Source organism: Paenibacillus sp. Y301, from assembly GCF_059445505.1.
This window is the reverse complement of record NZ_JCAIUL010000001.1, coordinates 57,672-288,357: the sequence shown is the minus strand read 5'-3', so window position 1 is coordinate 288,357 and position 230,686 is coordinate 57,672. Positions and strand designations below refer to the sequence as shown.

210 protein-coding genes, 4 tRNA genes, 1 other RNA gene, 2 pseudogenes and 1 other annotated feature (2 of these 218 only partly in view) are annotated in these 230,686 nt (G+C 41.5%); of the genes and pseudogenes, 34 read left to right on the top strand and 183 right to left on the bottom strand.

The features are described 5' to 3' along the window. From pknB to AC1D69_RS01295, 15 genes are all read right to left on the bottom strand, one after another. Nucleotides 1-249, bottom strand: the 5' portion of a protein-coding gene (gene pknB, locus AC1D69_RS01365) for a Stk1 family PASTA domain-containing Ser/Thr kinase (RefSeq protein ID WP_495454351.1). It extends 2,037 nt beyond the left edge of the window; the window shows 249 of its 2,286 coding nt (coding positions 1-249); it begins with the start codon at nucleotides 247-249; the stop codon falls past the left edge of the window. Beyond that, nucleotides 246-1,022 carry a Stp1/IreP family PP2C-type Ser/Thr phosphatase gene (locus AC1D69_RS01360; protein ID WP_495454350.1) on the bottom strand — a complete coding sequence of 259 codons (777 nt, stop codon included), beginning with the start codon at nucleotides 1,020-1,022 and terminating at the stop codon, nucleotides 246-248. Before AC1D69_RS01360 ends, pknB begins: the two co-directional genes overlap by 4 nt. A gap of 7 nt (nucleotides 1,023-1,029) precedes the next feature. Continuing rightward, entirely contained in the window at nucleotides 1,030-2,070 is a 1,041-nt protein-coding gene (gene rlmN, locus AC1D69_RS01355; RefSeq protein ID WP_495454349.1) for a dual-specificity RNA methyltransferase RlmN, read from the bottom strand. 153 nt (nucleotides 2,071-2,223) lie between these two features. Then, nucleotides 2,224-3,606: a 16S rRNA (cytosine(967)-C(5))-methyltransferase RsmB gene (gene rsmB, locus AC1D69_RS01350; RefSeq protein WP_495454348.1), complete on the bottom strand. Its 1,383-nt coding sequence runs from the start codon at nucleotides 3,604-3,606 to the stop codon at nucleotides 2,224-2,226. Then, nucleotides 3,603-4,541: a methionyl-tRNA formyltransferase gene (gene fmt / locus AC1D69_RS01345; RefSeq protein ID WP_495454347.1), complete on the bottom strand. Its 939-nt coding sequence runs from the start codon at nucleotides 4,539-4,541 to the stop codon at nucleotides 3,603-3,605. Before fmt ends, rsmB begins: the two co-directional genes overlap by 4 nt. 7 nt (nucleotides 4,542-4,548) lie before the next feature. Next, on the bottom strand, nucleotides 4,549-5,031 hold the full coding sequence (gene def / locus AC1D69_RS01340) for a peptide deformylase (RefSeq protein WP_495454346.1): 483 nt from the start codon (nucleotides 5,029-5,031) through the stop codon (nucleotides 4,549-4,551). 68 nt (nucleotides 5,032-5,099) lie between these two features. Next, entirely contained in the window at nucleotides 5,100-7,643 is a 2,544-nt protein-coding gene (priA, locus tag AC1D69_RS01335; RefSeq protein ID WP_495454345.1) for a primosomal protein N', read from the bottom strand. Continuing rightward, complete coding sequence (gene coaBC / locus AC1D69_RS01330; RefSeq protein WP_495454344.1) at nucleotides 7,640-8,872, bottom strand: bifunctional phosphopantothenoylcysteine decarboxylase/phosphopantothenate--cysteine ligase CoaBC; 1,233 nt, start codon at nucleotides 8,870-8,872, stop codon at nucleotides 7,640-7,642. Before coaBC ends, priA begins: the two co-directional genes overlap by 4 nt. A gap of 189 nt (nucleotides 8,873-9,061) precedes the next feature. Then, nucleotides 9,062-9,277, bottom strand: a complete 216-nt coding sequence (gene rpoZ, locus AC1D69_RS01325) for a DNA-directed RNA polymerase subunit omega (RefSeq protein WP_495454343.1) — start codon at nucleotides 9,275-9,277, stop codon at nucleotides 9,062-9,064. A 45-nt stretch (nucleotides 9,278-9,322) separates the two neighbouring features. Next, nucleotides 9,323-9,904, bottom strand: coding sequence for a guanylate kinase (gene gmk, locus AC1D69_RS01320; RefSeq protein WP_495454342.1), 582 nt, complete (start codon nucleotides 9,902-9,904; stop codon nucleotides 9,323-9,325). A 13-nt stretch (nucleotides 9,905-9,917) separates the two neighbouring features. Beyond that, complete coding sequence (gene remA / locus AC1D69_RS01315; RefSeq protein WP_006209218.1) at nucleotides 9,918-10,178, bottom strand: extracellular matrix/biofilm regulator RemA; 261 nt, start codon at nucleotides 10,176-10,178, stop codon at nucleotides 9,918-9,920. Nucleotides 10,179-10,234: 56 nt separating this feature from the next. After that, nucleotides 10,235-11,128, bottom strand: a complete 894-nt coding sequence (locus tag AC1D69_RS01310) for a YicC/YloC family endoribonuclease (RefSeq protein WP_495454341.1) — start codon at nucleotides 11,126-11,128, stop codon at nucleotides 10,235-10,237. A gap of 35 nt (nucleotides 11,129-11,163) precedes the next feature. Further along, entirely contained in the window at nucleotides 11,164-13,038 is a 1,875-nt protein-coding gene (locus tag AC1D69_RS01305) for a bifunctional homocysteine S-methyltransferase/methylenetetrahydrofolate reductase (RefSeq protein ID WP_495454340.1), read from the bottom strand. Between the two features lie 213 nt (nucleotides 13,039-13,251). Beyond that, entirely contained in the window at nucleotides 13,252-14,088 is an 837-nt protein-coding gene (gene dapF / locus AC1D69_RS01300; protein ID WP_495454339.1) for a diaminopimelate epimerase, read from the bottom strand. A gap of 78 nt (nucleotides 14,089-14,166) precedes the next feature. Next, on the bottom strand, nucleotides 14,167-16,965 hold the full coding sequence (locus AC1D69_RS01295; RefSeq protein WP_495454338.1) for a calcium-translocating P-type ATPase, SERCA-type: 2,799 nt from the start codon (nucleotides 16,963-16,965) through the stop codon (nucleotides 14,167-14,169). Nucleotides 16,966-17,191: 226 nt separating this feature from the next. Here AC1D69_RS01295 and AC1D69_RS01290 point away from each other — a divergent pair, with 226 nt between their 5' ends. After that, nucleotides 17,192-18,958 (top strand): Rqc2 family fibronectin-binding protein, encoded by a 1,767-nt coding sequence (locus AC1D69_RS01290; RefSeq protein ID WP_495454337.1) that lies wholly within the window; start codon nucleotides 17,192-17,194, stop codon nucleotides 18,956-18,958. A gap of 178 nt (nucleotides 18,959-19,136) precedes the next feature. Here the strand turns inward: AC1D69_RS01290 and AC1D69_RS01285 are convergent, their stop codons facing one another. The 8 genes from AC1D69_RS01285 to AC1D69_RS01250 all read right to left on the bottom strand — a co-directional run bounded on the left by AC1D69_RS01285 (nucleotide 19,137) and on the right by AC1D69_RS01250 (nucleotide 27,499). Beyond that, a complete protein-coding gene (locus AC1D69_RS01285) occupies nucleotides 19,137-19,988 on the bottom strand; it encodes a PHP domain-containing protein (RefSeq protein ID WP_495454336.1) in 852 nt (283 codons plus the stop codon). 39 nt (nucleotides 19,989-20,027) lie between these two features. Then, nucleotides 20,028-20,918 (bottom strand): selenium metabolism-associated LysR family transcriptional regulator, encoded by an 891-nt coding sequence (locus AC1D69_RS01280; protein WP_495454335.1) that lies wholly within the window; start codon nucleotides 20,916-20,918, stop codon nucleotides 20,028-20,030. A 124-nt stretch (nucleotides 20,919-21,042) separates the two neighbouring features. Continuing rightward, a complete protein-coding gene (locus AC1D69_RS01275; protein ID WP_495454334.1) occupies nucleotides 21,043-21,480 on the bottom strand; it encodes a hypothetical protein in 438 nt (145 codons plus the stop codon). Between the two features lie 235 nt (nucleotides 21,481-21,715). Then, nucleotides 21,716-21,979 (bottom strand): YlbG family protein, encoded by a 264-nt coding sequence (locus AC1D69_RS01270; protein WP_495454333.1) that lies wholly within the window; start codon nucleotides 21,977-21,979, stop codon nucleotides 21,716-21,718. A gap of 33 nt (nucleotides 21,980-22,012) precedes the next feature. After that, nucleotides 22,013-22,447 (bottom strand): YlbF/YmcA family competence regulator, encoded by a 435-nt coding sequence (locus AC1D69_RS01265; protein ID WP_495454332.1) that lies wholly within the window; start codon nucleotides 22,445-22,447, stop codon nucleotides 22,013-22,015. A gap of 113 nt (nucleotides 22,448-22,560) precedes the next feature. Continuing rightward, nucleotides 22,561-24,249, bottom strand: a complete 1,689-nt coding sequence (locus AC1D69_RS01260) for a helicase-associated domain-containing protein (protein ID WP_495454331.1) — start codon at nucleotides 24,247-24,249, stop codon at nucleotides 22,561-22,563. 59 nt (nucleotides 24,250-24,308) lie between these two features. Then, entirely contained in the window at nucleotides 24,309-25,970 is a 1,662-nt protein-coding gene (locus AC1D69_RS01255; protein ID WP_495454330.1) for a DNA repair helicase XPB, read from the bottom strand. Nucleotides 25,971-26,311: 341 nt separating this feature from the next. Further along, nucleotides 26,312-27,499, bottom strand: coding sequence for an amidohydrolase (locus AC1D69_RS01250; protein WP_495454735.1), 1,188 nt, complete (start codon nucleotides 27,497-27,499; stop codon nucleotides 26,312-26,314). 341 nt (nucleotides 27,500-27,840) lie between these two features. Between AC1D69_RS01250 and AC1D69_RS01245 the strand changes: the two genes are divergently transcribed. Next, nucleotides 27,841-28,188 (top strand): YugN family protein, encoded by a 348-nt coding sequence (locus AC1D69_RS01245; RefSeq protein WP_495454329.1) that lies wholly within the window; start codon nucleotides 27,841-27,843, stop codon nucleotides 28,186-28,188. Nucleotides 28,189-28,203: 15 nt separating this feature from the next. After that, the gene (ftsW, locus tag AC1D69_RS01240) at nucleotides 28,204-29,448 is read left to right on the top strand and encodes a putative lipid II flippase FtsW (protein ID WP_495454734.1); all 1,245 of its coding nucleotides are present in this window, start codon (nucleotides 28,204-28,206) and stop codon (nucleotides 29,446-29,448) included. Between the two features lie 56 nt (nucleotides 29,449-29,504). Here the strand turns inward: ftsW and AC1D69_RS01235 are convergent, their stop codons facing one another. Further along, the gene (locus AC1D69_RS01235; RefSeq protein ID WP_495454328.1) at nucleotides 29,505-29,873 is read right to left on the bottom strand and encodes an Asp23/Gls24 family envelope stress response protein; all 369 of its coding nucleotides are present in this window, start codon (nucleotides 29,871-29,873) and stop codon (nucleotides 29,505-29,507) included. 316 nt (nucleotides 29,874-30,189) lie between these two features. Between AC1D69_RS01235 and cax the strand changes: the two genes are divergently transcribed. Then, nucleotides 30,190-31,260, top strand: coding sequence for a calcium/proton exchanger (gene cax, locus AC1D69_RS01230; RefSeq protein ID WP_495454327.1), 1,071 nt, complete (start codon nucleotides 30,190-30,192; stop codon nucleotides 31,258-31,260). Nucleotides 31,261-31,370: 110 nt separating this feature from the next. Here the strand turns inward: cax and AC1D69_RS01225 are convergent, their stop codons facing one another. The 5 genes from AC1D69_RS01225 to AC1D69_RS01205 form a co-directional block, all read right to left on the bottom strand. Then, on the bottom strand, nucleotides 31,371-31,658 hold the full coding sequence (locus tag AC1D69_RS01225) for an Fpa/YlaN family protein (RefSeq protein WP_495454326.1): 288 nt from the start codon (nucleotides 31,656-31,658) through the stop codon (nucleotides 31,371-31,373). A gap of 131 nt (nucleotides 31,659-31,789) precedes the next feature. Beyond that, nucleotides 31,790-32,035 carry an HPr family phosphocarrier protein gene (locus tag AC1D69_RS01220; RefSeq protein WP_495454325.1) on the bottom strand — a complete coding sequence of 82 codons (246 nt, stop codon included), beginning with the start codon at nucleotides 32,033-32,035 and terminating at the stop codon, nucleotides 31,790-31,792. A 92-nt stretch (nucleotides 32,036-32,127) separates the two neighbouring features. After that, complete coding sequence (locus AC1D69_RS01215; RefSeq protein ID WP_495454324.1) at nucleotides 32,128-33,243, bottom strand: aminopeptidase; 1,116 nt, start codon at nucleotides 33,241-33,243, stop codon at nucleotides 32,128-32,130. Between the two features lie 119 nt (nucleotides 33,244-33,362). Beyond that, nucleotides 33,363-34,187, bottom strand: a complete 825-nt coding sequence (locus AC1D69_RS01210; protein ID WP_495454323.1) for a hypothetical protein — start codon at nucleotides 34,185-34,187, stop codon at nucleotides 33,363-33,365. A gap of 156 nt (nucleotides 34,188-34,343) precedes the next feature. Then, the gene (locus AC1D69_RS01205; RefSeq protein WP_495454322.1) at nucleotides 34,344-36,311 is read right to left on the bottom strand and encodes a sensor domain-containing diguanylate cyclase; all 1,968 of its coding nucleotides are present in this window, start codon (nucleotides 36,309-36,311) and stop codon (nucleotides 34,344-34,346) included. A 475-nt stretch (nucleotides 36,312-36,786) separates the two neighbouring features. Here AC1D69_RS01205 and rpsD point away from each other — a divergent pair, with 475 nt between their 5' ends. Beyond that, complete coding sequence (gene rpsD, locus AC1D69_RS01200) at nucleotides 36,787-37,386, top strand: 30S ribosomal protein S4 (RefSeq protein ID WP_495454321.1); 600 nt, start codon at nucleotides 36,787-36,789, stop codon at nucleotides 37,384-37,386. A 377-nt stretch (nucleotides 37,387-37,763) separates the two neighbouring features. Next, nucleotides 37,764-40,868: a transglycosylase domain-containing protein gene (locus tag AC1D69_RS01195; protein ID WP_495454320.1), complete on the top strand. Its 3,105-nt coding sequence runs from the start codon at nucleotides 37,764-37,766 to the stop codon at nucleotides 40,866-40,868. A 253-nt stretch (nucleotides 40,869-41,121) separates the two neighbouring features. On the opposite strand, the gene acsA is transcribed toward AC1D69_RS01195, so the two are convergent. Beyond that, entirely contained in the window at nucleotides 41,122-42,849 is a 1,728-nt protein-coding gene (gene acsA / locus AC1D69_RS01190) for an acetate--CoA ligase (protein WP_495454319.1), read from the bottom strand. A gap of 247 nt (nucleotides 42,850-43,096) precedes the next feature. Between acsA and AC1D69_RS01185 the strand changes: the two genes are divergently transcribed. Further along, nucleotides 43,097-43,729, top strand: a complete 633-nt coding sequence (locus AC1D69_RS01185) for a GNAT family N-acetyltransferase (protein ID WP_495454318.1) — start codon at nucleotides 43,097-43,099, stop codon at nucleotides 43,727-43,729. A 102-nt stretch (nucleotides 43,730-43,831) separates the two neighbouring features. Here AC1D69_RS01185 and AC1D69_RS01180 read toward each other — a convergent pair whose 3' ends face one another. The 4 genes from AC1D69_RS01180 to AC1D69_RS01165 form a co-directional block, all read right to left on the bottom strand. After that, complete coding sequence (locus AC1D69_RS01180) at nucleotides 43,832-44,524, bottom strand: 5'-methylthioadenosine/adenosylhomocysteine nucleosidase (RefSeq protein ID WP_495454733.1); 693 nt, start codon at nucleotides 44,522-44,524, stop codon at nucleotides 43,832-43,834. Nucleotides 44,525-44,714: 190 nt separating this feature from the next. Then, on the bottom strand, nucleotides 44,715-45,728 hold the full coding sequence (gene ccpA / locus AC1D69_RS01175) for a catabolite control protein A (RefSeq protein WP_495454732.1): 1,014 nt from the start codon (nucleotides 45,726-45,728) through the stop codon (nucleotides 44,715-44,717). 104 nt (nucleotides 45,729-45,832) lie between these two features. Further along, the gene (ytxJ, locus tag AC1D69_RS01170; protein WP_495454317.1) at nucleotides 45,833-46,171 is read right to left on the bottom strand and encodes a bacillithiol system redox-active protein YtxJ; all 339 of its coding nucleotides are present in this window, start codon (nucleotides 46,169-46,171) and stop codon (nucleotides 45,833-45,835) included. 87 nt (nucleotides 46,172-46,258) lie between these two features. Beyond that, a complete protein-coding gene (locus AC1D69_RS01165) occupies nucleotides 46,259-46,708 on the bottom strand; it encodes a hypothetical protein (RefSeq protein ID WP_495454316.1) in 450 nt (149 codons plus the stop codon). Nucleotides 46,709-46,937: 229 nt separating this feature from the next. On the opposite strand from AC1D69_RS01165, the gene AC1D69_RS01160 reads away from it, so the two are divergent. The 3 genes from AC1D69_RS01160 to AC1D69_RS01150 all read left to right on the top strand — a co-directional run bounded on the left by AC1D69_RS01160 (nucleotide 46,938) and on the right by AC1D69_RS01150 (nucleotide 50,933). Then, nucleotides 46,938-47,462, top strand: coding sequence for a type 1 glutamine amidotransferase domain-containing protein (locus AC1D69_RS01160; protein WP_495454315.1), 525 nt, complete (start codon nucleotides 46,938-46,940; stop codon nucleotides 47,460-47,462). A gap of 403 nt (nucleotides 47,463-47,865) precedes the next feature. Next, a complete protein-coding gene (locus AC1D69_RS01155) occupies nucleotides 47,866-50,229 on the top strand; it encodes a family 14 glycosylhydrolase (RefSeq protein ID WP_495454731.1) in 2,364 nt (787 codons plus the stop codon). Nucleotides 50,230-50,318: 89 nt separating this feature from the next. Next, on the top strand, nucleotides 50,319-50,933 hold the full coding sequence (locus tag AC1D69_RS01150; RefSeq protein ID WP_495454314.1) for an alpha-amylase family glycosyl hydrolase: 615 nt from the start codon (nucleotides 50,319-50,321) through the stop codon (nucleotides 50,931-50,933). A 124-nt stretch (nucleotides 50,934-51,057) separates the two neighbouring features. On the opposite strand, the gene AC1D69_RS01145 is transcribed toward AC1D69_RS01150, so the two are convergent. The 6 genes from AC1D69_RS01145 to AC1D69_RS01120 all read right to left on the bottom strand — a co-directional run bounded on the left by AC1D69_RS01145 (nucleotide 51,058) and on the right by AC1D69_RS01120 (nucleotide 57,707). Then, the gene (locus tag AC1D69_RS01145; protein WP_495454313.1) at nucleotides 51,058-51,522 is read right to left on the bottom strand and encodes a 2-thiouracil desulfurase family protein; all 465 of its coding nucleotides are present in this window, start codon (nucleotides 51,520-51,522) and stop codon (nucleotides 51,058-51,060) included. A 37-nt stretch (nucleotides 51,523-51,559) separates the two neighbouring features. After that, nucleotides 51,560-53,311 (bottom strand): phosphoenolpyruvate--protein phosphotransferase, encoded by a 1,752-nt coding sequence (gene ptsP, locus AC1D69_RS01140; protein WP_495454312.1) that lies wholly within the window; start codon nucleotides 53,309-53,311, stop codon nucleotides 51,560-51,562. After that, entirely contained in the window at nucleotides 53,308-55,194 is a 1,887-nt protein-coding gene (locus AC1D69_RS01135; protein ID WP_495454311.1) for a glucose PTS transporter subunit IIA, read from the bottom strand. Before AC1D69_RS01135 ends, ptsP begins: the two co-directional genes overlap by 4 nt. Before the next feature lie 187 nt (nucleotides 55,195-55,381). Next, on the bottom strand, nucleotides 55,382-55,810 hold the full coding sequence (locus tag AC1D69_RS01130; protein ID WP_495454310.1) for a CoA-binding protein: 429 nt from the start codon (nucleotides 55,808-55,810) through the stop codon (nucleotides 55,382-55,384). A 33-nt stretch (nucleotides 55,811-55,843) separates the two neighbouring features. Beyond that, entirely contained in the window at nucleotides 55,844-57,139 is a 1,296-nt protein-coding gene (aroA, locus tag AC1D69_RS01125) for a 3-phosphoshikimate 1-carboxyvinyltransferase (protein ID WP_495454309.1), read from the bottom strand. A 55-nt stretch (nucleotides 57,140-57,194) separates the two neighbouring features. After that, entirely contained in the window at nucleotides 57,195-57,707 is a 513-nt protein-coding gene (locus AC1D69_RS01120; RefSeq protein WP_495454308.1) for a shikimate kinase, read from the bottom strand. A 180-nt stretch (nucleotides 57,708-57,887) separates the two neighbouring features. Between AC1D69_RS01120 and AC1D69_RS01115 the strand changes: the two genes are divergently transcribed. Then, on the top strand, nucleotides 57,888-58,220 hold the full coding sequence (locus tag AC1D69_RS01115) for a hypothetical protein (protein WP_495454307.1): 333 nt from the start codon (nucleotides 57,888-57,890) through the stop codon (nucleotides 58,218-58,220). 2 nt (nucleotides 58,221-58,222) lie between these two features. Here AC1D69_RS01115 and gnd read toward each other — a convergent pair whose 3' ends face one another. The 3 genes from gnd to AC1D69_RS01100 all read right to left on the bottom strand — a co-directional run bounded on the left by gnd (nucleotide 58,223) and on the right by AC1D69_RS01100 (nucleotide 61,950). Next, nucleotides 58,223-59,635 carry an NADP-dependent phosphogluconate dehydrogenase gene (gene gnd, locus AC1D69_RS01110; protein WP_495454306.1) on the bottom strand — a complete coding sequence of 471 codons (1,413 nt, stop codon included), beginning with the start codon at nucleotides 59,633-59,635 and terminating at the stop codon, nucleotides 58,223-58,225. 177 nt (nucleotides 59,636-59,812) lie between these two features. Further along, complete coding sequence (locus tag AC1D69_RS01105) at nucleotides 59,813-60,409, bottom strand: YkzI domain-containing protein (protein WP_495454305.1); 597 nt, start codon at nucleotides 60,407-60,409, stop codon at nucleotides 59,813-59,815. 239 nt (nucleotides 60,410-60,648) lie between these two features. After that, nucleotides 60,649-61,950, bottom strand: a complete 1,302-nt coding sequence (locus AC1D69_RS01100) for an MFS transporter (RefSeq protein ID WP_495454304.1) — start codon at nucleotides 61,948-61,950, stop codon at nucleotides 60,649-60,651. A gap of 178 nt (nucleotides 61,951-62,128) precedes the next feature. Here AC1D69_RS01100 and AC1D69_RS01095 point away from each other — a divergent pair, with 178 nt between their 5' ends. Beyond that, a complete protein-coding gene (locus AC1D69_RS01095) occupies nucleotides 62,129-63,604 on the top strand; it encodes an aminotransferase class I/II-fold pyridoxal phosphate-dependent enzyme (protein ID WP_495454730.1) in 1,476 nt (491 codons plus the stop codon). 67 nt (nucleotides 63,605-63,671) lie between these two features. Here AC1D69_RS01095 and AC1D69_RS01090 read toward each other — a convergent pair whose 3' ends face one another. The 3 genes from AC1D69_RS01090 to AC1D69_RS01080 form a co-directional block, all read right to left on the bottom strand. Beyond that, nucleotides 63,672-63,992 carry a DUF1292 domain-containing protein gene (locus AC1D69_RS01090; RefSeq protein WP_495454303.1) on the bottom strand — a complete coding sequence of 107 codons (321 nt, stop codon included), beginning with the start codon at nucleotides 63,990-63,992 and terminating at the stop codon, nucleotides 63,672-63,674. 105 nt (nucleotides 63,993-64,097) lie between these two features. After that, nucleotides 64,098-64,652 (bottom strand): copper amine oxidase, encoded by a 555-nt coding sequence (locus tag AC1D69_RS01085; protein ID WP_495454302.1) that lies wholly within the window; start codon nucleotides 64,650-64,652, stop codon nucleotides 64,098-64,100. A 135-nt stretch (nucleotides 64,653-64,787) separates the two neighbouring features. Further along, nucleotides 64,788-64,988, bottom strand: coding sequence for a hypothetical protein (locus tag AC1D69_RS01080; protein ID WP_495454301.1), 201 nt, complete (start codon nucleotides 64,986-64,988; stop codon nucleotides 64,788-64,790). A gap of 164 nt (nucleotides 64,989-65,152) precedes the next feature. Here AC1D69_RS01080 and AC1D69_RS01075 point away from each other — a divergent pair, with 164 nt between their 5' ends. Beyond that, a complete protein-coding gene (locus AC1D69_RS01075; protein WP_495454300.1) occupies nucleotides 65,153-65,890 on the top strand; it encodes an MBL fold metallo-hydrolase in 738 nt (245 codons plus the stop codon). A 60-nt stretch (nucleotides 65,891-65,950) separates the two neighbouring features. Here the strand turns inward: AC1D69_RS01075 and AC1D69_RS01070 are convergent, their stop codons facing one another. The 3 genes from AC1D69_RS01070 to AC1D69_RS01060 all read right to left on the bottom strand — a co-directional run bounded on the left by AC1D69_RS01070 (nucleotide 65,951) and on the right by AC1D69_RS01060 (nucleotide 67,278). Beyond that, a complete protein-coding gene (locus AC1D69_RS01070; protein WP_495454299.1) occupies nucleotides 65,951-66,190 on the bottom strand; it encodes a DUF3892 domain-containing protein in 240 nt (79 codons plus the stop codon). Between the two features lie 113 nt (nucleotides 66,191-66,303). Further along, nucleotides 66,304-66,747: a GNAT family N-acetyltransferase gene (locus tag AC1D69_RS01065; RefSeq protein WP_495454298.1), complete on the bottom strand. Its 444-nt coding sequence runs from the start codon at nucleotides 66,745-66,747 to the stop codon at nucleotides 66,304-66,306. A 336-nt stretch (nucleotides 66,748-67,083) separates the two neighbouring features. Further along, nucleotides 67,084-67,278, bottom strand: a complete 195-nt coding sequence (locus AC1D69_RS01060) for a hypothetical protein (protein WP_495454297.1) — start codon at nucleotides 67,276-67,278, stop codon at nucleotides 67,084-67,086. A 169-nt stretch (nucleotides 67,279-67,447) separates the two neighbouring features. Here AC1D69_RS01060 and AC1D69_RS01055 point away from each other — a divergent pair. Beyond that, nucleotides 67,448-67,519 (top strand) — tRNA-Val (locus tag AC1D69_RS01055). A gap of 245 nt (nucleotides 67,520-67,764) precedes the next feature. Here AC1D69_RS01055 and AC1D69_RS01050 read toward each other — a convergent pair. Beyond that, the gene (locus AC1D69_RS01050) at nucleotides 67,765-68,016 is read right to left on the bottom strand and encodes a GNAT family N-acetyltransferase (protein ID WP_495454729.1); all 252 of its coding nucleotides are present in this window, start codon (nucleotides 68,014-68,016) and stop codon (nucleotides 67,765-67,767) included. Then, nucleotides 67,953-68,395, bottom strand: a pseudogene (locus AC1D69_RS01045) (restriction endonuclease). The gene AC1D69_RS01050 and the pseudogene AC1D69_RS01045 overlap by 64 nt, the downstream one beginning before the upstream one ends. Nucleotides 68,396-69,226: 831 nt before the next feature. Between AC1D69_RS01045 and AC1D69_RS01040 the strand changes: the two are divergent. After that, nucleotides 69,227-69,526 carry a WGxxGxxG family protein gene (locus tag AC1D69_RS01040; protein ID WP_495454296.1) on the top strand — a complete coding sequence of 100 codons (300 nt, stop codon included), beginning with the start codon at nucleotides 69,227-69,229 and terminating at the stop codon, nucleotides 69,524-69,526. A gap of 121 nt (nucleotides 69,527-69,647) precedes the next feature. Here the strand turns inward: AC1D69_RS01040 and AC1D69_RS01035 are convergent, their stop codons facing one another. The 18 genes from AC1D69_RS01035 to AC1D69_RS00950 all read right to left on the bottom strand — a co-directional run bounded on the left by AC1D69_RS01035 (nucleotide 69,648) and on the right by AC1D69_RS00950 (nucleotide 81,895). Then, complete coding sequence (locus tag AC1D69_RS01035; protein WP_495454295.1) at nucleotides 69,648-70,070, bottom strand: hypothetical protein; 423 nt, start codon at nucleotides 70,068-70,070, stop codon at nucleotides 69,648-69,650. 314 nt (nucleotides 70,071-70,384) lie between these two features. Beyond that, nucleotides 70,385-70,795 carry a GvpU-like protein gene (locus AC1D69_RS01030; RefSeq protein ID WP_495454294.1) on the bottom strand — a complete coding sequence of 137 codons (411 nt, stop codon included), beginning with the start codon at nucleotides 70,793-70,795 and terminating at the stop codon, nucleotides 70,385-70,387. Between the two features lie 139 nt (nucleotides 70,796-70,934). Beyond that, nucleotides 70,935-71,072 (bottom strand): YjcZ family sporulation protein, encoded by a 138-nt coding sequence (locus AC1D69_RS01025; protein WP_495454293.1) that lies wholly within the window; start codon nucleotides 71,070-71,072, stop codon nucleotides 70,935-70,937. Nucleotides 71,073-71,373: 301 nt separating this feature from the next. Beyond that, nucleotides 71,374-72,291: a glycoside hydrolase family 25 protein gene (locus AC1D69_RS01020; protein ID WP_495454292.1), complete on the bottom strand. Its 918-nt coding sequence runs from the start codon at nucleotides 72,289-72,291 to the stop codon at nucleotides 71,374-71,376. 138 nt (nucleotides 72,292-72,429) lie between these two features. Beyond that, entirely contained in the window at nucleotides 72,430-72,912 is a 483-nt protein-coding gene (locus AC1D69_RS01015; protein ID WP_495454291.1) for a NanQ anomerase/TabA/YiaL family protein, read from the bottom strand. A 28-nt stretch (nucleotides 72,913-72,940) separates the two neighbouring features. Beyond that, nucleotides 72,941-73,813: a MurR/RpiR family transcriptional regulator gene (locus AC1D69_RS01010; RefSeq protein WP_495454290.1), complete on the bottom strand. Its 873-nt coding sequence runs from the start codon at nucleotides 73,811-73,813 to the stop codon at nucleotides 72,941-72,943. Nucleotides 73,814-73,823: 10 nt separating this feature from the next. Continuing rightward, nucleotides 73,824-74,702 (bottom strand): ROK family protein, encoded by an 879-nt coding sequence (locus tag AC1D69_RS01005; RefSeq protein WP_495454289.1) that lies wholly within the window; start codon nucleotides 74,700-74,702, stop codon nucleotides 73,824-73,826. Nucleotides 74,703-74,752: 50 nt separating this feature from the next. Then, a complete protein-coding gene (locus AC1D69_RS01000) occupies nucleotides 74,753-75,442 on the bottom strand; it encodes an N-acetylmannosamine-6-phosphate 2-epimerase (RefSeq protein WP_495454728.1) in 690 nt (229 codons plus the stop codon). Between the two features lie 29 nt (nucleotides 75,443-75,471). Next, nucleotides 75,472-75,591 carry a sugar ABC transporter permease gene (locus tag AC1D69_RS00995; protein WP_495454727.1) on the bottom strand — a complete coding sequence of 40 codons (120 nt, stop codon included), beginning with the start codon at nucleotides 75,589-75,591 and terminating at the stop codon, nucleotides 75,472-75,474. Beyond that, nucleotides 75,537-75,710 (bottom strand): SGNH/GDSL hydrolase family protein, encoded by a 174-nt coding sequence (locus AC1D69_RS00990; RefSeq protein ID WP_495454288.1) that lies wholly within the window; start codon nucleotides 75,708-75,710, stop codon nucleotides 75,537-75,539. The genes AC1D69_RS00995 and AC1D69_RS00990 overlap by 55 nt, the downstream gene beginning before the upstream one ends. Before the next feature lie 5 nt (nucleotides 75,711-75,715). Further along, a complete protein-coding gene (locus AC1D69_RS00985; RefSeq protein ID WP_495454287.1) occupies nucleotides 75,716-76,627 on the bottom strand; it encodes a dihydrodipicolinate synthase family protein in 912 nt (303 codons plus the stop codon). 465 nt (nucleotides 76,628-77,092) lie between these two features. Beyond that, nucleotides 77,093-77,182, bottom strand: coding sequence for a YjcZ family sporulation protein (locus tag AC1D69_RS00980; protein WP_495454726.1), 90 nt, complete (start codon nucleotides 77,180-77,182; stop codon nucleotides 77,093-77,095). 283 nt (nucleotides 77,183-77,465) lie between these two features. Continuing rightward, entirely contained in the window at nucleotides 77,466-77,570 is a 105-nt protein-coding gene (locus AC1D69_RS00975) for a YjcZ family sporulation protein (RefSeq protein ID WP_495454286.1), read from the bottom strand. Nucleotides 77,571-77,786: 216 nt separating this feature from the next. Beyond that, nucleotides 77,787-77,882: a sporulation protein YjcZ gene (locus tag AC1D69_RS00970; RefSeq protein ID WP_495454285.1), complete on the bottom strand. Its 96-nt coding sequence runs from the start codon at nucleotides 77,880-77,882 to the stop codon at nucleotides 77,787-77,789. A gap of 94 nt (nucleotides 77,883-77,976) precedes the next feature. Continuing rightward, the gene (locus AC1D69_RS00965) at nucleotides 77,977-78,414 is read right to left on the bottom strand and encodes a NucA/NucB deoxyribonuclease domain-containing protein (protein WP_495454725.1); all 438 of its coding nucleotides are present in this window, start codon (nucleotides 78,412-78,414) and stop codon (nucleotides 77,977-77,979) included. A gap of 254 nt (nucleotides 78,415-78,668) precedes the next feature. Then, on the bottom strand, nucleotides 78,669-79,571 hold the full coding sequence (locus AC1D69_RS00960; RefSeq protein ID WP_495454284.1) for a carbohydrate ABC transporter permease: 903 nt from the start codon (nucleotides 79,569-79,571) through the stop codon (nucleotides 78,669-78,671). Continuing rightward, nucleotides 79,568-80,434 carry a carbohydrate ABC transporter permease gene (locus AC1D69_RS00955; protein WP_495454283.1) on the bottom strand — a complete coding sequence of 289 codons (867 nt, stop codon included), beginning with the start codon at nucleotides 80,432-80,434 and terminating at the stop codon, nucleotides 79,568-79,570. Before AC1D69_RS00955 ends, AC1D69_RS00960 begins: the two co-directional genes overlap by 4 nt. Before the next feature lie 102 nt (nucleotides 80,435-80,536). Further along, nucleotides 80,537-81,895, bottom strand: a complete 1,359-nt coding sequence (locus AC1D69_RS00950) for an ABC transporter substrate-binding protein (protein ID WP_495454282.1) — start codon at nucleotides 81,893-81,895, stop codon at nucleotides 80,537-80,539. Between the two features lie 155 nt (nucleotides 81,896-82,050). Here AC1D69_RS00950 and AC1D69_RS00945 point away from each other — a divergent pair, with 155 nt between their 5' ends. From AC1D69_RS00945 to AC1D69_RS00935, 3 genes are read left to right on the top strand one after another with little or no spacing between them, the layout of a single operon-like run. Then, the gene (locus AC1D69_RS00945) at nucleotides 82,051-83,844 is read left to right on the top strand and encodes a sensor histidine kinase (protein WP_495454281.1); all 1,794 of its coding nucleotides are present in this window, start codon (nucleotides 82,051-82,053) and stop codon (nucleotides 83,842-83,844) included. A 22-nt stretch (nucleotides 83,845-83,866) separates the two neighbouring features. Further along, nucleotides 83,867-85,423 (top strand): response regulator, encoded by a 1,557-nt coding sequence (locus tag AC1D69_RS00940; RefSeq protein WP_495454280.1) that lies wholly within the window; start codon nucleotides 83,867-83,869, stop codon nucleotides 85,421-85,423. Nucleotides 85,424-85,426: 3 nt separating this feature from the next. Next, nucleotides 85,427-86,419: an AraC family transcriptional regulator gene (locus AC1D69_RS00935; RefSeq protein ID WP_495454279.1), complete on the top strand. Its 993-nt coding sequence runs from the start codon at nucleotides 85,427-85,429 to the stop codon at nucleotides 86,417-86,419. 54 nt (nucleotides 86,420-86,473) lie between these two features. On the opposite strand, the gene AC1D69_RS00930 is transcribed toward AC1D69_RS00935, so the two are convergent. Further along, on the bottom strand, nucleotides 86,474-88,048 hold the full coding sequence (locus AC1D69_RS00930) for an alpha-L-rhamnosidase-related protein (RefSeq protein ID WP_495454278.1): 1,575 nt from the start codon (nucleotides 88,046-88,048) through the stop codon (nucleotides 86,474-86,476). A 533-nt stretch (nucleotides 88,049-88,581) separates the two neighbouring features. Further along, a complete protein-coding gene (locus AC1D69_RS00925) occupies nucleotides 88,582-88,734 on the bottom strand; it encodes a hypothetical protein (protein ID WP_495454277.1) in 153 nt (50 codons plus the stop codon). A 184-nt stretch (nucleotides 88,735-88,918) separates the two neighbouring features. Here AC1D69_RS00925 and AC1D69_RS00920 point away from each other — a divergent pair, with 184 nt between their 5' ends. Beyond that, nucleotides 88,919-90,001, top strand: coding sequence for an AI-2E family transporter (locus tag AC1D69_RS00920; protein ID WP_495454276.1), 1,083 nt, complete (start codon nucleotides 88,919-88,921; stop codon nucleotides 89,999-90,001). Here the strand turns inward: AC1D69_RS00920 and AC1D69_RS00915 are convergent, their stop codons facing one another. From AC1D69_RS00915 to AC1D69_RS00905, 3 genes are all read right to left on the bottom strand, one after another. Next, entirely contained in the window at nucleotides 90,002-90,424 is a 423-nt protein-coding gene (locus AC1D69_RS00915) for a hypothetical protein (RefSeq protein ID WP_495454275.1), read from the bottom strand. It abuts the gene before it with no gap. A gap of 31 nt (nucleotides 90,425-90,455) precedes the next feature. Beyond that, entirely contained in the window at nucleotides 90,456-91,124 is a 669-nt protein-coding gene (ung, locus tag AC1D69_RS00910) for a uracil-DNA glycosylase (RefSeq protein ID WP_495454274.1), read from the bottom strand. Between the two features lie 192 nt (nucleotides 91,125-91,316). Then, a complete protein-coding gene (locus AC1D69_RS00905) occupies nucleotides 91,317-92,210 on the bottom strand; it encodes a hypothetical protein (protein ID WP_495454273.1) in 894 nt (297 codons plus the stop codon). A 194-nt stretch (nucleotides 92,211-92,404) separates the two neighbouring features. Between AC1D69_RS00905 and AC1D69_RS00900 the strand changes: the two genes are divergently transcribed. After that, nucleotides 92,405-92,632 carry a hypothetical protein gene (locus tag AC1D69_RS00900; protein ID WP_495454272.1) on the top strand — a complete coding sequence of 76 codons (228 nt, stop codon included), beginning with the start codon at nucleotides 92,405-92,407 and terminating at the stop codon, nucleotides 92,630-92,632. Between the two features lie 90 nt (nucleotides 92,633-92,722). Here the strand turns inward: AC1D69_RS00900 and AC1D69_RS00895 are convergent, their stop codons facing one another. The 3 genes from AC1D69_RS00895 to nfsA all read right to left on the bottom strand — a co-directional run bounded on the left by AC1D69_RS00895 (nucleotide 92,723) and on the right by nfsA (nucleotide 95,155). After that, nucleotides 92,723-93,829 (bottom strand): Gfo/Idh/MocA family protein, encoded by a 1,107-nt coding sequence (locus AC1D69_RS00895; protein WP_495454271.1) that lies wholly within the window; start codon nucleotides 93,827-93,829, stop codon nucleotides 92,723-92,725. Nucleotides 93,830-93,904: 75 nt separating this feature from the next. Beyond that, nucleotides 93,905-94,330, bottom strand: coding sequence for a MarR family winged helix-turn-helix transcriptional regulator (locus AC1D69_RS00890; RefSeq protein WP_495454270.1), 426 nt, complete (start codon nucleotides 94,328-94,330; stop codon nucleotides 93,905-93,907). An 84-nt stretch (nucleotides 94,331-94,414) separates the two neighbouring features. Further along, nucleotides 94,415-95,155 (bottom strand): oxygen-insensitive NADPH nitroreductase, encoded by a 741-nt coding sequence (nfsA, locus tag AC1D69_RS00885; RefSeq protein ID WP_495454269.1) that lies wholly within the window; start codon nucleotides 95,153-95,155, stop codon nucleotides 94,415-94,417. A gap of 178 nt (nucleotides 95,156-95,333) precedes the next feature. Here nfsA and AC1D69_RS00880 point away from each other — a divergent pair, with 178 nt between their 5' ends. The 4 genes from AC1D69_RS00880 to AC1D69_RS00865 all read left to right on the top strand — a co-directional run bounded on the left by AC1D69_RS00880 (nucleotide 95,334) and on the right by AC1D69_RS00865 (nucleotide 100,093). Then, a complete protein-coding gene (locus AC1D69_RS00880) occupies nucleotides 95,334-95,702 on the top strand; it encodes a winged helix-turn-helix transcriptional regulator (protein WP_495454268.1) in 369 nt (122 codons plus the stop codon). A gap of 700 nt (nucleotides 95,703-96,402) precedes the next feature. Beyond that, nucleotides 96,403-97,317, top strand: coding sequence for an ABC transporter permease subunit (locus AC1D69_RS00875; RefSeq protein WP_495454267.1), 915 nt, complete (start codon nucleotides 96,403-96,405; stop codon nucleotides 97,315-97,317). Continuing rightward, complete coding sequence (locus tag AC1D69_RS00870; protein ID WP_495454266.1) at nucleotides 97,314-98,282, top strand: carbohydrate ABC transporter permease; 969 nt, start codon at nucleotides 97,314-97,316, stop codon at nucleotides 98,280-98,282. The genes AC1D69_RS00875 and AC1D69_RS00870 overlap by 4 nt, the downstream gene beginning before the upstream one ends. 41 nt (nucleotides 98,283-98,323) lie before the next feature. Beyond that, entirely contained in the window at nucleotides 98,324-100,093 is a 1,770-nt protein-coding gene (locus tag AC1D69_RS00865) for a type 2 periplasmic-binding domain-containing protein (protein WP_495454265.1), read from the top strand. A 125-nt stretch (nucleotides 100,094-100,218) separates the two neighbouring features. Here the strand turns inward: AC1D69_RS00865 and AC1D69_RS00860 are convergent, their stop codons facing one another. Both AC1D69_RS00860 and AC1D69_RS00855 read right to left on the bottom strand, forming a co-directional pair. Continuing rightward, nucleotides 100,219-101,007, bottom strand: coding sequence for an alpha/beta hydrolase (locus AC1D69_RS00860; protein ID WP_495454264.1), 789 nt, complete (start codon nucleotides 101,005-101,007; stop codon nucleotides 100,219-100,221). A gap of 33 nt (nucleotides 101,008-101,040) precedes the next feature. Continuing rightward, nucleotides 101,041-102,555, bottom strand: coding sequence for a carboxylesterase/lipase family protein (locus AC1D69_RS00855; protein ID WP_495454724.1), 1,515 nt, complete (start codon nucleotides 102,553-102,555; stop codon nucleotides 101,041-101,043). 326 nt (nucleotides 102,556-102,881) lie between these two features. Here AC1D69_RS00855 and AC1D69_RS00850 point away from each other — a divergent pair, with 326 nt between their 5' ends. After that, complete coding sequence (locus AC1D69_RS00850; protein WP_495454263.1) at nucleotides 102,882-103,703, top strand: AraC family transcriptional regulator; 822 nt, start codon at nucleotides 102,882-102,884, stop codon at nucleotides 103,701-103,703. 141 nt (nucleotides 103,704-103,844) lie between these two features. Here AC1D69_RS00850 and AC1D69_RS00845 read toward each other — a convergent pair whose 3' ends face one another. From AC1D69_RS00845 to AC1D69_RS00830, 4 genes are all read right to left on the bottom strand, one after another. Next, nucleotides 103,845-105,317, bottom strand: a complete 1,473-nt coding sequence (locus tag AC1D69_RS00845) for a glycoside hydrolase family 43 protein (protein ID WP_495454723.1) — start codon at nucleotides 105,315-105,317, stop codon at nucleotides 103,845-103,847. 58 nt (nucleotides 105,318-105,375) lie between these two features. Continuing rightward, entirely contained in the window at nucleotides 105,376-106,803 is a 1,428-nt protein-coding gene (locus AC1D69_RS00840; RefSeq protein ID WP_495454262.1) for a glycoside hydrolase family 43 protein, read from the bottom strand. A gap of 82 nt (nucleotides 106,804-106,885) precedes the next feature. Next, on the bottom strand, nucleotides 106,886-109,138 hold the full coding sequence (locus tag AC1D69_RS00835; RefSeq protein ID WP_495454261.1) for a glycoside hydrolase family 95 protein: 2,253 nt from the start codon (nucleotides 109,136-109,138) through the stop codon (nucleotides 106,886-106,888). 156 nt (nucleotides 109,139-109,294) lie between these two features. Beyond that, nucleotides 109,295-110,722: a family 43 glycosylhydrolase gene (locus AC1D69_RS00830; protein ID WP_495454260.1), complete on the bottom strand. Its 1,428-nt coding sequence runs from the start codon at nucleotides 110,720-110,722 to the stop codon at nucleotides 109,295-109,297. Nucleotides 110,723-111,044: 322 nt separating this feature from the next. On the opposite strand from AC1D69_RS00830, the gene AC1D69_RS00825 reads away from it, so the two are divergent. Then, nucleotides 111,045-112,190: a family 8 glycosyl hydrolase gene (locus AC1D69_RS00825; protein WP_495454259.1), complete on the top strand. Its 1,146-nt coding sequence runs from the start codon at nucleotides 111,045-111,047 to the stop codon at nucleotides 112,188-112,190. A 238-nt stretch (nucleotides 112,191-112,428) separates the two neighbouring features. Here AC1D69_RS00825 and AC1D69_RS00820 read toward each other — a convergent pair. After that, nucleotides 112,429-112,514, bottom strand: a tRNA-Leu gene (locus AC1D69_RS00820). 179 nt (nucleotides 112,515-112,693) lie between these two features. Here AC1D69_RS00820 and AC1D69_RS00815 point away from each other — a divergent pair. Beyond that, nucleotides 112,694-113,455 carry a YybI family spore inner coat protein gene (locus AC1D69_RS00815; RefSeq protein WP_495454258.1) on the top strand — a complete coding sequence of 254 codons (762 nt, stop codon included), beginning with the start codon at nucleotides 112,694-112,696 and terminating at the stop codon, nucleotides 113,453-113,455. 167 nt (nucleotides 113,456-113,622) lie between these two features. Here the strand turns inward: AC1D69_RS00815 and AC1D69_RS00810 are convergent, their stop codons facing one another. The 14 genes from AC1D69_RS00810 to lspA all read right to left on the bottom strand — a co-directional run bounded on the left by AC1D69_RS00810 (nucleotide 113,623) and on the right by lspA (nucleotide 128,044). Continuing rightward, nucleotides 113,623-115,080: a SulP family inorganic anion transporter gene (locus AC1D69_RS00810; protein WP_495454257.1), complete on the bottom strand. Its 1,458-nt coding sequence runs from the start codon at nucleotides 115,078-115,080 to the stop codon at nucleotides 113,623-113,625. 116 nt (nucleotides 115,081-115,196) lie between these two features. After that, nucleotides 115,197-115,270: transfer RNA gene (locus tag AC1D69_RS00805), tRNA-Ile, on the bottom strand. 43 nt (nucleotides 115,271-115,313) lie between these two features. Next, nucleotides 115,314-115,387 (bottom strand) — tRNA-Met (locus tag AC1D69_RS00800). Between the two features lie 74 nt (nucleotides 115,388-115,461). Further along, nucleotides 115,462-115,626: a hypothetical protein gene (locus AC1D69_RS00795; protein ID WP_495454256.1), complete on the bottom strand. Its 165-nt coding sequence runs from the start codon at nucleotides 115,624-115,626 to the stop codon at nucleotides 115,462-115,464. Nucleotides 115,627-115,794: 168 nt separating this feature from the next. Continuing rightward, nucleotides 115,795-116,436: an orotate phosphoribosyltransferase gene (pyrE, locus tag AC1D69_RS00790; RefSeq protein WP_495454255.1), complete on the bottom strand. Its 642-nt coding sequence runs from the start codon at nucleotides 116,434-116,436 to the stop codon at nucleotides 115,795-115,797. Beyond that, complete coding sequence (gene pyrF, locus AC1D69_RS00785) at nucleotides 116,429-117,169, bottom strand: orotidine-5'-phosphate decarboxylase (RefSeq protein ID WP_495454254.1); 741 nt, start codon at nucleotides 117,167-117,169, stop codon at nucleotides 116,429-116,431. The genes pyrE and pyrF overlap by 8 nt, the downstream gene beginning before the upstream one ends. 15 nt (nucleotides 117,170-117,184) lie before the next feature. After that, nucleotides 117,185-120,406 carry a carbamoyl-phosphate synthase large subunit gene (gene carB / locus AC1D69_RS00780; protein WP_495454253.1) on the bottom strand — a complete coding sequence of 1,074 codons (3,222 nt, stop codon included), beginning with the start codon at nucleotides 120,404-120,406 and terminating at the stop codon, nucleotides 117,185-117,187. Further along, nucleotides 120,399-121,538 (bottom strand): glutamine-hydrolyzing carbamoyl-phosphate synthase small subunit, encoded by a 1,140-nt coding sequence (carA, locus tag AC1D69_RS00775; protein WP_495454252.1) that lies wholly within the window; start codon nucleotides 121,536-121,538, stop codon nucleotides 120,399-120,401. Before carA ends, carB begins: the two co-directional genes overlap by 8 nt. A gap of 86 nt (nucleotides 121,539-121,624) precedes the next feature. Continuing rightward, nucleotides 121,625-122,914 (bottom strand): dihydroorotase, encoded by a 1,290-nt coding sequence (pyrC, locus tag AC1D69_RS00770; RefSeq protein ID WP_495454251.1) that lies wholly within the window; start codon nucleotides 122,912-122,914, stop codon nucleotides 121,625-121,627. Between the two features lie 104 nt (nucleotides 122,915-123,018). Continuing rightward, the gene (locus AC1D69_RS00765) at nucleotides 123,019-123,930 is read right to left on the bottom strand and encodes an aspartate carbamoyltransferase catalytic subunit (RefSeq protein ID WP_495454250.1); all 912 of its coding nucleotides are present in this window, start codon (nucleotides 123,928-123,930) and stop codon (nucleotides 123,019-123,021) included. Between the two features lie 2 nt (nucleotides 123,931-123,932). Continuing rightward, entirely contained in the window at nucleotides 123,933-124,511 is a 579-nt protein-coding gene (gene pyrR, locus AC1D69_RS00760) for a bifunctional pyr operon transcriptional regulator/uracil phosphoribosyltransferase PyrR (protein ID WP_495454722.1), read from the bottom strand. A gap of 738 nt (nucleotides 124,512-125,249) precedes the next feature. Beyond that, nucleotides 125,250-126,503 (bottom strand): LL-diaminopimelate aminotransferase, encoded by a 1,254-nt coding sequence (locus AC1D69_RS00755; RefSeq protein ID WP_495454249.1) that lies wholly within the window; start codon nucleotides 126,501-126,503, stop codon nucleotides 125,250-125,252. Between the two features lie 93 nt (nucleotides 126,504-126,596). Further along, nucleotides 126,597-127,556 carry an RluA family pseudouridine synthase gene (locus AC1D69_RS00750; protein ID WP_495454248.1) on the bottom strand — a complete coding sequence of 320 codons (960 nt, stop codon included), beginning with the start codon at nucleotides 127,554-127,556 and terminating at the stop codon, nucleotides 126,597-126,599. After that, nucleotides 127,553-128,044: a signal peptidase II gene (lspA, locus tag AC1D69_RS00745; protein WP_495454247.1), complete on the bottom strand. Its 492-nt coding sequence runs from the start codon at nucleotides 128,042-128,044 to the stop codon at nucleotides 127,553-127,555. Before lspA ends, AC1D69_RS00750 begins: the two co-directional genes overlap by 4 nt. A gap of 247 nt (nucleotides 128,045-128,291) precedes the next feature. On the opposite strand from lspA, the gene AC1D69_RS00740 reads away from it, so the two are divergent. Next, nucleotides 128,292-129,017: a TraR/DksA C4-type zinc finger protein gene (locus AC1D69_RS00740; protein WP_495454246.1), complete on the top strand. Its 726-nt coding sequence runs from the start codon at nucleotides 128,292-128,294 to the stop codon at nucleotides 129,015-129,017. Nucleotides 129,018-129,064: 47 nt separating this feature from the next. Here AC1D69_RS00740 and AC1D69_RS00735 read toward each other — a convergent pair whose 3' ends face one another. The 38 genes from AC1D69_RS00735 to AC1D69_RS00550 form a co-directional block, all read right to left on the bottom strand. After that, nucleotides 129,065-129,385 carry a DUF5665 domain-containing protein gene (locus AC1D69_RS00735; RefSeq protein ID WP_495454245.1) on the bottom strand — a complete coding sequence of 107 codons (321 nt, stop codon included), beginning with the start codon at nucleotides 129,383-129,385 and terminating at the stop codon, nucleotides 129,065-129,067. A 153-nt stretch (nucleotides 129,386-129,538) separates the two neighbouring features. After that, nucleotides 129,539-132,628: an isoleucine--tRNA ligase gene (gene ileS, locus AC1D69_RS00730; RefSeq protein WP_495454244.1), complete on the bottom strand. Its 3,090-nt coding sequence runs from the start codon at nucleotides 132,626-132,628 to the stop codon at nucleotides 129,539-129,541. A gap of 751 nt (nucleotides 132,629-133,379) precedes the next feature. Then, nucleotides 133,380-133,649 (bottom strand) — a binding site (T-box leader). Nucleotides 133,650-133,724: 75 nt separating this feature from the next. Continuing rightward, on the bottom strand, nucleotides 133,725-134,210 hold the full coding sequence (locus AC1D69_RS00725; RefSeq protein ID WP_495454243.1) for a DivIVA domain-containing protein: 486 nt from the start codon (nucleotides 134,208-134,210) through the stop codon (nucleotides 133,725-133,727). 96 nt (nucleotides 134,211-134,306) lie between these two features. After that, nucleotides 134,307-135,089: a YlmH family RNA-binding protein gene (locus AC1D69_RS00720; RefSeq protein WP_495454242.1), complete on the bottom strand. Its 783-nt coding sequence runs from the start codon at nucleotides 135,087-135,089 to the stop codon at nucleotides 134,307-134,309. 8 nt (nucleotides 135,090-135,097) lie between these two features. After that, nucleotides 135,098-135,370: a YggT family protein gene (locus tag AC1D69_RS00715; RefSeq protein WP_495454721.1), complete on the bottom strand. Its 273-nt coding sequence runs from the start codon at nucleotides 135,368-135,370 to the stop codon at nucleotides 135,098-135,100. A 4-nt stretch (nucleotides 135,371-135,374) separates the two neighbouring features. Continuing rightward, nucleotides 135,375-135,815, bottom strand: a complete 441-nt coding sequence (locus AC1D69_RS00710) for a cell division protein SepF (protein ID WP_495454241.1) — start codon at nucleotides 135,813-135,815, stop codon at nucleotides 135,375-135,377. A 2-nt stretch (nucleotides 135,816-135,817) separates the two neighbouring features. Further along, entirely contained in the window at nucleotides 135,818-136,489 is a 672-nt protein-coding gene (locus AC1D69_RS00705) for a YggS family pyridoxal phosphate-dependent enzyme (protein ID WP_495454720.1), read from the bottom strand. 30 nt (nucleotides 136,490-136,519) lie between these two features. Then, nucleotides 136,520-137,368, bottom strand: a complete 849-nt coding sequence (pgeF, locus tag AC1D69_RS00700) for a peptidoglycan editing factor PgeF (protein WP_495454240.1) — start codon at nucleotides 137,366-137,368, stop codon at nucleotides 136,520-136,522. 53 nt (nucleotides 137,369-137,421) lie between these two features. Beyond that, entirely contained in the window at nucleotides 137,422-137,751 is a 330-nt protein-coding gene (locus AC1D69_RS00695) for a YlmC/YmxH family sporulation protein (protein ID WP_495454239.1), read from the bottom strand. Between the two features lie 282 nt (nucleotides 137,752-138,033). Beyond that, nucleotides 138,034-138,816, bottom strand: a complete 783-nt coding sequence (gene sigG, locus AC1D69_RS00690) for an RNA polymerase sporulation sigma factor SigG (RefSeq protein WP_495454238.1) — start codon at nucleotides 138,814-138,816, stop codon at nucleotides 138,034-138,036. A 103-nt stretch (nucleotides 138,817-138,919) separates the two neighbouring features. Beyond that, nucleotides 138,920-139,642, bottom strand: coding sequence for an RNA polymerase sporulation sigma factor SigE (gene sigE / locus AC1D69_RS00685; RefSeq protein WP_495454237.1), 723 nt, complete (start codon nucleotides 139,640-139,642; stop codon nucleotides 138,920-138,922). 150 nt (nucleotides 139,643-139,792) lie between these two features. Next, nucleotides 139,793-140,776: a sigma-E processing peptidase SpoIIGA gene (spoIIGA, locus tag AC1D69_RS00680; RefSeq protein WP_495454236.1), complete on the bottom strand. Its 984-nt coding sequence runs from the start codon at nucleotides 140,774-140,776 to the stop codon at nucleotides 139,793-139,795. Between the two features lie 279 nt (nucleotides 140,777-141,055). Continuing rightward, entirely contained in the window at nucleotides 141,056-142,180 is a 1,125-nt protein-coding gene (ftsZ, locus tag AC1D69_RS00675; RefSeq protein WP_495454235.1) for a cell division protein FtsZ, read from the bottom strand. Between the two features lie 58 nt (nucleotides 142,181-142,238). After that, nucleotides 142,239-143,504, bottom strand: coding sequence for a cell division protein FtsA (gene ftsA / locus AC1D69_RS00670; RefSeq protein ID WP_495454234.1), 1,266 nt, complete (start codon nucleotides 143,502-143,504; stop codon nucleotides 142,239-142,241). A 194-nt stretch (nucleotides 143,505-143,698) separates the two neighbouring features. Beyond that, entirely contained in the window at nucleotides 143,699-144,469 is a 771-nt protein-coding gene (locus tag AC1D69_RS00665) for a cell division protein FtsQ/DivIB (protein ID WP_495454233.1), read from the bottom strand. Nucleotides 144,470-144,528: 59 nt separating this feature from the next. Next, complete coding sequence (gene murA / locus AC1D69_RS00660; RefSeq protein ID WP_495454232.1) at nucleotides 144,529-145,812, bottom strand: UDP-N-acetylglucosamine 1-carboxyvinyltransferase; 1,284 nt, start codon at nucleotides 145,810-145,812, stop codon at nucleotides 144,529-144,531. A gap of 16 nt (nucleotides 145,813-145,828) precedes the next feature. After that, on the bottom strand, nucleotides 145,829-146,734 hold the full coding sequence (gene murB, locus AC1D69_RS00655) for a UDP-N-acetylmuramate dehydrogenase (protein ID WP_495454231.1): 906 nt from the start codon (nucleotides 146,732-146,734) through the stop codon (nucleotides 145,829-145,831). Between the two features lie 159 nt (nucleotides 146,735-146,893). Continuing rightward, a complete protein-coding gene (gene murG, locus AC1D69_RS00650) occupies nucleotides 146,894-148,003 on the bottom strand; it encodes an undecaprenyldiphospho-muramoylpentapeptide beta-N-acetylglucosaminyltransferase (protein WP_495454230.1) in 1,110 nt (369 codons plus the stop codon). A gap of 5 nt (nucleotides 148,004-148,008) precedes the next feature. Further along, nucleotides 148,009-149,106: a stage V sporulation protein E gene (gene spoVE / locus AC1D69_RS00645; RefSeq protein ID WP_495454229.1), complete on the bottom strand. Its 1,098-nt coding sequence runs from the start codon at nucleotides 149,104-149,106 to the stop codon at nucleotides 148,009-148,011. Between the two features lie 51 nt (nucleotides 149,107-149,157). Further along, nucleotides 149,158-150,579: a UDP-N-acetylmuramoyl-L-alanine--D-glutamate ligase gene (gene murD / locus AC1D69_RS00640; RefSeq protein ID WP_495454228.1), complete on the bottom strand. Its 1,422-nt coding sequence runs from the start codon at nucleotides 150,577-150,579 to the stop codon at nucleotides 149,158-149,160. Nucleotides 150,580-150,581: 2 nt separating this feature from the next. Continuing rightward, entirely contained in the window at nucleotides 150,582-151,547 is a 966-nt protein-coding gene (gene mraY, locus AC1D69_RS00635; protein ID WP_495454227.1) for a phospho-N-acetylmuramoyl-pentapeptide-transferase, read from the bottom strand. A 28-nt stretch (nucleotides 151,548-151,575) separates the two neighbouring features. Then, nucleotides 151,576-152,967: a UDP-N-acetylmuramoyl-tripeptide--D-alanyl-D-alanine ligase gene (locus AC1D69_RS00630; protein ID WP_495454719.1), complete on the bottom strand. Its 1,392-nt coding sequence runs from the start codon at nucleotides 152,965-152,967 to the stop codon at nucleotides 151,576-151,578. Between the two features lie 2 nt (nucleotides 152,968-152,969). After that, nucleotides 152,970-154,454 carry a UDP-N-acetylmuramoyl-L-alanyl-D-glutamate--2,6-diaminopimelate ligase gene (locus AC1D69_RS00625; protein ID WP_495454226.1) on the bottom strand — a complete coding sequence of 495 codons (1,485 nt, stop codon included), beginning with the start codon at nucleotides 154,452-154,454 and terminating at the stop codon, nucleotides 152,970-152,972. 54 nt (nucleotides 154,455-154,508) lie between these two features. Next, nucleotides 154,509-156,464, bottom strand: coding sequence for a stage V sporulation protein D (locus AC1D69_RS00620; protein ID WP_495454225.1), 1,956 nt, complete (start codon nucleotides 156,462-156,464; stop codon nucleotides 154,509-154,511). Between the two features lie 99 nt (nucleotides 156,465-156,563). After that, the gene (locus AC1D69_RS00615; protein WP_495454224.1) at nucleotides 156,564-158,801 is read right to left on the bottom strand and encodes a penicillin-binding transpeptidase domain-containing protein; all 2,238 of its coding nucleotides are present in this window, start codon (nucleotides 158,799-158,801) and stop codon (nucleotides 156,564-156,566) included. 49 nt (nucleotides 158,802-158,850) lie between these two features. Further along, a complete protein-coding gene (locus AC1D69_RS00610; protein WP_495454223.1) occupies nucleotides 158,851-159,240 on the bottom strand; it encodes a hypothetical protein in 390 nt (129 codons plus the stop codon). Between the two features lie 54 nt (nucleotides 159,241-159,294). Continuing rightward, entirely contained in the window at nucleotides 159,295-160,245 is a 951-nt protein-coding gene (gene rsmH, locus AC1D69_RS00605) for a 16S rRNA (cytosine(1402)-N(4))-methyltransferase RsmH (RefSeq protein ID WP_495454222.1), read from the bottom strand. 20 nt (nucleotides 160,246-160,265) lie between these two features. Further along, a complete protein-coding gene (gene mraZ / locus AC1D69_RS00600) occupies nucleotides 160,266-160,703 on the bottom strand; it encodes a division/cell wall cluster transcriptional repressor MraZ (RefSeq protein ID WP_495454221.1) in 438 nt (145 codons plus the stop codon). A gap of 194 nt (nucleotides 160,704-160,897) precedes the next feature. Then, nucleotides 160,898-162,166 carry an adenosylhomocysteinase gene (locus tag AC1D69_RS00595; protein WP_495454220.1) on the bottom strand — a complete coding sequence of 423 codons (1,269 nt, stop codon included), beginning with the start codon at nucleotides 162,164-162,166 and terminating at the stop codon, nucleotides 160,898-160,900. A 21-nt stretch (nucleotides 162,167-162,187) separates the two neighbouring features. Continuing rightward, a complete protein-coding gene (gene bshC, locus AC1D69_RS00590) occupies nucleotides 162,188-163,822 on the bottom strand; it encodes a bacillithiol biosynthesis cysteine-adding enzyme BshC (RefSeq protein WP_495454219.1) in 1,635 nt (544 codons plus the stop codon). 174 nt (nucleotides 163,823-163,996) lie between these two features. Beyond that, on the bottom strand, nucleotides 163,997-164,932 hold the full coding sequence (locus AC1D69_RS00585) for an ABC transporter ATP-binding protein (protein WP_495454218.1): 936 nt from the start codon (nucleotides 164,930-164,932) through the stop codon (nucleotides 163,997-163,999). Further along, nucleotides 164,929-165,924 (bottom strand): ABC transporter ATP-binding protein, encoded by a 996-nt coding sequence (locus AC1D69_RS00580; RefSeq protein WP_495454217.1) that lies wholly within the window; start codon nucleotides 165,922-165,924, stop codon nucleotides 164,929-164,931. Before AC1D69_RS00580 ends, AC1D69_RS00585 begins: the two co-directional genes overlap by 4 nt. An 11-nt stretch (nucleotides 165,925-165,935) precedes the next feature. Further along, the gene (locus AC1D69_RS00575) at nucleotides 165,936-166,880 is read right to left on the bottom strand and encodes an ABC transporter permease (RefSeq protein WP_495454718.1); all 945 of its coding nucleotides are present in this window, start codon (nucleotides 166,878-166,880) and stop codon (nucleotides 165,936-165,938) included. A gap of 9 nt (nucleotides 166,881-166,889) precedes the next feature. Beyond that, nucleotides 166,890-167,822 (bottom strand): ABC transporter permease, encoded by a 933-nt coding sequence (locus tag AC1D69_RS00570; protein WP_495454216.1) that lies wholly within the window; start codon nucleotides 167,820-167,822, stop codon nucleotides 166,890-166,892. 196 nt (nucleotides 167,823-168,018) lie between these two features. After that, the gene (locus AC1D69_RS00565) at nucleotides 168,019-169,692 is read right to left on the bottom strand and encodes a peptide ABC transporter substrate-binding protein (RefSeq protein WP_495454215.1); all 1,674 of its coding nucleotides are present in this window, start codon (nucleotides 169,690-169,692) and stop codon (nucleotides 168,019-168,021) included. Nucleotides 169,693-169,850: 158 nt separating this feature from the next. After that, nucleotides 169,851-170,237, bottom strand: a complete 387-nt coding sequence (locus AC1D69_RS00560) for a DUF3397 domain-containing protein (RefSeq protein ID WP_495454214.1) — start codon at nucleotides 170,235-170,237, stop codon at nucleotides 169,851-169,853. 2 nt (nucleotides 170,238-170,239) lie between these two features. Continuing rightward, nucleotides 170,240-171,220 carry a ketopantoate reductase family protein gene (locus tag AC1D69_RS00555; protein WP_495454213.1) on the bottom strand — a complete coding sequence of 327 codons (981 nt, stop codon included), beginning with the start codon at nucleotides 171,218-171,220 and terminating at the stop codon, nucleotides 170,240-170,242. Nucleotides 171,221-171,352: 132 nt separating this feature from the next. Continuing rightward, entirely contained in the window at nucleotides 171,353-172,003 is a 651-nt protein-coding gene (locus AC1D69_RS00550) for an RsfA family transcriptional regulator (protein WP_495454212.1), read from the bottom strand. Between the two features lie 337 nt (nucleotides 172,004-172,340). Between AC1D69_RS00550 and AC1D69_RS00545 the strand changes: the two genes are divergently transcribed. Beyond that, a complete protein-coding gene (locus AC1D69_RS00545; RefSeq protein WP_495454211.1) occupies nucleotides 172,341-172,577 on the top strand; it encodes a DUF2626 family protein in 237 nt (78 codons plus the stop codon). Between the two features lie 173 nt (nucleotides 172,578-172,750). Next, complete coding sequence (locus tag AC1D69_RS00540) at nucleotides 172,751-173,851, top strand: coiled-coil domain-containing protein (protein WP_495454210.1); 1,101 nt, start codon at nucleotides 172,751-172,753, stop codon at nucleotides 173,849-173,851. 2 nt (nucleotides 173,852-173,853) lie between these two features. Here AC1D69_RS00540 and AC1D69_RS00535 read toward each other — a convergent pair whose 3' ends face one another. Both AC1D69_RS00535 and AC1D69_RS00530 read right to left on the bottom strand, forming a co-directional pair. Further along, nucleotides 173,854-175,134 carry an extracellular solute-binding protein gene (locus AC1D69_RS00535; protein WP_495454209.1) on the bottom strand — a complete coding sequence of 427 codons (1,281 nt, stop codon included), beginning with the start codon at nucleotides 175,132-175,134 and terminating at the stop codon, nucleotides 173,854-173,856. Between the two features lie 278 nt (nucleotides 175,135-175,412). Then, on the bottom strand, nucleotides 175,413-176,744 hold the full coding sequence (locus tag AC1D69_RS00530) for a PhoH family protein (RefSeq protein WP_495454208.1): 1,332 nt from the start codon (nucleotides 176,742-176,744) through the stop codon (nucleotides 175,413-175,415). A gap of 146 nt (nucleotides 176,745-176,890) precedes the next feature. Between AC1D69_RS00530 and AC1D69_RS00525 the strand changes: the two genes are divergently transcribed. Then, nucleotides 176,891-177,409: a YhcN/YlaJ family sporulation lipoprotein gene (locus AC1D69_RS00525; RefSeq protein WP_495454207.1), complete on the top strand. Its 519-nt coding sequence runs from the start codon at nucleotides 176,891-176,893 to the stop codon at nucleotides 177,407-177,409. A gap of 65 nt (nucleotides 177,410-177,474) precedes the next feature. On the opposite strand, the gene AC1D69_RS00520 is transcribed toward AC1D69_RS00525, so the two are convergent. The 6 genes from AC1D69_RS00520 to AC1D69_RS00495 all read right to left on the bottom strand — a co-directional run bounded on the left by AC1D69_RS00520 (nucleotide 177,475) and on the right by AC1D69_RS00495 (nucleotide 182,885). Further along, nucleotides 177,475-177,927, bottom strand: a complete 453-nt coding sequence (locus AC1D69_RS00520; RefSeq protein WP_495454206.1) for a pyridoxamine 5'-phosphate oxidase family protein — start codon at nucleotides 177,925-177,927, stop codon at nucleotides 177,475-177,477. A 75-nt stretch (nucleotides 177,928-178,002) separates the two neighbouring features. Next, entirely contained in the window at nucleotides 178,003-179,091 is a 1,089-nt protein-coding gene (locus AC1D69_RS00515) for an LCP family protein (protein WP_495454717.1), read from the bottom strand. Between the two features lie 60 nt (nucleotides 179,092-179,151). Then, complete coding sequence (locus tag AC1D69_RS00510; RefSeq protein WP_495454205.1) at nucleotides 179,152-179,448, bottom strand: YlaH-like family protein; 297 nt, start codon at nucleotides 179,446-179,448, stop codon at nucleotides 179,152-179,154. Between the two features lie 45 nt (nucleotides 179,449-179,493). Next, nucleotides 179,494-181,329 carry a translational GTPase TypA gene (typA, locus tag AC1D69_RS00505; RefSeq protein ID WP_495454204.1) on the bottom strand — a complete coding sequence of 612 codons (1,836 nt, stop codon included), beginning with the start codon at nucleotides 181,327-181,329 and terminating at the stop codon, nucleotides 179,494-179,496. A 174-nt stretch (nucleotides 181,330-181,503) separates the two neighbouring features. Next, nucleotides 181,504-182,001: a hypothetical protein gene (locus tag AC1D69_RS00500; protein ID WP_495454203.1), complete on the bottom strand. Its 498-nt coding sequence runs from the start codon at nucleotides 181,999-182,001 to the stop codon at nucleotides 181,504-181,506. Nucleotides 182,002-182,219: 218 nt separating this feature from the next. Then, nucleotides 182,220-182,885, bottom strand: a complete 666-nt coding sequence (locus tag AC1D69_RS00495) for a TerC family protein (protein ID WP_495454202.1) — start codon at nucleotides 182,883-182,885, stop codon at nucleotides 182,220-182,222. Nucleotides 182,886-183,019: 134 nt separating this feature from the next. On the opposite strand from AC1D69_RS00495, the gene AC1D69_RS00490 reads away from it, so the two are divergent. Then, nucleotides 183,020-183,709, top strand: a complete 690-nt coding sequence (locus AC1D69_RS00490; RefSeq protein WP_495454201.1) for a TerC family protein — start codon at nucleotides 183,020-183,022, stop codon at nucleotides 183,707-183,709. A 90-nt stretch (nucleotides 183,710-183,799) separates the two neighbouring features. Here AC1D69_RS00490 and thiI read toward each other — a convergent pair whose 3' ends face one another. The 6 genes from thiI to AC1D69_RS00460 all read right to left on the bottom strand — a co-directional run bounded on the left by thiI (nucleotide 183,800) and on the right by AC1D69_RS00460 (nucleotide 188,587). Continuing rightward, nucleotides 183,800-185,023, bottom strand: coding sequence for a tRNA uracil 4-sulfurtransferase ThiI (thiI, locus tag AC1D69_RS00485; RefSeq protein ID WP_495454716.1), 1,224 nt, complete (start codon nucleotides 185,021-185,023; stop codon nucleotides 183,800-183,802). Then, the gene (locus AC1D69_RS00480; protein WP_495454200.1) at nucleotides 185,023-186,180 is read right to left on the bottom strand and encodes a cysteine desulfurase family protein; all 1,158 of its coding nucleotides are present in this window, start codon (nucleotides 186,178-186,180) and stop codon (nucleotides 185,023-185,025) included. The genes thiI and AC1D69_RS00480 overlap by 1 nt, the downstream gene beginning before the upstream one ends. 131 nt (nucleotides 186,181-186,311) lie before the next feature. Then, nucleotides 186,312-187,028 carry a lytic transglycosylase domain-containing protein gene (locus tag AC1D69_RS00475; protein WP_495454199.1) on the bottom strand — a complete coding sequence of 239 codons (717 nt, stop codon included), beginning with the start codon at nucleotides 187,026-187,028 and terminating at the stop codon, nucleotides 186,312-186,314. 168 nt (nucleotides 187,029-187,196) lie between these two features. After that, on the bottom strand, nucleotides 187,197-187,610 hold the full coding sequence (locus AC1D69_RS00470) for a hypothetical protein (protein WP_495454198.1): 414 nt from the start codon (nucleotides 187,608-187,610) through the stop codon (nucleotides 187,197-187,199). Between the two features lie 30 nt (nucleotides 187,611-187,640). After that, nucleotides 187,641-187,862: a DUF1540 domain-containing protein gene (locus AC1D69_RS00465; RefSeq protein ID WP_495454197.1), complete on the bottom strand. Its 222-nt coding sequence runs from the start codon at nucleotides 187,860-187,862 to the stop codon at nucleotides 187,641-187,643. Between the two features lie 215 nt (nucleotides 187,863-188,077). Continuing rightward, nucleotides 188,078-188,587, bottom strand: coding sequence for a YpuI family protein (locus AC1D69_RS00460; RefSeq protein ID WP_495454196.1), 510 nt, complete (start codon nucleotides 188,585-188,587; stop codon nucleotides 188,078-188,080). 228 nt (nucleotides 188,588-188,815) lie between these two features. On the opposite strand from AC1D69_RS00460, the gene AC1D69_RS00455 reads away from it, so the two are divergent. Continuing rightward, the gene (locus AC1D69_RS00455; protein ID WP_495454195.1) at nucleotides 188,816-190,708 is read left to right on the top strand and encodes a S8 family peptidase; all 1,893 of its coding nucleotides are present in this window, start codon (nucleotides 188,816-188,818) and stop codon (nucleotides 190,706-190,708) included. A 68-nt stretch (nucleotides 190,709-190,776) separates the two neighbouring features. Here AC1D69_RS00455 and AC1D69_RS00450 read toward each other — a convergent pair whose 3' ends face one another. The 31 genes and pseudogenes from AC1D69_RS00450 to AC1D69_RS00300 all read right to left on the bottom strand — a co-directional run bounded on the left by AC1D69_RS00450 (nucleotide 190,777) and on the right by AC1D69_RS00300 (nucleotide 228,747). Further along, nucleotides 190,777-191,079 (bottom strand): hypothetical protein, encoded by a 303-nt coding sequence (locus tag AC1D69_RS00450; RefSeq protein WP_495454194.1) that lies wholly within the window; start codon nucleotides 191,077-191,079, stop codon nucleotides 190,777-190,779. Nucleotides 191,080-191,324: 245 nt separating this feature from the next. Next, an RNA gene (gene rnpB / locus AC1D69_RS00445) (RNase P RNA component class A) lies at nucleotides 191,325-191,735 on the bottom strand. Nucleotides 191,736-191,850: 115 nt separating this feature from the next. Continuing rightward, the gene (locus tag AC1D69_RS00440) at nucleotides 191,851-192,966 is read right to left on the bottom strand and encodes a Nif3-like dinuclear metal center hexameric protein (RefSeq protein ID WP_495454193.1); all 1,116 of its coding nucleotides are present in this window, start codon (nucleotides 192,964-192,966) and stop codon (nucleotides 191,851-191,853) included. Next, complete coding sequence (locus AC1D69_RS00435; RefSeq protein ID WP_495454192.1) at nucleotides 192,942-193,715, bottom strand: tRNA (adenine(22)-N(1))-methyltransferase; 774 nt, start codon at nucleotides 193,713-193,715, stop codon at nucleotides 192,942-192,944. The genes AC1D69_RS00440 and AC1D69_RS00435 overlap by 25 nt, the downstream gene beginning before the upstream one ends. A gap of 324 nt (nucleotides 193,716-194,039) precedes the next feature. Beyond that, on the bottom strand, nucleotides 194,040-195,173 hold the full coding sequence (rpoD, locus tag AC1D69_RS00430; RefSeq protein WP_495454191.1) for an RNA polymerase sigma factor RpoD: 1,134 nt from the start codon (nucleotides 195,171-195,173) through the stop codon (nucleotides 194,040-194,042). Between the two features lie 44 nt (nucleotides 195,174-195,217). After that, nucleotides 195,218-197,038: a DNA primase gene (dnaG, locus tag AC1D69_RS00425; RefSeq protein ID WP_495454190.1), complete on the bottom strand. Its 1,821-nt coding sequence runs from the start codon at nucleotides 197,036-197,038 to the stop codon at nucleotides 195,218-195,220. 40 nt (nucleotides 197,039-197,078) lie between these two features. Further along, nucleotides 197,079-197,543 carry a YaiI/YqxD family protein gene (locus AC1D69_RS00420; protein ID WP_495454189.1) on the bottom strand — a complete coding sequence of 155 codons (465 nt, stop codon included), beginning with the start codon at nucleotides 197,541-197,543 and terminating at the stop codon, nucleotides 197,079-197,081. A gap of 205 nt (nucleotides 197,544-197,748) precedes the next feature. Further along, entirely contained in the window at nucleotides 197,749-199,824 is a 2,076-nt protein-coding gene (gene glyS, locus AC1D69_RS00415; protein ID WP_495454188.1) for a glycine--tRNA ligase subunit beta, read from the bottom strand. A gap of 1 nt (nucleotide 199,825) precedes the next feature. Beyond that, nucleotides 199,826-200,704, bottom strand: a complete 879-nt coding sequence (gene glyQ, locus AC1D69_RS00410; protein ID WP_495454187.1) for a glycine--tRNA ligase subunit alpha — start codon at nucleotides 200,702-200,704, stop codon at nucleotides 199,826-199,828. Nucleotides 200,705-201,033: 329 nt separating this feature from the next. Beyond that, nucleotides 201,034-201,789: a DNA repair protein RecO gene (recO, locus tag AC1D69_RS00405; RefSeq protein ID WP_495454186.1), complete on the bottom strand. Its 756-nt coding sequence runs from the start codon at nucleotides 201,787-201,789 to the stop codon at nucleotides 201,034-201,036. Nucleotides 201,790-201,822: 33 nt separating this feature from the next. Continuing rightward, nucleotides 201,823-201,969, bottom strand: a complete 147-nt coding sequence (locus AC1D69_RS00400; protein WP_495454185.1) for a YqzL family protein — start codon at nucleotides 201,967-201,969, stop codon at nucleotides 201,823-201,825. A gap of 104 nt (nucleotides 201,970-202,073) precedes the next feature. Beyond that, nucleotides 202,074-202,970, bottom strand: coding sequence for a GTPase Era (gene era / locus AC1D69_RS00395; RefSeq protein WP_495454184.1), 897 nt, complete (start codon nucleotides 202,968-202,970; stop codon nucleotides 202,074-202,076). Between the two features lie 52 nt (nucleotides 202,971-203,022). Further along, a pseudogene (locus AC1D69_RS00390) lies at nucleotides 203,023-203,439 on the bottom strand (cytidine deaminase); the annotation flags it as partial. 159 nt (nucleotides 203,440-203,598) lie between these two features. Further along, entirely contained in the window at nucleotides 203,599-203,967 is a 369-nt protein-coding gene (locus AC1D69_RS00385; RefSeq protein ID WP_495454183.1) for a diacylglycerol kinase family protein, read from the bottom strand. Further along, on the bottom strand, nucleotides 203,967-204,464 hold the full coding sequence (ybeY, locus tag AC1D69_RS00380) for an rRNA maturation RNase YbeY (RefSeq protein WP_495454182.1): 498 nt from the start codon (nucleotides 204,462-204,464) through the stop codon (nucleotides 203,967-203,969). Before ybeY ends, AC1D69_RS00385 begins: the two co-directional genes overlap by 1 nt. Nucleotides 204,465-204,467: 3 nt before the next feature. Continuing rightward, nucleotides 204,468-206,735 carry an HD family phosphohydrolase gene (locus AC1D69_RS00375; protein WP_495454181.1) on the bottom strand — a complete coding sequence of 756 codons (2,268 nt, stop codon included), beginning with the start codon at nucleotides 206,733-206,735 and terminating at the stop codon, nucleotides 204,468-204,470. Nucleotides 206,736-206,749: 14 nt separating this feature from the next. Continuing rightward, on the bottom strand, nucleotides 206,750-207,694 hold the full coding sequence (locus AC1D69_RS00370) for a PhoH family protein (protein WP_495454180.1): 945 nt from the start codon (nucleotides 207,692-207,694) through the stop codon (nucleotides 206,750-206,752). A 33-nt stretch (nucleotides 207,695-207,727) separates the two neighbouring features. Then, nucleotides 207,728-208,921, bottom strand: coding sequence for a sporulation protein YqfD (gene yqfD / locus AC1D69_RS00365; protein ID WP_495454179.1), 1,194 nt, complete (start codon nucleotides 208,919-208,921; stop codon nucleotides 207,728-207,730). Then, entirely contained in the window at nucleotides 208,918-209,211 is a 294-nt protein-coding gene (gene yqfC / locus AC1D69_RS00360) for a sporulation protein YqfC (RefSeq protein ID WP_495454178.1), read from the bottom strand. Before yqfC ends, yqfD begins: the two co-directional genes overlap by 4 nt. A gap of 450 nt (nucleotides 209,212-209,661) precedes the next feature. Beyond that, the gene (locus AC1D69_RS00355; protein WP_495454177.1) at nucleotides 209,662-210,213 is read right to left on the bottom strand and encodes a YqfB family membrane protein; all 552 of its coding nucleotides are present in this window, start codon (nucleotides 210,211-210,213) and stop codon (nucleotides 209,662-209,664) included. Nucleotides 210,214-210,235: 22 nt separating this feature from the next. Further along, on the bottom strand, nucleotides 210,236-211,234 hold the full coding sequence (gene floA, locus AC1D69_RS00350; RefSeq protein WP_495454176.1) for a flotillin-like protein FloA: 999 nt from the start codon (nucleotides 211,232-211,234) through the stop codon (nucleotides 210,236-210,238). Nucleotides 211,235-211,302: 68 nt separating this feature from the next. Further along, entirely contained in the window at nucleotides 211,303-212,673 is a 1,371-nt protein-coding gene (locus AC1D69_RS00345; RefSeq protein WP_495454175.1) for an NfeD family protein, read from the bottom strand. A gap of 147 nt (nucleotides 212,674-212,820) precedes the next feature. Then, a complete protein-coding gene (locus AC1D69_RS00340) occupies nucleotides 212,821-213,264 on the bottom strand; it encodes a GatB/YqeY domain-containing protein (RefSeq protein WP_495454174.1) in 444 nt (147 codons plus the stop codon). A gap of 15 nt (nucleotides 213,265-213,279) precedes the next feature. Then, nucleotides 213,280-213,453: a 30S ribosomal protein S21 gene (gene rpsU / locus AC1D69_RS00335; RefSeq protein ID WP_036657994.1), complete on the bottom strand. Its 174-nt coding sequence runs from the start codon at nucleotides 213,451-213,453 to the stop codon at nucleotides 213,280-213,282. Nucleotides 213,454-213,594: 141 nt separating this feature from the next. Next, nucleotides 213,595-213,954, bottom strand: a complete 360-nt coding sequence (locus tag AC1D69_RS00330) for a histidine triad nucleotide-binding protein (protein WP_495454173.1) — start codon at nucleotides 213,952-213,954, stop codon at nucleotides 213,595-213,597. Nucleotides 213,955-214,155: 201 nt separating this feature from the next. Beyond that, nucleotides 214,156-214,599, bottom strand: a complete 444-nt coding sequence (locus AC1D69_RS00325; protein WP_495454172.1) for a hypothetical protein — start codon at nucleotides 214,597-214,599, stop codon at nucleotides 214,156-214,158. A gap of 276 nt (nucleotides 214,600-214,875) precedes the next feature. Then, a complete protein-coding gene (locus AC1D69_RS00320; protein ID WP_495454171.1) occupies nucleotides 214,876-218,298 on the bottom strand; it encodes an AAA family ATPase in 3,423 nt (1,140 codons plus the stop codon). Beyond that, nucleotides 218,295-219,476: an exonuclease SbcCD subunit D gene (locus AC1D69_RS00315; protein WP_495454170.1), complete on the bottom strand. Its 1,182-nt coding sequence runs from the start codon at nucleotides 219,474-219,476 to the stop codon at nucleotides 218,295-218,297. Before AC1D69_RS00315 ends, AC1D69_RS00320 begins: the two co-directional genes overlap by 4 nt. Nucleotides 219,477-219,520: 44 nt before the next feature. Beyond that, entirely contained in the window at nucleotides 219,521-223,549 is a 4,029-nt protein-coding gene (gene addA / locus AC1D69_RS00310) for a helicase-exonuclease AddAB subunit AddA (RefSeq protein ID WP_495454715.1), read from the bottom strand. Between the two features lie 26 nt (nucleotides 223,550-223,575). Continuing rightward, a complete protein-coding gene (addB, locus tag AC1D69_RS00305) occupies nucleotides 223,576-227,103 on the bottom strand; it encodes a helicase-exonuclease AddAB subunit AddB (protein WP_495454169.1) in 3,528 nt (1,175 codons plus the stop codon). A 270-nt stretch (nucleotides 227,104-227,373) separates the two neighbouring features. Then, a complete protein-coding gene (locus AC1D69_RS00300) occupies nucleotides 227,374-228,747 on the bottom strand; it encodes a class I SAM-dependent rRNA methyltransferase (protein WP_495454168.1) in 1,374 nt (457 codons plus the stop codon). A 140-nt stretch (nucleotides 228,748-228,887) separates the two neighbouring features. On the opposite strand from AC1D69_RS00300, the gene AC1D69_RS00295 reads away from it, so the two are divergent. Then, complete coding sequence (locus AC1D69_RS00295; protein WP_495454167.1) at nucleotides 228,888-229,871, top strand: Na/Pi cotransporter family protein; 984 nt, start codon at nucleotides 228,888-228,890, stop codon at nucleotides 229,869-229,871. Between the two features lie 9 nt (nucleotides 229,872-229,880). On the opposite strand, the gene AC1D69_RS00290 is transcribed toward AC1D69_RS00295, so the two are convergent. Both AC1D69_RS00290 and mtaB read right to left on the bottom strand, forming a co-directional pair. After that, a complete protein-coding gene (locus tag AC1D69_RS00290) occupies nucleotides 229,881-230,312 on the bottom strand; it encodes an NUDIX hydrolase (protein ID WP_495454166.1) in 432 nt (143 codons plus the stop codon). Between the two features lie 121 nt (nucleotides 230,313-230,433). Next, nucleotides 230,434-230,686, bottom strand: the 3' end of a protein-coding gene (mtaB, locus tag AC1D69_RS00285; RefSeq protein ID WP_495454165.1) for a tRNA (N(6)-L-threonylcarbamoyladenosine(37)-C(2))-methylthiotransferase MtaB. The gene runs 1,091 nt beyond the window's last position; the window shows 253 of its 1,344 coding nt (coding positions 1,092-1,344); its start codon lies beyond the right edge, outside the window — the gene reads right to left on this strand; it ends in the stop codon at nucleotides 230,434-230,436.

Here is a 230,686-nt window from a genome sequence, read left to right as displayed (position 1 = left end):
GTGAATTTCATCTTCCTGTCCTACATCATAAATGCTTACAACGTTTGGATGCGATAGAGATGCCGCTGATTGTGCCTCTCGGCGGAAGCGCCGAATAAACTCTTCATCGTGTACGAACTGTTGGCGTAATACTTTAATCGCAACGTTTCGACCCAACAGAATATCATGGGCTTTATATACGAGTGCCATGCCACCTCCACCGATTCGTTCTATAATCTCATAACGACCACCCAATTCGTGTCCGATCATGAATCCCACTCCTTTATACTTGCCACTACAACTTCATTATTAAGTTCAAACAAAGCGACAGTAATATTATCATCGCCACCAGCCAAAAGCGCTAGTTGTAGTAGCCGATCTGCTCGTTCCGCAAGCGTTAATTCTTGCATTCCAGCAATTTGGCCCAAATGTTGACACTTCACCATATTACTAAGACCATCACTACATAGAAGCAATACTTCCTCCTGTGCAAGTGTAACCGGATCGAAATCAACTATAACTTCTGGATCCGTTCCTAATGCCTTGGTGAGCACATTGCGTCTAGGATGAGTTTCCAATTCGGACTGGGTAATCTGTCCACTTTTATATAGTTCATTTACTAGGGTATGATCTTCTGTCAGTTGAATAGCTTTCTCTTCAGTCACTTTATAAGCACGACTATCCCCAATATGTCCTATCCAACCCGAGGTTCCATCCATCAATAAGACAACAACCGTAGTACCCATATTACGATACTGTTCATTATTAGCCGCTTCACGATATACGATATCGTTTGCATGTAGAATAGCATCACTAAGAGCTGCACGTAATCCTTCAGATGACATTCCCTTCTCTAGAGCAGATAAATCTGTAAATATCGTCTCCACTGCAAGTTGGCTTGCCGTATCTCCCGCTTTGTGTCCACCCATACCATCGGCAACAATACCAAGCGTATAACCAGAATCCGTATAACATACTCTCACAGAATCTTCATTTACCGAACGAACGCGTCCGATATGGCTAACTTGAATATAATCGATCAAAGTTATCTCACCTCAACTCCATATGCTTGGCCCGTAGCTGTCCACAGGCGGCCGCGATATCGTGGCCCTGTTCACGACGAATGGTTACATTTACTCCATTCTCCGCAAGAATTCGTTGAAATTGAAAAATGTCACTACGTGATGTGCGTACATATTTACGTTCAGGGACATGGTTGACTGGTATCAAGTTAACATGGCATAACATATCTTTGAGAACCTCTGCGAGTTCTTGAGCATGTTCAGGTTGATCATTAACGCCCCCGATTAAGGCATACTCGAAAGATATTCTGCGACCTGTCTTAGCTTGATAATATCTTAAAGACTCCATGACGTCATCAAAAGGAAAACGTCGATTTACAGGCATTAGCTTAGAACGCAACTTATCATTCGGCGCGTGAATAGAGATCGCCAGATTAATCTGTGTGTTCTCATCAGCAAATTTGTATATATTCGGAACAATCCCACTTGTAGATACAGTAATGTGGCGTTGGCCAATATTTAACCCTTTCTCATGAATCATGATCCGCAGAAATTTCATCGTAGCATCATAATTCTCGAAGGGTTCACCCGTACCCATAATAACAATACTGCTGACGCGTTCATTTTTAGCATCCAATATTTTTTGAGCTTGGACGACTTGAGCCACGATTTCACCAGCTGTTAAATCCCGTTTCAGTCCACCTAATGTTGAAGCACAGAAGGTACAACCAACGCGGCAACCGACTTGCGTCGTTACACAGACACTGTTACCGTAATTATGCTTCATAACAACCGTCTCGATGGCATGATCATCATTTAGTGCGAATAAAAACTTCACTGTTCCATCTTTAGACTCGAACTTTGTGATTTCAGAAAGGGTTACGAATTGGAATTGATCTTCCAGCTTCTGGCGTAACTCTTTAGACAAATTGCTCATTTCTTGAAAATTGCTAACTCTTTTGACATATACCCAATCAAAGATTTGACCCGCACGAAAAGCGGGTTCACCGTTCTCTTTAGCCCACGCTTGTAGATCGTCTAAGTTGTAATCATATATAAACGGTTTCATTATTTTCCCACCTGCTTAGTTTTATTCATATGCATATCGTTTCTCATTCTTCCTATTTTAACACAAATAAAAGCAACAATAAAAGAGAAAACCCGCTAAACCTTGAGTCTAGCGGGTTAAATGAAGCTAAAAGCCAAGTTAAACCTTAACAATTTAGAAATTTCGTTGCATTCGAGTAATAAAGAACCCGTCACTTCTAAAGTGTTGAGGTAATATTTGTATACCTTGACCCTGGGATCCTGTCACCTTCTGTAATTCAGCCCATACAGAAGGTTCTTCCTTCGGATGGCCAAACTCAGGATGATTATCCAAGAAGCGTTGAATCAACTCTTCATTCTCCTGTGGTTCAATCGTACATGTGCTATATACTAAAATCCCTCCCACTTTCAAAAGTGGAGAGATTTTCTCTAATAGTTCATATTGTAAGTTTGCAATATCATCGATGTCTGATACCGTTTTAGTCCATTTCAAATCAGGTTTTCGACGAATAACGCCGAGTCCTGAACAAGGGGCGTCCAACAATATGCGATCGAAGGAAGCTTCCGGATATTTCTTATTTAACTCCAATGCATCCCCAACGGTTGTCTCGATCGATGCCAGGCCAAGGCGGTCTGCCTGTTCACGAATTAGCTTCTCTTTATGTGGATATTGGTCATTAGCAATAATTAATCCGTCATCTTTCATTAACTCAGCCATATGCACTGTTTTACCACCTGGTGCGGCACAGCAGTCCAATATCTTCATTCCAGATGTTGGTCCAACTGCTTCAGCAACTAACATAGAGCTCTCATCTTGAACAGATAAGAGTCCATCACGATACCAGTCTGTGAAGGCCATATTCCCTCCACTTTTAACGAGTATCCCTTCTGACGTTAACGGAGAAGGAATAGCTTCAATTCCTTGCTCTGCCATATCCTTCAATAACTTCTCGCGACTAATCATCGTAGTGTTTACACGAACACTAATAGACGGAGGTTCATTGTTCGCAGCACAGATCGCTTCTGCTGTCTGTTCCCCATATTGTTTGATCCAACGTTTTACCAACCACCTTGGATGTGACTGTTCTAACGATATTCTCTCCAGAGGTGTCAGACCTTCGGGCAAGATTAATTCATCTTTACCCCGCAGAACACTGCGTAACACACCATTAACCATGCCTGATATCCCTTGATGTCCACGAATCTTAGCAATATTAACGGCTTCATTCACTACAGCGTGAGGAGGAATGCGATCCAAGTACATCAATTGGTATAAACTCATTCGTAATAAACTTCGTACCCAAGGCTGAAGCTTGTCCATCCCTTTACTGACATAACGTCTCAAGAAATAATCCAACGTGTTTAGGCGCGCTATCGTACCGTACACCAATTCCGTTGCTAGTGCAGCATCTTCTCGAATAAGCGAAGCTCTCTGTAATCCAGCATTGAGCTGTAGATTACTATATGCCCCTTCTTGTTCCACCCGAGTCAGGACATCCATCGCTAATTCACGAGCTGTAAGAATATGACCTTTAGGCGGTTTACGACTATTACTCATGTAAGCACCGTTCCTTCAACCATGCTGGTTCCGCGAATGAACGCATCGACTTCCAACACTTTCTTCCCACTTGGCTGCACTTTAGTAAGCCATACCGACCCGTCGCCTGTCTTGACTTCTATGCCATGTTCACTCAATTGAAGAACAGTACCAGGAACTTTTAACTCATGTGATGTGGATTCAGAAGATGGACGAGCTGCCCATACTTTAAACACTTCACCATCCCACATTGTAAAAGCTCCAGAGAATGGAACTAATCCTCGAACTTGATTAAAAATGTCACGAGAGCTACGATTCCAATCTATTTGCTCATCCTCACGTTTGAGGTTAGGAGAATAGGTTGCTTCTTCATCGTTCTGTGGAATTCTAGTCACTTCTCCTTCGAGAAGATTAGGAAGTTCTCTTTGAAGCAAAGTTGCTCCTACGTGACTGAGTTTCTCAAATATCGTTCCCGAATTATCCTCTTCTTCAATAGCGATTTCTACTTGTGCAATCATGTCACCCGTATCTAATCCTTCAGCCATATACATAAGCGTAATACCCGTCACCGATTCGCCATTCATAATTGAACGTTGAATAGGTGCTCCCCCTCTATACTTAGGCAGCAGAGAACCGTGAATATTCACACATCCACGAGATGGTAGATCTAGCACCCCTTTGGGTAGAATCTGTCCATAAGCTGCTGTCACAATCAGATCGGGTTGGTAGGTTGCGAGCTCTGCAACGGCTTCAGGATTACGCATACGTTGCGGTTGTAATACAGGCAACCCATATTCAAGAGCAACTTCCTTCACAGGTGTTGGAGTAAGAACTCGTTTACGTCCCTGTGGGCGATCAGGCTGAGTCACAACTGCGACAACGTTGTACCCATTCTCAAGCAACATTCGCAAGCTTGGAACTGCAAATGCCGGTGTTCCCATAAATACGATATTCATGAAGCCGTCATTCCTTTCCAAGCCGTTCTGGAATTTGTTCATATACTTTCTCTGCGATATCAGTAAAGATAACACCATTCAAATGATCTATTTCGTGCAAGAAGCATCGCGCTAAAAGCCCGCTTCCTGTTATCGTTACTTCCTTACCATCTGGATCAAGACCCTTTATTGTAACAGTCTCAGCTCGTCTTACATCACCATTAATCCCTGGAATACTCAGACAGCCTTCTGGACCGAACTGTTCTCCTTCAGATGATACAATCTCAGGATTGATCAACTTGATGAGTCCTTTCTCGTCCCCTACATCTACTACAATTAATCGCTTCAATATACCAACTTGAGGTGCGGCAAGACCTACACCTTCAGCATCGTACATCGTATCAGCCATATCATTCAATAATTTCTGAACATTTGGTGTAATCTTCTTAACTTCTTTCGCCACCTGGTGAAGTACTTCATCAGGCTCCATAACAATGATGCGAATTGCCATTTTAACAAACACCTTCCTCAACAAAAGTCTCATGTATAATTATACGTTTTTATCTTATTATATGTTACTCACATTAACATTTGGGGATCTATATCTATACTAATCTGAAATATCTTATCGTGGAGCGAATCTTCAATCTGTTCCGCAGCTTCTAAGACAAGCCCAATTGCATCGATGTCCCCACGCCATTTTATCATACATTGGAATCTGTATCTATTTTTAATCCTTGGAATCGGTGAAGCGACAGGTCCCAGTACATCTAGCGCATCGGCTGTTAATTGATCGAGATTACCGAACCATCCTCGTTGTCTAGCTTTTCCTTGGAGGGTAGAAGCCATATTCTCAGCCATCCTAACAAGAAGCGGAAGCTGTTCATGCGACATCGTTACCAATATTAATCGACAATACGGTGGGTAATGAAGAACACGACGATGATTGAATTCTTCTCTGACAAAAGAGGAATAATCATGCCCACTGGCATGGATAATAGAATAGTGCTCAGGGGTATATGACTGAATTAACACCTCACCAGGCAATTGATGTCGACCGGCGCGACCCGCTACCTGGGTTAAGAGCTGGAATGTTTTCTCGGCAGCACGAAAGTCAGGTAAATTCAGCGCTGAATCAGCCGTGATCACCCCAACAAGGGTTACATCAGGAAAGTCTAATCCTTTTGCAACCATTTGAGTACCTAGAAGTACATCTGCTTGTCGATCTCCGAACTGCTTCAGGAGTTTCTCATGGGAGCCTTTTTCAGTTGTCGTATCCACATCCATCCGAATGACTCGAATTCCAGGAAACAGCTTCGCTAATTCTTCTTCCACACGCTGTGTTCCGGTACCAAAATAACGAATATGCTCGCTACCACACTCTGGGCACACTTCAGGAACAGGTTCTGCATATCCACAGTAATGGCAACGTAAATTATTCGACTTCTGATGAAACGTCAGTGAAATATCACATTCAGGACATCCAGCCACATAACCACATCCACGGCACATGACAAACGTGGAGTATCCACGTCGATTCAGTAGTAATACCATCTGCTCTTTCTTTTCTAACCTCGAAAGAATAGCTTCATGTAAAGACCGACTGAACATGGAACGATTACCTGCACGTAATTCTTCTCTCATATCAACAACTTGTACAGCAGGTAATTCATTCCCTAATGCACGTGTTGGCATTTCAAGTAGCCATGGTGAGAAATCTGAATTCGCTTGGGATTTAGCTGCATGATAAGTCTCCAAGGAAGGTGTTGCAGAACCTAAAATAACGACAGCTCCAGACTGTTGCGCACGACGTACAGCGACATTTCTGGCATGATATTTCGGACTCTCCTCTTGCTTATAAGACGTTTCATGCTCTTCATCCATAATGATTAAACCCAAGTTATCAAATGGAGCAAAGACTGCGGAACGAGCACCTACCACGACCGAAGCCTTTCCTTCACGGATTTTACGCCATTCATCGTAACGTTCTCCGCCAGATAATCGACTATGCATCACCGCAACGAGATCACCGAAACGCCCTTTAAACCGTTCCACCATTTGAGGTGTCAACGATATCTCAGGAACGAGAACAATAGCCTGTCTCTTTTGCTCCAAACAACGTTGAATACTTTGTAAATAGACCTCCGTCTTCCCACTCCCTGTTACCCCATGAAGAAGAAATACACCATGCTTATAAGAATTCAAAGGCTCTATAATCTGATCATAAGCGCGTCGTTGTTCTTCCGTCAATGTTAGTGGTGTCGTTGGTTTGAAGTGACGACCCTTATAGGGATCTCTTAGTACTTCATAATCTTCGATAGTCACATACCCTTTGTCAGCTAGACTTTTTACTGTTCCTGATGACACTTGAAGAGCAGACATAATCGTCTTCATAGCGACGGGTAGAAAGTCCTTTGAGTCCACAATAAATTGAAGTACTTCCTTCTGACGCATAGCCTTTGCTGGAAATTGATTAATAATATGGTGAGCATCTTCAATACTAACAGCCAAATGAATGCCTTTCAGCGTTTTCTTCTGCATCTTATCCTTAATAGACTGATTCTCCTGCAAAATACCTCGCTGTAGTAGAGATTTCAATATAACAGCACATTCTGGAAAAGCCCGACTTAATTGTTGCGTCGTTACTTCACGTTTTTGCTTGATGAAAGATATAATTTCCTGCTCTTCCTTATTTACGAGTGACGTCTCGGGGAAAAGTGTATCGCTATATTTATCCTTCTCCTGTTCGGAAACCTCCGAATCGTTCAAAGAAATATGACGTTCTGCTTTTCCTTTTAATGCAGTAGGTACCATAACCTGTAATGCGGTAATGTAACGACAAGCGTACTCCTGACTCATCCAATGAGCTAACTCAACAAGGTCTAGTGATAGAGGAGGAATAATATCTAGTACTTCCTGGATCGGTTTCATTTTGAAATTAGACGTCTGTGATTGTGGATCTAGCGATACTACGAATCCTTGAACTGTTCGATGACCAAAGGGTACGCCGACTCGGCTTCCCACTTCTACCCAATCTCGCATGGACTCTGGAATTAAGTAGTCGAACGGACGATCGGTTCCCCGAGCAGGAACATCGACTACGACCTTGGCTATTTGTGTCAAGAGTGAACACCACTTAATCGTTCTGCCATAATCGTCAGTAATCGATGTGCAACTTCTTCTTTAGAGAGCATTGGCAATTGTTCCACAAGGCCATTTCTATCGATAATTTGCACAATGTTTGTATCGGATCGAAACCCTGCCCCTTCTGTAGTAACATCGTTAGCTACCATCAGATCGCAATTTTTTCGAATTAGCTTTTCACGTGAATAAACTTCCACATCATTAGTCTCAGCTGCAAACCCTATTAGAAACTGTGAAGTCTTTAATTGGCCTAACTGCTCCAGAATATCGACCGTTTTCACTAGATCAAGTGTCATCACATCACCTTGCTTCTTCAGCTTCTGATTCGCTGTCATTCGCGGACGGTAATCCGCCACTGCTGCAGCTTTGATGACCACATCACACTCTTCCCACAATGCTAGAATCGCGTCATACATATCTTGGGCAGACTGAACGGGGATCACATGTATATCCGTTGGGGGTGCCACATCAATGTGTCCTACCACAAGGTATACTTCTGCTCCCATATCACGAGCTACTTTAGCAATCGCTATTCCCATTTTCCCTGAAGAATCATTCGTAATGTAACGAACAGGGTCAATTCGCTCAATGGTTCCACCTGCGGTAACGATGATCTTCTTACCTTTTAATGGTTTAGGTTTATCTATCGATTCGTCAGCCGATTTATCAGCGAAAAATTGCTCTATTACTTTTACAATACTTTCAGGCTCTTCCATACGTCCTTTGCCAACATAACCACAAGCTAATAAACCTTCACCTGGTTCTATGAAAGATACGCCTCGCGAAGCAAGAATTCTCATGTTCTCAACGACAGCAGGATGCTGGTACATATGCACATTCATAGCGGGTGCCACCATAATAGGAGCCATTGTAGCTAACAAAGTGGTCGATAACATATCATCAGCGAGTCCATGGGCCATTTTAGCTATCATATTAGCCGTAGCAGGAGCCACAATCACCAGATCCGCTAGATCCGCCAAATTAATATGGGAAACGACCGAAGGTTCACGTTCGTCAAAAGTATCACTGTACACCGGGTTTTTAGATAGCGACTGCAATGTGAGTTCCGTTATGAATTGTTGTGCTGAACTTGTCATAATAACATGTACATCTGCACCTTTTTGCACAAGTTTACTGCACAGCGCAGCTGCTTTATAGGCCGCAATTCCACCGGTAACGCCAAGCACTATTTTTTTACCGTTTAACATGAATACCCCCACCTTTTTATCTGGAATACATAAGAAGAAACGGCTTGCCACCCTATAATAAGGACGGTACCCGTTTCTTTTGAACATATAAGAAATTTGAAAAAAAACAACAACCTTACGGTTGTTGGGTAACAAGACTACATACTGTCATTACAGTAACCATACGTAAACTTGCTAATATAAATGAAATTACTTGTTGTTCTCTTCCGCAGTTCCTGGTTCAATAACGATTAGATCAGCATATATTTCTTCCAGTGCAATGCCAACATTTTTATTGGATTTAGGATCTTTAATCGTTGTTTTGCCACCTTCACGCAATTGTCTTGCACGACGGGACGAAGCTACAACCAACGAATACTTACTGTCAACTTTGTTCATCATTTCATCAATGGAAGGATATAACATGATAGGACACCTCTTCTTTTATTATGAAGTTCAATAGAAACAGACTTAACATCGACTACTTCTAACCTTACAATGTTCGGCAATAACAATAGATTCTATTCGTTTGCATGCTGCATCAATCTCATCGTTCATTACAGCATAGTCATAGTGTCCCATTAAACCGATCTCGTCAACCGCAACCGAAAGTCTATGATCAATTGTAGCCTGACTCTCCGTTCCTCGACCACATATACGATCCTTCAACTCATCCAACGACGGCGGAAGAAGGAAAATAAATATGCCTTCTGGAAACTTCTCTTTCACTTCAAGCGCACCCTGCACTTCAATCTCCAGTATGATATCTTTACCACTCTCGAGGGTTCTTTCAACGAAATCACGGGGTGTTCCATAATAGTTACCAACATATTCAGCATATTCTAAAAGTTGATCATTCTGCATCATGAATTGAAACTCATCATGAGACTTAAAGAAATAATTCACTCCGTTCTCTTCACCAAGGCGAGGAGAACGTGTCGTTGCAGACACGGAATATACTAAATTATCCATCTTACCTCTTAACGCGTTACATACAGTACCTTTTCCGACCCCAGAAGGACCAGATAACACAATTAATAATCCTTTAGACATATTACTCTCCATCTTATTCGTCATTATCATCATCTTTGCTGGATAGACGATGAGCAACCGTCTCCGGTTGTACCGCTGATAATATGACATGATCACTGTCTGTAATAATGACAGCTCTCGTCCGGCGTCCGTAGGTTGCATCGATCAGCATATGCCGGTCTCTCGCTTCCTGGATAATCCGTTTAATGGGCGCAGATTCCGGGCTAACGATTGAAATAATACGGTTAGCTGATACAATGTTCCCGAAGCCGATGTTAATGAGTTTGATTGCCATATCTCAGTTCTTCCCCCTATACATTTGACACAACTCTGTCCGTAAATGCATGATGCTTATTCAATATTCGCTACTTGTTCTCGAATTTTCTCTAGTTCCGCTTTCATCTCAACAACACGGTTTACCAGAGGTAAATGATTAGCTTTTGATCCGATCGTGTTGACTTCCCTGTTCATTTCTTGAATAAGAAAATCTAACTTTCGACCGATACTTTCGTCCGCAAGAAGTAATTCCTTGCACTGCTTAAGATGACTTTGCAGTCGAATTAATTCTTCGTCAATATTGGAACGATCCGCATAAAGAGCAATTTCCATTCCGAACTTATATTCATCTAAACCCAATGAATGATCCTTCAGTTCAGAAAGTCTTTGTCTGAGCTTAGCTCGATGTTCCTCCACCACATGGGGTGCAAGAACTACCATCTCATCATGTAGAATCTGTAAATGCTGCAATCGTTGATCAATATCCTGTGCTAAATGAAGCCCTTCTTTGCAGCGCATGGCCTTCAAGCTATCAAGAGCCTTCCGAAGTCCTTCCTGAAGAACTTCACCCCATGCCTCTATATCCTCTTCAGCAGAAGACGAACCATCAGGGGAGAGCAGAACATCAGGAAGAGCGAGTATATCCTTCACTGTTAACTGACCTTCTAGACCATATTGGGTATGAAGATCATCAACAGCTTGCAAATACGCCTTTACGGCGGAATGATTTAATGTAGCGAATGCTGCATTTTCTAATTCCGCCTCTTTATTCATGTAAATATCAATCCGTCCGCGTTTCACGTACTGCTGTACCGTCTTCTTCAGAACATCCTCGAAGCACGTCCATTCCCGAGGCATTCTGAGTACAACTTCACAGTAACGATGATTCACGGATTTGATCTCTATTTCGACCTTATATCCCCCATATTGCAGGGTAGATTGACCGTATCCGGTCATACTGAATGACATCGGCACCACATCCATTAACCTATTGTAATTGATAATTATGAACGAAACAAGGGGGTCTGCTCTCGACCAGACTTCTGCCACACATACTCCATCAATTCAACACTCATCCCATAAAACATAAAAGGAGTCATAATGTAGATTCCATTAAAGTATTTCATAGCCTCATCTATCAATTCTTTCGCAATGGTAACTCCCATCGCTCTACCCTCTTCTCCTTCAAGACCACTCATGCGTGAACGAACTTCTTCAGATAGTTGAATACCTGGTACCTCGTTATGCAAGTATTCGGCATTCCGACCACTTGCAAGCGGCATAATACCAAGGAAAATTGGAATATCCAAGTGTGCTGTAGCTTCCTTCATAGATCTTATTAACTTGGGATCATACACAGGTTGCGTCATAATATAATCTGCGCCAGCAGCAATTTTCTTCTCTAACCGTTGTACTGCTTTATCCAGATACTTCACATTTGGATTAAAAGCTGCCCCTACCACGAAGTTAGCTTTCTGCTTCAATGGTTTTCCGGAGAAGGCTATACCATCATTCAGCTGTTTGATCATTCGTATAATTTCGAAAGAAGTTAAATCATAGACAGAACTTGACCCCGGCAAATCCCCAAATTTAGCAGGGTCTCCTGTAACCGCAAGAACATGGTCGATGCCAAGAGCATCAAATCCCATTAAGTGCGATTGTGTACCAATCAAGTTACGATCTCTACACGCAATATGAATTAACGGTCGCATTCCTGTCTGATCTTGTATTAAGTAACCTAAAGCCATGTTACTCATCCGGGTCACTGCAAGGGAATTATCTGCCAATGTGAGTGCATCACAACCCGCTTCCTTCAACGCCTTTGCTCCAAGCATAAATTTATTAATATCCAGATCACGTGGAGGATCTAGCTCTACTATAACCGTATGCCGTTTCTTAACAAGATCAACAATCGTTGGTTCACGATCATCGTCTCCATCATCAGTGATATGCTCATGTATTATATGTGGCACCGGCTGCTCTAACACGGGGGTTTTCGGAATAGGCTTGGGAATATAATTGGTTAGTGCACGTGACATCTCTTTAATATGTTCAGGAGTTGTTCCGCAACATCCCCCAATAAGTCGAGCACCCAAATCTGCAAATCGCACAGCCATTTGACCAAAATACTCCGGTGTTGCCGTATACCGAATTTCACCATCAACATAATCTGCAACCCCTGCATTTGGAAATACAGAGACGGGTATCGTTAAATGCCCCTCCAGGCTTTCAACAGCTCGTAGCAACCCGTTTGGACCTGAACGGCAATTGAAGCCAATCACATCAGCACCTTCTTGCCGTAAAATATGTAATGCTTCTGGCATCGTATATCCATCCAAAGTTCGTGCGACATCTTCTACAGCGAACTGGCATAATACAGGTAGATCACTAACTTTACGTACGCGGGATAGTGCAATCATTAACTCTTCAACATCATAGAACGTCTCTAACAATATACCGTCCACGCCTTCTGTAAGAAGAGAAGATATTTGTTGCTCAAAATGAGTCTTCAACTCCTTTGTGGAAACGTTGGTACGCTTCCCGCCACGAATAGAACCCACAGCACCCAGCACATATCCATTTGGACCTGCTGCATTTCTGGCAATCCTCACGCCTGCTCGGTTAATCTCATCTACCTTCGATTCCAATCCATACTTAGACAATTTATCATAGTTGGCAGAGAAGGTATTGGACTCCAACACCTGAGAACCTACGTCCACATATCGACGGTGAACATCCATAATGACCTCTGGAGCAGTCAGATTTAATTCTTCATAAGAAATGCCTACAGAAAAACCCATTTGATATAAAAAAGTACCCATCGCTCCGTCCCCGATCAGTACATTATTCTCCCATGCTTGTCGCAAATCCGGTTTCATGATTTCCCTCCATCCCTGTTCACAGTTTCGTATTAATGTATCACAGATTACTAGTAAAGATAAGGTAAAATCAGAAAAATAATTTAGTAAAAACGCGCCCGCTTCTTCCTACATAATGAGAGAATAGAAAAGCTTGTAGCCTAATATCTCTCGATACTCCGGGCTACAAGCTAAAATTAATATATGATAACACCTGGCATAGTGTCTCGTCTCTTACACGTCTATCTTTCCTGTATACACTACAGATGCTGGTCCTGTCATATACACATGGTTGTCATCTTCGTTCCATTCAATGAACAAGTCGCCACCCTTAAGGCTAATCACTGCAGAGCGATCAGTCATTCCATTCAATACGGATGAGACAAGCGTAGCACAGGCTCCTGTTCCACAAGCTAATGTTGGACCTGCGCCACGTTCCCATACACGCATATCCACATGTCCACGATCATGTACAGTCGCGAATTCTACATTAACCTTTTTAGGGAAGTATGGATGTACCTCAAGCGGTGGACCCCATTTCGCCAGATCAAACGATACCGCGTCATCCACGTAAATCACACAGTGTGGGTTCCCCATAGATACCGCTGTAAAATGAAACTGTTGACCATCTACCTCAAGCGGATGATTCACGATTGGATTAGCCATAAGTGTTGTTGGAATTTGAATACCATCAAGCATAGGTTCACCCATATCTACGGTTACTTTCTCTACATTTCCATCCTTCACTTGAAGGTGTACATGTTGAGCTCCCGCTCTTAACGTTTCAATCGTAATCCGATCATCCGTAACATACCCGTGATCATACACATACTTCGCCACACAACGAATCGCATTTCCACACTGCTCTGCTTCAGACCCATCTGAATTCATAATACGCATCCGAAAATTCGCAATCTCTGAAGGCAGTATATATACAAGTCCGTCAGCACCAATACCGAAGAATCTATTACATAAATTAACAGCTAACTCCCCCGCATTCTGCGGAAGCTCCTGCTCCCCATAGACAACTATAAAGTCATTCCCTAATCCGTGCATTTTTGTAAATTCCATTTCTATTTCGCTCCTCTACAGCATCTACAACTACTGTAAAATAGCATACCCTACAATCGTAGAGCGAATCTATTGATTTTATGCTGAAATCTTTGTACTTTTTGCCACGACGCGTTGTGCCCCACCACTTCTATTTTTTCTTCCTCCCCAGACACTACCAGCCCCCATCAAGAACGTCGGAATACCTGCTGCCACTAGTGTAATGGCCCATTCACGCAATCCAAGTGGAACGGTTTTGAATATAGGTTGAAGGGGTTCAATATAGAACACACCCAACATAAGAAGAATCGAAGATAGAACAGCCAGAACCAAATATTTATTCTGGAACGGATTACGATGGAACACGGAACGTGAACTACGGCAATCGAATACATGAAATAATTGGGCCATGACTAATGTGGCAAATGCAACCGATTGTGCCTTTAATAACTGTCCAGGTTGATCTGGAGCGACACGTAATGTAAGCCAAAATGCAGCTAACGTACATATCCCGATTAGAAATCCACGGCTAATAATTTTCCATCCAAGACGTCGAGCAAATATATTCTCTTTAGCACCCCGCGGTTTATGCTCCATCAAATCTTTCTCGGGTTGGTCAACACCTAAAGCCATAGCGGGTAACCCATCCGTAACAAGATTGACCCAAAGGATTTGAATCGGTAAAAGCGGTAGTGGAAGAGCAAGCATCATTGCAAAGAACATCGTTAAAATTTCCCCCACATTTGAAGCCAATAGATAGCGAATAAATTTACGGATATTCTCATAAATGTTACGCCCTTCTTCAATCGCAGCTACAATCGTAGAGAAATTATCATCACTCAGAATTAAAGATGATGCTTCCTTAGTTACATCGGTTCCCGTTATACCCATGGCAATACCGATATCAGCTGCTTTGATCGCAGGAGCATCGTTCACTCCATCCCCCGTCATAGCTACCACATGACCTTTACGCTGTAACGACTTAACGATGCGAAGCTTATGTTCTGGAGATACTCGTGCATAGACATAGATATGGTCTACCTTCGCATCCAGTTCATCATCACTTAATCGTGACAATTCCTGTCCAGATACAGCGATTCCACCCCTAGGCAGAATGCCCAGTTGTTGAGCGATAGCTTCCGCTGTCGTGCCATGGTCACCTGTAATCATTACCGTCTTAATCCCAGCGCGGCGACATGTTGCTATGGAGTCTCTCACTTCACGTCTTGGTGGATCAATCATCCCAGCAAGTCCGACGAAGATGAGTTGTGATTCAGCTTCTGATTCGCTGGCTACTTTTTCTTGCGGACGTAATTCCCGATACGCCGTACCTAGCACTCGTAGTGCACCAGAAGCCATTTCTTCATTTGCAGTCAACACTTGCTTACGCATCATCCCTGTGAATGGAATAACCTTTCCTCCCCACAGGATGTAAGAACATTGGTTCAGTAACACATCAGGTGCTCCCTTGGTGTATAGGAGTCTTCCTCCCTGATGATTCACAATAACAGACATAAGCTTTCGTTCCGAATCGAAAGGGAACTCTTTCTCACGTGTATACATACTTCCTAGCGAATGTGGAGACATTCCCATTTTGGATGAAAGAGTTACAAGCGCCCCTTCTGTAGGGTCTCCCTTTAAATCCCATGAAGATGAAGTTCCGCTCTCCTCTTTCAACTTCTTCTTCCCACGTGTCTCTTCAGAAACGTTCTCTACAATCTCAGAGTTATTGCACAACGCACTGATCTGAAGTAATCTACGCAGGCTTTGATCATTATTAATGTCTACAGGACGTTTTCCTTCTAGAATTTGTCCAATCGGAGCGTAACCGTCCCCTGTAACCTCCAAAGATCTACCGCCTACCCATACGGACGTAACAGTCATCTTATTCTGAGTTAACGTTCCTGTCTTATCCGAGCAGATCACAGATGCACACCCAAGGGTCTCAACAGAAGGTAATTTACGAACGATCGCTTTACGTTTAATCATCCGTTGTACACCAAGTGCCAACGCCACTGTAACGATAGCAGGTAATCCTTCAGGAATAGCAGCAACGGCCAAACTGACTCCAGCTAGCAACATCCCCATAGGGGGCTGTCCGTGTAAAATACCTGCAGCCACGACCATAATGGTCAATGCCAAAGATAGAATAATCAGAATTTTACCAAGCTGTTCTAATCGATGTTGTAAAGGCGTTTCCATGGATTCGGTATTCTGGATCAGATCAGCGATTTTACCCATTTCCGTGTTCATCCCCGTACGTACAACAATCCCCTTGGCCGTACCACGAGTCATCATTGTACCCATGAACCCAATATTTTTCTGATCGCCGAGCGGTACGTCTTCTTCACTTATGACTTGGCAATGTTTCGTAACGGGTAAGGATTCCCCCGTCAGTGCAGATTCCTCAATACTACAGCTGCTTGTCTCAATCCAACGCACATCGGCTGGAACTCGATCGCCACTTTCTAATAAAACAACATCCCCAGGTACTAAGAGGCGCGTTGATATAACGTCTAATTTGCCTCCTCGTAATACTTTGGCGCTTGGTGCAGATAACTGTTTGAGTGCACGAAGCGAACGCTCTGCACGAAATTCTTGAACAAATCCCAGTACACCATTTAAAAGAATAATAGCAATAATCGTTATAGCGTCTAAATATTCACCTAACAGCCCAGATATTAGGGTTGCCCCCATTAATACAACAACCATGAAATCTTTGAATTGGTTCAAAAAGAGAATAATAGGGGAGATACGTTTTCCTTCGGTCAACTCATTCAAGCCATTCTTCTCCCTGGCTTGTTTCACTTCCTCTTCCGTGAGGCCTTGTTGCGGTTGAACACCCATCACATGCTGCAGTTCTTCCGCATCCATCTGATGCCATTTTTTCAATTCCATGCTATCCGTTCCCTCCCGGTCTATCTGCAGTTTCGGTGGAGCAACAGCTTTTCCACCTGTTATAACGTAATAATATTCGGACAGGGGTTAAAATATCACAGACTAACCCCTTAAGTTTTTGTCCGAACTATGGCATCATAGAGAAAGACCATATTAAACGAGATACAACAAGCACAACTCAAATGATGGAATCATGCTTATTCATGATAGATGGGAGATATAGATTATGGCATTAGATGGGATCGTAACAAGGGCTATTGTACAAGAACTACAAGTATATAAAGGTGCCCGCATTAACAAAATATATCAACCAAATAACCGCGATATTCTTTTCACTCTGCGTTCTAGAGAAGGGAATTCTAAATTATTACTCTCGGTCAATCCGACTTATCCTCGCGTACAAGTCACATCAAGGAGCTTTCTGAACCCCACAGAAGCACCTATGTTTTGTATGTTGATGCGTAAACACTGTGAGAGTGGCACGATCGAAGATATTCAACAAGTAGGGATGGAGCGAGTGATACACATCTCTATTCGTCAACGGGACGAGCTTGGGGATGTATCCTTGAAGAAAATAATTATTGAGTTGATGGGTCGTCACAGTAATATTATTCTGATGGATGCTTCGACCGGGATGATCTTAGATGGGATCCACCATGTCACGCCTGCGATAAGCAGTTTCCGCATTGTCATGCCAGGTGTCGCTTATACAGAACCCCCAGAACAAAATAAGCTGAATCCTCTTGAAATCGATCAAGAGACATTCACGCAAACTTTTAATGAAAAAGAAACAGATCAAGAACCTATCTCTTGGATTGTCGCTTCTTTCAGTGGGATTAGTCCATTAATTGCACAAGAGATCGTATTTCGCGCACGTCAAAAGCTTGATGTAGCGACAGCGGTAGAAGGAATGGATCCTCTGATTCTATGGGAGGCCTTTTCCCAGGTCATGGAATCTGTAAGGCTCCACGATTATCATCCTGTCATCGGGACTAATGCTAAAGGGAAGTTAGTATTCTCTGCTATCCCTCTTATGATGGTAGATGGTGAGGTTACCCCTTACAATACCATCAGCGAATGTATGGAGGAGTTCTACGGAGATAAAGCCGAACGGGATACGGTTAAGCAGAAGGTAAGTGACCTACTTCGGTTTCTCACCAATGAGCGAACCAAGAATATTAAAAAGCTTGATCATCTAAACGAAGACTTACTCGAAGCTGGGGATGCCGATCAATATCGGATCTGGGGTGAACTTATCTTTGCATCCCTTCACACGATCAATAAAGGGGACTCATCCGCTCAGTTAATTAATTTCTATGATGAAGAACAGGCGACGATTACGGTCCCACTTGATCCGCTATTAAGCCCTTCTGATAATGCACAACGATATTTCAAAAAATATAATAAATATAAAAACAGTCTCGTTATCATCGATGAACAGTTGCAGAAGACTCGCGAAGAAATTCGATACATGGATGAATTATTGCAACAACTCGCCCATGCTTCCATGAACGACATTGAAGAAATTCGTGAGGAATTGGTTCAGCAGCAATATTTGCGAGATCGAAGTAAGAAGAATAAGAAGAAAAAAGTCAAAAAGAAAACAGATCGCCCTACGTTGCATGTATTTACTTCTTCAGAAGGAATCGATATTTACGTGGGTAAAAACAATCTGCAAAACGAGTATGTTACGAATCGTTTAGCTGGTCCAAATGACACTTGGCTGCACACGAAAGATATCCCAGGCTCACACGTTGTCATTCGTAGCGAAGAGTTCGGGGAAGCTACTCTTGAGGAAGCTGCTCAGTTAGCGGCCTATTACAGCCAAGCCAAAGAATCAAGTAGTGTACCTGTCGATACGACGTTAATCCGTCATGTACGTAAACCAAGTGGATCGAAACCTGGTTTTGTCATCTATGACCATCAGAAGACCCTATTCGTAACCCCTGATGAACGACGTATTAAGCAATTGGCAAGTATCATTAAGAATTAATAACGAAGAGTTAATCAAGTAGATGAAGAATGTATCATTACAGCTGCGAGACATTCGAACCAAAAGAAGGACCTGACAGAGAGCTATTCCGTCAGGCCCTTCTTTTAGTTATACCAGATTGAATCCTATTCATCTAACTCCTTAACCGTACAACAGTTAATCCGCAAATGTGCAATTCTCAGTCTTTCCCCTTCAATTGCTCCAATACATCTACCGGAACCGTAACGCTTCCGATATCACCATGAATTACGACACCTTGTCTTGCACCGTGGAAATCCGAACCACCTGTAACGATAAGGTCATATTCCTCTGCCATTGCCTGATAGCGTAACTCTTCCTCTTCCCCATGATCAGAATGATAGACTTCAATCCCAGCAGGATGAGCGCTCTCAATCATGTCACGAACGAGAATATCATCTTTATATAACCCTGGATGAGCTAGTACAGGTGTGCCCCCTGCTTCCCTAATCCAACGACAAGCATCTTCAGGACTTATACGCGGTTCCGATACAAAGGCTTGAGCTCCTTCTGCTAGATATTGATCGAAGGCATCCCGCATATTCAATGCATAACCCTTATTAACTAATACATCAGCTATATGTGGACGCCCAATACTCTCATCAGGGAGTAACGGACGACCTAACCCTTGAACAACTTCATCTAAGGTAATAGTGATTCCTAACTCCTGAAGTTTACCTATAATTTTCCCATTGCGTAGCTGCCGTGTCTCACGCAGTTCTCCAAGACGAGAGAGAAACTGGTCATTTTTGTAATCCACGTAATATCCGAGCACATGAATATCTTTCCCCCCAGCACGGGTGCTGATCTCAACACCTGGCACGACAACTATATTGTATTGTTTGCCTGCTGCCAGGGCTTCTTCAATTCCAGCTACAGTATCATGATCAGTAATAGCTAGAGCAGCAAGACCTTTCTCTTTAGCTAACTGAACATTAACCTTAGGGGCTTGCATCCCATCAGAAGCTTGTGTATGCGTGTGAAGATCGCAGCGTCCTTGCATTTGGTACATCTTAACCTCTCCTTCATTATCGTTATGGTCTGATCGATTTTATTGTTGTTGTCTTAAAAAGGAAAGAAAGGTCACTGCCGAAATAGGCAGCAGGGTTGACTTCAAATGTATAGCATAAAATTTCCGTTTAAACTCTACATGATGAATATCAATAATCTTGACCAACCCTAGAGCTGTCTCGTGTTTCACCGATGAAGGGGACAACATGGTAATACCTAGTCCCGCTTCAACAGCAGACTTCACAGCTCCGGTACTTCCCAACTCCATCACTGTCTGAATGTGATCTGGATTATAACCCTGCTGAAGTAATTGATCTTCCATCACTTGACGTGTCCCAGATCCCTGTTCACGTAACACAAAAGGGTATTGCAATACTTCTTCCAAATTCACTGCATCTCTTGTAGACAGGGGATGCCCAGCAGGAACAATCAATTTTAACTCATCTTGCATGACAGCATCGATTACCATATCCGGATGTTGAATCGGCGCTTCAATAAGTCCAAAACTAAGTTGATGTTTACATATTTCCTCGATTAGTTGTGTCGTATTCATCACTTTCATCATGATATTGATTTGAGGGTATTGCTGACCGAAAGGTCCTAGTAACCTTGGTAACACATATTCACCTATAGTTAAACTAGCTCCAAGCTGTAGTCTTCCCTGTAACATATGAGCAAAGGAAGACATGGCCACATCTGTCTCCCTAGCAATCTCAATACTTTTTTGTGCATAAGGAAACAGCGCCTTTCCTGCTTCGGATAATTCAATTTTTTTGGTAGATCGATTAAGTAGTTTTGTCCCGTAATACTCCTCTAACACTTGCACCTGCATAGTTACAGCTGGTTGTGTCATATGAAGCACTTGTGCGGCGGAGGAGAAGCTCCCACGCTCAGCAACGGTATGGAATATATGAAGCTGGTGAAAATTCATAACTTACCTCCCCCTCTTCGTGATTCTATTTTAATTGTAACGGAACATATGAAATCACACAAAAAAAACATGCAGTCACATAGCTGCATGCTAAAATTACACGTAAATCAATAGATTTCTAGTTTCACTTACGTTTACGGGTATTCTTAATCAGAGTCATCCTACGCGTATGTCTCAACCAAGAATAATATGTTTTTAAATCTCTTAATTCGATCGTCTCTGACATTCTTCCTAAGTAAGTAACAATAATCATCTTATGAAGAGGATTCCCCGTGAGATCCACTTCATTCTCAAGTTCGGTAAACTCAGCCACAACGACTAGATCTTCATCAATCAAATAAACGTCTTGTTCATTACGATAATACGGTGTAATCCGATTTTGCTTTAGACATTCCCACATCCATGTTGCTATCTTATCATAATCTGTCTCTCCACCTTGAACCCGATCCATATATCGAATTCTCGCATGGCTAGTGATGACGATGTCGGCTATCCGCTTATCACCTAGAACCACATTAAAGGGTTCATATGTGCTCCAACGTTCCATCTCCTTGTCGCGCATGCGTATCACTCTCCACCATATAGGTCTTTATGTCTATTTATTTATGTATTTATACCTATCATATTACATTAAATACCTATGATTCACAAGCTAGTTTCCAACTGTTCTCCAACAAATGAGATCCGATCATAATATAACTGTATAAAATTAAAAAAACGGCCCTTCACAGGGCCGTATGATCGTCATAGATAAAAAAGAGATGGTGAAATATAATTAACTCACTTCTAAAGTAATTCTAAAGACCGTAATAACTTGTTTTATCAGGGATATCACTGCTATATTCAGTCTGAATTTCGTTACGATATGAACGTTCAATCTTACGTACATAGGAAAGCCGGCGAATGTTCTTAGAAACTTCCTCTGCACGGTCTGCATTGACATACATTACGACGTAATGCATTTTTTTGGATATATAATGAACTGTTCCGTATTTCTCAAGATTCCTAGCCGCTTTCAAATCATTTACCCAAATAATATAACCTGTTCGTTCTGCAAACATCTTCTTTCCACCTCTCTTTCTACAACTTCCACTCTATCCGCAAGAACATGAACCACCACTTCCGCAACCTTTGGGCTGTGGATCATTACTAGGAACTTTGATGGTATTCGATACCGAGAATGCTATAGTCTCAGACATTTGATGGAGCAAATCATCGAGCCTTTTCTCTGCCCAATGGAAATTCCGAACTTCCTCAAACATCTCAAGTTCTGTTTCCACCGCATGTACAGCATCTTTGGCCGCATGATAATCGGGATGAAAATGCCCAAAACGCTGGGTTTCATCAAACAATTCCTTCTTAGAGGCTAATTTCTTCACTAATGACTGAATACCCTCATTAGCATCAACTTGCTGCTTCCAATATAGATAATCTGACACATCGACAGACTGATTAATCAAATCGCCTAATTCATAGGCGTACATCAACACTTGTGCCATGTCGACTGTTTGTAATTCTGATACGCTCATGAACTTCACCCTCTACTATAAAAAATTCTACTATCTTTCTTCGTAGACTATTTCATCATATCATATCAAACACATCTTATGAAGGGTTTTCCATTTCGTGTCATATGGTTTTATTAGGTGAAATTAGGCACAATCAATCTTATTTCATTCCAATCACTTGGAGACATTTGAGTTCGTTCATATTTCTGCATGTGAGCGTTATATAATTCTCCTGATATCTCATAAGGATTGGTTGTAATATGTAACGGAATGAAGTCTACTTCGTTTCCTTCCAGAGATAGCTTCACACTAGTCTTCCACAAGATAGCTTGTTCCATTAATTGAATTCCTGTCGACAAATGGTAACTTCTGAAATCCTTAATCCACATCTTCGGAATGTGTTCCATGCCTTGAAATAATGTCTCACGTAATGGTTGATCATCATCCACTCCCACTCCCTGCTTACCATAATCATCTTTATAGAAACTTTGTATTTCATAATTATCTGTTTCATTCTCGTATTGTACTATCCACTTATTCTCAACACATGCTCTATCCAATAACTCTCCTTCATTCGTATCCTTAGCCCATTGTCTGATGGCCAATGATATATGTTCCGGAACTCCCATCTCAGCATGCTCCGTCATGAAAGAGATCATCTCGTTAACTCCTCCCCCTTTTCTCACTGCTTGCAGAATACTGGACTTCGTGAGTCGATAGATCGATGTGCGATCACTCTTATGGATTTCTGTAAACATCATGAGTTTCCACCGTAATCGATAGGGTACATCCGGTAATACAATAATATCGAAGTCAGGTTGTACATAGAATTTACTTATCCTCACATCAGGAAGTATGGTTAAACTCCCCTTATCGAAAACACTGGCATCACGTACTTCATCTGCAGAAATTCGCCATCGATAACAAATACGGTGATCTGGTAACATCCCTACGTCCATCCAGCCAAAGCCTGCAAAAGCATATAGCCATGCATTAGCTCGTGTCCTCATTTCGTATAGCTGTGAAGGTTCTACCATCTGTTGCTGAACCATCCATTCTAAAAGAAGTTCCATTTCAACCCACTGTCCTGATACAAATGGTGGTTGACAGATGGAACACCATAAATGTTGCATTTTTGAATCCTCTGAAGCATATCGCTCGATTACTATTTTTAGTAAAATGTTGGTCATTTGCGCCGTATTCCTATTTATCCAAGTATATAGTACCTTCTTTCGAAGAACGATCTGTCTTGGTTCTCTCGTAACTAATTGCAAGTCATGGAGTAAATCTAAGATAAGGTTAATATGTAATGGGGCATTTTCATCATTAGATACTTGTAATGTGAGCCCCTGTAAATCCTCACACTCTAGATTTATTCTATCTGCGATCTTCTGGATACTTTTCTTATGTACAGTACCTTTAGAGGTAAGTGGAAGTTGTTCAGTTGCGATAAATACCAAGGCATGGAACACATCTAGAGCTAGCCCAGATTTAGCCTCCTTCATGAGAAGCACGTCTTCGTTCATTTCTATATGTTGATGTGTGTATAACATGTGGTGAAGCACCGCTAGATGGTCCATTGGGATATAATATAACCGCTCTCCCCATGTGTTCATAACAGCTTTTATGTATCCCTTTTCCCTAAGAATCAAAAACGCTAGGAGATGCTCCGCCCCAGTGTATCCTTCCATTCGCAATTTCATGAAACTTGCATCATCGAAAGATTGACCAGCGAAACAAGCATAAGTTCTTCTCAGTATTTCTAATTCCCTAGAACGTAATGAATTTGTACCAACGACCTTTTCATTAGGATCTATATTCATAGAAAGAACCCTCCTCCCTTACCTAATCAGCTGTTACGATTCAATCTGCCTGCTAACCTCTAGGTCTGAATGGTATATTCGTACCCTTGTTCAATGAGAAACATCTGACGTTGAATGGCGAAATCCTCTTCTTTACTGTCTTTTGTTACAATCGTATAAAAATAAGCGCTATTATCTGTAGCTTTAGGACGTAGAATTCTACCTAATCTTTGTGCTTCTTCTTGGCGAGATCCAAAACTCCCAGACACTTCAATCGCCACGGACGCATCGGGCAGATCTACAGCGAAGTTAGCCACTTTGGACACTACAAGAATTCTCACCTTCCCTTTTCTAAAAGAATCATATAAAAAAATCCGTTCCTGCTGCGACATTTTCCCCGTAATCAGTGGTGCTTGAATAGCGTCAGCAATCCATTCCAATTGATCTAAGTATTGGCCGATAATAAGAATACCAGCCTGGGAATGTTGCTGTACAATACGTTGAATGACAGATAATTTAGCTGGATTCTCCGCTGCGATCCGAAACTTGTGTCTCCCCTCCGCGCAGTGATAAGTATCCTTCATCTCATTAGTCATTGGTACTCTGATCTCAACACAGTCAACCTTAGCAATCCAACCCTGCGACTCCAAATGTCTCCAAGGCATATCATACCGTTTCGGTCCTACTAAGGAGAACACATCTTGCTCACACCCATCTTCACGAACCAATGTAGCTGTTAGTCCCAAGCGACGTGTCGCCTGAATTTCAGCCGTAGCCCGAAATACGGGAGCCGGTAACAAATGGACCTCATCATATATAATGAGACCCCATTGTCGTTCATTAAATAACTTCATATGTTCGAATTCGCTGTCTTTTGTGCGTCGATGGGTAAGAATCTGATAGGTTGCCACCGTTACAGGTTTAACCTCTTTCTTTTGTCCAGAATACTCACCTATGTCAGAACATTGTAATGTTGTCTTCTGTTGTAGCTCATCCATCCACTGCCTCACTGACGTTGTGTTGGACGTTAAGATTAATGTCTCACATTGTAATCTCTCCATCACAGCCATCCCAATGACCGTTTTACCAGCTCCACAGGGAAGAACTACTACGCCACTGCCTCCACTACCCGTAAGGCCCTCAAAAGCTTGGAGTGCATCCGTCTGATAATCGCGTAATTGAAATGTCTGTCCATTCCCATCTTTCTTCCAAGAAAATGATAACGCTTGACCAGCATCATAACCAGCCAGATCAAGAATCGGATATCCTAGTCTTGTCAATTCTTGTTTGAGCCATCCGCGCCGAGCTGCATGTATGGCCAATTCCGTCATAGAGACTCGACGTATGCTCATGGTAAGCATTCCCGTCCGTTCAATAACTTCATCTATCATTTGTGAGTCTGTACTCTTCAGAATAAGTTGATATGGAACATCCCGATCCGCTACAAGGGTGAGCTTGCCATAACGGGAGACGAGTTCTCGAATGTCCTGTATCAATCCTAAGGGTACATCCCATCGCGACATCGATTGAAGACTTTCAAGAACTTTCGTTGCAGACCATCCTAGAGCAGCAGCGTTCCATAAAGAGAGTGGCGTAATGCGATATGTATGAAAAGATGAAGGGCTCTTTACTAATTCTGCATAACAAGAAAGTTGCTCACGCGCTTCATCAAATGCGGGATGACCGCATTCTAGCAGAACTGTACGATCACGCTGTACAATACCTGGTTTACTGTTATCCATCCCTAGTTCCTCCTAATCATTCATTGATTCGAATATTGATCTATAGCTTCAATACAAGTAGAAACGACAATGCGGTCCTTTTTCAAAGACGGCACCCATTTCAGCAGAAATATAAGAAAGTATCAATATACTTTCTTAATATTTAGAAGAAGCCCATCTCTAGAGGTACTAGAGATGGGCTTCTTGTTATCCAATGAGGATAAAGAATAGGATACCGTTTACTCCATGCATGGATATCGAGTTCCATCGAACATCCCTCTCTTGAGAAGTATCTTTTCCCAAATCAGAGAGGATCATGCAATACGACACCACTAAACTTCAACATTAGAGGATTGATTCATTTATTTTCCTTCTTGTGATTGTGACAAATATGATTCTACCATGGCTACAAAAAGTTTAACCCCATGCGTCATAGCTTCTTCATCAAAGTCAAAGAGAGGATGATGATGCGGATAGTTCATTCCTTTATCCGGATTCCCTGCACCTACAAACATAAAACACCCAGGTATTTCTTGAACATAATAAGCAAAATCCTCTGCCGGCATAAGCTTGGGTAGTGTCTGGACACAACCCGATGTAAATATTTTCTCCGCTTCATCAAAGAAACGTTGCACTTCATAAGCATCATTTACAAGTGGGGGATATCCCATTACATAGTCAACAGAAGCTTCTGCACCATAGGCTTGAGCCGTTAGAGATGTCATCGATTCAATTCTTTGCCGAATTAGGTCTCTTGTATTCTCATCGAAAGTTCGAACCGTGCCAGAAATTTGACATTTCTCTGCTATCACATTCTGTGCAGTCCCCCCTTTGATGGTCCCCACAGTTACAACCGCTGGTAGAAGAGGATCTGTCGAACGACTAACAATACTTTGTAATTGCATCACGAGCGCCGAACCAGCAACAATACTATCGATGGTCACATGAGGAATTCCTCCGTGTCCACCCTTCCCGATAATATCAATAAAGAATTCATCAGCCGCTGCCATAAAAGGACCTGCAACGCTCCCAACTACTCCTAATGGTAGGGGAGTCCACAAATGAATGCCATAGATAACGTCCACGCCATTCAATACACCACCCTTAATCATACCCTGAGCACCCCCAGGACACACTTCCTCTGCTGGCTGAAATATAAATACAATGTCCCCTCGAACCTGACTTCGACGCTGACTGAAATAGGATGCCACACCTAACAATATGGAAGTATGACCATCATGGCCACAAGCATGCATAACGTCTTTCACTTCTGAAGCATAATCACATTGCTTCTCATCTTGAATAGGCAGAGCATCCATATCTGCTCGTAGCGCAACTTTCCCTCCAGGGAGTTCTCCTTTCAGGGTTGCTACCACACCGTGACCGCCCCCGAAGTTCGTCTGCACGTCAATACCTAGTTCGCGCAATGTTGTAGCTACGAATTCAGATGTATTCTTTTCTTGATAAGACAATTCAGGATGACGATGCAAAAATCTTCTCCACTGTATCATTTTATTTTCTATTTCATTTAGAAGCATTTCTTCAATCATCATCATCCGCTCCTATTCCATATATTTAATCTAAAGCCCTTATCCACTAATTTAGCTATGAGCCCCTGCCGTTGGCATAACAATAGTCCATGAGCTTATACGCTATCTTTATAGCTTATGTATCTTACGATTTACTAGCTGAGCATGAGGATATGGTAAATTCCCTGATTCATCTTCATGCTTCTCCTCTCTCGAAAGCGCTTATTTCTTTTCTTGTTCCATTGTATCAGAATTAGCTTCAGAGTGGGTATTCACCTCTATCCTTGCTTGCACAAGTTACCGAAACATAATATCATGAATAAAGAGCTTTAGAGGTTGATGAATAAGGAGATGAATGAACGATGATTATTGAGAATACAGGACTAGATGGGCTAAAGTGTGACTTAGCTTATATGGATGAATCCGCAGAGAAGTCAGGGTTTTTCCGTTGGCAATGGGAGTATTACCGTGCTACATATGAGTATAAAATCGAAGATAAGAACAACCAGGAGGAGTACTTTGTACGTATAAACACACGTGCAATCGAGGGCAAATTAGAGCAACCGGATACGATTCTTGCTGTAGAAGCTGTATACATGGGTAAAGGAACATTTCCTCATGGACTGGATTATGAAACACCTATTCCTGGGCCTATCCAAGCGATTGCTAATAAGAAATTGCAACAGTTCAAAGCAACTCTTGAAGCATAACGTGGTAATCCAATGATGAAGGAAAATAAGCCCCAGCCCAAGAAGGGGATGCCCGATTTCCAGTTACTTATCCTCACACTTCTACTCGTCGGATTTGGGCTCCTCATGGTTTTCAGTGCTAGCTCAAGTCTTGCCGTTTCCAAAGAGGCGTATCACTATGATGCTCTTTTCTTCACGAAACGTCAGTTCATATCTGTTGTTCTAGGTATTTCCCTTATGTTTATCACCATGAATATTCCTTATAATAAGTACAAGAAACTCTTTATTCCCTTTTTTATTGTGACAATTCTAATGCTGATTCTAGTACCTTATTTCGGAGACTTGCGAAATGGAGCTAGGAGCTGGTTCCAATTCGGACCGTTCAGCATCCAACCTACCGAGTTTGCTAAGCTTGCAACCATACTTTACCTTTCGGCTCTGATCACCAAAAAAGGTGAACGATTACGGAACCTTAAGAAAGGGTTCATTCCTGTAATCATGATTGCAGGGGGTGTTGCAGGGCTAATCATGCTGCAACCCGATTTAGGTTCTTGCATGATTCTAGTTGGTACCTGTGGCCTTATCATCTATGCAGGTGGGGCTAACATGAAGCATATTATGGGATCTGTCGGACTATTTGTTCTAGGTGCCGGTCTTGTGCTCGGAGTGAGCACACTCATTGACACTCTATCTCATTCCGACACTGCAAGTTCTGTTGATCAGAACTATAAGAAAGACTATAAGAAAGACTATAAGAAAGATCGTTTTACTGTTTTTCTAGACCCATGGAAAGACCCCCAAGATACGGGGTATAATCTAATTCAATCTCTAACGGCTATAGGACAAGGTGGAGCAACAGGTTCTGGATTTGGTCAAAGTATTCAGAAACTCCATTACCTTCCGAACGCATACAATGACTTTATCTTTTCCGTTATTGGTGAGGAATTTGGATTCATCGGTACTGCCTTCTTCCTTTTGTTCTATTTATATTTCATTTGGAGAGGTATTCTAGTTTCACTGCGATGTCCAGACCCCTTCGGAACGTTGGTAGGGATTGGAGTCATGGGACTCATATCTATTCAAGCATTTATTAATATCGGCGGGGTTACTCAGACCATTCCACTTACAGGTGTCACCCTACCATTCATTAGTTATGGTGGATCATCTACACTGGTCATGTTAATAAGTATGGGTATTGTGTTGAGTATTTCGCGTGAGAGCAATAAACCTATAAAACAAGAATATATTAAATCACAAAAAGACTACCGGGCATCCCGGTAGTCTTTTTGTGTGTAATCACTTCATGTCAGAAAACCATACCCATGAGAACAAGATAACTACATGCCAATCTCGTCATCTTTAAAGGCAACGCCTTCGACTTTGACATTGACTTCGACCACATGTAGACCTGACATCGTCTCTACAGCTTCACGTACATTCTGTTGCAACATACGACATACTTCATGTATAGGTGTTTCATAAAGCACGATAATTCGTAAATCAATAGCAGCCTCTAGCTGTCCTACTTCTACCGTGACCCCTTTTTGTACGTTTTTCCCACTAAGACGTTTAGCCCATCCTTCGGACAGTCCTCCAGACATAGCAGCAATACCTGGTGTCTCCAGTGCTGCCATGCCGGCAATCTTCGAGACGACATCATTCGAAATCCGTATATTTCCCATTTCCAGTTGAAGTTGTTCCGTCATGCCCATCCCCCCCTTATACCTCATTATTCGTTATTGTAAATCCAAAAGGATCTAAAAGCAAATAGTCATTTACAAGTTGAATCGACACTGCCATCTTTTATTCAAAGATGGCACCCGTTTCAGCGGAAATATAAGGAATAGAGTATCAAGAATCAAATTCATAATTACGCTAGTCGATTTAGATGCATCGGCGATTATGAAATTGATTCAAGTGAAACTTATACTTTCTTATATTCCAAAAAATGTTTACAACACCCCACTAAATGGGTATATTTTAAAAGAATTTGAAAATACATAAACTTTTGAGGTGTTAGAAATGAAAAAATGGATGAATCCATCCCTACTTATCATTATGTTTGTCTTGAGCGCAGTGGGTCATTATGCTGGATGGGATCCTACACTCCAATTCATACTCTCCGCCATTGCGGTTGTATTCGTTGCTGGATTTCTAGGGAAAGCTACTGAAAATGTTGCTCATTATGCAGGTCAAAGACTCGGTGGGTTTCTTAATGCAACCTTCGGAAATGCGGCTGAACTTATCATTGCGATCTTCCTTGTTAAAGAAGGTCTATACGATATGGTGAAAGCCAGTCTAACGGGTTCGATCATTGGTAACCTTCTTTTAGTTCTTGGTCTAAGTCTTTTTGCAGGCGGACTAAAATTCAAAGTACAGAATTTCAACGTATCGCTCGCTGGACTGAACGGGTCTCTCATGATTGTAGCTGTGATTGCTCTGTTTATACCCGCTGTTTTCTTCAATACACACGTGATTACAGAGAAGGAGACTTCCATACTAAGCCTAGTTGTAGCAGGCATTCTAATCTTGGCCTATCTCGCTTGGCTCCTGTTCTCTATGATCACACACAAAAAGTATTTATCCGACGTCACCGATGAAACTCAAGAGGAGCTTCCTCATGAACGTGAAGCTCATTGGTCTAAGCGCAAATCCGTCATATACCTTATCGTAGCCACCGTTATGGTTGCGTTTGTTAGTGAATGGCTTGTAGGTACACTGGATTCCATAACCGCACGTTTTGGCTTTAGTGAGATATTTGTTGGAGCTTTCTTAGTAGCCATTATCGGGAATGCTGCCGAGCATAGTGCTGCGATCATGCTAGCTATGAAGAACAAGATCGGTGCCTCTGTTGAAATAGCTGTGGGAAGTAGTCTACAGATTGCTCTATTCGTAGCTCCTGTACTTATCTTCATTAGTTATTTCATGGGCGATACAATGGATATTGTGTTCACCTCTATCGAATTAGTTGCTATTGCTGTCGCCGTGTTCATTGCAAAATCTATTACCCAAGATGGATCAACGAATTGGTATGAAGGGCTTCTACTCATAGCCGTATATATTATTCTGGGCGTATCTTTTTTTCTCGTCTAAAAAGCCTCAGCGTATAATTGATTCAAGTGAAACTTGTACGTAATCAAAAAAAATGCATGTCCGTAAACTCGGCATGCATTTAACTCTATGTATGCCTGTGGTTCCACAGGCTACTCTTTGTTGTTTAAGGCTTCATATAGAATGGCCAAATTACGCTCAAGCTGACTAACCAACTGTCTACCCGCAAATTCCTCTAATAAACCTATACGTATTGCAAAGTCTACTTCTTTTGAGAAACCATACATCTGTGTATCCAGTACTTCTTCATAGAGAGGGCAATAACGCGTTGCCAAGTTCTCCATCTGTACTTCAATAAGTTTTTGAATTTTATCTGCATCTTCTTGTAGAAGATTAATCGCTTTGAGATTCAAATGGTCCTGTAAATCAGACGAAGTCATGTCTCTTCCCCCTATGTCCAAAAGTCACCGCTTTAATTCTATTCTTAATATTAGTCGAAAATACGTGTCAATACAAGAACCCCGAAAAAAAAGCACCCTTACTTATACAAGTAAAGGTGCTTTCGCTCCTATTAGTCAGTGATGACTTCAATTTGCAAACCATGTTTCGCAAATACTTCTGTCATAGCTGCCTTCGCTTCATCTGCATCTGGACCATGAACATGTAATTCATAATCCTTATGGCTAACAAGCGTAGTAAATAAGCCCAAAATACTCTTTACATCGATATACTTGTTGTCTGCTTGAAGTACGATGGAAGAACTGAACTTACCTGCTGTTTGAGCAATTTCTACAACCGCTGCATTGTTACTGGACATAGGATCCCTCCGTAACTTGTATTATTTATCGTTATTATTTTACATATTTAATGATACCTTGAATCCGCTTTCTGATGCAAGTCATTTCTATGTTATTTAAGTTGATCTGGATTTAATCCTTGAAGTTCCGGAATGACAAATAATCCATCCTTACGGATAAGAACATCATCGAAATAAATCTCTCCACCGCCATAATCAGGACGTTGAATCAATACCAAGTCCCAATGGATGGATGAGTTGTTTCCATTATCGGTAACATCATAAGCTTGACCAGGGGTGAAATGAAGACTCCCTGCAATTTTCTCATCGAATAGAATATCTTTCATGGGATGAAGGATATATGGATTGAAGCCAATTGCAAATTCACCAATGTAACGTGCACCTTCGTCAGAATCTAAAATATCGTTAAGGCGAGCTGTATCGTTGCTTGTCGCTTCCACAATTTTACCATCTTTAAAGGTAAACTTAATATTCTCGAAAGAGATACCATTGTATACAGTTGGTGTATTGTAACTAATCGTACCATTTACAGAGTTACGCACAGGCGCACTATATACTTCGCCGTCAGGAATGTTCTTCTCTCCTGAACATTTCTCAGCACCAATTCCTTTAATAGAGAACGTAAGATCCGTACCTGGACTTGAGATCCGGACTTTATCCGTTCTTCTCATTAGATCGGCAAGTGGATCTTGAGCAGCGTCCATTTTTCCATAATCAAGATTACATACGTCAAAGTAGAAGTCTTCAAAGGCTTCCGTACTTTTGTTAGCCAATTGAGCCATACTTGCGTTAGGGTAACGAAGAACTACCCACTTCGTATTGTTAACTCTCTCTTGACTATGTACTTTGTGATTATAGATAGAGTTGTATAATTTCATTTTTTCTTCAGGTACGTCAGACAGATCATTTACATTCTCTCCTGCACGAATACCAATGTAGCAATCCATTTTCTTCATACGCTCCAAATCAAGCTCTGCCCAAGTCTCCATTTGCTCCTTTGTCGCATGAGTAAACATGGTACGCTGAACTGATTTATCCGTAAGTTGAACGAAAGAGTTTCCGCCTTTTTTGGCTACCTCTTCTATAATGGCTTTCATCAGATCGCGTTCACTACCGATCATTTCAATTAGTACATTTTCACCAGGTTGTACATTCACAGAATATCCAACCAAATTTTTAGCAAGTTTTTGAATTCTAGGATCATGCATAACTTGTTTCTCCTCCTCGATGTCAATCCATATCTTTTTTTGAACGACGGTTAATTCATAGAACATTGTATCATGATCAAAGTGTCAAGTCAGCAGTAGATGAACGATTCCTAAAGAGATTAGAGTTGAAAAGAAACATCATTCACTATGGATTCAATCTGCTCTATCCCTTCCTGATCCAAATAGGACATGTTACTCTCGGAAGTAAGTCTGATTGGGAGATTACTTGTACGATCTATAGTCATATGATAAATTGTACCCACTTTAGCCTCTTTCAACATCGCCTGAAGTTGCTCATCTCCTTTCTTCCAAATCCCATCAAGTTCAGAGCGAACTTTTGAAGAATATAATGTTCTCTGCTCGACTAATTCCTGTCTTAGGGCATTCATTTCACTACTTAATTGTTTGTCCAGCCACTTCAGAGCATCTTCTGGCTTCAGTTCAATACGAAGGACTCTAGTCCCTCGAGAAGCTCCTCTTTCCTCTGTAATGACCTTGCCGTAGCCACTGATCTCTTCTAACTGATCTAGAGGATTAAACCGGATAAGCACCTGATCCGCTTGATCAGTCGTACTTGATGTATGAACCCACTCTCCATTCATATGAAGAAAATCTGCAGATTTATTTACCTTTTCTTGAACTGAGGTCATATTCTTTTTGCTGGCACTTTGAACAGGTAATATATTTTGCATAGTCAGCTGGTCATGATTAGTTAGTTTTCCTTCATAGGCAAAATGTTGTTCGAATTGCCGTTGTTCATTTCTTCTTAATGCAGCCTCCCCCATAAAAGTAAGTGCCTCCGTTCCCGCTAATCCACTTACAGAGATTTGGAACTGTTCTTCTGGAGAGGTAGTGGTTGAGAAGAAGTTACATCCAGATAAAATGCAGCATAGCCCTACGATGGAGATACACATTCCCCATGTCCGCCCACGATATGTCATCATGATTAGCTCCTCATCTACGAATTTCCACAATATTTTGTTATTAAGGGTATGACATGTTTGTTATACTATATCGTTCCCATTCTCATCTGGATTATAAATGTTTCCATTAGCCTGTATGCAGACAAAAAAAGTACCTTTTTAAAAAAGGTACCTTCGTTATACGTTTCCATCTTCAACTTGAATCTGGTTACGCCCATTATTCTTAGCTCGGTAGAGCGCCATATCTGCCATGTAGAACAAAGCATCAACACTTACTAACTCATCCATCCAAATCCATTCTGATATGCCACAGGACACAGTCACAAGAGGTTCTGTCTCTTCTTCAACCCGTTTACGAATTCTTTCCGCAACCACAATTGCTTGTCTTACCCCAAGTTGTGGTAAATATATAGCCAGTTCCTCTCCACCCCAGCGTGCTGCAAGATCGGTTTGTCGGATAGAGCTTTTAATAATACCACTGACCTGTTTAAGAATTTTGTCCCCTTGTTGATGTCCGTGCTTATCATTTACTTGTTTAAATTGATCAATATCCACCACAATTAACGAGCCGCAGAAATCAAGCATTTGCCTGCTATGTATTACTTCATCTAGGTAACGACGAGCATAAAGATCTGTTAATACATCACGATTTGCCATACGTTTTACCTCAGCGTGTAGCAATGCGTTGCTCACAGAAAGTCCAATATGATTGGATAAGGTTTGTAATAACCGGTAATTCTCATAGGTGAAGAAATGTAACTTATGATGAACTAGCAGTATGGCTCCAATCACTTCTCCTTTAACAATAAGTGGAGTTGCAATCAATGATTCGGCACCCGTATGTTCCATAAATATAGAAGGAATCCTCATGTTCACTCTATAATCAGATAAAATAACAGGTTCACCTTTTCCATATACCAACCCACCAAAACCATAGTCCTTATCAAACACTTCTTTTTCTAAAGAAGGCACATTACAGGACACGACTTCTAATACGTCCAACCCTTTATTATATTGAAGAATACAACAATAATCTGCTTTGAAAATATTTAATAACTCTTCGTTTGAAAATTTATAAATTTCGGACAACCGAAGACTTTGATTTACACGTTGTGTTAATTCATTGATCAAACGCAACTCTTGAATAAGTAATTTGGATTGCTCATATAATTTTGCATTCTCAAAGGCGTTCCCCGCAGTATCGACTAAGGTTGTCACTAACTGTAAATCAAGTTCCTTCAGAAAGTCTTTCCCAGCAAGCAAATAGAAAACACCATACACGCCCTGTGTACCTCCAAGTGGAAATCCTATTTCCAGCTTGTCGTCACCGTTCTCAAATTTGGATTCTTGAATGGTCAATTTACCATCCCTGAAGGTGCGAACTCTTACATCGTCTTCCCATGTTTGAAGAATGAGTGGTTTCACACGTGGGTTATCACTATGATGATCTTGTGACATAAACAATTGTAGCGAGGCTCCAGGATAAAGAAAGGCAATACTATCTAGTACTTCTGTAAGTACCATGTCAACATCAATATGATCATGCATTCGTTCTACAATTTGATATAAGATTGCGGTACGAGCTGCTTCATCATTGGCCTTCTTTTGTTCGCTCATCATATCTTCCACAAATACATATTCAAATCTTTTATAAAAGCAGCTGTTAAAAAGAATCGACATCGATGTAATGATTTCCATTTCTCCGTTTTCAATTCTTGATTTAGGAAGAACACACACCATAATGGCATAGATTTCTTGATATCCACGTGTGAATACAGGAAATAATCCGATGGAGTGCTGCTCTTTGTATTCATCCATAATCTTTGTTTTATTACTTAGACATTCTTCCAACAACTGGGGAGCATCATGATTCAGATAGTCCGATATGGAAACATCTCCAGCTGCCCAAGTACCATCATATCGTAAAATGGTCCACGACGAATGTTTCATCATAGGCAATGCAGATGACATCTCCTGCCAATCCAAGAAACTTTTCGCTAAAAGCACATGGATATATGGCAAATCATATGTCGTAATGTCCAAATTACGCATCCAGAAATTAACCGATTCCAAGGAGTCTTCCTCTATAATACTATCCCTGAGTAACCTCTCATGCTTTGAAACGTCACTTTGATTTTCGGACATAAGCATATTGCTCCTTTACACTAGTTTGAAAGGGTTATCTGTATGTCACTCTATTAAATTTCGTAATAACGATCAACCCAACCCTAAAGTAATTTGATTAGACATAATAATACAGAATACATATACAATAATCATATTCTACTCTCTTCACACTATATTTGCACCTACATTTCATATTTTTGTCCTATGTTTTTGGGACCAAAGCCCTATCGACAAATTTAGTCTTTTTTCGAATACACTGAGACTTGACTTTTACCTTCTCTATCATTTAGAATTAGTTGTTGAACAAGCGATTTTTTGTTCGAGAATTTGGGCGTAACGTTGTGTCACCCTCACGTACTTTGTTACTGACAAGACAGCGGCTGAACTTTCATGTCAGTTGTGCTTTGGGCCCATGAGCCGCAGCACACACGAAACAAAATACGGCACAAATAGAACCCTACAGAATTTCAATTATAAAGGAGTCTACTATACAATGGCACGTTACACTGGTCCTAAATTTAAATTAAGTCGCCGTCTAGGCATCTCACTAAGTGGTACAGGTAAAGATTTGAAACGCCCTTTCCCTCCGGGTCAACACGGCGCTAATCAACGCAGAAAGATCAGCAACTACGGTATGCAGTTGCTTGAGAAACAAAAACTGCGTCACATGTACGGCTTGGGTGAGAAACAGTTTAAAACTCTATTTAACAAAGCTCAAAAAATGCAAGGTATCGCTGGTGAGAACTTCATGTTCCTACTAGAAAGCCGTTTGGACAACTTGGTTTACCGTCTAGGTTTCGCGAATTCCCGTGCAGGTGCTCGTCAATTGGTATCACATGGTCATATCACTGTAAACGGTAAGAAAGTAAACATTGCTTCTTACATGTTGAATACAGGCGATGTTATCGGACTTCGTGAAAAAAGTCGTGGTCTTTCTTCTATCAAAGAAGCTCTTGAGAACCGTACACACCTTCAAGGTTACTTGGAATTCAATGACACTGCTTTAGAAGGTAAATTCATTCGTTTCCCTGAACGTGCTGAATTGTCTCAAGATATCGATGAGAAACAAATCGTCGAATTCTACAACCGTTAAGATCTTTACCGAAGCTTGGAACTCCTGTTCCAAGCTTTTTTTATACAATAAATTAATCAGATCTTGAATTTAGTAAGCTCCTCTTCACTCCCTCAAATTCATCACTACCGATTAATGTTTATTACAAACTCCATATACTTCAGCCTCAGTTCATCGGTTAATGACATAACATATAATTTACTACATATAATTTACTACATATAATTTACTACATATACTTAACCTCCCCATCATTCGATATTTCTCGACTTATCTATACCATCTCAACGTTAAAAAAAAGTGAAAATTCATCATTATTAATGGTCCGCAAGGATAAAGAGATTCAAATGTCGTATTTTATGCTATAATAGTTCCGTTAGAAGGAGGATCTATTACGAATGGTTGATACAAATAAAAAGGACCCTAAACAAGAGCGCCCTTCAAAGAAATCCTTTGGACGGATATTAGGAATTACGCTACTTTGGCTCTTTGTCTTTCTTTTCATGGGGATACTCTTAGTAGGAGGAGCTGGGATCGGGTATGTCTCTTCTATTGTTCATGACGAGCCCGTACGAACAAGAGCTGCAATAGAGCAAAAAATGAACCAAAACTCAATTACTGGTTTTGCCTATTTCAGTGATGGTACACCGATCGGCCAACTACGAACAGATGAAGATCGACGGCCTGTAGAATTTGATCAAATTCCCACTCTTGTGAAGGATGCCATTATCGCAATCGAGGATAACAATTTCTCTACACACAATGGCATTGACATGAGCGGTACGCTTCGTGCGGTTAAGCAAAGAGTTCTGAACGAATCGATCCAAACAGGTGGAAGTACACTCACGCAACAGCTCGCTAGACGCGTATTTCTCAATCTAGATCGAACAGACAACCGTAAAATCAAAGAAATGCTTCTCTCTTTAAGACTCGAACGTATATTGACTAAAGATCAAATATTAGGGGCCTACCTAAATAAGGTGCCTTTCGGCACCGGTGCAAATGGGTATAATGTGTACGGCATCAAAGCTGCTGCAAAAGGTATCTTCAATATTAATGATCTAAACAAACTAAATATTGCTCAAGCTGCTTATTTAGCAGGGTTACCACAGCTTCCCTCTACATACTCAGCCTTTAACGGCAAAGGTGAATTTAATCCTACTGCTTTCAAACGTGCGATGGATCGACAAAAATTAGTATTACGTCGTATGCTTGAAGAAGCGAAGATTACAAACGGTGAATACAATGAAGCCTTTGCATTCGACATCAAGTCAACGCTAGCTCCTCAAACAGAGAAGGCATACTCTACCTTCCCTTACCTTATGATGGAAACGGAGCGCAAAGCGGCAGAAATTCTTATGACATTAAAGGCTGCTTCTTCTGGGAATAGCAACCAAACCGTGAAAGCGAATAATGAGCTTCTTGAAGAAGCTAAATTACAGCTGACCACCGGCGGATATCGAATCTACACGACTATTAATAAAAGTGTATACAATTCAATGCACTCTATTGCTGACAACGATAACAATTTCAATCCTGATAGCAAGACTAAAGGGATGGAACAAACGGCTGCAATGATGTTAGATAACAAAACGGGTGCGATCTTAGGCATGATTGAAGGACGCGATTTCTACGAAGAGCAGATGAACTATGCTACTCAAATGGTACGCCAACCAGGGTCTGCCATGAAGCCGATTGCAGCCTTTCTACCGGCGCTTGAATCGGGTTTCATTCAACCAGCTAGTATCGTAGATGACGCTCCCATTATTTTAAAAGATGGTCAAAAGGGATTTCACATCCCCAAGAATTCATCAGGAGGTTATGAAGGACTTATTACAGCTCGTTATGCACTCAATAAATCCAAAAATACAATTGCTCTAAAATTATTTAATAATGTCGTAAGTATCGATAAAGCATGGGAATTTACTAAAAAACTTGGAATTACCACCATACAAAAAGAAGATTATGGTGCACAAACAGGTGTACTCGGTGGATTAAAGTACGGTGTGTCTGTTGAAGAATTAACGAATGCCTATAGTTCAATTCCGAACAATGGACAATTTCTTGATGCTTATATGATTGAGAAAATAACTGATTCTAATGGTGCAATTGTTTATCAACATAAACTAGAACCAGTGACAGCCTTCTCTAAACAAACGGCATACCTCATGACTGACATGTTACGTACTGTTATTACTGAAGGCACCGGAAGTACCGTCAAAAACAAGTATAAGTATTGGAAAGAGGTTCCCATCGTAGGTAAGACAGGATCAACGCAGAATTACGCTGACGTATGGTTTATGGGATATTCTCCAGATATAACTCTTGGCGTATGGGTTGGTTACAAAGAGTCTGTAAATGTACTAGAAGGCGACCAGAAAAAGAATGCTCAGAACATATGGACACTCATCATGAATGAAATGATAGCGAAGAAACCAGAACTCTTTGTTACATCCAAGTTCGAGAAGCCTAGTGGACTTACAACAAAAACAGTATCCGCCTATAGCGGTAAACTACCAACATCTCTAACCAACAAATTTGTTACTGACTTATTTAACGCTAAGTATGTTCCTAAAGAGAGCGATGATGGCATTGCAAAAGCTAAATATATTACTTACAACAATGTGAATTATATCCCTCAGGATACTACACCGGAAGATATGTTAAAGGAAAGAGTCGTCATTAAACGTGAGAATCCTATTCAAGAATTGATTAAAGAGCTACAAGCTGCATTTACTGTGATGAAAGATCATGAATCCATTGCGTTCTATTTACCTAAAGACGCAACCAGTGATATGCCAACTCTAATCGATCCCAGAGTAGATGATGGTAATTCACCTACATCACCCAAAGATGTCACATTCTCTAATAACAATGGTTCGGTAAAAATTAGCTTTAGACGTAGCGGATCTCAGGATGTTGTAGGTTATCGACTTTATCGTTCACTGAACGGCAGTAGTTTTGTGAAGAATGGAAGTTCTTTACTCAGCGATGATCCTAAAGTATTCACAAGTAAAGCTTCAGCGAGTGGTCATTATGAATTTTACGTTACGGCAGTCGATGTAGCCGGTAAAGAATCAGCACCAAGTGCAATTGTCGGAAACAGAAGCTACCAACCGCCTGTTGAACCAGAGGTTGGTATCACAGCCCCTGGTAAAGAGAATACGCCCGATGAGACCGATCAGGGCACTCCAATTGATGAACCTATCGGAGAAGTCCCACAGACGACGCCTACAGCTCCTGCTCAGCCTACAATTAATTCGGTGGAGAATGGCATTCAGATGGATTGGGCCATCGGCAGTAATGATACGGAGCGCTTTAATATCTATTTCAGCAAAGAACAGAATGGAAGTTATTCACAGATTGGTTCGAGCCAATCATCTAGCTTTCTCTATGTTACCAACTCGGCTACAGGTTGGTATCGTGTAACAGCTGTCAATAGCATTGGAGAATCCGAATCGTCCTCTTCCACTTATTACGAAAAGAAGATGCTTGTTGAGTAAGTTCAACGTTAACGCTGGGAGCGGACGGACCGTTGTTTACGCGGGAAGAGTATCTACAATCTAAAAAAATCAGAAAAGAAACCTCTCTAAAATGGAAGTACAACTAACCATTTTAGGGAGGTTTCTTTTGTATATCCGCTATGGATCAACTCTGCTAGCTAACGGAACTGCATCCGAAATCAGAAGAGCTGTCTCCAAAGTATAAATTCACTTATGGGACAGCCCCTCCTATTGTTCGAACGATACTTGAGACTTAATCATCAATCGTAGATAAATCGCCTGTCGGAAGATCTAACTCCCATGCCTTCAGCACACGACGCATAATTTTACCTGAACGAGTTTTAGGTAGCTTATCCTTAAATTCAATTTCTCTTGGTGCAGCGTGAGCCGATAATCCCACTTTAACAAAGGTATAGATCTCCTCCTTTAATTCGGCTGTTGGAGCATATCCTTCGCGTAATGAGATAAAAGCTTTGATAATCTCTCCTCGTATCGCATCCGGTTTACCGATCACACCTGCTTCTACTATAGCCGGATGCTCCAATAGTTTACTTTCCACCTCAAAAGGACCTATTCTCTCCCCGGATGAATTAATTACATCATCAATTCTTCCTTGGAACCAGAAGTAACCTTCGTCATCCATGTAAGCCGAATCGCCTGAGATATACCATCCCGGAACGCGAAAATATTCCTCATATTTAACAGAGTTATTCCATATGCGATTCATCATCGATGGCCATGGAGCCTTAATCGCTAAATTCCCCATCGTATAGGGTGGTACCGTATTTCCTTTATCATCTTTGATGGTCGCTTCAATTCCAGGCAGAGGACGTCCCATAGATCCTGGTTTAATCGCCATCCCTGGATAATTACATATCATTTGTGCACCTGTTTCTGTCATCCACCAGGTATCATGAATACGTTGCCCATACGTTTTATTTCCCCAACGAACGACTTCCGGGTTCAAAGGTTCCCCGACAGAGAGCACGTGTCGAAGACTACTCAGTTCATATTTGGAGGTGACATCCACCCCTGCTCCCATAAGCATTCGAAAAGCGGTCGGGGCACTGTACCATACGGTAACTTTATATTTATCAATGGTTGCATACCAATCTTGTGGGCTGAATCGTCCACCCCTAACGACATTTGTTACACCATGAAGCCAGGGTGCAAAAATACCATAGGAGGTCCCTGTGACCCAACCTGGATCAGCTGTACACCAGTAAACGTCATCCTCACGTAAATCTAGTACAACCTTTGCCGAATAATAATGTTGAATCATCGCATTCTGGACATGATATACGCCTTTCGGTTTACCTGTTGATCCTGATGTATAATGCATAATAAGACCATCTTCACGATCCAACCATTGAAGTTCTAACGCAATCGATGCTGATTCCATTTCATCTCTATAGCTTATCAATGAATCATTCTGATTATCGGGTTCTCCGATAACAATGATATGCTCTAAGTCAGGTAATTCTCCTCTCGTAACTCTACCCAATAACTGTGGAGTTGTGACCAACGCGATTGCACTACTGTCCACTAAGCGATCCTTCACCGCAGTTTCCATGAAGGCCTCGAATAAAGGTCCTACCACCGCTCCTACCTTAAGAATACCAAGCAGACAGATATATAACTCTGGACTACGGGGCATAAATATGAAGACACGGTCACCTTTACCAATTCCGTATTTACGAAGAACATTACCAAATTGGTTCGATTGATCTCTTAATTGTCGAAATGTATACGTTTCTTCTCGATTCGCATCACTGTATATCAGTGCTACTTTGTCTCCTTTTCCTTCTTCCACGTGACGATCGATGACTTCATATGCCATATTACATTTACCTGTTTCATACCATGTAAAGTGACGTTCAACATCTTCCCAATTAAATTCCTTCCGAGCCTGTTCGTAGTCACCCATATTAGTTATGCTGTTCACACTCGGTAACAGTTCATTATTATGATTGATTTCCATTTGTATCTATCCCTCCATAAGTAGCTTCTTAGGAACAAAAAAGATAACGCTTACAAAATTCGCTATTTTTATACTTTCGAAATCGCTTATCTAGTAAACTTCTGTCATAATAACAATCATAGTGGAAATGCTTATATTTGTGACTAAATTATGTCAGAATGATTATAGCATAGGTATTAAATCTCTGTCATTGCTTTTCATTTAAATTTTTATTTGTTATAAGTAGAAATAAAAGGGGAGTTACGCGATGAACCATCCTAAACTTTACCATGTCCAACCTTTACCCTTTCATGATCGGATTCTAATCGTTGAAGGTCCTGTTTCTGTTGAAACCCTATCCCAATTAACCCTTCATCCCGATCTTGATGCATTTCGTCGACCTCAAGAACAACATCAAGCATTGATTGAAATTGCAGGATTAGAAGAAGGTAGAATTATTATTACCCGTGATGAGCTCACTATTGTTGGATATGTGACCTTCCATTACCCTGATGAACAAGAACGATGGTCTCAAGAACATATGACTGATTTAATAGAACTAGGCGCAATTGAAGTTGCCGATGAATACCGTTCATTAGGTCTAGGACAACAGATGATAAAGACAGCCTTTGAGGATAATCAAATGGAACAATATATTGTATTTACTACTGAATATTATTGGCATTGGGATCTAAAGGGGAGCGGCCTTAACGTATGGGATTACCGCAAGATGATGGAACGGCTTATGAAGATTGTTGAGATGGAATGGTATGCAACCGATGATCCAGAGATATGTTCTCATCCAGCTAATTGTCTTATGGTACGAATCGGGAGGGATGTTCCACTATCTTCAAAAGAGCAATTTGATCATATCCGATTCCAACAACGGTTTATGTATTAATTTTTTCTAGAGTAAATAAAAAAAGCTCATTTCCCTACTGACATATACATTAGCAAAGCTGACGCATATCAGGAGGAAAACGAGTCTAATGGAAGATTCCTATTAAATTCGACTAATCATAAATTCTAAAATGGCATGTGAACGTTTCGATGCTTCAATAGTAAATTCAGTAAAATTAACATGTGCGGATCCATCCGCTTTATCAGACATCGAGCGAATAATGACGAAAGGGACATCGTTCATATAGCACACTTGTGCGACCGAAGCTCCCTCCATCTCCACACAGGAACCTTCCATTTCATTATGTAGCCAGGCAACTGTATCTCGATTTGCAATAAATTGATCTCCAGACAATACTTTCCCTAGTATGTAATTTCCATCGGCAACCTCACGACAAGCCTGTTCAGCTAGAGCTATTAAATCTTTATTCGCCGGAAAGGCCGATACCTCTTGGTAAGGAATAACACCACGAGAGAAACCTAAAGCAGATACATCGAAATCATGCTGAATACACTCTGTAGAGATTACGATATCACCAATGGACAGATCTGGATGTACAGCTCCTGCTACACCCGTAAATAACACTTTAGAAACTCTAAACTGGTCAATCATGATCTGTGTAGTAACAGCTGCATTAACCTTGCCAACACCTGACTTACATACAACGACAGATTTACCTTGAAAGGATCCTTTAACATAACGTATGCCGGCCCTTGTTATTTCCTCACTCTGCTCCATGCCAGTTAGTAACAACTCAATCTCTTCGTCCATGGCACCTATTAATCCTATCGTCATTTCATTGGTTATCAATTCTACAAGCCCCCTCAGCTATATCAGTCTAAATCAATGGATCGCATCCTAGAAGAAACGTTTGCACTCTCCTTTTTAGCGAGATGTACATGATTCTTTCTAATGGATAACTATTTACTATTTAAAAAAAGCCCCTTAACGGAGCTTTCAATAAATCGATATGTTGTTCAGTAAGTTACTCTTCATTCACATGACTAACGGAAAGACGAAGAATGGTTTCATGAGGTAGAATAACCCGCGGATTATCCACATTCTCTTTCTTCATTAGTTTGGTCAAAAGTCGCATCGCTACAGCACCCAAATCGTACATTGGTTGTGCTACGGTGGTCAGTTGTGGTCGCACCATCGATGCCAAATGAATGTTATCTACACTAATTATAGAGAAGTCATCTGGAACTTTTAGACCTTCATCTTGAATGCTATGGATCGCACCTATAGCCATTTCATCTGTTGCAGCAAAAATTGCAGTCGGCTTCTTTCTCAGACCAAGAAAGTATTTCATAGCCTCCACACCAGACTCATAACGATAATTACCGATACGGACCCAATCTTCCCGATAATCTATTCCTGCTTTTTCTAAAGCTTTCTTGTATCCTTGAAAACGAGAATATCCATTCGCAGGATCCTGAAGTGTTCCACTGATCATACCAATCTCACGGTGACCATGCCGAATCAACGTATTCACTGCATCGAAAGCTGCCGCTTCATGGTCAATATCAACTGAAGGATAGTTTCCTTGTTCATCTCTCGTTGCACAGAGCACAACGGGTACTGCAGATGTCTGGAAGGCTTGTATATGTTCTTCTGTAACCGTTCCGCCCATGAACAACAATCCATCCACTTGTTTCTCCAACAAGGTGTTAATAACACGTATTTCCTTCTCTTTCTTCTTATCAGCATTACACAGAATAATATTGTAATGATACATATTCGCAATATCTTCTATGCCTCGAGCAATTTCTGCGAAAATAGAATTAGAAATATCAGGAATTACAACACCAACCGTTGTAGTCTTCTTACTGGCGAGACCTCTCGCCACCGCATTTGGACGATATCCCAAACGTTCAATCGCCTCATATACTTTCTTCCGGGTCTGTGGCTTAACGTTGGGGTTGTTATTGACAACCCTAGATACCGTAGCCATAGATACGCCTGCCTCACGCGCCACATCGTAAATGGTTACTGTCAAATTCTTTCGCTCCATTACAAATAAATTTTCATTCGTTCAACCCAATATAATCAATATTACGACAATTTACTACTTTGCGCAATGATAACGCTTCATAATTAAGATTATAATTCCTCTTGTAGTGCACTAGATGTAATATAAGAATGAGATGTATGCCAAACTGGCTTTTTATCTTTTACTAGCATAACTTGTGGAGATTCATGCTGGAGCCCAGTCAGAGCAGCTGCCTCAAGAGATGTTGGGCGATCTTCAACGACATAAATAATGCCGTATTCAACAGACTCATTAGGTTCATCCTCTAGATAGGACATCACTTGTTGGTATGCATTGGCACTGATAGGACAACGAGTGCTATGTTTAAAAAGAAGTAGAGGCTTGTCATATGATGATTCCAATGCAGCATTTAACTGATCAATAGTAGTCAGTCTAGTCATCGTAGCCATTCGTTATACCTCCTAATCTCGTATAATTCTTTCATTATCGTAACAAAAAACGACACAAAAAGCCAACAAAGCGCATAAAACCGCTAATCATTTGTACGAAGTAGCTTTTTCTCGATTAAATTCTACTAAAAGGGTTGAAAGTTGACCTAATCGATGTCGAAGATTCTCAATCCAACTTCTGTCTTGGATGCTCTCAGCATGCTTAAATAAATCAAGCAATAGATTAATTCGATGATGGGTGGCATCTTTGATTGCATTCTCTATCTCTATAGAACAATCACTCTCCTCTTGAGAGAGCACCTCAAAAATAACCTCTGATATCTCATTGACCTCTGTAAAGGATATCTTTCTTTTACGTTTCTCTTTCACAAGGTCTTTCATATAATCTGTCAAACCAGGTTTTATAGGTGGCAATAGATCGTACTTTGAGCACCCTTCACATGTTCGCATAGGTACATGAAGAATATGTACATTGCCTGCTACTATGGTACGTAATTCTAGTCTCATCTGTTGACCGCACTTACATTGTCTATCCATTATTAACACCTCATATATTTCTAATATGTCTTGAATAGATAATAAATAAGTTGATCTAAATTCTATTCGACCTTATGTAGATTAAATCCTGCAAAAAAAGTGGAACGTTTAAATTACCGCTTTCACCAAAAGGTGGAGTGCAGAACTATGTTGTGGACATCCTTTTTGTTAGAATAGAGTAATCCATAGGTTAAATCCTTAATTACACCCAAAGAGGAGTGATACAAAAATGAGACTTTTAGGTAAAAAAGTAATTGCCCTTGTTAGCGAAGACTTCGAAGACTTAGAATTGTGGTACCCAATCTATCGATTACGTGAAGAAGGCGCTGAAGTGCATCTTGTTGCAGAAGATAAAGGACAGACGTATATCGGTAAATATGGTGTTCCTGCCAAGAGCGACTACTCTTTTGAAGAAGTGAATAGCCAAGACTATGACGGTATTCTTGTACCAGGCGGCTGGGCTCCTGATAAATTAAGACGCTACAGCAAAGTCATTGAACTTATTAAAGAAATGGATGCGGATCGCAAACCTATCGGACAAATATGTCATGCAGGTTGGGTATTGATCTCTGCACGTATTCTAAATGGCGTACAAGTGACTTCAACTCCAGGCATCCGTGATGATATGGAGAATGCCGGTGCCATTTGGAAAGATGAAGCCGTTGTCGTTGATGGACACATTATTTCTGCTCGTAGACCTCCCGATCTCCCTCCCTATGGTAAAGCTTTTTGTGACGCTTTAGCAGGTAAGTAGCCACCTCAATCCCATAATCCACTCCAAGTAACTGTAAAGCGCAAGATATTACTATTACATTGGGGTGGATTTTTCTAACTTTATAAAAAACAAGTATTGTCAAATATGTAAAAATAATATAACATAATTTTGCAAACGATTGCATTCATGATTAATGTTTGATCCCCTGTTTTAATTCTACATGTTAACTGGCATAACGCCCGCCGCTTACTTGTCTCCAAGTCACAAGAAGAAACACAGTACAAATGGGTTACCGTGTCTACTACGAGAACGGCCTTTTTAAGAAATGCGGTAATCGCTTTCATTTAAAAAAGGAGGATTGGTAGATTTGAATTCAAGTAAACTATTATGGAGGAAGGTTCGTGTTGTTGCTTTAGGTTTTTTCTTATTCTTTTCCACGATTATGGGCTTATTAAGTAACTCAAGTACAGTTAATGCAGATGTAGCAAATGACTTCAAAGCATCTGTTATGGCACCTCTCACCAAGATTACAGATTGGAATGCGTTTAAGAACCAACTAAACACACTAAAAAGTAACGGTGTCTACGCACTTACAACAGATGTATGGTGGGGTGATGTAGAAGCTACAGGTGACAATCAATTTGATTGGAGTTACTACAAGACTTATGCAAACGTTGTCAGTGAATCTGGATTGAAATGGGTTCCGATTCTGTCAACACATACTTGTGGTGGAAATCCCGGGGATGACTGTAATATCCCTATCCCTTCCTGGCTCTGGAACAAAGGTACGGCAGATGAAATGAAATACAAAAGTGAGACTGGTTATGTGAATAATGAAGCTATCTCACCATTTTGGAGCGGTATTGGGCAACAATACAATGATTTATACGCCTCGTTCGCTACTAACTTCACTAGCTACAAAGCTCTTATTCCCAAAATCTACTTAAGTGCTGGACCTTCAGGTGAACTTCGCTACCCTTCCTATTACAATTCAGCAGGCTGGAGTTATCCTTCTCGTGGTAAATTCCAAGTATACACAGACACGGCGAAGAATGCGTTTAGAACAGCTATGATTAGTAAATATGGTTCGTTAAGCGGTGTAAACTCAGTATGGAGTCTATCCCTAACGGATCTGAGCCAGATCAACCCTCCAAGTGATGGAGACTCGTTCTATTCAACAGGTGGTTACAATTCCACTTACGGAAAAGACTTTCTTAAATGGAATCAAAGCGTCCTTGAGAACCATCTTGGCGTAATTGCTACAGCGGCTCACAGCAACTTCGATTCTGTGTTCGGCGTTCCAATCGGAGCGAAGATCTCTGGTCTCCACTGGCAGTACAACAATCCATCAGCCCCACACAGTGCCGAGAATGCAGCGGGCTACTATGATTACAACACACTTATTCAAAAGTTTAAAGACAATAATCTCGATTTAACATTTACCGCGTTGGAAATGAATGATGATGGAAGTGCACCTGCTTATTCAAAACCTTCCACGCTAGTAGATACCGTATCTTCCATAGCAAATAGTAAAGGCGTTCGCTTAAATGGTGAGAACGCTCTACCTACCGGTAACTTTCAAAAGATTCAAGAGAAAATAACAACATGGAAGTATAATGGATTCACACTTCTGAGACTTGCTAATGTCGTCAATAGTAATGGATCGGCTACTGGAGATATGGCTGGTTTCAAACAATATGTCATTAGTCACACGAAAAACACAGACTTGCCACCAGATGGAAATACCGTCACGGTCTATTACAAAAAGGGATATGCTACGCCTTATATCCATTACCGCCCTGTTGGGAGTACGTGGACGACTGCTCCAGGAACAGCTATGGCAAATTCCGAAATAAGTGGGTATTCCAAAATTACCCTCAACATCGGATCCGCTTCCCAATTAGAAGCGGTCTTTAACAATGGTGGCGGTACTTGGGACAACAATAATTCAAACAACTATCTGTTTAACGTTGGCACATCCACTTTCACACCTGGTGCGAATGGTTCAGTGGGTACGATCGTAACAGGACCTCCCGCAGGCACTGTTGTTGATACGATTGCTCCAAGCGTACCTACCAATGTAGTGGCTACAAGTAAAACAGAAACATCGGTTTCCTTGAGCTGGACTGCTTCCACAGATGCTGTCGGGGTAACTGGCTACGAAATCTGGCGGGATGGTACTAAAGTGGGAACATCCACTTCTACCAGCTATACCAACACAGGATTAACCGCAAATACGGCTTACAGTTTCACGGTGAAAGCTTTCGACGCGGCGAGTAACATCTCTGCTGCAAGCACCGCACTTAGCGTAACAACTTATACCGCATCCACTGGCAATTCAGTCACGGTCTATTACAAAAAGGGATATGCTACGCCTTATATCCATTACCGCCCTGCTGGGGGTACGTGGACGACTGCTCCAGGAACAGCTATGGCAAATTCCGAAATAAGTGGGTATTCCAAAATCACCCTCAACATCGGATCTGCTTCCCAATTAGAAGCTGTCTTTAACAACGGTAGCGGTACTTGGGACAACAATAATTCAAACAACTATCTGTTTAACGTTGGCACATCCACTTTCACACCTGGTGCGAATGGTTCAGTGGGTACGATCGTAACAGGACCTCCCGCAGGCACTGTTGTTGACACGACCGCTCCAAGCGTTCCCACCAATGTCACTTCTACAAGTAAAACCGATTCATCCGTTTCCTTATCCTGGACAGCATCTTCGGATGCTGTCGGGGGTACCGGCTATGAAATCTGGCGGGATGGTGCCAAAGTGGGAACATCCACTTCTACCAGCTAAACCAACACAGGATTAACCGCAAATACGGCAAAGTTGGAGATTATTCCAACTATCTAGATGCTTCTCTCGATTTCCCAATGTATTACACCATGAAAAATGTATTCGGTCATGACGCCTCAACCACTCAAATAAGAGATCTTTACACGCAAGATTCAAAGTATCGTGATTCAAGAATGAATGGATTATTTATTGATAATCATGATGTGAAGCGTTTCCTAAATGATGCCTCTGGCAAACCAGGCAATGGGGCTGACAAATGGCCACAACTGAAGGCTGCTCTAGGGTTTATGCTTACATCACGTGGAATCCCAATTCTCTACCAAGGTACAGAACTAGGCTATAGCGGCGGGGATGACCCTTATAACCGTGAGGACGTAGTACCTAATGCTAATCACGAACTCTACAAATACATTACTAAAATCAATGCCGTGCGTAATAGTCACCCCGCATTGCAGAATGGTTCGCAAAAAGAAAAGTGGGCTGACAATGCCTTCTATAGCTTCCAACGTTCCAAAGATGGCGATGAAGCAATTGTACTCATTAACAATTCATGGAACACCGAGACTCGGACGATTGGCAATTTCGAGAACTTCTCTAACGGACTAACCCTGACAAACCAACTTGGGTCGGACCATGTTCAAATTAACAATGGCTCGATTACGGTTACTTTAGCTCCTAAAGAGGTCAAAATCTTTACCAAATAAAATACCTGATCATGCCTTGTTATAAGCGCCGATTTGGATGATTACCCTACTCATTAAAAAGAATGGATAGATTCATCAGAACAAGTCTGATTCTCCATCCATTCTTTTATTTTAGAATCGTGCTCTAGATGTCATCAAGAATATCGGCTAACTGTTCTTCTGAGATGACTCTTAACCCATTCCTTATAAGCAAAGCCGTCGTTACACCATTTCCAACGATCTTATCACCTGTAAATTCACCATTATATATCATAGAACTCCCGCACGAGGGACTATTCTCCTTAAGCACAATTACTTCTGCATGAATCTCCTGCGCTATCCTTAGCGTTTCGTAAGCCCCTTTAACATACATGTCAGTTACATCTTTACCTAACCTATTGATGACCTGTGCACTCCCCTGAAGGACATCTTCGCCATCTCCTCCAACGATCTCTGCTGGCTCCCTAGGTGTAGTGAATCCTCCTAACAATTCAGGGCATATCATGATAGCTTTATTGTTGTCCACCAACTCTTGAATTCTACTGTCTAGGCGATGTGTTCCGTTATATCTCACTTCTAACCCTGCTAAACAAGAACTCACCACGATCATTGATGCCACCTCACGATCCAATTATATCAATGAATTCTTAGTCTACAGCAATAGAGCGACTGCTTCTATGAGAATCATGGTAGTCATTTAATAATTTTTCAATCTCCGTGTTTGTATGCATTTGTAGACATTCTTTCGCTATACGCTTATCTTCCTCAGCAGATGTATTTAGAAGGCGATGCTTAATTCGAAGCAAAGATTCCGGTGACATACTGAGATCACGTACGCCTAACTCGATCCATAATGGAATAGAGCGCTCGTCTCCAGCCATTTCACCGCACACACTAACCGGGATACCTGCATGTCTTGCAGCTTCCACCGTTGATTTCAGCATACGAAGGATAGCTGGATGATACGGGTGATACAGATGTGCAATTTGTTCATTCATTCGATCCACAGCAAGCACATATTGTACGAGGTCATTCGTGCCAATACTAAAGAAGTCACTTTCTTCTGCTAACAAATCAGCGATCGCAACTGCTGCAGGCACTTCAATCATAATCCCAACTTCGATATCTCGATTATAAGAGATCCCTCTGTCATCTAAATCAGCCATCGCTTCACGTAGGATTTCATTAGCTCCACGTACTTCTTCAACAGAAGAAATCATCGGATACATAATCTTCACATGCCCATAATCACTCGCTCGTAATATTGCGCTCAACTGAGTCTTGAATAGTTCCTTGCGATCTAGACTAATCCGTATTGCACGATATCCAAGGAAAGGATTATCTTCTTCTGGTAGAGAGAAGTAATCTAAATGCTTGTCCCCACCGATGTCCAAGGTGCGGATGACCACTGAACCATTACCAGCCATTTTTTCTGCAACAAGACGATATACCTCAAATTGTTCATTCTCGCTAGGAAACGTCACGCGATCCATATATAAGAACTCTGTTCGGAAAAGTCCTACCCCTACGGCACCATATTTTAAAGCCATATCCATTTCCTTGACAGAGCTTATATTGGAGGAAAGATTCATTTGAACCCCATCTTGAGTCACCGCATCTACTGATGCTAAGAGTTGGAGTTGTTCTTTCTTATGCAGCTGTTTGGTCCGTATGCTTGTATAATGAGCTATCATGGATTCATCCGGATGAACGTACACATGTCCTTGATCACCATCAACAATAAGCATATCACCCGTCTGAATCGGTACTTTCAGATTGTTCTCCAGACCACATACAAGTGGGATTCCAAGTGCTCGTGACATGATAGCGGAATGAGATGTCTTCCCACCAATGAGAGTCGTAATTCCGAGTACGTGAGATGGGTTCAAATGAACAAGCTGAGATGGGGATAGTTCCTTAGCCACCAAAATGTAGGGTTGCGTATCCTCAGGAAGTGTAATCTCTGGTGCACCCAGTAGATGCTTTAATAATCGATTACCTACATCCTTAATATCTAAAGCTCGTTCTTTCATATATTCATCATCTAACAGATCAAACATCGTTACAAAATGATCTATAGCTTCTTTTACAGCAACTTCTGCCGCTTTGTATTGACGTTCAATGATGCCTTGTATTTCATTCATAAAAATGGGATCTTCCAATATGGCAAGATGGGCATCAAAGATACTGGATTCTTCCTCGCCCACCACTTCTTTGAATTCATTTCTAATGAACTCAATTTCATGTTTAGAAGTTCGTATTCCCTCATATAATCGTTCAAATTCTTTAGCAAGATCTATGGTTTCCAATCTGGATTCAGGTAAGTCCCATTCCCAACTAGGCAATACGAATGCTTTACCTATTGCGACTCCTGTTGCCGCTCCGATGCCTTGTATCATGATTCAAACCCTCCAACGTTCCTGTCGTGTAATACAACAGACATCACGGATGCCTGCCCTTTCTTAACACCTTTAAAAGGAGCAAAGCTCCATGATTTCACTCGTTCTGGGTTAGTTATAACCATTGGAGTTGCCAGTGATGCAGCATGCATACGAATATATGCCAAATCAAATTTGACAAGCAGCTGACCTGGAACTACGGTATCCCCTTCTTTAACTGCAGCTTGGAAATGTCCTCCCTTGAGTTGAGAAGTATCAATTCCTATATGAAGTAGCACCTCAAGACCTTCTGGTGTCGATATACCAATCGCATGCATCGTCGGATACACATGAATAATCGTTCCATACACCGGAGAGACCAATTCATCTCTATCAGGTATAAAAGCCACACCATCCCCAACTAACTTCGCAGCAAAAATATGATCTGGTACCTCTTCAATTGGCAACATTGATCCATGCACCGGGGCGCTGAATAGAACCTGGGGCATCACCCTCTGCCTCAGCTTATTAACTTCTTCACGAATTAATTCTGAATAAGTGCCAAAGACAACCTGAACATTGCCCCCACCCAGCTTAATTAACCCTGCAGAGCCAAGAAGCTTAAGAGCGTTGCTATCTATAAGCCTATCATTCTTAACCGTTAGGCGAAGACGCGTAATACAAGATTCTAACTGTACAATATTCTCCTTACCCCCAAGTGCTTCCAATATGAGGGGAGCCTGATAGGGGATACTTCCTGCCCAATCTTCCAATGTTGATCCTTCTTCTCGTCCTGGCGTTGGAATATGGAATTTGTGAATTGCCCATCGAAACAACACATAATAGATAATTCCATACACAATTCCAATGGGAATAAGCATCCATGCATTATGTGACAGATGAAAATTCAGTACATAATCGATAACCCCAGCAGAATAAGAAAATCCATGATGAATATCTAATGCATATGTAATCCACATCGCTATTCCAGATAACAACACGTGAGCGATAAACATATATGGAGCAACAAACAAAAATGCGAACTCAATTTGCTCAGACACACCTGTAAGGAAACAGACTAACGCCGCTGTTAAAAATGTCTTTTTAATCTTGGGTTTAAGATCCTCACGTGCTTCATGGATGATCGCCAATGCTATACCAGGCAAGGCAAACATCATGATGGGAAATAGTCCTGCCATAAATGATCCTGCAGTAGGGTCACCCGCGAAATATCGTGGTAAATCCCCTTGAACGATACTTCCATCTGACGTGGTAAATGATCCAACCTGGAACCAAAACACATTATTCAACAAATGGTGCAACCCAAAGGCAGTAAGAACACGATATAACATGCCGTATAAGAAAAGTCCGAATCCTCCCAAATGGAGAACCATGTGTGTGAGTTCATCAAGACCCCGTTGCAAATAGGGAGCAACGCCTAACATCAACCATGAGAATACAGCTGAGAATAACCCCATAATCAACAAGACAAACCTAGAGCCTCCAAAAAACTGAAATACTTCTGGAAGTTTGATATGTTTAAATCGATTATATAATCCACCTGCGATCATTCCGAAGATGATTCCGATTAACGTAGATGGTTGTATGCTGCCGTCACCTAAATGTTTCATGACTTGCTCATAGATGAACATTGCCGATAATGCAGCAAGCCCAGCAGGTCCTGCTTGATTGGCAAGTCCCCAAGCTACTCCGACCGCAAATAAATAGGGCAAGAAGAAAAAAATACCTTGACCAGCCCACGTACTAACCTCAGCTATGGATGGAAGTCCCCAAGCTGCCCAAGGCAGACTACCTACGCTTAGCAATATAGCGGCAGCAGGTAATACCATCGTAGGGAGCATGACTGCTCTTCCGAGCTGCTGTAAAGATCCCAACCAATTCAAGGTGACACTCCCCTTCCTCCACACGATCAACTACAAATGGTTTCTCATTTACGCTTGATCCTATGTATATTGATCGTAAGCCCTGATAGACATTTTGTCAAAACAAGTATAAACGGTCTTTCCGTCCTTTAGCGGCGAAGAAACGTTTAGCGTAAAAAAAGACCCCGAAGGGTCAATTTAATTTCACTTACGTATTCTTGCTCGCAATAGCATCCTCAACTTTAATACAACGATCCATAATAGCAATCAAACCATTCTCTTCAGCAATGACAGCAGCTTCTTCACTAATAATCCCCTGCTGAAGCCATAGTAATTTTGCTCCAATTGCTACTGCTTCTCGGGCTACTTCTGCACAATACTCACTGCGACGAAATACATTTACTATATCGATTGGATCGGGTATGTCTTTTAGCGATGCATAACACATTTCACCTAGTATTTCCGTTCCGCTTGCAGCAGGGTTAACGGGAATTATCCGGTACCCTTTCTTCTGCATCGTATAAGCAACCATGTACGATACACGATCTGACTTATCCGATAATCCCACTACCGCAATGTTACCTGCGTTCTTCAGTATTTGGCCGATCTGTTCTTGTGTTGGATTAATAAAAGACATCTTTCATCCTCCCTTTCTGTAAAGATTGGTATATTAAGAATGTACCCATTCAATTTGTGCTCCAAGCGCCTGAATGTGATCAAAATACTGTGGATAAGATTTGGCCACATGGTGAGCATCCTTAATTCGGATAGGTTGTTTAGCTCTCAGTCCTACGATACTCAATGCCATAATCACGCGGTGATCATAGTGTGCATTAATCTCCACACCACCTTCAACACCTTCAGGTCTTCCATGAACGATGATCTCTGCTTGTCGTTCTTCTACGTTAGCGCCTGCCTTACGAAGCTCCGCTAAGTAGTCTGTGATCCGATCACACTCTTTATACCTTAAATTCTCTACGTTGTAGAACCTCGAAGTACCCTCCGCAAAGACGGCTGCTGCCACCATAGCAAGCACCGCATCGGTAGCTGCATCTCCATCAAATTCGATAGCTTTTAATGTACCGTTACCTTTCACATGAACATTATCGTTCTCATGCGTAAGAGGAACCTCCATCATCTTCAATACATCTATTATAGCGCGTTCTCCCTGCTTACTAGATGCTGACAGACGTTCGATAGTAACATCAGACTGTATGACAGCCGCTGCCGCTAATACCGCCGCAGAACCAGGATAATCCCCTTGTACAGTGTAGGCTTTCGCTTCATAAGTTTGTCTACCTGGCACATGGAATACCATATAGTCCTCACGAGCATGAATGATAATACCCGCCTGTTCAAGAACTTCAAGCGTCTGACCCACAACCACCTTAGACTTCAAATCGCCAAGGACTTCAATTTCACTGTCTTGTTCCAATAAAGGAGTCAAGAATAGGAGCGCACTTAAGTATTGCGAACTAACCTCTCCTGATACTTTGATTTTACCTCCAGTCGGCTTACCTCCACGGATAGTGATTGGTAATCGTCCATCATTATGATCGACCTCAACCCCTAAGTGAGATAAGGCTACAATTAGATCATCATGTGGTCTTTTGCCTAAAGAATCTGGATATGTATTCACAAAAGTAACATCTGGACACAACGAGGCAATCCCCATTAAGAAACGTAGAACAGCACCCGCATTCCCTACATTTAATTCTTTAACATCTCTTGGATGTTTGCCAAAGCCTGTAATAATGGCTTTTTCCTCATCTTCAATAAGTGTCGCACCAAGATCTTGAATACAACGACGCATAGCATCACTATCTTCACTATGTGCTGGGTAATAGACGGTGCTCGTTCCTTCTGCCAGAGCAGCGACAAGCAAGTAACGGGTTGTATAGTTCTTCGATGAGAGAGCTCCTATAGTCCCTTTTAAACTTGGGGTAGGATTAACGATAACATCCATTATTAATAACTCCTTTATGTTCATATAATTAAAATAGTCAATCTTAGTAACAAGCTTAGACGCGGTAATGTGTTAAAATCATTTCGCTCACTTGTTCCACAGAATATAACGATGTGTTCACTGTGTAATCCGCAAAAAGGTAAGCATTTTTCCGTTCTTCCAATATCGTACGTATTCTCTCTTCTGTATTTCCAGCTAATAAAGGTCTAAGTCCATCACCTTGAACTCGCGAAGCAATATCTTCCGCTTCAGCTGTCAAAGCCACAACCCAGCCACCTTCCCTCATCAACTCACAGTTCTTTGGATTCAGTACAGCGCCGCCGCCTGTAGCAATGACCTGACATCTATCTGAGAGTACCCTCTCTAACATAGCTGTCTCCGCTTTACGAAAGTATGCTTCCCCTTGATTGGTAAATATAGAAGCGATACTGCAATCCTCGTGCGCTTCCACAGCTGCATCTAGGTCCACCAAGTTATATTCCAGATGTTGCGCAAGCCATTTACCTACGGTAGATTTGCCTGTTCCCATCATCCCAATCAGGATTATATTCTGTTGTGGTTGGCTCAAAGTTTCACCCCTCTGTTATGCCTTTATCTCGGTCTGAGACATATCCTATTCAATCGTAGTTCCAATCATAACACAGCCCCAAAAGTTTCGACAATCATACGCCTTCGGAAGATTCTATTTTTGCTAGAGTTCCATATACTAGAGTGAACAGTCAATAGATTACAAAGGAGCGTTACACACATGCCTCAATCTCACAATCATTCGATTCCAAGCTTAAAACGCCTTGAAGAAATCTGCGATGTCCGCCATATGTTGTGCCGCGATGATATCATTTGGGTTCTTCATTATGTTCAACAAAAAGTGGCTCAAGGTGATCCAGCACTGCTGGAACTCCCTAAGCCACGTTTACTTCGAAATTTTCAATATTTTGGAGAAATCAGTATGCTACTTCTTAAACGACCCGACCCAAGTTACCTAGAACAAGATAATATACGTTTCAGTATCATGGAAGCGATGCATGGATTGATTCCTACCTCTAATGCAAAAAAGGATACTAAGCAAACAGAATACTAACTCTATTCTTGCATCCAGTTGAAGTGGAAGCTTCCTTCTTTGTCCAGACGTTGGAACGTATGAGCGCCGAAGTAATCACGTTGTGCTTGAAGTAAGTTAGCAGGCAATCTTTCCGTACGGTAACTATCATAGTACGCAAGAGCACTTGAGAATCCAGGTACTGGAACACCTTGAGCAACTGCTGCAGCAACCGTTTGACGCCAAGCGCCTTGGTAATTCTCAATAATATCTTTGAAGAATGGATCAAGCAACAAGTTCTTCAAATCTGCATTGTTCTGGTAAGCATCTGTGATGTTCTGTAAGAATCGGGAGCGAATGATACATCCACCACGCCAGATCTTTGCAAGGTTACCATATTTCAAGTCCCATCCATATTCATCAGATGCGACACGTAGTTGTGCGAACCCTTGGGCATAAGACACGATTTTACTCGCGAACAACGCTTTGCGAACACTTTCGATGAACTCAGCTTTATCCCCTTGGAATGGTTTAGTTGCAGGTCCGTTCAAGATTTTGCTCGCTTCAACACGTTCTTCTTTCATAGCTGACAAGAAACGTGAGAATACAGATTCAGTAATCATGGATAATGGCACGCCTAGATCAAGGGAACTTTGACTTGTCCATTTCCCTGTACCCTTTTGTCCAGCAGAGTCAAGAATAATATCAACCATCGGTTTACCTGTCTCGGAATCAATCTTCGAGAAAATATCAGCCGTGATTTCAATCAAATAGCTGTCAAGTTCCCCTTTGTTCCATTCCGTGAATATTTCATGTAATTCCTTAGCATCAAGATGTAACACATCTTTCAAGAGCTGGTAAGCTTCACAAATGAGTTGCATGTCACCATACTCAATACCGTTATGCACCATTTTGACATAATGTCCTGCACCATCTGGTCCAATATATGTACTACAAGCTTCACCGTCAACTTTAGCTGATATCGCTGTTAAGATCGGTTCCACTAATTGATATGCGCTCTCTTGACCACCAGGCATGATTGAAGGGCCTTTCAAAGCTCCCTCTTCCCCACCAGAGACACCCGCTCCAATGAAACGGAAACCTTTATCTTCAAGCTCTTTACTACGACGTACTGTATCAGGGAAGTAAGCATTCCCTCCATCAATGATGATGTCACCTTGATCTAGATAAGGTAACAACTGTTCAATCGTAGCATCGGTAGCTTTACCAGCTTGTACCATGATAAGAATTCTACGAGGCACTTCAAGTGATTTCACGAATTCTTCAACAGAAAAAGTACCTGTTAGATTCTTGCCTTCAGCTTCTTTCAAAAGGTCCTGCGTTTTCTCAGGAGAGCGATTATATACTGAGACTGTAAAGCCTCTACTCTCGATGTTTAGGGCCAAGTTTTTTCCCATTACAGCAAGGCCAATGACACCTATTTGTTGTTTTGCCATTTGGTTTTTCATCCTTTGCTCCATTTATTTTTAAACATAGTTTCTATTCAATCTATATATTAACGTGTTTAAGCGCAGAAGTGAACCCCTGCCCCAACTCCTAACATGATAAAACACCTCGCAAATGATCGAGGTGTTCATCTCAAATGCTTCTCTTATTGTAATCAACTAACGTATTTACCATTCAAGTGTCATGAGTTCACGACATAATTCTCGAAGTCGTTCTTTACAATGCTCGATCTCCTCGGTGTCGTTGGCTTGTATAGCCGCATAAAGTTTCTCTAATTCTTCATCCACTTCAATTCTACGTAACTGTAAGCGTAAATCCCCTTCTAACGAATAGAACATCTTCGACATTTCCTGTTCGCTGAAATAAGTTCCTTTCTGATATAGAACCCGTTGTTGATACCCTGATATTTCAACCAATCGGATCACTTCCCCGAACAATATATTCTCAACGAAGATTTGCCTGTCTTTAAATCGTTTAACAACCGCATGCCCTCTTGTATCTTCAATTAATTTCTCCATCCAGTCCGCAAGCTTAGCGTCTCGTATGATATAATCTCCAACCATTTTATATCCACTTCGAGTTCTCATAAATCTTAATTTCACTAATTTCCGTCCGGTTCTAACTGAAATGATAAAGAGTGTTTCGTTCTCACTCCAATAAAGGGAATAACCTTCTTGAATCAACTCTTTGATTAAGTCTTGAATATGTCGCTGATTAAATCGAAGCTCCAGATTGCAGTACTCTACTTCATCACTCTTGTTCAAGGCATTCCCTCCTATACTGGATATTTCAACAAATGGTGTTAGAATGATGCCACGTTCACAACGTAATCATTTGCTTGATATATTTTATACTTTATCCTATGTAACGGTAACTTGGTTTATTGACTATTTTTACCCTTAATAAATTCTAGTTAAACCTGAACAAGCAAAAAGAAGGAATCAAGAACCCTTGATCCCCCTCAGATAACGCTTACCACGATGTAAAATGTCTTTGCTAAATCTTATCCCGCTATAGAATTCCGTTGTTTTTTACGCGTTAATAACAAATGTACAAAAAACAAAAGCATCATCACTATGCTACTTGCTATGAATGGGGCTTCGTGTCCCATAACGTCCCACAGTCTTCCCGATACAATCGGACCTACCACCATGCCAGATCCTTGCAGTGTCAAGAAAAATCCCCAGACAACGCCACGTTCTCCCTTAGGTACTAAATGCGAAACATAGGTATTCCATCCTGGTAATATAAACGCATAACTAATTCCTATAAGTGCTACAAATGCAAATACAAGCGGTACGGTATGTACCATCGAGAATAAGGAAATGGATACCGCTGCTAGTAGAAATCCAGCATGTAAGAATGGAGCTGTTCCGTAACGGTCAATTAATTTACCACAAGGAATAAGCGCAATAACAGTAATTCCCCCTCCAGCTATTAATAAGAGACTGAACATATTCGGCGAGAATCCCAACTCATTCTGTACATATAGCGTGATCACTGGAGTTAAAATTCCAATGACGAATGATTGTAAGAATAGTGCAGGATAGACCAGCCAACTAACCTTTAAAGTATGTTTCACTTCATACATTGTTTTCTTTACACTATTTATTAATTGGATCCATTTAGAAGCGATCAACATAAATACATTCTTATGGCGCACATGTTTAACATGTATGTGGGGGGTTAAGCTTGGTACCTTTCCTGGGAGGAGTAAGGCGACTAATACAAGCACGATCCCCGAACCTATCAGCACCAAAAACGACGTATGAAAATTGGACCCTGTTCGTTGCATGAGAAAGTTCATCGCGATTGGACCCGCACCTATTCCCATCAATGAAGCCATTTCTAAAGCTCCGATTGCCGCACCATTACTATTATTGGGACCTGAGATCTCTGTTGCCCCAGTCATCGCACAAGGCCACAGTGGTGAGGTCCCTACCCCTAGAATGAAACACGCAACCGCAAGCCAGATGGGTGCAGAAGTGAAAGCAATAATGATGACTGCAATCACAGTCATTAATAACGCTCCTGTCATGGTCTTCTTGTAACCTAACCGCTCAGCCAACCAACCAAAGGGACTTCTAAAAAGGTTATCCCCAACATATTGCAATGAGAAAGCAATTCCCACACTCCAAGCCGTTAACCCAAGAGCATTCTTCATATAAATGGGTAAGAGTGCAACGAGTAGTGACCCTTTTAGAAACTCTACTAAAAAAATAATAATCATAAGTTCAATAAAAAATGGGGATTTCAGTTGGCGCTTGGATGAATCTTTTATCATTTCTGAATTATGTATTGGCATGATTATCCCATCCTCTTCTAAGCAAAACTTCCTTAAACAATCCTTCTTTATCCATCTATACTATAGAATACCCATTTTCATAAGGATTTTACCCCTTTATCAAAAGCTTGCAATCCCGTCCTGATTTGCTATACTCAAATTTGTATTTTAATACAGGAAGGTTGTGATGATTTTATCCATGGACCATAATAACACCCCCCTTTTCACAGCACTGAAGAATCATGCTGCTAGCAACCCCGTACAATTCCATATTCCTGGGCATAAAAAAGGTCGAGGTGCGGATCAAGAATTCCGAAATTTCATAGGGGATAATGCCCTTTCCATAGACTTAATTAATATAGCCCCACTTGATGACTTACATCAACCTACGGGTGTCATTGAAGAAGCTCAAGCCCTTGCTGCAAATGCTTTCGGATCTGACTATACTTACTTTAGTGTACAAGGGACAAGCGGTGCGATCATGACGATGATTCTATCGATATGTTCTCCGGGTGACAAGATCATCGTTCCACGAAATGTACATAAATCGATTATGTCAGCCATCATTTTTGCAGGAGCGAAACCTGTATTTGTCTCTCCCGCTCGCGATGAGAATCTAGGAATAGATCACGGAATCACAACAACTTCTGTTCGTAGAGCACTTGATCGTCACCCTGATGCAAAAGCGGTACTCGTGATTAACCCAACCTATTTTGGCTTATGCGCAGACTTGAAGGAAATCGTTGAACTCGCTCACAGCCGTCATGTTCCCGTACTTGTAGATGAGGCTCATGGGGTATTAATTCATTTCCATGAGGATCTTCCCATATCTGCTATGGAAGCTGGTGCCGATATGGCTGCCACAAGTGTACACAAATTAGGCGGTTCGATGACCCAGAGTTCCGTGCTTAACCTTAATGTAAAAAATGGATTTGTGAATCCACAACGTGTACAGACTATCATCAGTATGTTGACGACAACCTCGACATCCTACATTTTGTTGGCATCGTTAGATACTTCAAGGCGTAATCTTGCGCTACATGGACATGAAATAGCTCAGAAAGCCATTGAGCTCGCTCAATATGCACGTGAAGAAATCAATAAGATCAATGGACTTTACTGTGTTGGCGAAGAGATTCTTGGTGGAGAAGCAACGCATGACATTGATCCGACCAAGCTTACCATTCATGTTCGTCATCTTGGAATCACGGGATATGAGACAGAGAATTGGTTAAGAGAACATTATAATCTAGAAGTTGAATTAAGCGATATGTATAACATACTTTGTCTCGTCACACCCGGTGATGAAATGGACTCTATCGAAATTCTTTTAACGGCTTTACGTTCCTTATCTGATACCTATTACTTAGTAAATCAAGCTCATGAATTAGTTATTAAGATTCCGGAAATCCCTCAACTATCTCTTACACCAAGAGAAGCATTCTATGGGGATACGGAAGTGATTCCATTTAGGGAATCCGCAGGAAGAATCATAGCCGAATTTATATATGTCTACCCACCAGGAATTCCAATTCTTCTTCCTGGAGAAGTCATCTCCCAGGACAATATTGATTACATTATTGATCATGTGGAAGTAGGATTACCTGTAAAAGGACCCGAAGATCGCTACATTCACAATATTAAAGTTATTGTTGAGACCAATGCCATTTTCTAATTTCATTTCATAAAAAGAAGCTCTGTACCTTACGGTACAGAGCTTCTTTATGAATACCAAATGAAATCTATTCCTGCTGTGCTGCTACAAGCACGTTATATACTTCTTCAACAGACTTCCATTCTTCTTCATCTTCGATATTATAGAGAACCATTTCTTCGTTCTCTTCTTCCATACGCAGAATGATACCATCTGCTTCTGGATTCTCACGTTCAAGTAACAGAGCATAGACCTTCTGACCTACATCAAAAGTCTCTACAAGAACCATTTCCACGTCAACGCCATGCTCATCCGTCAAAGTCAGGATAAACTCTTCATGCTCACCGTCGTGTTCATGATCATGACCGCAGCCGCAATCATCGCCATGTTCATGTTTGTGATCGCTCATATTATTACCTCACTTCGGGTTTAATTTTTCTACTTTGGTATCGTACCATGGAAGGCTTTTTAGGTCAATTTAACCTAGCAGTTTCAATACAATTATATTATTATATTAATCTAAAGCTGTAACAATTTTCTGGGACACCATTTCATATTCCGCATTCTTAGACACTTTAATGTAGAATCCTATCGTGTATTTCCCTGCCGTTTTGAAATCATATGTAAAATCATTTGTTCTGAACCAAAAGTTATCCTTCTGATCCTTACCTAATTCTTGAGTCTGGATATCCTTCTTATTCCCTGAAGGATCTATGATGGCTACTTTAACGGCGGCAACAGAGTCCTTTAGATTATCCACTTGGCTGAACACGTTAAATTTCAGCTTTCCTTTATTCACGTTACCGAATACCGTATCCCCTTTAAATAGAAAGATATGCACATTAGGCTTCAGAAACTTGACTTGATTATTGTTAGAATTCCAATTCACAACACCATCGAAAGAGCGAATCGGTGCATAAGTCTTACCATCTATAATATAGCCACCCCCTTGAACTTCTTGCCCATTCACCCATAAACGAACTTTCTCATTCACTGAATCGGCAAACATCAAAGAACCCCCCATAAGGGATAAAACAAGTGTGCTTAGAACTATTTTCTTCCATCTCATATTTATACTCCCCCTCCAACCTATTCCATTCATGATGACTTAAATATATACGACAATTTATACCGCAAGTTGCGGTCAAATTGAGTTTCATTCCAAATAAACCCTGCAGAATATTATTCTGCAGGGTTTATCTTGTTACGAACTCGGTTTTGTCAGAATACAAGGCACGCCATTTCCTACAGCACCTGGTATTCTCATTTTCTCTCTGTAATGTATTCCATCTGCACAAGGTGTTTTACAGACCTCACAGATATGCGACAACACCAGTTTCATTTCTTTTTTAACCTTTTCACTTTTAGGTTGAACGATTTGTTTACTTTTCGCTTTAACCATCATGTCACCTCATTTACGGATGTATATACTTACCGTATTGTATGAGGATTTCGTCCATTGGGAACTCTTGAGTAATATATAATGAAGACTAGATTCCTGTTATTTTGACACTAATCAATGATATATTTAATGACAGATATAACAACAACATCAGGAGGGAATTAATCTTGGACTTACAATTGCAAATGCTTGGAACCGGAAGCGCCTTTTCCAAATTGTATTACAATAACAATGCATTAATATCAGATGGTTCATTTTCGCTTCTAATTGATTGTGGCGTAACCGCTCCACGTGCTCTTCATCATTTGGGGATGTCTTTTGACGACATTGATGCTGTATTTATCACTCATATCCATGCAGATCATGTTGGTGGACTAGAGGAACTTGCTTTCAAAATGAAATTTACTTATAAACGCAAACCCATAATATATATAACTGAAGAACTTGCTCATACGTTGTGGGAACACTCTCTCAAAGGTGGGTTATATCAGACAGGGGAAATATCCTCACTAGAAGACATATTTGAGGTTCGCCTTCTTCAGCCGTTGAAGCCTTATCACATATCGGAGCATCTTACCATCGAACTTATACCTACTGAACATATACCAGGGAAAGCAAGTTATTCTCTATACATTAATGAAAGTTTGTTTTACAGTTCTGACATGACGTTTGATCCCACATTACTTCTCCAACTTGTTCAAGAGCGCGGGTGTCGAACTATTTTTCATGAATGCCAATTAAGCGGTCCTGGAGAAGTTCATGCCACTCTGGAAGAACTCCTTACTCTTCCCTTAGAAGTTCAGAAGAATACTTATCTGATGCATTACGGGGACGAGAAAGATGACTATCTGAGTGAGATCGGTGACATGACCTTCTTAGAGCAGAATCTTATCTATCATTTATAATAAAAAGCCAGCTGTACCGCCCATGTAGGGGGAACAGCTGGCTTGCTGATGGTGTCTACATCATTCAAATGTAGGGAGTTGATCCAAGTTGTTGGATGGATCTCCATCCGCGTCTCCACGAATATAGGTTTCTCCATCTCTACCTTTAAAAGCATTCACACCGGCAATCGCACCTGCCTGTACTTCCTGAAGTGCTTGTTCATAGGCCAATACTCGACCAGATGATGTCTGAAATGCTGTTAGATCACCATCACCGTTCTTCTGTACTGCAACGAATTGTTCACGTCCTGGGGTTCCCATATCAATCGCTCCTTTAGTTAATTTGCCAATGAAGTTTAGGGCATTCGAGTAGGTTACCCAGCACATGCTAATTTAATGCATCCATTTCAAGATAGTTCAAGTTGGAGTTTAGATTATAATTCCTTTTTCATACGAACATGTAATATTCCCGCATCATCAAAAGGTTCCTTCGAGATCACTTCATATCCCTGCTTCGCATAAAAGGATTCTGCCTGACACTGTGCATCAAGTATCGCATATTGCAATCCAAGTTCCTTCGCGAACTTGTCCATTGCCATCAACAGTACTTTACCGAAACCCTTCGTACGATACTCCTTCGTGACAGCAATACGTTGCATTTTGGCCGTGTTCTCATTGTAATAAATAATTCTACCCGTAGCCACATATTCCCCATTATCGTAAATTAATAAATGATGTACCTTGGGACTAATCGTATCATATTCATCCATTTCAAGACTTAGAGGGACATGTTGCTCCTCTACAAATACCTTTTTCCGAATTTCCAGTCCATACTGCAGCTGTTCCTCCGTGTTAACATGAATGATCTCTGCAGCCATTTCATTTCCCACTCCTTCGGTCCACAATCTATTCAACTTCTAATCGAATCATTATACAAAAAAAAATTTTTGATGTATAGTTTGGATAATGTCTACATTTACTATACCCTTATAAAAGGAGCTAAATCTCTTATGGGAATTACGATTGCAATCGTTATCATTATGTCGATCGTCCTTATTTACTCATTCTATTTTGTTACCAAAATGGGTTACTCCCGTAAGTGGGATGAAGACGAATAGTCACAACATTAATAATATAAAAACACGAAATCCCCTTAGACTGATCCAAGGGGATATTTCAAATCTTCATTTCTCATTTCTTCGTCGTATCGTTCTTTAGGGTGGAGAGATCTCTGTCGTCGAATATACCTGCTCGCCAACATCCTTAGAATATATATCCTGCATGACAGGCGCAGTAGAGGTGTCCAACCTTTTTAATTGAAACGTGGATTCGTCCCGTTCTATAGAACAACCTGCAAGTAACACAAACAGACACCCTCCAACTATTAGACCATATATCTTATTCCGCATTGTGCCACTTCCTTATAGATTGATATAATCTTATTGTGGGCTCTTTGAATTTTTTTTAAACCTAACATTCTCACAACCCCATCCCCACAACAAACGATTCTATCTATAAAATGAATTGACACCCATCTCACCTGCTGGTATGATTATCCTTGTATTTACATACTATTTCGATCTGTTAGCTCAGCGGGAGAGCACTATCTTGACAGGGTAGGGGTCAATGGTTCGAATCCATTACAGATCATTACTGAGAACCCTTGCGTAGCAGGGGTTTTTCTATTTCTGTCATTCTAATTGAATTCATTAATAGAAGTAAAAGGGGCCTACACGCTAGTAGGCCCCTTTATATGTATGAAATTAAATATAATTTAAATAGCAGTAAAGAGAAAAAAGTACCTTTCCTTGCTGCTGAACATATAGACCCACTACGCGGCGCGGGCAAGTTCCCTATTTCCTCTGCTAAGTTTTATTTCCAGTCTTTAGTCATACTTATAAAATTATATGATTGTAATTCAGTAATACCCTTCCTTGTTCGATGATTTCTCTAAAAAATTTCGATCCGTAACCCTGTCCTGTCATTGAAGGTTTCATTTGAACTCCAACTGCTAATATTTCTTCCCCTTCATCGTTCACATCATAAAACTCACAATTTCCTATTAAATTTTCTTTATCATCAATTACTGAAAATGCTCTTTCTGAATTGAAACTTTGCTTAAATCCATCAATTTTTTCTTTTTGGATATTGTTATCATAAAAAGAATATATTCCATCATAAGTCCAAGTAATGAATTCATAGCTAATATCATCTCAATCAAAGCCTCACGATTAATCAGGTTAACTCGGTTTGATTTCGCTAATTCATAAGCTGCGGCCGTATAATCACCTTTCGATACAACCCAAGCTTCGTAGCTTTATAATGAGCAATCGAAGCCTGCGCTTCTTGCACAGCCTTGATCCCTACGTTTTTACTATATCTCTTGGCTTGGACAACAATCCTCTTGCCATCCTTCTGTATGAGAAGATCTGCCCCGTAATCTCCAGTTGCCTTACTTACCTCGATTTTATATCCTTGAGCTCGTAACAAATGTCCTAGATAGTTCTCGAATTGGATCCCTTCCATCTTATCTATTTCAGCAATCCCTGACTTTTTCAGGCGTTCCTCATGCTTCTTTTTTCGTAAGATAAGAATAGCGGTGATAATAGCCATAACAAGAACGCACACAATGACTGAAGCCTGAACTGATTTAGTTAAAATATAAGTCCCCGCAAGCGAACCTATCAATGCAAGTGCCCTGATCTCTTGTGTAAATTCTTCCTGTTTTGTTTCACTTTTCCTCCCAGCCAATTGGACAACCTCCATTGAAGACCAAGTATATTCCTATGATTCGCCATATAGGGGTAAATCACCCTTTTCGACGCAGAACTTTAGACCTACGAGAGAATCAATATGGGCAAAAGAAAAAGCAAAAAACTGCAGCTCATCTTCCATGATCTCATCTATTTATTCTTACCTAAGTGTCATCGGGTATTGACTAACCCAATCTGCCTTTATGGTTGTGTATTTGGTATAATCTTTCCGAGGTGAAATTGATGAATGGTAAAACATTGGTTACTATTTTGGTTATTGTTTTGCTGTTAATTGGCGCTTGTTCTTTAGTCGTGGCTTATTTTATGACTTCAGTTGATCTTGGTCGTCCTGATAATATTTAACCGTTGTGATCATCGGGCTATCCCTTGTAAATGTATGTACTGTACTGTCTTGTCTCTTCTTTTATTAACTTATATAAAAAGAAAAGCACCACAAAAATGCATCACCTCTTTCGTTATTGAAATTCCATTCAGCCCAACCAGTTAAAGAATTATGAGAATAGTAACACTTGTTATGGGAAAGATAATATTGGCACATGCACCTCACCAAATAAGTCATAAATTTCGGAAGGAGGAACATTCAATGAAAAAAATCCTTGCGTCTTTTTTAGCTACATTGAGTATTGCTTTGGTTCTTGTGTTTCCTGCATCTGCAGCAAACAACAACATGAATACTAACGACATGAACACAAACTACAGGAATACAGACAACATGAACACGAACCATATGAACACGAACGACATGAACACGAACGGTATGAATACTAACAGTTACAGAGCTACTGCTACAAACGATGACAATGGAACCGATTGGGGATGGCTTGGATTACTTGGTCTTGTAGGCCTCGTAGGTCTAAGACGCCGCAATCCAGAAACTCATTAAAAAAATTTTCTCACGACCCAATTTATCGGATAACAACAAAAGAATCCATCAGAAATAAACTGATGGATTCTTTTGTTTGAGTAAAACTCACAATCTGTTAAGTTAAGACTATCTTGGTTTTTTAATCAGAGATTAGAATACCATCGAAACTTTCTGGACCCACACGAATTGTACCAAGCAAATTAGAAGATATAAATGCAGTATAAGTCAATTGCGGCGTAATTGGCGGGTTAAAATCATTAGCTGAAAAAGTAATGACCTGAGGAGCTAATACGCTCAGACTAAAGGTTGATGTTGCTGAATAAATAACAGGATCCGTTGGTAAAGTTCCTCTTACAATTGTGATTGTTACTCCAACCAAGGCTAAGGGAAGTTGAACAGAAACAGTTCCTTTCAATTGGACTCGGGCAGTTCCAGTAACCCCGGCACTTACTAAACCTATCTGACCGAAAAGCTGTGGAGCATTAACTACCAGAATTGGAACTAAAATTGAGTTTCCAAAACTAGCATTTTGAGAAGTTCTTCCATCAATAAATACACCCATTCTAAACACCTCCTTCTTCTTTAACATATCATATATTATGCTAAATTTAAGTAAGTGCTTGGTCATAAACCACTATGGTATTAATGTACTATACTGAATATATCGTTATTTATAACCTTTGAAAGGCGTAAACGCACAAAGGCCCTGCCAGTGAGATACTAGCAGGGTCCTTACTTATATACTGTTCATAAGGGGTATCTTTATAGTAGAGATTGAACCTTAAAACAAGATTATAATCAGGTTAGAAATAGATAAAAGCTCCGCTAGTAAGAGTCTACGCGGAGCTTCTAGCAATATCGAGTGACTTCTTCTTATTAATTATGTTTCAATACTCCTATAGAGTGTCCATCGATCGAACTTATTTTACCTCTCCACCATCCAATACTGCGGACTAGAGAACCCGTTAATATCTGTGCATCTTTTAAATGGATCATCTCCGGGATAACCTGTTCATCTTCGGGGCTCGAATCTTCATATACTTCTTCTCCAAATTCACGATAATACTTAGCTACAGCGTATTCTCCTGCTTCATTTAATTCAGAAGCTACTCCGTCGACGTAACTCTTACCAGATATTAATGTCCCAGTTACGATACTCCCACCTACTAGTAAAGTAAGGCCCAATGGTGCATTGGTTTGGTTACAATTTTCTACAAGCCATATTAATATGGCATCTTTCAGAAATGGATCAATTTCCTCTGGACTATTCTCACTTTCATCAAACATCTACATCACCTCCATGTATATCCTACTTCGACACAGGACGGAGATTTCCTATGCAGCATTTCATCGGATGAACGTGAAATAAAACAGACCTTACATCAAGTAAGGTCTGTTTTATCTGTTTTATTGAAACCATCTTATCTTATAATAAGAAAGCTTTGGAGATTATAACGAGCAAAATGAACAATACTAATATAGCACCTATGCCTGCACCACCAAACCCACTAACTCCACCACCATTGCCATTACCGTTGCTATACCCATTTTCAACTTCGCTCATTGTAATTCCTCCTTTATATTAGACTACATCCTAGTATATGTAAGAATATAATAGAAGGTTTGGGTATAATGATAAAATTTTAAATATTCTAAGGAATATAATGAGGATCGTTAATACTCGGATTTTCAGAGAGTTCACGAAGGAGTTCTATCTTGTATTCAATGATTTGTTGGGTCTCGTACAATTTAGAAATTTTCCTTTGAACCCATTGTGTTGTTTCAGAAAGGTGAGTCTTTGAACTAGTAAAGACACCTTTACAAGCAGATGCTCCACTTTTCAAGGTGTCTTTGCTTTAAATCTATTATTTTTCCTTCTCAATGGCCTCTAATCGCGCTTTCAAATCTGCAATCTCCGTAGTATTTCCAGCTATTAATTTAAGAAAATTGTTTCTTAGTCGGTTAATGACAATAGCTGTCTCCTCCCTAGTTATAACATCTCCAGGACGTGTTCCATCAAAATAACCATTTGCTTTCGCTTCTGCCCAATCCTCTGCTGCCCACGGACTAACGATGTTAATGTTAGGTTCTGTCACAGGTATCTCTTCCCCTCCACTTTCTTTGTTATATGCAGCCTTTAATTCCGCTAGTGTTCCTTTGTACTCGTTAAGATCAACGTTACCTGAAATTCCAGCTACGGATCTACTACCGTTCGGACGAGTACCACCTGAAGTACCGCTAGTATACTGCCAAATGTCCCAAGAACGCCATGCTGTAACATTCCAAGGAACGACGGTTGAATACCGGGCAATCCATAAAGGATAGGCTCCAACTTCGCCATCGAAATTAGCTGCGAACGAGTTACCTGTGTATACCATAGGCTTCATCCCCGTTAGAGTCTGGATCTCAGATAGAAATGCCTTAGCCACCACATTCATTTGTGCTTTAGTTAAGCCATTCGATTCTTCATAATCCAATGCTGGAGGGAGATGAAACACATCTATACCGCCCGCCTTCACAATCGCTTGGAAGAATGTTTGGGCTGCTTCTTTCGCTAAAGCTGCCGTAGTAACCGATTTATCTAAATAGTGATAAGCACCCACCAATAACCCCGCTGCATTAGCCCCTTTCACATTAGTGATAAACATGCTATCCATTGAATTTTGTGTTGCCTTAATGTATACAAAGTCAATTGCATCTTTTGCTACCTTGGACCAGTCGATTGTTCCCTGATGATGCGACACGTCGATGCCTTGGGCGTTCTTACTATTACGTGCTTGCATTTATATCAACTCTCCTTTTTTATAGTAAATGATAGAAATATATGAATTGCCTGTATTTTTGTCTAAAATGCTCATTAAAAAGGCTGACCTTAGTATCATACTAAGGTCAACCTTCAGCTAAACATATCTATCAGTCATTCATTTCATTTTGTTGCTGTAATATTCAAGATGAATTTTAACGACAATTTTGTTTATTTTCGTTGATTGTTGTCCCATACCCGGTCTATGAATATCATGCGGGAAGAAAACAGCGAACATTCCAGGCTTCAATGGCAGCAAAATTTCATCCGTTACCGGGGTATATAATGCATAATCGTCTTCGCTGTCATATGGCTTAGCGGGTTCAATTCCTTCTTGTAGCGGTGACCAACCAATGATTTCTTCACCATCTATCAAATAATGGACATCAATATAAGATTCGTGTTTCTCTGCAAGATGATCTTCCGACATTTTGGCATCAAGTTCCATAACTGAAGCATACATCTCGCTACCTCGGATTTCAACACGTCCTACAGCAGGGGTAGCTTGTATAATCTTCTTAATTTCCTCGATGGCCTCCACAATAGCCGGATTCTCACATTTGCTGTGGTCTGCCCACGATACTAACGACCCTACAATCATGTTCTAATCTCCTATCATAGTTAATGACCTACAGCAGTTTCTCGCTCACTGCCGCAGCTGTAATTTCCTTGTTCATAATAGATTCTTCTTTGGTTCTTTTGAAATATTCTACATATAAAATATCCAGCAAATAGAGCTGAGAAATCTTCGCAGACAGTGAACCCCCTTGTAAAGGACCTTCATTAGCTCCGCACAATAATGTCAGGTCTGAATACGAGGTTAGTGGAGACTTCACAAATCTAGTGATCGATATGATCGTTGCGCCACGTTCTTTTGCTTTGCGTGCAATTTCAATAGAATCCTTCGTTGATCCAGAATATGAAATGATAACAGCAACATCACGCTCGGTCATCAATGCTGCCGACATCATTTGAAGATGTGAATCCATGGAACATTCTGTTTTGTTCGTAATACGCATAAACTTAAGTTTCGCCTCTAAGGCCGTTATTAATGACGAACCTACACCGAAGAATAATATCCGTTCTGCTTCAATTAAATGGTCGATGGCTTTACTAATATTGAGAACATCTAATAAATTATAAGTCTCGTTCAGTGCGCTTATATTCGTTGATAACACTTTAGAAGACACTTCTTCGATCGAATCATCCATTAGAATTTGGTCCGTTAATTGCGGTACTTCATTATCTACCGCTATACTATGTGCCAATGCAATCTTAAACTCCTGATACCCTTTATAACTCAATGATTTACAGAATCGAAATATACTCGATTCGCCTACGCCACATTCATCTGCGAGGTCAGTAATAGACATGTAAACAACACTTTTTGTGTTTTCCAGAACATAGTCTGCTACCTTTTTCTCCGTATTCGTTAAATTGTTATACTTCGAATGAATGGAAGAAAAAATACTGATCGTTCGCAAGATACTCCACCTCTTCATTAACGTAGATTTATCGTAAGAATAAGGATGCTGCTCCTAATACCCCTGCCTTATTCCCCAAAGATGCCTTAATAATTTTCACATGTGAGAAGCTTTCCATAATCAGTGACTTTGTTCTTGCTTCGACGAGACGAACTAGATCGTCTTGTTCCATCACTCCGCCTCCTACAATAATAGCGGATGGATTGAAAATATGAATGAAAGAAGCTAAGCCAGCGGATACTTCATCAACCCATGAATGTAAAATTTGTTCAAGCACTTTATGACCTTTGTTTAACTTTTCAAACAATATTTTTCCGTTTATACATTCTGGATCTACCTGTTTAGCCATATTTACTAAAGCGGTTGTTGAGGCATACGTTTCATAAAATGGCTTCCTTCCATCGTCACGAGTCTCTGTTAGAGGATGTGTGAACATATGGCCAAATTCAGCCGCTACGCCGTTAGCTCCTTTATAGATCTGACGATTAATCACGATCGCTCCACCGATGCCCGTACCAAACGTCAAACATAAGAAATTATTAAATGACTGAGCTGCGCCAAAGGTAGCCTCACCTAACGCGGCAGCATTCACATCATTTTCTACCTTAACGGGTTTATTAAATTTGTTGGCAACAATATCTCTAACCTTCATGCCAGTATACATTGGTATATTTTCGTTAGCAAATACGATAAATCCTTCTTCTGAATTCACTTGTCCTGCTGTACTAATTGCGATTGCATCGAAATCATCATATTCTGCAATGTTTTCAAGTAATCTTTGGATCACATGTGGTCCACCTAGATGGCTCTCCGTCACATATTCTTTAAATTGATCGACGTTCCCATGTTCATCACAAATGCATATCTTGGTGTTCGTTCCTCCAATGTCTGCGGTTACAATCTTCATATCCCCTTCGATCCTTCCCAATGGTTCAGAGATAAGCGCCCGAACATGTATTATTGCATAGCCTTAATAAATCGTTGCGTGATCTCCATCGGTCTTGTAATCGCCGATCCGACAACAGCTGTATACACGCCTAAATCGAACATTTTCTTCAATTCTTCAGGAGTAGAGACTCCTCCCTCAGCTACGATTGGAATAGAGAAGTTCTTACAAAGTTTCTCTACTAATTCGAAATCCGGTAAGGATTTACCTTTTGTGGCTTCTGTATATCCGCTTAAAGTCGTCCCTATACAATCAAATCCCATCTCCACAGCTTTGACTGCTTCCTCGTATGTTGAGCAATCTGCCATAAATAGCTGATCTTTATAGGTTTCACGTATTCGTGGGAATAGTTCAGAAATGGTAGATCCATCTGGTCTTACTCGATCCGTCGCATCCATAGCAATAATATCTACACCTTCACAATAAAGTTCATCTACTTCTTTTAATGTGGGTGTGATAAATACTGCAGAGCCTTCATACACACTTTTAATAATCCCTATGATTGGTAGGTCAACTGTTGTCTTGATTTGCTTAATATCTTCTACACTATTCGCTCGAATTCCCGAAGCTCCTCCCAAGAAAGCAGCGTAAGCCATTCTTCCCATAATAAATGGACTATGCAACGGTTCTTCAGGTAAGGCTTGACAAGAAACAACGAGCTTACCTTTTATCTTTTGTAACATATTGTTTTCGGTGTTCATCATTACCAACCCCTAACTTTTTTTTGGATTTACTCTTTAACTGCTCCGGCCGTCATTCCACTAGTGAAAAAACGTTGGAATAACAAGAAGATCACTAGCATTGGAATGGCAGCAACGGTTGCTCCAGCCATTTTATAAGCAAAGTTGATTTCCCTAGTTCTCCATCTAGTAGACTTGTCCATCTCGCGGTATCATCAAACCTACCATCACTCTCAGCATTGTAGCCCCAAGTATTCGAGTCTCCAAAACATACTATTGTTTTCTTCATCGATATTACCGACAATATCTTGCGATAGCTTGATCAATCAACTGCATAACCGCTTCGATTTGAACGCTATCTTCGCTGTGTATTCCTTCAAGTGGTGATCTCACACTACCAATGTCGACTCCTCTTCTTTTCAAGACTTCTTTTATTCCTGCATACATCGATCCCTTTAACGAACACAGCGCAATGATAATATCATTAATATCACTTTGAATTTCTCTAGCTTCATTGAACTGTCCAGCTTTCACGAATTCATTCGCCTGTAAGAACAATTCTGGCATAACGGCATACGTACCGCCAATTCCAGCGTCTGCTCCCATGATTCTTCCTGAGACAAACTGTTCATCCGGACCGTTAAAGACGATAACATCATCTCCACCGACTTTCTTGAAACGCTCAATATCCATTGTTGGCATTGATGAATTCTTAACTCCAATAACTTTCTTATTAGCAAGCAACTTCTCAAATAATGCTGGCGTTAACGTAAAACCAGTTAGTTGCGGAATATTATAGATAATAAAGTCTAACGGCGTTTCTTCCATAATGTCCGTCCAATATTTATATACAGCACTGTCTGGCAATTTGAAATAAATAGGTGGAATAGCAGACAATGCATCATACCCTAACGCTGCCGCATGTTTAGCTAATTCAATACTATCTCTGGTAGATGGTGCTCCTACATGAGCAATAAGGGTCATTTTACCCTTCAATTGATTGGCAACGTAACTCAGCACAGCTTTGCGTTCTTCTAGGTTCTGATAAATACACTCACCAGAACTACCTCCTACATAAACACCCTGAACTCCTTTATCAAACAAATAATTACATAAATCCTTGGTCCGACTTTCTGAAACGTTTCCTTGTTCATCATAGCAAGCGTAAAAAGCAGGTAATATTCCGTGGAATTTTTCTAATGTCACGTTTCTTCCCCCAAGTAAGTTATTATTTATTACATTTGAAGTTCATACATACAAAATATCATGGATTCATCAATTTGTAAATTATTTTCTCTATTTTTATTAAAATAAAAATTATTTCCACCTGACGTAATAATACAATGAAAATGTTTTTATGTAACCGCTTAACTTTATTTTAACTAACCTTTAGTTAAAGCGCTTGCTCCATTTCATGGAAGGTACATTATTATTCAAATGCAATAATAGTGGGTAATATCCTATCAGGAACAGAAACGGTAAAGGAGTTGATAACGATGAGTACACTACTATGGATAATCATTATTCTCTTGATTCTTGGAGGCGGAGGTTACGGTTTCTTTGGACGCCGTCGCTAAGATTTATAAGTGGAAATTTATTTCAATACATTGTAAGAAAGGGCCCTGCCATTCATATGGCAGGGCCCTTTCTTATATACGTTTTATTCTTACATTACACCCAAAGTGCTTTAGTAATAATTACAAGTAGTATAAACAATACTAAAATGGCACCTGTAGATCCGCCTAAACCTAACCCGCCTATTCCTCCGACAGGTGGACAACATACTCCAGCAACAGGTCCTACATTATTATTTGCAACGTTATTTCCACCATTACATCCACAACCATATCCGTTTACTTCTCCCATGTTTAATTCCTCCTTTATTTGTGTACACCGTAGTCTATGTATAATCCGCAAAATGGGATGGGCTATCTGGTAAAGAAATAATAAATTTATTGATTTCAGTCTTTGTCAGGCGTTTTCTCGCACAAAAAAAGCTCTGCATTCATTCGCAGAGCTACATATAAGGCAACGATCGACTATATTAAACCCAAAGTGCTTTTGTAATAATAACCAACAAGATAAACAATACCAAGATTGCGCCTGTACTAGTGAACACTCCACCACCGTATCCTGCATTTTCACTCATGGGTAATCCCTCCTTTTCTTAAGGTACAATCTATTTTATGTACAAAACAGAATAAGGACAGGGCTTTCTAGCATAAAAATAGCATATTTTTATGGAATTTTTACTAGTCTATAAGTGCATATTTTCACTATACTATTCATTCCATATCTAAATACCAAACAGGCTGCCCGATATTCGGACAGCCTGTTTTACTAAATCATTGTAAACATGTATTCATTATAGAATGAATGTTTTAGAAATAATTACGAGCAAGATGAACAATACTAAAATTGCAGCTGTTGATGTTCCGATACCTCCAGCAAAACCTCCCATTTGCAATTCCTCCTTTTTCCGATGATACAACAGCTTATGTTCAAAATCGGTTAAGGTAAGGGCACTTCGGCAAATAATCAAATCGATCCCTTTATTATGGAATTATGAATTCTATTCGACTTCCATCAGGGTATTCCTCAAGCTGATTTCCTACCCAACTTCCTGCTCCTCTATTGTCCTTTGGAGTTATGTATTCAATATCTGCACCATCTCCGCCTTCCATACACATGGCCATCGGCCACTCGTCTCGGTCATATCCCTTTTTCGTTGGAATGCCCTTTAATGATTCAGTACGATTAGCTTCTGCACCTGAACGATCAATCGTACAAATGGCCGAATGCCCCGTACGGATAGCCTCTTCAATGTGTGCTGCCGTCTCTGGATATCGGTCTGTAGGAAACTCTAATGAGTAATCAACATCCGTGCGAGTCTCAACTTGATCCGTCTTGTTTGAAACATCGATATCGCCGAAATAGAATGCTCCTAGTGCTACTATTACTGCGAATACAAGGCTAAATACGGATCGTTTCATCTTCTTCAATCTACATTCTCCCCCTATGTTAAAAGCCATTTCGGTAATGTAGAAATATATCATATTTTGAGTAATCTTGCCATAAGGGAATAGAATTGTCTAGCTGATCCTTAGATTTAATCGTTGTTTAGGGGTAATCAGTCCATATTCAGGCTGAACGGCGCCTGCAAGTTAAAATCCCCATAGAAAAGCAACCGGCAGCTTTTCTACGAGGATTTAATTAATTATACAAATTAACATTTGAGACTTGCTATTCACCCCTTAACCGAGCCCACAGTAAGTCCTCCCACGAAATACTTCTGTAGAAAGGAGAAGGCAATCAACAGCGGCATTGCACATAGCATGCACGCTGCAAACAGCACGTTCCATTGAGTCGGGTTCTGCTGGTCGCCCATGAATCCTAGCATCGCCAGTGGCAGCGGAGATTGTGAAGACTTGGAAATAAAGGTCATGTTGAAGAAATAATCGTTCCATATCCAAATACCCTGTGTGATGATAACCGATACGGTAACAGGAATCAACAGCGGGAATACCACCGTCCAGAAGCGACGGAACAGTCCCGCGCCATCAATATGTGCTGCTTCCTCTACCTCTTCTGGAACACCGCTGCGAATAAAGCCGGTGTACAGGAATGTCGAGAACGGTAAACTACAGGTTACGAACATCAGGATCGGCGTATACTGCGTGCTGGGAATACCCAGACTGTTGATCATTTGTACGATTGGAATCAGTACCATCTGTCCAGGTACAACCAAGCCTGCCAGAAAGAAGAGATACAAAAACTGGCTCCATCTGCTTCTGATTCGGGCCATAGGATAGGAAGCCATGGCCGCGAAGATCACCACCAATAGCACGGAAATCACGGTCAGCACCACGCTGTTCAGTAGGGCGGAACCAAAATGCATCCGCTCAAAAGCTATACGGTAACTGGTGAAGGAAATCTCATTAAACAAATTCAGCGGATTCGTATTGTTATCTGGAGACCGTAGCGAGGTGGATAGCACAATCACCAACGGAATTAGATTAAGCACCATAATAATGATGACAAACATCTGAACCAGTATCTTTTTGAGCAAAGCTCCGGGTCTGACAGACTTCCGCGCGTTCAAGGCAGGATCTGGCTGAAGCATCTTATCTACAACCGTTCCATTGCTCATGCGGACACCTCTTTTCTATTCATCAGCAGTACAGACACAGCAGTAACAACGATAATCAGCATAAATGAAATGATCCCAAGTGCCGAGGCCTTTCCAAACATTTGCTCTGTAAATGCCATTTTGTATATTGAATAAATCAGAGTGTTAGTTGAAGTTCCCGGACCTCCATTGGTCATAATGAACGGAAAATCGAAGGCTTTCAGCCCGTTAATTAGGCTCAGCGTCGTATTAATCGTAATGGATGTGGCGAGTAGCGGAAGCTTCACAAACCGCAGCAACTTCCAGCCGCCGCAACCGTCGATCCGTCCGGCCTCCAAAAGATCATTTGGAACGGTCTGAAGCCCTGCCAGAAAGATAATCATGGTTGTACCGACATTTTTCCAGATTTCCACAAAAATGATGGAATATAGCGCTGTAGAATAGCTACCCAAGAAGTTTAAGTTGCCGTTTGGAATTCCGAGCTTATCCAAGAATGTAGCAATCATTCCACTGTCAGGCATATAGACATAGCTCCAGATGAAACCGACCACTATTGCGCTGAACAAGGTGGGTATGTAGGAGATCGTGCGGTAGAAGCCCTTGCCTCGAATCTTCATGTTCAGCAACAGCGCCAAACTGAGTCCGATCAAGTTGCCTGCCACTACGCTGACTACGGTATAAATGAGCGTATTACTGATCGAGTTGCCCAGAGTGCCTCCGCTAAACAAATTCTTATAATTATCGAAGCCGATGTAATTGAAGGTTTGGGCATACCCGTTATAGTCAGTCATGCTGTACTGAAACAGCTTAGTGATTGGAAAAATCCAGAAGGTCAAATAAAAGAGCAACGCCGGGACCGCGAAAAAGTACATCGTTTTTTTCATTACATTTGATTTCACCTCTGTCTTATCCTCCTGTCCAAAATCGTTCCGCCTCCCGGCTGTTAAATTCCAAGGCTGGCGGAACAATTATCAGTTATGTCAAATTTAGTTTCTCCACAGTTCCTTAAACTTCGCATCCATAGCTTCTGTAACTTGCTCTGGAGTTGTCTTACGTCCACCGATAATTTCAGCGAATTTAGCTTCCATTTCTTCAGCAACACCAGTTGGCCACATCTGGTTCGGGAAGTACACGGACTTTCCGTTATTCAAATAGGAGTCGTTGACTTCTTTGAACAGATCATGATTCAGCACTACACCTTTGTACACACTTATAGAGCTATTGGCTTCGGTCCATGCCTTGAACAAGTCAGATTGACCGTCGAATAGATAATTCATAACTTCCTTTGCGATATCCAGATTCTCAGACTTCGCGTTCAATGCAAAACCTGCTGCGGTTGCGGCTGAGACATATGTTGGCTCTCCTACTTCATTCGCCGGCAGCGAGAAGAATCCGCGGGTAAAGTTGGCTGCACCCTTGGCCGTCATTGTGGAATAATCGAATGTTCCGTCAAATACCATTCCCGCTTTGCCATCTACAAACAGTTGAGCAGCTTGAGCGCTTCCAAGTCCCAATGAATTTTTAACCACAAAACCTTTGTCGTATAATTCTTTCATTTTAGAGATGGTAGCAACCCATTTCGGATCTGTCAGCGATTTTTCACCCGCTTGGAGTTTATTATCAAAGTCCATTTCATCCGGATAAACTAAATTTGCAGCGATTTGGTACATTCCAAACTGCAAGAACCAAGGGTCCTTATCAGCCAACGAGATCGGAGTAATTCCTGCATCCTTCAGCTTCTGACAGGCTTCCAGGAACGAAGGCCAATCTTTTGGCATTTTCGTAATGCCTACCTGCTTGAACAAGTCCTGATTATAATAGACCCCAAGATAATCCAGTCCTCCTGCGATTCCATAAGGTTTGCCCTCATAAGACATATCATCTTTTGCCCCCTGGCTGATGTTATCCCAGAAGGTCAGGTCTGATAGATCGGCCGCATAACCAGCCTTGGCCATATCCAGAACACCGAGCGAAGCATTTCTTGGAAATACCCAATAGATATCCGGTCCTTGACCTGAAGCAAGCTTGGTGCGGATAGAAGTGAAATACTGCTCATCCGGAAGCTTTGAGGTTTCCAGGGTTACGTTAGGGAATTTTTCCTTGACAAGTTTAGGCATAACATCGAGTGCAAAATCCTGCCCATCCGGGGCTTTTGTACCGGATACCATCATCGTGAGCGTTATCTTTTTCGCAGTGTCCGCAGTTGCTGAAACTTCCGGAGTATTTGAAGCGTTTCCATTGTCACCTACAGCATTACCATTGTTTCCCGATCCACAGCCAGCAAGAAGTGTAAGCATCAAAGCCAGCAGCATGGTTCCTGTCCGTTTCTTTGTCCTATTTTTCATTTAATAACCCCCCCAATTTTCTTGTAACTTCATTTCCCCCCAGCAACCAAATCCTGTTAGTTGTTGTATTGTTATTTTAATATTGTAAGCGGTATAATTACTTTTGTATTTAGGGTGCACTATTTTACGAATGTGTTTACATTGGAGGAAGTTGCATGAAATTTGTCAGTATCAAAACTAAGCTTTTACTGGCGCTCGTCCTTGTCTCCGTCATTCCTATTGTCATCGTCACGTATAACTCCTACCAGAGCTATACCAATCTGGTCAACCAGCAAACCTCACTTGTTGCCTCCAACACAATACATAATACCGTTCAGGGCATCGAAGACATCTTTAATAATATTGAACGAATCTCGCTCACCATTCAGCAGCAGTCCTCCAGTGCAACCGCATACAGTATAGTAAGCGATGAACTCAAGAAGCTGGCCGACACCAACGATTCTTACGACATTTTTATTATACAGAACAAGGTAAAGCTGATCTTCGAAAATTTGCTGCTCAGCTATGATTATATTAACGGGATTTATCTTTTTTCTCCTGATGGCAAAAATATAAGCTACGGTAGCACGGCAGAACTTCAGGTAGGTTACGTCCCATTCCAGGATGACTGGTATAAGAAAACCATTAGCAACAAAGGCCAGCTCTATATCGGAGAACCAGGAATAAAACCTTATATTATTAACTCTGAACCTTCTCTTGTCTTTTCCCGCGCACTTTACGATATGAAGACACAAGAGTTTCTTGGCGTATTCATGCTTGACTGCAGTCTGAATATTTTTAAGAACCTGAACAAGGATGCCGTACCCAATATGAGCTATTTTGTCCTAGCGAATGATGACGGTAACATTATCAATGACAGTACTGGTAAGAACATCGACACCCGACTGCCAGAAGACCTAATTCGCAAAACGGAAACCATGCAGAGTGATGAGCTTGAATTTTACAATGGGGACACTTTGACGGTGATCCAGCGACTGCCGGTCTATCACTGGACAGTCATCGCTAATATATCGTTAAGCGAACTGTATGAGAAATATGGTATCTCCCAGAAGCTAATCGTTTATATTTCTTTTACTTGCGCTGTTATTTTTATTTTGCTCTCTGTCCTACTGTCCAACTGGATTACCAAACCCATTACACGTCTAGCCAAAATAATGCGCAAAAATAAATCGCAAAAGTTCATTACCACGGAGATTGAGCCTCATCGGTTCGATGAAATCGGCTTCCTGTATACGGAATACAACAAAATGATGAAGGACATCGATACCTTTGTCAGGGAAAGCTACCAGAACAAAATCCTGACGATGGACTCGCAAATGAAAGCGCTTGAAGCCCAGATCAATTCTCATTTTCTTTACAATACACTTGAATCCATCAACAGCATCGCCGAAATTGAGGAAGTAAATAGTATCGCTGTGATGACCAAATCACTGGGGGATATGTTCCGTTACAGCATCAAAACCGATAGCGAATTGGTGCTAGCCCGGGACGAGTTACAACACGTAGACAACTACATGGCCATTCAGCAGATTCGTTATGGCAGTAAAATCCGTTATGTCAAAGAAATGGAGGAAGCCGTGCTGGAAACAAAAATTCTCAAGTTAATCCTTCAGCCCTTAGTGGAAAATGCCGTTTACCATGGTTTAGAGAATAAAAAGGGCAAAGGCATGCTCCTATTAAAGGGCTTCCTGGAGCCGGAGACTGGGAGGATTATCTTTGAAATCCACGATGACGGAATTGGTATTTCCGGAGAACGGCTGAAGGAAATTCAAGGACTACTGGATCAGCCGCCGGAGTTCATGGGGCTTGGTCATCGAAACAGGCAGAGCATCGGTATAAAGAATGTACACTCCCGCATTGCCCTATATTACGGTTCTGATTTCGGGCTGGCGATTACCAGCGAGCCTGCAGTCGGCACGACTATCACTTTGACACTCCCATCCAAATAACGAAGAAATGAGGTGCTGGACCATGTACAAATTCATCATTATCGACGATGAGCCATTGATCCGACAGGGTCTACTGAAAAAGATCCGTAGCGTAACTGAGGAGCTCATCTTCTGCGGAGAAGCGGACAACGGCGAGGATGCACTAGAGATTGTCCGCATGGAGGACCCACACCTGATCTTCACCGATATGCGGATGCCCGTTATGGACGGAAAATCACTGCTACGGCAGCTACAAAACCAATATCCGGATAAAAAGATCATCGTCATCAGCGGTTACTCTGACTTCGAATATATGCAGGAAGCCATCTCTGCCCGGGTAGTCCACTATTTACTGAAGCCGTTTAGTAAAGATGAGATTAGAGATGCAATTTCCAAAGCATTAACCGCGATCGAAAGTGAGCAGTCCGCCAAAGCCGAGACGCTAAGTATCACCAGAGTAGCTGAACAGCTCAGTCTGCTTGGAGATATGCATGCATTACTACAATACGTTGCCGGTTTCTATCCCGCTAATAATCCGCCTACTTTCCGTTCTGCTCCCCTGCGTAGTCTCATGACTTCCAGCAAAATGGCCCTGCTAACCCTCTATAATCCGAAGGAGTTAGCGAATCAGGAACCCAGCTTGGAGAGGTCTCATCTGTTCCTTCTCCACCCGCAGAGCAGAAAACTGGCTTTTTCTCTCCAGCTATATGACACTTCACTTAAAGACACTGAAATACTTGAACTGGCTGCTTCCGAAGCTAGGAAGTTAATCCTCGACACTGGACCACAGGCCTGCATCGGCATCAGTAATGTAAAGAGGGATGTGAAGGAGCTACAGCAGGCACGTGAGGAGTCAATGTCTGCTTTAAACTGCCGTGCCATCGCCGACCAAGGACAGTACTTTCTCTACCATCCGGGAAGTTATCAGGCTGAGCCAGTATTGTGGGAAGGCAACCGAGACCTACTTTTTTTTATCGAATCGGGCCATAGCGAGAAAGTGGCTAAAAGGGTTCTTGATTATTTTGATTATTATCGAGGGCAACCTGCGGCGACGATTCATCAGCTCAAAGAGAATTGCCGGAATATCATCGCTGATGTTAAAAATTTGATCTCTTCTTATTTCCCTACCCAAAACGGGCAGCATCCGTCTTCAAGTCTAGAAGCACTACTGGGTATTTCCTTTGATGCTGAAGAAATCCAGCAGTACTTCTTAACGGTACTCACCTCCATCGCAGACTTACTGAAGGAGCAATCGGTCTATTCTTCACCTAATGTCATCGACAATGTAAAGGTATATATTCGCAAAAATATAGCTTCACCGGTCACACTCGAGCATCTGTCGGGCCTGTTCTATATCAGCCCTAGCTACCTCAGTTTTCTGTTCAAAGAAAAGACCGGCGAGAATCTGATTGATCATGTCAACAAAGAGCGTATCGAACGCGCAAAGCTACTGCTGCGCTCCAGTGATGATAAAATTTATAAGATAGCTAAAAATTTGGGAATCGACAACGCTAAATACTTTTTTCGGCTGTTCAAGAAAATGACTGGATACACACCGGAGGAGTATCGTAAATTGAGCGAAACCGAAAAGGAGGCATGACCTATGGATCATGCAGAACTTGAACTGTTTCTCCGCCACCATGATGCCATAGAAGCCAAGCAACGGCTCACCCGCCGCAACATCGAAGAATACGGCGGCCAAGAAATGACTCCGTCTCAAGGGGAACGAGTTCCACGTCTGCCAGAACACTACTTTTTCAACCAGGGCGATTATCATATCAGCAAGCACCACAGATTTGCGACCATGCCAGATCATACCCATTCATTTATTGAGCTCAACTACATGTACTCCGGCCGCTGCCGGCAGACCATCGGCGGATCAACCATCGAGCTAACTCAAGGCCAGATCTGCTTACTCGATACGGATGTCCCCCATTCAATTTCCATCCTAGATGAAGATGACATCCTGATCAATATTCTTATGCGAAAGGAAACACTGAACGCGGCATTTCTGACACGCTTGGGGATTGACAGGAGATTAATCGATTTTCTGGTCAATGTCCAGTCTCCGTCAGCCGTCCACGACCGTTACCTCATCTTCCGATCAGAAAACTGCCACAGCCTTCATCATACTCTCGCTAGCATGATGTGCGAGTATTTCGCTCCGCGTGATTTCTCTGCGGATATGATAAGTGGCTATATGGTCATCGTCTTCACTGAGCTTATGCGGGTGCTCAAACAGGATACTACCCTAAGTGAACTACAATTAACCAAACGGGCCGATCTGCTGGAAATTCTACAATATCTGGAGCGCCATTTCCATAATTGTTCCCTGAAGAATTTAGCTGCGCACTTTAATTTCAATCCGAATTATCTGAGCAATCTCTTAAAGAAAAGCACCGGCAAGACCTTCGGTGAGTTGGTACAGGAGCATCGTATGACTTATGCCGCTCTCCTGCTCGCCCATAGCGACCGCCAGATCGGAGAGATTGCTGAAGAATGCGGGTATGAAAGTTTAAGTTTCTTCTACAAAAAATTCGCCGAGCGCTATGGACTAACTCCACTACTATACCGCAAGCAAAATGAATCAAACTGAGGTCCCCGCTGGCTGCGGATGTCTCAGTTTGTTCTCGTATGAAATGTAGCTACCCTATAACTTATATTTACGGATCAGATAAGTCGGTGTACAGCTCCAAGCATGACAGTAGCTGTTTATCAAATGGCTTCCATAGGGTGAAAAGCTCTTATCGTTTGGATCATATAGCTCCCAGAACGTATCGGCTCCATCCTTGAGCATTTGCCCCCAATACTTCTTAATCTCCAGGATGGCAATTTCCTTCTCGCCGACCTGAATCAGCGCCTCAATAAAGTGATGGACCATATAGGGTGTGGACATAGGAATCGCAGACTTGTCATCCAGAAGCCTCAGCATAAGCTCCTTCCCACGCTCCGGTACTATAATTTCGGCCAGCACCATCCAGATTTGTGAGGCAAATGATATCTGTCTATTACAACCACTGATGAAAAAGCCTGATTGGGAGTCCCATAAATGTTCTTTCGTCGCTTGCGTAAGTTTTTCGATCCTCTCCTCCAGCTTATCCTTCCTCTCATCTCCGAGCAGATTTGCCAGATGCAGTGCGCGCTTCATATTATAGATTAAGATGGCTTGGGAAGGAGCCTGCTTGTTCAGGTTGGGATGCCAATCAATAAAGGACCACCAGCTCTCGTCATCGGTTACGATTCCACGCTCGTCAAGTCGTTCTAGAGCAAGCTCAATCTGCCGGTATGCAGACGGCCACAACTCCTCAAGTGTGTTCAGGTCATCCGTAGCCAAGAAATAATCATGAAGTGTAGAGACAAAAAAGAGTGAATAATCATAGAGATACGTATCGTCCGCTGTCACCTGTGGCTTCATGAACAAATTGGCCGTGATCCTGCCTCTCTCATCCGGATGGGCTGCGAACAGATACAGACAGCGCTTCACCAGATCGTTGCCTGAGAAAGTCTCATAATTGGCTAACGCCTGCAGCCGTAGATCTCCGAGCCATAGTCTCCGATCCCGCTTGGGCCCGTCTTCGAACACGTCCTGCATGCACTCCTCCAGCGTTTTTATGCTCACTTCATCTATCGCTTGCAGTTCCACGTCTGAATGAGTCAGCACAGACAGAGTAGAGCGATCTGCCGAGGTTACCGCCGTGCAGCTGATCTCAGGAAAAGATACCTTGTATTTTGGCGAGGTATCAAGAACCTTTAGCTTGAGATACCGGAAGCTGTATCTTCGTTCCAGATTCAGGGTGGCGGGAAGTATATCCAGATGAACCCGCTCCTCCTGCAACCAGGAGCTGCTGAGCCATCCGTTATATTCCGAGAAGGGTTCCGCCATCTCTACAGGCATTTCACCCAGTGTGACTTGCAAATGCAGCGGGGCATCCGGCGGGCTGCCCACAGGAACGATCCGAATCGCCAAATTCCCGACCAGATGTTCTCCGAAGTCTACAATAACCTCTTCTCCTTTGCCGAATGAAAGGGTTGAAAGGTCTGCTGCGCTACACTTCACTTCTGCCTGCCACCCATGTATCACCTTTTCTTTTTTTATAACGTTCACGATCTGCTTCGGGGTACACTCCCTGTAAATAAGCCGAGGTTCCAACTGCTCGGCAACTGCGGAAAATGCCTCATTTTTATGAATGGTTACTGCTTCCTGTCGCTGTATAGCTTGTGTCATGTTAGTTGTTCCTCCTTCGACATGCTTCTTTTCCTCTTCTAGTAAACCTTATTCCAACTTGTTTGAATATACAGTGAATACAGCATATCTTACTCTTATTACAGCTACTTATAGATTTGACATTTGAGTCGGATCTACTTTTAGACGTTCAACATGGCTCGTGAAATGTGAAGCAAGGTCGCTGGTCGGTCTTGCTTTGACGCAGAGACTGTCCGATATCTATATACTTCGCACGTCTTCCTCATCCAGCAGATAACTGATATTTCCACCGTTTAGTTCATCCCAATCAAATGCCCACATATGATCAGTGATTTCCATCATCTCCTAGATAAAATCAAAAAAATGGTTACATGGGCTTCAAGAACTTAATATAGAAGTAATCTATTAGATCAATATTATTAAAAAGATCCAATAGACTATAAATTTCTTCTAAAAAAATAAGACGACAGCGTATCATCATCAAGATTGATACGCTGTCGTCTTATTTTATCGGACAATTAATAATGAATTAGCTGATAGTATACACAACTATCTTAATGCACGTCATTCGTTTTCTCATAGGCAATCAATATGAATTCTTTACCCGTGAGATCAGTTACAAGAGATTCAGCTTCTTGGATCGCTTTCAGCGTTTGTTCATCTTTGTTCAAGGGTGCTATGTGATAGCCGTCTGTGTTCATATTCATGATCTTGACACCTCATTAATTGTTTTAAAATATAGCTTGTCCAAGTTCATGGTAACTATTCTCCACCACGCGTACTAATAAATATAAATACATCAGATGAATCATAGAACAGACTATTGGTTAAAAAAGAAAGGTAGGCGCAAACATTTGCCTTGTATACAATACATAGGTTGGAGGGGTCTTCATGAATCAGAGTAAATATTTCCGCACGTGTTTAAGTATTATTGCTACCATGCTTATTATTTATATGGCATTTAAATTAAGCTTTATCTTACTTCCCGTACTATACGTTTGTAAGTTATTGCTCGTCCCATTTGCACTATCGGGCTTTCTATTTTACTTATTACGTCCCATTATTAATTATTTACAGAAGCAAAAATTGAATCGTAGCGTATCTGTCATTATCATATATCTAGCTTTTGCCGGATTATTAATTCTCTTCTCCATGCTTGTGTGGCCAACACTTCGCGATCAAGTACTAACATTTATTGATAACGCCCCACACTTAGTAACCGATCTGCAAAAGCAACTACAACAAGTACAACAGAACCGTTTCTTTTCCAAAATCATCCCATCTGAATCAGAGCTTTATTCTCGATTCACAGAATACCTAAATCAACTGATTTCATGGATTACGGATTCTATCTCTAACTTCGTAGGTGTGATCTCTAATGTGGTTATCATCCTAGCGACGATTCCTATCATTCTGTATTATATGCTAAAAGAAGGAGCTAAACTCCCCTTTATCCTTCTGCATATCATTCCACGCCGTTACCGGAAAGATGGCAGAGAGATCATAACCGAAATTGACACAGCCTTAAGTCAGTTTATTGTAGGACGTGTACTGCTGAATCTTATATTAGGTGTGATGATGTATATCGGTTTCTTAATTATCGATCTCCCTTATGCTCTACTTCTGTCTCTGATTTCTGCGGTACTAAATCTCATTCCATATGTCGGTGCTTTAATCGCTACTATCCCTGTGGTTATCGTTGCACTAACGGTCTCACCTTCGATTGCTATATGGTCTGTCGTTATCATTATTATTGCTCAACAAATACAAGACAATATATTATCACCTGTCATTTATGGTAAACAACTTGATATCCATCCGTTGACGACCGTTATTTTATTGTTAATTGGTGCAGAATTTTTCGGAATTATGGGCGTGATCCTTGCCATACCCGCATATATGGTTATCAAAATCATCCTCATTCACATCTACGGATTGTTTCTTTCCGATAAAGTCGAGGACATTATTGAATAATTAAGGCTGACTACGTAAAGAACGAACAACGAATTGAAACTGGTCTTTCTTCAACGTTGTCCCGTCAATTAAGGTCACATATTCTTTGTCATGTGCTGTTATCTTCGTACCATATGTCATTAACTGATCCTTATTCCACACCATAATGAATGAATTAAAATATATAGCATTATCAAATTGAATGTCCGATGTTAACATATAACCTACAGAATGGAGCAAAGATCGTTCTAGTTCCTTTTGATAAGGATCAATGGCATTCGCCAATTCTATTTTACTAATCTCTTGAAAGTATATCTTTTTCTCATTCAATCCTTTTACAATGCAGAATCCAGAAGAATCCCATTTTCGTAATATACCTTTGATTTGAAGATAACTATTTTGCTCTAGATATATCACCACTTGTCGCCCAATCCAGTGCTTCACCCTGAACCATCTCCCTACTCACGAATGACGTTTACAGATTGGGAATAACCCAATCAATCGGAACTGCTCCTGATGACGCTAGAAATGTATTCGTTTGTGAGAATGGCTTACTACCCAGAAATCCTCGATGTGCCGCTAATGGGCTTGGGTGACTGGATTGAACGATGTGGTGTTTGCTCGTATCGATAAAAGCCTTCTTCTTCTGCGCATGACTTCCCCATAGTATAAAAACAATAGGATTGTCACGTTCATTCAACTTATGAATGATGGCGTCTGTAAACACTTCCCAGCCCAATCCTTGATGAGAAGCTGGCATTCCCTCCTGTACCGTTAGAACCGTATTTAACATAAGAACACCTTCTTTGGCCCAATGCTTTAAATATCCGTGGTTGGGGATATCTAAATCTAGGTCTGCATTTAATTCCTTATATATATTTCTCAGAGACGGTGGAATGCGCACATCCGGCATAACAGAGAAGCTCAAACCATGCGCTTGCCCTGCACCGTGGTAGGGGTCCTGACCTAATATTACAGCTTTCGTCGCACCGAATGAAGTAAGTTTAAGAGCCTCATATACACATTCCCTAGGAGGAAATACGGTATGATGCTCATATTCATTTGCTATCTTTTGTTGTAGTTCAAGAAAATAAGGTTTATCTATTTCATCTTGCAATTGTTCATCCCAATCATTTCTGAACATCTATTTCAACCCTTTCTAATGACCATGTCTTTTCTTACAAAAATAAGCCGACTCCAATATCCGGAGCCAGCTTATCTCATCTATACTTCAATCATGCTGCCGTAACGGAAATCTAACCCGCACGGTAGTCAGCTACCCATGTGTATAGTTCCTTTCGCTATTATATCAATAGGACTAGATAAGTCAAACAATCTATTGGATAGCCGTCCCACTAAGTGAGTGTAAGATAAACGCCATCGCTTTTACCTTTACATCATCGTCTGCCACAACACCGGCTATCATCGTAAGCGATTGGACTGGTAAACTGGAAGCTAATGCTGTGTCCGTTATGTCTATACCAGCAACTATTTCTTGTCCACTCTCCTCGTTCTTTTTACGTTTCAGTCGTATATCATCCGAAGCAAGTTGTCCCTCTGAAATAATAGACTTCAGATCCTGAAGTCCTTCCTGCTGCCCGATCCATGATAGAGTTGCTTCATCCATAAAAATCATGTCAGGCTTATTAGCTGCCAGCTCAACTACGGCCCGTTGCATTAAAGTCATATCTAATGTTTCCACACTATTTCCTGTCGATGGAAGATTAATAACCGTTGTCTCTACTCTCTTCCACTCTGGAAATTGCTTAACGATTTCATTATTAAGATCGTCATATTTCCCTTTGGGGTCTTGCAAGGCAAAATTACCTACAAACATAATCTTGGCATCTACTGGAGGCAGCGAAGCTAAATACTTCTGTTCCTGATTGTATTTATAAAGAGCGTTCCCACCAAAGATCAATGCAATCAGAACAATAATAGAAATCACGGTATGGATTTTGTATAGTCGAAAAAAATTCTCTACTCTACGTGCAACGTTGGCTTGTCTTCCCCATTTCTTCATCCTCTGATCTTCCGCTTCCATAATCTCTTGTTGATCTAATTCATCAAGAATGAATTTGTACGCCTGAAATTCCTCTTCATAAGAACTATCGGCAGAATTAGAGCGTTGCCGCTTCAGAAGTAAGTTAAACCTTCTGTCCAATTCCTCTCGTGTGATGTCTTCAGGTAAGCTTAAATATTCATATGTTTGCTTCATCTTCTCATTCAAGTTTAAATTTCTCCTTCCTAATACTGGTCGTTGTTTTAATTATAGATTAGATTCCCGTGGGAATATATGAAATTTTCTTCATAAGCATCACTTTAGAAGGATGAATGGTGTAACGCTAATGAGATCTAAAGGATATAGTAGAACTAGCAGAGGTTACATGCCACATTAAGATAAACATAAAGGAGCGTTTACCTATGAACTCAAATAATAAACGCTCATTATTTACAGACATGGATTTCTTTATCGCAGCTTTGTCACAAACACTAGTGTCCATATGGGATGAAAATGAAGATTCAACCTATTGTTGTGTTGGACTCGGTTACGTTGAACAATATAGCCCTGAATGGATACGTATTCGTGATGCAAAAGACGGAAGTACGATGTATTATTCGCGTGACCTCATCCATTTCCGGACAGAATAGGGCACATGAAAAAAACGCATAACTCTCCATATTTCATGAGAGTCATGCGATACAATTCAGTCATTATAAGTTTCTAGTAGATGGTCCCGTTCATAAATATTGCCGTTCTCCGGTTTGTGCTGCTTGCTCCACTGCATCAAGTAACTGATGAAGTTTGACTGCATCTGCAAAATTTGGTGTTAAGGATGTTCCTTCCTTAATATTGCGGGCGAAATTATGGTAAGCCTGCGCAATATTCAGAACAAATCCCGAGTCATTTATTAGGGAATCCGGTACCCAGTAATAGGAAGCCGGAATTGTTAATTCATGTAACTCTTGGTCCATAGCTCCTGCTCCTCGTAATTGATGGGATCCGAATTGAATCGAAGCTGGTGCACTCAACACGATTGTTCCCTTGTCTCCAAATATTTCTAGCATAAGCCCTGTTTGCTGCTTCACTCCACCTTGAATATGAACGCTGGCCGCTGCACCGTTCGTCAATTTCCCTGTAATCAAGATTTGATCATCGGTCGTCTTCTTAATGAACTTATGGATATCTACCAATTCGACTTCGGGAAACTGTTGTGCTGTGACAGCAGAAAGTTCTGTAAAGTCTCCAAGCATATAGGTAAATGCATCCAGATTATGTCCGCCCACAATAGTGAGCAGATTCCCTCCTATCTTCCGATCAAATAAGTACGCAGTGGCCTTGTCAGCCACTCCCCCCATTCCATCCAAAGATATTTTCAAATTAGCTGACAAAACTTTTCCAACATACCCTTCCTTCAATAAATCTTTCACATAATTAATGGCTGGAGCTTGTCTGCCCTGTAATCCAATTGCATTGGGTAAATGGCCGGATGCTACCCACTCCTGCATTTCAAGTGCTTCATTCGTATTTGATCCGAGTGGCCATTCACAATATATCGGTTTTCCCGCAGGAACAATGGCTTTAACGGCATTATAATGTTCCTTGACATTAATACTAACGACTACCATGTCCACATCAGGATGCTCGGCCAATTCCTTTATGTTATCAAAGCCGTGTTCTGCACGAAAAGCTTCTGCACTCTTCTTCGCACTCTCCAGGTTACTTGTCCCAACTGCCGTAAGCTCAAACTCATTCAAGTGCTCAATGGCTGGAATATGTGTACCGCTTGCCCATCCGTTATTAACTGATCCGCCTATAATTCCTGTACGTATTTTATTATTACTCATGTGACAACCAACTCCATATTTGAATTTTGATATCTATATATATTTAGCCTGCTAAGTAAATTCGCAAGAGAAAGCTTAGAATAAGTTCCTCTCCATCTGCTTCAAAAGCCTTCTTAAAAGCAAGCGTTCTTCCGGTAAAATAGAATCTAGTAATTTATCTTGCTCCTGTCTCCATTTGAAATCAACCGGATCCTCTAAATCTTTACCTTTATCAGTAAGAAAAATCCGCATTACCCTTGCATCCTGTTCATCACGTTTTCGGTAAATAAATCCGTTTTGCTCCAGTGACTTAACCATGTTTGTTACCGTAGGCGGTTCGCAATTCAGATGTTCGCACATTTGTATTTGTGTAATCCCATCGCCTAACCACAACCGGTAAAGCAAATTCTCCTGGCCAACATACAGATTAAGTTCCCTTAGAGATTCACTATAATCCCGCCGCATTTGGGAAGAAATTCGATCTAACGACTGACGAATATCGCAATCAATCTTATCATTCATATTTTTCCCTCAACTTGTAAAGTATATTTAGCGGACTAACTATAACATCGTGAAATGGAGGTGTCCACATCTCTTAAGGGTCTTTTATTTGTTGGCGTATCCTTGTTTGTTTAAATACTCCAGCATTTCAGGGAGAATACTTCTTTGGAGATGATCCTGGATATGCTCACTCCATCCTTTTACTTTTTTCACGGTGAACGGAGCTTTAACAGGACGGCCTTCATAATAATTCAGCATGGCTTCATCATAGACGGTTAATTGCTCTTTATCGAGTGGCTGATACTGGTTTTCAAATAATACCATGGATTGAGGCAAGCGTGGCTTCAGTGCAGGCTTATCTCCAGACGGAATACCAATACATAGTCCCACCAATGGAATCACATACTTGGGTAAATTCAATAGTTCTGATAACTCGTTAATATTAGATTTAACCCCACCTATAAATACGCCGCCAAGTCCCATAGATTCTGCTGCGGTTAACGCATTTTGCGCCATCAGCCCAGCATCAAGTGAACCGATCAGAAGAAATTCAATATAATCAATATCAACATCCGGGGCAATTTGATGATTCCGGTTGAAATCAGAGCAGAAAATCCAAAACTCAGCTGCTTCTTCAATATAAGGCTGATTGACACAGAGATGCATCACCTTTTTACGCAGGTCTGGATCGGTGATTCTAATGATAGAAACGGCCTGTAGAAGGCTGAAAGATGATGTTTGATTTGCTGCATTAAAGATTGCATCGCGTTGTTCCTCTGTCAGGGGTTCATTGGTATAAGAACGAATGGAGGTATGATTGTGAAGCAATCCAAGCGTATTATTCATTTAATTGGTCTCCTCTTAAGGTTATGTTACAATAATCCTTAGCTTGCTAATTATATAACAATGTTTGCATTTGTTATAAGCCTTGTCACCATCATAAGGTCATGTGTTTCATTTGCAAAGTAGGCAATTTAAATGTACATAGTACATGTATTTGTACCTTTAGACTAGGAGCGATATCATGAGGGTTTGTAATGAAGGATTTGATAAAGAGTTTATTAATGATACAAGGGATATGTACGCAATAGCTTTTACCCAAAATGTACTTTCAGGACGCTGGAAATATTTCATCATCTGGTACTTGTCAGGGGAAAAACGCCGTTTTACCGAGATAAAAAATTTCTTAGGAGGTTTATCGCAAGGCTCCCTCACAAAGCAGCTCAAAGAACTGGAGGATGACGGAATTATTAAGCGCGATGTGTATCCGCAAGTTCCGCCACGAGTCGAATATTCCCTAACAGGGAAAGGGATTAAGCTACTGCCTGTCCTTAAGAAGATGGAGGAATTCGGTAAAGAATACGGGGAGAAGCCTGATTTCGTTGAAGGTTAGTCGGTTCATAATCTTTGCCTGAAGCTTTAGGGCGGATTCAAGTCGAACAAATATCGCATCTGCATCGGATACCGACTTGGCCGCATAATAAGCCCGTTTATCAAAAGCTTTTTGTGACGATGATCCATGGTCCGTTCAAGAAACAACTCATCTGGCGAAAAATCCCCAAACGGCCCGTATAAGAAGAATGGAGAGATCACTCCAGCCAGCCTCCCCTTCCGGAACAAGTCTGTATATTCGTCCGCTCCCCACGTGCAAATTCGGCCCTACAGCGGCACCCAGTATTCCTAACGCTTGAGAGTTAACCCCCTATATTACACAGAAATTTCTAGAACACATAAGAAGCATTCACCAACATCTGATTCCAAGACCTTCGTCATAATTCCGAGACCACTTACTCGCCATTGGTGTCGGTTGTTAATTATTGCGTCTGTTTACTGCGTCCATTCACTGCATTACAGTATCATCTAACAATAGATCAATAAATGATGAGGATCGGTCATTGTTTGTAAGAAAACGATAATTTATTATAGTTTCATAGATATGTAAACGCTAACAAAGTAAAATATGGAAAAATAAGTTGGATGAATCCATCCTGAGAACTGCACTTTTAATGGAAGGGGGACGGCATTAGCTCCAAATGTTTAAGAAGAATAGCAACCCTACTGAAAGCTTCTATTATTCGAAAAGGAGTGACAAGATGCGTAGTCACAGCTTGAGAAGCAATTCTATCAGAAAATTTCTTTATATCTCTCCCTTTATGGCTTTACTTGCTGTCTTTGCATACTATCCACTCTATGGATGGGTTTATGCGTTCTTTGACTATATGCCGCCTATTCCTTTATCTCAAGCGCCATTTGTCGGTTTTAAATGGTTTCGTTCATTGGTAGAAAACGAGGTTAAGGTCAACCAACTTCTTCAAGTCGTCAAGAACACGTTCGGCCTGAGTGGAATGAGTTTACTTTTCTCCTGGCTTCCCATGATTTTTGCAATCTTCCTGACGGAGATCAAAGCTGTGCGTTTTCGAAAATTTATTCAGACCGTAACTACTCTTCCGAACTTTATCAGTTGGGTATTAGTATATTCACTGGCATTTACCATGTTCTCAAGTGAAGGTATTTTCAACGGCTTTTTAACCCAGATGGGGCTTATCGATTCTCCTATACTCCTTCTTCAGAAATCAGACGATGTCTGGGTTACGATGTGGATGTGGGAAACATGGAAATCATTAGGTTGGGCAGCCATTTTGTATATAGCGGCAATTATGGGAATTGATGAATCTCTATATGAAGCGGCTTATGTAGATGGTGCAACAAGAATGCAGGTCATCCGACATGTCGTTTTACCAAGTATGTTGCCGACTTATTTTGTACTATTAATGCTTCAAATTGCAGGCTTTCTAAACAATGGATTGGAGCAATATTTTGTTTTCCAGAATGCATTCAACAAAGACACCATACAGGTGTTGGATCTCTATGTATACAACCTCGCCATGGGGGGCGGTAGCTATTCCGTTTCCGTCGCGATCAGTGTGCTGAAGAGCCTGATAAGTGTTGTTCTTCTCTTTTCCGTAAACGGGCTGTCCAAAATGTTAAGAGGAGAGGGCATCGTATGAGTGACAACCAAACAGAACTAGCGCCAAATGTCAGTAAAAATAACAGCCGCATTCCCAAAAAAATTAAAATGCAGACAAGTACAACCGATAAAATAATTTCTGGTACGATCTATTTCCTTTTTTCTCTCTTTGCATTTATTTGTGTATATCCCTTTTACTCGATCATTATCAATACCATAAGCGCCAACGACCTCAGTGCCAGAGGCGAAATTATATTCTGGCCGAAGCAGATCCATTTCCAGAACTATATTGATGTGTTTAAAATACCAGGACTGTGGGATGCATTTGTCGTTTCTATGGGAAGAACGGTAATTGGTACACTTTTGACTGTTGGGGCGTCCGCCTTTTTGGGCTTCATGTTTTCACAGGAGGATATGTGGGGGAAAAAATTCTGGTACCGTTTTACCATACTTACAATGTTTTTTAATGCCGGCATTATTCCATGGTATTTAACTATGAGATCCCTACATCTGACCAATAATTTCCTGGCATATATTCTACCTTCAATTGTAGCTCCATTCTTCATTATCCTTGTAAAAACGTTTGTGGAATCTACGCCCAAGGAATTGCAGCAGGCGGCCAGCATTGACGGTGCCGGGATTCTAACGATCTTTTTCAAAATTATTTTACCCATCAGTAAACCAATATTGGCTACAGTCGCTATATTCTCGGCAGTGAACCAATGGAACTCCTTTCAGGATACGTTGTTGCTGGTAACAGATAGCAAATTGTACAGTTTGCAGTTTATTCTATATAACTACATCAATCAAGCCAGCTCCTTATCCACCATGGTCAATTTGCAAAATGCCGGGTCAACCGCCATGGCCACTCTATCCACCAAGCAAACCACCACGTCCATTCGTATGACAGTTACGATTATCGTTGTTGCACCTATTTTACTTATTTATCCGATTTTCCAAAGATTCTTTGTCAAAGGAATTATGATTGGTGCAGTGAAAGGTTAATTTGCACTATTATGATAAATTAATGATCTAGGGGGCTGTACATGGCTAAATACAGTAAGCTGACAAGAAAATCAATGATACTCATTGGCACTACTCTTCTTCTGGGGACGACAGTATTCAGCGGATGCAGCAACAACAATTCTAGCAAAGACGCAGTTACATCAACCGATTCATCCGATCCGGCTGCTGGAATCGATCACAGCAAACCTCTTACCATTACCTTGTTCAACAACGCCGCAAATTACCAGGGAGAGCAGACTGGATGGTACGGAAAGTTGATTAAAGATAAGTTCAATATCACCTTAAATGTCCTGTCTCCACAGGTTGCGGGTGATCAGCTGTACAAGACAAGAGCGGCCTCAGGAGATTTGGGAGACCTTCTGATTATTGAAAACAGTCAGTTGGAGGAATTGATTCCAGCGGGTATGATTATGGATATAACGGACAAAATCAAAAATACCGAGTACCTGTCCAAATACGTGGATAATCACTTCAAGCCCTTTAATGCTGCATTTGAAAGTATAAATCCGGACGGTAAAATTTATGCCTTGCCGACTTTTACATCGGACACTTCGCCAACAACCTTCTCAGAAGAAATCCCTTACTCTAGTCCGATTATGCCTTGGGATTATTACAAGGGGATTGGCTCTCCTAAGCTGAATAATCTGACTGATCTGCTGAATGCACTGAAGCAGATGCAAGAGAAATACCCCAAGACACCTGACGGAAAACCAATCGTTCCGATTACCCTATGGAAGGACTGGGATAAAGGCAACATGGAAAATGTCCGTTGGTTAAGCAACTGGTACGGATATGAGCAACCGGATGGAACCTCAACCATTCAGCTGAATGTAAAAGGCGATATCGTTCCGCTCGTTGACGACAACAGCATGTACAAAAAAATTCTCAAGTTCTATTACGATGCCAATCAGATGGGGCTGGTTGACCCAGACTCTCCATCCCAGGATTGGAATAAGGTCTCAGAGAAGCTGACCAACAAACAGGTTCTGCTCTTATGGTATTCATGGCAAAGAGGCTTCTATAACACCATTGCAAGAGGTAATGAAGGGGACGGCAATGTGGCTGTTCCGATCGCAGATACCCACCTTATTCAGAATAGTGATGCCTACTTCGGAGACGGTAGAGTTTTTGCTGTTGGCTCAAAAGCAAAAGATCCAGATAGAATTATTGAATTCATGGATTGGCTGGCCTCTCCCGAAGGTCTACGCTACTATACCAATGGATTTGAAGGTTTCAATTATGAAAAAACGGCAGATGGCAAGTTAAAGTTGACTGAAGTAGGCCAAACTGCTTTTCAAGAAAACACCCCTGTTCCTGATCAGTACGGAGGCGGAGGATATCAAGACGGACAGAGCAAGATCAACTCTATGATTATGAGCGATTTTGTAGTAGATCCGGATACAGGAGAATTCTACAATAATAATTATTGGACCTCAACCATCGAGGCCAATAAGACTACTTTAACTAAGGAATGGCAGAAAACTTATAATGCAACCACCCCGACAGAGTACTACCAGATCAACAATATGATCGATATCGTGCCAAATATCAATACAAGTCTCGGGTCGGATTCGTCGGAAGTTAAGAATAAACGAAGTCAGATCTCTGATTATGTGAAGAACACTTCTTGGAAAATGGTATTCGCCAAGGATCAAGCAGAATTCGATCAGCTCTGGACCAAATTGAAGAGTGATGTGGTCGGTCTCGGTTGGAATGATGTCGTTGCCGTTGATACAGAAAGAGCTCAAAAAATCGTTAAGCTTCGTGCTGATGCAGTCGCAAGCAAATAAATAAATAAATGATTACATCAAACGATTGTATATTCTGATATTATCAAAGTAAGGGACGTTCTAAACAGCCGGATCCGGTCTGTGTGGAACGTCCCTTTTTGTCTTATGAGGCTACCTGTGAGCAGCTAGAAAATGAGCTTGGAGAACTGATATAAGCCGTTCTTCCAGACCGGCCAATCATGATCGCCGTTTTCCTCTACCCAGATATGCGGTACGGAATGCTGCGACAAATAGGCATGTGTCCGGTCACTGACATTCTTTAGGCTGTCCAGATCACCGCACGATAGCCAGAGCAGACTGAGCAGTTCTGCGGTCTCTTGCGGTTCCGGGATCAACAGCTCGGGTAGCTTCGTATTGGGAGCAGGCGAGAATGCCCCAATCCAAGCGAAGTGGTCCAGATTGTTCAGACCAATATTCAGGGACTGTCCTCCGCCCATGGATAATCCAGCAATGGCGCGGTTCATCCGGTCTGTCCGGACCGAATAATTCTCTTCTATATAAGGGATAAGATCGTGGAGCAAATCTCTCTCGAATGTTTCGAATGCTTGTACTTTGTCCGGGGCAAAAAAATCTCCTTCTGCTCGGTCATTCAGCATCGCTCGACCGTTGGGAAGAACAACGATCATGGGCTTCAACATCTGATCAGCATATAGATTATCCAGAATGATCTGAGGTTTGCCGTGAATATACCACTCATTCTCATCTCCGCCAATCCCATGTAGCAGATACAACACGCTGTATTCCTGCCCATCCGAATAACCTGGCGGCGTATATACCCTTACCTTCCGGGTGTTGCCTATTGTCCTGGAGGGATACTCTATGGTATGGATCTCCCCCCGGGCAATAACCTCTCTCTCCTTGTCATATTCAGATGGTGTCATTTGCATCTTATATTTCTGCTGGCTCTCGTTCAATACTGCTCACTCCTTTCTTATATGAATAGGCCCTCACTCGAAATATTGCTCAACCAGAAATTGCATAAGCTCACCCGGAGGCTCCTCCACAAATGTTGCTTTGTCTGCAAAGACCATGCCATAAGGCGCTTCTGGCGTACACGATTCCCATATAGGCATATTCTCGCCAGTGGAATCTTTGCCGTTCGGATTCCCTGTGCCAATGAAATAGGCAAGATAATTGCACATTTGACGGGCAAGATCGTAATGCTTCCCTACAAAAGGGCGCCAGCATTTAGCCAATGTCTCGAAATGAAACCACAGATCTACCGAATGAAAGGTTCCAGGATTATCCCAGCCCGGAATATCGGCATCAAACGTGTAATAATACATCGGAACACCGCTGTCGGAATCGCTGTTAGCCTTAACGGCAACACGAACCGCATATTCAATGTTGTTCACGGAAGCTTTATCGATCATTTCCTCCAGATTTCCTGAATCAACGGAACAGAGTTCAAGGTACTTTTCCGCTTCCTCTCCGAACAATTCAACAGCATTTCCTCTGAATTCCTCCACGCTGCTGGCGTCAGGAACACTGAAAAATTCAGACGAGGTATTTCCCAGCATGATCGGTACTTTATAGTGCTCTCCCTTCAGAAAAAGGTCATAAGGGTTACCTGTACAATACAACTGATCCATAACCGTTCCCCAGGATTTTCCGAATTCCAGTATTTTATCGCGAATATATATGGCATCAAGCATGCGGGCCTCTCTCAAAGTCGAAACTCCCATAAACTTAAAAAAGGACTCCCCCTCATCTTCAGCCTCCTTCAGTGTACGATTATGCGGAGGTACTGGACTGTTCGGATACAACGGATTAAAGATCCCGCTCATCATGACTGCCCGCTGAAACAACCCTTCATTCTGCGGCGAGGTCAATTGGCTCAGCACACTTCCGCCGCCAGCTGACTGTCCCCCTATCGTGATCTGGTCAGGATCCCCACCAAAAGAAGCGATATTGCGTTTCACCCACTGTGTACCTGCTTGCTGATCCAAATGGCCGAAATTAGCGGGAGCATCGGGGGATTCTGCGCTAATCTCTGGATGGCTCAGAAAGCCAAACGCGTTCAGGCGGTAATTTACGGTTACTACGACAATCCCCCTGCGGGCAATGCGTTCGCCGTCAAACTCCATTTCAGCCGTATGACCAACCTGAAATCCTCCGCCAAAATACCATACAAAAACGGGAAGCTTCTCATCAACGCTTACGGCCGGTGTCCAGACATTCAGATAAAGACAGTCCTCATCCATTGGAAGATCCGGATCTACCGACCATTCGCGGGTATATATATTATTCACATCTATGACGGTCGGGACCTGCATCGAAATAGGGGCAAAATCATATGCTGTCAATTTCCCTTCCCAGTCTTGCACAGGCTGGGGAGCACGCCAACGGTTCTCCCCCACAGGTGGGGCGGCAAACGGAATTCCCTTGAAGCTGGTAATACGAGGATCAGCCGCTGGAAGTCCTTGAACGATACCATTTTCAACTTGGACTACTCTTAACATATCCTTACCTCCCGTTTGTAATCGTTTACATAAATGGTTCTTTAATATAAAAAAGCCCACCTTTGCTGTAAGCCCAATGCATGAAGTGTGCTAGCTTCGGAGCGTACACTATGTCACCCGTGGTAACCAAGCATATCATTCCGATCATCGTTTTGTTGTGGTATTATAAAACAAATAACCTTCCTTCGTATTGATAAATTCTAATAAACAAAAACGTGCATTTCAATGTTAGAATTCAGAAACACCTCCAACATCGCATTAATATACAGTATAAATTATAGGGAAATACTGTATTCTAAACAATGATATTTCCTACCCAATTATTGATGTATCCGAAGAAAGGAGCAGCCATGCCTAAAATACACTATGTCGAATTTGATGCTACACACCCTGAAGATTTTGTGTACAATATACCCGAAGGATTTGATGCCTGGCTTCTGGTGCTCACACAAACAGCAGCGTTATTTAATGTTAACGGGAACTTGAAGGAGTTTCCTGCTCACTCTATTGTTCTATATCCACCTAAGCACAATATTTATTACCGCGCTTGTTCCCAAAAGTACATTAACGACTGGATCCGTTTTGATGCGGACGAATCCTACATTACAGAAAACAATTTGCCTGTTGGTATTCCATTCTCATTGCCCGATCCCGGCTATTGCCACCAATTGTTTCAACTCTTGACACTGGAGAACACTTTTCAGAACGACTATCGGGAGTTGTCCATTGACAACCTATTCAGAATCTTATTCAACAAGCTGTGCGAAGCGTCCCAAGATAAGCTGAGTCCACAATATTACAATCTTCTGGACTTACGTAAGACTCTTTACAATAACCCGGGCCATCCTTGGACTGTTTCATCCATGGCCGAGCATCTACACATAAGCGCTGGCTATTTACAAACCATATATAAATCAACCTTTGGTATTTCCTGCATGGAGGATGTCATTCATTGCCGGATTCGGCTGGCTAAAGAAAGGCTTGGTTTTGGCCAGCACAAAATTGCCGAAATCGCGGCACTCTGCGGTTATGCGAATGTGGAGCATTTCTGCAGGCAATTTCGACAGCTTACCGGCTATTCTCCTCGGGCTTACCGGGACACGCTTACCACCAAAGAACCAAAAAGCCTAGGAGAACAATTAATATGATTGAGGAATAGCATCTCCACTTGACTCGAGTGATTACGTTACCCATTACTCTTCATTAACCGGGCTATTCCTCTCCATTTCTCACACTCGACTATATTCCGCCGGAAAATGTTAAGCACATATATCTCTCCACGCCCGAGCCTAGTTCTGTCTGTGATAATGGAAATAATCGAAATCAACATAGCCACCAGACTGTTTGGTCGCGTAATTGAACAAGCCAATCCGGTATCCCATAAAATGATCCAGTGTATATTTCATATTTAGCGTCTGGCCAATCGGATTCCAAGCCGTTCCGTTCTCCGAATAAGAGAAATTGGCTTGATCTAGGCTATCCTCAAAATTGAAATCAATCCTGAGGTAGATCTGGTCACCGTTAAACTCTACACTCTCCACCGTCTCCCCTCCGTTGGCACACATGTTCACGCAGAATCGGCCTTGCTCTTTAGCGGCTATCTCAACAGAACCAAACCCGTTTTGCAGCGCCACCATTCCGGCCCTGTCGCCGGACCGCATGCCCGAGAGGTCCAGCACTGTCTCCGCGCTACAGGCTGGGCCCTCCGTTCGCTGTGTCAGCGTATTGCGAGCCAGCAGGACGCTGTCGGTCATTTGCCCGGTGCTCAGTCGCAGAAATCCCGGTCGCTCCGTGACAGACCATAGCTCATTGTCGGGATTATGGTTCCACTGCCAGTTCAACGCCAGCCGATTGCTTGCATAGTCGAACTCATCGCTGATAACAAGCGGTTTCGGTTCCGCAGCAGGAAGCCTTGTCGCTATGATTTGATGCGCTCTGCCGTTCTCTCCGATGACCGGCCAATCATTCTCCCATCTCACAGGAAGTACGCACGGAATCCGTCCAACCGCATCATGATCCTGGAACAGCATCGCGTACCAATCACCACCTTGAGTATCGACAATGCCGCCTTGCGCGACACCTTTATTACGGTAGCCAAGATCATCGTCCAACACTATTTTCCGCTCATAGGGACCTAGGATCTCGCGCGAACGGTAGCATAGCTGACGTCTGCGCTCATGGCCAGTTCTCGGCCATTCAATAAAGAATATATAGTAATAGCCATTCAACTTGTACGCATGACAGCCTTCAATCCGTAACCCGATGTCTTCCCGTTCACCTTCAATCAGCAGTTGATCGGTTCCGCCGGGCTTCACTGCCGTCAAATTCCTTGTCAGCTCCTTAATCCTGATATCGCCGTTCCCGTAGATCACGTAGTTGCGGTTATCATCATCCAGCAGTAGACCTGGATCATGATGAAGCCCTGGTATTACTGAACGTTTCCATGTCCCATGCTCGATATCCTCTGTCCGGTAAATATAGAACTGGTCCATGTCATTAGATGAGAAGCAAACATAGTAGAACCCCTCCTTATAGCGGAGGGATGCGGCCCAGGAACCTTTGCCGTAAATGCCTTTGCCATCTTGTAACCGGTGGGCCTCGTTATCCTCAAACGTATCATAGACATAATTCACAATTTCCCAGTCATTTAGGTTCACCGATTTCATGATCGGACAGCCCGGCATGGAATGCATGCTAGTGCTAATCATATAGAACATAGACCCTACCCGGATGACATCGACATCAGGGACATCTGCCCACATAACAGGATTAGTAATAGTGTTGGTATACAATATATTGGCCCCCTTGGGATTAGGTATGCTACTCCGTAAATTGCCAAGCTGCCAGCTTGAACAAGTCTGTCCCGCTCTTACCTGTAAATACTAGATAGAGGTCATGGACTCCCGCCGCTCCCTTGATCTCTGTCTTCAGCTCTACCCATTCCTCAGACACGTTCGGTGCAGGAACAGATAGCTTACCAACCAATAGGCCAGCCGGGTCATCCAGGTGAATCTCTAAGGTGCCGCCAGCTTCAAGTGTCATGATCGAAGCACTGAATACTTCTGCTCCCTGGCTTCCGAAGTCGACTCTGGATAACCCAATCCAGTCGCCGTTATTAATATCCGTTACAATCTGTTCTCCCCCCACAGTCATGAATTCTGTCTTCACGCCCGCGCTCCATCCTATCGTTGCACCCTGTATACGTTCATATGGGTTCAAGGTTTTGATCTGTTGCACCCCCTTGTAATCCGCTTCAATATCCTGAATGGAGCCGTCCTCATTATGGGAGAAGCGGTTGAGATGCGTCGAACGATAGCCATTCGCTATCCCCTGTGCCTTGGATAATGTCTGTGCGTGATAGGCGATATACCAGTCGTCATGAAATTGAAAAATCGCATGATGGTTATTCCCGGATACCCCGAAGAAATGTCCCGGATTCTTCAGGATTGTTCCGTGATATGTCCAGGGCCCCATCGGTTTGTCGCTCGTCATATACGCAATCTCTCCCGCAGGAGGACTGCCCTCTGGACGTTCTCCATCATAGAAATTGGAGCAGTAGGTATAATAGTAGGCTCCTTCCCGCTTATGTATCCCCGCATCCTCGAACATGAATGGAGCTGGAATAACCTCAGCAATACCCATTACGCTGGTCATATCATCCCCCAGTTCCATGACCCGTGCTGTGCCAGGCTCCGCAAACTGTCCTTCTGGGACACCGCCTCCGAAATAAATGTAGCCCTTCTCGTCGTCATCGACCAGGACCGCTGGATCGAACAACCAGGTTACATCCTCGACTCCCGGAGTAGAGCGCAGAATCAGTGCTTCCCCGATAGGATCAATCCATGGACCCATTGGAGTGTCACTCGTCAGAACGCCGATGCCGCTCGCATTATTGGCGAAGTACAGAAAGAACTTGTCCTTGCCATTGATCAATTTATGAACCGCTGCAGGCGCCCATGATTGGGTAGCCCACTTAGCTGCCCCCTCTGGTCCTGCCACCGCTATCGCACCGTGATCGGTCCAATTGACCAGATCAGCAGAGGAAATGACCGTAATCGTATTGATACTGCTATAAGAGTTCTCTTTCACTGTGCCATTTCCATCGTATTCTAACGCGTCGTTGGTCATATAGAGATAGACTCTGTCTTCAAATACCAGGGCATAAGGATCTGCTCCGTATCTGTGAGCAACTAGCGGATTGCCTCTTGGTGGTACCTTTCCTGTAGCCTGATTCAGTAAATATGTCATTTGATTCCCTCCATTGTGGTTAAGCTTTGATTCATTATTAGACAACTAAATATATAATCGATAAATTTATATTCCTTCTTATTTAGTTCTTATAGGGAAACAAATAGGAACTCCCTGCTTCACCTATGAACGACACGATATTTAGGCCTGGCCCTTCCAGTCGGCACGGGCCGGAAACCGCGCAAGTCACAACTACCTCTGTGACGAGTCCCTCTGCCCAGGCGAAATCAAGGGTATACCCGCCCCTCGCCCGCAGGCCCTTGACGCTTCCCTCACTCCAGCTTTGCGGCAGCGCGGGGAGCAATTGGATTGCCTCAGTGTGACTCTGGAGTAACATCTCTGCAATCCCCGCCGTTCCGCCAAAGTTTCCGTCAATCTGGAATGGTGGATGGTTATCTAGCAGGTTGGGGAGCGTTGAATGTTTGAGTAGAGCGCAGACGTTCGCATAGGCCTTATCTTTATCCTTCAATCTGGCCCAAAAGTTAATGATCCAGGCCCGGCTCCAGCCAGTATGGCCGCCTCCACTCGCTAGTCTTCGTTCCAATGTCATCCGGGTAGCTTCAGCCAGTTCCTGCGTATGCTCAACAGTGATGGCATCACCAGGGTACAGTGCAAACAGATGGGAAATGTGGCGGTGTCCCGGCTCCACTTCTTCATAATCCTCCATCCATTCCTGAATCTGACCGTATTTACCGATTTGAGTCTTTGGCATACGCGCCAGAGCGGCGGTGAGTTCTTCGAGGAACGCCTCGTCTTTGTCTAGTATCTCCGTGCTGCGAATGCAGGCCCAGAACAAGGCTTCAATGATCTGAAAATCCATTGAAGCCCCGGCACAAAGCACACCTGACTCGCCATTTGGAAGCTTATAGGTATTCTCAGGAGAAACGGAGGGGCAGGTAATCAGCCGACCATCTTCGTCTTCTATCATATAATCAAGTAGGAACCGGGCGGCCTCCTTCATCGTCTCATATGCCTGGGCTAGGAAATAACGGTCCTGGCCGAACCGGTAATGCTCCCAGAGATGCAGGCACAGCCAGGCGGCGCCCATGGGCCAGAAGGAAGCCGGCAAGTAAGTATCCTGTGGGGCCGTGTCCGCCCAGATATCCGTATTATGATGCGCCGTAAAACCTCCGCATCCATACATGACTCGAGCCGTGGCCCTTCCCGGCTCCCGCAACCGCTCGATCATGTCGAATAGTGGTTCATGACATTCGGTCAGATTGCAGATTTCGGCTGGCCAATAGTTCATTTGCACATTGATATTAATGGTGAATTTACTGTCCCAGGCCGGAGTGAAACTGTCATTCCAAATGCCCTGCAGATTCGCGGGTAAGGAGCCTGGACGGCTAGAAGAGATAAGCAAGTAGCGACCATATTGGAAATAGGTGGCTAGTAGACCGTTGTCCCCCTCCCCACTCTGAAACTGCTTCAGCCGCTCGTCGGTCGGCAAGTCGCTATGCTGCGGATTCTCCGGCAGCGTCAGTGTAACCCGCCCGTACAATCCGCGATAATCTGCAATGTGACGAGCCAGCAGCTCTTCATAGGAAACCTTGCTCAGCTCTACCAGCCGTCTCTTGGCATCAAGCTGCGGATCGGGATGGCGGAATGTGGTCCCTGCGACAAGCAGTAACGTGACCGAGCTCGCCCCATCTACAAGCAAATACTCACCGACGGTGCGGCAGGTGCCATCTTCGGTGACTGCCTTCAGGACGGCGGCAAAGGTGCTACCCCCATAACCACCGCAATTGCCAATCATCGCTAGTCCATTATTCTGCCATTTCTCTGTTTTCTCCAGGTATCTCCAGTTTTGACGGTTAAATCGCGCCTTCAGGGAAACCCCGTTCTTATGGTCGGAGGAAATCCGGATGACAATGGTCTGATCCGGATAGCTTGCCAGCATCTCGCGGGTATATCGGACCTCACCAATTCGGTAGCTGACCCGGGACACGCCACGTTCTAAGTCCAACTCTCTGACATAATCTTCGGCAGGCTGCCCGTGGCCGCCAAACGATAGCAGCAGCTCGCCCAGTGGCAGATAATGGCGCTGCGCTTCAGGCAGTCCCGCCATTGACATAGCTGCCAGCTCCTCCGCCTCCCGCAACCGTCCCTCCAGAATCATGCTGCGGAGCTCAGGCAAATGAGGCAGGGCATCTTCATTATTGCGGTCACGCGGGCCACCGTACCATACGGAATCCTCATTGAGCTGAAGCTTCTCCTCAGCTGTACCGCCAAAAATCATGGCACCTAACCGCCCGTTCCCAATCGGCAATGCCTCATTCCATTCCCGCGCCGGTTGGCTGTACCATAACCGCCGCTTGTGTTCCACACTTGTCATGATTGCAACGCTCCTTCAATCAGCCTCATATAGTATCGTGGTTAGCCAGCTCTACTAGCAACTTGATTATCTTAGAATCTAACTCGAGTCGAGCTAGTTCTTGAAACGTCCGTTCATATCCTTGAAACACTCCGTTAGGAAATGTCGCGTGGTGGGTTATTCCAAAGTAAATGAGGCCAAACTGGCGCTTCCGTTGCCAGTATACGTAAAATACAATGCTTGTACGCCATCAGGAATAGCCACTTCCGCACTGTACTCCTTCCAAACATTCGTAAATTCTACTGGTATTCGCCCTAATGTCGGTCCACTCCACGACGTTTTCACTTCAAATGCACCTTGGCAATATCCGCGCACTTTGATTATGACTCTAGTGATTCCTTCACATGCAAAATATTTAAACCCCGCAGTAGCCGAATCCGTCATATTGGCAATATAGCTGGTTTCCTCATCGCCATCCCTACCGTCCTGCGTAATCTTCGGAAACCGGCTATCCATCCATGCTCCGGTAGGACCGAATCCTCCTGTATACATTTCATGATGTTTGCAGAACAAATGGCAGGCCAGATATGCCGGATATTCTCCCTGACCCTCGAGTGGTCCTCCGTTCGAACCGCAAGACGTGATCTCCACCTGGGGAATGGTGCCATCCTTAAGGAATTCGATTCGCTCGATACAGCCTTGCCGAGAGAAGGCCGTTCCATTGGTGTGCCGGTGATAAAAAATGTACCACTCTCCATTGATCTCCACGATACTGCCATGATTGTTGCCGCCATAATACATTGGCTGGTCCGCCGGCTTGTACGTATCGATATGAAGATCACAATTGCTCACAATGACTCCCTGGTATGTGAAGTCTTTGGTCGGATGCTGGCTGCTTGCATAACACAGTTCATGCATGGAGATGGAGGAATAGATCAGATAATAGGTATCTCCCCTTTTGCGAATTGAAGGAGCCTCAAAGAACTCATAGTCTTCGAAGCCACTCCCTTTACTGTAGGGCTGGCTCGGTGCAACAAATACAGGTTCTTCAATTATAGTAAGCATATCCGGACCAAGTACCATTGCCATAGCACCGTGTCTGGATTTATCCCCAAATCCACAAAATCCAGTGTACAAGTAGGTCTTCTCTCCTTCAGTCAGTACGCCGGGGTCAAACTGCGGCTCATCGCCTTCCTTTTCCCCCAATCGTATTCCATCGGCATATCTTACATAGCCGTAGAACTCATACTTACCCCCCGGCTTGTCACAGACAGCCACCGAAACAACGGGAATCTTATCGAGCACATAATAGAGATAATACCGCCCGTCCGTTCCCACGGTGACGTCGGGAGCATATAAGCACATGCTACCTTCAGGATTAAGCGGGTCATCCGTAGTTCGGTAGATCACGCCTTCGCATCGCCAATCGGCCAGATTGTCCTCCGGTGCCGACCAGCATACATAGTCGTTCAAACAAAAAGCGTGTCCATTAAAACGGTCATGTGAGCCATACACATAGACTCTACCTTCAAAAACATATGGTTCTCCGTCAGGGATATATTCCCAAGACGGGAGATACGGATTTAATCCTTGTTTTTTCACCATCGTAATTTCACCTTTGTCATTTATGATTTTATGCTTGTACAATCACTTGGATGGAATAATTACCATGATCGGGGTGCAAATAATTATTTCCCCAAGGTATGAACATCACCCTCAAAGTATATGGAGCGACTTAGCCTAAGTCCATGACATATAGTCACATAATATTGATCTATTCTTAGATTAGTAGCGTTGTTCGGCAAAGGACTTATGGAGCGAGAATACCACACACGAATCGCCTATAATTTTCAAGGTAAACGCTTTAATTTTTATAGCATCGGTCATGTTATACTTTGGGCAAAACCCTATCCAATGGAGGATTGTTATGAATATATTTAAGGAAGGCTCAATTTATACAGGAGAATACAGGAACCTGTTCCAAGAGAATGGAATGTCAAAAGAGGAGATCAGGCAAAGGCTTGACGACACCTGGAACGAATTGTTTTACGGTGCGCCTGATGTACGAATTTATCATCCTATGGGTGACGATAAAGGATATATCGTAGATACCGGCAATACCGATGTGCGGACAGAGGGCATGTCCTACGGGATGATGATGGCTGTTCAAATGGACAAGAAGGAAGAGTTTGACCGACTCTGGAAGTTCGCTAAGGTATACATGCAACATACAGAAGGCCGTTACAAGGATTATTTTGCCTGGCACTGTAAATTGGACGGAACACGACTGTCGCACGGCCCGGCGCCGGACGGAGAAGAATTTTTCGCAATGGCACTGTTCTTCGCCTCCAAGCGCTGGGGTGATGGAACCGAACCCTTCAACTACTCCGAGCAAGCCAATATCATTCTCCGCGCCTGTGTGCATAAAGGGGAAGATGGAGAAGGCGATCCGATGTGGGACCCGGCAACTAAGCTGATTAAATTCATCCCTGAAACACCTTTCAGCGATCCCTCCTACCATCTGCCGCATTTCTATGAATTATTTGCTCTACAGGCCGATGAACAGGATAAGGCCTTCTGGAAAGACGCCGCAGTTAGAAGCAGAACTTATTTACAGAAGGCTTGCCATCCAGTGACAGGTCTTTCCCCCGAATATGCTAACTATGACGGAAGTCCTGCTGAACCCCAGCCACATGGAGACTTCAGCCACTTCTTCAGCGATTCTTACCGCGTTGCTGCCAACATCGGTCTGGACTATCAATGGTTCCACTGCGACCCTTGGCAGGTGGATCAGTCCAACCGGATTCAGGCTTTTTTCCGGGACATTGAAGTCGACGATTACAGGCGCTACACCATTGACGGCCAACCTTTCGTGGAGCCATCCTTGCATCCAGTCGGCCTTCTGGCAACATTGGCCATGGCCTCACTCGCTGCCGATGGACCAAATGCCGGACATTTCGTCAAGCTATTCTGGAATACACCGCTACGTACAGGAGTTCGCCGGTATTACGACAACTGCCTATACTTCTTCAGTATGCTAGCACTAAGCGGAAACTACCGTATTTATTCATAAACAGAAACAAGAAATCGCCCCATATGGATCAATGGAATCCTAATCTTCCATCCATTAAGGAGCGATTTCTGTTTGGTATGATTTCCGGTAGAGGCAACTAGCCCTACCACAACATTGTTTGTCAGCTTATTCAGCTCTAACCGCAGTATCAACACAACGCAATATTCTAATCATATAATAAAAAAATCGCATGCCCCTCAGTAGTAATGAGAGTCATGCAATCTTCGTAAATCAAGTATGCCGAGGACGGGGGTCGAACCCGTACGGTACTCACGTACCGCAGGATTTTAAGTCCTGTGCGTCTGCCTGTTCCGCCACCCCGGCATAGCAAGTGTGAATCTGTCATTTCTAATAAATTAGTAACGGTCGAATTCAACTTTATTAGTATACTTCATATTCCAAACAATTTCAAGTATTTAATTTAATTAATTATTTTGAACAGCACATCTTCATGCATCTAATCATAAAGTATGGGTAAACACCTATCTGAAGGAGTAGATTTCATGAATGCATACATGCATAACACACCACAATTTCACAACCGAAACTTAGAGCAGACAACGAATAAGGAACTTATTATCGATCATGCAAGTGCAGATGTAACTGGCGACCGTGTCGTAGACCAAATATGGCTAACAGGTTATAAGCTAGATAGTAACAGCCCTTATATAAGTGATATATCTATTCACATTAAGGATGGTACTACCTCTACCATTTATCGAATCAAACCCACCGAGAACTCTGGGTACAACCCACGTCTATTTCTAGGGGATTTTACTGGCAATGGAACCTCAGATATTCTTCTAACCATAGACAGTGGTGGTTCAGGTGCCATTACGTATGATTATCTGTATAGTTTTGCTCAAGGGAAACCACAACTTCTATTCAACTCCGATGTATATAACGACTATTGGAAGTATAAAGTGACTTATCTCGATGGTTATCGACTGCAAGTTACTAACACTAATGCAGAACAAGTATATACCATTGATATCTCCTCTCGTGGAAAAGACTACTTGGATGGCATCTACAACCCTGATGGAACGTTGAAGTCCCCTACAGAAGGATGGGTAGACCCCCTCAGTGGCTTATATCCAGTCGACTTCGACGGTGATGGGGTATATGAATTGTTAGCATTCCAAGGTGTGAGTGGACTATATCATGCAGATCGATTCGGATACATTCAGAATGTCCTGAGATGGCAGAACAACGGATGGACATTACAAAGCCAGTGGTTTGCAATTAACGGTGCTCCTGCCCAGTAAGCGTAGAGTATAAATGACTCGTATAGAATGACATCATCTTTATATGCGAAAATAGGCATCGATGAAATAAATTGTGTGAATGATGTCTGAATCCGGAATCACTACAAATTGTTTTTGAACTTTTTAAGGGACCTGAATTTAATCAGGTCCCTCTTCTTCTCTATCTATTAATGGCCGCTAGTCATAGACAAGCCCATTTTATCTATAAGGATCTGACTTTCCTTATTCAGACCCACGATTTCGACTTTCTTGTCTAGTTGTTCATATTTCGCAATCACTTTGGATATCGCTTCAACAGCTGATTGATCCCATACATGTGATCGACTAAAATCAATCGTAATATGTTCAGGGTCTTCGTTATAGTGAAACAGCCCCACAAAGTGTGTCATCGTCCCAAAGAACATCTGACCTCTAACCTTGTATTCTTTATGTCCATCTAGCACAGCAGATTCTTCAAATCTAATCTTACCTATCTTCCAAGCAAAGAATAAAGCACTCAGTAATACCCCGGCGATGACACCATAAGAAAGATTATGAGTCCATACTACAATGACTACGGTCACGATCATTACCAAAGCATCTGTACGAGGAATCCGGTTCAACTCTCGAATTGAATCCCATTTAAACGTATCCAGGCAGACCATGAACATCACGGCAACAAGAGCAGCCATCGGTATTTTCGTAACAACGGGCCCCAGAACAATGATAAGGAACAATAGAAATACACCAGCAACCAATGTTGACAATCGTTTTCTACCACCCGACTTAACATTAATCACCGACTGTCCAATCATGGCACAACCCGCCATGCCTCCGAAGAATCCATTAACTGCATTGGCGATCCCTTGCCCACGAACTTCTTTATTCTTATCACTGCCTGTTTCAGTCATCTCATCTATTATCGTTGCCGTTAGTAGTGATTCAAGGATTCCTACGACCGCCATGGAGAAAGAATATGGCAAAATAATAAGGAATGTGTCCATGGAAAATAAAACTTGCGGTATATGCAGAAATGGGAGCGTGCTAGTAATCGTACCCATATCGCCTACCGTATTAATATTCAATCCAAAACTAATAGAAATAATAGATACCACAACAATAGCAACTAATGCTGAAGGAATAGCCTTCGTGAATAAAGGAACGATATAAATGATAGCTAGCGTTAGAGCTACTAGTGCATACATAACCCAACTTTGCCCTTTGAATTGCGTTAATTGAGCTATAAACACGAGAATTGCTAATGCATTGACGAAGCCATTCATGACCGAATGGGGTACGAAGCTAACCAATTGACCTATTTTTAATATCCCCATCAAATATTGTATAATCCCTGTCAGTATCGTTGCAGCAAACAAATACTCAATACCATGGTCTTTCACCAAAGTGACCATAAGCAGAGCCATAGCCCCCGTAGCAGCCGAGATCATCGCAGGCCTACCACCCACGATTGAAATAACGACAGCCATGCAGAACGAAGCATACAGACCTACCATGGGGCTCACTCCTGCAATAATCGAGAAGGCGATCGATTCTGGAATAAGAGCCAGAGCAACTGTCATACCCGATAATATATCCTTCCGAGTATTACCAAGCCAAGTAGAATGGCTCAATTGCAAACCTTTCAATCTGATTCCCCCAATATCTATAATTCTATAAAATAAAATTTCTAAAAGAATGTATAATCAACCTTCTATCCTAATTTGGACAAATAAAAAAACCTTGAAATCAAGGTTTCTAGAAGTGGGCCCTGAGGGACTCGAACCCCCGACCAATCGGTTATGAGCCGACCGCTCTAACCAACTGAGCTAAGGGCCCTAAATATTATGTAAACCACATTAGATAATGGCAGTTTAATGAATTGCGGGGGCAGGATTTGAACCTGCGGCCTTCGGGTTATGAGCCCGACGAGCTACCGGGCTGCTCCACCCCGCGTCAGTAAAATATTTTTCAACAGCGACAAGATATAATATACAACACTTGCGGCACTCACGTCAAGCCTTTTTTATTTAAGGAATAAATCGAACACCATATCTCCCTTTACGAGAACGAAAAATCTCAACGGAATGAGGATCATTGTATCCATAAATCCAACCGTCCTGTTCTAATCTTTTAGCAAGGCAACCCGCTTGAAATTGGCTTCTATAGAGTTTACCGAAATACACCCACTTCATTTCTCTTCCCTCTTTCTCATGAAGAACTATATATGATGTCGATGGTATTATTACCTAATAGGTCTGGAAACATGCAAATTTTCTAAGGCATAAAATAAGGACTTGTCCTCCTCAGATGAGTTGGGCAAGTCCTTATCTTGTCTTACGATATTGGATTTCTCTCTGTATCTATACTCCGAAGGATGAAGGGTCTTCTCTCCATGCTTTCAGTGATTGTAAGTCTTCTATTTCAATCTTCCCCTGTTCAAGGGCAACATCCATTAGAGCACCATAGTTAGACAAGCTCTGAAGCGGAATGCCAGCCTCTGCAAAAGCATGAACTGCCTTGTCCAGCTGATAGCTAAATATCGCAAGAACAGCCAAGGGTACACCGCCTGCATCCTTAACAGCTAATGCTGCTTTCAATGAACTACCTCCAGTGGAGATTAAATCTTCAATAACGACTACCTTCTGACCTGGCTTGATCAATCCTTCGATCTGATTCTGTTTACCATGTCCCTTAGCCTTATCACGAATATATGCCATTGGTAGGTTTAACTTCTGCGCTACCCAAGCTGCATGTGGAATCCCAGCCGTTGCTGTACCAGCGATCACTTCAGCATCTGGATAAGACTCACGAGTAACAGCTGCGAACGATTCCGCGATGTATTCACGAACTTCTGGATAGGACATCGTCAGACGATTGTCACAGTAAATTGGTGATTTCATACCTGATGTCCATGTGAAAGGTTGTTTCGGACTTAAAGCTACCGCTTCAATCTGCAACAAATAATTAGCAATCGCACATGGAATCTCTGTCAAATTACTCATGGTTCATCATCTCCTCAATAATCTGTTCTGCCGCTTCTCTAGGATTGCTAGCACCAGTTATCGGACGTCCTACAACAATGTAATGACTTCCCTGTCGGATCGCTTCTCCTGGTGTTAACACTCTAGATTGATCTCCTAAATGACTACCTGCCGGACGAATTCCTGGTGTAACTGTTATAAAATCTTTGCCACAAGCTTCTCCAATCGAGGGTACCTCTTGTGCGGAAGCCACCACCCCATCCAGACCTGCAGATGCAGCTAGCTTCGCATATCTTACTACCACCTCTTCAATACTGCCTTCCACACCAATCTGCTCATTTAACACAGCCTGACTTGTACTAGTTAACTGTGTAACAGCGATGATAATAGGCTTTGTTAAAGAACTATCATTAGCTAACGCGTTATTCATACCTTCATAAGCTGCCTGCATCATTTGTGTTCCACCCGCAGCGTGAACATTAAACATATCCACACCTAGACGGGTAATGCTCTCAGCACCACCCTTAACGGTATTTGGAATGTCATGCATTTTCAAATCTAAGAAGACGGAGTAACCCCTCCCCTTAAGTTCGCGCACAAAGTCCGGGCCTGCAGCATAAAAGAGCTGCATCCCGATCTTCATATAACAAGGTATTTCTTGCAATTGTTCCACTAAGGCGGATGCCTGAGCGGCATCTGGATAATCCAGAGCCACGATCAGACGACCTGCCATGTTCTTATATTCTGTATTCATCGTCCTTAAGCCCCCTTATTGCTCAATAAAAGCTGGCATGGCTTGGGATGAGAAGTTAATGGTGTCTAGCATAATTAGCAATGCTCTCACGGTATCGAGCGATGTCATACATACAATGCCATTTTCTACAGCTTCACGACGAATTCTGAATCCATCACGTTGTGGCATTTTACCTTTAGTAAGGGTGTTGAATACAAACTGTGCTTCTCCATTACGAATAAGGTCGAGGATATTTGGTGTTCCTTCACTCAGCTTATGAACGGTTGTTACATCAAGTCCCGCTTCATTCAGAGCGTCTGCCGTACCCCCTGTTGCATATATTTTATAACCCAATCTCTTAAATCCAGTTAGAAGCTCTACTGCTTCCTCTTTATCTTTATCAGCGACCGTTGCAATAATTGCACCTGTAGATGGGATTTTCATCCCTGCTCCAATAAGTCCTTTGAACAGTGCCTTAGCATACTGAAGATCACGACCCATAACTTCACCCGTCGATTTCATCTCTGGTCCAAGCGTTGTATCGACACTACGCAGTTTAGCAAAGGAGAATACAGGTACCTTAACCGATACATACTTACTCTCAGGCCATAGTCCCTCTTGATAACCAAGATCTTTCAACTTCGTACCCAGAATGGCTTGCATAGCTAAGTTTGCCATTGGGATTGTCGTTACTTTACTCAAGAATGGAACCGTACGTGATGAACGCGGGTTAACTTCAATGACATATACTTCGTCTTTGTAGATAACAAACTGAATGTTCACCAGACCAATTGTCTTGAGTTCTTTAGCAACCTTAATAGTGATATTCACTATCTTCTCTTTCAGATGATCTGCTAGATGTTGTGGTGGATAGACCGCAATTGAATCTCCTGAGTGAACTCCAGCGCGTTCAATATGTTCCATAATTCCTGGTATGATAACTGTTTCACCATCACAGATTGCATCCACTTCCACTTCTTTACCAAGCATATAGCTATCAATCAGTACCGGATGTTCCGGATTAATCTGTACAGCATATTCCATATAGTTAAGTAATTCTTCATCCGAATATACAATTTCCATCGCACGTCCACCTAACACGTAGGATGGGCGCACAAGTACCGGATAACCAATTTTTGTAGCAGTCTCAACGGCTTCACCCACAGTAGTCACTGTTTTACCATTCGGTTGTGGAATGTTTAGACGAGATAGTAGCGCTTCGAACTTCTTACGATCTTCCGCTTCATCAATGCTATCTAAACTTGTGCCCAGTATATTAACACCTTGCGCACTTAAAGGACCTGCTAAGTTAATAGCCGTCTGGCCTCCGAATTGAACGATAACACCAATTGGCTTCTCCTGTTCAATAACGTTCATAACATCCTCGAAGAATAGGGGTTCGAAGTACAATCGATCTGATATGCTAAAGTCAGTAGATACTGTCTCTGGGTTGTTATTAATAATAACGGCCTCATATCCTGCCTTCTGTATTGCCCAGACCGCGTGCACGGTTGAATAGTCGAACTCAATACCCTGTCCAATACGAATTGGACCAGAGCCTAAGACAAGAATCTTTTCCTTCGTAGTCTGGATAACTTCATTCTCTGTTTCATAAGTGGAGTAGTAGTACGGTGTAATAGCTTCAAATTCTGCTGCACACGTATCAACCATTTTGTACACAGGACGAAGATTATGATCTAATCGGAATTCACGCACTTCTGCTTCGTTTGTATGGACTTTTGTTAACACGTTCTGTTTACGAATCTCCGCAATGGATTTATCCGTAAATCCTAGTCTCTTCGCTTGATATAACGTCTCATAAGAAAGAATGACTTCTTCTTGAATACGAGTCTCGAACTTGATGATCCCTTCAAGTTTGTCTAGGAACCACCAGTCAACTTGGGTAAGATCTTGGATTTGTTGTAGTGTATACCCACGACGGAAAGCTTCAGCGATCAAGAAGATACGTTCATCATCTGGTTTCTCAAGACGTTCATTCAGAACCTCTTCACTTAATAATACTGCCCCTTTAAGTTCGAAACGGTGAACACCAATCTCTAATGAACGGATCGCTTTATGAATGGATTCTTCAAAGGTACGGCCGATAGCCATCACTTCACCCGTTGCCTTCATTTGTGTTCCTAACTTGCGATTAGCATGAATGAATTTATCAAAAGGCCAGCGTGGAATTTTACTCACGATATAATCCAATGCAGGTTCAAAACAAGCATAAGTTTGACCTGTCACAGGATTCGTAATTTCATCTAAGGTATAACCCATAGCAATTTTTGCAGCCATTTTGGCAATAGGATAACCTGTCGCTTTGGAAGCAAGTGCTGATGAACGACTTACACGAGGATTTACTTCGATGACATAATATTGATAGCTTTGTGGATCTAGTGCATATTGCACGTTACAACCACCCTCAATATTCAATGCACGGATAATTTTGAGAGAAGCTGATCTTAGCATTTGATATTCACGATCGGATAATGTCTGGCTAGGTGCAACTACAATACTGTCACCTGTATGTACACCAACAGGATCAAAGTTCTCCATGTTACACACGACGATACAGTTATCGTTCGCATCACGCATCACTTCGTACTCAACTTCCTTCATTCCAGCAATACTCTTTTCAATAAGACACTGTCCAATAGGACTATAACGAATGCCCGATACGACCGTTTCACGAAGTTCCTCTTCTGTTGCACAGATTCCTCCGCCTGTTCCTCCAAGCGTATAAGCAGGACGTACAATCAGTGGGTACCCAACTTCGTTAGCGAATGTGAGTGCTTCTTCTAGTGATGTCACAATGTCGCTATCTGGAACGGGTTGCTCAAGTTCACGCATTAAATCTCTGAAGAGATCACGATCTTCCGCTTTCTCGATAGATTCAAGTTGCGTTCCAAGTAGCTTCACATTTTCCTGTTCTAGGATTCCTGCACGAGCAAGCTCAACCGCCATGTTCAGACCCGTCTGTCCGCCTAATGTTGGGAGTAAACCATCTGGACGTTCCTGACGAATAATTTGTGTAACAAACTCCAAAGTGATGGGTTCAATATATACTTTATCTGCGATATTCGTATCCGTCATGATCGTTGCAGGGTTACTATTAATGAGGATGACCTCAATGCCTTCTTCTTTCAACGCCTGACATGCTTGTGTACCTGCATAGTCAAATTCAGCGGCTTGCCCGATAACAATTGGACCGGATCCAATAACTAGTATTTTCTTTAGTTCTGTATTTTTAGGCATTTTGTAGTGCTCCTTTCACAGCTGCGGCTAATTCGGCTTGACGCGGTTTAGCAGGATATTTAAGTTTGTGATCCGCAATCATTTGCAGAAATTGGTCGAACAAATAGCTGCTATCCTGAGGTCCAGGTGCTGCTTCTGGATGGTACTGTACTGAGAATGCTGGGTAGATACTATGTTTCAATCCTTCAACTGTCTTATCATTATTGTTGATATGAGTAACTTCTAGATTGGTTCGTAAAATAGAGTCTTCATTCACGGTGTACCCATGATTCTGAGATGTAATATAGCAACGATTCGTTGCCAATTCTTTCACAGGATGGTTACCACCACGGTGTCCAAATTTCAATTTCTCCGTATCCGCACCACATGCTAAAGCGAACAATTGATGTCCGAGGCAAATGCCGAATATTGGATACTCTCCTAGTAACTCCGAAACCATATTTACAGCTTCTGGAACATCCTTTGGATCCCCAGGGCCATTAGATAACAAAATGCCATCAGGACGTAAGTGGCGAATTTGCTCAGCAGTTGAGTCTTGTGGTACAACCACGACATCACAGCCACGATTGGAAAGCTCACGCAGAATTCCACTCTTCGCTCCGAAATCTACAAGTACGATCCGTTCCTTCGAACCCGGGCTATTATACGTGTACTTCGTAGAGGTGCGCGCCACCTGATCTCTCAGAATTTCGCTACTTCCCAATCTTTCTTGCAACTCTTCTACAGAAGCTGCCGAAGTCGTTAAGATCCCTCTCATCGTACCGTGATGACGAATGATGCGAGTTAACATGCGCGTATCAATCTCACTAATACCTAAGATACCGTGTTCTTTTAGTAGATCGTCAAGACTGTACTCCGCACGCCAGTTACTTGGAATAGGCTCATGACGGCGCACGACAAAACCGTGTATAAATGGTGCGACAGATTCGAAATCATCACGTGTAATACCGTAATTACCGATCAGTGGGTGAGTCATCGTTACAATTTGCCCGCAGTAAGATGGATCTGACAATACCTCTTGATAACCTGTAATTCCTGTGTTAAATACAACTTCACCCGTTGATTCACCTTCAGCTCCAAATGCCATACCTGTAAAAAGGGTACCGTTCTCCAATAACAATCTCGCCTGCATTCCATCCCACTCCCTCTGTCATGTGCTCATGTTCTATATAGTTGTTTCTTATGATTTCTCTACATGTTACTGTGTACTTCTAAGTCTTACTCTGACCATACAACGTTTCCGTCTAACCACGTCATCACTGGCCATCCTTTTAACTTCCAACCTGTGAATGGCGTATTACGCCCCTTAGATAGGAACTCCTCAGGATTCACTTCCTTCTCAGCTTCTAGATCAATCATAGTTAGATCTGCTGGGCTTCCCACTTCAAGGTTCCCCGACTTCAGACCGAATACTTTCGCGGGATCCGCAGTCATTCGCTGTACAAGCATCGATAGACTCATCAATCCTGTCTCCACAAATTTTGTGTATAGCAGTGGAAAGGCCGTTTCGAACCCCACGATTCCAAAAGGTGCTAGCTCCATCCCTTTGGCCTTCTCTTCAGCACTATGTGGAGCATGGTCTGTTACGATGATATCAAGCGTGCCATCCAGTAAACCTTCAATACAAGCTTCTACGTCACGCTTTGAACGTAGAGGAGGATTCATTTTCCAATTGGCATCCAGACCAGGTATATCTTGTTCTGAGAGTACCATGTGATGCGGACATACTTCGGCAGTCACATGAATACCAATCGCTTTCGCTTGACGAATCAGACGTACCGATTGTTCTGTACTAACGTGGCACACATGATAGTGAACCCCTGTGGCTTCTGCAAGTAGAATGTCACGACCGACATGAATCGCTTCAGATTCATTGGGAATACCTTTCAATCCATGTTTCTTAGCGAATTCACCTTCTGCGACACACGCTCCAACAACTAGTGAATTATCTTCACAGTGTGCAATTACTGGCATCTGAAGGTCTGCTGCGATATTCATAGCATCCTTCATCATCTGTGCATTCTGTACACCTACACCATCATCGGTGAATCCAATAGCTCCGGCTTCTTTCAATGCCGCGAAATCTGTTAGTTCACGTCCGAGTTCATTCTTGGTAATTGCCGCATAAGGTAGAACCTTCACGATTCCTGCTTGGCTCGCTTTCTCAAGAATGAGCTTAATAACATCCGGATGATCCGTTACAGGTCTAGTGTTAGGCATACAAGCAATGGTTGTAAATCCGCCTTTTGCCGCCGAACGACTTCCACTTTCAATCGTTTCCTTATGTTCGAAGCCCGGTTCACGTAAATGAACATGCATATCAATAAAACCTGGTGTAACTAACTTACCTTTTGCGTCGACAATATCTGAGGCCTCATGTTGAATTGTAGTCAGGTCTACATGACCATCTATTAGAGATTTAATAGTACCGTCCTCAAGTAGAACATGTTTCTTCTCTAAATTCCCTTGCTTATCAAGAACACTCGCATTAGCGATAATAGTTAACATGATGACCTCCGCTCGTTGATTGAGCACGTTGGCTTCAATCTATTGTATAATAAAAATTCATATTTGTGTATATTTATTAATAAAATGTGCTTATTTATTCATACTCAGTGTCTTACGGCTCGTTCCATGACTGCCATTCTAATAGGTACTCCATTACTCATTTGAGGAAAAATAAAGGATTGGGCACTTTCTACAACAGCATCATCAATCTCAACATTCCGATTCACCGGTGCTGGGTGCATAATCATTGTATCCTTGGATAGTTTAGCTGCTCTTGCCTCTGTCAGACCATACTGTCCTCTGTACTCCTGAGCCGATTTCAGTATTCCTGTTGCATGACGTTCCAACTGTACACGCAACATCATCACGACATCAGATTGTAACGCCTCATCCATATTGACATATGGAGCATACGATTCAAGTTCTGGAGCCATCATACTTTCAGGTGCACAAAAGTTAACTTGAGCTCCGAATTTCTGCAATGCCCATAGATTTGAACGTGCTACGCGACTATGTCGAATATCTCCGATGATCGATACCTTCAGACCTTTTAGCTCACCAAATTTTTTGCGCATCGTATATAAATCAAGTAATGCTTGTGTAGGATGCTCGTTATTCCCATCGCCCGCATTAATCAAAGGAACCTTAACGGTCTCTGCTAACTTCTGGAGTACACCATCCGGTTTCATTCGAATGACGCCTGCATCTATTCCCATCGATTCGAGTGTTCTCACTGTGTCATAGATAGACTCTCCCTTTTCCACACTAGACGCCGCGGCTGCAAAATTCAGAACCTGTGCGCCTAAACGTTTCTCAGCCATTTCAAATGAGAATCTAGTTCTCGTACTATTTTCAAAAAACATATTAGCGACAAAATGTGAACTCAGTACTGGAATAACCTTCTCATGTTGCGATTCCCAGTATGCTGCGCGGTCTAGAATCGATTCTATTTCATTACGACTTAAATCTTTTAGACCAAGCAAACTATGATCTTTGAGGTTGGTTGCTGTCATCATGACTATCTCTCCTCTCTGTACTGTAGGATCGTTACCTCGTCTTTCCCGTCGAACTCTGTTAAAGCTACTTCTATCTCTTCTAGAATCGAAGTAGGTACGTTCTTACCTATATAGTCAGGTCGTATGGGTAATTCTCGATGTCCACGATCCGCTAGCACCGCAAGCTGAATCATCCGAGGTCGTCCGCAATCCATCAAAGCATCCATAGCTGCACGAATCGTGCGACCCGTATACAGAACATCATCGAACAATATGATCTTTTTATCATGAATACTTACATTTCCCAGGCTGTTCTTTAATTGATTCACAGCGATCTCTCCGTCTTGTGCCGTGTGGGTACGTACTTCTAACCGATCATCACGATATGATGTCACATCCAGCTCCCCACAAATAATCGGTGTTCCTTCAATTTCCTGAATTCGTTCTGCTATTCTTTTTGCTAGGTAAATCCCTCGTGTTTTAATCCCAATCAGGATACAATCTTCTATCCCTTTGTTCTTCTCTAGAATTTCATGTGCAATTCTCGTTAACGCTCTACGTATTGCTGTCTCGTCCATAATAACGTGCACTTCTTTAATCATCATGTATTGCCCCTTTTTTAATAGAATTCCTTTATATTTCCCGTGACATAATATATTTCCCGTGACATAATAAAAAACTCCTTGCCCAGTGGCAAGGAGTTTACTAGTCATTCAATTTCATTGAATGAGAGGGCACCTCATAACAGCTCGCACAAAAAAACATACGAGTGCTATGCGGTGAACCTCGGTTCACGTATCCTTGCCAGTCTCACGGGACTGAATTAAAGGTGCTTATTCATCTACAAGGATTATGACAGAACCCTATCATGATGTCAACTGAGGTCAGTCTTTATCAGCACAACAAAAAGGCACCTGCCATCGGCGAGGCCACTGAAAAAGTCCCTACTGAATTTGAGACCTATACATCTAAGGAGTCAGTTGTAGCTACGAGGAATATTTAAACTTTCGGCCGCTGTTGTCTCCATATTTCTTGAATGGTACCGCTGTTAGCGGATGAAATCCGGAGACAAAGGCGGTCGCTATCGCTCCTACAGTTTCAAATTCCCCCTTCGCTACGCTCCTATAATGTGGCCATGAGAACTCCATTTCAGGACACCCTTCCTCGATTTTCGAGGAAGGGTGTCCTGTTTGGCTGTATAATAATTGTATTAATTCTTAAAAAGGCGACCTTCCGTTCATAAATCGAACGAAAAGTCGCCTATTTTATCTTACATGTTCACTTAAGAATAAAACCTAAAGTTTTCAGTGGCCTCGCCATCACCAGGTACCTTCAACTATTTAAAATTCAAATTCAACGTCACTCAACCGACGTTTAATTTCACTAATAACTAGCTTCTCTTGTTCCTCACCATTGGCAATAAACGTTACTGAGAACCGCACAAAATGACCTGCATCATCCCATGGAACCGTAGAAATCAATTTCTCGCGAATGAGGAATTGAGAGAAATCTTCCCCAGAAGTGAATCGTTGCCCACCCTTCACTCCTTTTGGAGCCTCTACGTACAAGAAGAAGGAGCCCTTCGGTTTCTCTGCTGTGAAGCCCAATTCATTCAGAGCATCTACTAATAAATCATGACGGCGGGAATATTTAAGAGCAATATCTTCCGTAATTTCTGGACGAGCAAGTGCGTATGCTGCAGCCTTTTGGATTGCGATAAACTGACCCGAATCATTATTATCTTTCACATCACTGAAAGCTTTCACAATCAATGGGTTACCCGCAACAAATCCAATACGCCATCCTGTCATGTTATATGATTTAGACAATGAGTGTAGTTCTATGCCTACATCCTTAGCTCCTGGGATCGACAAGAAGCTAAGTGGTTTCATACCATCATAAGTCAGGGCAGCATAAGGAGCGTCATGAACAACAACGACATCAAATTTCTTAGCCCACTCTACTACATGTTCGAAGAATTCAACTGTCGCACTAGCACCTGTCGGATTATTCGGGTAGTTTAAGTACAGTAATTTAGCACGACTTGCAATGTCTTCAGGAATATCATGTAAGTTAGGTAAGAATTGATTCTCTTTCTTTAATTCAACGGTGTATACTTCCCCACCCAAATATTTAGTATGAGTACCAAGCACTGGGTAACCAGGTACCGTCATAATAGTAATATCGCCTGGATTAATAAAGCATGATGGCAACATTGCAAGAGCTGGTTTAGAACCGATCGAATGGACAATATCATGGATTGGATCGATTCCATCTACACGGAATACTTCTTTCAAGTATTTCGCAGCGGCTTCCTTAAATTCAGGAATACCATTATCCGCATATCCTCTATTCTCTGGTTTAGCAGCTTCCTCAGCTAGCTTGGCCACAATTCCAGCATCCGCCATTTCGTCTGGTTCTCCTACACCCATATCAATTAATGAGATGGCAGGGAAGTCTTTCTGAGCAGCAGCCTTGGCACGCTTAATCTTCTCAAATTTATATATAGCTGTGTCCTTACCGTAATTGGCTCCACCAATCCGGTCTGCAAAATTCAATTGAATATATGTTTCTTGATATTCATTTATACTCATTTCATTCATCTCCTAATTAGGGCAAATTCTCTCCTAAATATGAAGGAATCCATGGCTTTATGCCATGGACTAATGTTCCAATCATTTGTACTTTTAGCGGCTACGAAGACTTGTAAGTAATTCTTCCAATTCTTCTGGAATGCCTGCTTTGAACTCCAAATACTCTCCACTTGATGGATGTATGAAGCCTAATACTGCTGCATGAAGCGCCTGCCCGTTCAATTTAATGCCCTTGTTACGGCCATAGATTGGATCACCTACTAATGGATGACCTATAAACTTCATATGCACACGAATCTGATGTGTCCGTCCTGTCTCAAGTTGAAGTTCCAGCAACGTATAATCCCCTAGTCGTTCTTTCACTGTGAAATGGGTTACAGCATGCTTACTGTTCTTCTCCTTCACGGTATACATTTTACGGTCAACCGTATCTCGACCAATCGGAGCATCCACCGTTCCTTGATCGTGACTCACACTACCATGCACTAAGGCAATGTAACGACGAGTTACACTATGTTCCTTTAATTGTGCTGCAAGAGAAACGTGTGCTTTATCATTTTTGGCTGCCATAATGAGTCCTGAAGTATCTTTATCAATACGATGTACAATCCCAGGACGTAATTCTCCATTTATTCCAGATAGGTCTTTGCAATGATACATTAAAGCATTTACTAACGTTCCAGAAGAATGTCCTGGCGCTGGGTGAACGACCATTCCCCTTGGCTTATTCACTACGATTAAATCTCGATCTTCATAAACAACCTCAAGAGGGATATCCTCTGCCACAAGCTCCACTAGAGCAGGTTCAGGAACAATAACTTGAACTAGATCTCCTACAACAAGTTTGTAATTTGCTTTAACTGTATTTCCGTTAACCTTAACATGCTCACCCGTAATCCATAATTGAACTTGCGAACGGGAGACTTCTTCTTCCCAGACTTCAGTTATATATTTATCAATTCGCTCTTTAGCGAAATTCTCTTCAACTGTCCACTCACGTATTTCTAAATCTGTATTAAAGTTTTCGTCTTCGCCGGTCTTGATGTCATTCACGTTTCTTCATTTCCTTCCGTATTCGGATTAGCTGGATTTCGTTTCATATCAAACAATGAGTCCAAAATAATAAGTGCTACACCAATCACTATGCAAGAATCAGCAACATTGAAAATGGGGAATTCATAACTACCGAAATTAAATTGTAGGAAATCCACCACTTCTCCGGAAATGACACGATCAACAAAATTTCCGACTGCCCCACCAAGTACTAGGCTGAGTGCTACAGGTAACAATTTATTTTTCGTTTTCATCACTTTCTTTAAGTACCAAATGATTGCGATTACCACGATAGTCGTAATAGCGATAAAGAACCACCTTTGATCTTCAAGAATTCCGAAAGCTGCGCCGCGATTGCGGTGTGATGTTATCAGAAAAAAATTGCCAATTACAGATATCTGTTCTCCTATGTCCATCCGGCTGGCAATCAAATATTTAGTTCCTTGATCCACCAGAAAAGCAACAAACGCGATTATGTAGTATATCACAGTAACATGTCACTCCAATCTTATGATTTCTGCCAATTCACCATTCACTATATCATTTGCAATTAGTGAATCGAAATAACAAAGTAGTATAACTCGTTCATTGTAGCATAAGCTGTCCAAAACCGTCCATAATGGGCCAAAGCCGAGAACATTTCCCTTATGTAAAACCATGAAGATAAGCGCATTCTATAGTAAGAGATTAAAGATAAATTATGTTTCTCCCTAAGTAAGAGAAAGGAGCCTCAACATGACGCAATTATCACCTTCCCAAATTCAAGGTTTACGCCAACAGTTAGAACATGAACGTAATGACATTGCAAATCGTACCGAAGAGAACGATCACCATGGTCTTGAAGATTCGATGCGTGACTCAACCGGAGAACTATCTAATATTGATAATCATCCTGCTGACGTTGCAACTGAACTTTATTACCGTGAAATGGATATCTCCCTTTTGGAGCATGATGATCTTCAATTGGAGAGAATCGAAACTGCTTTGGCTCGGATTGACAACGGAACTTATGGTCGCTGTAGCATCTGTGACCAAGAGATTTCCTATGATCGACTAGAAGCCGTTCCCGCAACTATCTTTTGTAAGGAACACTCTCCCCGGCAACATGTCTCTGATGATCGACCTGTAGAAGAGGAATTCCTCACACCTCCTTTTGGTCGAACCAGCTTGGATGAACGGGATGACCAGAATGGATTCGATGGAGAAGATACTTGGCAAATTGTAGAACGATGGGGTACATCCAATTCACCCGCTATGTCTGAAGGAAATAATATTGAGAATTACGATGAAATGGCCATTGAAGCAGATGATGAAATAGAAGGTTGTGTAGAACCTTATGAAAGTTTTCTCGCCGCAGATATTGAAGGGAATCCCATTGGAATTGTACGTAATCGTCATTATCGCGACTATTTAGATGCGGGTGAAGGCGTTAATTCACTTGAAGATGACCCTTCTATGTAGATCAATTCAATCAACTTGAAGCTAATTATTAATGTACCTCTAAGACATTAATAGCCTAGCTCCAGTTGACGTTGTACGATACGTACAATATCAGCAATGTAATCTCCTATGATCGGTAAGTTCAGCGCTCCAAGTCCTTGTAACACATATATAATGGTTGCCGCAAAAAAAGTAAAACCGACGGCAAATCCTACACCGCGTGCACTTCCTGCCAAAATATTAAGCCAGATTAATCGCCAGGGCCGATGTAATAATTGGGTATAATCCGCAATGCGAGACTGCTCTAGTTGCTGTGATATTTTTAAAAGTAGCGTATGAGTATCTTGGTTGTCTTGCGATAAAGTAGCATCTTTACTTCCTTGCGTCATAGCTTCCGCTCCTTTTGGAACTCATGATCCAATATAACGATCTTATATTTCAAGAAGAAACGAGCCTTAACCCGTTCGGATTAGTTCATCCGATTCTCGGCTTAAGGCTCGTTTCTTTTTAGTTATTTCTATTATGTTCCAAAGGTCGTCGTATTAATCTGCAATATGGATTCCTACGGACTTCCCAGCAATCTCAACTTGTTCCATCGATTCCTTAGAACCGTACAACACTTCATTGACTAACACATTCTCACGTAGTACATGATCAAATGCTGTAATCGCTGCTTTCAACTCATCGTCAGCATGTAGCGTTAAGATTACACGCTTCTCAATCGGAAGATCGAGCTTTTTACGATAGTCTTGAACTGCACGAACAACTTCACGTACCCAGCCTTCCTGTTCTAGTTCAGGTGTAATTTCGGTATTAAGTGCTACCGTAATCCCATAACCTGAAGCTGATGCGAACCCAGACTTAGCATGCTTATCGACTAGCAATTCGTCTGCCGTAATATTCAACTCTTCTCCTTCAGGTGAAGTGACATGAAGAACGCCACTTTCCACGGCTTTACGTGTTTCTTCCGAAGACATTTCTTTGAAGTAGTTCTGAAGGAAGCCTACATTCTTACCATATTTCTTGCCGCCAACCTTCAAGTTAAGCTTCAATGTGAAGTTTACTAATCCACTATCATCGTTCTGTGTTCGAATATTCTTCACATTGATTTCTTCTTTAATAATATCCTCATACCCAGGTAGATCGAAATTACGGTCTATGGATACAATCAATTCAGACAACGGCTGGCGTGTCTTAATACCTGTCTCATTACGAACGTTACGTGCAAGTTCTACAACGCGACGTGCAGTCTCCATATCTTGTTCTAACTCCTCATCAATAAGAGATTCATTCGCCTGTGGATAGTCATCTAGATGAACACTTTCTCCACCACCAAGATTTAGATAAATATCTTCTGCTAACATCGGTGTGAATGGCGCAATAAGTTTCGCTGTTGTGATCAATACTTCTGTTAATGTACGGTATGCATCTAGTTTATCTGCAGTAAGGCCACTTCCCCAGAACCGATCACGTGAACGACGGATATACCAGTTACTAAGTTCATCAATGAAATCTTCAATGGCTTTCGCAGCATTCAAGAAATCATTTACAGCCAAGCCTTTATCAACTGTCTTGATCACACTATTCAAGCGCGAAACAATCCAACGATCAAGCTTGTGATTCGAAGGCTGGAATGGATGTTCTGCCGGATTATAACCATCAATTCCAGCATACAGCGTTAAGAATGCATGCGTATTGACCAATGTATCAACCATCTTGGATTTCGCTTCTCCTACAATCCCTTTGGAGAAACGTTTACTATTCCACGGTGCACTATCAGACAACAGTGCCCAACGGAATGCATCCGTTCCGTACTCATCAATGACTTCCCACGGATCAATAACGTTACCTTTGGACTTAGACATCTTCTGCCCTTGCTCGTCAAGAACGTGTCCTGTCGCCATAACTGCTTTATATGGAGCTTTCCCAGTCAGCATTGTGGATACAGCCAATAGACTGTAGAACCATCCACGCGTCTGATCAATTCCTTCACAGATCATATCCGCAGGGAACTGTGCCTCGAACGTCTCCTGGTTCTCAAATGGATAATGATGTTGAGCAAAAGGCATCGAACCACTATCAAACCATACATCGATCACTTCAGGCGTACGAGTCATAACATATTTACCACATGAACTACGAACCTTAACATCATCTACGTAAGGTTTATGCAATTCCAAGTTCTCAGGAACATCCCCGATAGCTCGTTCTCTAAGCTCAGCAATACTATGTGGTGCGAACTGTTCTCCCGTCTCTTGACATACCCAGATATTTAACGGCGTACCCCAATAACGATCACGACTGATGTTCCAATCCACTAGATCCTCAAGGAATTTACCAAAACGTCCTTCACGTACATGCCCAGGGAACCATTCCACATTGTTATTATTAGCGATCAATTGATCCTTGATGGCTGTTGTCTTGATAAACCAACTATCCATCGCATAATAAAGCAACGGAGCATCACAACGCCAGCAGAACGGATAACTATGTTCATATTTCTGTTTGCTATATAACATGCCACTTTCCGAGAGCATTTTGATAATATCTACATCACAATCTTTAACAAAACGTCCTGCTAAATCTGTGACTTCATCAACGTAACATCCTTGTAAATTCACAACATTCACAAAACTGATGTCATTCTCTTTACATACTCTATAGTCATCTTCACCATGAGCTGGAGCTAAGTGAACGATCCCCGTACCACTTGCATCCGTTACGAATTTTGCACCCAAAATGACATTAGATTTCTCTAATTGTGTGTACTTAAATGGTGGATCATAAGTTTTACCTACCAAATCGGACCCTTTCAACGTACCAATAACCTCATGCTCACCATTCATAACATCTTCCACTAATTTCTTAGCAACGATGTATACGCCATCTTCCTGCTTCACTCGTGCATATTCCATATCTGGATTCACTGCAAGTGCTACATGTCCAGGTAATGTCCAAGGTGTAGTTGTCCAAGCAAGTACATACTCACCACTATCATGTAACTTAAACTTAGCCGTAGCACTTAGATCTTTAACATCTTTATATCCTTGAGCCACTTCATGCGAACTAAGCGTTGTTTGGCAATCCGGACAATATGGACTTACACGATGACCACGATATAGTAGATCCTTGTCATGTACCGTAGCAAGAATGTTCCACACGCTCTCAATGTATTTGTTATCTAACGTGATGTATGGATCATCCAGATCTGTCCAATATCCAATCGCTTCCGTTAGATCGCGCCATTGCTGTTCATATACGAATACACTTTCTTTACATTTCTTGATAAAAGCTTCAACGCCGTACTCTTCGATCTCATGCTTATGCGTGATACCAAGTTGCTTCTGTACCCCAAGCTCTACTGGAAGACCGTGAGTATCCCAACCTGCCTTACGTACAACACGATATCCTTTCATCGTCTGGTAACGGCCCACGAAATCCTTGATTACACGACCCAGGACGTGACCGATATGTGGCTTACCATTGGCAGTTGGAGGGCCTTCATAAAACACAAAATTCGGCTTATCCTCCCGATTCTGCATCGATCTCGCGAATGTATTCTCATCATTCCATTTCTTCAAAATGCGAAGTTCTCTCGCACGAGCTTTCTCTTTAACGTCTACTCTGTTCATCTATGATCATTCCTTTCAAAATATATCAGGGAGTCCATCCCCCTAAGTCCCCCTTGCTAAGGGGGATTCCAAGGGCTAGCACTCTGGACACCCAAAATTTCGTCGTAAAACATACATCGGCTGTTTTTTGTTCATTGGGAGCGTATCCTCGCTTTTTCTCCTGATCCTTTGCGATTCGCAAAGGATCAGGCACGCTCTACTTCGTTCGTAGCATACCCTCTTACACTGTAACTCAGGCGTTCGTCGCGGCACCTCATTCGTCTCTTGACCTGCACCAGCGTAACTCCTCCATCAGGGTGGAAGACCCCGAAGACGTACCCGCAGGGGAGTCGAGGTGCGGGACTTCCACTCACTCACAAGTTACTCAGGAGCGTCGCTACCACTCGTTCGTCTCTTGACCTGCACCAGCGTAACTCCTCCGCCAGGGTGGAAGACCCCGAAGACGTACCCGCAGGGGCGTCGAGGTGCGGGAATCCCACTCACTCACAAGTTACTCAGGAGCCGTCGCTACCTATTGTTCGTCGTTCGTGCAGCCCGGGCGAAGCGGGCACAGCACCCTTCACATGCAAGGTGGCCGAAGATGATCCCGAAGGGGAGTCGAGGAAGAACCGTTCCCACGAATAGCGTAACTTCCCTCCGCCTACTAACTCTCTCCACCAAACTTTCAGGTGTCCAGAGGGCAGGCCCTCTGGGGTCCCCCTTATTAAGGGGGATTTAGGGGGATCAGCACACACAAAAAAAGCCTCATCCCCAAAGGGACGAGGCTTCAGCTCGCGATACCACCCTAATTTCCGCTCATCAATAAACCACTTCATAAGCGACATCTCAAGTCCATGCTGATATTAAAGCATGGAGCCGATATAACGTTCGGCAGACCGGCTTAGCTTACACGCGTCAATGACGTTTCAGCTTCACTTCTCCGGGAGGATCTTCCACTAAAGGTCTGTACGTTGGCTTTCAGCATAATGCCAACTCTCTGAAGAACAGTTCCTTATGGTACTTATCCCATCATCAAATTCATTTCATACATTTAAGTGAAATCAGATTATGACTATAGTTATAGCTTCTTTTTCAGTAAAAGTCAACCGCCTGAAGCCTAATAAACTTCCTTTGCTTCCTCGCGACTCTCCAGTGATTCCCATCCATCCATACTAAGTAATTCCAATTGAGCTTCAACAAGCGTCCTGAAGCGAGTACGATAAATAGATGCCTGCTTCTTCAATTCTTCGACTTCCATCGAAACCTTCCGTGATTTGGATAAAGATTCATTAACAATCCGATCCGCATTCTTTTCCGCTTCTTTAATAATCAATTGGGATTCTTTTTTAGCATTATTCTTTACATCATCTGCAGCTTCTTGAGCTACAATAATGGTCTTAGAAAGAGAATCCTCAATATGAATGAAATGATCTAATCTCTCTTGAAGAGCGAATATTTGGTTATGTAATTCCTTGTTCTCCCGAATGACACCCTCGTAGTCTTTAATGACTTGATCCAAAAATTCATTCACTTCATCTTCATCATAACCGCGAATTCTGCGGGCAAATTCCTTGTTATGTATATCTAATGGTGTTAACGGCATGGCTACACCTCCTGAAATTTTCAGTTCAAAAATTGAATTCCATTATTAGACCTTGGATAACTCAATTCGACAAGAAGTATTGATTTCCTGCCATATTTACATAAATTTTCCGATTTTTACACGGTACCGCCCTTTTTTCGTCATTCCCCCTTCCTCTAAGACCTTAAATCGTCCAAAGGATTGTAGTGAAATGATATCTCCTTCTTTTAAACTCGCAGAGGGATTCTCTTCTATTTTCCAATTCACGCGACAGCGTCCAGCTTTGATGGGTACGATAATTTTACTGCGGCTTAGTCTATATACATCGGCACAAATCCCATCCAGACGCAACGAAGCGACCGTGAGATCAATAGTATTCAGAGTAACTTTACTTGTCCGCAATAATTCTAGAGGTAAAATCTCGCTCTGTACATGAATACGGTGCACTTGATCAAGCTGCATATGAAGATAAGATGCAATATCTTCCCCTACGACCGTATGGCAACCATTATCCAATACATGGATGTCACCGATCTTACTTCGCTTAATTCCTAAATTCAGAATGGCACCCATGTAATCACCATGATCAAGTTCAAGAAATTTCTGATCTCCTGAGTAAATACTTAATACTGCCATCCTCATATCTTCATCATCTAGATCACGATAATCGGGAGCGACGATTGCACGGCATCGTTCAGCTCCATCATAACCGCCATTCAAACGAATATGTACGTCAGAATGTCGATTAGCTAATGTCTGTAATATATAGGATTGCCTAGGATCCATGAAATCTGTCAGCTTCACCTCATGATATTCACCAGCATTAACAACCCATTCCCAAGCCCTGTCTACAAATTCCCGTTCATCTGGGTGAAAATGATCCTGTATATCTAATCGCATAATTAGACCTAAAAGAAAATTGAGTCGATGATAAACCGCAACCCACTTTGGATAAATTGTAGTACGAATAACGCAATAATAGGCGAAATATCAAGCATACCCATGATCGGCGGAATAAATCGGCGGAACACGGACAAATATGGTTCAACTAATTTAGCTAATAACTCACCTATGAAATTCTCACGTAAGTTAGGAAGCCATGACATTAATACATAAATAACAATCATGTAAAAGTAAATCTCGAAAAGCATAGAGATAATACTATTAACCTCAGTCAAAATTCACTCACCTCATTCTGTTATAGTCTAGCTCTTCAGCTAGAATCTCTGAAATATTTCCTTGGATTTCCACCGTATCTGGGGTGCATAGAAATATGTTACCACCAACTTTTGAAATACTTCCACTTAAAGCATACACCGTTCCACTGACAAAATCGATAATACGCATCGCTTGATCATTACGAACACGTTGTAAATTCATTACAACCGTACGGTGAGAACGTAAATGATCGACAATATCCTGAGCTTCATCATATGAACGCGGCTCATATAATACTACTTTAACATTTTTCTGTGAGTGAATGCTAACAACGTTATTTCTTGAATTCTTACGTAGCTCTGTACTCGTTGTTGCGAACCCCTCTTCATCAGCAAGAGGCTCACGCTCTATTACCTCTTCTTCTTCTTGTAAACCCATAAAGTTCATAAAGCGATTCATAACACCCATCTTTAGCCCTCCTCTTTCCCTACTAGAATAGATCCTAAACGAACCCAGGTAGATCCTTCTTCAATCGCGACTTCGAAATCATTCGACATCCCCATTGACAATTCTGTGATAGGTTCGCGTGTAAGGGACTGACGGTTAAGGTCATCTCTCAATTCTCTTAAGGCTTGAAATATTGGCCGTGTATCCTCTGGATGACCCTCGAATGGAGCCATAGTCATTAGCCCAATAACCTTAACATGAGTGAATGCTTTTATCGTTTCAAAAAAAGAAACCACTGTCTCAGGTGATAGACCATATTTGGTGTCTTCTCCTGAAATATTAACTTGAACAAATACCTGTACTTCTATATCCAAAGCGCTCGCCTTTTTCTCTAACTCTTGAGCTAAAGAAACACGATCCAGTGAGTGGATATATTGAAACTTATCAATGACGTCTTTTACTTTATTGGTCTGAAGATGTCCTATGAAATGCCAAATTCCTTGTTCACCTAGTGCATTCCACTTCTCTTCAGCATTCTGCCAACGATTCTCACCAAGATGAAGGAGTCCTTCATTGATTACCTCAGCTGTCATCTCCAACGAGACATACTTGGTAACAGCAACAACTTGTACATCTTCTCGTGATCTTCCACTTCTTATGCAAGCATCTGTTATGCGATTCTCTACATCGTTCATTCTATCTTTTAATGTCACAATAAAAGCCCCTCACTTGATGCCGATCCAGCTAGCCATACGTCCTGTCGTTCCTCCATCTTTGCGATAAGAGAAGAACAAATCATTATGGCAACTTGTACAATATGTTGTACATTCGATATGAGTCGGCAATATTCCTGCTTTCATCATAATCTGTCGATTCATTTCTTTCAAGTTTAGCATACTTTTTCCGTCGTCTTTATTCAGATACCAAGAAACAGGATGGTTATTATTACCCATGATTTCTTTTTCTAAATCGTAAACCGATAGCATCACTTTATCATCCACTTCATAACAACATGGGCCAATAGAAGGAGCTATAGCTGTCCGGATATCATGCACATTGCTTCCATACTCTAGTATCATCTTGTCCACCATCATTGAGGCTATCTTCGATACCGTTCCTTTCCAGCCCGCATGTGCAAGCCCAACCACTTGTTTAATAGGATCATAGAAATATAAAGGAACACAATCCGCATAAAAAGAAGTCAATAGTATGCCCGGTACATTTGTGAGCAATCCATCCGTATTCTGAAATGCAGATGATCGATCTACACTTCCTCGTCCTTTATCTTCAATGTGAACGATCTCCACATGATTACTGTGAACTTGTTCACCACATGTCCATGCATGATCTGCAAAACCTATCATCTTCAATACGCTATTCCGATTATTTATTACATCTATCGAATCATCACCAACATGGAATGCACAGTTTAAACTGTCATACGGTATTTGGCTAGTTCCTCCATGTCGACCAGTAAACCCTACACTTATTTTATCGAATATTCTCCACGGTTCCAACATAAATAAAGCTGGATTCATATCTTTACGATTATTATTTATAACGAATGGTTCCATATCATTCACCTCTGATCCAGTGTATCATATATCTAGTTTCCTTTGATAAACTTTTAATAAGGTCGGCGATCCGTTCGTTCACTTCGATCTATATCCTTATCTTGAGGTGCTTCTTTGATTTCTTCCATCTTGACCAATACGACGTCAGACCCTATTTTCACAATATTATGCCAAGGAATAATTAGGTCGCTACGGCCACCAAATAAGCCCATAAATCGGGTATAGTTCGGTACGACGATCGCTTCAATCCGTCCCTGCCGTAAATCAAGCTCTAGATCACTAATTTGCCCCAATCGTTTACCGTCCACAATATTAATAACATCCTTAGTTTGAAAATCGGAGATCTTCATCATCATCCCCACCATTTGTTTTTCTGTAATCATAGCTTCACACCTTCAGAAATAAAGTTATATGATTAATATATGTAGAGAATTGGCAAAATGTCTTTTTTATTGCATTCCCTCATCAAATATAATCTCCCATTGTAATCTCGAACAAGTTGAAACAGCAGTATAAGGAATAAAGGTTCATTTGATAATTACATAAATCGATCAAGATGCATTGCGATTATGAAGTGGATTCATTTCTTTCTTATCTTTTTAAAAAGAGCGCTCCCTTAGGAACGCTCTTCATGTACTTTTATCATCCGATTAAGGATTTATTTGTCATGATTTAACATGTTTTTGCATTTGCTGAATAGCTGACTTTTCTAACCTAGATACTTGGGCCTGTGAGATGCCAATCTCCTCTGCAACTTCCATTTGAGTTTTACCTTCAAAAAAACGCTTGGAAAGGATCATCTTTTCTCGTTGTCCTAATCTGTGCATAGCTTCTCTTAAGGCAATTTCCTCAATCCATGAGACATCTTTGTTCTTATCGTCACTAATCTGATCCATGACATATATCGGATCGCCACCATCATGATAAATGGGTTCAAATAACGATACAGGATCTTGAATTGCATCAAGCGCAAAAACTACATCTTCTTTTGGAACATTAAGTGCCGCAGAAATTTCAAAAATCGTAGGTTCCCTACAATTTTGGTTCGTTAAGGAATCTCGGACTTGAAGCGCTTTATATGCTATGTCACGTAGAGATCGTGATACTCTTATTGGATTGTTATCCCGTAAATACCTCCGAATTTCCCCAATAATCATGGGTACCGCATACGTTGAGAATTTTACATTTTGTGATAAATCAAAATTATCAATAGCCTTCATTAGCCCAATACAACCTACCTGAAATAAATCGTCGACGAATTCCCCTCGATTATTAAACCGTTGAATCACACTTAGTACCAATCTTAAATTACCATTTACTAACTTTTCCCTAGCTGAACGTTCGTTATTTTGTTGTAAGTTATGGAACAATTCCCGCATTTCCACATTCGTTAGAACCGGAAGTTTTGCAGTATCTACCCCACAGATTTCAACTTTGTTTCGGGTCATGATGATTTACCTCCCAAGGAGAAACATTAATGTACATTATCTCCCTAGAGGCTCATTTTATTCCTAGTTGACTAATCAATATAGATTTTGTTCATCTATCTACTTACACCATTTTATTAAATTCCTTACGTAACCGTTTAATAATTCTCTTCTCCAATCGAGAAATATAGGATTGTGAAATCCCTAACATATCGGCAACATCCTTTTGTGTCTTTTCCTCACCATCCTGTAGTCCGAATCGAAGTTCCATAATCGTACGCTCACGTTCAGTCAATTTATCAAGAGCTTTATGCAATAATTTACGGTCAACTTGTTCTTCAATATTCCGATAAATCGTATCATTCTCTGTACCTAGTACATCTGACAGTAATAGTTCATTTCCATCCCAATCAATATTTAATGGTTCATCAAATGAAACCTCACTTCGAATTTTATTGTTTCGACGCAAATACATCAGAATTTCATTCTCAATACATCGAGATGCATACGTAGCTAATTTTATTTTTTTCTCCGGATCGAACGTATTCACAGCCTTGATCAGACCAATAGCCCCAATAGATACCAAATCTTCAATGTTGATACCTGTATTCTCAAACTTACGTGCAATATATACAACCAGTCTCAAATTACGTTCAATGAGCATAGCTCGAATCGCTGCGTCGCCCGTTGAGAGCCTCTGAAGAAGATATTCCTCTTCTTCCCGCGTTAGAGGTGGAGGTAGAGCCTCGCTTCCTCCTATGTAGTATATTTCCTCACTTTTCAGTCCAAATAAGAAGAGTGCACGATAATATTGTATTTGTACCGCTAATTTCCATTTTACTAACATGAATGATTTCCTCCTAAGAGTTTTCTGTAAGAAAACTTTCTTCGTAAGCATATAACTAGTTTCCATAGGAACTTATCTTCGTGAACATAAATTTCATGTTTTTCAAAAAAACTATGTTTCACAATCATCATCTTGAAATTACCTAATATATTAGCTAACAGGGGGGGGAGGCGATGCTATAGGTGTCTTCGTTGTATTTGAGGTATAACTCCCCTCCTCAATCATATCCGGATGAATGATAGCTCTATATGCATTCTCAGCAGACAGTGTACCTCCATCAAGTCCAATCAGCACTCTCGTTGAGATACTTATTCTGTCATCCATACAGATTTCAACGGAATCCGGTTTTAAAGCTAACATAAACGCTGTGCCTCGATTCACTCCTCGGTATGGAACCAATCTCAACCGATCTTGCCAAGGAAAAGTCGATCCTTCCTCACCAAGCTCCATAATTAGTTTGTCCGCTTCTCCTTCAACAAGTTTATCTCTCCATGAAGCAGGCAAATATTCAGCCCATAAAGAGGCCTCCATCACCATAACCGGAATGCGTGTTAGAGGGTCGCACAATTGATTACCCGTATCTAACAGTCCTGTACAGCTTACCATTTCACCACCAATACTTACTTTCACTTCAGCTAAATATACATGCCTGTTATCTAACTTACGCTTTGAAGATTGGACCATCTTAAACCAGAAAATAACGATTATAAACGCGATAACCATAAACCAAAACCCAATCTTCAGTTCAAAAGAAAGCCCTCCAGATGTCGTATACCAAATTCCGTCCCAGATATCACTTGAATTTTGCAACAGATAATGAATGCCAATAATTCCACCAGCTGCAGCAAAATTAATAATATAAAATGCGCCCATATTCCTCATATAGTGTTGTAGACTTCCAAATCCAAAAGCGATCCACAACATAAATAATGAAAGACCAAACTTTATGAGAAAGGTATACATGAACGTAAGTTCTGGTACGAACATCATGATGACATAAAGGGCACCTAACAAGGCTGATAAAGAAATACGCCACCATGGCGTTTTGATTTTACGCATCCAGCCAGTCAACCACAAGAGAGTCCCATCAATAAGCAGATTAGTAATAAAAATAAGATCGATATACACAACCACTACTCTCACCTGCCTGAGCTTTGATTCTAGGATTATATAAGCCGTTGGTTTCAAAGCTATTTCATTTTAATTTTGGGAGATGTGTTTAGTATAGAAAGATTACGTTCCAAAGTCTGTCTAAACCTGGAAGCATTCGTAGATTTTTTTTGTCGATAGAGGATATTTTATGGAAGAAGCTTCGTCATATTTGAACGAGGTAGATTAGAAGAACACACAAAAAAGGCCCGATTTCTATAAAGAAAACGGACCTTTCAAAAATAATAATAATCATCATACAAATTATTCGTTGTTCTGGCGTGTTCTATTCCGTAAAAAGGTCGGAATATCCAGTTGGTCACTACTCGGTTGATTACCAAATGGACGCAAGTTGTTGTTGTTGTTATTACGGTTCTCGGCAGACTCTGTCTCTGGTGTTCCTGGTTTACGCATTTGAACGTGCGGCGTTGCTTGTTTATGCTCAAATCCAGTAGCGATCACAGTAACCTTGATATCATCTTTTAGATTCTCGTCAATAATTGCACCAAAGATCATATTCACATCTGGATCTGAAGCAGAAGTAACAATTTCTGCAGCTTCATTCACTTCATACAATGAAAGATTAGAACCGCCTGTAATATTCATAATGACGCCACGTGCACCCTCGATGGAAGTCTCGAGTAATGGACTCATAATAGCCTTACGTGCTGCCTCTGCTGCACGATTCTCACCCGTAGCCATCCCGATACCCATGAGTGCTGATCCACGCTCCGTCATTATAGTCTTCACATCTGCAAAGTCAAGGTTAATTAGGCCCGGTACTTTAATAAGGTCAGATATACCTTGTACTGCTTGACGAAGAACATTATCAACTTCTCTAAATGCTTCCAACATCGGTGTTTTCTTATCAACAATTTCCAATAGACGATCGTTAGGAATAACAATCAGTGTATCGACTTTCTCCTTAAGAGCCTCAATTCCAAGCTCTGCTTGTGAGAAACGTTTCCGCCCTTCAAAAGTAAATGGACGTGTAACAACACCTACAGTCAGTGCTCCACACTCTCTTGCGATCTCAGCAATAACAGGAGCAGCACCTGTACCCGTTCCACCACCCATTCCGGCTGTGACGAATACCATATCTGCACCCTTAAGTGTATTCGAGATCAAATCTCGAGATTCATCAGCGGCTTTCTTTCCAACTTCTGGATTAGCGCCAGCGCCTAAACCTCTCGTTAACTTATCACCAATCTGTAACTTATGTTCAGATTTCGCCATATGCAGAGCTTGCGCATCTGTATTCACCGTAATAAATTCTACGCCCTGAACGCCATTCTCAATCATTCGATTGACCGCGTTACTACCTCCACCACCAACGCCAATCACTTTAATTTGTGCTAAACTCTCCATATCAAAATCAAATTCCAACATACTATTCCATCTCCCCCTCATTGTGCATGGATGGCTCGTTCACTTTTAAATGAACACCTTATATAAATTCACTGAACATATTTTTCACACGCTCTACTAGCCCGGTTTTTTGAGACTTACTTTGATTAGACGCGAGATTCACTTTGTTGTTGCGGTTTGGTTGCTTTTTATTATTAGTCGTTGTGACACTACGCCCTTTAAAGCTACGTATCACATTATGAAGCACACCCACACCACTAGTAAATCCTGGGTCTCTCACCCCAATATAATCGGGTACTGCAATTCTTACAGAAGCGGCCAGTTCAGCTTGTGCAACCTGAAGGACACCAGGCATAGAAACAGTGCCTCCTGTTAAGATATAACCACCAGGGAGTTCATTGTAACCTAGACGTTTCACTTCTTGATGAAGGAGATGGAATATTTCTTGAATACGTGGTTCAACAATAGCAGCCAAATCTTGTTGACTGAATTCCTTTTCTACGTTGCTTCCAATTCGAGTTACTTTAAAAATAACATCTGAAGCGGAATCATCCACTAAAGCACATCCGTATTTCAACTTCACCTTTTCAGCTTGATCTGTTAATGTTCGTAACCCATAAGCAATATCATTGGTAACGTATTCCCCACCAATAGGTAATGTAGATGTAGCAACCATAGTACCACCTTCAAAAACAGCAATACTTGTTGTTCCTGCACCGATATCAACAAGTACAGAACCCATAGTCTTTTCATCCTTAGATAAAGACATTTGACCCGAACCCAAAGACATTAGAACTAAGTCATTGATCTTTAAGCCAGATTTCTCTACACAACGTAAAAGATTGTGTATGGCCGGTTTTGCCCCAGTAATTATAATTGCCTCAACTTCCAAACGAACGCCGATCATACCTCGTGGATCTTGAATTCCTTCAAGACCGTCTACAACGTATTGCTTAGCTACAACATCAATAATCTCTCGATCTGGAGGCAAAGCAACGACTTCAGCAGCTTTAAGCACACGTTCAATATCTTCTTCTCCAATTTCCCGATCCTCGTTCGATACAGCCACGACGCCGTGACTTGATTGAAGTCCAATATGATTCCCTGATATACCGACATATACTTCAGATATTTGAATACCAACCATACGTTCTGCATGATCCACTGCGCTGCGGATTGATTGTACGGTCTGATCAATATCTACAATTGCACCTTTGCGAATTCCTTCTGAGTCGGCAGATCCAACTCCAATAATATTAAAGGTTCCATTATTTACTTCCCCAATAATAGCACGAACTTTGGATGTACCGATGTCCAAACTAACAATGATATCATTGTTGCTCAACTGTGGCACCTCCTGTTTTTCAAAATGAATTGCGATTTGAAAAGACGCTCTTTACATATTCAACATGACTTCTTTTTTTCCTCTTTTTCCAACATTTTTTTTGCATTCCAACTATTGTCAGCTATTTATTCATTAATATTATAAATAAAGGAAAGAAACAGGCTTGTCTATAAAATTAATTGTAGCATTTTTCCTTAGTTATTAGTAGTCCCATCCCCATTATCAGTCTCGCTATTTACGGATACGAATGGAACATAGGAATCGGCCTCAAGCATCGTAATCAATCCAGGTTCTTCCGTCTCTATCACTTGATTGAGGTATCCTACTTTATCCTTAAGTAAGGATACAGCCGTAATCACTTCAAACCTCGATCGTGTATATAATTTAATGCGGTCTGGGAAAGACACAGTGGGTGATGGCATAATTTCTGAAATATCTGAAGTTAATTGATTCGGTATAGCACCCAGAACTTGACTAAGCTCTAATTTAAAAGGGTCTTCAGAATCCCATTGCGTTAATATCGGTTTCTCAACAGCAACCCCACTCGAATTCACAGAAACTTTAGCGCCACTGGATAAAATGGCTTTGAGAGACCCATCTTCTCCTAGCTCATAGGCAACCGTTGGATATTCTTGAACCTGGATTTGAATGACACCTGGGAATTGCTTGTCCACTGTAACATTCTGAATTGAATTCAAAGCCATTATTTTCTTTCCGATAGTCGATGCAGAAACCCCGAAAAATTGCTCACCTACGTTTAAGTCACCTGCTTGTAATAACTGCTCACTTGTAGTGAATACATTGCCTTGAAATTGAATATCTGAGACTCGACTTATCGGCGATCTAAAATAAAGAACAGCAAGTAGGGCTAAAAACATGAACATCAGAATAAAAATAATTTTGCGACTGGTTTTTATTTTTCTGGGTTTATTACTTTTAAGAGCGGGTATAGAAGTCTTCGACATATCAACTCTCCATAAAATGCCTCTTATCCCCTCTTCTAAGAGAGGGGATAAGTAGGACCTTAGTTGGCCAAATCTAACTGTTTGGATACCGGAGAATGTCTCTGAATATCTGCTCCAAGCTTCTGGAATAGTCGTTCAATATGATCATATCCCCGGTCAATGTGATGCACCTGCTCCACAATAGTCTTACCTTGGGCAGCCAAACCGGCAATCACTAACGCGGCTCCTGCCCTCAAATCTGTGGCTTCGACCGTTGCCCCATACAATCTTTGAACACCACGTATAAAAGCATAATTACGATCGATAGAAATATCTGCACCCATTACAGTCAATTCATCCACATGTTTAAATCTTCCTTCAAATACTGTCTCCTTCATCACACTGAATCCATCTGATAAAGTTAACAGTACCATAACCTGAGATTGTAAATCTGTTGGAAATGATGGGTATGGTGAAGTAATAATTCGTTCCACTGCTTTAGGACGACCCATACAGCTTACGCTTATTATATCATTGCATACACCAATTTGAACACCAGCGCGCTTAAGGACATGAATTAATGATGTAAGATGGGTAGGATTACAATGCGTTAAGGTTACAGTGCCACGTGTGGCAGCGGCCGCAATCATAACTGTTCCTGCTACGATCCGATCTGGAATAATCTCGTAGGTGCATGGATTAAGCTTCTTCACACCTTGAATCGTAATCGTATCCGTCCCAGCTCCAATAATACCTGCTCCCATTTGGTTCAAGAAGTTCTGAAGATCCTGAATTTCAGGTTCACGAGCCGCATTCGTAATTGTGGTCGTTCCCTCCGCCAATACCGCAGCCATCATAATGTTCTCCGTTGCACCAACACTAGGAAAATCTAAATGGATGTCTGCCCCAACCAGTTTGCGTGCTTTACAAAGAATCTGTTGATCGTTCTCCTCAATCTCTGCACCCAATGCTCTTAACCCATGTAAATGAAGGTCTATCTTTCGTTCCCCGATCGCACATCCTCCAGGTTGATAAAAAGTTACTTCACCAAACCTAGCTAACAAAGGCCCCATTAGAAAAATAGATGATCTCATCTGTTTCATTAAGTCTTCCGGTACATGAAACGAATTGGCGGTCGACGTATCCACAATGACCATTTCTTGCTCATGCCGTGTTTGGCATCCGAGCCGATTCAGGATGCTCATCATGACTTCAATATCCAAGAGCCATGGGACATTATGCAAATGAACTTCACCTTCAGCCAGCAAACATGCAGCTAGAATTGGCAATGCGGCATTTTTGGCTCCATGGATACGCACGGTTCCTGATAGGGCTTTGCCTCCCTCAATCACCAATTTGTCCAATGTATCACCTCCGAATTTACCGCTCACCTACTATTAACACTTCTGGTACCAAAGAGATACCATAATCAGAATTTACTTTATTCTGAATTTCGTGCATAAGTGTGAGCACGTCCTCTGCTGTCGCTTGACCGGTATTCACAATAAAATTGGCATGCTGCAATGAAACCTCTGCTCCACCAACTCGGTATCCCTTAAGTCCCGAAGCTTCGATAAGCCTTGCGGCGTGATCACCTGTTGGGTTACGGAACACACTTCCTGCACAGGGCATCTGCAACGGTTGAGTACGACGACGGCGATCTTTGAATGTTGCTAACGCGGCCGCAATCTCTCTCCGATCTTCATAATGAAGCCCGAATGTAGCTTCTATTACTACTCCCTTGCGGTGATGCAGAACAGAGTGTCGATAAGCAAAAGCCATTTCTTCAGCAGAATAGGATACCAATTCTCCTGTGTCCAGTACAATCTCAGCGGACTTGATTATGCGTGATACATCAGACCCATGGGCTCCGGCGTTCATATATACGGATCCACCAACAGAACCAGGAATCCCTCCTGCAAACTCTAGACCCGTTAATCCATGTCTGCCTGAAAGTACGCCCAACTTCACAAATGAGCAAGCACCTCCTGCAGTTACGGTTTCCTCCTGAAAATCAGCATACTCAAACCCAGAACCAAGTTTAATAACAACTCCACGAATACCCTTGTCTGAGACGAGGATGTTGGATCCGCGTCCAATCTGTATCCATGGAATGTCATGCTGATGGAGTAGAGTAATAAGTTTTTGCAATTGTTCTCTCGTTTCAGGAACGATGAGGGCGTCGGCAGGTCCACCGATTTTCCATGTTGTATGTGTTGTCATGGGTTCATTCAGAAAGATCTCCCCGACATTATTGTTCGATAATAGCGAAGTCCATTGCAGCAAAATAAATTCCTCCTTACCATTAAACAAATATGACATTTCTCAATGAATTCAGGAGAACATTTGGTCTATAGTATGATTTGCCGTGTCCTTGGGCGATTATCACGATTATAGGGTATCTTATGTCATGCTACTTAGGTGTGTGACAAACGCTAATGTCTTTTAAGGAGCTCCAACCAAACGTCGCATTTCCTCAACTATGACTTGAGCTGAATCTGGTTTACCCAACTTACGGGAGGATGCTGACATCTGTTTATGAACATCCAAATTGCCCATAATACTCTCAATCTTTTGAAACAGTATATCTCCAGTCAATTCTTTCTCTAGAATGACTAGAGATGCCCCTTCTTTCTCAAGTATTCTTGCATTAGCCTCCTGATGGTTGTTGGTGACATTAGGTGAAGGAATAAGTATCGATGGAATGCCCAGAGAATTGATCTCTGCCAAAAAAGAGGCACCTGCTCTATTCACAATAAGAGAAGTAGCAGCAAGTACTTCTGGCATATTATGTACATAAGGAAGTATATGTAGATGATTAGGGATACTTCCTAACTTACTTCGAATCTGTTCGAACGTTAGATCGAAATAAGGTTCTCCCGTAACATAAACAAAATGGATATGTTTTAATTTATCCAAAAGTGGGGACATTTGAATCATCGTATCATTAATTGCCTTTGCTCCCCTACTTCCTCCTACGACTAAAACAACCGAACTTTCCATCGGTATTCCTAACGTAGCGAAGCCTCGATTTCTATTGGCGTGGCGCACGGTTGTAGCTCTTGGGTTCCCCGTATAGATCACATGTTTAGCCCTAGGAAATGAAGCTTCTACATTGGCAAAACTTACCGCAACTGTGCTCACATATCGGCTCAAAAATGAGTTTGTTAATCCGGGAATCGCATTCTGCTCATGGATGATGGATGGAATGCCTAATTTAGCAGCTGCGTATACCACAGGACCACACACATATCCGCCTGTTCCTACTACAACATCCGGTTTGAACTCTAATAGATATCGCTTAGAGGTCTGTACCCCTTTTACAAAACGAATCATAGTCTTCAGATTATCCATAGATATCGCTCTACGAAAACCGGTTATATCGAGAGATTTAAATGGAATTTTCTCTTGTGGAATTAACTTACTCTCTAAACCACGAGTCCCCCCAATATATAAGAACTTAGAACCGGGTTCATCCTCTTCACATTGTCTTGCAATGGCAACCGCAGGATAAATATGTCCACCCGTTCCACCACCCGATAGAATCACTCGCATTCATGTCACCTCGCAAACCTGGATATATTCAGTAGTATACCTAGTGCAGTAAGCATGAGTGTCAATGATGACCCACCGTAACTGATCAAGGGTAGCGTAATCCCTGTTACAGGCATCATCCCGATAACGACACCGATATTAACGATGACTTGAATAGCAACCATGCCCACAATACCGACAGCAAGTAAACTACCAAAACTATCCGATATGTTTATCGCAATCCGCATTCCACGCCATACTAGTATCAGAAAGAGTAGTAATACAATCATTCCACCAATAAATCCAAGCTCTTCCGCCAAAATAGAAAAGATAAAATCGGTCTGTGGTTCTGGTACATAACTATACTTTTGACGACTCATGCCTAAGCCTAAGCCACCAAGTCCTCCTGGACCGATAGCATAAAGGGATTGTATAATCTGATATCCCGCTCCTAAAGGATCTGACCATGGATCAAGAAAAGCCGTGATCCGTTTCAGACGATATGGAGCTGCTAGAATAAGTCCAGCAAATCCAATAACACCAACAAGGCCAAGCAATCCAAGATGTTTCATACGGGCACCAGCTGTAAATACGATCATGAGTGACGCTCCAAACATAACAGTTCCTGTCCCCAAGTCCGGCTGCATCATAATAAGAGCAAAGGCAGTCCCGATTAATCCAAGGGGTGGAAGGAGACCTTTGGTGAATGAAGTGATATTGAAATTCTCCTGACTCAACCACTTCGCCAGAAATAGAATCATTCCAAGCTTCATGAACTCGGATGGTTGAATACCAAATGAACTAATACCAAGCCAACTTCGAGCGCCACCTCGCACATTACCGATCCCAGGAATGAGTACAGCGATGAGTAGGATAAAACATATCAATAAAAACACCTTGGCATATTTTAACCAAAATCGATAATCAACGTTGGCTGTAACAAACATAGCCATGAGGCCTAAGCCAGCAAATATGGCTTGGCGTTTAACAAAATAATAGGAATCTCCATAATCATGGAAACCAAGTACAGAACCTGCGCTCTGAACCATAACAATGCCAATCGTAAGTAGAGCAAGAATACATAATAGGAGCCAAAGATCTGGGCTTGGGCGTGTTTTATTCATGAAAGGCCACCTCTTGAAGAGAAAGTAGGGGCTTATCCACATCCCCCCTACTTAAAGATTATGCACCGCCTCTTTAAAAATGCGTCCGCGTTCTTCATATGATGTAAACATATCCCAACTTGCACATGCTGGAGACAATAGAACAATGTCACCTGGCTCAGCAAATGTAGCAGCTTCCTTCACGGCCGTAATCAATGTCGAGGCGGAGTCCTCAACAGTATCGACGAGTGAAATCAGCTTTAATCCAGCAAGTTCGGCAACTTTTGCTATTTTTTCTTTCGTTTCTCCAAGTAATACAACTGCTTTTACTTTCTCTCCCAATACGGTTAGCAATTCCATGTAGTCGGAACCACGATCCAATCCACCCGCTATTAATACAATTGGGTTCTTAAATGAGGTAAGTGCCATCGTTGTCGCTTTGGAGTTTGTTGCTTTGGAATTGTTGTAGTAAGAGACACCCTCAATCTCCTTAACATATTCCAGACGATGCTCTACAGCACGGAACGTAGAAAGTGGCGTAGCTAGTTGAGATATTGGAACTCCTGCTGTTATGGCAATTGCACAAGCAGCAAGTGCATTTCCGACATTAAAACGTCCTGCAATACCAATATCCTCTACAGGGATGATCTCATGAATGATGCCATTTCCATCACGATATACAACTGTTCGCGCAACCGAGTCCTCGATATCTGCTATAAATGAAGGGCTAACATAAACACCTTCTACTAATTCTTCACTCATAGAAAAAGGTAATATCTTCCCCTTCATGTGGGGTACAAGACTGCGACACGTTGGATCATCCCAATTGAGGATCGCGGTATCTTCCTCATGTTGGTTCATGAACAGATTAGCTTTTGAAGAGACATAATCCTCCATGCCACCATGATAATCTAAATGCGTCTCAGCAACATTTAGAAGACAAGCGATCTGAGGTCGGAACTCTTTCGTTCCTTTGAGTTGAAAGCTACTAAGTTCAACTACCATCCAGTCGTCCTCAGAGGCACTCTGTACAGCCGTACAAAGTGGTGTACCTATGTTACCTGCTACGATTGGAGACAACCCTGCTGAACGAAAAATGTTACCTACCCACGTGGTAGTTGTTGTCTTACCATTCGAACCGGTAATCCCAATGATCGGTGCCTTACTTAGATAATAAGCAACTTCCACTTCCGTAACAATCTCAATCTCAAGCTCCATAGCCTTAACTAGAGGTGGCACAGAGTAAGGGATACCTGGGTTCTTCACAACTAAGGCAATACCAGGATGAATAAGATCCGGTGGATGTCCGCCGCAAATAACAGAAATTCCCAAAGCGTCTAATTCAGAAGCTTCGGGACACTGATCTTTCTCCTTTTTGTCATTAACGGTTACAATAGCCCCCATACGATGAAGAACTTTTGCAACTTCCACACCACTCTTTGCAAGTCCAAGTACAACAACTTGCTTATCTCTGTATGTGTCTGGATGATTCATGATTACAACCCCTTGTTAATATAAATTCCGAGACCTGCGAGTACGAGTCCCACAACCCAAAATGTAATAACAACCCGCCATTCCGACCAACCTGAAAGCTCAAAGTGATGATGAATAGGACTCATTTTGAAAATTCGTTTACCTCTTAGTTTAAAAGATCCGATTTGTAGAACTACAGAGAGCATCTCTATAACAAATATGCCTCCAATGATAAGGAATAATAGCTCGCTTTTCGTGACGATAGCAATCGCACCAATAGCTCCCCCGATACCTAATGAACCCGTATCTCCCATGAATACTTTAGCAGGATGTGCATTAAACACTAAGAAGCCTAACACGGCACCGATCATCGCTGCTGCACAGAAAGCTGCTGGAAGTGATGTAGCTTGCATAGCTACTAGAGCAAAAGCTCCGAAAGCGATGGCACTCACTCCGGATAACAATCCATCTAAACCATCCGTAAAGTTAACAGCATTGCTGATAGCGAGAAGCATAAGAATAATGAATGGATAATAGAACCAACCGCCCCAGTCCCAACCCCATGAGGTACCAGGTATAGTAATGGATGTATCGTGCCCATTTTGAAAAAGTAAGTAACATATGATACCCGAGAAGAGCAATTGTCCAAATAACTTCTGACGAGGTGTCAACCCCAATGATCGCTTAAAGACAATTTTAATATAATCATCAAGAAAACCTATCAATCCGAATCCAAGCGTTGCAATAAGCAACACATAGAAATCCGTATTAACAACTGAAAATTTTAAATAAGATAATGTAAAAGCTAATAAAATCACAACTCCACCCATGGTAGGTGTACCAGCTTTCATCAAGTGACTCTCAGGCCCATCCTGTCGTATCTGCTGCCCAAATTTCATACGACGCAACAAAGGAATGAGTATAGGTGCAGCAATGACTGCCAGAATAAAGGATACACCGATTGTTAGTAATAATAATTGAATGTCCATAGTTTCACCCCTCCGTTCATCAGATCTGCTAGCACTTCTCTATTAGAGCATTCACAACTTCTTCAAGCTTCATCCCACGTGAACCTTTGACAAGTACAATGTCCTTAGGATGAATATGCTCTTCAAGATGTGTTATCAATGCAGCTTTATCTGTAAATGCAAATACGTTAGTCTCTGTGAGATTGACCTTTGCTGCCTCCGCTATACATGAGGACAACGGTCCGTATGTATACAGCATATTTACTTTATCCGTAGTCATGTAGCTTCCAATTTCAGCATGATATTCTTTTTCTAGTGGACCAAGCTCTAGCATGTCCCCGAGCACTGCAACTTTCCGTCGATACCCTTTCGCATTATGAAGCACATCAATCGCTGCCTTCATTGATGTCGGACTAGCATTATAGGCATCATTAAGTACGGTAATTCCACGCGTAGAGACTAATTGTTCAATACGCATACCCGTTAACTGCAAGTGAGATAATCCATCTTTTATCTTGTCCTCGCTTATATTGAAATAACGTGCAACTGTAAGTCCCGCTAAACAGTTAACCACATTATGGCGACCGAGTAGAGGTAAATCGAATCCTAACTCCTTGTGGACGTGGGATGTGAAAATAATACCTTTCCCATGAAACATCATCCCTGTTGGATAATCATCATTCGTTGAATCCAACCCAAACGTTAATGTGTGGAAGCCTTCTGGTTTGCTATCAGATAATTCATCTAATGCTTCAGAGATAAGAGGCTCATCACCATTATAAATAAGTAAACCACCTGACTTCATACCACTTATAATTTCTACCTTCGCACGGGCAATCTCTTTTCGAGATCCTAACTGTAAGAGATGCGATTCCCCAATATTCGTGATGATCGCAACATCTGGTTGACCTATGGCTGATAGGATCTCGATCTCACCCCGGCCACTCATACCCATTTCTAATACCACGATGTCTACATCCGTATCCATTTGCAGAATGGTAAGCGGAAGACCAATATGATTATTATAGTTACCCGCCGTCTTATGCACTTTATAAGTCGTCTCTAATAGGGCAGACACGATATCTTTCGTTGTTGTTTTCCCGTTACTACCTGTAATACCAACAACCTTACAACCTATTTCTTTTAAATACGCTTTAGCTAGCAATTGTAAAGCCTCTAGCGTATCATTCACCTCTATGACCCTACCTTTAGGGCATTCTCCTCGATCCCTTTGCCAGAGTGTAGCACCTGCCCCTATTTCCAACGCCCTTGCTGCATAAGTATGACCATCAAATCGTTCTCCCACAAGTGGCACAAATAAACAACCCGCCGCAATATGGCGAGAGTCTGTGATCACTCCCTGAATCGAATGATCATACTCGTGTTCATGACTGAGGGTTCCGTCACACATGACGGCTATTTCACCCAATGTTTTATTAATCACTATTGTATACCCCTTATCGCTTCTTTTGCGACGATACGATCATCGAAATCATGAGTCGTGTGTCCAATTTTTTGATAGGTCTCATGACCTTTCCCCGCAATCAATACTACATCTTCAGGGCTTGCCATATCAATAGCCTTTTGAATAGCCATTCTTCGATCTACGATCAACTGATATTTTTCTACGGCTACTTGATCTTCCATAAGTCCTTGTTCGATATCTTTTAGAATAGCTTCAGGATCTTCTGTCCGTGGATTATCAGAAGTAACCAATACAACATCACTATATTTCGCTGCTATTTTACCCATGATTGGACGCTTCGTCTTATCACGGTCACCGCCACAACCAAATACAGTTAATACACGACCCACCGCGAACTCATTCACCGTCTTCAACACATTCTCAAGTCCATCTGGTGTATGCGCATAATCAACAATGACAGCAAACGGCTGTCCTGCATCCACAGCTTCAACGCGACCATCAACACCAGCTAAAGATTCAAGGCTACGCTTGATTTCATCAAGTGGAACGTCTTCTAATAGAGCAGCCGTGATCGCACCCAAAGCATTATACACGTTAAATTTACCAACCATTCTCAGTTTGATATCTGTGCTTCCTTTAAAAGAGTCAACATGGAATTGGGTACCTTGTGCCGTAATTGAAATCTGAGTCGCACGTACATCCGCGCCTTCCTCTAGACCATATGTAATGACTTCTGCCGATGTAATGTTTTTGAAATACTCCGATGCAGGATCATCTGCATTAAGCACGGCAAACTTTCGTTTGTCTCCATTACTTTGAAAAGAGTTCCCCATACGAGAAAAGAACAATCCTTTGGCAGCACGATACTCTTCCATCGTATGATGATAATCCAAATGATCTTGTGTAAGGTTCGTGAAAATAGCTGTGCGGTAATCCGTCCCTTTAACACGACCTTGCTCCAACGCATGAGAGGATACTTCCATAACGCAACAACGGGTACCACTTGCTGCCATATCATGCAACGAACGCTGTAATTCCAATGCTTCAGGAGTAGTACCAGACATAGGGAATATACGTCCCCCATAACGCATCTGAATAGTTCCAATCAATCCTGTCTTCACACCATGATCATTCATAATTTTCTCGATTAGATACGCTGTTGTTGTTTTTCCATTCGTTCCAGTAATCCCAATAACCTTCATTTGCTTACTGGGTGATCCAAAGAAAGAATCGGCAAGTACAGCCATAGCGTAGCGACAATCTTTAACGATAACTTGTGGCACATCAATATCCAATTGACGTTCTACAACAAGTGCCACAGCACCTCGTTCCGTTGCTTGCTGTGCATAATCATGACCGTCTACCGTGTGACCTGGTAAACAGATAAACAAGTCTCCTTCATTAACCTTACGCGAATCTGTCTGTATCCCACACAATGTAATATCTCCGCTGCCAACAATATGTTTGATAGTTAATGTTGAAGCTAATTCATTAAGTCTCATCAATAATCCCTCACTTATTTCAATTATCGTCATATTTGGCGAATGTCAGGCACCTTAAGGCGCCTTATTTCCAACGTTCTGATCTGAATCCACACTACCCATATAAATGCGAATAGTTGACCCTTGCTCCACTCTGCTGCCAGGTTTAGGAGCCTGACTTACAACCGTAGTACCACTCCCTGATTTAGAGAGCATGAAGTTCATATTAAGCTCCTCATATAAATCTTGAACAGAAGCACCCACTAGGTCCGGAACGGTGACGATCTTTGTCTCACCATATTTATATTCTTTGGAGATCTGATCTTTGCGTTCAGGTACTTTCATATAATGGAGGGAATCCTCTAGTATATTTTGTACAATTGGAGCCGCAACTACACCCCCGAATTGGATCCCTTTAGGGTTATCAACAGCAGTGTATACGACGATTTGAGGATCGTCTGCAGGAGCAAAACCTATAAATGATACAATATGCTCGGTAGCAGAATAACGACCGTTCACTACAATTTGTGCTGTTCCTGTCTTTCCACCAACACGATAACCATCAATAAACGCCGGACGGCCCGTTCCTTTGGCTACGACACTTTCAAGTGCTTCTCTAACCTTCTTAGATGTTTCTTCTGAGATAACCCGTCTTACTAGCTCTGGTTGTGTTTCTTCTACAATCGTATTTGTCTGGGAATTAATCCAGGCTTTTGAAACATACGGTTTGTATAGATTCCCACCATTTATCGCCGCCGAGACTGCCGCTACTTGTTGTATTGGAGTAACTGAGACCCCTTGACCAAAAGCTGTAGTAGCAAGTTCAACAGGCCCTACGTTAGACAATTTAAATAGTATTCCATTTTCTTCTCCATTCAAATCAATACCCGTCTTAGAACCGAATCCGAAATTACGAATATATTTAAATAGTGTCTCTTTACCAAGCTTTTGACCTAATGCTACGAAACCAGGGTTACATGAGTTCTCTACCACTTCAAGAAAAGTCTCGCTACCGTGGCCACCCTTCTTCCAACATCTTAACGTGGCTCCACCTACTTTAACATATCCAGGATCAAAAAAAGTGTCATGTTCCAAATCTACTTCATTCTCCTCCAGAGCAGCAGCAAGTGTAATAATCTTAAACGTGGATCCGGGTTCATAAGTCATCCATATAGGAAGGTTACGGTTATACACTTCCGCTGGATACTCCTTATACTGTGCCGGCTCATATCCGGGTCGGCTTGCCATAGCAAGAATTTCACCGGTTTTGGGATTCATGGCAATAGACCAGGCTCCTCTAGCTTGCGTCTGAACCATAGCTTGATCTAACTCACGTTCCATAATCGATTGGATCGATTTATCAATGGTAAGTTCAAGACTAAGACCGTCCTTTGGCTCGGAATACTTCTCAGAAGAACCCGGCATTAGCCTACCACCTGCATCGGACAAATAAGATATGTTTCCATCGAATCCTTTTAACTTATCATCATACTTCTGTTCAATACCCGTTATCCCCTGATTATCAATCCCAGTGAATCCAAGAATATGTGCAGCTAAATCACCATAAGGATAATACCTCTTATTGTCCTCTGCAACAATGATACCCGGCAACTTTAAATCACGAATATCCTGAGCGAGCTCCATCGTGATTTTACGTCCACCGGGTTGCAATTTAACATTCATGGATTTCTTTTTAGTTATTTTCTCCAGAATCTTCTCCTGACTCATTCCAATCAGAGGCGACAAGGCCGCAGCTGTCTTATCAGGTTCTTTTACCTGAACAGGTATGGCCCAAACGGTCGGTGAACTAATATTGTAAGCTAACGCAGTGCCATTACGATCTAATATTTCTCCTCTTTTAGCCGTAAAGGGAAGCTGTCTTCTCCATAAATCCTCTGCTTTGTCAGATAACTCTTTACCTTGTCCAAGTTGTACATAAGCAAGTCTGCCCATTAAAGCAATAAATAGGACGCAAAAGAGCAGCAAGCTCCATAGTAGCCTCCGTCTCAGCGTCACATTTGAAACTCTCATCGCATACCCTCCCTAGTTAATCCTGATCTCACGATACGTGTTATATCATGAATATTCAGGATAACTAGGGCTTAGAACAAGCTATCTGTTCTACTCTATCTACTTATTCTCATCTTCTTGAACTGGATCATCCACCAGAATATTCGGAGGCTTCAGAGTTAATTGGACTGTACGCTTGCCTTGTGATTCTATTACTTTTTGTTCGGTGACATACCCTTCACCTTCTACGTTAACGGCCAATTTCATCAACGTCAATACCTGTAATGCATCTCTTAGAGATTTACCCTTCAGATCTGGTATTTCCATCGTAGTACTCTCTTCTGTTAAAAGATAGATACTTTGCCCAGAATTCATAATGGTACCTTTAGGTGGGTATTGTCGAATGACTTTATTACCTTTACCTAAGGTTACGTAGGCAATACCCGTATTAAGCATTTCATTTTTAGCGGCCTCAATCGTCTTCCCTACCACTCCAGGTGCTTTAGATCTAGGTGTAACTGCAATACTAGTCTTCTTGGAATCTTGTTTATCATTTTTTTCATCATCTGATATCACTTTTGGAACATTCATATACTGAAGTGATTGAGATACAATCTTTTTGAATACAGGTGCAGCCGCTGCTCCCCCACCTACATTCGCATCGTTCGGCTCATCAATAATAACAATAACAGCAATTTTCGGATCGTTCACTGGCGCATACCCAACGAAAGAAACGACAGACTTATCATAATCATATTTACCATTGATAGATTTAACAGCAGTTCCTGTTTTACCTGCTACTCGATATCCATCAATATATGCATGTCGTCCAGTTCCAATCTCTTGATCGGCAACAACCTGTTCCAAATACATTCCTGTTTCCTTAGCCGTTTCTGCTGATATCACCTGGCGAACCACTTTTGGTTTAGTAACATCTGTTTTCCCTGTATTTGGATTATGAATTTCTTTGATGATATGCGGTTTTAGTAGTTTGCCTCCGTTAGCAATGGCAGAAATCGCTGTAATCTGCTGAATGGGTGTAACTAAGACCGCATGGCCGTAGGATGCCGTTGCCACCTCTACATTACCTGGTAGATTAATCGGCCAGGTTGATTCCCCCGCCATCTCGATTCCTGTTTGATTACCGAAACCGAAATTATTAATATAATTAAGAAATCTTTCTTTGCCAAGCATTTCGAAACCCATCTTAACGAAGGCTACGTTACTAGAACGTTTAACACCCTCTAAATATGAGATAGTTCCCCAGCCTGCACGTTTCTGATCATGAAGCACAGTTTTAGTACCCTTGACTTGAATTTGCCCGGATTGATAAACATCTGTCGGCTTGATAAGCTTCTCTTCAACGGCACCAGCCAACGTAACTATTTTAAATGTAGATCCCGGCTCATACAAGGATTTAATAGCATGATTTCTAAAATCTTCGGGATCAGCATTCCAATAGGAGTTAGGATTGAACGTAGGCAAATTTGCCATCCCTAGAATTTCCATCGTGTTGGGATCCGCTGCAATAACCGTCATACTGATTGGATTATATTTCGCATATGCCTCTTTCATAGCATCTTCAATATAATACTGTATGGTATCGTCAATCGTCAGCTTTAAATTTTTACCATTGATCGCAGGCTGATAAACCTCTTCTGTATTTGGTAGCTTATCTAACTGCCCATCACTTTGATAATTTATATATCCATTTATCCCACTAAGATCAGTGTTATAATAGGATTCAAGACCTGATATCGCCTTACCATCACGATCTACATAACCCAGAATATGTGCTGCTAGATTTTTGTTAGGATAATATCGTTTTTGTTCTTTAATCAACGCAATACCTGAATCGACCACTTTGCTCTTGTTCTTCTTGAGTTCATCTGTTATTTCATTAATTAATGCATTCACTTGTACTTTTTTTTCTTCACCGATTTTTAAGCCTTCTGTACGGACCTCTCGACTGGACCAGTAACCTTCCTTATTATTCTCCGTAACCTTAGCAGGATCCGTAGCAGTCACTATTTCAAGTAACTCATCTTCATCCTTACCCAGGATCTCATTTAACCCTGCCACTACCTCGTCTTCATTACCGTTCTCATGAATAACTTTTGGATTTACCGTCACGGTGTATGCCGGAGCTTCAATCGCTAGCGCATCACCGTTCCGATCCGTAATTGTACCTCTTGTAGCGATAATCGTATCTTTTTTCGACCATTGATCCACGGCATATTCATGCCAGAAATCACCATTCACCACTTGAATGAAGAAAATCTTAGTTATTAAAATAGCAAAGAGGAGGGTTATACATCCTCCTATAAGCAGTGTACGTAGTTTTATTCTTTTTACCATTAGTCAACCCTCACATCCACTATTTAAGATCCGTATCTGTTTCCGGGTGTCAGTCACCATCTATAGAACCTGCAACACGGGGTACACGTATGATACTCTGCTCCGATGGTAAAACATAACCCTCTTTAAGCGCCGTTTCAACAATAGTTTCCTTAAGGGTTTGTTTCTTCAATTCTAACTGGGCCATTTTCAACTGGTTTGCTTTTATCTGGGAATTCATCCTTTGGCTCTGTTTATTGAGATCATAGATATGTGCGTAGCGTTGAAGCACAAGACTTGCTATAGCAACACATACGATCACAGTGAACAAATAGAGCATCTTTTCCTTAAGAGGAATAAATGTTCGACGTGTAACGACTTTAGTTTGTTCGCGGTAACCAGGAGAAACGCGTTCTTCTGGTTTTGGTTTTACTGCTAAATTGCCACGCGTATATGCCATTTTCTCACATCCCTTCTAGAGCATCCCAGCTTGATTGATATGAATCCAATTAATTTATAATTTCTCCGCGATTCGCAGTTTGGCTGATCTTGCGCGAGAGTTCTCTTCTAGTTCCAATTCACTTGGAATCATTGGTTTACGATTCACCAGTTTGATCTGACCATGACCACCGCATACACACATTGGGAAATCTGGTGGGCACGTACACTTCGCAACATAACTGCTTAATATTTGTTTGCAAATACGATCCTCCAAGGAATGGAACGTAATAACAGACACTCGACCTCCAGGTGCTAAACAACGTACAGCTTGGTGTAATCCTTCTTCAAAAGCCCCAAGTTCATCATTGACTGCAATTCGCAACGCTTGAAAGCTCCGTTTCGCCGGATGTCCGCCTGTTCTTCGTGCAGCAGCCGGAATACCTTCTTTAATAATCTCAACCAATTCCCCTGTAGTTTGAATGGGTTGTTTCTCACGTCTTTCAACAATAATTTTAGCGATGCGGCGTGAGAACTTCTCTTCTCCATATTGGAATAACACCCTAGCAATTTCTTTTTCCGTCCATGTATTAATGATCGTGTCTGCTGTTAGTGTAGCGGATTGATCCATCCGCATATCCAATGGGGCATCGTGATTATAACTAAATCCCCGTTCTCCTTCGTCAAACTGCGGTGATGAGACACCTAGGTCGAATAAGATACCATCGACTTGCGGAATTCCATCTTTTTGCGGAACAGCCAGTTCCTTCAAAGCCTCTTCTAAATAACGAAAGTTTGTTTTCACTAAGGATATTCGATCACTATAGGGAGCTAATTTCTCTTGTGCATGTTCAAGCGCCCAGTCATCTTGATCTAATCCAATTAATCTGCCATATTCTCCAAGTTTGGATGCGATCAGAGAGCTATGTCCTGCGCCTCCTAAAGTACAGTCGACATAAATGCCGTCTCTTTTGATGCGCAGCCCTTCTGTCGCTTCTTCTTTTAATACCGTGATGTGATGAAACAAGCTGCAACCCTCCAGACTATTTAAAAATCAAAGTTAAAATCGACTAATTTCTCTGCAATGTCATTAAATCCTTCTTCGGATTGATTGTAATATTCATTCCAAATTGATTTACTCCAAATTTCCATGCGGTTTGATACACCAAGTACAACACACTCTTTATCTAATTTAGCATATTCTCTTAGATTACTCGGTAAGTTTACCCTACCCTGTTTGTCCCATTCGCATTCGGTGGCACCCGAGAAAAAAAACCGTGTGAAAGCACGTGCATCAGATTTCATTAGAGGAAGCGATTTAAGCTTCTGTTCTAACACTGCCCATTCTTCTATTGGATAAACAAAGAGACAATGATCTAAGCCACGGGTAACAACAAATGAGGTTCCTAAAAGTTCGCGGAATTTAGCGGGAATAATCATCCTGCCCTTATCATCAATGCTATGCTGATACTCCCCCATAAACATTGTCCCACTCACTCCTTTAACCTATTTCCCCCACTTTGCACCACTTTCCACCACTTAACAATACTAGATTCGCCATTAGAAATCAAAGTCCTTCTTTCATGCGCATGTTTTTTTATTGTTATAAGAAACCACACAACAAAAAAAAGCCCCCCCAGAAAATTTCGAGGAGGCTTACTAAATTATCTATCTCACCGTTAGTGTACGTTCCAACTATCTAAATAAGCCACTTGTTCTTCACTTAACGAATCCAATGTAATACCCAAACTTTCAAGCTTAAAGCGTGCCACTTGTTCATCGATCTCATAAGGAACATTAAGAACTTGCTTACCTAATGTCTCATAATTATCATTCACATACTTCAGTGACATGGCCTGCAAGGCGAATGTCATATCCATAATTTCAGCAGGATGTCCATCACCTGCACCTAGATTTACTAGGCGGCCTTCAGCGATGAGATACATTTTACGACCATCTTTAAATTGATATTCTTCAATATTACGACGAACCGTCCGAACAGAGCTTGAGCGAACAAGAATTTCAGGTTTATTCACTTCGACATCGAAATGTCCAGCATTCGCAAGAATAGCCCCATCCTTCATCACATCATAATGCTCGCCTGTAATAACATCACGGTTACCAGTCACGGTTATGAAGAAGTCTCCTAGCTTCGCTGCTTCGACCATAGGCATCACATGGAATCCATCCATATGTGCTTCTACAGCACGAATCGCATTAACCTCTGTAACAATCACTTTTGCGCCTAATCCTTTTGCACGCATTGCAACCCCTTTACCACACCAACCATAACCTACAACAACGACTGTTTTACCTGCTACAACCAAGTTTGTCGTCCGATTAATGGCATCAAATACCGATTGCCCTGTACCATAGCGGTTATCGAATAAATGTTTACAATACGCATCATTTACAGCTACCATAGGTAACTTCAATATCTGATCTTTCTCCATCGCCTTCAAGCGAATAATCCCAGTCGTTGTCTCCTCAGCACCCCCACGAATGTTAACGAGTAGATCAGGACGTTCCGTATGTAGAATCGTTACAAGGTCGCCCCCGTCATCAATGATAAGATCAGGCTTCGTTTCTAGCAAGCGAATCAACATTTCTTTATATTCCTCAGGCTCAGGATTGTGTTTCGCCAATACCGTTACACCGTCTTCTACCAATGCAGCACATACATCATCTTGTGTAGACAGTGGATTACTTCCTGCAATCGTTACTTCTGCTCCACCTGCCTGCACGACTTTTGCTAAATAGGCCGTTTTGGCTTCTAAATGGAGTGAAATAGCCACTTTCAATCCTTTAAATGGTTGCTCCGCCTCAAATTGCGAACGGATTCGATTAAGTACAGGCATATGTGCTTCTACCCAATCAATTTTTAAGTGCCCTTCGGGAGCTAGTTGCATATCTCTAACGATACTGTTCTCTAAAGATTTAGAATTCATAATGATCCTCCTTATAATTGACTACATTAGAATAATTCGATGTTCCTCTGAATAATGACTTGCAACTTCTAATAAATCTTCAATCAAAAACATCCCATAACGATTAAAATAATGATATACATTCAATACTCTCTCCTGTGGTTTACCCATTGGAAAAAGTGAGGTTCCTATTCGATCCCATTGACGTAGCGTTGCCTCATGTTGGAGTTCTAGAGCATCCTTAGCTTTCTGTTCTAGAAAAGAGATCTGTTCATTGATTTTCGCTTTATTATTCTGACCTAAAGTATATAAGCCTGTCTGAAGCGTGCTAAGTTGTTCAATTAATGGCATATACATCTGTTCAAAAGCTTGCCGTGTCTCCATGAACAATTGATCAATCTGTATTGTGTCTTGTTCCGATAACCATTGCTCACGTCGCTCTTGCAAGCGATACTGTACATCTTGAAATGTAAGTTCATACTTCTCCATATATTTCTGTTGTGTACCTTCTAGAAGGGTGAAAGACATCCGAGGTAACAATATAGGCATTTTCTTATTCAACACTTCAAAAGCTTGACGTGTAATCGCCCAATATGCCAGTTCTCCTTGCCCAAGTACGCATGCAAGAACTGGTAACACAGAATCCTGCATAATTGGACGAGTCAATACATTATTACTGAATTTGTCTGGATATGTCTTCAACATATCTAACAGTTGTTCCTTCGTGAATGATACTAAACCTTTACGATCCATAAACTTACCGTCTTGTTTCACTAAAAGAAGTCTATTTCCTTCATGAAGATAAAATAAATTAGCACCATCATCAGCAACATCTGCCTGCAATTCATAACCTAATGATGTGATCTGATCAGCTGAAGCACGATAAGCACGACCCAGATCATCATTATGTTCAATCATAGATTCAAAAACAGTTGATTCTAACGCACGTAATCTACGATCTGCTGAATCCAATAACACTAGACCATACTTTCCAAACATATCACCTAATAATTTAGCAAACGCATCACTTAAATTATCAGATGTAAGACTCGCTTGTTGAATTCGAGCTAGAATGTCAGCCTTTACATCGCTGTCTGGTAACGTATCTGAGAACGAGCGTATCACTTTATCCCATTCATCAGAAGATACAGCGGTATAGCTAACAGATGAACGTACAGACGCATATTTATTCATCTTTAGCTTACTTACCTGCTGTGGATCCCCTGAGAGCAAGTAAGTATGATTGACTTCATCCCAGTCATGATCTTCACCAGCTATCCAGAATACAGGCACTACAGGTCTATTCAAGCGTTTCTCCGCGTCTTTCGCGGCTTGAATAATTGTAATTGCCTTGTATACAAGAAGCATAGAACCAACAAACAATCCACTTTGTTGTCCACCCGTTACAACTAGCGTTCCGGGTTTCTCCAACATATATAGGGACGTATGTACTGCATCATGAGAATTATGCTTCTCATTATATTCTTTCAATATTTGTACCAGAGCATGGCGGTTTACCCGTCCATCTTCTGTATCATCTAACCACCGTGCTCGATCCGTCCAAGTCTGATCGAAGTGATAATCTTCTCCATATAAGGGAAGTACTTTTTCGTAATGATGAATATAATCATCTGCCAGAGTCGAGCCACTTTGTAGAGGCTCAGAAACAACTTTCATCGGGTATGCCTCCTATTCTTACACTATAAACAAGTCCATGAATTATATCTTAAATTCTTTCTTGATTGTAACTAATATGCTGTTATCAGTCAAAGAAAGTTCATAACCAGTTATTAATCATAAAAAAAGACCGCCGGTTTCGCCGGCGGCTTAATCATATACAACTTACTATCATTAGGCGTAAGGTGTTGCCACCCAATGACCCTTAGATACTTCAACCAATTTAGAATCAGCCAAGTTAAATTTGCCACTTTCGCTTGATCCTTTTGCAGAGTGAATGGGTCCGTCATGATCTTCTGGCATAATAATACGTTTCTTATTAGCTTCAATCTCCGGATCAGGGATCGGAATAGCAGACAATAATGTCTTCGTATACGGGTGAATAGGATTGCTATACAGCTCTTCACTGTCAGCCAATTCAACCATTTTTCCTAGATACATTACAGCTACACGATCACTAATATGCTTAACCATAGATAGATCATGTGCTATAAACAAATAGGTTAAGCCCATACGATCTTGTAGATCTTTAAGTAGATTTACAATCTGTGCCTGAATTGAAACGTCAAGTGCCGAGATAGGTTCATCACATATAATAAACTTCGGATCAACTGCAAGTGCACGGGCGATTCCGATACGCTGACGTTGTCCTCCGGAGAATTCATGTGGATATCGAGTAGCATGATCTGGATTTAGACCAACCATATCAAGTAGTTCTTCGATCTTCTTCTTACGCTCTTTACGGCTATCCGTTAACTTATGGATATCGAATGCTTCTCCAATAATATCAGATACCGTAAAACGAGGGTTAAGTGAAGCATATGGATCCTGAAATATCATCTGCATATCGCGACGCATCGCCTTCATCTTATTAGGAGGAAGTTTATAAATATCAGTACCACCAAAGTTAACACTACCTGCTGTAGGTTCATATAATCGAAGAATCGTACGACCTGCTGTAGACTTACCACAACCAGACTCTCCAACCATACCTAACGTTTCGCCTTGACGAATAGAGAAATTGATATCATCAACAGCTTTAAGCACGCTGCCTTTGCCTACATTAAAATACTTTTTCAAGCCATTAACTTGAATTAAAGGTTGACTCATGATGATTGTCCCTCCCGAGCCATAGGATGCAAATTCCAACAGCGTGCCATGTGTGACTCACTAAATACAGTTGCTGCTGGGTCAACACTTTCACAGATCTTCATTGCTTCATCACAACGGGCACAGAACGGACAGCCCAATGGTGGCTTGATAAGATCTGGAGGCGTTCCAATGATTGGAATCAATGGTTCACCTTTCTTCTGATCCAATCTTGGCATAGAACGTAACAATCCCTTAGTATACGGATGTTGAGGATTCTTAAATATTTCCATTACAGTTCCTGTCTCTACCACTTCTCCTGCATACATAACGATAACTTTGTCACACATGCCGGCAACTACGCCAAGGTCATGCGTAATCAGAATAATCGATGTTCCAAGACGTTCCTGAATTTCTTTCATAACATCAAGAATTTGTGCTTGAATGGTAACGTCCAGAGCCGTTGTAGGTTCATCAGCAATTAGAAGTGAAGGACGGCATGCTAATGCGATTGCAATCATGACACGCTGACGCATACCACCTGAGAATTCATGTGGGTACTGATTGAAACGTGCTTCAGCATTTTTAATACCTACGAGTTTCAGCATTTCAATCCCTTTTATCTTAGCTTCACTCTTGGACATGTTCTGATGCTTAATCATGACTTCCGTAATCTGTTTACCGACTCTAATAGTAGGGTTCAGAGAAGACATCGGATCCTGAAATATCATACCTATATCTTTACCACGAATGGCTTCCATTTGTTTATTAGACTTCTTCAATAGGTTCTCACCTTTGAAGATGATTTCACCCTTTTTAATACGTGAAGGCGGCGAAGGAATAAGGCGCATGATTGTCTGAGCGGTAACGCTTTTACCACTACCAGATTCTCCGACGATTGCTACCGTCTCACCCTCACCAATCTCGAAGTTCATGCCGCGAACAGCCTGAACTTCTCCGCCTTTTACATGAAAGGATACGTGTAAGTCTTTTACTTGTAAAATCGGTTCCATGGTGCCACCTCCTATTTCTTTAATTTTGGATCCAGTGCATCGCGTAGACCATCACCGAAAATATTAAAACAAAGCATGATCAAACTGATCAGAATAGCTGGGAAAAGCATGCGCCAAGGATAATACATCCATCCTGTAAGAGCATCATTAATCATCGAACCTAGAGAAGCTACAGGTGCTTGTACACCAAGACCCAAGAAACTTAAAAAAGCTTCTGAGAAAATAGCACTCGGTACGGATAGAGTCAAAGTAACAATAATGGGTCCAACCGCATTTGGAAGAAGATGACGGAATATAAGACGTGGAGAACTTGCACCCATAGAGCGAGAAGCCAATACGAATTCTCTATTCTTCAACTGAATCATCTCACCACGTACAATCCAAGACATATTAATCCAACCTGTAATCGTCAACGCTATAATTATAGTTCCTAAACTTGGTTCAAGAACAACTAACAATAGAATCGTAACGAGCATATAAGGAATTGAATATAGAATCTCGGAGAATTTATTCATAATTTCATCGATACGTCCTCCGAAGAAGCCCATAGTACCACCGTATATAACACCAATAAAAAGGTCAATCAGGGCAGCTGCTAAGCCAACAATAAGCGAAATTCTCGCACCTGACCATGTACGTACAAACATATCTCGACCTAATTCATCCGTACCGAACCAATGTAAAGAAGATGGAGGCTGGTTGGTATTAATCAAGTCATTAGTTCGGTAGTTAAATTCGGTAAGATGTGGGCCAATAATAGACATGATAACAATTAGAAACAAAATACTAAGTGCTGTCATCGCCATTTTATTCTGACACAGTCGTTGCCAAGCATCTCTCATTGCTGAAATGCTCTCACGTTGAATAACTTCAGACTGTTTCTCATCGGTACCTATCTTACGGAAATCTTCCGGCGTCAATACAACATTTTCTGATGGTACTTTCGTATTATTCATATCCAACAGTTAGCTCTCCTTTCCACCGCTAAGTTTAATGCGTGGATCAATCATTACGTATGCGATGTCTGTTATAAATCTCGCTAACATCAATATGACACCATAAAAAATAGTTACACCCATGATCATCGTATAGTCACGGTTCGTGATTGATTCAACGAATACTTTCCCTATTCCACCAATACCAAAGATTTGTTCAATAACAACAGATCCTGTAATAATATTAGCAGTCATAGGACCTACATAAGTCACAACAGGCAATATTCCGTTACGAATAACATGCTTAAACATGATTGTAAACCAGTTCAGCCCCTTAGCCTTTGCTGTCTTGATGTAGTCGGCATGTAGAACTTCAAGCATGCTCGATCTTGTAAGGCGAGCAATAAATGCAATCGGTTGCGCTGCAAGTGCCATAACAGGGAGGACATAGTCTAACGGTTTATCAAAACCTATTACGTTAAACCAACCTGCCTTTTCAGCCAAGTAATACTGCAGTAACGAAGCTAGAACAAAGCTCGGTACTGCCATCCCAAGTACAGCGAGTATCATGGCCACATTATCGATCAGTTTTCGATGATATAATGCAGCAAGCATACCTAGAAGTACTCCAATAATCACCGCTACGACGATGGCTACTGCTCCTAGTTTCAATGATGCCTGGAACGTATCTCCGATAATTTTGGTAACATCCTGATTTAACTTCTTCATGGATATTCCGAAATCGCCAGTCACAATATCACCCAAGTACTTAAAGTACTGTTGATACAATGGTTTGTCCAACCCGTATTGTTCCATCAGACGTGCCTTCATTTCGACTGATACCTTCTTCTCAGCCTGAAAAGGATCGCCCGGAATGGCTTGCATTAGAACGAATGTTGCGGATATCAATATTAGTAGAGAGAGAAGCATATACATAAACTTATTGATAACATAACGAACCATTCCATTCACCTCCGTATAAAAATCCAAATAATATAATAATAAGTAATTTTAATATATAACAAGGAATAAATCTATTCACTTTATTTGCATAAAATTGAAATCCTTGGAATGATCAAATTTACATAAAAAATTCGGGATGTATATGTGGAATCCATATATACATCCCGAATTAACTATTCAACTTCAAATGTTTACCTTACTCGAAGTAAGCACGTGAAAAGTCAATTGCACCACTGTAATCGATATTAATTCCTTTAACATTTTCTTTAGTAAGTGATACGTTGGTGTAATAGTAAATCGGCATTAGAACTTGTTCATCTTGAATTAGAATTTTTTCTGCTGCTGACATTTTTTCCATACGCACACTGTTATCTTGTGATTTCAATGCATCATTAACTAATTGATCATAGGATGCATTTGCGAATCCTGAATCATTGTTACCACCAGCTGTTTTCCACATGTCGATAAAGGTCATTGGATCATTGTAGTCAGCTGACCAAGCAGCACGAGCTACTTGATAGTTCAAGTTTTGACGAGTTTCTAAGAAAACTCCCCACTCAAGGCTTTCCGTTTTAACTTCTACGCCAAGATTGTTTTTCCACATATCAGCAATTGCCAAAGCAATTTTCTTGTGATTTTCATCTGTGTTATAAATCAAAGTAACTTCAGGAAGAGTGGTATAACCTTCTTCAGCCATACCTTCTGCAAGTAATTTCTTAGCCTCTTCTATATTTTCTTCGAAATAATTATCTTTAAATTCGTTACGGAACTCATCTTCTTTACCTTTAATACCCGGTGGTACATAACCAAATGCAGGAAGTTCTCCTCCAAGCGTTACTTTCTCAACAACATCCTGACGGTTAATGGACATTGCGAACGCCTTACGGATTTTAGCATTGTCAAATGGTTTAGCTGTTACGTTAAATTCATAGTAATAAGTACTCGCAACACCTTTTACAGCGAATTCATTTGGCAAATCTTTCTTCACACTTGGAATAGAATCAGAAGGAATCGAACCGTTCGGTTTACCAGCGTAATCGAGTTGTCCACTCTTATAGCTTGATAATTCAGATGCACCACTGTTTACAAGAGATGCTTCAATTTTGCTTAATTTGATACTTGCATTATCCCAATACTTGTCGTTCTTAGTGAATTCAAGTTTTTGTCCTGTAGTCCAATTAGTCAATGTGTAAGCACCATTTGTAATCATAGACTTAACATCTGTAGCCCAAGCTGCGTTATCCTTCACAGAATTATGAACTGGGAAGAATGTGTAGAATGAAGTCAGACCTAAGAAATAAGGTGTAGGATCATTCAATGTGACTTCTAATGTATAATCATCTGTAGCTTTAACGCCTACTTGAGAGAAATCAGTGATTTCTTTTGCATTGAACGCTGTTGCGTTCTTGATGTAACCTAGTTGATAAGCATATGGAGGAGCTGGGGTTGTAGCTGGATCAAGAACACGTTGCCAAGCAAATACGAAATCTTTGGCAGTTACAGGATCACCATTACTCCATACTGCATCTTTACGAAGTTTAAAGATATATTGCAATCCATCTGGAGAGATCTCCCATGATTCTGCAGCAGCTGGAACTTCTTTACCTGTCTCATCAACTCTTACTAGTCCTTCATACATCAACTTAAGAGCTGTGTTAGCTTGACTATCTTGAGCTTGTCCAGGATCAAAAGTCGGCGGTTCTGAAGCCATGTTAATATGAAGTACTTGATCTTTTGCTTCTACCGGTGCTTTTTCCGTAGATGTGTTTGATGCGCCCTCTTCTTTATTGTTGTTACTGCTGCAAGCTGCGAGTACAGTACTAACAAGTAAGATTAGAGTTAGCATACTTAGCCAACGTTTCTTTCTCATCTGGTGTTTCCCCCTAAAAATAATTTAGTTTAATGATTATAGTTATTGATTATACAACCAGTGCTAAAAAAAATCCACAAAACAATCCTCGAAATGATGATTTTTTCAGAAAAATCATTATATTTTACTGAATTTTACATCAAATATGTCATATTATATTACATTGAATTCAATATAGACCTAAATAAACCAATAAATGTAAATAAAAGATAGATACATGTCATAATTACGAACGCCATTCTCCAAACAGCACGAACCATTCTGGTGATATCTACCTTTCCTTTAATCCGATTCTGCGCTCCTCCTATCATCCCTACTGCAATTAATAACAATAGTAGAATTAAATAAAATCCAAACTTATTATTAAATGTATTATTAAATAAAGCGGAAACAGATACAATCAGAAACACAGTCGTAATATCCATTGCTATTAGTAAGGCATTGCGTTTATTATTTTTCCACTTCCAATACGTAAAATATACTACTACGAATGGAATAAACGGGAGAATGCTAAAAACGATAAAAGAATTACGTAGCAGGTCCACCTTCACTCCTCCTTTGCACTAATTCCTTCTATTAACTGAACCACGGAACGATGGTATTGAGCAGTTAATCCATTCTCTTCCGCCATGGCTACGATACTTCCATTAATCCATTTCACTTCCGTTGGAACACCATCAAGGATGTCCTTTAACATAGATGATGTATTAGCTGAAGTACTCAAACATACATTTACAATTTGCTCCCACATATAATTTTCGAGGTAAATGCCACACGATTCATATATTGTGATGGCTTCTAAGAAAAGGTCCCTCATCATCTGTACTCTTGTTGAGGTTGTCAATAACTCTCCATTCTGGACCCTCCACAGAGCAGTCAAAGGATTAATGATCGCATTTATTAATAATTTGCGATAAATCTGCTTATTTATTTCATTCGACAAATCACACTCAAATCCTGCTTTTCTTAGTTTATTTACCAAATTTTTCCCACTGTCGCTTACATTCTTCTTTTGTAGTACATCCTCATGTGAGTTCAGACCAATAGTAGTTACACCACTACCTGCGTGAAATACTTTATGATGAGATAATCTCCTTGCACCTTCCGTTGTAATAGCTGAATAGATATGCCATTTAGGTAATAATGATTGTAACAACTTTATATGTCCCGTTCCATTTTGAAAACAAACCATTCCTTTGGTATCGATCATTCTATCTCCGTCCAATTTTGCAAGGAAGTGTACACCTATATTCTCCACATCTTTTTGCTTTGTCATAAGAAATATCCAATCGGCAGGACTCTCCCTCCATGTATCTAAGAAATTGTCTATCACGTCGGCATCTACATGGGACGTTATATGTGCAGCTTTCTCTCCCTCATTGCTAGTCAGAATTAGCCCGTTATTCCTTATACATAGAGCTTGTTCTTGGCTTCGGCACCATATGCGCACCTTAATGCCGGTAGATGCTAGTTTTCCACCATAGAGTAGTCCTAATGAACCTCCACCAATAATATCAATTGTCATCATGTGTTCATCCTCATTTCACGTTGTGCTCGTTGCGATCTATTATATCCTAATCGTTATGTAATGGACCACAAATAAACCCGCACAGCGCAGTGAAGACGCTCTGTACGGGTTTATTGATGACAATTGTTTATACTAATCGATACGTTCTAGATTTCCGTTCGCATCCATTTTGAATCTCGACTTACTTTCTTCCTCTTCTTCATTTAAAAAGGCTAATCGTCTTGCACGATCCATAATTTGAATCAAAGCCTTGTAATCATCATTCACAACACGGTAGTCCGTTTGAACCTCATTAACTTGCTTAGACAATCTTTCATTAATGAGTCGTAGCTGGTCTACTTCTTCATCCTTCTCACGCAGTTCCTTTTCAAGCATTTTTAACTGTCTGCTATTCTCCTGAACGGTTCCCTTCCACTGTCTTAAGAAGCGTATTACTGCCTCCATAGACAATGTTTCTTCACTTATACCTTCAACCTTGTAGTAATTGCTATCCTCTTCGACCTTCATTAAACTTGCAACCTGTAGTCCAACTCCAGAAGGCTGTTTCTTGTAGTAACTTCGTTTCTGACGTTGAGCTTTAGCAATACTAATTGCTTCATCATACTTTTTACGAACACAACTATTCCAGCGAAATCCACATGCTGCAGAGGTTCTTCCGATTTTTTCACCGACTTCTTCAAATGCTGACAACTGTGTACCACCATCGCGAATATGGCGCAATGTTACTTCTGCCAAAATAAGATCATCATCAACACTCCATGCATCCTGTCTTACGGCTGTCATGCAACCGAACCCTCCTAACAACGTCCTAAAATAACCATCTTCTTAACCGGGTAACCCGGAAATGAATGAGGTATAAAAGCTGCTTAATTCATATCTATGCCTCTCATAGAGTTCATAGAATCTATTTGATACTATTTTGTATTTCCAATTTATCGCACTGTCATACACAAGCAATCAGAATTCATTCAGAATATTCGTAAAAGAACATAATATATTTCTATAACATTAGTCACAAATTTGAAAATATTTACGTTTTCATTATTTACACATATTTCCGTAACCGCTATAATAGAGCATATATACTGTTAGCGTGTACATAGGGAAGGGGATATGAACAATGGGACGTATGTTTAGAGTTCTGGGCTTTTTCACACTAGCAATCGGACTTATGGCTTTTGCTGGTGGTTTAACTGAAATGGCTTTGTTATTTTTTCTACAGACCGCCTTCTTTGTCATATTAGGCTATTTGAAATTTACCGAGAGAACGTATATTCTTCTCTTTTGGGCCTACATGATTGTGACATTTACAGGATTCAGTTACTGGACCGTATTTGTCATGGATATGCCAGTCTAATTTTAAACCTAGTTAAACGAAACGACCTTTTCAGTCCAACTAAAGGACAAAAGGTCGTTTTTTGATGTTTTTAACTTCTAAGAATACTAGACTCTGTTAAAATACAAGTTATAATAACTAAAATAGATGACATATACATATAGTTACCAGTGACATAAGGAGGGGAAACACTCTTGAAGGGATCAAAACACCATTTCACAATCTTGTACATGTTATTATCCTTATTATTTTTTTCTTCAATCCGTCCTACCGAGACGATCTTCGCAGAACCTACAGTGCCCCTAGACGAAGGAACTCGTCAACTGCTTGAGAAGAGTCTGTCCATTGTAGAAATCGACTCTGAAATAGAGCGCATCAGTAAACGCCAAGCAGCCATGAAGCAAGAGCAGGAACAATTAGAAATAGAGCTTATTCAAAAGCGTAGTCAAATAAAGGATAAGCAAGATCGTGCTGGAGCGATTGTTCGTTCATATTACATGGGTGAAAGAGATTTCTTATACTCGGCTCTTCTCTCCATCAAGAATATAAGTGGGTTCATGACGATCTATGGTTATTATGAACTGATTATGAATCATGATCAAGATGTTCTAAATACATATCAAACCGAGTATGCAAACATACAAACAACACAACAGAAAATAAGCCGGAATGCTGATGAATTAGAGGAGATGAAACGTAATCTTATGAATCAAAGAGAACGAGTCATCGTTCTTCAAGAATCCATAGAGGGAAGTCTTGAAACAAGTAGCGACCCAGAGGCTATGCAGCAAATGATGAATGAGTTTTCTGTATATTGGGAGAACGTGGGATTATACGAAGTGAAGCGCCATTTCAGAGCATTAGCTTCAGCAATGAAGGACTTACCTGAATTTGTTCAGAACACTAAAGGGATCATCCGAGCCAAGGGTTCAAAGTATTCTATTGATATTACAGAAGATCAACTAAATACATTCTTACGTTCTAAGGATGAACTATTTAATGAATTTTCCTTTCGCTTTGACGAGGATCTTATCTCTGCCTCAGGGCAAAGTGGCAATCTAGCAATAACAGTAGAAGGCAAGTATAGCATTGTAAACGAACCTAAGAATGGAATTATGTTTCATGTAACCAAATTAGTATTTAACAATCTTGAGTTACCTGATACAACCCGTCGCGCTCTTGAAGAAGAATTTGACCTTGGTTTCTATCCACAAAAACTAATATCGTTTGTAAAAGCAACGGATGTAAAGACTTCTAAGAACCTTCTTCATGTCACACTAGAGTTGTCTATGTAACTCTAACTCTTAGAACTATTACCCTCATCTAATTTGTCTATTTCGATGCCTAGACTTTTTATTTCCAACTTAAATTGGTTAACTGTTAGTTGACCTGTGAGCAGTTGATTAACTCGCATGGACAAATCAGTCCGCGCCTTGTTTGTCAATTGCTCATACACTACATCCCCATTATTTAACTTATTCAATAAGTCTAATTTTATTTGAGTGTCTAACGATTCATTTGTATAATTTTCATAAATGGCACTCAAAGAAGGTAAACGATATGTAGCATATAACCATTCCTGCTGAATATCATATGATGTCATATAAGCAATCCATTCTGAGGACTGCTCTGGTAATAAAGATTGAGAAGATACACCAAATGATCTACTACGCAGAAAAGATGGTGATTCGCTATAAAAGTAACCTGGTATTGTTACCGATAGACCATCCTTCCTCAACGATGTCGTTTCTGAATATTCAGTAAGATACAATGGTATTTCGCCTTTTTGGACAAGCTGTAACACTTCTTGCTTATTATTACTATTCACAAGTTTCATAAGTGGAAGTGACTGTTCAATCCATTTCAAATAATGGTCTTCTGGGTGTAAGATATCCCCCCCCATCCCACCGATCAATGCAGCCAATGCGTAAGGCTCGTCCGAATCAATTGCAAGTAGAGTCTTTCCCTTTCTTTGCAATTGCTTACTCAATAAAATATCCCAGGCTTCATCTGTACTTGGGGGATCCGTTATCTCCATCTCAACTAAAGCCTTGGGTTGCCATACCAAAACATTAGGATTCATATCAAATGGTATTCCCCATTGATATCCATTCCATTCTACTAAGGGAAGTAACGAACGTAATACACTGCCTCCAGGGGAACTTTTCAGATACGATTCAACGGGTAATAAATAACCTTTAGTCGCTAATCCCTTAATCCAATCACTCTCCATTAATAGAACATCTGATCCTTCTCCCATAGCCAAAGATTTAGAAATAGAACTCTCATCATATTCACTTTCGCTAGGATTGTTGGAAAGATCGACTTGTATACCCGTCTTTTGGATAAAACGTTTATTCAGTATTTCAAGTTTATTGAATTCGTTCGTACTCAACTGTACTGAGATTTTCAATATCTGATCGCTCTTGTCTTGATTAGGTGAATCCACAGACAGGAGACTGGTTGTATTGGTGTTATTATTTTTTGAATTGGTCTGAGTAAAATCTGAGGTTGGAGATAAACTCGTTAAGGAAAGAAGTAGAATCGCAAATAGTATCCAATAATTCTTCCTTTTCATTTGTCGATTTCCATCTCCTCTCTTACCCAGTTGCACCTATTCTAACAAATAAGTAGTATGTTTGTCCTTCCTTTATTTAGGAAATATTTAGAAAATTATTTAATATACCATCCAACGGAATCCTTATAGCGGAAAATAGAAAGCACACGACGAAGGCGAATACCCCATTCAAATAGAATGGATATTCGCCTTTATTGATTCAGAACATTTCTACTTAGAATCGCACCGCATCCCAGTGACAAGTTCAAAATATCCCAATTATTTCTTGGGAAATACCTTTATAATAAATCAGCTGCTAGTTGGGCTAATTTGGAACGTTCACCCTTTTCTAACGTAATGTGACCACTAATCTGTTCTTCCTTAAATCGTTCCACAATATAACTCAAGCCGTTACTAGATGCATCTAGATAAGGATGATCTATCTGTTCTGGATCGCCCATGAGTATAACTTTACTTCCCTCACCTGCGCGAGAAACAATCGTCTTTACCTCATGTCTAGATAGGTTCTGTGCTTCATCTATAATGATATATTGTGCAGGTATGGATCTTCCTCGTATATAAGTTAGTGCCTCTACTTGAATACTACCTAAGCCCATTAAGATTTTATCAATATCTCCTGAACGTTTCGTCTCAAATAGAAACTCTAAATTATCGTAGATCGGCTGCATCCATGGTCTCAACTTCTCTTCCTTCTCGCCAGGAAGGTACCCGATATCTTTCCCCATTGGCACAACTGGACGCGCAATGAGTAGTTTCTTATATTTATGTTCATCCTCCACCTTAGAAAGACCAGCTGCTAGAGCAACGAGTGTCTTGCCTGTTCCCGCCTTTCCTGTGATGGTTACTAAAGGAATATCATCATTTAAGAGCAATTCTAAAGCCATACGTTGTTGAGCGTTACGTGCACTTAATCCCCATACCGGTTCATTGCTTAGAAAAAGTGGTTCAAGTCGAGTAGAATCAGCATTCACTTTAAGTAATGCTGATTTCCCTGTACCCATTTCATCTTTTAGAATGACAAATTCATGTGGATATAAAGGATACGATAGCTGAAGCGTATTGATGGGTAGAAAACGATAGGTATAGAATTCATCAATAATGGAGGGATGGACTTTAATCGTAGAATATCCTGTGTACAGCTCACTTGGACTTGCGGTTCGATCCGTAAGATAATCCTGCGTATTTAGTCCGAGAACATCTGCCTTGATTCGAACTAATACATCCTTACTTACAATTACAACGGATGAAGGTTCGGGATTCTGTTCTTCCTCTAAGTGATAGTTAAGAGCAACTGCAAGGATTCGATTGTCATTATTTATTTCTCCAAACATTTCTTGTACCTTAAGAAAACTTCGATGATTAAGTTCTACCTTCAGACTTCCACCGTTTTCAAGTTTAACACCACTGTGCAAATGACCATGCTCTCTTAGTCCATCCAGTAACCTTGACACCGTACGTGCATTTCGTCCGATTTCATCTGCATTACGCTTTTTGGAATCTATCTCTTCTAGAACAACAGCAGGAATAATGACTTGGTGTTCATCAAAGGTAAAGATTGAATTGGGATCGTGTAGTAGCACATTAGTATCCAATACGTAAATCTCCTTCATCGTAACCCCTCCAAAGCGCATTTATTATGGATACATAAATTTGTCCGTCCAGGACAATATAAGGGTACGTATTAAAGATTCAGCAATGACTAATTCCGTGAAAGGACGGATGACATATGCGATTATGTCTATGCTTTCTGTTAACCATGTCTCTCTTGACAAGTTGTGGAACAGCTACTAAAAATGCATCACCCTCTCCTCAGAATCAACAAATGAATACGCAATCCGTTAAATCCAATAATACGGATGTCAACAAGGATCTATCTGTCAAAGATCACTTAGAGGCTTTAGCTGAAAGAGTACCAGGTGTTACAAAAGCAAATTGTGTTGTCATTGGAAACACCGCTGTTGTCGGTATCGATGTAGAAGGTAACTTAACTCGCTCACGAGTTGGTACCATTAAATATTCCGTGGCTGAAACACTTCGGAATGATCCCCGAGGCATGAAATCATTAGTAACAGCTGATATGGATCTATCCACTCGGATTGCCGAAATTGGAAAACATGTTAAGGCGGGCCGCCCAATATCTGGTTTTGCTTCCGAACTTGCAGACATTATGGGTCGAATCGTCCCTCAGCTTCCTGAAGACGTCAAAACTCAACAAAATGCCCCTTCCACAAAAGACACAAAAGGCTCTAAACCGACTTCACAAACGAACAAGTAAATCGAAAAGGAACATATAAGAAATATATTATCTCTTATATTAAAAAAAAGCCTAGTGAATAATCACTAGGCTTTTTGCATGGCAGAGAAAACTTGACCATCCAACTTATCTGAAGCACGCTGGTCATATGTCTTAATGTATTGAGGGGCAGAAGAAAGTTGTGCGCCATAAAACAACGCGTTTCGCACTGCTTCTATGCTGATGTCAAAACAGCACAACTTAAAGGGGACTTCTGGCAACGGATCTAAAGCTATAGCAGCTCTTCCATTAATAGCATGTACCGTCCCATCCCCAAATACAGTAATGGTTACTAAAGGATTGTTCTTAATGTTCTCAACTAACCGAGATCGATGATCAATCGCTATACGTAACGTAGCAGCATTTAATGCATAAATCCATGAAATCGCACTAGAAGTAGGTCCTCCGGTCTCTGCATCAACTGTACTTAACAAAACAAACGTCTCCGATTGCAACTGCGTTAACAAAGTTTCTGTCATCTGTGTGACGGATCCGGACATTGAGCCAGCCTCCTATACGCTTCAATTCATTATATTCCATTGTATTATACCATAGGATAAATATTGCATCCAAGTTTACGGATTCGTATTATTCGTATCTTGATTTAATTCTTCCACAGCCTTACCTGCGATCTCATCTTGTAATTTCTGTTTGGCTGCGTCCAATTCGTCATCATTAATATAGACGTAAGGGCTCTTCCAATCCCCTGTTACAGGAACAAATTTTACATTATCTTTAGATATATTCCAGTACGTTGCAATAATGTTCTTTAATTGGGCAGACTCAATGTCTGTTTCCATATTCTCATCTACAGCATCAAGTACTTTACCAAACTTAGCCGCACCACTGAAGGTCTGCATCTGATCAATTAATGAATGTAGAACTTCGTTCTGACGTTGATTCCGACTGAAATCGTCAGATTCTTTCGTCCTAGGTTTACAGCCAGCCCCAGAATGGCGATAGCGCACATAACCAAGTGCATCTTCACCATTTAATTCTGCAGGGCCTTTTTTAAGATTAATATCTGTCCCATCTGCGTTGTCTATATAACACATATCCATACTGATATTAACATCCACACCACCCAATGCATCAACGACATCAGAGAAACCTTGGAAATTAATAACCGTAACATAATCAATGGGATGATCCATTAAATCCATATATTTAGTGAACATATTCTTCATTTCATCCTGGGCCGTAATGCCAGTCTTTTTCTCAGCTTCCAGAAAAGCTGGGTAATAGGCATTCGCTTTCCTCACCTTATACCCATCCAATTCAATTCGTGTATCACGCGGAATGGAAACAACCGTAGCTGATTTAGTGTCAGGATTAAAGGCAGCCACCATCATTACATCTGTCAGGTGAGTTCCTGTCTTAGGACGATAATCCGTTCCAAGCAGAAGCATTGTAATGGGCTTAACTTTGGCAGATGCTTCAGGGGCCACTTTCTGATGATTACCCGTATCAAGAATAGTGTCATCCACTTTAAGCGCCAACCAACCTAGATATCCAGCAACAAGCAAAAAGGCCATAATAATTACAACTAATAATAATTTCAGAAAAGTTTTAAAAGCACTTTTTTTCTTCTTTTGCGGAAATTTGGGTAGCTTGTTTGCTCCAATACGATTCCTTGGAGGAAGCTGAGGATTGATTCGGCTCATCTTAAACACCTTTTTCATTATTATGAGTTAAAAAAAATGACCCCATTACGGGGTCCGCATTCACATGTTTTCCGAAGAGGAATCGACATCTTTCTTCTGCCGACTCTCCACAAAATAGCGAACCCGTACCAGGAGCATCAATCCAACGGCAACTAACAGACATTGAATGATCGGTAACTTATCATGTTGAAAAATGAGAAGCATCCCTGAGCCCATCGCCATTAAAATGTACAATATAACCTCTTTCAGCAAAGGTAATTTCTGATGAACACGAAAAACTTTGTTGTAAACATAAGTGATCAGTACAAATATAACAACATAAGCAACAAGAGGATGTTCTGCAAACCATACCTGCATGTAAGTTTCACTCCCTTCATAATGGGGCACTGAACTTTTACTTAATTATGAATTAGCCATTTTACGGTGTTTCTCAGCACGTTCACGTTCACTCTTATTCAATATCTTCTTGCGCATACGAATGGATTTAGGAGTGATCTCACATAATTCATCATCATTCAAGTATTCCAAAGCTTGTTCCATAGAGAAGATAATTGGTGTTTTCATTTTCACTGTTTCTTCTTTATTCGCAGAACGAATGTTATTCACAGCTTTTTCTTTACATATGTTAACGACGATATCACTATCACGTGTGTTCTCACCAACGATCATACCTTCATAAATCTCAGTACCTGGTTCCACGAATAGCGTACCACGATCTTCAATACCCATCATAGCATATAATGTGGAGCTTCCGTTCTCACTAGAAATCAATACACCTTTACTACGTCCACCAACTTGACCAGACACAAGAGGACCATAGCTATCAAAAGCATGGTTCATAACACCATATCCACGAGTTAGCGTAAGGAACTGCGTACGATATCCGATTAATCCACGAGCTGGGATAAGGAATTCCAAACGTACGTTTCCTGAACCGGTATTGACCATATTAGCCATTTCCGCTTTACGTTGGCCAAGACTCTCCATAATCGCTCCCATACTTTCTTCAGGAACATCAATCATTAGACGTTCAATCGGCTCATTCTTCTTCCCGTCAATTTCCTTTATGATAACGGAAGGTTTAGAAACCTGTAATTCAAATCCTTCACGACGCATGTTCTCAATCAGAATCGTAAGGTGAAGCTCACCACGCCCCGAAACGATGAATGCTTCTGGTGTGTCAGTATCATCCACTCTTAAACTAACATCTGTTTCTAATTCTTTATATAGACGTTCACGTAATTTACGGGAAGTAACCCATTTACCTTCACGACCAGCAAAAGGACTATTGTTAACAACAAAAGTCATTTGTAGTGTAGGCTCATCAATTTTCAGTACAGGCAATGCTTCTGGTTGATTCGGATCTGCAATTGTTTCTCCGATGTTAATATCTTTAATACCAGCAATGGCAACAATATCTCCTGCTCCTGCTTCTTCAATCTCAATACGTTTCAATCCTTGGAATCCAAACAATTTCTCAATTCGAGCAGTTTTACTTGTTCCATCACGCATAATAACCGTTACGGATTGTCCTTGGCGAATAATACCGCGATTGACACGACCGATTGCAATACGACCCATATATTCATTATAATCCATCAACGTTACCAAGAATTGAAGAGGCTCATCAATTTTCTCAGTTGGTGCTGGAATATGTTCAAGAATTGTTTCGTACAAAGCAAGCATCGTTTCGTCTTGTTTATCGGCAATCATACTTGAAGTACCATTCAATGCAGACGCATATACTACTGGGAAGTTCAACTGTTCATCAGTTGCTCCTAGTTCAATAAACAAGTCCAATACTTCGTCAATAACTTCCTCTGGACGAGCAGCTGGACGGTCAATTTTATTTACAACAACGATTGGAGTTACATTGGATTCGAGTGCTTTACGCAATACGAACTTAGTCTGTGGCATACAACCTTCGTACGCATCAACTACCAACAACACGCCATCAACCATTTTCATAATACGTTCTACTTCTCCACCAAAGTCGGCGTGACCAGGTGTATCCATAATGTTAATTGTGAAATCTTTATACGTAATTGCCGTATTTTTAGCTAATATGGTAATTCCGCGTTCACGTTCCAAGTCATTGGAATCCATCGCTCTTTCTTGTACTTGTTCGTTCTCACGGAAAATCCCCGATTGCTGTAGTAATTGATCGACTAGTGTCGTTTTACCGTGGTCAACGTGGGCTATAATCGCAATATTGCGAATCTGATCTCTTGATTGCATGGCTAATATCCATATCCCTTCATTCTCAAGTCTCTACATCTATACAACGTGTCTCACAAAAGAAGCGCCTGGCGATAATGCCGACGCTTCAACATATCTTTTATATTATAATGATTTTTCTGAAATAATCAAGTCATTTTCTTGAAAATGATTCAAATAAATCGTGCTTTATGATTACCTTTTACTTCTCATTGACGCATTTTTTCCAAAAACAAGCCATAGTCCTATCACAATCAGTAGAGCAGCTAACAGATATATTACACCCGTCTTCATTAGACTGAAAAGAATGAAAACAAGTGAAAATATTCCGAGAACAATGGCTATCCATAAGGATAAGCTAGATCGTGGCTTTTCAAATTTATAGTACTCATACAACCCGATAGCAACACCAGTAATTAATATTGGCCATAGAGAAGACATCAATCTCCAACCCCATATATTACATATCACAAAGAGTGTGCCCCATATCGTTAAGATCCCGCCAGAAATAAGAAATATCGATTGACCACGGCGCTGGAAATAAAGGGCTTGCAAAAGAATTCCTAGAATTAATATGACCAATGGCCAGAGGGAGCGACCAAGAAAACTAAATATACCCAGTTTCCCTAATAAAATGACGATACCTGCAATGATAATGAACAGTCCTAGCTTCACATCTTTTTTGAAAGACATCTCACACCCTCTTTTCTCAAAAATGCAATCCAGTATCCTTAAATCCTATATCTATATTTAAGATTATTGTATCTGAATTAAATAAAAAAAACCATATGACAAATAAAGAAACGGATACCCCTCTTTATAAGAGGATATCCGTTTTTATGAATCGTTAGAATATGACATTAAACTTATGCTTGTTTATTTTTTATGATAAACTATCCAAGGATTTGTTCTCAATGTTGCCCTCTATGATACAACACTTTTTTAAATCCACCCGCTAAGATAACTAAACTTGCAAACAAGTATGGTAACAATGAATGTCCCATGGGTAATAGAACTGCGGCGTATTTACCAAAGCTAGAATCCTGAAGCATCATCTCTCCACCTGTATATCCTAATATCCCGGCACCTAAATAAATTAGGAGGGGATAACGCTGTAGCCAATGAACAATAATATTACTGCCGAAGATCACAATGGGAATGCTAAAGGCTGTACCGATAACAATTAGAGCTAGATCTCCCTTAGCTACACCAGCAATAGCTAATACATTATCTAAACTCATGATAAAATCTGCTGCGAGAATAGTTCGGATGGCTTTTGAAATCGTTGGTGTTTCACCTAATTGAATGTCTTTCTTTTCTTCTGATAAGAGTTGAAATGCAATCCATATTAACATTAACCCACCGATGGCTTGGAGATATGGGATCTTTAACATCAGTACTGCCACAAAAGTGAGAAGACATCTTAGCACAACAGCACCTAAGGATCCCCACCATACTGCTTTTTTACGTTGAAGTGGAGGTAGATCTTTACTTGCTAAAGCAATAACAACAGCATTATCTCCACTCAGTACTAAGTTTATGATAAGTATTTCCAATAACAACCACATGTGTTCCATGGTACAACCCCCTCCATTCTTACTTGTATGAAGAAAAGGAGAGGAGTATGCTATATAATAGCATTTTTCATTGTGACGTTAGGACTCCGATTTATTCTGGGGCACGTACATACATATAAAGGAGTGACACATTCATGGATTCATCTGTATTAGGTTTTCTCGCTGCATTACTTAACATCGTATTTCTCGATCTCATCCTTGCAGGAGATAACGCAATCGTCATTGGACTAGCTGCTAGGAATCTGCAACCCGCTACTCAGAAGAAAGCAATCATATATGGAACTGCTGGGGCTGTGATTCTTAGAATTATTGCGACAATCGTCGTTGTATGGCTTCTAAATATTCCTTGGTTATTAATAGTTGGAGGAATACTGCTCGTCTGGATTGCGTACAAGCTGATGACTGACGATGATGACCACACCGATGTCAAAGCAAGTCAGACATTATGGTCTGCTGTTAGAACCATCATTATAGCTGATGCGGCTATGGGTTTAGATAATGTCATCGCAGTTGCAGGAGCTGCTAATCAGAATATAATCTTAGTTATCATTGGTTTGTTCATCAGTGTTCCTATCGTTGTCTGGGGAAGTACATTGTTTATCAAACTAATTAATCGCTTCCCTTGGATTATCTATTTAGGATCACTCGTTCTTGGCTATACCGCTTCTAACATGATGACTGAAGAAAAGAAATTACAACCTTTTTTCGAACAACACCCTGCACTTCGTATTGTCTTCATCATCATCGTCACCGTCGGTATCCTGGTTGCTGGATTCCTAAAAATCAAATCTAAAAAACGTAAACGAACGACAGTGACCCTATAAAATAAAAGAGGTAGACCTAGGATAGTAAACTTGGTCTACCTCTTTTCAATTTCACATTTATAAAAGATACTCTACTCTTACAGTAAGGATCTAAAACCACTCATCTTCCACGGGATTTTCAGTTAATGAATGATCATCTCCAGGCGTAAGCACAATGGTCTCCGTACGCGAAAATGCATCCATTATCAGATCAGGAAGTTTAGTAATGGATCTTTCAATTCTTTCTACAATCCGTAAGCTTGGGTTAGTCGCAGGAGAATCCGGTACAAAAAGGGTACAGCAATCCTCATAAGGTTGAATAGAAAGATCATACGTCCCGATATCTTTTGAAATCTGAATAATTTCATTCTTATCCATCATAATTAAAGGTCTTAATAAAGGTAATTCCGTCGCACGTCCTATCACATTCATACTGGATAATGTCTGACTAGCCACTTGACCTAGACTATCACCGGTTACAATGGCCAAAGCCCCTTCACGTTCAGCTAGTAAAGTCGCAATCTGCAGCATGGATCTCCGCATTAAAGTAATGATAAGTTTGTCTTGCCCAAGTCCCGTAAAGGAAGTCTGTACCTCCGTAAAGGGAACTAAATGAAGTTTTATTTCTCCAGAATAACTGGATAGTACTTTTGCAAGATTGATGACTTTTTCCTTTGCCAATTGACTAGTGAATGGATAACTATAAAAATGAACACATTCCGTCGTTAGTCCTCTGCGCATGGATGACCAAGCAGCTACAGGACTATCAATTCCGCCCGACAGCAACAACATCGCTTTTCCATTACTCCCTCTAGGAAATCCCCCTATAGCAGGAATAACTTCAAAGAATATATAGGTTTCATTCTCCCGAATCTCCACTCTTAGTTCTAGCTCAGGTTGGTTCATGCTCACATTCAACATATCAAAATTCTTTAACAAAAGTGAACCCACATGATGGTTCATTTCATGAGAGGATTGAGGAAACTTCTTCCATACACGTCGGGCATTCACTTTGAAAGTCGTATCTTTTTGTAGATTTAATTCTTCCAAATACCGATAGCTCGTACTTAAAATATCGTCCAATTCGGAGGTACATACGATTACAGGGCTAATAGAAGCAATACCGAATACTTTCTTTAATGCTTTGATAGGCTCCATTGTGTCTTCACCATTAAGGTATACATATATTCTTCCGAACTCATCTCGTAATTTCACTTTTGGAAAAGGTTGTAGTACCGATTTCACATGAAGGAATACCGATTTCTCGAATCTTCTACGATTTTTGCCTTTTAATATGAATTCTCCAAAACGTAGTAACAACATATCATAAATCATCATTTATCATTCCTTCCTTTTTCCATGGGACGCAACTGCTTAATCGCTCTACGAAGAGCATGTTCCAACTGATTCACTTCTTCTTCCGTATGATTATCTCCAAGACTAATTCGAATTCCACTTACTGCTTCTTCCATACTTAATCCCATAGAAAGCAGTACTCGGCTTGGTTCTGCCTTTTTAGAAGAACACGCTGATCGCGTAGATACTAACATTCCTTCGGATTCCAGCGTGTGCAGTAACACTTCTGACTTCATCCCTGGATATGAGAACTGTATAATATGAGGTGCACCGTCCTCATCACTATGAAGATGTAAGCCTTGAATATTTCTGATGATCTCAAAAATTCTGTTACGTAGAATAGAAACGTCTCTCGTGAAAGCAGGTTGACGCTCTACAGCCAATCGCATTGCCTTAGCCATAGCTACAAGTAGTGGCATATTCTCCGTCCCTGCACGCCATCCGAACTCCTGAGAACCACCGGATAGAAGAGGTGTCAGTTGTAATCCATCTCGGACATATAATAATCCCGTGCCTCTAGGACCACGAAATTTATGAGCAGATAACGTGTACAAATCTATACACCACTTTTTTAGTTCCACAGGTAACTTGCCGAATCCCTGAACACCATCTACATGAAATAACGTTCGTGGATTACAGCGTTTTATCTCATGGCCGATCTCTTCTATGGGCTGAACAGCACCCATTTCATTGTTAACGTGCATAATACTAACCAATATCGTATCTTTTCTTATAGCGGACGTAAGAGATTTCACATCGACACGCCCATGTGAATTAACCGGAAGAAATGTAACTTCGAACCCCCATTTTTGCAATTGAAGGAAACTTTCATATACGGAAGCATGCTCAATCACAGTCGTGATTAGATGTCTCCCACGGCTCATATATTGCATTGCAGCGCCCTTAATACCTAAATTATTCCCCTCTGTTGCTCCTGAAGTAAATACAATTTCAGAAGGATTAACATGTAACGAATCTGCACAAACTTTGCGGGTTCGACTCATTAACTTACCCGCATCTTCACCCATTTGATGGATAGACGACGGATTACCATAATGCTTATTCATGATCTCAGTTACCGTGCGTATAACATCATCATAGGGTGGCGTACTTGCCGCATGATCCCAATAAATCATTATATCTCAACCTTTCCTTCTCATGACAACACAAAAAGATCAAACGTCAGAGAGGGTGTAAGCATTCTTACAACTCTTCACCCTGGTGCCTCCCCCGTGTGATCCAATGAATCTCTCTATGCAATTATCATTTATACTTCTTCGTATTTAGAGCGAGCATTCTGTACCTTAGATATATACTTTCTAGTCTCTTCAGGGAGTGAATTTATATTATTCATAAGTTCTGCATCACTAGATACACCAAGACGGGATACTCTTCCTGGTCCAGCGTTATATGCGGCAAGTGCCATTTTCTCTTGACCATTGAACCGCTTTAATTGATAAGAAAGGTATTTAGTACCTGCATCAATATTCTGAGCTGGATCAAATGAATCGCTGACTCCTAATCCCTGAGCAGTCCCATCCATTAATTGCATCAAGCCCTTCGCTCCTGCGGAAGAAACAACCCCGGGATTAAAGGACGACTCTGTATCGATGACAGCTTTGATCAAAGATTCAGAAACGCCATATTTACGACTTGCTTGTTCAATCAGATCATTGTAACTCGAAGGCAACGACTTGCCAGAATATGTACTATGTTCTGTATTAGTCGAAGTTGTCTTACTTACGGCACCGAGTTGCTGCCACAATAACCCGTCACTCCAAGATACTCCAGCATTTAACGAAACACTGCTATCTGTAGCGGACAATTCTGAAGTCGTAGACATGACCTGTTTCAACATTACATCAAAATCTGATCCTCCAACATTATTATTTAGCATACTCTGTATAAGAGCACTTTTATCCTGTATCGTAGCATTTTCTTGTAGAGTTATAAGCTGTTTGGCAGTTATTGAGTCGATCTGCATGTTTAGTATCCCAACTTCCATCATAATGTAGTTCTTTACATATTATCATGGGAATAGGACATGCGCTACCTCCTCTTTGCAAAAAAAATGAACTTCAATAAAAAAAGAGCTAATTCAAACCTCTATACAGAGGTTTGAATTAGCCGAATTTAGCGTTGCATTCAAACTTTACCTTGTAAATGGCATAAGCACAAAATAACTTAATGTAGCTAATATACCAAGTGCGATCGACCATCCTCCGGTTGCCTTTCTTCCCTGAGTATAGGCATAAAAACCCATAACAGCTGCAAGAGGACCAAGAACTATGGACCACAAGAACAATGAAAGAATACCAAATGCCAGACCGACATATCCTGCCAATTTTCCTGTTGTTGAATCCATAGCCTCCACATCTTTATCCGAATTATCTTCGTTATAGACGCGTAAAGGAGTGGGTGCTATATCAGCTGCATACTCCTCCGTATGATCTTGTTCCAGTCGCGGATAATCTATACGCTTCTTGTGAAGTATACTTTCTTTACGAATGCTTTCATTCTCGGATTGATCATCTTGAACACCTGATGGTTGTTTGTCTGTTTCCATATCAAGCACCTCCTCTTTAGATGGACAAGATCATGACTTGGGTTTAAATGTCAAACAACATGTGGAAGACGATGAGCGGGCAGTATCCTTATGGTCATTAAAAGATTCTTCTGCAAATTCCTCATTCAAGTTTCTACTTGAGTGTTCATCAATTTCAATAACAATTTTATTAGCTCGACATAAATTCTCTTCTCCCCAGAAATGACAATTGCTTACGCTACACCTAACTAATGTTTTGGCCTCATTTATCATTATTAAATCACCTCTTCTCCATTGTCTCCGATACGATAATCTGATATGCGAATAACGCACTGTAAGTTGATGCCATTACAAGAATAAGAACGTTCTTCGATATGATTCTTCAGCACAAATAAAAAACGGCTGACTTGTCCTTAAAAGGAACAAATCAACCGTTATGTAATAGTCGTTGTTAAAATTCAGTGGTGATTAGATTAGATTAAATTTCATTAAGCGTGACTTTTTTGATTATGCATCCGACGCTCTGTTAAATAATCACTTTCATAATACGTTAGATCATCTCTTAACTCTTCATATACCTTTGTAATATCTAGAATAATATCACGGGCTTCACGAATAGGCTTGATACGGAAACGAATGGCATCTTGCCCAGTATAAGCGTATCGGCCATCTTCAGAGTAACTTTCATTTTTAGGATAAAAGAAATTGTTGACGCAGTGATGATATACATTGTAAAGAGCTTTCTCGGCAAAATCGATATCAAAATTCGCACGACGAAGAACAATACCTAACTTCTCGTATGATACTTCAGAGAAGACAAGTAAATGGCGAAGTTCAGATAAGAACCCTTTGTAGAATACCACCATTTCTTCATCCAGATGCTCTCCAGTCAATTGTGGCAGTGCATACTCGTTCAGAAATATTTCTGTTCTTTCAATGGCTGTTTTTAATTTCTCTCTTGTGGACTCACACAATTTTTGAATATTGGCTGCTGACATAATCGTTAGCTCCCCCTTATTGTACCTACGTCAAAATAGTGGAAGTTCATATGAACCACTACTATGGATTTTCCAAGTATTATCCTACCATATATTACTTTGAAGCGGTATCCTTTTCTGCTTAAATATATTACCGAAAACATAAAATATCAAATCATTCGAGGGGAATAAAAAACTAGCTACTTCCTAACAATAAAAAAAGGTAAAGATCGTTAAGGAGGTATTCAAGTGTCTCGCAAAATATGGTTAGGTTCAGGACTCGTTGTAGCTCTGGGAATGATAACAATTTTTACGTCACTTCCTGATAACAATTCACATTCAAACCAAGGTTCATCATCGAAAGTTGCTAATCCACAGCAAGAAGTAAACCTGAAACATACCATCATGAGCCATGATATTTCATCCACAGATCGATTGACCCGTGCGGATGCAAAAGAACATCTGTCAAAGATGGCAGATCAATTTAGTACAACATCTGAACAGCAAACGAAGCAATACATTCAACAATTACAAAAATCTCATGATCATATTCAATTACTAACCTGGATTGATTTCTCCAAACAACACTCTACCCCATATCCATCGGACCGTTTAACTTGGAACACGAAAACAAATAAGCAGTTTAACACGTACCAACAGTTAGCCAAAAATCAATTACGGAACCATCGCTCATATGAATCGCCTTCATTTAAGGTAAATGATTATCAGTATTTCATTATGGCTGAGCCTTCAACTAAAGGACATAAAGGGATCATCGCTTTAATAAGCCAACAAGTTCTGCATGAAGTATCGAATCATCAGAAACGCAATCTACGACTCATACCTTATCCTAAAGAAGGGAATTATCGCGTTGAATCCGTAGATACGAATACGTTAAGAGATATCAAAGTAAAGACAGGTCATGATAATGAAAAGGCAAGTCATTATTACGAAAATGAGATTGTAGTACATTTCCGCAACCATTTATCAGACAAAGAATTAATGACGATCTCCAGTGAAATTAAGAGTAAATGGGTTCGTAAAATGGGCTACGCTTACGTATTTCACGCAGATCATATGTCATATCAACAGCTTAAAGCTTATTTCATGAAAAAGTACAGTCCCCACTATGCCGAACCACACTATCTATATTTAACAAATGATGTAACCAATAAAGATAAATTATCTACTTCAACCAACATTCCAAATGATTTACTGTTTGCAAAGTATCAATGGAATTTACCTGCTATAGAAACAAATAAAGGTTGGGAGTTATCTAAAGGTAGTACAAATGTGATCGTTGCGGTAATAGATACAGGAGCTGATCTACAGCATCCTGACCTTAAGGAAAACCTAGTCGATGGTTATAATGTTGTTGACCCTTCCAGCCAACCTACCGACGATGTGGGGCACGGAACACACGTTGCCGGCATTATAGGTGCTGTAGTTAACAATAATGAAGGTGTCGCTGGTATTAGTTGGTACAATAAAGTGATGCCCATTAAAGCACTAGACAGTTCCGGTGCTGGTACAACATATTCAGTAGCAGAAGGAGTCATTTGGGCAGCTGATCATGGAGCCAAAGTCATTAACATGAGCCTTGGTAATTATGCTGATTCAGAATTTCTACATGATGCTATCAAATATGCGTACAACCGAGATGTCGTCATCGTCGCTGCTACCGGTAATGATAATACAGAACGTCCTGGATATCCCGCTGCATATCCGGAAGTATTCTCTGTCTCAGCTACAGATTCAAATATGAAGCGAGCGTCCTTCTCTAATTACGGGGATTACGTTGATGTGGTAGCTCCAGGTGAAAGTATTGCCAGCACCTATTTAAACAATCAATACGCTGCACTATCTGGAACATCTATGGCGACACCACATGTTGCTGCTTTAGCCGGTCTCATTAGGGCAAGAAACCCTAATCTCGATAATGAAGAGGTGATGAATCTGATGCGCGAAAGTGTTGTTGATCTAGGGGATACCGGACGAGATAAATACTTCGGATATGGACAAGTTGATATCTATAGAGCACTTAAAGCCGCAGGAAACGGTTCATCTCCACTTCAATTCTGGCCACAGCATGTACACAATCAGATGAAATCGGTCATTCACAAAGAACAATCTTCAAAGTAAACACAACCCAATACAAATACCTTGTAAAAAACAATCCGCGAGTTATTTGATCGCGGATTGTTTAGATTTTATCTTTTTGATTTGGATTTTGACTTCGTTTTGGCTTTAGAAACAGTAGCATGACGTTTTTTTTCTTTTTGCGCTGAAACGCCTGCCATTTCATTATTACCTTCTTCAACAGTCACGTAATTATATATATGTTTCTCAATAGGAACACAATGAGTTCTTTTAACCACTTGGATTGTATGGATTACAGGAACCACCTGGGTATAATAACAATCTTGCACGACTACAATGGGATCGCAGATAACGGGATCAGCCGCTGGACATGGATAACCAGAAGAATTAGAAGAATTAGAAGAATTACTCATATTCATTCGCTCCTTTCGTGATTTTGATATATTGTATTACAAGTGTCTAATTCTGGATTGTACGATTGACCCTAATTAATGAGCTTCTGACTGAAATAGGCTCTTCATTCGCTTTAGAATAATTATAGAATACGATTCATGGCATATAAAAAATGGTGATGTTCTGCGGTTATTAACCACTAGAACATCACCATTTGCAATTACATACATGTGTATTAAATTCATTCAATAAGTTGTGTTGTAGTTCTGAAAGTTTGCCGTAAGCCGGGTTCTGTGTCTATTGTGGTTCATACGGGAACTACCCTCCCACTCCAAACGACAATCATCTATCTAGGCCGAACATTGCTGAACGGCTCCAGCGACCAACCTAAACGCGCCTCGGGCTAAGGCTGCCCTCTTGACAGAGAAGCTGCGTTCCATTAGGTCTTGCTCCAAGTGGGGTTTACCAGGAACGAAGTCACCAGCGTTCCTCGGGGTCTCTTACACCTCGGTTCCATCCTTGCCTGTGCCGCTTGTGGCGGCCATCGGCGGTCCATTTCTGTGGCACTATCCTTCAACTCGCGCTGACTGGACGTTATCCAGCACCCTGCCCTATGGAGCCCGGACTTTCCTCTCGTGATGCCTTACGCATCACCAGCGATTGTCTGTCAAACTTTCGGGACAACACTTGATAGTATACCGCGAAACGATGTTGGAAACAACCCTAAATAACATGTAACTATGGGAATTTTAAGGATTCCCTACTATTTTGCTCATTGTTCAGCTTTCATTTTACATAAATTGGAAAGGTTCTGTATTCACTTCGGATGCATAGACTTGTGTCTCAACCTTCGTACTTTGAAGCTTTTCTCTCATCCATTCAGCCACTTTTAATTTCATTATTTTCTCCGCATTATGTCCTGGATCAATAATGGCGATCCCGGCCATAAGAGCATCCTGTGCCGTATGATAATCAATATCTCCCGTTACAAGTACATCTGCTCCCTTGAAAATAGAAGGAGTTATATATCGTCCCCCAGACCCTCCAATAACAGCAGCTTTGCGTATAGGACGTTGTAGATCCCCTACAACCCTTACATGATCTACCTGTAGGTTCTGTTTAACTACTTCGATGAATTCAGCGAGTATCATCGGAGTATTCAATTTGCCTACGCGGCCCAAGCCCAAGGTTCTTCCTTTAAGATCCATTGCATACAAGTCGTAGGCAACTTCTTCATAAGGATGAGCTTTCAACATAGCTTGTACTACTTTATTACGTATACCCTTAGGCACAATCGTCTCAATACGTATTTCTTCCACTTGCTCAAGCTTTCCTTGCTTACCAATGAAAGGGGTAGCTCCCTCATGAGGCATAAAGGTTCCGAATCCTTCGATATTAAAGCTACAGTGGCTATAGTCACCAATGAAGCCTGCACCCGCACCTAGAATCGCATCTAGAACTTGCTGATGATGGCTCTTTGGCACAAAGACAACTAATTTAAATAATTGCTCGGTATGGATATCCTCAATGGGTGAGCCATTCTCAATACCAATCGCTTCAGCCATCCAATCGTTCATACCACCCTCAGTAACATCAAGATTCGTATGACTAATATATACAGCAATATCATGCTTAATTAGCTTCTCATACAGTCTACCCATAGGGGTGTCGGTCTGTAGTTGCTTCAGTGGTCGAAATATAATCGCATGGTGAGCAATGATTAGGTCAACATTCAAACGTATGGCTTCTTCCACTACTTCATCATTAACATCTAGTGCAATAAGTACATTCCTAATATCCTTTTGTAAGGTTCCCAATTGTAATCCTATACGATCATCAGGCATGGCTACATGCTTAGGAGCAAGCTGTTCCATATATTGAATTACTGTCTGTCCTTTGGCGAACAAGATAGCACCTCCTTAATCTGTTGAATTTCTTGTACTATTTCTTCAGATTTACTCTCGGACGATGATAACGTTGACGTAGCAAGTGATGCTACGATCCGCTCCAACTTCTCGATCTCCGACAGCCATTTAGATGTAAAAATCGGATTTTTCTCTTGCAACAACCATGGACCCATCCGTACTGAAATCTCTTTAGTAATTTTAACAGGTCCGTTACCAGTCTCGAGTACATATTCTTTATAAACATCGTCATTAAAAAGCCCATCTATACCCTTATTCTCAGGAACCGCAGTTAATATTTCATACACTTTACGATCCTCTTCCATAATGTGCTCCGATGTTAGTACCCAGTCATGACTTAATAACCAGCGACGTACGATTTCTTCGCCTACATTAGGTTGTAATATTAACTTTTTAACCCCAACCAACTTATCTATTCCCTGCTCTAGAATACTTGCGATTAAGCCTCCACCCATACCGGCAATAGTAATCACATCAACTTCGCCAGGAGAAATCACTTCTAGACCATTCCCAATCCGTACAGCAATCATATCATTGAGACCCGCTGAAGCCACCTGCTTAGCTGCTGCATCTCTAGGGCCTGCATTAACTTCTCCTGCTATCGCTCGAAGTGCTATACCCGAATGAATTGCCACTACGGGCAACATTGCATGATCTGAACCTATATCAGCAAAAGTACTTCCATTTGGAATTTGTTCCATAATAAATTGTAGTCTTTTTGATAATTTCATGAGCCACCCACACAATCCTTTTTTTTCGTAGAACATGTCACATTTGAAGTACAAATGCAACTTTAATATCATTAAGCATTTCAAGTATTAACGAATTCCAATTAGGTAAAGCATCACCTAATAATTTGCAATAGCCATGAAAAAGAGCTAAAATAAAAACCATAAAACATTTAGATACATTATTGCCAAAAGAAAGAAATACCTCTTTCACTTCAAATTTTCATCCATTTAGATACGATTAAGAAATGGATGAAAGTGAACTTACATTATCTTAAGAAAAAAGACCTCTGAGCTAATAAGCTACAGAAGGTCCAATTATACGCTTTATTCCAGAAAATCCTTAAGCCTTTTACTACGGCTTGGATGACGCAATTTGCGAAGCGCCTTAGCTTCAATCTGGCGAATCCGTTCACGGGTTACTCCGAACACTTTACCAACCTCTTCAAGTGTTCTTGTACGTCCATCGTCCAGACCGAAACGCAAACGCAATACATTTTCTTCCCGTTCAGTTAGCGTATCCAGAACATCTTCCAACTGCTCTTTAAGAAGCTCATAAGCTGCTGCATCTGCAGGAGCCAACGCTTCCTGATCTTCTATAAAATCTCCTAAATGCGAATCATCTTCTTCCCCAATCGGCGTTTCAAGCGAAACTGGTTCTTGGGCAATTTTCATAATTTCCCGCACTTTTTCAACACTTAATTCCATCTCTGCTGCGATTTCTTCAGGTGCTGGTTCACGTCCTAATTCTTGAAGCAACTGACGAGATACGCGAATTAGCTTATTGATGGTTTCAACCATATGAACAGGAATTCGGATCGTCCGTGCTTGGTCCGCAATAGCACGTGTAATTGCCTGGCGTATCCACCATGTAGCATACGTACTAAATTTATACCCTTTTTTATGATCGAACTTCTCAACTGCCTTGATAAGCCCCATGTTACCTTCTTGGATCAAATCAAGGAATAGCATTCCACGTCCAACATACCGCTTAGCAATACTGACAACGAGCCGTAGATTGGCTTCTGCAAGACGTCTTTTCGCCTCTTCGTCACCAAGCTCAATACGTTTAGCTAACGACACTTCGTCATCTGCTGATAGCAATTGTACACGACCAATTTCCTTCAGATACATACGTACAGGATCATTAATCTTAATCCCCGGTGGCAATGATAAGTCATCATCAAAGCTTGTTTCTTCCCCATTATGTTCCTCGGAGTCTTCATTTGGTCGAAGAGTATTCACCTCTTCATCATTCTCATTGACCACTTCAATCTCCAGATCACTCAAATGTTCGTAGAACTCTTCCATTTGTTCGGGATCTTGATCATAAGGAGACAATTTCTCCATAATGTCCTTAATATTTAACGTCGATCTCTTCTTACCTTGCTCAACCAATTGATCTTTGACCTGATCAAGGGTCAATTCTGTCTCTAATTCAGTACGCTGATCATTCGCCATATTCGACTCCCTCCTCCCTAGATACACTCATACCATAACTTCAATCATCGTCTCTCTAGGGCAATAATCTCACTACCTATTTGTGCCGCACGTAAAAAATCACCGGAACGCTCCGCACTTATCATTTCTTCCTTTTTAAGTTCTACCTGTTGTTGCTGTGGGACCTTACGAATTTCCCTAATATAATCGTCGAGAACTTGAACATTCCAATCACGGGGTGTATCCATCATTGATATTGAACTAAGTGTCTTTTCTAACCGATCGTCATGAAGCGATGACATAAATCGGCTTATATCCGGGTGTTTACCCTGAGCATAATAGGCATATAGATAAGCAGCAATAGCTGCATGATCATCAATGTTAAAAGCATCTCCGAGACGTTCACCCACATACTGGGCAACTTCAGCATCCTGAAGCATCAGAGATAGCAGCCGACGCTCTGCGGTGTGATAAGCGGGTAGTAATGTTGGAGCCGGAATCTGCCCTTTTTTATGCCTACCATTATTCCACCCCTGTTCAAAATTATCCCCATCCGGCATGTTTTTTTGCATTGTCTGCCGAATCAGGTTGCAATCTTGCTTAAGACTTTCATAAGAAAGATGATGTTCAGAAGATAATTCCCTCAAATATACTTCTCTTTCGGTAGAGGATGGTAAAGCTGCAATAATCGGAAGAACTTCCTTCATATAAGCTATTTTCCCATCTTCTTCTAGCAGTATATGGTTTTTTTTCAGATATATAAGTTTAAATTTTGTTGTTGAAACTGCTCCGTCAATAATCTGACTCATAAATCGCTCTGGACCGTATTTACGTACAAAATCATCTGGATCAAGTCCATCGTTGAGAATAGCAATTTTGATTCTTATACCTGAGCTTTCAAGTAACGGGATATTCTTCAAGGCTGATGCTTGTCCCGCACGATCGCCATCGAAACATATTAATACTTCATCTGCCATAGTCTTCATCATGGAAACATGACTCTCCGTCAGGGAAGTTCCCATTGTTGCAACACCATTGTGTACGCCTGCCTCCCAAGCTGCAATTGTATCTCCATATCCTTCAAATAATACGATTTGGCGTAATTTTCGAATGGAGTTCTTTGCTTGGTGCAAGTTATACAATGTCCTACTTTTGTTAAATAGTTTGCTTTCAGGTGAGTTCAGGTATTTCGGTTGCGCTTCTCCCAGAACTCGGCCACCAAAAGCAATAACCCTACCATTTCTATCACTAATCGGAAAAATCACCCTGTCACGGAACCGATCAATAAACCCTGTGCCATCACTTCGAGTGGATAATAATCCTCCCTTTTCCATTTCCTCTAAATCGAAAGATCGCTTAGTCAAGAACTGTACCAAGGTATTCCAAGTGTCAGGGGCATAGCCAATTTGAAACTGATCAATCATTTTGTCGTTAAGACCACGTGAACGTAAGTAGGACATTGCTGGTTTACCGTGTTCCGTGTTCTTAAGTAAATAATGAAAGAATTTAGATGACCATTCATAAGCTTGCAGCAATCTTTCTCTCTCAGGATTCGACGAGATCGTACTTGTTCCCTGCAATTCCGGCATCTCAATATGACTTTCTTCAGCCATTATTTTGACAGCCTCAGGAAAAGATAATGATTCAATCTCCATCATAAACTTGATTGAGTTGCCACCCTTACCGCATCCATAACAATAGAAAATTTGTCTCTCCGGTGTCACTGTAAATGAGGGTGTCTTCTCTGAATGAAATGGACAAAGACCCTTCATGTACTTACCTTGCTTGGTGAGATGAACGTACTTACTTACCGTATCGACAATATCATTGTGCTCTAATACGGAATCAATTACCTTTTCCGGTATATTACCTTGCCCGGTACTCATCTTTACCACCTTCATCTCTTTAGCACGTAAATATTATTCGCTATAACTGATCGTTCTCCTGCAAATCCTGCAAAATTCTTGTCAAATTGTGTTGAAAAAATATTTTATCATCTGCTGTGATCGGTTTGGGTCCTTTAGAATGTTTACCCATTCTTCTCGCTTTAGCTTGATGATGCCTACGATCCAACATCAATTCAATATCATTATCCCCATAATGCTTGCCTCTATTAGATATAACATAACAACCTTTTGCTAAACACAATGCTGCCAATCCATAATCCTGCGTTACTACAATATCCCCGCGGCTTATATGATTAGCAATATATAGATCAGCGCTTTGATCACTACGATCAACCTGAACGGCAGTCACACCTTCTTCTTCACGAATCAGATGATCATACGACGAGACCATGAGGACAGGGACTGAAAATTGTCGTGCAGTAACAGCTATTTCGTTCTTTACGGGACAGGCATCCCCGTCGACAACAATTCGGAACTTTGTCAATGTAGCCAGAAATATCACCTATTTCACCTTAAGTTAAGTTCTTAACCTTAATTAAGTTCCTAACTATATATATACGCTCTGACATAGCTTAAATCCTTCTTCAACCCACTTAACAACTTATGGTAAATGAACCAAGAGATGTACACAGGAACCATTTAAATTAGGCATTTTGGTTCCCGCATACAATTTCTCTATTTTATTTTATTTACCACACCAGTTTTGTGAAATCAGCAAATGCCTTCAAATCTTTATCGATCGCTGCCAAAAGTGCCAATCGATTGTTTTTGACTTGTTCGTCCTCTGCCATAACCATCACTGAGTCGAAAAATTCAGTAATCACATTACGAATCTGTCCTAAGAATTGTAGAGCCTTGTGCCCATCTCGTTGATTCAAGGCGTTATGATATCCTTCGACAATCGATTGCCAACCTTTATAAAGTTCTTTTTCCCCTTGTTCTTGAAGAAGAGCTTCATCGATTTCGAATTGTTCTGCTTTGGCACCTAAGTTGCTCACACGGTTAAAGGATTCAACCGTCACCTTGAAATCCTCTTGATTATTTACGGCTTCCATCAATGCTTCACCTCGTGAAACTACAGAGGCAATATCATCAAAGTCTGCCGAGATCACCGCATCTACAATATCATAACGTAAGTTCTCTGAAAGAAGCTTCTTCACTCGAAGTCCAAAGAACTCAACTATAGTTGTACGCACTTCAGTAGCAGAAAGTTTCATTTCACGAAGGTTTTCATGAACATCAAGTGCAATGTTGAGCATCTCTGAGAGCGAAATCTGTAGTTTTTGAGCCAACATAATCTGTACAATACCCTGGGCTTGACGACGAAGTGCATAGGGATCTTGAGAACCTGTCGGGATGATGCCTATAGAGAAACAACCAACAATCGTATCGATTTTGTCAGCAATACTAACTAGTGCTCCTACGATCGATTCCGGTGTATTATCTCCAGCAAAGCGTGGTTGATAATGTTGGAAGACAGCCTTCGCTACTTCCTCCTTCTCACCCGCTCTTCGAGCATAGTCTTCACCCATCACGCCTTGTAATTCAGGGAACTCATAAACCATTTGAGTAACTAGATCAAACTTACAAATTTCAGCAGCACGTGACACTGCATCTGCATGTTCTGGAGAAATGTGTAGTGCGGATGATAAACCTTCTGCAATAAGACCAGTTCTACGGACTTTATCAGCAATAGATCCTAATTCTTCTTGGAATACAATATTTTCAAGTTTCAACAAAGCATCCTTAATGTGTAACTTCTGGTCTTCTTCGTAGAAGAATTTCGCATCTGATAAACGTGCGCGTAATACCTTCTCATTTCCTTTGGCAATAATATCCAAATAGGTATTATTCCCATTACGTACCGTAACGAAGAAGGGTAGTAATTGATCTTGATCATTCAGTACTGGGAAGTAGCGCTGATGCTCCCTCATAGAAGTGATTAACACGTCTTGTGGAATTTCCAAAAAGGAAGGATCAAACGTTCCAAATAACACCGTAGGTGTCTCAACAAGGAATAATACTTCTTCAAGCAGATCATCTTTGACTGCAATTTTCCATTGTTTCTCTTCTGCAAGAGCTTTAATCTGTTCTTCTATCATGTTTTTCCGTTCTTCTATACATGCAATTACGGACTGGCTTCGAAGTACATCCAAGTACACGGAAGGTTCGGCAACAACAGCCTCTTCACCTAAGAATCTATGGCCACGAGTTATATTACCCGATTTCACTCCTGTAATATCGAGGTCAATAACATCGGTTCCAAATAGTGCGATAAGCCACCGAATCGGACGAACGAACTTAAATTCATAAGCGCTCCATCGCATATTCTTTGGAAAAGTCATCGAAGAAAGGATGTTCAACAAGGCTTCTGAAAGAATAGATGAAGTCTCTACTCCTAAACTGCTCTTAGTTGCATATATATATTCAACACCGTTTAACTCTTGGAATGTGAACTGTTCAGGATCAACACCTTGACTCCGTGCGAATCCCAACGCTGCTTTGCTCCAATTACCACTTGCGTCTTGAGCTATTTTACGAGATGGGCCCTTAACTTCTTCCTCAATATCCTCTTGTTTCTCTGCCACACCTTCCACGAGCACCGCTAACCGACGTGGTGTTGCATAGGCATGCACTTGTCCATGTGAGATTCTTGATTGCTCCAACCATTTAATCATACGCTCTTCCAACTGTTCTACAGCAGCACGTATAAACCGAGCAGGAACTTCTTCCAATCCAATTTCAAACAATAAGTCTTTAGCCACGTTAAACGTCTCCTTTCTTACAGAGCGGGAAGCCTAATTTCTCGCGTTCTCCTAAATAAGAGGCAGCCACTTGGCGAGCCAAGTTTCTTACACGCATGATGTAACCTGTTCGTTCTGTTACGCTAATGGCTCCACGAGCATCGAGCAAGTTAAACGTATGGGAACATTTCAATACATAGTCATACGCTGGGAACACTAAAAATTTCTCCATTGCTTTATTAGCTTCTTCTTCATACATATTGAATAACGTGAATAACATCTGCACATCAGACACTTCAAAGGTGTACTTAGAATGTTCTACTTCTGCTTGGTGAAACACATCACCATATGTAATGCCATTTACCCATTCAAGGTCAAATACATTTTCTTTATTCTGAATATAAGATGCTAGACGTTCCATACCGTATGTTATTTCTACAGCAACAGGACTTGCATCAATACCCCCAACCTGTTGGAAATACGTGAATTGGGTCACTTCCATACCATCAAGCCATACTTCCCAACCTAGACCCCATGCTCCCAATGTTGGTGCTTCCCAGTTGTCTTCAACGAATCTAATATCATGCTGTAATGGGTCAATACCCAGCTGCTTTAAGCTCTCCAAATAAATTTCCTGAATATTATCAGGGGAAGGTTTAAGAACAACCTGGAATTGGTGATGCTGATAAAGCCGGTTTGGATTCTCTCCATAACGTCCATCGCTTGGGCGACGAGACGGTTCTACATAAGCTACATTCCATGGTTCAGGACCGATTGAATGTAGATAAGTCATAGGGTTCATGGTCCCTGCACCTTTTTCCGTGTCATACGGCTGGACGATAATACAGTTATGATCTGCCCAGAACTGCTGTAGCGTTAGAATCATCTTTTGAAAATTCATATTGCTTCGCTCCTTTACTCATTTTCATTACTTTCATTTTACCATTCTGTACAGCAAAAAGCCCTCGTTCCTACGCCTGGCCTGCTGCACAGACATAGGGACGAGAGCTTTTCCCGCGGTTCCACCCTACTTGATTATGCTTAAGAAACAACACAATCCACTTTTTATCATTCATTCATGCTCCCGAGTTGCCTTTCACGATTTCCTTTCGTTGAGCTTCCACCATCCCCAACTCGCTAAGTCCAGAAATTAAATCGCTACTATCTCGATCAATGCATGACAATATTAAATATAATCTTATAATATACTAATAGATATTGTCCCATTCGTCAAATTTCATATTTATCCATTTGATCAAGGAAATTTCTGGACTTTAAATTTACACCTAACTGCATATCGATAAATGACCTCATTATCATTTTTAATTCCAGCTTGGTTTCTTGCTTCACATCAATATTCCCAAGTTTTCTTAGATCTAATCGTTCGAATAACCGCAATAATTTTAGAGCACGAGGTGTAATTTTCATTGCTTGTGGATCAAGATGACGACAATACTTACATAATACCCCACCAAGTCGAGGACTGATCAGTAGGTCATCATCCGCTCGTGATTCTCCACAAGAGATACAGGTATTCAACTCTGGTGCATAACCCGCAGTCTGTAACATTTTCATTTCATATACGTTGAGTATGATTCCAGGATCTTTTCCTTCTTCCAAAGCAACAAGACAAGCTTTTAACTGATGAAACCAGAAGCTTCCTGTCTCCTCATCTAGGAGAATTCGATCAAGTAACTCACAGGCATATGACGCATAAGCTGCCATATAAAGATCTCCACGTAATCGATAATGGGATTCTGTAATTTCGCCTGCATTTAAAGTACCTAGCCCCGTACCATTTCGAAAAAAAATATACTCACCTATTGTAAATAGCTGCGTTAAAGCAGCATGTCGGCTCTTTACCTTCTTTGCGCCACGAACAAGCACTCCTATTTTCCCCGTGTTTTCGGTGCAAAGCGTAATGATTTTGTTCCCCTCACCGTAGTCCATGCTGCGGATGACAATCCCTTCCACCCTGTAAAGCATGCATCTTCCCCCAACCATTCACGGAGCAGCCAATCATTCGTTCTCTTCATAATCAACCATCTCTTCCACCACAATATCTGTTGCAAACACTTGATTTGGAGTGCCACCTGCTTCTTTAAATAACAAATAAGCATCAACATCTCCAGTCATCGCAAAATACTTCCACGAAAAATCTCGCATACGTATTCATCCTTTCCTTGGGAAATGCATCTGCATCTTCAATAATAGGATGTGCGTTGTACGATGATATATGTGTTGCAATTCCTGCCAACCGATATTAAGTATTAACTTTCGCGGTGAAATCCTAGATCACGAAGAACTCGATCTTGATTGCGCCAATCTTTTTTAACTTTAACCCATATTTCTAAGAAGATTTTGGACCCTAATAAGTTCTGGATATCATGACGTGCTAATTGTCCAATTTCTTTCAACATGGCTCCTTGCTTCCCAATAATGATACCCTTCTGTGAGCTTCTTTCTACAAAGATAACAGCACCGATATGTACCACACCATTGTCTTGTACTTTCATATCCTCAATCATTACCGCGATGGAGTGAGGAATCTCTTCTCTTGTTAAATGGAGTATTTTCTCACGAATCAATTCCGCACAAACGAATTGCTCAGGGTGATCTGTGATCTGATCTGCAGGATAATACTGAGGTCCCTCAGGTAAATACTTTTCCAATTCCTTCAACAAGGTACTGACATTATTTCCATTCTTCGCAGATACAGGGATAATCTCAGCAAAATCATAGAGCTTACGGTACCCCTCAATAAGAGGTAGTAATGCTTGTGGCTCAATCCGGTCAATTTTGTTTAGTACAAGAATAATTGGAGTACGGACATTCTTAAGTTGCTCCACAATGTAACGATCACCGCCACCCATTCCTTCAGAAGCATCCACTAGGAACAAGACAGCCTCTACTTCACCTAGTGTATTCAGTGCAGTCTGATTCATGAGGTCACCAAGCTTAGATTGACGTTTGTGTATTCCAGGTGTATCTAGAAATACAATCTGGTTATGATCCGTTGTGTATACGCCATGGATTTTGTTGCGTGTAGTCTGTGGTTTGTCTGACATGATCGCAATCTTCTGTCCAATCACTTGATTCATTAACGTTGATTTACCTACATTAGGTCTTCCAACGATTCCTACGAAACCTGATTTAAATTTTGCCATTTACTTGTTGTCCCCCTAAAAATGGTACTCTGTACTTTTAATTATCATTCGATTATTTACTGACATTGTCTAGATCCGATGGACCAAAAGAATCTGGTAATAACTCACGAACGCTCGTTTCGCGAATATCACCTTTTAAATTACCTAGTATAACTAGCATGTCCAGTCCACACAGTTCTACCATCACTTGACGGCAGACACCACATGGTGCAACAGGCCCTTCTGTATCTGCAACAACGGCTATAGCCTTGAAGCTACGCGCTTGATGACCGTTCGCTATAGCACTGAACATCGCTGTTCGTTCAGCACAGTTTGTAGGACTATAAGCAGCATTCTCAATATTACATCCATGATGTACCTGTCCATCGCTGTCCAATAATGCAGCACCTACACCAAAGTGTGAGTATGGGATATATGCTTTTTCTCGAGCTTTCATAGCTTCTTTAAGCAATGTTGCTGAATCCATGTGACACCTCCTAAAAGTTTTTGAGCGTTCCCTCTTGTTATACTCCGAAAAAACTACTTCGAAAGCATCTACCTAGTTTTTGAGCGTTACCTCATGTTTATACTCCGAAAAAACTCACTTCGAAAGCATCTACTTAGTTTTTGAACGTTCCCTCGATATATGTTATCCCCCAAACAACTCCACAAGGGGTCTGTAGAATACCACAATACCTACAACTACTGCAAAAGCCGCAGTAAGAAGCACAGCTCCTGCGGCAGTATCTTTGGCAGCCTTAGCCAAAGGACGAATATCCAGAGATACGAGATCTACAACAGCTTCCAGAGCTGTATTAAACATCTCCGCAGTGATCACTAAGGTAATAGCAAGAAGCAGAAACAACCATCGCATAGGCGATACCTGTAAAACAGCAGCAGCTATAATAACAATTAGGGCAGCAACCCCATGTACCTTCATGTTTCTCTGAGTAGTCATCGCATATTTAATACCTTCCGACGCATAACCAAATGAGGATAGGAAGGATTTCTTTACCATTATCGATTCAACCCCACTTGAACCAGAACAGCCTCTTGTTTACCCATCATTTCATCTTCAGCAGCTTGATCTTGGTGATCGTAACCAAGCAAGTGCAGAAATCCATGAACAAACAAAAACCCAATTTCGCGTTCTAGGGAATGACCGAACTCTTCACTTTGAAGTTTGGCACGGGGAATTGAAATGATAATATCACCCAACACCTCAGGAACTTCTTCCATTTTCTCTCCCTCTTCTAATGCATAGACAATTTCAAGCTCATCATCTATCGTATCATTCATCGCAAAAGAAAGTACATCTGTAGGTCGATCAATCCCGCGGTAGTCACGATTCAATTCATGGATCTGTTCATCATCCACAAATGTAAGGGCAACCTCTCCATCCATTACGCCTTCAGCTTCTCCCGCCTTCTGTAGTGCAGATTCAAGCAAAGTAATTAAAGATTCCTGAATTTCATATTCCGACTGCTCGTTACTCCAAGCCAGTTGTAGACTCATATATTAAACGCCCTTTCTGTTATCTTCTTCAGATATCTTCGTAGTCTTCTTTATTTCTTCGGGGTATTCAATTCTAGAGTGGAATATTCCCATGACGCTTTCTTTCATCGTTTTACTGATAATATCCAGTTCCTTTAACGTCAGGTCACACTCATTAAACTGATGATCATCCATCCGACTCTTAATTATTTTCTCTATCATAGTCTCAACCTGCTCGACCGTAGGATTCCGCAAAGAACGTACTGCAGCCTCGACACTATCAGCAATACCTACGATAGCAGATTCTTTAGATTGGGCTTTAGGACCAGGATAACGGAAATCAAACTCCGTAAATTCAGGCTCTATACCTTGTTCTTCTGCTTTCTTCAGTGCTTTGTGATAAAAGAAATGTAGGAACGTCGTTCCATGATGCTGTTCTGCAATATCCCGAATCAGCTTCGGTAACTTATAATCTTTTAACATCTCTACACCATCTCTAGCATGCGCAATGATAATCGATTTGCTGAGCTTCGGATCTAGTGAATCATGGGGATTCTCCATATGGTTCTGATTCTCAATGAAATAGCTAGGTCTCTTTGTTTTCCCAATATCATGGTAGTATGAACCAACTCTACATAACAGTCCATTCGCACCAATAGCCTCTGCAGCAGCTTCCGAGAGATTCCCCACCATCACACTATGATGATAAGTACCCGGAGTCTCAGTTAGCAACTTACGTAATAAAGGGTGGTTAGGATTAGATAGTTCAACTAGCTTCAATGCGGATAGAATTCCGAACGTTGCTTCAAAAAATGGCATTAGCCCTATGACCAATACTGCTGTTAGCAACCCACCAGCAAATGCAAAGGCTATCGTGTATAGCGTTTGGATCTGACTCCATTCCTTGCCATCGATTAAGATCATAACAAATACAAGAATGGAACCAACCAAACTTGCCATGATCCCACCTTTTAGTAAGGTAGAACGTTGACTTGCCTTATGAATTGCCGAAATAGCAACGTAAGAAACGGTCATCGTAAAGAATCCAAAATGAAAATCAAATATTTCTCCTTGATTAACATTTAATATCACACTTGCCAATATACTAAATATCATAGTGCAAAAGAAAGCAAGAGACATATCCATAAGCAATGACACTAAAATTGCACCTAGTGCTACTGGAGCAATATAACCAATATAGGGATGGACACTATTTTGTACTATACTTACCAGATTCATGGACAGAACCGTAATAGCAAAAATAAGGCCAAGCATAAGAAGCTGTGAATTATTATATTTATATTTATTCGTGTTCATACTAGATTGACGAATAAACATATGTAGTCCAGCTACCAACAATAGGGATAACATCAATAACCCTAGCTGTGGCCAATAGTTAACCTCGTTCTTAAGTAACTTATTATCGTCTAATAGAGCGTATAGCTCTTCCGTAATAAGCTGCCCTTTGCTCACTAGTACGTCACCCTGGTTAATAAAAACTGTATTTGTATCCTCTCGAGCTTGTACTTGAGCTTCTTTGGTCTCTTCCTCATCGTAAAATTTATTTGCCGTGAGCGTCAACCGTGCAATTTCTTGGACGACTTCACGAGGTATACGATTACTTAGAGAGCTTGTACTAACGGCTTCCGCCACTTTAGCTCTAACGGTCTGCGCATCCACTACCTGATCATTACTTAACTTAGAAACAATCTCACGAGCTACGGGCTTCATCGCTTGAATATCTTCACTTGTAAGACGAGGCATCTTAATAAACGTCTCATCTGGAATGCGATAGACTTGTTCACTAATGACCCGTACCATTTCGTTTAATAGATTATCGGAATAGGCGCCTGAGCTTCGGCTACTGTTCACGAAGTTCTGAACAAAGTCTTCTGCTCTTTGTGGAATTTCTTGCCGATAGATTGCAACTTTATCCTGATTCGAAACCTGATCATCTTGGTTAAGTCGATCTATTCGATCCAAAATTTGAAGTACTAATGTATCATTTCGAAGCGGAATAATATTATAAATCGGTTGTACTTGCTCGGCTGCCTTTTCTTGCGCCTTTAACGTTGCTTTGCTGTTGGGAATTTGCCCCTGTGCTATTATTTCCTTTTCACTATAAGAACCGAGCCGTATATCATAGCGTTGAGGTAATATTTTGGGTGCAAGTGTAAAGTAAATTAACACAACTATAAATAAAAACAGAGTATAGCGTGTCAACACGCTATACTTGTAGCTTGCATTTTTGTATAAAAATGATTTGCCAGATGGCGTTTCCTTCGAGTCCATAGAGTTAATCCCCTCTATCCTTGATTTTCTGCAGCTCGATCGTAGGCAACAATGATTTTTTGGACTAATGAATGACGTACAACATCTTGTTCTGAGAAATAAACAAAACCGATCTCATCAATCGAGCTTAGTATAGTATTAGCTTCAACTAGACCAGATTTCTTGCCTCTTGGCAAGTCAATCTGTGTAACGTCACCTGTTATGACCATCTTCGAGCCGAATCCGAGTCGAGTCAGGAACATTTTCATTTGTTCAGGTGTTGTATTCTGAGCTTCATCTAGAATGATAAATGCATCGTCAAGTGTTCGACCACGCATATATGCCAGCGGTGCAATTTCAATAAGTCCACGTTCTAAGGCTTTCGCAGTCTGGTCAGGTCCCATTACATCAAATAAAGCATCGTATAGTGGGCGTAGATATGGATCTACTTTCTCCTGTAAATCACCTGGTAAGAACCCTAAGTTCTCCCCTGCTTCCACAGCTGGTCGAGTCAGAACAATTCGCTTAACTGATCCTTCTTTTAATGCAGCAACCGCTAATACAACAGCTAAATATGTCTTCCCCGTCCCCGCAGGACCAATCGCAAACACAATATCTCGTTTCTTAATCGTCGTCACATAATGCTTTTGACCAATCGTTTTGACCCGTATAGGTTTTCCACGGAAGGTTGTAGTTATTTCACCCTTAAACAAATCTAATAACTGATCTGCTCTAAAGTCCTTTGCTAAATCTATAGCATAACTCACATCGCGTTCCGTTAAAACGTAACCGTTGCGTACTAATTGTAATAGCACATCGAATAACTGTTCCAGCATTTGGACCTCTCGGTCCCCACCACGTATTGTAATTTCGGCTTCACGCGAATCAATATTTGCGGGAATTTCTGCCTCGATCATTTTAAGAAAAATATCCTGTGGACCAAATACAGCTAGTCCTTCTCCTGCGCTCTGAAATGACATCTTTATACTGTGTATATTCTCTGACAAATAGCCTCATTCTCCTTGGTTATATACTATAGGTAACTCTTCAGCAATTTTTTCCTCTACTTCAAAAAGAACCTTCATATAAACTTTACCATTCTCTTTCTTCTCATGCAAAATTTTTCGACTAATAATTTGTGAATCATTTCCGTATTTCGCTATAATATCACGGATTGCGCCTTCAATTCCTTGTTTTTTTGCTTCTTCTATTGTGATTTCTTCACTTCGTTCTTCAATCTCCATCACATGTTCCGTCATCCAACCCATAGGTAATTTCGTTGATCTCCAAGATAGAGGATCTTGTTCTGTGACAACTTCATATTTAGCGTATGGAACTTTACCATATCCCCATAATTGGATGCCACGGTTGCCTAGGACAAGATAACTCTTATCCTTACTTTCCCCAGTGTATACTTTATGCTTCTGAACAGTGGGTACCTCAATGGTATACTCATGCCATACTAGCCCCATTACATCCCCTTTGGCAACAACAGATTGAGAATTCTCAGTATCTCCTAATAACCCGGAGATCAAGACCTGTCCCTTTTTAACACGACTGTTCTTCGCAACCAAAGGTCGACCTTGTTCTGCATAAATACTAGTGATCACAGCATCTGTCCTGCTAATTAAGTGTCTTGGACTGAGAAGTGGCTTCGTCTCTGGAAGAGCGGACTCAACGACTTGAATTGTAATTGTAGTCCCTTTACGATCGACTCCAACCCATGCTGTTCCTGGTAATTTTCTATTCATTTGCTGTGAGAGCTCGTCCAAATGTTGCAACCGACCAACCCATTGTAGCGGGTATATTCCCTCTTGCTTAGCTACAAGTAACACATCATCCGTAGCAATTCTAACATTTCCGACCACTTTGACATCCCATATTAGAGACGACAAGAGAAACAGAATGGCGAAAAAGGCAACGATTCCCACTGCAAAAAACTTACGTTTCTTTAACTTTAACATCTCAAAGGGGAAACCTATCCTTTTATTTACATGCGCACGGCAGCCTGTCCGCTTCAAGATAGGGCGGAGAGCATAGAAGTCTGACAATAGCACCTTCATATCAGCAGTCTGTAATGGAGTTGGTTTAACATCCCACACCGGAATGCCCATCTGGGTCAAGGTATTAATAAAAGATTCCAGATGTCCATTCCTAACTGTAATTTCGACATATCCACGCCAGTAGACTAATGTTGGAATTTTCAATGACTCTCCTCCGTTTCTATGTATTTTATATGGGTAACCGTTCCTTCTATTAGCACTTCCTTAGGTAAAATAGAACGAATCACAAGCTCTGATCCCTCTATCTCAAGCGATCCCTGACTAAGGGAAAGAATCAACTTCTCAGGTGAGAAATGAATGACCCCATTATGATTTTCAATAAACAGTTCTTTGTTACCGACCAAGGTTAACCGTGGTAGATTAAACACAATATCCTGGGGCAAATCTAGTTTTTCATATGTCCAATTTCGAAGTTTACGGCTGATCCGGGTCATACGAAGGTCTTCCCCCTTCCTGTACTCTAAACCATATGCGGGGAACACTATTTTTATGAAAGCAATTCCTCGTGGATACGTTAAAAAAGACTGCAATTACCGAGGGAACTGAAAAAGTCCATACATTGTCATGTATAATATCGTCGTTCCAAAAGATAACATGATGCTTCGAATCATAACTGGTTCACCATCCCTTTGTTATGCCTGGATAATGGTCGGATTGCTGTGCCACCTATAAATGTTCAAACATATTGCTCTTTACAGGAGCACAGTAGGGGTTATACGAGCTCATCTTTACACTTACATGTGTAGTGTTCAAATCCCTACAGAATGGCAGGGAGACGGCAGGAGAGCCTTTGAATTGATATCTAAACACAACAAAACCCAACCTTTAGTGAACAAGGTTGGGTTTTGTTGTGTTCTTTATGACAATCACCAAATCTATCTCATTTAAGATTTGCGATGATTATACGAACGTTTAGCACGTGGAGGTCCTAATATCTCTGACCAAATAATACCGTTTGCGGCTTGACGTGATATGTCTGAAGCATATGAGCGCTTCGATTCCTCATCAGAGTTATCATAAGCATTCCACTCTGTCGAGGTAGGCGCCGAGATTTTATCCAGAGCAGCGGTGACACGATCAATGTCCTTTTGCATGTCATCATTTCGACTCTGCATCGAATCCTCATACATCTGAGAGACGCCTTCACCACTCACATCGTATTCAGGGATATCCATCACATTACGACTATCCGATTCATGTAGCGTCGGCTGCATATTCCTTGGGGTGTAAACTTCCTGTTGGTTACGATTCTCCGTTTCCATTCTTTCGTTGGAATCATCGTTATCTTGAGAAGGTCTAGGTCGCAATGAACGTTCGGCTCCCCCTCCAAATGTAGGCATATTACTAGGGCTCTCATTTGATTTCGTTTTCCCTTTGTTCATTACCGCAGATATAATCCCAAATGCGACAACAACAAGTGGCCAAATATATTCCATGGGATACATCATCCCTTACATATTATTTTTTGGGATTGTTCGGACTATCTCCATTTTCTCCCATTTTACCAAGCGATCCTCTCATTTGAGTGTCCGCTTCGATATTCTTATAGTTCATATAGTCCATAACTCCAAGTTGTCCTGAACGTAACGCTTCTGCCATTGCTAGAGGAACATCGGATTCAGACTCCACAACTTTCGCTCTCATCTCTATAACGCGAGCCTTCATTTCCTGTTCTTGTGCTACTGCCATTGCGCGACGTTCTTCCGCCTTAGCTTGGGCAATCCGTTTATCAGCCTCAGCTTGTTCTGTCTGCAGATAAGCACCAATATTCTTACCTACATCCACATCTGCAATATCTATGGATAAGATTTCAAATGCCGTTCCTGCATCTAGCCCTTTTGAAAGAACGGTACGTGAGATCATATCTGGATTCTCTAAGACATCTTTATGAGAATCACTCGAACCAACCGTAGTTACAATACCTTCACCAACACGGGCAATAATTGTTTCTTCACCCGCACCACCAACCAATCGGTCGATATTCGCACGTACAGTAACACGCGCTTTAACTTTTACTTCAATTCCGTTTCTAGCTACTGCAGCTACAATCGGGGTCTCAATTACACGTGGATTAACACTCATCTGAACCGCTTGAAGCACATCGCGACCCGCTAAGTCGATAGCTGCTGCACGTTCGAATTCCAATGGAATGTTCGCACGTTGTGCTGCAATCAGTGCATTAACTACACGGTCTACATTACCACCAGCGAGATAATGGCTTTCCAATTGATTAATATCAAGTCCTAGACCCGCTTTGGTAGCTTTGATCATAGGATTTACAATTCTGCTTGGTGTTACACGACGAAGTCTCATCGCAACGAGTGTAATGATACTAATACGCACTCCCGATGATAGTGCTGCAATCCATAGCATTACAGGAAAAAAGCTAAAGAATACACTTAACACAATGATTGCGACTACCACAATCAACAAAATAGGAATTAATGTTGCGTCCATAGATTACTTATCCCCCAAGATTCATATTTATCACATAGCCATTGGCTATGATATGACACGATACTAAATTATTTCCCAATAGCTTTAACAACAATACGTGACCCTTCTACCTTTACCACACAAATCGCCGTATTGTTTGCAATAAACTCACCATCTGTGACGACGTCAACCCGTTCACCCTCAATCATAACCATTCCAGCTGGTCGTAACGGGGTGACACTGATACCTTCTTTAGCTAGCAAGTTATCTTTGCTTAAAACAGGTATATAACCCTTCTCTTTCGTTAAGGAGTCACTGAGAATAAATCGATTCCACACGCCACGTTTCTTGAAGACGATAGCCACGATAATGATAACTATCAATGCGCACACACTAGCAACTCCCAGTGATAACGCCACATGGGATGTACTATAAGCAGCGCGTACCACACCAACAATGAGACTGGCAGATCCAAGCAAACCTAGAATTCCGAAGCTTGGTACGAACAACTCAAGAACCAACATAATAATCCCAACGATAAAGAGTACCCATGTCTCAGACCCAGCAAATCCTGCAACATAATTACCAAAGAAATAAAGGACAAACCCTATGATGCCCAGAATACCAGGCACTCCGAATCCAGGAACAATGATTTCTATAATGACGCCAGCTATTCCCATAAACAGAAGTAAAGCCATTACCATCGGACTCGTCAAAAATTCAGCAAGTTTCTCTGCACCTGATTGCTCAACATGAAATATATCATCCGTTGAGTAACCCATCCAAGATACGACTTCTTCCGTCGTTGTAGCAATTGTATCTGCATAGCCAACTTTCAACGCCTGTTCGCTAGTCAGTGAGATAATCTCGCCTTTTTCCTTGGTATCGTTAATTTCGGGCATCTCAACAACCATATTGACATCTGTCATCCCTTGAGCAATCTTAGGATTACGCTTACTAACCTCAGCTGCACCAGACATCAGTGATTTCCAGTACGCCACTAATTTAGGATCCTCGATTCGTTTCCCTGTAATACCGTCGACTAACGCAGCAGCACCGATCATACTTCCAGGAGCCATCGCTATTTTATTGGCATTTAACGCGATGTAACTTCCTGCCGAAGCAGCATCCCCATGAATATATGCGACCGTAGGAATTTTACTGTTTCGTATAATATCAACAATATTATGAGCAGTATCTATTCTTCCTCCAGGCGTGTTAATCTCCAATACAATAAGGGACGCATCCATTTCTGTCGCTTCTTTGAAGCCTCGCTCCATGAATTTCTGAAGCCCTCTTTCAATATCTTGATCAACAGGAATGATGTATACCGAACCGGATTTGGGCTCTGAAGTCGATACAGACGTTGCTAGTACGGTTTCACCTAAAACAGGAAGAATCAGTGATATAACTAGTAGATTCAAGACAAAAAGAGAACATATTTTTTTAATTTTATTCAAATAATTCCCTCCTTTCCTTCATAATCAAAACCAAATTTTCCCCATATTATGTACTAAACTTATAAGTCTTACTACGTTCTACCCCTAAAGAGGTTTCAAAAAAAATAAAAAACACCCCTCAAAATCAAGGGATGTTCCTGTTATTGTTTATTGCAGAAATTGTTGAACTACTTGGTTAACAAGTTTGCCGTCAGCGAGTCCCTTTACCTTAGGCATTAGGGCACTCATTAATTTCCCCATCTCGGCTTTCGAAGAAGCACCGGTTTCATGGATGGTCTGCTGTACAATGACTTTAATTTCTTCTTCAGAAAGCTGTGCGGGAAGATACTGGCCGACTATCTCGATTTCTGCTTTAGCACTAGCGGCAAGATCATCGCGTCCTGCTTTTTCAAATTCTTGGAGGGCATCTTTGCGCTGTTTGATTTCACGACCTAGGATATCAAGCACCTCGGAATCATCCAAAGTTCTTTTCAAATCTATTTCAAGATTCATGATTGTCGAACGAATCATTCTAATAGTGGAGAGTTTGAATTTATCGCGACTCTTCATTGCTTGCTTCATGTCTTCGTTCAATCTTTCGCTAAGATTCATAGTTGTTAAATCCCCCTAAAACTTTCTCTTACGAGCAGCCTCAGACTTTAGCTTTTTCTTAACGCTTGGCTTTTCATAATGCTTGCGTTTTTTCACCTCAGCCAAGACGCCATCTTTAGCGATGGAACGTTTAAAGCGACGAAGTGCAGCATCGATTGTCTCATTTTTACGAACTTTCGTTTCAGACACCAGTTTTCCCTCCCTCCGACCAGACCGTCCAAGAGTATTAACACGGTTCATCAACTTTTATTATAGGTGAAAGTCAAATAGGGTGTCAACCTTACAGCTATTTTTTTCGTAATCTGATACAATACACTATTTACCATGTCGTTACTGATGAGAGGCTGAAAGGCCTGTTAGAGCGCCTAATTTGGCACCTCCAAGCAAGTGATAATGCAGATGATTTACCGTCTGTTCCCCATCAGATCCACAGTTATTAATAAGACGATATCCTGATTCTGAAATACCCAAATCTTGTGAAATTTGTTGTGCAACATGATGAATTTCCATAATTAAGGGTAAATTCTCAGGGGTGACATCATTCATCGAAGCGATATGAATCTTTGGAATGATTAGCACATGTACCGGTGCAGCAGGTTGAATGTCGCGAAAGGCCAAAACATGTTCATTCTCAAATACTTTGTTACTAGGAATAGTACCTTCGATAATCTTACAAAATAAACAATCCAAGTTATTCGCCCCCTAAATCTATACTTTCTCTTTATTTATCATACTGGATATGGGATAGCCTCGTCCAATACTCCTCTAGGACCCATACAGAAAAAATGACGTCATCTATTTATTTCTAAAAAAGATGATTATTCATCAGAAAAAAACTCACAAGGACACTACTCTGGCCTTGTGAGTTCTCTTGTTACAGAAGGATGTATATTAATAAAATGGCAGGATCGCTAGCGTGGTCAGTGCTGCAAGCGGCAAGAGCAACCGATTAAACCGTCTTCTTCCATACGGATAATACCCATAAGCAGGGGGACCTGGTGGATAATAACCAGGTACAAAAGCACGTACGTCTAGACCCGGATATCCACCGGATCCCCATGACGGATTACCAGCAGCCTGCTGATTTCCGTATGATATTGGTTGAAGTTGGGGATTGCCTCCATACGCTCCCACAGGGGACATGTTTCCGTTCGAATAACTGGCATTTTCCATGTGATCACAGCACATTTCATGATCTACGGGCACAGCTAAATGTAGGTTTTCATCGTCCACATTATCTACAAAACCATCATAAACTCTTCCATCCATAATGACTACACGCACGTAACGATGCATGTGGTGATGACATAGTTGCTTGGCTTCAACCTTCTCCATCTGTTCTAGCCCTCCTAATAATGCATTTGCTACTTACATTCTATTCAGGTCTAGGCGAATGGATACTTATTTAAGCCAACTAGATATAAAAATACAAAAAAAGAAGAAGCACCTAGCAGCTAGAAAAAGCTGCTTGACGTACGGACTTATGTTAGGGAATTGAATTCCCTTCCATAAGTCCGCCGAGGTACTTCTCAAGTGATGTCGGCTATTAACTGTATTATAACAATGGCTTGTAACTGTTACTGTGATCATCGTCACATTTTTTAAATATCGTTACATATTTTCTATCACAAGACGCGAACCACCCCCACCATGTTCGGAGGGTAGGACGATTAATTTGCGTGGTAACCGTGCTCTTAGCTCAGGTACGTGACTAATAATACCTACGGATAGATGATCACTATGAAGACGTTCTAATGAGGTGATGACCATCTCCAGAAGTTCTGGATCTAACGTTCCAAATCCCTCATCTAAGAAAAAGAATTGTAACGGATATTGACCACGCAATTGAATTTGAGCTGATAAGGCAAGCGCTAAAGATAACGATGTCAGAAATGTTTCTCCTCCAGACAACGTGGATACAGGTCGACGAGTTCCCCCGTTAGCATCGTCACGAATCACGAAACCTCCACCCGAATCCACTTCTAATGCATAACGTTGTCTAGTTAAAAACATAAGACGTTGTGACGCAGCCTGGCTTACCTGCATTAACTGCTCTTCCGCAATGTATTCTACGAAGGCATTCCCCCGTAAACACGACTGTAACTTATGGAGTTGCTCTCCTGTGGACTCACGTTCTATACGTGTATCCTCTAGTTGTATCCATCTTGTATGGCGCTCAGATATATCTTCTAGATCGCGCTCAGCCCTTGCCTTGAACTGGATGGCCGCTTCATCATTCTTACGACATTCTTCCAGTCGAGTCTTGTGGGTATTCCACTCTTCTTCAGTAAGAGAATTCCCTGACAACTTGTCTTCGACATAGGCAAGCTGTAACGTAACTTCCCGTTCATTCTCACGATGTTTTCTTACTGACTCGGTGTACTCAACCTCTTCCTCCTGTTGTAAACAACACGCAACAACTTCATCTCCAGTAGATAGTGTTGATGCTGCCAACATCTGCTCCCAACGGCTTTCAGATGCTTTACAATGATCTGATGCTGATGTAACAGCCTGCTGTGCTATAACAGTTGCTTTGATGGCTTCATGTTTCTTATCCTCAGCTGTACGCCGTGCAGCCTTCGTATGTGACACTGCTGCTCTTAACCGAAGGAGATGTTGAGTACATTCCTCAAGTAAAGCCTCTGCTGATCCATCACCGATCCAGGACTTGAGACGTTCCATCTTTTCTTTTAGCAGTTCACTTTTAGCATGCCATTGCGTGTTCCATTGAATAAGAACCTTGTCTAAGTCACCGATTTGTTGTTCTAGAGATTGAATAGCTGATAATTTACTCTCTAGAAAAGGAATACTGATCTCAAGTCGTTCCTTAATCGTCTCAGCTTCCTTATCTTTCTTCTGCATAAGCTCGAACATCGAATCAATCTGATGAATTGGAAGCTCGGGGAACTCTTTGTCCCAAGCTTGCTGCAATTTCATCAATTCAACAGTTAAGCGATCATGCTTGTTCTTGGAATCCGCATGATAATTTCTAAACGCTTCTACTTCTGCCATATATTTCATGTGTTGCTGTTGAAGTACAGCTTGTGTCTGCTTCATCTCTGCAGCTTCCTGCCGCAGGCTTGAGGTCATCTTCGTAAGCTTCCGAGTTACATCATCAAACTGTTCAACGATACTTGTCCAGTGTGCAACAGAGAATTGCATCTGAGATTCTTCGTTTATTTCAGATTGTTCTTTAGCTACAGCTACATGTGAATCATCTGGTTCAGGAAGTACTATTCCAGATTGATCGATTAACGATTGGCTCTCATTCATGAGCTGTCTAAAGGTAAGCCGAAACTCTTGAAGTTGAGACTGAACATGACGTAAAGATTGCAACCGACCTGTCAGAGTCGTAAGATCATCTGAATCTTCCAGAGACTCCACGGGTGAGGGATGGTGTTCCGATCCACATACAGGACAAGGATGGCCTGCCTGTAACTGCGTCGCTAACGTAAGTGATAGCGCATGCATCTCCGAGTTCTTGAGTTCTCCTCTTAATTGTTCTTCTTCTCCAACCAGTCTAATAGCAGCTTGACCTACCGAAGCTTCTTGAACAATCAATGCAGAGACATGTGAAGAAAGCTGTGCTAAGAACGTTTTATGCTTGTCATCGTTGCTCTTTAAATCTAGATCAGAACTCATTAATTTTGAATTCATGTCAGCGACTGTTTTTTCTTGTTGGGATAACTCCGCGCTTACAATCCGTACCTGTTCTTCCATAGACTGAACTTGGTGTTTACGCTGTAATGTTTTATGAATAAGCTCCCGCTCTTGTGAGCGCGTCTCTAGCGGCTTTAAACGATCCTGTAATTCCGCCTGTCGTGCCTGCCCCTTACCAAGTAGCACTTTCTCTTTCAGAAGGTTCTCACTTAGTTCAGCTTGTGTTCTCACGACGTCCGATCTCTTTTTCTCAAGTTCATCACACTCACTACGAAGCTGATCTCGCTCCAGTTGAAGCTTCACTGCTTGCTCTAACTGTTCCTGCCTAACCAATAACTTCGGTTCTTCCGTAGATAAAGCGAGTTGTGCTGTTTCATCCGCTTCACTTGCCAGAAGTGCTGATTGTTCAGCTTCCTGTGATACTACATTCAATAATACCAATTGCGCCTCGCGATTCGCATGCTCTTGTTTACTCTCTTGCATTTGAACAAGTAAAGGCATCAAATGTTTTGCCACACTTGCCTTGGCAAGCTTCTCTTCAAGCAATCTAACTTCATTTTCTAAAGAGCGAAGTTGTACTAATTGTTGTTGCCTGTTGGCGCGTTCAATTTGCCATTCCCATACTTTTGTCATTTGTTCAGCTTGCACCGAAATTTCATCCAGCCTGCGTCGCGAAGCTTCAGCTTCAGCGATAGCTTGCACCCGCTGTTGTTTGGCAGCTTCCAGCGCCTCACGTCCAGCATTTCCTAAACCTTGTTGTTCTGCCTCAATATTGTGAAGTGCCGCTTCATTTTCCTTCACACGGCGACTTAGCTTCTGCCCTAATTGATCACCATATTGCTCCAGATGAAATAACCGTTGCAACATTTGCCGTCTCTCGCTACCCTTCAGTGATAAGAATTCAGCAAATTTCCCTTGCGGGAGAACGACAGCCCGTGTGAAATCATCCATTTTAAGTCCGATTTTGTCTTCTACACAACGAGTAACATCTGCTAATTTATCCGCGATCACTTGATCCCCTTCAGGAGTAACTTCAATAAACCGGCTAATGGTATTACTTATTGATAATTCATTCGTTCTTTTGAAACGTCGCTCTACCCGATATTGTTGGGGTCCTTCAGAAGAATTTAATTCAAACGTGAATGAGACAAACAACGAATCCTCCGAATGATTCATAATTCCTTGTGTTCCATTGACTGCTCTCTCCACTTTGCCATATAAAGCGAGTGTTATCGCATCTAGCAAGGTTGATTTACCGCTACCAGTAGGACCGAATATACCAAATAGGCCCATCTGTGTGAGTTCGTCGAAATCTATCTGTTGTGGTTCACGATAACTTTGTAGTCCAGCAAGCTTTAGAGTGATTGGCTTCATTGGTCATCCCCCTCTTCCTGGACAGTCCCATTCTCCTCAACAAGTTCAAGAAACAATTGTACCAGTGCATCATCGGGAACGGCTCCCCCCGTCTGTCGCTGATAGAACTTACGGAAAATTTCATGCAAAGGCATGCGTGAACGCTCAACTTCCATCTCTACTACGTCCATGTCTGGATAGATCGGTCGAATATGAATTAATCCCTCACGGCTCTTGCGAAGTCTCTGAATTTCAGATAGAGATAGGGCTTCTGTCAAAGATACTTCCAAATCAATAAATGCACGATCATCAAGTCCCTCATCCAGCCAACGATTAACTTCTTCAAGACCACCTTTGGCTTTCCAACGTACGAGTGGTCGCCCACAGGATAGAAATAACTCTTCAAGAACCGGTTGTCCTCCGGGTGCGATATCTAACATGGCGACCGACTTAGCCTGACCCGCTTCTGAGAAGCTATATGCCAGTGGAGATCCACTATAACGAATCATGCCATCCCCTTTTACAGCCTGAGGTCTATGAAGATGTCCTAGAGCGGTATATTGTGCCCCTACAGACAACGCAGACGGATCAACCGTATAAGCACCCCCAACCTGGATTGGACGCTCAGAGTCCGACTCCACGCCGCCTAACACATAAATATGGCTCATAGCAAGGTTGATCGTCTTACTTGTAAATTCACGAGATAATAATCCCATTAACTTGCCGACACGGGCGCTGTAGGCTTGCCGCAGATCATCCTCATTACCCTCTGAGACTAGCAATTCATTAAGTCGAGCTTCCGATGGATAGGGAAGTGCAGCGATTTTAGCGATCTCTCCAGTACGAGGAGCATGAATACTCACAGCATTCGTAGCAGGAAGCCCCACAAGTGTGATGCCTTGACGCGTCACCAGAGGCGACACAGAAGCTACTCGCTCAGGCTGATCATGATTACCAGCTATAACAACAAGGGGTCTACCTCCTTCGCTCAACCGCGCTGAAGCCTCATAGAAGAGCTGTTCTGCTGCTGCAGGAGGGTTGACTGAATCATAGACATCTCCAGCCATTAATATGAGATCGGCTTGCTGATCATTTGCCATACGTACTAATTCATCAACAAAGTCCTCCTGCTCTTTCAAGCGGCTACGGCCTTCCAATGTCCGTCCGAAATGCCAATCACCTGTATGCAATATTCGCAATTGTTCTCTCCCCCTATGGTCTTACCTTGACCTAAACTATCGATTTATATCTGAACCAAATGTGACCCATCGAAGAAGTACAGCCACTTCTCACTTACAGGTTCTCCCATGATGTCTTCTAATGCTTTGCCATAGAGTTCTAGTTGGAAACGATATTGTTCTGCCAGAGCCTGCACCCCACCACGTTGTTCCAGAACACGATCCGTCTTGTAATCTAGCAGAACTAACTTTCCTTCTACTCTAAAAATACAATCGACAACCCCTTGAATTAACACCGTCTCATTCTCCAACCCTGTTAAGACCTTGAGAGATTCCTGCTCATCAGCGGAAGACAGCTCTTTCACAAAACTGAGTCCCTGATAGGCTTCTGTAGCAGAAAGTGCATAACTAAAGGGCAATTCCCGTTCAACCCATGTTGCAGATTGTAATCTAGCTCCTATCTCGCTATCGTACATAGATACCACTTCATCTAAACCGATCATATCCTTTTGATCCTGGGTTACAATCTGTAACTCAACAAGTCGGTTAAGTGTCTCTTGAACTACCTCTGAATCTACGCTTTCTCCATGTAGAGGAATATGTTGCATCAGGGTATGGTACACCGTTCCACGCTCGGTTGGACTCATATTTTTCTCTTCCATAAATTTAGGACGGCGAAGTTGTAGCGTCGCATCTGGGTACTGCTGAATCTGCTTCTCTTCCATCAGATCTAAAGACGGAAGCTCTTGTAAAGAGAGCAATTTCTTCATCTCTGTTACCGATGTTTTGGCAGAAAGTGTACTTGCGATAGCGTATGGATACTTCCATGCCAATTTATCCTCAATCTTTTTGAGGTCTGCTATATCTGTTTCAGTGTTATTTTCCATCGCTGAAGAAGGTATACTCTCTCGATTTAACATGGCTTGTAGCTTCTGTTCACGATGTTGAAAAATCTCCTGATCTCCATCGATACTCACAATCATACCTTGTGATAATTCATCAGCAGAAAGTACAGACACCATCCATGTTGAAGGATCCCCATTCAATACAGGAGATGGTGGTTCAGTTACGCCACCCATCGCTCGCAGTATTTCTGCATCAGGATGACGAATCAGAGCCGGTCCGATCCAATCTATATAACTGCGCCCTCTTGATAATACATAATCAGGTAGTACATATGGTTGATGACTTTGAACTTGAGCCCATGATGATATTTTCTTCGTCAAATCCTTAAGTGTACCTACAAGGATCATTTTCTCTTTGGGACGCGTGAGTCCCACATAGAGCACTCGCATTTCTTCTGCTAGGAGTTCTTGTTGCGCTCGACGTCGTATCGCAAGGTTAGGCAATGTGGGGTAACTAACCCGCATTCCTAGATCCACAAATTTCGGTCCAAACCCCAAATCCTTATGCATTAGAAATGGTGAATTCAAGTCTTGTTGATTGAATGTCTTCGCAATTCCTGCTAGGAAAACAACGGGGAATTCCAACCCTTTACTCTTATGAATGGTCATAATTCTAACCGCATTGTCTTGCTTGTCCGATCTTCCTGCACTGCCTAAATCAGACCCATGATCACGTAACCTTGCTATGAAGGTTAAGAAACGGAATAACCCTCGAGAAGCTGTGGTCTGTTCATATTGAACAGCTCTATCGTAAAGTGCTGTCAAATTACCCTGACGTTGCCCTCCTCCAGGTAATCCACCTACCCAGTCCATATATCCTGTCTCTTGGTATATATGCCATATTAGGTCTCCTAGGCTGCCTCTACGCGCTTCTTTACGCCATTCTTCTAATTTGGTTAGAAATCTCTGTATTTTAAATTGTAATTCGATAGAAAATGGTTCCGTTGTTGATGTATGATTGCCACCCTGAAAAGGGACCGCATCATTCAAATCATCCCTATTCATAGGAAAATCTTTCGTTGCAGCTATCTCACCAGTTACATCGTGGAATAACTCATGACCATTCCCTTGTGCATGGTGCTTAGAACCCTTCTCCATACCTGCCGCAGCGATCATCGCTTCATAGAATGGACCACTAGCACATAATCGAATCTGGGCTAATTCCTCCTCGGTTAATCCAACAATAGGTGAGCGAAGTACACTTGCTAATGGAATATCTTGTTGAGGATTATCTATAACCTGCAATAGCGATAACATAATCGCAACTTCTGTTGCTTGAAAATATCCCTGATTCTGTTCTCCGTCAGCAGATATGCCTTGTTGTCTTAGTTCTTCCATGATCAGTGGTCCCCAAATATAAGCGGAACGTAGAAGAATAACGATATCTCCATGAATAACAGGACGCATCTTTTTTAAAGACTTATCATAGATGAGCACTGGTGGAGTTCCGGTTTCTCCCGTCATTTCCTTTATCTTAGCCGCAATAGCTCGTGCCTCAAGTTGCGCTGTCTCCATCTCCACCCACTCGCCCTCTTGTAATAGAGCGTTATCTTCACCCTCTGAGCCTTCAGCATCTCCTGACTTCCCACCATTTCCACGGTCAATCAGAAGAAGTTCGGGCGTATAAGAGACATCACTTTCGTGATCTGGAGTTTCGGGAAATGATGCACCATATACTAATTCAGCCCGTTCATTGTAAGTTATTTCAGCTACATTCTCATTCATCATTTGTCGGAAAAGTACATTCACTGCATCCAACACTTGATGTCGACTACGAAAGTTACGAGCTAGGTCGATAACTGTCCCTTCGTTATCCTCCAGCCCATATCTACCATACTTGTCCAAAAACAGACCTGGATCTGCTAGACGAAATCGATATATACTCTGCTTAACGTCACCTACCATAAACCGATTGCCTGGCTGGTCTCTAGAGATCAGCTTTACGATATCTTCCTGTACGCTATTGGTATCTTGATATTCGTCTAAGAGTACCTCGTCAAAATGCTTTCTGTATTCTACAGCAGCATCAGAAGGAAGAAGTTGATCGACTGACGATTCGGGATGTCTTAGAATCTGCAAACAGTAATGCTCTAGATCACTGAAATCCACAATTCCTCTTGACCGCTTCTCCTCTTGATAACGTTGACCGAATAGTATGACAACCTCAGATAACTCCGCCATCACAGGAGCAACTTCATGAAGCTCCGATAGAAACGTTTCTGATGATCGACCGAACAAGGAACTTTTAAGATCAGTCAATATTTTCTTGACGTTATCCCTTAATTCTTTCACACGTTCCTGTAAATCAGAATCAGTCTCATCTTTACGACAACTTTTCAATTTACCAAAAGAAACCGTCTGGAAGGCATCGTATAGAGCATTCCACGGGAAATCCTCGAGACATTCTCTAAGGGATTCAACCATTTCCAAATCATCTCGTAAATTATCTACATAGGGCGATGGCCCACCCGGCAACATGGCAATAGAGATAGCTTGATGTAACAGTCCAGCTGCGCCAGCCATAGATAGTTTAGCATCCTTAACAATACTCTTTACCCACGGACTATCATCAAGTTCTGCTGGATCAGTAACAGCGAAGTTTGACGCCATCTTACGCAACCAAGCATCTGGCCATGAGTGACTTCGTGAGAAGTCGTACAGTTTCTGCACAAGAAGATACAGCGCATCATCACTACGTTCACCACTGAACCAATCCGCCAGACGTAGAAAGATTCCGCCATCTTCTGATTCCCCATACTTCTCTTCAAATAATTCCTCCAGAATTTCCTGACGCAACAATTCAGCTTCATTCTCATTCAGAATACGGAATCCCGGATCCAATGGAATCCATTGATAGTAACGACGAATCACTTCTAAACAAAAGGAGTGAAGTGTTGTAATGGATGCTTTTCCTAATAAAGCAAGCTGTCGACGTAAATGTGCATTATCAGGTTCCTTCTCTAACTCCTTATCCAATGCCTCACGAATCCGCTGACGCATCTCAGCCGCTGCTGCCTTCGTAAATGTGGCCACAAGTAAACGATCAACACTAAATCCTTGCTCCTCATTCATAATTTTACGAATGATTCGTTCTACCAACACGGCTGTTTTTCCTGAACCTGCTGCAGCTGCTACAAGAATATGATCACCGCTGAGCGAAATCGCCTTCCACTGATCATCACTCCACATACTGCCTTCCGGCTTAACTAATCCGATCACGGTGTATCTCCTCCTTGTGTCTTTTGCAACATGTCCCATACTTGTACCTTGTTTGGTTTACCCATCAAATGATAGTGGTTACCTTCAATATTCTCATCAAATTGACAGACTGACTTATAAGAACAGAACGTGCATGCTGTCTCATGTTGAATTCGATAAGGCTCAATCTTAACATCGCCTTCTGTAATTCGGGTTCCAATATTCACAATATTGCTACGTACCGAAGATAATAGGCTATCCCATTGTTCTGAAGTTGCGACCGCTGCACTACTGTAGAAGCTACCATCCGATTTCACAGCAACAGGAAGTATGGCTGAATGCCCTTTATCCAGAGATGTGTCCATCTGTGCAATGACTTCACGATCTGAGAGCAGAAGGCCCTTCATTTTGAAACGTTTAAGAAGTTCATCTGCCGCTTGCTCAGCACTCATGCCATTGGCAGATTGCAACAAGGGATCATGCACATGGAAATATAGTGTTCCAGCAGGAATAGCCGTTCGGCCCAGCCACTCTTCAGAATACGTCAACAAGACATCCAAATAAGTTAATAACTGAAGTGACAATCCATAGTACACCTCATGTAGCTTCAGATCATTCTGACTGGACTTATAGTCAATAACCCTCAGCATGATTCCTTGCGCGCCTTGCGCCATATCTACACGGTCTATACGTCCAACTACTTCCATCACTGAGCCATTCGGTAGTGGAAAGATAAGCGGAGGTAAGGTCTTTCCTGGTCCAAAATCAAGTTCGAGACCAATAGGTTCAAAGTTGCCTCGACGGGCATGCTCACCGAGAATGATCGAGGCTCTCCCTACAATGTTTTTTAATTTCCTAGAAATATAAGCATAACGCTTAGAGCTAAGTAGAATTTCACCCTGTAAAAGAGGGGTTAACCGATCCACAGCAATACTCGCCTCATGACGACATTCATCAGGTGTAAGGCTACCCCAGCTAACGCTACGGTTCTGTAATTGTGTAGCCATGTCACTTAGCGCAGAGTGGAATAATTGGCCGATATCAGGTGCCTTTAATCGATACATCTGACGTTCCTTTAACTTTAAGCCATGCGATGCAAAGTGGGAGAAAGGACAAGCAACAAATTTCTCCATCCGCGATACACTCGTACGTACTTTTGTACCATAAAGCTTGCGGCTCGTATCTGTTTCTAGCGGCAGTGTATCATTGACATAGAACAAAGAACGAAGCAGCATAAATAGTGCTTCACGCCACTCTGCTTGTTGTAAGTACCAGTTATAAATGCCCCACCAGAAATCAGGAATTTCAATACCATTCTTCCATTTTCGTAACTGAACAATGAGATGACTCAACGTCTGCTGTGGATTACTAACGAAGCTTTGTTGCTCTCGAAGAGATTGTTCTATTAATGGCTGTCCAGAGAGTATGTCTTCCTCCAGTAATGGATACATTTTCTTAACATGCCGAATCACTTCCGAAGGTAAGAGAAGTTTCCCTTCCGCATCAGCCAATGCATAGGAAATCCAAACATGTTTGCTCGCTGAAGTTAGCGCATTGTAGATCAGAAATCTCTCATCTAGTAATTTCCGTGAAATACTTGGGGCAAGCTCCATCCCTATGTCTGTTAATAAAGTCCGCTCTTGTTCCGTTAATACACCATCTTCCTGAATAACAGCGGGCACTACACCGTCATTGAACCCAAGTAGGAAGGTATACTTCACACCACTTGTACGCGTACGATCCATATTTCCTATTAATATTTGATCAATAGATGGCGGAACTAAAGATAACTTCATCTCCGTTAAGCCCGTGTCTAATATCCCTGTAAATAGTTCAACACCAATATTCTCATCACCCATTAATTCCACAATCTGATCTAATAAATCTAGCGTAGCACCCCATAGTTGACGATGTTCTCTTGCTGCTTCAGGTTGACCTGATTCTAATGCCTCATGGCTAAGAGCATCTAACTTTTGTGGAACACCCGCATCCTCCAAAAGAAGATAAACGGCTGTACACAGATCACGAGCTGTCTTTCCTGCCTTTAATCTCTTCTCAAAAGAAAGCAAAGGACCCGTAACCGCAGCACGGCAGCGTTCCATTAATTCAAGTAGCTGTTCACCATTCTTCTGTCGGTCCACGCCATCACTTTCAAGTGAAAGACTAGGAATCGCTCGCCATGGACGCCCCTCCGTCCAACGGTATCCTTGAATACCACAAGCTAATACGTAGTTCTCTAATCGGTCCATATCTATACGATCTAGTGAACCATCTACAGGAAGCAGTAAGTCTGTCTTGATACAGCGAAATACATCTTCGTATCTCCATCGACGACTCACAATATCAAGGGAAGACCGAATAAATTCTACTAAAGGATGATGTAACTCGCTTCGCTTCTGATCTAGGAAAAAAGGAACGCCATAATCGCGACATAACGGGCCTAGAATGGGTTCGTAATCTCCTAATTGTCTTACAAAAATAGCGATATCTCTAAATCTAGCCCCTTCCTCACGCACCAGACGAAGCATTTCACGAAGTGCACCCTCCACTTCTGACCGTCGATTAACAGCTGCATGAATAGAGACTCCCTGTTGACCAAGATTACTCATCTTCTCCACAGATTCAGGATGCCAAGGGATTCTGCGATCGAATCCCTTTTCCATATGGGCTAGTTCTGGACTATCTTCAAATCTTGGAAGAACGTCCGGTGTCAGAATGGTATTGGTGGTGTCTACGCCTAATTCCGTCGCCATTCCTTTTAACTTCACATAGGTAGTCGCAGATGGATGAAATAAATCCAACTCATGGGGTACCATCCCCTGTTCATAAGCTTTATCAAGCGTAAGTACTATGGTTACCGAAGAAGCACACAGCATAAATTGTTGCAACACAATAAATTCTTGGGGTGTAAATCCATGAAAACCATCAATCCAGATATCTGCATTCTTCACATAAGAGGAGTTAGGTATTGCTTCTGCTAATGTCATTAAATGATCTTCATTATCCATATATAGAGGAGATAACTCTTGCTCAAAATCGCGATACAGCGTGAGAATATCTCCTAATTTATCACGTAGAATAGGCGTCCCCGATCCATTGGTTTGCATTCGTGATAGTTGTTCTTCAACGTGCGTAGCATCTATACAATACCGTTTCATCTCCGTATAGAGTTGACTGAGTCTTCCAACGAAACCCATTTGATCACCCGATGGACCAAATAATGTTAACTCTTCTTTCCGTCTCTGAATGATTTTGTAGAGTAACATTTTTTTACCATCTTCACTAATCCCCACGCGAGCTGATCCGCCTGTCTCTTGCATAACCCGATAGGCTAGTCGCTGAAAACTAAGTACTTGTGCTCGTGCAATCCCCTTCACAGGACCTGATGTTACCAAAGCGTGTTCAGCTTGAAATGAGCCCTGTTCAGGCACAAGTAGAATAATAGGTTTACCGTGAGGATCTTTACTCAGTCGAGTAGAGATTTCCTGCATTATATTCGTGGTTTTACCGCTTCCCGAACGTCCTAAGAGGAAATGAACCGACATGGGATACCTCCTTCATATATAAATTAAAGCCGATTAAATTCTATCAAAATAGTTATTTCTCATTATAACATAACCCATATTTGAAGGAACGTATGTTTGGTATAAATTCACACCTATGGATAGATAAAAGAGGAGAACATAACTACCACAACAGAATAGATATACCAAATAGCAGGTCAAGGAAATGTCTCCTTGACCTGCTATGGATAGGACATCCGTCTAGTTTCCATAAATCACTTGATCCTAGATGGACAGCTTATAGGATTGGTATTATTTACTACGTACTTCAAAGATTGCGAATTTGAGATAATGTCCTTCATCCACGCCTAGGATCTGTGGATGATCTTTACCTGCGGCACGCCATTCAATTAAACGAAGAATCTTGCCCGCATCCATTGCTGCCTCTTGGATAGTCTCAAGGAATAAATCCGGACGCATATGATATGAACAGCTTGCTGTAACTAGGAATCCACCTTCGTTTACAAGTTTCATTCCGTGAAGGTTGATATCTTTATACCCGCGACAAGCACCTTTAACGGCACTCTTCGACTTTGCAAAGGCTGGTGGATCCAGAATAACCACATCCCATGTTCGGCCCACGCCGGGGGTCATAGGTTTAGAGGTATCTATCTTATTCTTGCCTGTACCTGTATTGGATCGTTTCTCCCGTTCTTCGACACCTTTAACTTGTGTGCGGAGATATTGAAAGGCATCATCCACAACAAATTCTACTCGATCCGTGAATCCGTTTAATTCCACATTCTCCTGTGCACTCTCAATAGCATGCTGAGAAATATCCAGACAGGTTACTTTCTTAGCGCCATATTTGCAAGCATGCAGTGTGAAACTTCCCGTATGTGAGAAACATTCAAGCACCGTCGCTCCATCCCAGTATGGGAATGTAACGACACCACCGCTCTTATTCACAGGTAATTGTTGCGTGATCCCATCTTGATCAACATCCTGCAAGGTGATGCCACTTCTTCCACCCCAACCTGTCATTAAAGGCTCAATCGAAGCACGATTCTCACGTTGATCGAAGAAGTACCCTGTCTTCTGCCCTTCTTCAATATCCACTCGAATGTGGAGTCCATTCTCACGGACCGTTACATAACGTGGACATTCCCCATACACTGGGCCTTTTACTTGTTCCATTCCTTCTAACTCACGTACAGACACATCGCTACGTTCATATATGCCCTGTGGCTGCATGACTTGTACCAATGCAGCTACAATGTCATTACGGCACAAATCCATACCCAACGTTAATAATTGAATAACGAGTATATCTCCGAAGCGATCTACGATTAGACCCGGTAGGAAATCTGCCTCCCCATAGACTAGACGATAGGCCGTCTCACCCTTGATGAAACGTTCGCGATGCTGTAATGCATTCGAGAAACGTTCTACAAAAAAGGCTTGGTCCATAGACTCCATTGGATTGTAGGAAACAACTCTTACAGTGATTTGTGAAGCAGGATTATAATAACCTGTCCCAAGATATCGTCTCTGATGATTAAGAATACTTACCAGTTGGCCATTCTCAGGTTGACCTTCAACGGTTGCAATTTCACTTTTGTATACCCAAGGTTGCCCCTGCTCTAATCTTTTCTTTTGACTACGATGTAGAATAACGGATGCCACTATACTTCACTCCCTAATATATACCTGCACGCATACGATTTGTCGCCACAGGTTCTGTCATGTTGTCATGTTTGTCATGGCTGTCCTGCCATGAACATATAAATAAATGTATAGGACAAGAACTAAAGGAGAATCAATCCATGTTTCAATCCATTCTCATCCCCATAATATATGGGCTTGCCATTTTTTTGTTCGGTATGAAAGTCATGGAGATCGCTCTTGCACGCTGGGCAGGGCCATTCTTGACCTCTTTTCTAAGAAAAGCCACGTCATCCCCTCTCAAAGGTATGGGATTCAGTACGATCATTACGGCCATTCTACAGAGTAGTACAGCCGTTACCGTCCTTACCATGGGGCTTGTTAACGCGGGTCTACTGACTTACGCTAGAACACTTGGCATTATTCTCGGTAGTAACATAGGCACTTGTCTGACGACAGAATTAATTGGATTACAGCTAGGACAGATTGCTGCACCATTGTTACTGTTATCTCTCACGATATGGGCTATAGCTGTCATCATAAATGATCGTAATATATGGAGACTTCGTCGGTTCAGACACCTATTCGAACCTATACAATTCATCTCGCTCGCTGTAGCTGGATTTGCACTGGTGATGTTCGGTATTCGTGTTATGCAATCCATAGGACCCACACTCGATACCTACGGCGTCTTTGGTTGGTTCATCGAACGTGCCTCTCACAATGTTCTCTGGGGAATAGCTGCTGGAGCATGCCTAACTGCACTCATACATAGCAGTGCAGCCGTCATAGGTCTAGCCATGGGATTGGCTAGTTCTGGAGCCCTTCCAGTAGAGGTTGGCATCGCTATCGTCCTTGGTTCTAATATAGGTACATGCGTTACAGCCGTCATTGCTGCAGCAGGTAGTACGACTGCAGGCAAATTTGTTGCTTGGACTCATGTTGTACTGAATGTTGGGGGAGCCGTTTTATTCATGCCCTTTATTCAACAATTGCATCAAGCTTCCGCGTGGTTATCCAGTGACTTCGGCAGTCAAATTGCCCATTCTCAGACGATATTCAACATTCTATGCTCGCTTATTGCACTTCCTTTATGTTACCTTCCAATATGGAGAAGAATAGATCATAAATTATCTAAAGGTTAGCATTCTCAATTACACATGTTTACCCAGTAACAAAAGAGCCTTCCTTAGTATAGCATCATTGTTACGATATCCATCCTTCTGCTGCCGATTCCAAGCTTCTTGGGAATCATACCAAGACACTTCATTAATCTCCTCTAGTTGTGGTTTCAAATAACCACCTTTGGCTTCCACAAGATAATAATGAACTTCCTTATTCACTTCACCATGAACAGGATTCTGATACGTATATGCAATAATATCTACAGGAGAAACAACCTTTCCTAGGATGCCAGTCTCCTCTTCAATCTCACGTAGCGCAGTCTCTTCAATCGTCTCTCCAGACTCCATCTTACCTTTAGCTAAAGATATTTTACCATAACGGTCTAGAATGAGTTGAATTTGAAGTTCCCCATTCTCTTGTCTGTATACAACACCACCTGCTGAGATTTCTTTGCGTGCCATATATGATGACCCCCAATGTTACATATTATTAAAAATAAGAGCAACAAGGATTTCACTCCCATTTAATTGGAAATGAAATCCTCGTCCACCTTTCATCTTAATCCTTATGTAAGGAATGTACTTACCGAGATGCCAATGCTGGATCATGATTTAGTACGTTAATTAACTTCCCCTTACATTCGTTAACACCAGCTTCTATCATTTGAACGCGACAGATTTTGCGATGAAGATCTTCAGGGCCATCAAATACAAGCTGCAAATAGTTATCACTGAATCCCTGAAGCTTACCTGAACCCTCCGATCCTTTGCGGATCCCTTCTGGAATTACCTCAAGAATCTGCCCAACGAATTGATTCGCATAATGAAGTTGCATT

Coding starts and splice junctions, on each gene's coding strand:
- AC1D69_RS00580 (WP_495454217.1), bottom strand. CDS start 165,924: ATGGAACCGATTTTACAAGTAAAAGACTTACACGTATCCTTTCATGTA.
- AC1D69_RS00550 (WP_495454212.1), bottom strand. CDS start 172,003: ATGACAGCCGTAAGACAGGATGCATGGAGTGTTGATGATGATCTTATT.
- AC1D69_RS00865 (WP_495454265.1), top strand. CDS start 98,324: ATGGCTAAATACAGTAAGCTGACAAGAAAATCAATGATACTCATTGGC.
- typA (WP_495454204.1), bottom strand. CDS start 181,329: ATGCAATCAAGAGATCAGATTCGCAATATTGCGATTATAGCCCACGTT.
- acsA (WP_495454319.1), bottom strand. CDS start 42,849: ATGGAAATCAATCATAATAATGAACTGTTACCGAGTGTGAACAGCATA.
- pyrC (WP_495454251.1), bottom strand. CDS start 122,914: ATGTTAACTATTATCGCTAATGCGAGTGTTCTTGATAAGCAAGGGAAT.
- AC1D69_RS00840 (WP_495454262.1), bottom strand. CDS start 106,803: ATGACATATTTACTGAATCAGGCTACAGGAAAGGTACCACCAAGAGGC.
- AC1D69_RS00320 (WP_495454171.1), bottom strand. CDS start 218,298: ATGAAGCCAATCACTCTAAAGCTTGCTGGACTACAAAGTTATCGTGAA.
- recO (WP_495454186.1), bottom strand. CDS start 201,789: ATGCTTTACAGGGTGGAAGGGATTGTCATCCGCAGCATGGACTACGGT.
- AC1D69_RS01065 (WP_495454298.1), bottom strand. CDS start 66,747: ATGGCTGCAGAGATCATTCATGTTAACACGGAGGAACAGCTGCAGTAT.
- AC1D69_RS01275 (WP_495454334.1), bottom strand. CDS start 21,480: ATGCGCGACAAGGAGATGGAACGTTGGAGCACATATGAACCCTTTAAT.
- AC1D69_RS00615 (WP_495454224.1), bottom strand. CDS start 158,801: ATGGTAAAAAGAATAAAACTACGTACACTGCTTATAGGAGGATGTATA.
- AC1D69_RS01060 (WP_495454297.1), bottom strand. CDS start 67,278: ATGCGGAATAAGATATATGGTCTAATAGTTGGAGGGTGTCTGTTTGTG.
- floA (WP_495454176.1), bottom strand. CDS start 211,234: ATGGACGCAACATTAATTCCTATTTTGTTGATTGTGGTAGTCGCAATC.
- rpoZ (WP_495454343.1), bottom strand. CDS start 9,277: ATGTTATATCCTTCCATTGATGAAATGATGAACAAAGTTGACAGTAAG.
- mraY (WP_495454227.1), bottom strand. CDS start 151,547: ATGGACATTCAATTATTATTACTAACAATCGGTGTATCCTTTATTCTG.
- AC1D69_RS01285 (WP_495454336.1), bottom strand. CDS start 19,988: ATGTACCAAATGCAAGGACGCTGCGATCTTCACACGCATACACAAGCT.
- AC1D69_RS01195 (WP_495454320.1), top strand. CDS start 37,764: ATGGTTGATACAAATAAAAAGGACCCTAAACAAGAGCGCCCTTCAAAG.
- fmt (WP_495454347.1), bottom strand. CDS start 4,541: ATGAATATCGTATTTATGGGAACACCGGCATTTGCAGTTCCAAGCTTG.
- AC1D69_RS00870 (WP_495454266.1), top strand. CDS start 97,314: ATGAGTGACAACCAAACAGAACTAGCGCCAAATGTCAGTAAAAATAAC.
- spoVE (WP_495454229.1), bottom strand. CDS start 149,106: ATGAATAAAACACGCCCAAGCCCAGATCTTTGGCTCCTATTATGTATT.
- ileS (WP_495454244.1), bottom strand. CDS start 132,628: ATGAACAGAGTAGACGTTAAAGAGAAAGCTCGTGCGAGAGAACTTCGC.
- AC1D69_RS01280 (WP_495454335.1), bottom strand. CDS start 20,918: ATGAATTTTCACCAGCTTCATATATTCCATACCGTTGCTGAGCGTGGG.
- ftsZ (WP_495454235.1), bottom strand. CDS start 142,180: ATGTTGGAATTTGATTTTGATATGGAGAGTTTAGCACAAATTAAAGTG.
- AC1D69_RS01000 (WP_495454728.1), bottom strand. CDS start 75,442: ATGAACACCGAAAACAATATGTTACAAAAGATAAAAGGTAAGCTCGTT.
- AC1D69_RS00620 (WP_495454225.1), bottom strand. CDS start 156,464: ATGAGAGTTTCAAATGTGACGCTGAGACGGAGGCTACTATGGAGCTTG.
- AC1D69_RS00510 (WP_495454205.1), bottom strand. CDS start 179,448: ATGCAGGTATGGTTTGCAGAACATCCTCTTGTTGCTTATGTTGTTATA.
- AC1D69_RS00290 (WP_495454166.1), bottom strand. CDS start 230,312: ATGGCACGCAAAGAAATCTCAGCAGGTGGTGTTGTATACAGACAAGAG.
- AC1D69_RS00740 (WP_495454246.1), top strand. CDS start 128,292: ATGACGCAATTATCACCTTCCCAAATTCAAGGTTTACGCCAACAGTTA.
- AC1D69_RS01080 (WP_495454301.1), bottom strand. CDS start 64,988: ATGATGGTTAAAGCGAAAAGTAAACAAATCGTTCAACCTAAAAGTGAA.
- AC1D69_RS00725 (WP_495454243.1), bottom strand. CDS start 134,210: ATGCCGTTAACACCATTAGATATACATAACAAGGAATTTGCCCGCAGA.
- AC1D69_RS00990 (WP_495454288.1), bottom strand. CDS start 75,710: ATGAAGAAAACAATAGTATGTTTTGGAGACTCGAATACTTGGGGCTAC.
- AC1D69_RS00765 (WP_495454250.1), bottom strand. CDS start 123,930: ATGATGACAGCAACCAACCTCAAAGATCATAGTTTGCTTGGTCTAAAA.
- AC1D69_RS00960 (WP_495454284.1), bottom strand. CDS start 79,571: ATGAGCAATGGAACGGTTGTAGATAAGATGCTTCAGCCAGATCCTGCC.
- ybeY (WP_495454182.1), bottom strand. CDS start 204,464: ATGAGTCTACAACTGGCTTGGAGTAACGAGCAGTCGGAATATGAAATT.
- carB (WP_495454253.1), bottom strand. CDS start 120,406: ATGCCTAAAAATACAGAACTAAAGAAAATACTAGTTATTGGATCCGGT.
- AC1D69_RS00355 (WP_495454177.1), bottom strand. CDS start 210,213: ATGGAATATATTTGGCCACTTGTTGTTGTCGCATTTGGGATTATATCT.
- pyrF (WP_495454254.1), bottom strand. CDS start 117,169: ATGAATACAGAATATAAGAACATGGCAGGTCGTCTGATCGTGGCTCTG.
- carA (WP_495454252.1), bottom strand. CDS start 121,538: ATGCAGGCGAGATTGTTATTGGAGAACGGTACCCTTTTTACAGGTATG.
- gnd (WP_495454306.1), bottom strand. CDS start 59,635: ATGGCAAAACAACAAATAGGTGTCATTGGCCTTGCTGTAATGGGAAAA.
- era (WP_495454184.1), bottom strand. CDS start 202,970: ATGGCAAAATTTAAATCAGGTTTCGTAGGAATCGTTGGAAGACCTAAT.
- AC1D69_RS01165 (WP_495454316.1), bottom strand. CDS start 46,708: ATGGATAGACAATGTAAGTGCGGTCAACAGATGAGACTAGAATTACGT.
- AC1D69_RS00855 (WP_495454724.1), bottom strand. CDS start 102,555: ATGTTAAGAGTAGTCCAAGTTGAAAATGGTATCGTTCAAGGACTTCCA.
- AC1D69_RS00565 (WP_495454215.1), bottom strand. CDS start 169,692: ATGAGAAAGAAACGTTGGCTAAGTATGCTAACTCTAATCTTACTTGTT.
- AC1D69_RS01015 (WP_495454291.1), bottom strand. CDS start 72,912: ATGATTGTAGGGTCGTTAGTATCGTGGGCAGACCACAGCAAATGTGAG.
- AC1D69_RS00470 (WP_495454198.1), bottom strand. CDS start 187,610: ATGGAAACAGACAAACAACCATCAGGTGTTCAAGATGATCAATCCGAG.
- rsmB (WP_495454348.1), bottom strand. CDS start 3,606: ATGAGTAATAGTCGTAAACCGCCTAAAGGTCATATTCTTACAGCTCGT.
- AC1D69_RS00525 (WP_495454207.1), top strand. CDS start 176,891: ATGTCTCTCTTGACAAGTTGTGGAACAGCTACTAAAAATGCATCACCC.
- AC1D69_RS00435 (WP_495454192.1), bottom strand. CDS start 193,715: ATGAAATTATCAAAAAGACTACAATTTATTATGGAACAAATTCCAAAT.
- AC1D69_RS01235 (WP_495454328.1), bottom strand. CDS start 29,873: ATGACGGAACAACTTCAACTGGAAATGGGAAATATACGGATTTCGAAT.
- AC1D69_RS00795 (WP_495454256.1), bottom strand. CDS start 115,626: ATGAAGTGGGTGTATTTCGGTAAACTCTATAGAAGCCAATTTCAAGCG.
- sigG (WP_495454238.1), bottom strand. CDS start 138,816: ATGACCCGAAACAAAGTTGAAATCTGTGGGGTAGATACTGCAAAACTT.
- AC1D69_RS00925 (WP_495454277.1), bottom strand. CDS start 88,734: ATGAATATGAACACAGACGGCTATCACATAGCACCCTTGAACAAAGAT.
- AC1D69_RS00570 (WP_495454216.1), bottom strand. CDS start 167,822: ATGGTTCGTTATGTTATCAATAAGTTTATGTATATGCTTCTCTCTCTA.
- pyrE (WP_495454255.1), bottom strand. CDS start 116,436: ATGAGTAATTTGACAGAGATTCCATGTGCGATTGCTAATTATTTGTTG.
- AC1D69_RS00955 (WP_495454283.1), bottom strand. CDS start 80,434: ATGAAAAAAACGATGTACTTTTTCGCGGTCCCGGCGTTGCTCTTTTAT.
- AC1D69_RS00595 (WP_495454220.1), bottom strand. CDS start 162,166: ATGAATTCTAAATCTTTAGAGAACAGTATCGTTAGAGATATGCAACTA.
- AC1D69_RS00490 (WP_495454201.1), top strand. CDS start 183,020: ATGGATTCATCTGTATTAGGTTTTCTCGCTGCATTACTTAACATCGTA.
- thiI (WP_495454716.1), bottom strand. CDS start 185,023: ATGATTTATGATATGTTGTTACTACGTTTTGGAGAATTCATATTAAAA.
- AC1D69_RS00340 (WP_495454174.1), bottom strand. CDS start 213,264: ATGAATCTTAGCGAAAGATTGAACGAAGACATGAAGCAAGCAATGAAG.
- rlmN (WP_495454349.1), bottom strand. CDS start 2,070: ATGAAACCGTTTATATATGATTACAACTTAGACGATCTACAAGCGTGG.
- AC1D69_RS00830 (WP_495454260.1), bottom strand. CDS start 110,722: ATGGTGAAAAAACAAGGATTAAATCCGTATCTCCCGTCTTGGGAATAT.
- AC1D69_RS01260 (WP_495454331.1), bottom strand. CDS start 24,249: ATGAATATAGATCCTAATGAAAAGGTCGTTGGTACAAATTCATTACGT.
- AC1D69_RS00375 (WP_495454181.1), bottom strand. CDS start 206,735: ATGGACTCGAAGGAAACGCCATCTGGCAAATCATTTTTATACAAAAAT.
- AC1D69_RS00900 (WP_495454272.1), top strand. CDS start 92,405: ATGAACTCAAATAATAAACGCTCATTATTTACAGACATGGATTTCTTT.
- dnaG (WP_495454190.1), bottom strand. CDS start 197,038: ATGAGTACCGGGCAAGGTAATATACCGGAAAAGGTAATTGATTCCGTA.
- AC1D69_RS01010 (WP_495454290.1), bottom strand. CDS start 73,813: ATGAAGAGGTGGAGTATCTTGCGAACGATCAGTATTTTTTCTTCCATT.
- AC1D69_RS01310 (WP_495454341.1), bottom strand. CDS start 11,128: ATGTCATTCAGTATGACCGGATACGGTCAATCTACCCTGCAATATGGG.
- AC1D69_RS01145 (WP_495454313.1), bottom strand. CDS start 51,522: ATGATCGTGGTGAGTTCTTGTTTAGCAGGGTTAGAAGTGAGATATAAC.
- AC1D69_RS01005 (WP_495454289.1), bottom strand. CDS start 74,702: ATGAAGATTGTAACCGCAGACATTGGAGGAACGAACACCAAGATATGC.
- rpoD (WP_495454191.1), bottom strand. CDS start 195,173: ATGGCGAATGATCAGCGTACTGAATTAGAGACAGAATTGACCCTTGAT.
- AC1D69_RS00880 (WP_495454268.1), top strand. CDS start 95,334: ATGAGGGTTTGTAATGAAGGATTTGATAAAGAGTTTATTAATGATACA.
- AC1D69_RS00385 (WP_495454183.1), bottom strand. CDS start 203,967: ATGGTAAAGAAATCCTTCCTATCCTCATTTGGTTATGCGTCGGAAGGT.
- AC1D69_RS00950 (WP_495454282.1), bottom strand. CDS start 81,895: ATGAAAAATAGGACAAAGAAACGGACAGGAACCATGCTGCTGGCTTTG.
- AC1D69_RS00625 (WP_495454226.1), bottom strand. CDS start 154,454: ATGAGACTTAATGAATTAGCTTCAACATTAACTATCAAACATATTGTT.
- addA (WP_495454715.1), bottom strand. CDS start 223,549: ATGTGGAGTGATGATCAGTGGAAGGCGATTTCGCTCAGCGGTGATCAT.
- AC1D69_RS00970 (WP_495454285.1), bottom strand. CDS start 77,882: ATGGGAGGTTTTGCTGGAGGTATCGGAACATCAACAGCTGCAATTTTA.
- AC1D69_RS01085 (WP_495454302.1), bottom strand. CDS start 64,652: ATGAGATGGAAGAAAATAGTTCTAAGCACACTTGTTTTATCCCTTATG.
- AC1D69_RS00850 (WP_495454263.1), top strand. CDS start 102,882: ATGTATCCGAAGAAAGGAGCAGCCATGCCTAAAATACACTATGTCGAA.
- remA (WP_006209218.1), bottom strand. CDS start 10,178: ATGGCAATCAAACTCATTAACATCGGCTTCGGGAACATTGTATCAGCT.
- AC1D69_RS00575 (WP_495454718.1), bottom strand. CDS start 166,880: ATGAATAATACGAAAGTACCATCAGAAAATGTTGTATTGACGCCGGAA.
- AC1D69_RS00755 (WP_495454249.1), bottom strand. CDS start 126,503: ATGAGTATAAATGAATATCAAGAAACATATATTCAATTGAATTTTGCA.
- AC1D69_RS01290 (WP_495454337.1), top strand. CDS start 17,192: ATGGCATTAGATGGGATCGTAACAAGGGCTATTGTACAAGAACTACAA.
- AC1D69_RS01160 (WP_495454315.1), top strand. CDS start 46,938: ATGAGACTTTTAGGTAAAAAAGTAATTGCCCTTGTTAGCGAAGACTTC.
- AC1D69_RS01225 (WP_495454326.1), bottom strand. CDS start 31,658: ATGACTTCGTCTGATTTACAGGACCATTTGAATCTCAAAGCGATTAAT.
- AC1D69_RS01210 (WP_495454323.1), bottom strand. CDS start 34,187: ATGATGACATATCGTGGGCGGACATGGGGAATGTGTATCTCCATCGTA.
- AC1D69_RS01245 (WP_495454329.1), top strand. CDS start 27,841: ATGATTATTGAGAATACAGGACTAGATGGGCTAAAGTGTGACTTAGCT.
- AC1D69_RS00845 (WP_495454723.1), bottom strand. CDS start 105,317: ATGTGGGCAGATGTCCCTGATGTCGATGTCATCCGGGTAGGGTCTATG.
- sigE (WP_495454237.1), bottom strand. CDS start 139,642: ATGTTAGTAAAATGGAAATTAGCGGTACAAATACAATATTATCGTGCA.
- AC1D69_RS00295 (WP_495454167.1), top strand. CDS start 228,888: ATGTTTCAATCCATTCTCATCCCCATAATATATGGGCTTGCCATTTTT.
- AC1D69_RS01035 (WP_495454295.1), bottom strand. CDS start 70,070: ATGGGTGTATTTATTGATGGAAGAACTTCTCAAAATGCTAGTTTTGGA.
- AC1D69_RS00890 (WP_495454270.1), bottom strand. CDS start 94,330: ATGAATGATAAGATTGATTGCGATATTCGTCAGTCGTTAGATCGAATT.
- gmk (WP_495454342.1), bottom strand. CDS start 9,904: ATGTCTAAAGGATTATTAATTGTGTTATCTGGTCCTTCTGGGGTCGGA.
- ftsW (WP_495454734.1), top strand. CDS start 28,204: ATGAAGGAAAATAAGCCCCAGCCCAAGAAGGGGATGCCCGATTTCCAG.
- bshC (WP_495454219.1), bottom strand. CDS start 163,822: ATGAAAGTTGTTTCTGAGCCTCTACAAAGTGGCTCGACTCTGGCAGAT.
- AC1D69_RS00735 (WP_495454245.1), bottom strand. CDS start 129,385: ATGACGCAAGGAAGTAAAGATGCTACTTTATCGCAAGACAACCAAGAT.
- ung (WP_495454274.1), bottom strand. CDS start 91,124: ATGTTCAGAAATGATTGGGATGAACAATTGCAAGATGAAATAGATAAA.
- AC1D69_RS00530 (WP_495454208.1), bottom strand. CDS start 176,744: ATGAAGGAGATTTACGTATTGGATACTAATGTGCTACTACACGATCCC.
- AC1D69_RS00875 (WP_495454267.1), top strand. CDS start 96,403: ATGCGTAGTCACAGCTTGAGAAGCAATTCTATCAGAAAATTTCTTTAT.
- AC1D69_RS00920 (WP_495454276.1), top strand. CDS start 88,919: ATGAATCAGAGTAAATATTTCCGCACGTGTTTAAGTATTATTGCTACC.
- coaBC (WP_495454344.1), bottom strand. CDS start 8,872: ATGTTAAACGGTAAAAAAATAGTGCTTGGCGTTACCGGTGGAATTGCG.
- AC1D69_RS00520 (WP_495454206.1), bottom strand. CDS start 177,927: ATGTCCGGATCCGTCACACAGATGACAGAAACTTTGTTAACGCAGTTG.
- AC1D69_RS01180 (WP_495454733.1), bottom strand. CDS start 44,524: ATGACGATAGGATTAATAGGTGCCATGGACGAAGAGATTGAGTTGTTA.
- AC1D69_RS00695 (WP_495454239.1), bottom strand. CDS start 137,751: ATGATTACAGAAAAACAAATGGTGGGGATGATGATGAAGATCTCCGAT.
- AC1D69_RS00940 (WP_495454280.1), top strand. CDS start 83,867: ATGTACAAATTCATCATTATCGACGATGAGCCATTGATCCGACAGGGT.
- cax (WP_495454327.1), top strand. CDS start 30,190: ATGAAAAAATGGATGAATCCATCCCTACTTATCATTATGTTTGTCTTG.
- AC1D69_RS01265 (WP_495454332.1), bottom strand. CDS start 22,447: ATGAGCGTATCAGAATTACAAACAGTCGACATGGCACAAGTGTTGATG.
- AC1D69_RS01155 (WP_495454731.1), top strand. CDS start 47,866: ATGGGCTTATTAAGTAACTCAAGTACAGTTAATGCAGATGTAGCAAAT.
- AC1D69_RS01040 (WP_495454296.1), top strand. CDS start 69,227: ATGAAAAAAATCCTTGCGTCTTTTTTAGCTACATTGAGTATTGCTTTG.
- ptsP (WP_495454312.1), bottom strand. CDS start 53,311: ATGATACAAGGCATCGGAGCGGCAACAGGAGTCGCAATAGGTAAAGCA.
- AC1D69_RS01270 (WP_495454333.1), bottom strand. CDS start 21,979: ATGTTTGCAGAACGAACAGGTTATATTATTTGGGTAAATGATTTGAAA.
- AC1D69_RS00965 (WP_495454725.1), bottom strand. CDS start 78,414: ATGAAACGATCCGTATTTAGCCTTGTATTCGCAGTAATAGTAGCACTA.
- AC1D69_RS01020 (WP_495454292.1), bottom strand. CDS start 72,291: ATGCAAGCACGTAATAGTAAGAACGCCCAAGGCATCGACGTGTCGCAT.
- murD (WP_495454228.1), bottom strand. CDS start 150,579: ATGAATCATCCAGACACATACAGAGATAAGCAAGTTGTTGTACTTGGA.
- AC1D69_RS00720 (WP_495454242.1), bottom strand. CDS start 135,089: ATGCGATTAGATATACAGGATCATTTTCACCCAGATGAACGGGAATTT.
- AC1D69_RS01130 (WP_495454310.1), bottom strand. CDS start 55,810: ATGTCTTTTATTAATCCAACACAAGAACAGATCGGCCAAATACTGAAG.
- AC1D69_RS00545 (WP_495454211.1), top strand. CDS start 172,341: ATGGGACGTATGTTTAGAGTTCTGGGCTTTTTCACACTAGCAATCGGA.
- AC1D69_RS01185 (WP_495454318.1), top strand. CDS start 43,097: ATGAACCATCCTAAACTTTACCATGTCCAACCTTTACCCTTTCATGAT.
- ytxJ (WP_495454317.1), bottom strand. CDS start 46,171: ATGGCTACGATGACTAGACTGACTACTATTGATCAGTTAAATGCTGCA.
- AC1D69_RS00665 (WP_495454233.1), bottom strand. CDS start 144,469: ATGTCGAAGACTTCTATACCCGCTCTTAAAAGTAATAAACCCAGAAAA.
- AC1D69_RS01255 (WP_495454330.1), bottom strand. CDS start 25,970: ATGGATAACAGTAAACCAGGTATTGTACAGCGTGATCGTACAGTTCTG.
- AC1D69_RS01205 (WP_495454322.1), bottom strand. CDS start 36,311: ATGTCCGAAAATCAAAGTGACGTTTCAAAGCATGAGAGGTTACTCAGG.
- AC1D69_RS01095 (WP_495454730.1), top strand. CDS start 62,129: ATGGACCATAATAACACCCCCCTTTTCACAGCACTGAAGAATCATGCT.
- AC1D69_RS00495 (WP_495454202.1), bottom strand. CDS start 182,885: ATGGAACACATGTGGTTGTTATTGGAAATACTTATCATAAACTTAGTA.
- AC1D69_RS00555 (WP_495454213.1), bottom strand. CDS start 171,220: ATGATGACAATTGATATTATTGGTGGAGGTTCATTAGGACTACTCTAT.
- pyrR (WP_495454722.1), bottom strand. CDS start 124,511: ATGATTAAAGAAGTGCACGTTATTATGGACGAGACAGCAATACGTAGA.
- AC1D69_RS01025 (WP_495454293.1), bottom strand. CDS start 71,072: ATGAGCGAAGTTGAAAATGGGTATAGCAACGGTAATGGCAATGGTGGT.
- AC1D69_RS01090 (WP_495454303.1), bottom strand. CDS start 63,992: ATGAGCGATCACAAACATGAACATGGCGATGATTGCGGCTGCGGTCAT.
- nfsA (WP_495454269.1), bottom strand. CDS start 95,155: ATGAATAATACGCTTGGATTGCTTCACAATCATACCTCCATTCGTTCT.
- AC1D69_RS00930 (WP_495454278.1), bottom strand. CDS start 88,048: ATGACACAAGCTATACAGCGACAGGAAGCAGTAACCATTCATAAAAAT.
- murG (WP_495454230.1), bottom strand. CDS start 148,003: ATGCGAGTGATTCTATCGGGTGGTGGAACGGGTGGACATATTTATCCT.
- AC1D69_RS00515 (WP_495454717.1), bottom strand. CDS start 179,091: ATGAGCCGAATCAATCCTCAGCTTCCTCCAAGGAATCGTATTGGAGCA.
- AC1D69_RS00815 (WP_495454258.1), top strand. CDS start 112,694: ATGAATGCATACATGCATAACACACCACAATTTCACAACCGAAACTTA.
- mraZ (WP_495454221.1), bottom strand. CDS start 160,703: ATGTTTATGGGGGAGTATCAGCATAGCATTGATGATAAGGGCAGGATG.
- AC1D69_RS01070 (WP_495454299.1), bottom strand. CDS start 66,190: ATGGGAACCCCAGGACGTGAACAATTCGTTGCAGTACAGAAGAACGGT.
- AC1D69_RS00325 (WP_495454172.1), bottom strand. CDS start 214,599: ATGGAGAAGGTTGAAGCCAAGCAACTATGTCATCACCACATGCATCGT.
- AC1D69_RS01030 (WP_495454294.1), bottom strand. CDS start 70,795: ATGTTTGATGAAAGTGAGAATAGTCCAGAGGAAATTGATCCATTTCTG.
- AC1D69_RS00535 (WP_495454209.1), bottom strand. CDS start 175,134: ATGAAAAGGAAGAATTATTGGATACTATTTGCGATTCTACTTCTTTCC.
- glyQ (WP_495454187.1), bottom strand. CDS start 200,704: ATGAATTTTCAAAAGATGATTCTAACGCTACAGCAGTTCTGGGCAGAT.
- AC1D69_RS00480 (WP_495454200.1), bottom strand. CDS start 186,180: ATGATTTATTGGGATCATGCGGCAAGTACGCCACCCTATGATGATGTT.
- AC1D69_RS01100 (WP_495454304.1), bottom strand. CDS start 61,950: ATGCCAATACATAATTCAGAAATGATAAAAGATTCATCCAAGCGCCAA.
- AC1D69_RS01115 (WP_495454307.1), top strand. CDS start 57,888: ATGCCTCAATCTCACAATCATTCGATTCCAAGCTTAAAACGCCTTGAA.
- AC1D69_RS00450 (WP_495454194.1), bottom strand. CDS start 191,079: ATGAGTAATTCTTCTAATTCTTCTAATTCTTCTGGTTATCCATGTCCA.
- AC1D69_RS00705 (WP_495454720.1), bottom strand. CDS start 136,489: ATGAACGATGTAGAGAATCGCATAACAGATGCTTGCATAAGAAGTGGA.
- AC1D69_RS00475 (WP_495454199.1), bottom strand. CDS start 187,028: ATGCAGATCGACTCAATAACTGCCAAACAGCTTATAACTCTACAAGAA.
- pgeF (WP_495454240.1), bottom strand. CDS start 137,368: ATGGAACCATTCGTTATAAATAATAATCGTAAAGATATGAATCCAGCT.
- AC1D69_RS00935 (WP_495454279.1), top strand. CDS start 85,427: ATGGATCATGCAGAACTTGAACTGTTTCTCCGCCACCATGATGCCATA.
- AC1D69_RS01250 (WP_495454735.1), bottom strand. CDS start 27,499: ATGATTGAAGAAATGCTTCTAAATGAAATAGAAAATAAAATGATACAG.
- dapF (WP_495454339.1), bottom strand. CDS start 14,088: ATGGAATTTACAAAAATGCACGGATTAGGGAATGACTTTATAGTTGTC.
- AC1D69_RS00825 (WP_495454259.1), top strand. CDS start 111,045: ATGAATATATTTAAGGAAGGCTCAATTTATACAGGAGAATACAGGAAC.
- AC1D69_RS00945 (WP_495454281.1), top strand. CDS start 82,051: ATGAAATTTGTCAGTATCAAAACTAAGCTTTTACTGGCGCTCGTCCTT.
- AC1D69_RS01295 (WP_495454338.1), bottom strand. CDS start 16,965: ATGGAATTGAAAAAATGGCATCAGATGGATGCGGAAGAACTGCAGCAT.
- AC1D69_RS00710 (WP_495454241.1), bottom strand. CDS start 135,815: ATGGGTGTTATGAATCGCTTTATGAACTTTATGGGTTTACAAGAAGAA.
- yqfC (WP_495454178.1), bottom strand. CDS start 209,211: ATGACCCGGATCAGCCGTAAACTTCGAAATTGGACATATGAAAAACTA.
- AC1D69_RS01150 (WP_495454314.1), top strand. CDS start 50,319: ATGAAAAATGTATTCGGTCATGACGCCTCAACCACTCAAATAAGAGAT.
- AC1D69_RS00610 (WP_495454223.1), bottom strand. CDS start 159,240: ATGGCATATACGCGTGGCAATTTAGCAGTAAAACCAAAACCAGAAGAA.
- AC1D69_RS00835 (WP_495454261.1), bottom strand. CDS start 109,138: ATGACAAGTGTGGAACACAAGCGGCGGTTATGGTACAGCCAACCGGCG.
- AC1D69_RS00975 (WP_495454286.1), bottom strand. CDS start 77,570: ATGAGTGAAAATGCAGGATACGGTGGTGGAGTGTTCACTAGTACAGGC.
- AC1D69_RS01215 (WP_495454324.1), bottom strand. CDS start 33,243: ATGCATGATCCTAGAATTCAAAAACTTGCTAAAAATTTGGTTGGATAT.
- aroA (WP_495454309.1), bottom strand. CDS start 57,139: ATGGATGTTATCGTTAATCCTACCCCAAGTTTAAAAGGGACTATAGGA.
- addB (WP_495454169.1), bottom strand. CDS start 227,103: ATGTCGGTTCATTTCCTCTTAGGACGTTCGGGAAGCGGTAAAACCACG.
- AC1D69_RS00895 (WP_495454271.1), bottom strand. CDS start 93,829: ATGAGTAATAATAAAATACGTACAGGAATTATAGGCGGATCAGTTAAT.
- rpsD (WP_495454321.1), top strand. CDS start 36,787: ATGGCACGTTACACTGGTCCTAAATTTAAATTAAGTCGCCGTCTAGGC.
- def (WP_495454346.1), bottom strand. CDS start 5,031: ATGGCAATTCGCATCATTGTTATGGAGCCTGATGAAGTACTTCACCAG.
- AC1D69_RS01305 (WP_495454340.1), bottom strand. CDS start 13,038: ATGAAACCGGATTTGCGACAAGCATGGGAGAATAATGTACTGATCGGG.
- AC1D69_RS00460 (WP_495454196.1), bottom strand. CDS start 188,587: ATGTCAGCAGCCAATATTCAAAAATTGTGTGAGTCCACAAGAGAGAAA.
- AC1D69_RS00400 (WP_495454185.1), bottom strand. CDS start 201,969: ATGCGAGATTTTTCGTGGAAGTATTTTGCGATGACTGGAGATGTTGAT.
- AC1D69_RS00500 (WP_495454203.1), bottom strand. CDS start 182,001: ATGTCTTTCAAAAAAGATGTGAAGCTAGGACTGTTCATTATCATTGCA.
- AC1D69_RS01220 (WP_495454325.1), bottom strand. CDS start 32,035: ATGTCCAGTAACAATGCAGCGGTTGTAGAAATTGCTCAAACAGCAGGT.
- AC1D69_RS00465 (WP_495454197.1), bottom strand. CDS start 187,862: ATGATAAATGAGGCCAAAACATTAGTTAGGTGTAGCGTAAGCAATTGT.
- AC1D69_RS00585 (WP_495454218.1), bottom strand. CDS start 164,932: ATGAGTCAACCTTTAATTCAAGTTAATGGCTTGAAAAAGTATTTTAAT.
- AC1D69_RS00370 (WP_495454180.1), bottom strand. CDS start 207,694: ATGTCATTTCAGAGCGCAGGAGAAGGACTAGCTGTATTTGGTCCACAG.